The following is a 230,686-nucleotide window of genomic DNA, read 5'->3' as shown; positions in this document are numbered from 1 at the left end:
ACGGAGAACTTCAAGCTTGGGGTCGTGGCTGCAACTGGCGGTATCATGATCATGTATCTGCTGAGCTTTGTACTGGGTTTCTTCGGAATTACAATCCCTTATCTGCATGATAACAGCTTGATCGGCATCGGTATTTCGGTCGTTATCGTCATTGTGGCTGCCCTCAATCTGGTCCTTGATTTCGACTTCATTGAAGGTGGTGCTGAACGTGGTGCACCCAAGTACATGGAGTGGTACGGTGCATTTGGATTGATGGTTACACTGGTATGGCTGTACATTGAGATCATCCGATTGCTTGGCAAATTGCGGAGCCGGGACTAGTCCTATTCAATACGTCAGATAGAAGTTAAACTGAGTGTGGATTTAAAGCTAAAAAGCTAACGCGTGATACTCACGTCGTTAGCTTTTTTGATTAACCTTAACAGGATATTATTAATGGCGGCCTCTTACATAACTCAACTGATTCCAACTCGTTGAAGGCCCAACCAGCCACACACTAAACCAAATCCGTATATAGATCCTCCAAGGTTACGATTTCCGGCTTGCTCGGCAGCTCTTCCCCGGCTGAACAGGCTGCGAGCATATGCTGATTATCGAGTCGCTGACTGAGAAAGAGATATGTCCCGGCCTGTTTGCAATGCCAATCTTCCCGCTCATCAGGTAGGATGGCGAAGGAGTCCAGTGGTATGGACAACCCCATACCCACTGCCTTGATATAACTTTCCTTCAGCGTCCATAGACGGTAGAAGGTTTCCAGCCGACGATCGTCAGGCTTGGCAGCCAAGAACTGGCTCTCCTTAGGAGAGAAGAAACGCTCTGCAATCTGCATGTCAATTGGAGCTATTTTTTCCACATCCACGCCCAGTTCATCTGTACCGCCGGAGATCAGAGCAATCCAATCACCAGAATGGGAGACGTTGAATGGTACATCCGAATGGTGACTGAGCGAAGGTTTGCCGTAGGAATTACGGGTAAAAGAAAGATCAGCAGGTCTCAGTCCAGTTAACTTGCTCAAAGTCACACGAGTCAATATCTCTCCCAGCACGGAGCGATACGCGTCAGCCTGACGCACAAAACGCGAAGCCTGAGCACGTCGCTCGGCAGAAACTTGCGACAAAAAGTGGTTCCAGCACGCCTCGGGCAATACTTCTGGAACTTGGAGCACACGAATAGTTATCATCATTTATCACCTGAATACGTATTCGGCGTGGATCAATAACTTTCCTTTATATGGAATGGACCCTCAACTCTTCCTCCTAATCATCATGCTTCTTGCGCTTGTTTCCATTCCATATGTGCAGCCTGCACTCGCTCCCACATATCCTGGCATTCCAGTTCGCTGTAATTCACCAAGGGTTCATGGAATATTTCAGTTAATACGTTACGCCACTCGGTATAATTCCGGATCTCCGTTTTCTGAATTCCTTTCATATCATGTGTTCGGAGCATACATCCACGTAGTTCATGACTGCGGTTCTCATCCCGCTGACGAAGTAAAAATACGTTATGCCAAGGTGATTCTGCCGCCTGACTGTAGAATTCATGTTTGGGAATGAACTCCCCCAGATCGTGGACTACCTCGGGAGCATAGTCAACTCCTTCACTCGGACCATTCGGCTCGTACTCAAGCCGCCATCCCTCAGCAGCAACAGATGATGGCATTAACTGATACGTAAACGGAGCTGAACCATAGGTTCCATAACGAAGTGGTAGAGGTTCAAAGGGCATTCCGCCCAGACCTACATCTACAATCCAGCGCTCAACTGTCGGGTCAGCATCCGGCAGAAGCACAGACAGACCGAGATGGAATGAGTTCACACGGGGTTGTTGCTCATGAGGCTGTACTCCCCCGCGATGCCAATTAACCGTATAACCCAGCGAGCGGAGAAGAACACTAAATGCACCATTTAGATGAAAGCAGTAGCCGCTGCGTCCCTGTAATATAAGTTGAATCGATTCTTGAAGACTGATTCCCGTAGGACGACCTGCAAAAATATCGACCGTTTGCCAGGATAAATATTGTACATGTGCTCGCTGGAGTTCAAATAAGAACTCCAGTGTAGGTTCCTTTATATCATCCATGCCAATCCGTTTCAGATAGGCTTGTATTTCAGCTGTATTCAATAGTTCAATCATCCAGATCACCTCACGTCATATAGTGGGCTGCAGGCGATGATTATAAAACGTCTGCTGCCCTGAGTTCATTGTAAAAGTCAACGGGTGAAAACAACATAATCAGTTGAGCAGATTGTAACGGTACAATTATTGAACAAAGCCTTGAAATTCATCTCAAGAGATGGACATGGTTCTGATGTCATTGAAATAAAATATATGGATGGGCTATTTCTTTTTCCGGGGTATGCTAACCCTTTGGAGTGGATATAGGTTAGAATATAGATAGATAGCAGGATTAGGAGATGGAAAAATGGCTAATGATGAAGTGATTTTGACACAGGAAGGCTTGGAAAAGCTGGAGGACGAACTGAAGGATTTGAAGACGGTGAAGCGTAAGGAACTGGCAGCTCGTCTTAAACTCGCGATCAGTTACGGTGACCTGAAGGAAAATAGTGAGTATCATTCAGCCAAAGATGATCAGGCCTTTATGGAGACACGGATTTTGATTCTGGAGAAGATGTTGACAAAAGCAAGAGTCATCTCTTCAGACAATATAGACTCCAACAAAGTGAGCATTGGATCAACGGTGTTACTTAATGACATTGAGTTCGCCGAGAAGATTGAATATAAAGTGGTTGGTCCTGCCGAGGCCGATGTTGCGGATAATAAAATTTCGTACGAGAGCCCACTGGGCAAGGAATTGATGGGCAAAGAAGTGGGCAGCGTCATTCATGTCAATGCTCCGATGGGCGTTATCAAGTACGAGTTACTTCAAATTAAAGTGTAATTCAAAAAGAGAGGTGTTCCGCAGTCATCCAATTGGCTGAAGGGACATCTCTTTTTGATTCTATTGGGCTTTGAACGGTTGGGAATACGGATTTGTTGAAATTTCATACGGTTGGACTTACGGACTTTATCACATACTGTGTTTAAGGAACTTATGAGCTGAAGATTTCCGTGTGTTTTATATGTAAAAAAATAACATTTCGACAAATTTCGAATTTCGAATGACCTGACAAGGTGAGTAGTATATAATTACGGGAAAACTTTAAAGTGATGGAGTAGATACGATGAATTTTAGTAAGCCTAATCTCGATCAAGACAACACTGGCAAAGGTGAGCGCTTCTCTCGCGCCGGATTCATTCTGGCAGCCATTGGTAGTTCGGTTGGTCTGGGTAACATGTGGAAATTCCCGTACATTACGGGGGAGAACGGAGGAGCTGCGTTTTTCCTGCTCTTCATCGTTTGTTTGCTGCTGATTGGTCTGCCGGTACTGCTCGCAGAACTTGCGATTGGTCGTAGCGGCAGAGGAAGTGCTGCAACTGCTTTTATCAAAGCAGGCGGACATAAAGGCTGGCTCGCAGCCGGTTTGCTGCAAGTACTGACACCTTTTATCATCCTTTCTTTTTATGTCATTATTGCAGGCTGGACCTTGCAATATGCGATTACGTCCTTCAGTGGAACATTGTTTAACAATCCGGATTATGCGGGACAATTCAATTCCTTTGTAGGCGGTTATATGCCAATCGTGTGGCAACTGGTCTCGGTACTTATCGTAGGCTGGATTGTAGCCAAAGGGGTATCCAACGGGATTGAGAAGTTTAACAAAGTGTTAATTCCCGCCATGCTGGTGTTGCTCATTGTTTTGATGATCCGGGCCGTAACGTTACCTGGTGCAGGAGCAGGGGTTTCCTTTTTCCTGAATCCTGATTTCTCACAACTTACAACGGAGTCAGCATTGGTGGCGCTCGGACATGCCTTCTTCTCGCTGTCACTCGGTATGGGTATTCTAATAACCTATGGTTCGTATGTGGACAAAAATCAATCACTCGGAGCGGCCACCATCGCTGTTGGGGCGGGGGACCTGCTCTATGCATTCATTGCCGGCCTGATCATCTTCCCAACGACATTCTCGTTTGGTATTGCACCGGACCAAGGACCGTCACTCATCTTTATAGCACTTCCGGCAGCCTTCTCGGCGATGCCGCTTGGCTTCCTGTTTGGCGGACTCTTCTTCATCCTGCTCGCTATTGCCGCATTAACTTCGGGAGTATCCTTGCTGGAAGTTCCGGTGAAATATTTCATGGAACGTCTGTCCTGGAGCCGCAGTCGTGCAGTATGGGTGATATCACTCGCAGTCTTCATCGTGGGACTTCCTTCAGTATTGTCGCTCGGCTTGCTGCCTGAATGGACCATTGGATCGAAGAGTGTGTTCGACTGGATGGACTTTGTAGCATCCAACATCCTGCTGCCTGTGGGTGGATTGCTTGTGACGATTTTTGCCGGATACTTCTGGAAAACGGCTGCGGAAGCTTCAGGACTGCGTTCCGGATGGTTCCGGGTATGGTTGTTCATGCTTCGTTACGTGGCACCGATCCTGGTTCTGCTGGTTCTACTGCACACTTCCGGTATCATTCACTTCTAAACTGAAGACCAGATAGGTATAAATGTTGTCTGTTGTGCAGATTTGCCATAGATAAAACCTCTTGGAAGAAATGCTAAAGCCCTTGTTTTCCCGCTTCAATTTTGGGACAATACGGAGTAGAGGTTTTTTGGGTAGGACCGATAAGCCATAGCTTTTTAGCGAAAAGAGGATTATACAATGAACAAGTCATCCATATATGGATTAACATTAGAGCAATTACGTTCCTGGCTGCCGGAGCATGGGCAGAAGAAATCCCGTGCATCCCGGATCTGGGAATGGTTATATCAAGAGCGTGTACATGATTTTCCTGCGATGTCTGATGTCCGTCAGGAATGTCTGGATGTACTCTCCGAGCATTTCACAATGAACTCTCTGAGCGAACATGTGAAGCAGGAATCAGCAGATGGTACCGTGAAATTTCTGCTTCGGATGCAGGATGGCAACCTGATTGAGACGGTATTGATGCGGCAAAAATACGGGCTTACCGTTTGTGTGACCACACAAGTGGGCTGTAATATTGGTTGTAGCTTCTGTGCGAGCGGTCTGATCAAGAAGAGCCGAGACCTGACCGCTGGAGAGATTGTGGAACAGATTATGCATGTGCAGCGACATCTGGATGCAGCGGGTCAAGACGAACGGGTAACCAACGTGGTTGTGATGGGTATTGGTGAACCATTTGATAACTTCCAGCACATGAGTGATTTCATCGAGGTCATTAAAGATCGCAAAGGACTGGCACTTGCCGCCAAACGGATTACTGTATCCACGAGTGGCCTTCCGGACAAAATCAAGGAATTTGCGGACAGCAGTCTGCAGGTTAATCTGGCGATCTCTCTGCATGCACCGAATAATGAACTGCGCACACACATCATGAAGATCAACCGGGCTTTCCCGATTGAGCAATTGATGGATGCGGTGGATTATTATTTGGCTACAACGAACAAACGTATCATGTTTGAGTACATCCTGCTGCGTGATGTTAACGATCAACGTGAGCATGCCGCGGAGTTGGCTGAACTGTTGTCCAGTCGCAGAAGTATGGTCAGTGTGAATCTGATCCCATACAACCCGGTGGATGAGCACAGTCAGTATCAACGGAGTACAGAAGAATCGATTCTGGGCTTCTATGATACACTCAAAAAGAACAACATCAACTCGACTGTACGTATGGAACACGGTACCGATATCGATGCCGCCTGCGGACAGTTGCGTAGTAAACAAATGAAGAACAACGCTGCCGAATCCGAGCCAGACCGTCTGGCAATGGGGTAAGGCACAGCACGGAGCTGGCAAGTAAGTAGAATGCATGGTTATTATAATCAGTGCCTATACTTTGTACGTGCCATTTACCGTTGTTGAGTCACTCATGAATGCGTTGCTTGAATGCAAAACGCCTCTGAATATCACTGAGAAGTGATAACGGAGGCGTTTTTTGGAATGTCATTATTTCAGTTTTTTGGTCATGAGCAGATGGGGAATGCCGTCTTCCATAAATACTTCCGACGCGGGTGCATATCCAAGACGTTCGTAGAACCCGGAAGCTTGTACCTGTGCGTGCAGCTTGGCTTTCTCAAGACCTTCAGCAACAGCCATCTGCTCCAGCTTGTCGATCAGCACACGGCCCAGGCCGTGTTTACGGTAATCGAGCATGACACAGATCCGTTCCAATTTGGCGACCTGTTCCACAATGCGCAGTCTGGAGGAAGCAGCAGGTACTCCGTCTACGTAGAGCAGAATGTGGCGCGCCTCCGCGTCTAATGTATCATAAGCATCGAATTCATCCGCTGCGGGTACGCCTTGTTCTTCAACAAAAATAGCGGTGCGAATGGCGAAGCAGGCATCGAGCAATTCCTGATTATTAACTTCAACAATCGTTGTATTCATGAATGTTTCTCCTTTGGGTGATCGTAATGTTATCCTGACGTGATAAACTGGTACATAACAGGAATGTGGAACGAATCTCGTTCTTTTCAACAGTAGTTATACCATCAATTATGTTGCGATTGCAACAATTTTATAGGGGCGTGAGTGTGTTGACTGAGAAAAAAGAAGTGCTGCGTGAAATTGGTATGATTGCCCGCTGTCTGGATTCAATCAGTAACGTCGAGTTTCAGCATCTGAACCTGTCCCGTGGACAATATCTATATCTGTATCGAATCTGTGAGAATCCGGGCATTATTCCGAATCAGCTTGCTGAACTGATCAAAGTGGATCGCACGACGGCGGCCAGAGCTATTAGCAAACTCGAATCCGATGGATTCATTATTAAACAGCCAGCAATGGGTAATAAGAAGAATAAAGTGTTATATCCCACTGAAGCTGGGCTTGAAGCATGGGAATTCATTCGTAAAGAGGGCTTGCATTCGGATCAGGTGACTCTGGATGGTCTGACGGAGGAAGAGATCGAGACAGCGGTCATGCTTCTCCGTCGAATGCGCCATAATATCGAGGTGGACTGGAAATTTGTCAAAAAGGGTGGACGACGATCCTACATGGATATTTCGGAATGAACAGAGGAACGATCCTTGACCCCTCCATCCCAGACTCTAGCCGAACCTATCCAAAGGAGAAGAGCCATTATGACAGAGCAGCATCAGTACAGGAGGGAGTCATGAAACGGCTATACCGGAAAAGGCTAACGTGGTGGATCATATTGGCAGTCAGTATCACGGCAGCATTAATTATTTTTGAGAAGGAGCGGTTCGTGATGAATGAATCATCCCCTACGGTATCCTTTGTTCAAGATCATATGACTAATCCCAATGGTACAATTGCGACTTATTTGCAAGATGCTACCTCAGAGAGAGCGGACATCGTAGCAGGCAGAGAGGCTTTATCTGAATCACTTGGTCTTTGGATGCAATATGCTGTAGCCAAGAATGATCAGGTGTTATTCGAGGAAAGCTATGACCTGCTGACCACCTATTTCCTCATGCCGCAAAAATATATAGCTTGGAAGCTGGATGCCGAAGGTGAATCTCAAGTGACTACCAACGCGCTTGGCGATGATTTTCGAATTGTCGGTGCTTTATTAAAGGCAGCAGATCAATGGAAACAAGGAAGAGAAGCCAAGCTGGAAACGGCTTCGGAAATATCCCGTACACTTTCGCAATCGGTTCGGAATAAAGGATATTATGTGGATTTTCACGATTTTGCGAGTGGTCACTCCACAGATACATTAAGCCTGGTTTATGTTGATCTCCCGTCTCTTCAATTGATGGAAAAACATCAGATGGTGGAACCGGGAACCTATGCTAAGTACGAAGCTTTGCTGAAGAAGATGCCTGACGATGGATTGTTCTATCCGAAGACCTTCGATGTGGTCCATAAAAAATATACGTATGATGATACGGTGAATCTGATCGACCAGTTGATTGTGGCGAATCATCTAACCGTGACCGACCGCAAACCGGACAAGCTCATTTCTTTTTTGAAAAAGGAGTTCAACACCCGGCATCAGCTGCCCGGACAGTATAAGCGAGAATCACGTACACCTGCCGTCTCTTATGAATCTTCCTCGGTATATGGCCTCGCCATCTTACTCGCTGTTCGTTCAGGTGATCCAAAATGGGCCAAACAGTTGTATAACCATATGACTACGTTGCGTGGTAAGGACACTCGTTATCCAGGTGGATATGTATTTGACGGTAACACACATCTGTTTGATAATCTTTTTCCTTTATTGGGAGAAGTCAATTTACAGAAAAATATTAAAAAGTAAGGATTTTGTCATTTAATGAATTCTGCAATGTGTTAGCATATCTTTGTCTAAACATGTCATAAATTGTTGCAATATATAAAGAAATGAGTTTGAACAAGAGTTCTATAAATTCAACGGAGAGAAGGAACTATGAGGAATAAAGCACCTACCCGCCGTATTGCGTGGGGATATGCCCTTTTAATTGGACTCGCCCTCATGCAGCAACTGATGATTTATCTTAAAGTGTACATGGATCAGAGCTACACTACAGGGGATATGATTTTTAGTATCATGTCGCTGGGTGCTTTGGTTTTCGGTCTTTTTCTGCCTGTTGGTGTATCCGTCGTGGCGGGGTTTGTATATCTGGTTTCTTATTTTGTGTGGCTTGTTACTTATGCTGATGCAAATGTGCTTGTATTCTCCTGGTGGTTGCTCATCCCTGCCAACGTTGCCGTGGCTGCGTTCATCAAGGTAAGTCTGCTGCGCAGTGCGCGTGTAGTGGAACGTCTTCAGGATATGCAGGATCGTAACCCGGAAATCGATCTGGATACCACGCTTGGTAATAAGGGAGCTCTGGCAGATACGTTAATCAAACACAGTAACCTTGCTCGTCGGTACTCCGAAAAGTATGGATTCAGCATTGCCATGTTCAAGATTGAATTCTTGCCACTGGTGATGGAATCCCTTGGTTCTGTCCGGTATGCACAATTCCTGCTTGAAATCTCGGGTACGATCCAGAAGCAGATTCGATATGAGGATTATAAATTTTTCGTGGATCGTGGGCGTTTTGTCATCATATGTCCAATGGTGAATGTGGAATACCTACCACTTCTTACACAGCGGATCAAAAAAGCCATCATGGATCTTCATATTATTGATAAAAAGGGAAATGAACTACAGACGGTGATACGCTCTGGTGCTCTGGTATTCCAAAAGGAGCAATTCAGCAAGTACGAGGACATTGACGCGGTTATTGCTGCCCTTGAACGAAACACAGAGACCGATCTCATCGGAGAATATATATAACGGGAAGGAGAGAGGCGCTGTGGACTATATGTCCTGGTTCATCCCGATCTGTATCGCCGTCAGTTCTTTATTTGCGGTATTCACGATTTGGTTAACAATTGCAACCCTTCGCTTTCGGTCGAAAGTTATTCGCAAGTATGATCGGAGGAAAGTAAGTGGCTGATTTTATTTTAATATTATCCATATTTAGTATCTGGATTGCCGTATTCGAGTCAATTGTTATTATGGCAGGTGCGATTCGCTTTATTAATAAACAGGACAAAAAAGGGATTCAGATCCCTGAAAATATGGATCATTATCCAACAGTCACGGTCATGGTACCTGCGCATAACGAGGGTCTGGTCATTGTTGCGACGGTAGAGCATATTCTGCGCCTGAATTATCCGGAGGATAAAGTTCAGGTCATCGTGATCGCGGATAACTGTACAGATGATACCGCAGAGAAGCTGAGATCATTCCTCAGTCAGACCAGTTATATGCATCGTAATGTGACGGTAATGGAGCGAAAAGGAACCGGTGGCAAGTCCGGGGCATTAAATGACGGACTGGACATTGCCACGGGCGACTGGATCTGTATCTTCGATGCAGATGCCGCACCTGAACGGAATTCATTAATGTTTTTGACGCAAAAATCGCTTGAGAACCCTGAACAATATGGCGTGGTTTTTGGCAGAAACAAAGCACGCAACAGAGGACAGAATTTCCTCTCCAAATGCATTAATCTGGAGATCATCACTTCGCAACGTGTGTATCACACGGGTCTGTGGGAATTGTTTCAGCTGGGTTCCATCCCGGGAACGAATTACATTATCAAAACCGACTTGATCCGGGAGATTGGCGGCTGGGATGTGACAGCCATTACAGAAGATACGGCGCTATCATTCGAGATTTTGAATCGCGGACAGTTTGTGGCGCTTGCGCCGCAAGCGGAAGCTTATCAGCAGGAGCCGGAACAGCTTAGTGTATACATGAAGCAGCGCGAACGCTGGGCCAAGGGGAACTACCAAGTGGTACTGGATAATATTCATAACCTGTTTAACCGTTCCAGTTGGCGTAATAAGTTGCTTGTCATCTATTATGCCGTCAGTTATTTCTGGTTTATGCTTGCGATCATTGTATCGGATATTATATTTCTCGTGAATCTGGTTTATCGGGTCATTGCCATATTTAAACCAGAGGTAAGTTCACCGTTCCAGTTTGCCGGCGATGCGTATGTGTTCCTGGTCATTGGTTGGGCACTTATGTACTTTATTTACGTGTTACAGATCAATCTGGCACTTGCCGCAGATATTGGACAGAGCAATACTCGTAATTTCATCTATGCCTGCGTATCCTATTTCACGTATGCACAGCTGTTCATCCTGATCTCGATCAAGGCTTTCTACTCCTTGATCATGGACAAGATTCGGAAACGCGAAAGCAAATGGTACAAAACAGAACGTTTTGGCTAAGCGGCGTAAATGTTATAAGTGTAAGGCAGAAAGGCTGTTTGCTGGATAACTCCAGACAACAGCCTTTTTTTGTTATAGTCAGAGACATCCATATTCTGTATACTCTTACAGGCTGTAAATAGAAAGCATGCTTATCCGAAATGGAGGGTCACAGAATGAAGGGCAGAGGATCGGATTTTTACGATAATGAGGCGAATTTCGAAAAGTACATGGAACGTCGCAAGTGGCAGGAGAACGCCAATGATACATTGGAGAAGCCGGTGATGCTGGAGTTGATCGGAGACGTTGCTGGCAAGAATATTCTGGACCTTGGTTGTGGAGATGCAAGGTTCGCGGCAGAATTGCTCAGTATGGAGAGTGAAGGTGCGACGTATACGGGAATTGAAGGTTCTGTGAATATGATTCAGGCAGCTAACGAGTCAGTAAATGGATTGAATGCCCGGATTGAGCAAGCGTTCATGGAAGACTGGACCTATCCGGCGGGAGCGTACGATCTGGTTATATCAAGACTGGCTGTTCACTATATTGAAGATCTGGAGAGCCTGTTCCGCAACATATACAATACGTTGAAAGAGAACGGGGCATTTGTATTCTCGGTAGAACATCCTGTGATCACGTCTACACTGCAACCCTCCGGGACTCGAACGGATTGGGTGGTTGATCAGTATTTTGTGGAAGGATATCGGGAGCAGCAGTGGCTGGGCGGTTCTGTGAAAAAGATGCATCGTTCCATTGAATCATACTATATGGCGTTGCAGCGGGCAGGATTTCATGTAGAACATTTACGAGAGTCAGCACCACAGCGTGCCTATTTTGTAAACGAGGAAACCTATCTACGCAGGCAGCGTATTCCATTGTTTCTGTTTCTAGGTGCCCGGAAATAGGATAGTGGTAAAACGTATAGATAAATAGATGAACCGTAAAGTTATACTCATAAATTAGAAAGTTCTACACAGAAAACGGTGGATAACACTAGATATAGCAGTAAAAGGCCCAAAATCTATCCACATGTGGATAAGATATTGGGCTTTTTACTGTTATGTTTCTACACCTATGTTACGTTTGCTGTGTATAACCCCGTAATTATGAATCCGCCGCAGCTCTGACATAGACACGTTCACCATGTCGATCCACTTCCACAGGTGCCTCGAAGAAGTTGCTCAGCACTTCTGTGTTCATCAAATCGCCAGTTAATCCGCTACTGACAACTTCACCTCGGCGCAGCAAAAGGCTGTGACTAAAGACGGACAATATTTCCTCCGTGTGATGGGTGACATAGATGAGCGAAGGGGTATCGGGTCGCTGGGACAATTCACGAATACTCTCCAGCAGTCGTTCTCTTGAGAACAGATCCAGTCCATTGCAAGGCTCGTCCAGAATAAGTACGCGTGGATTGGCCATAAGTGCTCGGGCAATGAGAAGTTTCTGTTTCTCCCCTTGAGAACAGGTACGATATTCGCGATCCCACAGGTGCTGACAGCCCAGCGTTTGCATCAATTCCTGTGCCTGTTCCAGATCATCATTCGACAGCTTGTCATACAAGCCAATGGTGGCATGTTTGCCGCTGATCACGACATACTGTGTGCGGTCTGTGCCATGCAATTTCTCTTGCAGAGATGAACTGACCCAGCCAATGGATTTGCGAAGCTGTCTCAGATCCACATCCCCATATTCATGGCCTAACACGGATATCTTGCCTTCGGTCGGCCAGAGATACCCGGTGATCATGTTCAGGAGTGTTGTTTTGCCGGAGCCATTCAGGCCAAGCAACGCCCAGTGTTCACCGTCATTAACCTGCCAGTTCACATCGTTCAGCAGGGTAAGGGGTCCCCTTTTCCAAGTAACATGCTGTACATCAATAATCATGCGTTATTCCTTCCTTCTGTTATCCTCGAGTGTCTTAGGTGTATTGTGGTCACAAAATCAGTGAGGTTTCAACGGTTATCACGCTGTTCTTGGTTGGTCCTTGCGCAGAAATACAGCACACACACCAAGCAGTGGCAAAAACGAACATAACTTGATAACAAACGCAATGCTGGTCACGTCAATTAAGGAACCTAACACAACCGAACCAAGTCCAGCCATGCCAAACGACAGGCCAAAAAACAATCCGGATACCGTTCCAATATGACGAGGAAGCAATTCCTGTGCATAGACAATGATGACGCTGAAGCCGGACATCAGGATTAGTCCAATCATTCCGCATAATACCATGGACAAGACGGGTCCTGCATAAGGTAACAGCAGGGAAAACGGTGCAGTGCCTGCAATGGAGAACCAGATCATCGGTTTGCGTCCGTAGCGGTCAGCGAGTGGGCCGCCGAGCAAGGTTCCGACCATACCTGCAAATTGCAAAATAAACAGACAGATCTGTGCCTGGGAGAGAGGTAAGTCATATGCATCGGCGTAATAGAAGGCGTAATACCCGGTCATGCCAGCAATATATACGAATTTGGAGAATAACAGCAGGATGAGAATTCCCATTGTAAAAGCGATGAATCCCCTGCTCACAGGCTGTGTCACTGGCTCTGCGCCGCTTGATTTTAGAGGGCGTTGCTGACGAATGCGAGTCTCGGCAAGCTTGTCTCTGTACCAACGACTGACAAAAGACTGAATAAAGATGCCGATCAGGGCAAAGCCCATCAGCCATAGAAAACTTCGCTGTCCATGTGGCAGCAGGATGAAGGCGACCAGTAATGGAGCAATAGCCTGTCCTGTGTTGCCTCCCACCTGGAAGATCGACTGCGCCATTCCGCGTCCTCGTCCGGCTGCCATATGGGCCACACGTGAGGATTCGGGATGGAGGATGGATGAGCCTATACCAATCAATGCTGCCGCAACAAGCAGCATCCATAACTCGGATGACAAGGCTAAGCCGAGAACACCGATCAGGGAGAATAACATGCCTCCGGGAAGCAGGATCGGCATGGGCTTGCGGTCTGACATATAACCGACCAGTGGCTGAAGGACTGATGCGGTAATATTCAGGGTGAAGGCAATCCAGCCCATCTGGGCGAAACTGAGCTGCATGGTCTGCTGGAATAGTGGGAAAGCAGACGGAACCACTGTCTGCATCGCATCATTCAGCAGATGGGCGAAGCTGACTCCGGCAAGTGCCCAATTGGCGGAGGAGTTGATTTGCATTTTGCTTAAAGTGGCCTGAGCCATGGGAGATCACCTCGAATTATTTTTTTCTATGATAAAAGATGGGGGAAGATCATGTCTTTGTGAAAAGTGCTTGGAAAGTGAGCACGATTTGCTATAATGTCAGCAGGTGAGCAAACGATGGAATTAAACATGACGCTAAATGGGTTGGAATTATGGAAAGCTACCGGAGGGTTTGCGAATGAGCCGCATGTACATGACGACTGGTATCAGCTAACGCTGCCGGTCAGAGGTCAATGTCATCTGGTACAGGAACGGCATGCATACCCGCTAAGAGCAGGCATAGGGATTATTGCTCATCCCCAGACTGAGCATTATTTTGAGATAGGGTCGGATTCGGCTGTCATTGTGATCAAGTTCCGTAAACCGCCATTAGGTAGTTTAGAAGGTGCGGAATTAAGTGGGGGACGAGCTGAGTTTCGACCTACCCAGACATTTGATCCTGCTGAGATCAGCAGTCTGTTTCGAGGCTGGAATTCCATTTTGTTAGATGATGTGCCCGAAATGCTGCAAGTGCAGGAAACAGAACTGGCGGTTGAAACGTATCTAAGGCGTATGTTGACGGGGCAGGAAAATGGAAAAAGGACTGTAAATCCCGGTACATTCATTGATCCTCATCTCCAACGAGTGCTGGATTACATTCACAGTGCCTACACAGGTCCAATGGATATTGATTCGATGGCGATGGTCGCGCATCAGAGCCGGTATCATTTTATGCGTTCTTTCAAGGCTATTACGGGAACAACACCGTATCAATATCTGCTGAATTTGCGCGTAGAAGAAGCGTCCAGGAGGCTCCGCCATACAACGGATTCAGTGACCACAATCAGTTATGAACTGGGATTTTCCAGCGTCAGTCAGTTTTACAGAGCCTTTCAGCGAGTGTATGTGATGACACCGATGGAATATCGGAATCACATTTAGATTTTAACGGGCAGTCTCGCGTATGCGAGACTGTATTTTAGTACGTTACAGCATGTCACTGATTTTTGTTGTTGCCAAACATTGAAGACTTTGCTAAGATGGGAAAAAGTTTATGTAAGCGTATACATTAGATTAAAATTACAACGTTGTAATTACAATTATGGCAAATGTTAAAAAGAAATAAATACGGTGTAAGGAGGACTATTTCAAATTAGTTATCTCGCTATTACGCAGAATGATATAGGTTGTTACAAATTGTGAATGAGATGAATAACAAATGCGTCAGTGGAATGACAGTTACTTTTTATTCAAAAATTCAAACGTTGTAATTATGTAGCGAAGGGGAGTGTTTCACGTTGAAAAAACGCATGTCCACGCTGTTCAGCCTGATCAGACGGGATAAGTATTTGCTACTGATGTTTTCGCCTATCTTTCTGTATTACCTCATCTTCATGTACCTTCCGATGCCTGGCGTGTTATTGGCATTTCGTAATTTCTTGCCGGGGCAGGGCATGCTCAGCGGGGAGTGGGTGGGGCTGCGCTGGTTCGAACAATTCGTGAATTCCATTTACTTCTGGCGACTGCTTCGTAACACATTTTTGCTCGCCTTCATGCCACTCCTGTTTGGTTTCTCCATTCCGATTTTATTCGCTGTCTGCATCGTGGAGATCAAGAACCGGACATTCAAGCGATTTGCCCAGACCGTTACGTACCTTCCTCACTTCATCTCCACTGTTGTTGTAGCTGGCATGATTATTAACTTCCTGTCACCAACAGACGGTATTGTGAACACCCTCATCGCGAGTCTTGGCATGGAAAAAGTGAACTTCATGATGGATGCGAGCTGGTTCCGTACCATCTTCACAAGTTCCGACATCTGGCAGAGCTTTGGCTTCAGCTCCATCATCTACATTGCAGCCATTATGGGGATCGACCCCGAGATGTATGATTCCGGCAAAATCGACGGCGTCAACAAATTCCAGGAGCTATGGCACCTGACCCTTCCCAGTATCAAACCAACCATTGTCATTCTTCTGCTTCTGTCGCTTGGCGGCATTATGAGTGTAGGTTTCGAGAAAGTATATCTGCTCTACAACGGAGCCACCTACGAAACAGCTGATGTCTTGTCTACCTATGTATACCGGATGGGGATTGAGGGACAGAATTACGGTTTTGCCACAGCAGTGGGTTTGTTCAACTCCATTATCACCTTTATCCTTGTTTTTGCAGCCAATTCCATGACCCGACGCCTGACCAAGATGTCACTCTGGTAAGACTATAACCCGGACCAAAGGAGACCTGTATGCAAAAATCGAGAAGTGACCGTTTGTTCTACGGATGTGTCTACCTGCTGACCATACTGGCGGTTGTTGTCACGTTGTATCCCTTTCTGTACGTCATTAGTATTTCATTCAGCTCAGTGGATGCCATCGACAAACAAAAAGTTGTATTGTGGCCCGTTGGATTTACCCTGTCAGGTTACCAAATGGTACTGCAATACAAGGAGTTGTGGGTTTCGTTCTATAACACCCTCTGGTACACCGTGGTAGGCACACTATTGAACATTGTGGCAACATGTCTTGCCGCGTTCCCATTATCCAGACAGCAGTTTTTCTTACGCCGCAAGCTGAATTTCTTCATCGCCTTTACCATGTATTTCTCGGGTGGACTCATTCCGGTCTACATGCTGATTACCTCGCTTGGGCTGTACAACACCCGCTGGGTTATGGTGCTGCCTGTGCTGGTGATTACGTTTAACGTCATGATCTGCCGCTCAGCGTTCGAAGGTATTCCGAATGAAATATTCGAAAGTGCCAGTATAGACGGGGCCAACGAGATGACGATGCTGTATCGTCTGGCGGTTCCCATCATCAAGCCAACACTGGCTGTGCTCACGCTGTACTATGCGGTATTCCACTGGAACAACTTTTTCACGGCCCTATTATATCTGGGCAAACAGGATATGCAACCCTTACAGATGTTCCTGCGAAGAGTGCTGATCATGGCTTCGCCGGAAGTGATGCAGAAGATGGGCGGTACGATGACATCCGGTGCGCTGGCGGTCTCTTCCCTTCAGGTTCGTTATGTATCCATTGTGGTCAGCATTCTGCCTATTGTTACGATCTACCCGTTTATCCAACGGTACTTCGTTAAGGGGATTACCCTCGGAGCCGTGAAAGGATAGCTTTACTTACTTAAGTGTCATGTCATTCAAGGGAGTTCAAAATGGTTCATACCAAGGAGGAATGATGGATGAGATTTAAAGGGGCAGGAAGAAAAAGTGTAATCGCAGCGATACTGGCAATCAGCCTGGTGGGATGTAGCGGTGGAACAGGGGCGGGAACCGATGCGGGGAGCACCCCGTCCAGTTCGGAGCCAGCCTTCAATTATACCGGAGCAGGGCCGGTGACGGATCAACCGGATGCCAAGTTGTCTATTCTCGGCACCAACGCTTGGACGACCAATGTGGACTTGTCCACCGCAGCCATCGTGAAGAAAATTGAGAGCAACGCTGGTGTGACGGTGGATTGGGATCTGATTCCGCCGCAGAACTATGCGGATGCCGTCAATCCGAGGCTGGCTGCTGGTACCGGCTTGCCCGATATCGTGTACCTGCCGGATCAGGATCAGCTGATGAAGTACATTAACAGCGGTCTATTCATTCCGATTAATGAACTGGTAGAGAAATACGGCGTGAATCTCAAAAAAATATATGAAAAGTCGCCTTCGGTCAAAGCCAGTTTAACAACGCCAGATGGTAAAATGTATTATATCCCGCAGCAGACGTTAACCCGCAACTACATGCCGGTATTTATGGTTAATGTGCGCTGGCTTGATAAGTTGGGATTAAGCGAGCCGACCACGCTGGATGAATTCACGGCGATGCTGCGCAAGTTCAAGACAGATGACCCGAACGGCAACGGAAAAGCCGATGAGATTCCACTGTCCATGGAAGCAAAATTTGTGTCCATGGCCTTTGGCCCGGCATTTGGACTTGATCTGTCCAATCAGTTTTATGCAGACGATCAGGGCAAGGTGCATTTCAGCTATTATGAGCCTGCCTACAAGGAGTACTTGACCTATCTGAACGGACTCTACAAGGAAGGTCTGCTTGGGGTGGATTATGCGAGTACAACGAGTGATCAGGTTACGTCGCGCATCTCTCAGGATGTGACGGGCGCAACGTTTAATTTTAGCTGGTATATGTCGATGGTCTACAGTCCGTTGTTCAAGGATTACAATCCGGAAGAGCCAATCATCAAAGGCATTTTACCACTGAAAGGACCGCATGGGGATCAGTTCTATGTAGGACGTACACCAGTGAGTGGCATCTTTGGCATTACACGCGATAGTAAAAATCCCGAACTTGCTTTCCGCTTCCTGGACTATGCCGTAAGTGAGGAAGCACAGACGTATTATACGTGGGGCATCAAGGATGACACGTATACGGAAGAGAATGGAGTGAAGACATTCACGGACAAAGGCAAGGACAATGAATACATTCAGAAGCTGGGCATTGGTCCGGTGAATCTGCCGAACATCCAATCCACCGATTCTGCTGATTCCGTCGTAGCCCCTTGGCATGCAAAAATGGATAAGGAACTGGAGCCGTATGTGCGCGAACCGTTCCCGTTTGTCTATGCCCTGCCGGATGAAGCGAGTGTGGAAAGCATGGCGATGCCTGACATCACCACATATGTGGAAGAGATGAACTTTAAGTTTATTAGCGGGGACGCCAGTCTGGGCCAGTTTGACAGTTATATTGAGACGTTGAAGAAGATGAATATAGAGCAGGTTATTGCGGGCAGACAGGCACAATATGATCGTTATAAGGCTGCACAGAAATAGAAAATTAGGGTTTCAGGCGTATGAGAGGTGTTGATTGATTTTGATAACCATTAAAGACATTGCCAAACTGGCGGGGGTGAGCTATAGCACGGTATCGAAGGCGCTGAATGATGATCCCGCGATCAAACCGGCAACAAAGCAGAAGGTGCTTGCGGTCGCGGAGAAACATCAATATCGGAAAAACATGCTGGCCCGGCAGCTCTCCACCGGCAGAAGCAACATCATCGGTTTTGTACTGGATGAGCTGAGCAATCCGTTATTCTCGAACATCTCCGGACGTCTGCACACCGAGCTGAAGAAGCGGGGATATCAGATGATCCTGGTTGTGGCGGATGATGGCGTGGATGTCTTCAGCCAGCTGCGCGTGGACGGATGTATTCTGTGGGACTATGCACTGGACAATCGGGAGATGTTCTGGAAAAAGTTCGCAACACTCAACATGCCATGTTTTGTGCTGGGTACAGATGAAGCGCCGAACTCTCCTTACATCAAGATTGACCGCAAAGAAGGGCTGTTCAAAGCAGTGGAGCATCTGAAATCGCTGGGCCACCGCCGAATCGGATTCATCGGAAACTCCCAGCATGTCAAGCTGGAGGGATACCGGGAAGCGTTGCAGCGTACGGGTCTGGCTTTTAACGAAGACCATGTGCTGCCAGCGTATTCCTCCTGGGAAGACGGGTATTTTGCCATACGTAATCATGCGTTTGGGCCGGATTCGCCGACAGCTTTTATTGGACTGAACAACCTGGTCACCCGAGGTGCGCTCCGGGCTTTACTTGAGGCAGGTTACAGCGTTCCACGCGATATCTCGTTAATCGGGTATGATGATCTACCGGATATGCAATATGCCGAAGTGGCTTTGACGACGATTGGCCCGTCTCTGGATGAACTGGCCGTGCAGGCAGCAGAGCTGATTGTATCGTTAATCCGTGATGAACAGGTCGACGTTCCGGTAGTTATTCAGCCCAAGCTGAACCTTCGCAATTCAACAGCAGTTAGTCATACATCTATTAGGTGAGTACAACATTCAAGGAGGAATTGCTTATGCAGGTACAGACACAGTTATCCTGGTCTGAGCGAATTGCAGCAACAATTATCCAGCAATGTGACGGGGACGGTTATCATGCGTTCCCTTCGGGACGATGGGCATACGTGGAAGGCATGACCTTGATGGCGATGGCACGAACCGGGCAGTATTATGGCAAGCAAGAGTATGTTGATTTTATGAAAAAACATATGGACCTGTATATCCAGCCGGACGGCTCTATTGGCACCTATACTTTGGAAGAATATAATCTGGATCAGATTAATCAGGGGAAAAACCTGTTTGCATTACTGGATGGTGCGGAAGATCAGCGTTACGCAGAAGCGGCGCATCTCCTGGCAGCACAGCTCGCAGGGCAACCCCGCACGTCGGAGGGCGGCTTCTGGCACAAAAAAATCTATCCATTCCAGATGTGGCTGGACGGCCTGTATATGTCCTCTCCCTTTCTGTCCGAGTATGCGAAGACATTTCATCGTCCCGAGTTATGGGATGAAGTTGCACATCAGATTTTGCTGGTCGAACGCCAGACCCGTGATCCGCGGACCGGACTGCTCTATCATGGCTGGGATGAATCGAAGGAGCAGGTCTGGGCAGATTCATTGACAGGTTGCTCCCCACATTTCTGGAGCCGGGCGATGGGCTGGTATGCCATGGCGATTGTAGACAGCGTGGAGCATTTCCCCGTGAATCATCCAAAGCGCGGAACCATCATCGGTATCTTCGAACGGATGTGCCATGCTTTGGTGCGCATGCAGGAGCAGGAGAGCGGGTTATGGTTCCAGGTACTGGATCAGGGTTTCCGCAAAGGCAACTATCTGGAAGCATCCGGATCAAGCATGTTTGTATATGCACTTGCTAAGGGTGTGCGACTAAGGTATCTGGAGCCGCATTTCAGAGCTGCGGCGGAGAAGGGATGGCAGGGACTTTCCTCCAGATTGGTGGAGGAGACGGCTGACGGCATTCGGTTAAACGGGATCTGTCATGGCGCAGGACTAAGCCTGGATCGGGATGGCTCGTACAACTACTATGTAACCGAAGCGGTTGTAAGCGATTCTTTTATGGGGGTGGCTCCGCTTCTGCTGGCAGCGCTGGAAATGGAGCGATTGCCATGACGCAGCAGAGATTGCCAAATACAGCATTGGAATCATCGGCTCCCTGTCTGACTGTTGCTTCAGATGGGACAGGGGATTATGTGACGATTCAGGCCGCAGTTGATGCGCTGCCGGAGAATGGCATCGGAACCGTTCCAATTCGAGTGAAGGCTGGTGTCTATCATGAGAAGCTGCATATGGAGAAGCCGGGCATCCACCTGATTGGTGAGGGGGCGGAGCAGACGATCATTACGTATGATGATCATGCACTCAAGAAGTTCCCGGACGGGTCGCCATATCATACGTTTCATTCCTATACGGCTTTCATTGGTGCCGATGATTTCACGGCAGAGGGGATTTCCTTCGTAAATGCTGCCGGGCCGGGCAAGCAAGTTGGTCAGGCCCTGGCCGTTTATGTGGATGGAGACCGGGCGGTCTTTCGCCGCTGTCGTTTGATCGGTCACCAGGATACAATCTTCACCGGCCCGCTGCCGGAGCAGCCCATGGATCGCAGTTATTTTGGTGGGCCACGCGATGGTGCCGAGCGGCGCAAACTGCGGCAGTATTTCGAGGACTGTTACATCGAAGGTGATATCGATTTTATTTTTGGCTCGGCTACCGTGGTGTTTAAGGGCTGCGAGATCTTTACGAAGAATCGCCTGACTGAAGCGGAGGCAGCGGATGGACAAGTGAACGGTTGGATTACCGCAGCCTCTACGCCAGAGGATGTGCGTTACGGCTATGTGTTTCTGGACTGTGATCTGACCAGCAATGCTCCGCCGCAGTCGGTGTATCTGGGCAGACCGTGGCGTCATCATGCCAAAGTCTGTTTTCTGAACTGCTGGATCGGCGCTCATGTGAAGCGGGAGGGATGGCACAACTGGAACAAGACAGATGCAGAGCAGACCGTTCAGTATGCGGAATACAACAGCGCCGGGCCTGGTGCCGGATGTGCTGCTGATCGTGTGCCTTGGGCCAAAATACTGACCGAACAGGAAGCGGCCGAGTACACTGTACCTCTGATTCTGTCCGGCGTAGATGGATGGCAGCCTTTGGAAGGGAGAGGGGAGCTGCGGCGGTAAGATATGCCCTCTTCTCTGCGTAATATCTAACATAGGTTTTCGTTCAAGTCTCCTAAGGACTTGAACGAAAACCTTTTTTGTGCGCTATATTACATTTTTCGCCCCCAATAGAACTATTTTATCCCTTATCTCTTTTGCATTTTACTGATTAAATACAGGGTGAGGATCTGTAAATTCCCTGTAAAATTTGGATGGTGCCTGCAAAAAAAGAACACGAGAGGGAAGGTCCATTTTGGTAAGGGAAGGGAGTGAAGTGACACGCAACATCAGATGGCTGAATGAGGCTGGCTCTAATCGATCACAGATCAGATGCAGGTGGACAATTGAAGTTTTGTTTGCAAGGTGAACGTATCCTTAGTACAGGAGGGATTTTGCTTGAATCAAGCTGTTCGATTCCGCCCGGTCATTACATTTGCTTTGACATTTCTTCTACTTATTTCGTGGTTTGCACCGAGAGCCGATGCCGCCGCCCAGTGGCAGGCAGGCACCGCATACAAGAAAGGAGACCTCGTAACATATCAAAATAAAGATTATGAGTGTATTCAGGCCCACACGGCGTTGACCGGATGGGAGCCCTCTGTTGTGCCCGCGTTGTGGAAATACGTCGGGGAAGGTTCGGGAGGGGAAACGCCAACGCCAGATACGGCACCACCTTCTGTTCCTGCGGGTCTGACTTCATCCTCTATCACGGACAACTCCGTGAGTCTTTCCTGGAATGCATCCACGGATAATGTGGGCGTAGCGGGGTATGAGGTGTACCGGAACGGCGTTCTTGTGACAAGTACTTCAACTACAACAGCTGTAGTCACTGGACTGACAGCCAGCACGACTTATGCTTTTACGGTAAAAGCCAAAGATGCCGCAGGCAATGTATCCGCTGCGAGCACCTCCCTCAGTGTAACAACTTCCAATGGATCTTCTAACCCTGAGCCAACCGGCAGCAAATGGCTGATCGGCTACTGGCATAACTTCGACAATGGTTCAACCAATATCAGACTTCGTAACGTATCAACAGCCTATGACGTCATTAATGTCTCCTTTGCCGAACCGATTTCACATGGCAGCGGAACGCTTGCTTTTACTCCATACAATGCAACGGTAGCCGAATTCAAATCCGATATTGCCTATCTGCAAAGCCAGGGAAAAAAAGTACTTCTTTCCATGGGGGGAGCCAACGGTACCATTGAGCTCACCGATGCGACCAAGAGACAGCAATTCGAAGATTCGTTAAAATCAATCATTTCCACGTATGGTTTCAATGGTCTAGATATCGATCTGGAAGGAAGTTCTCTGTCTCTGAATGCAGGGGATAGCGATTTCCGTAGTCCAACTACACCGAAAATTATTAACCTCATCCAAGGCGTGAAAGCGGTTAAGTCACACTTCGGCGCCAATTTCATCCTGACGGCTGCGCCGGAGACGGCCTATGTGCAGGGGGGATATCTGAGCTACGGCGGCCCTTGGGGAGCTTACCTGCCAGTCATCCATGCCTTGCGTAATGACCTGACCCTGCTTCATGTGCAGCACTATAACACGGGCTCCATGGTGGGGCTGGATGGACGTTCTTACGCCCAAGGAACAGCTGATTTCCATGTGGCTATGGCGGAGATGCTGCTTCAAGGCTTTCATGTAGGCGGCGGTACAGGCCCTTTCTTTAGTCCCTTGCGACCGGATCAGATTGCAATCGGTGTACCGGCTTCCCAGCAGGCTGCTGGAGGTGGTTATACAACCCCGGCCGATCTGCAGAAGGCATTGAATTATCTAATCAAAGGTGTGTCATACGGTGGTTCCTATACTTTGCACCAGTCTACGGGCTATGCGGGGATAAAAGGGATTATGACCTGGTCAATCAACTGGGACGCATATACGAATAACCAGTTTTCGAGCGCACATCGTCCGTTCCTGAACGGGCTGAGTATGCAAACGACAAAGGAGGTTGTGTATTAGATGATACATTTAAATAAACACACTGCTTTCAAGAAAACCGCAAAGTTTCTCCTGGGTCTATCCCTGCTCTTATCCGTCATTATTCCTTCTTTTGTGCTCCAACCCGCTACGGCAGCAGCTGCAGATTCTTATAAAATTGTTGGTTACTACCCGTCCTGGGCTGCGTATGGGAGAAACTATAATGTAACGGATATCGACCCAACCAAAGTCACGCATATCAACTATGCTTTTGCCGATATTTGCTGGAATGGTGTTCATGGAAATCCGGACCCTTCGGGCCCTAATCCGGTGACCTGGACGTGTCAGAATGAGAAGAGCCAGACAATCAATGTACCCAATGGCACGATCGTGCTTGGCGATCCATGGATTGATACAGGCAAGACATTTGCAGGGGATACGTGGGATCAGCCCATTGCAGGCAATATCAATCAGCTTAACAAGCTGAAACAGATCAATCCTAATCTGAAGACAATCATCTCCGTGGGAGGATGGACATGGTCCAACCGTTTCTCTGATGTAGCTGCGACTGCTGCAACGCGAGAGGTATTTGCAAACTCTGCCGTCGACTTCCTGCGGAAATACAATTTTGACGGGGTAGATCTGGACTGGGAGTACCCGGTATCAGGCGGACTTGATGGTAACAGCAAACGTCCTGAGGATAAGCAGAATTACACACTGCTTCTGAGCAAAATCCGTGAGAAGCTGGATGCTGCCGGAGCTGTGGACGGCAAGAAGTATCTGCTTACGATTGCAAGCGGTGCATCGACGACCTATGCCGCGAATACTGAGCTTGCCAATATAGCTGCCATCGTCGACTGGATTAATATTATGACATACGATTTTAACGGGGCCTGGCAAAAAGTCAGTGCGCATAACGCGCCGTTGAACTATGACCCTGCGGCTTCGGCTGCTGGGGTGCCGGATGCCAATACATTTAACGTGGCTGCCGGAGCACAAGGGCATTTGAATGCTGGCGTGCCAGCCGCTAAACTTGTGCTTGGTGTTCCATTCTATGGCCGCGGCTGGGATGGATGCGCACAGGCGGGTAATGGCCAGTATCAGACCTGTGCGGGAGGTTCTTCCGTTGGAACATGGGAAGCAGGCTCCTTTGATTTCTATGATCTGGAGACCAACTACATTAACAAAAACGGGTACACGCGTTACTGGAATGACACGGCCAAGGTGCCATATCTCTATAATGCGACCAACAAGCGTTTTATTAGCTATGACGATGCGGAGTCTATTGGATATAAAACCGTTTATATCAAGAGCAAGGGACTCGGCGGAGCAATGTTCTGGGAGCTTAGCGGTGACCGGAACAAAACACTCCAAAATAAACTGAAAGCCGATCTGCCTACCGGAGGTACAGTGCCTCCAGCAGATACGACGGCGCCAAGTGTACCCGGTAATGCCCGTTCGACAGGTGTGACGGCAAACTCGGTTACACTGGCTTGGAATGCTTCAACGGATAATGTGGGGGTTACTGGGTATAACGTCTACAATGGTGCCAATCTTGCTGCCTCCGTCAACGGAACGACCGCAACAATCAGCGGCCTGTCCGCGGGTACTTCCTATACTTTCACGATCAAAGCAAAAGATGCGGCAGGCAATCTGTCTGCAGCCAGTAATGTTGTAAACGTGAGCACTACGACTCAACCGGGAGGTGATACGCAAGCACCAACTGCACCGACGAATCTGGCATCAACCGCGCAAACAATATCCAGCATAACGCTGAGCTGGGCGGCATCTACGGATAACGTGGGTGTAACGAGTTATGATGTGTACAACGGAGCGGCTCTGGCGACATCCGTGACGGGAACGACAGCAACGATCAGTGGGCTTGCAGCGGATACCTCGTATACATTTACGGTAAAAGCAAAGGATGCGGCGGGGAATGGTTCTGCTGCGAGCAATGCGGTGACCGTGAAAACAACAGCAGGAACGACAAATCCGGGCGTTTCCGCCTGGCAGGCGAATACAGCCTATACTGTAGGACAGCTGGTCACCTATAGCGGTAAGACGTATAAATGTTTGCAGTCCCACACATCCTTGTCTGGGTGGGAACCATCCAATGTCCCTGCATTGTGGCAGGTTCAATAGTTAAAAAATGGATTACCACATTTTGAATTGAAACGTGCAGTAGACACGAAAAACCGCCGATCTTGAACTGCACCCCAATTGTTAGACACAACTACCAATTGGAGGTGCAGTTTTTTCATGACTAAATTCAGTTCAGATGAAAAAATACAAGCCGTTATGCGTTATAAAAAGGGATCAGAAAGCTTGAAAAGCATTGCAAAATCAATCGGGCTTCACCATTCTGGCTTTTTAAACTGGATTAGACAATATGAGCATCATGGTGAAAAAGCTTTTAAAAAGGGCTATACATCATATCCTGCGCAGATTAAACTAGACGTACTTCATTATATGAACGAATTTGGGACGTCTGTTAGAGAAACGGCTGCTATATTTAATATTCCTAGCCATAGTACCCTTTTAAGTTGGCAAAAAAGCTTGGAATTACAAGGGATAGACGCCCTTCAACCAAAGAAAAAGGGGCGCTCATCCATGAAAAAAGGATCTAAAGCACAGAAGAATCAAACGCTAGTAGAAGGATCTGTAGAGGCTTTACAAGCAGAGGTAGAGCGTTTGAAAATGGAGAATGCTTATTTAAAAAAGTTGAATGCCTTAGTTCGAAACAAGGAAAAATCACCAAACAAGACAAAGCTCAAGTAGTCTATGAACTAAGGAACGAATTTTCGGTGAAAGCACTTCTAAAGCTAGCAGATATCCCTCGTAGCACGTATTATTACGTGGTAAAAGCGTTTGGTACGGTAGACAAGGATTTAGAGCTAAAAGACATGATACAAGCGATTTATAAGGAGCATGAGGGACGCTATGGTTATCGTCGTATTCGCGACGAGTTAATCAATCGTGGACACCATGTAAATCATAAAAAGGTACAGCGTTTGATGAAAGTATTGGGATTAAAGTGTTTGGTACGTATGAAGAAATATCGTTCGTATAAAGGGACAATTGGCAAGATTGCACCGAACCTATTAGAACGCAATTTCCACGCTGAAAGGCCAAACGAGAAGTGGGTTACGGACATTACAGAATTTAAATTATTCGGAGAAAAACTATATTTATCTCCCATACTTGATCTGTATAACGGAGAAATCATTACATATACGATTGGTTCAAGACCGGTCTACTCGCTTGTTTCCACGATGTTAGATCAAGCATTTTGCAGTTTAACAAATAAAGATAAACTCCTCATTCATTCGGATCAAGGTTGGCACTACCAGATGAGACCGTATCGTCATGCCCTTGAAGAACGTGGCATCACGCAAAGTATGTCCCGTAAAGGTAACTGCTACGATAACGCCGTCATGGAGAATTTCTTTGGCATCATGAAATCCGAATTATTATATTTAAAGGAATTTGAAAGTGTCTCACATTTTAAACAAGAGCTATCCAAATACATCGATTATTACAACAACAAACGCATTAAGGCAAAACTAAAAGGCATGAGTCCGGTACGATACCGGATTCATGCCCAACAAGTTGCCTAAAGATATAATCTGTCTAACTTTACGGGGTCACTTCATCTTTGATCCGGTGGTTTTTCTCTCATGTGAATGAAACACTCGCCGTAGTTAGCATCCGGCAAAAGGTAGGCTGAGGCCAACAAGCCAACACTAGGGATCTTTAGTCCAGTGGTTGTAGTAGACATATAGGCTTTAACTTCTTGTTTGGCTTCATCCCGTTTGGCGCAGTTCTTTAACGAGATTTCATCCTTAAAATGATCAAAGAACGACTCCTGCGGTGCGGTATCCCAGCAGTTCCCTCGTCTGGACATCGATTGACCAAGCCCCATACGTTTCACTGTCTTCTGAAAATCTGGATGAGTGTAGTGAGTTCCTGTTCTCCTTGTTCCTGGTAACTTGCTCTCCGTTGGTCGGCTGCGGCGTTAATCCGGGTCATGTCGATGATCTGAACATCGAATCCACAAGACTCAAAAGTTTCTCTGGGCAGCTGTCCTTGTTGATTCGATGCAATAAAGATTTGTTTGAATTCGTCCGTATACGCTATTCCCTTGGTCGATACAGATTTCACATAGAGGTTTACAGAAAGTTGCTCTACTTCGCTAAATCCTTTGCTCATTCTGAGCAATCTCGTATTCAAAGAATTTTATGTGATTGATTTTAGTTTCTTTAGGATCAGTCCTTTAATTAGCTTCATGAGGTTAAAAAATTTGAAATGTATAACTACTAAATTTCGATATAAATGTATATGAATCTCCAAATAAACTTATTATATCTAAATATTTTTAAATATATCTATTAAATCTATTTACTTCCATAAATACATATGGTAATATTGCCCATATAAGTAATTGGTACTTAAGAACCAATTGGAACACTATTATCATATTGAACAATGAATACCCTGCTGAGCAGGATGAGTTATGAAAGGAGGTGAAAACTATGAAATTGAAAAATCAAATGGAAAATACTAATGCAGCTACATATAATCCAGTAGGAAGTGTGCTATCTGAATTGACAGACACTGAGATGGATACAGTGGCTGGTGGTGCTCAGGCACAAGGCTTTACAGATGGTAATTGTGTTAAGAGCATTACGGCTGATTGTACCCCAGGATGGACATGGGTATGTTAATAAACAGCTGAAATTTAAATGTTATTGCAATCATTGGGCTAGTTGATACACGGTAGTAACAGAATGATAATGAGTTAGGTTTGACATGGATTTTATAAGGAGGGCATTCTGCTGATATTATCGGAGCATTATAAATGATGCTGCCGAGGATACAGCTAGAAATGCCCTCTTATCCATGTAGGTATATCAATTATCTGTTTCTTCTAAATTATCGAAAGGTTGTTATTATACATTGATAAATACTAGTGAAAAGATAAAATATTGGGCAAAATTTTTCTATGATAAAGAAGAATATTTGGAAAAAAGTCTCAAAGAAGTGTCAAATTTAGAAGTCGATACTATTTCAAATATAAAAAAAATTGACTCATCATGGGAATTGAAATGGGAAAATTTGTTGCTAATTGACTCAATGGATGAATATATTCCCGCTACTCCGCCTGAATTTTGGGGATTTACTGAACGTTTCCTCTTACTTGCTATCAATAAATTGGAAGAAAACATCAGTGATTCAGATTCTCGTATTTTACATACAAGTAGTTCTTTTTTTAAAAGGCTACTTTCTTCTTTATTCGAAAGAATCATGGATTGCAGTTACAAAACTTTAATATTGGAATTGAATGTATTAAGTAATCAGGGACTTTTGAGAGGAGAAACTCCAGAACAGAGGTACCAGTACTTTGAAAATTTGCTACATGATAAAGAGTATTTAAGACAATTGGCCAATGAATACCCAGTGTTAATACGTTCATTGCTTCGTATAACTGAAAAATGGACAGCCCATGTTAGTGAAGTGTTAGATAGGTTCAAGGCTGACTATCCAAAAATTGTTTCACATATGCCTGATGTCAACCAGTTCGGTAAGCTTGTCCAGTTACATATTGGGGCAGGTGATACTCATGATGGACGAAGTGTAACGATTCTAGAGTTTACAACAGGAGGCAAATTAGTATATAAACCTCGTTCATTAAGAGTTGATAAAGAATATTACAAAATTTTGTCTTGGATGCAGCATTTTGGCGTTCCTCACACAAAAATGATAAAAAATTTAGATTGTGGAAGTTATGGCTGGACAGAGTTTGTAGAGCATTCTGAGTGCAATTCCACTGAGGAAATTAGTGGATTTTACAAAAACATGGGCGTAAATTTGGCTATAATGTATATGTTTAACGCCACAGACTTCCATTATGAGAATATTATTGCGCATGGATCTAGCCCTGTTGTAATTGATCTAGAATCCTTATTTCATAGACATATAAGTACGAAGAAATTTGAACATAACGCCAGTGGCCATGCATATGAAATTATATCTCATTCTGTGATGTCTTCTGGCATGTTACCACAGTACATTTTTAAGTCAGATACGTACTCCGGTATAGACATCAGTGGTATTTTCGGACACGGTGGAAAAAAGTACCAAATGTACTGAATCTCACTCACAGAGGGACAGACCGAATGAGGTTAGAAAAAGGGGAGGGAGAATCTAGTAAGACCTATAATCTTCCATATTATAATAATGAAGTTGTAGATAGTTATCGTTATATTGACGACATTGAACAAGGTTTTGCTCAAGCTTACAGGATTATGATGGAAAACAAGCACAGACTGAAAGAAATGATCCGAGAGTTTGATGATGTTAGAGTTAGAGTAATCGTGCGAGATACTAGAGCGTATGGTGAATTAATGCGTACCCTATACCATCCTGACTTATTACGAGATGAATTAGATCGTAAAGTTGTTTTGCATCGATTATGGTTACAATGCTTAGCCGATCCTAAACATTTAAAATTTGTTTCCCACGAGATGCGTGATATTGAAGACGGGGATATCCCTATCTTTTACACTTCTCCGTCCGAAAGAGATGCTTGGTCATCTAATAATGAACGAATCCCTCAGTTATTTGAACAATCAGGTATAGAGGTTGTAATAAACAAAATCGATAAAATGGGCGAGAAGGACCTAAAAGAACAGTTACAGTTATTAAATATGTCTGTTTTGTCATCTAAGCCTGATCTTTATACTTATTGTTTTCCTGAAATTCAATTTATAAAATCAAACGACGTGTTAGGGTCTAATTGGAAAGACGAGTATGTCCAATTAGCTATTTCAATTGGAGAAAGTTTAGTTCAATCAGCAGTTATATCTTCAAGTCCAGCAGCTGATGATATAACATGGATTGGCTTAGTAGCCAATAGTGAGGATGAAAGAAAACTGAGACTCGTTCCTGTAGGAAATGATCTTTATAATGGGAATGGCGGAATTGCTTTATTTTTGGGTTATTTATCTGAACTAACTACAAATAACAATTATAAAGATATGGCCCGAAAAGCTTTGCAGCCGTTGATTGAAATTATGAGAAATACGTATCAATCAAATGATGTATCGTTAAACGTTGGGGTATTTGAAGTTGGTAGCATTGGTGGTGGCGTATTTACTACCTATCAATTATCACGCTTATGGAATGATGAAGATTTACTACAAACTGTTAAAGAATTTCTTCCTTATTACTGTAACCTCATTGATAAAGATACCTCATTCGATTATATCGGTGGTGCAGCTGGAGCTATTGATGTGCTTTTACATGTATATCATGGAACCGGATGGAAACAGGCGCTACAAGGTGCAGAGAAATGCGCTGAACATTTGCTTCAGAATGCTCAAACCTTGCCAGATGGTAGTATGATTTGGTTGACAACACCAAATAGTAAGCCTTATGTAGGGTATTCCCATGGCGTATCTGGAATTATTGCTTCATTATCATCGTTATATAGGGTCACTCAACATAAAAAGTACATTGAATATATTGAAAAAGGTTTACAGTATGAGCGTGCAAACTATAGTGCTGAATTGAAAAATTGGATTACTCCTAATGATACCGCAAGGGTAACATGGTGTCATGGTGCACCGGGTATATTATTATCTCGACTACGATTGTTGGAAAATGGATATTGGGATGCACATATTGATCAAGAGATTAATATTGCGCTTGAAACAACTCTTAAATTAGGCTTTGGGACAGAACCTGTCTATTGTCATGGTGATTTTGGACAATTGGAAATATTACTTTATGCTAATTCAGTTTTGGAGCGTAATGAGGATACTATCAATATAGTCAGAGCGTATCTGCTCAGACTTCTAAATGATCAACCATGGAATAACACAGGTGTCCATCGTGCATTTGATATTAAAGGATTAATGGGTGGTCTTTCGGGTATTGGATTTGGGCTATTAAAACAGGCATTTCCGGAAAGAGTTCCTAATATTTTAAACCTGGAAAATGATAAATTCTTCCCTTCCATCTCAAGGCTAACTGTGTGATCTTAAATCAAAGTAGAAGGGAGAGAATGTAATGGCTCGTCGGCGTGTACCCTATGTCGAGCAGATGCATCAGTCAGAGTGTGGACTTTGTTGCCTTGCAATGATATCTGCATACCATAAGAAAGAGATTTCATTATCTCGCCTACGTGAACGGGCAGACGTTGGACGAGATGGTACAACGCTGTTGCAACTAAAGAAAATTGCTGTGAGCTTAGGCTATGATGTAAAAGCTTATCGCATTGAACATATTGATCAATTTCAATTACAGCAAGTTTCTTTACCAGCCATTCTGCATTGGAACCAAGGTCATTTTGTAGTTTTGGAAAAGATAGATAATAATTATGCCCGTATTGTTGACCCACGTTTTGGGAGAATTAAGCTGTCATTAAAGAATTTCAGCGAGCAATTTTCTGGATTTTTAATGACAGTGGGGTTAACCGAACAAATCGACATTGAGAAAAGCCCAAATATTTGGTTAGATGTTTTAGTCCATGTAAAAGCGCATAAAAATCTGTTTGTATATGTTTTTCTTATTACACTAGCTTTGCAATTCATAGTTATAGGTATGCCTTTATTCATGAAGCATGTTATTGATGAAGTTATGATCCCTAAAAAATCCAGTTTATCTATAATGATTTTTATATCTGTAGTCAGTTTTCTACTTGCTTACATGATAATTACATTCGTGCGCAGTCGTGTTTTGGTTCGATTACACAATGCTTTGGACTATGAGATGCAGACACGCTTTTTTTCACATTTATTGAAGTTACCTTTTCCGTTCTTCTTACTGCGCTCGTATGGGGACATGCTTTTTCGAATGAATAGCTTGGTCACAATTCGAAATCAGCTGTCAGGCGCTCTGATTACAGGTATATTGGATAGCTTCATGTTATTTGTATTGTCTGGTTATATGTTGTTCATATCTCCATTGCTTGCGATGATTGTATTTTTGCTTGTGAGTATAAATATTTTGTTAGTAATTTTCACTAAACAATATGTAGCCGAGATTAATCAGCAACAAGTGGTGGCTACGACAGAAGTACAAGCAGTGCAGACAGAGATGCTGTACGGTATTATGGGTGTGAAAATATCAGGGACAGAACAACAAGTATATTCCCAATGGCTTAATAAATTCAAACATTTATTGCAAGTATACCGCCGTAAGGAAAATCTGAATAGCTACATTACAACAATTAGCAATGGATTGCAATTTATGTCACCACTCGTTGTGCTAAGTATCGGCGTTATGTTAATTACAGGGGAATACAGTTCTATGACTGTTGGTATGGTTGTCTCATTTCAAGCGATTGCGACTCTTCTTTTTACTACATCATCAAGCCTCATGAATACGATAAATTCATATATTCTTACGACTACTATTTTGAAACGAATTCATGACGTGTTGGAAGCTCCACCTGAGCAGAATGAAGGTAAACTGCAATTAAAAGTACTAGGTGACATCAGACTATCACATGTTAGCTATTCCTATTCAAAGTATAGTCCGATCGTTATAAATGACATTTCATTACACATCAAATTAGGACAGAAGATAGCCATTATTGGACAATCTGGCTCTGGAAAATCAACTTTAGCTCATTTGATAATTGGGTTATTTGCCCCGATATCCGGTGAGGTATACTATGATGGTTATGGAACATCGGATTTGGACATGCAATACGTACGTAAACAGATGGGGATAGTGCCGCAGGATATATCATTATTCAATCGTAGTGTTTTTGATAATATTGTCATGCACCAGGATGGTGTAACTATGAATGAAGTAGTGCGGGCAGCAAAAGCAGCAAATATTCACGATGAAATTATGTCGATGCCGATGCAATATCAGACAGTTTTAGCTGAAATGGGTAGAAATATTTCAGGAGGACAACGACAAAGAATCGCCTTAGCCAAGGCAATTTTAAATAACCCATCAATACTTGTATTAGATGAAGCAACGAGTGCATTGGATCATATAACTGAGGCTCGAGTAGATGCATATTTATCAAGTATTAAATGCACACGAATTGTGATTGCCCATCGGTTATCGACCGTTATGAACAGTGACATGATTATTGTCTTGGAGAATGGAAGGGTTTGTGATGTAGGAAATCACAATCAGTTGTTACATACTTCAAGCTATTATCAATATTACTATCAAGAAATGAGTTCATAACTGTTTTTATATGGCGGGTTTTCAATCAAGTAGATGTGAGGATCTCATGGACTTATTCTCCTGTGTGAATGTAGTTGTTTGTGACTTTATTCTACACGGATTAGACCATGGGCTCTTTTTATTTTCTAGATAAGATGCTGTAAAGTATATTACAATCTGTAATATAAAGGATTTTCTTGTTGAATTAAACAAAATTGAGTTGCACAGATACATTGAGGAGGGAGACATTTGAAAACGATATTATCGGTAAAACACCTAACGAAAGAAATTAAGGGCAAGTTGATTGTACAAGACATATCGTTTGATGTGGCAGCAGGGGAGATTATCGGACTACTTGGTGCCAATGGAGCGGGCAAGACAACCACGATGAAGATGATGGTTGGTCTAAGCAAAGTAAGTGCCGGGGACATTCATATCGCAGGTTATAGCATTAAGACTAATTTCTCTAAAGCCCTCCCTAATGTGGGGGCCGTGATTGAAGCCCCTGCATTCTATCCATATTTAAGCGGATATGAAAATCTACGCCAATATCAGCGGTTGCACAGAAATGCAAGTAAAGAGTGGCTGTCAGAGGTGGCTAGCCTGGTCGGGATAGAATATGCGCTTAAGCAGCGAGTAGGCACATACTCCATGGGAATGAAGCAAAGACTGGGTATAGCACAAGCACTACTACGTAAGCCAAAGTTGCTAGTTTTGGATGAGCCAATGAATGCACTCGATCCTGCTGGTGTGCGGGAAACACGAAACTACTTAAATCGAATAGCTGCCGACTTGGGAGTAGCAATTGTAATCTCTAGCCATCAACTATCAGAGATCGAGCAGATGGCGCGCAGAGTGATCATTATACAGCATGGTCGTTTAGTGACAGAACAGCAAATTGGTAAGGGTATAAATGATGACATCTTCTGTATTACTCTTCATATTGATAACATTGAGCGAACAAGAGAAGTTATGGCCAACTTGTATAGGCATGATCAAAATGCATTGGAATATAAGCAATTGGATAAATTATCCAACCACCTGTATACTATTACAATAGCTATTGATGAAGGTCAAGTTCCAAAGCTCATCCGAACATTATGTGATGCTAATGTGAACGTTCATCGGGTGTTCCAGGCACATACCAGTTTAGAGGATAAGTTTTTAGAATGGACAACTGTGCAAGATGGGGGTGAGTTAAGTTGATATGGAATGAATGTTTGAAGATAGTGAATAAAAAAGTCTTTATTTTTTCACACCTTGGTTTTATTGTGATGACGTTACTGTTGTCTTCGTCGTACATCAGTGGTCTTGAGGCTGATGTTACAGTGGCTCAAATGGTAGGTTCTTTGCTTAGTTTATCGGGAATGCTTGTTATTTTACCTTGGGCGATAGTTATGTCCCCTCTTATTTGGACGGATGAGTATCATTATGGTACTCTGAAACAGCTATTTCTGCATACTTCTTCGCGCTTACGGTTGTATTTTGCCAAAATTGTTGCGATGATCTTGCTCATCAGTTCGGGTGTTTTTAGTATATTCCTGATTTCTTTGGTATTAAATCTCTTAGCAGTTCCACAAAACATTCAATGGGGGGACATGACAGTTGTTATATACATTATCGGAGCTCTCGTATTGCAATGCTGCCTATATGCAAGCTTAGCGTCATTTATAGGCGTATGGACGAGATCAGCTGCTTTCGGGGTAGGCGGAAGCTTAGTGTTATACTTTTTTCAGTTAATATTTGAAAATAGCCTTTTATCCATATCATGGACGCACATTCTATTCATTCATCACGATGATTTAAGTGTCTACTGGAGCACATCACAACATAAATCAGAATTAGTTGGCTTACCTATATCGTTAATGATAGACATCATCTATATTATATTTTTCTTTGCAATTGGATTATGGTTCTTCGTTAAGGAGAGAGGGGCAGAATAAATATCATTCGGAGCTTAAGGGCTGTAGGATGACTTGAAGCCTTGTGGCTATGATAGCCAACATAACTAGGCTTTTTTTTGTACTTTACGCTGAAAGGAACAATCATTCGGCAAAATAAAGGGATCAAAATCATAAATCCACTTATTAAAGACTCGTAAAAAAAGCAGTAGCCAATCTAGGAACCAAGAAGTTCTAGACCTGCTACCGCTTTTTATTGTGCGCTACAAACCACTAAAGATAATACCTGCTTATTTCTCCTTGGTTGGTTTGGCCTGAATAACAAGAAGAAATACCATATAATTGGCTTTGTGCTGCGTTCCTTAGTGTACGGAAATCGGTGAGTTTACTGGATTTAATTACACAGTGTACGTTTTGCGCATTTTTGTTTAAGACCAGATACATAGCAATTGTTTCGACATATCGTAACAAACCTGGTACTGGCGGGAATTTACATACTACCAGACTTACGTTGGACAGGTAATACGCGCTGTTCCATTTTTTCATATAAAGCCAGAAACCGCCTGATAATCCCAAGCTTTGGTGCCAACCAATAGATGAACAAAGCTGAAATGATGCCAATCAACGCTCCCACTGCGATATCTATTGGATAATGAACTCCAACCCAAACGCGGGAGACAGCACCACAACAAGCAAGCGCCAGCCAGAGCCACCCACCCTTTCTCCGGACAAGCCAGAAGGAGACAGAGATGGAAAAAAACAAAATCGTATGATCGCTCGGAAAAGAATTATCTATATCATGGTTTAGGAGTTTGTTGACATTTGGCAATACCGCGAACGGCTGATAATGCTCATAAAACTTGCCTACCAATTTACCGATGATCTCTGCCAGAACAAAAGCAAGCCCTGCCTGGATAACCATCATCCGATTCCGGCTGCTGCGGGTGAACCAATAAACAAGCATTGTTAACGCTAGTACATACAGCATATATTCCGCCACAAATACAGCAGCTGGATTCAGAAAAGTAAACTGTTTGCCCAGATCATTAATCGTCCGGAACATATCAATATCCCATTGAAACAAAATCCCACCTCCACCTGAATTTCCAACTTACAATGGAGAACTCCAACCAGCCTACCTCAGTGATTATCCATTTTTTTGAAGTAGGCAATTGTTGCCACTAGTCCTAACGGCAGCAGCATAAAGAGACACATAGGAGTAGAACGAAGGGTATGCAGGAACTCCGCAATCAAATGCACGACTGACTATGGAAAAATCGCTTTATAGTCATAGTTTGCGATACTATATTCGCCATCTCAAACACAACTGTAAAAATAATGGTTTACACGCAGTTAGTTTTTTTGCGCATGTTGTAATAAACATCGTCGGGGCCGACAATAGAAACAGCTAACTTCACCCAACATAATACCGATTCTTAGCTGTTAGATGACGCCACATGACGTAATCCCGAAAAACAGGAATATCAACATTACGATAATACGTTTACAGGACGTCCTCTATCGGCAATCTGCTATACTCTTCTGTCTCTTTGCATGAACAGGTCGTACAAATCGTCCCCTTGTAACCGTTCTTTAATACGAGATTATCCGGTTCCACCGGACCGAAGCTGCCGCAAATAGCCGCTGCGGATAACTAGGAAGTACACGATTTGAATGATCGCGAATGCACTCAACACGATTATCGACTCTTTGATGAGCGAAAAATTGAACATGCCCTGCAGTGCCGTCAGTGCCACTGCACCGTGAATGAGCGCGATGGCAATCGGCAGGAAGAACAGAATAGCCATCTGGCGAGTGACGATCTTCGACAGCTCACGGCTGGTCAGCCCGAGCTTCATGATTGAAGCGTACTTCGCCTTGTCATCATCCAGATCCGTGTACAGTCGGAAATAGAGGAAGCTGCCGGACGCCACAAAGAATACCACGCCAACGAACAACCCAACGAACATCACTGCGCTATAGCTCTGAAGCAACTGCTTGATGTGGAACGCGAGTGAGAAGAAGCTATCATTCTTGGAGTGGCCAATCTCATTGTTCAGCTGCTGGCCGACTGCTTCTGTCGCCTTCCAGTCACTGACTGCGAACACATAGTAGCCCTCGGACGATTGCGGCTCTGGCAGCTGCTCGTAGCGGTCATCATTCATGACATAGTACTTGTTGTACTTCGACATGTACTCCGACATTAAGAAGGAGGCACTCTGTGTGATCAACAGTGGTTTTCCGCCGCCTTCCACGGCCAGCTCCTGCTCGTCGAAGGATTCGCCTCTTCCGTCTATTGAGTTGTACTGGACGATAGCCGCTTCGTTCGCTCCTAGTTTCAACTTCTGATCCCCGGCGACAACGGCAAATGTGTTGTACATTGACTCGCTGACGATCATCACCGTTTCGTTGCTCTCGGCTCGTTTGTAAGAGCGCAGCTCGGCCTGTAGCTTCGTGAAGGGAATTCCCTCCACGAAAAGTTTATGTTCGATCACATCCACCGCCGAGGCGGCCTGTTCCGGAGAGTTCCCCGCATACGAGATATATTCAAAGGCGAACGGTTTTTCAATCGACTCAGTAAGGATCGTCTTGAACCCGACTAGGGCACCGATTGCTGAGAAAGCGACAGTCGACAGGATCGTCACAAGGAAAAAAGTGCGGGCATTGTCCTTCATCCGATATGCAAGATCGTTGAAAAACAACAAGTTCGTTCGTCGCCAGTATAGCCTCCGGTTGTGCTTCAAGCCGCGGATCGTATATACGCTCAATTGAGTGAACAAAAAGTACGTCCCGACGACGACCGCCACTGTCACTGGCAGCAATGCATACACGACCATCAAGCCTTCGACGACCAGCGACACACCATATCCACAACCGATCAGTGCGAGCGACGCGAGTGACAGCCAGATCGAAGCGCGGGGCTCAGGCCGGGGCTTGGTGGATCCTTTGAGTAGGTCAATCAGCTTGTTGCCACGAAAGAACAGCACCGTGAATAGCGAGATGCCCAGAAAAAGCAGCATGAACGCGGCAAAGGTCAGAACGAGCGCTCGGTACGGCATGTAGAAGGGGAGCTCTTCCTCCATCCCAATCAGCGACTCCGCCGCAAGCAACAATATCTTGGATAGTACCAGCCCGGACGCGACGCCAGTCAGCGTGGCGCCGAAACCAATCACAATATTTTCGATAAATACGAGCCTCCGGAGCTGCATATTGGTGATGCCGAACATGACCAGCAATCCGAACTCTCGGCTGCGCGACTTGATAAAAGCGCTCATTGAATAAAGGACAAAGAAGAATGAGAATAGGTAGATGAGCATCTGCGCCACTAGTAATCCGATCGTTACCGGACTGCCGATTTCTCTCGTTGCCAGCCCCGGATGAAAGGCGAAAACGCCATAGACGAAAAACACCATCACCGCAAATGCGCTGCTGAGAAAATACGCTATGTACAGGCGTTTGTTGCGCATGACGTTATTAAACGCGAATTGTTGAAAGGTCATGCGCATTCCCTCCAAGCAGTGACAGTACATCGATGATTTTTTGGAAGAACGCCTGCTGGCTGTCCCCGCGGTGAATCTCGTTGTAGAGTTCACCGTCCTTGATGAACAGCACACGGTGACAGTAGCTGGCCGCTAGCGCGTCATGCGTGACAAGCAGCATTGTCGCCCCGTCCGCCCGGTTGATCGCCGTCAGCGTCTCCATAACGTCCCGAGATGATTTGGAGTCGAGGTTACCTGTCGGTTCATCAGCCAGCAGCAGCTTCGGCTCGTGAATGATCGCCCGGGCGATGGCCGTTCTCTGCGCCTGTCCGCCAGATACTTCATAGGGCCACTTGTCCAGAATGGAGGCGATCCCAAGCCTGTCAGCGATTCTCTGCGCCTTCTCCTCCATCGTGCGCACCTTCTCACCTTCCAGCGTCAGTGGCAGCACGATATTTTCTAAAATTGTCAGTGTGTTAAGCAGATTGTAGTCTTGAAAAATAAATCCAAGCTGTTGTCGGCGGAACCGGGCGAGCGCGTTGTGGCCCAATTGGTGTGGGTTCTGGCCGTCGATGAGCACTTCACCGGAAGTCGGATTGTCGATCGTCGCGATCAACTGTAGTAGCGTCGTCTTGCCGCTGCCCGATGGCCCCATAATGCCGACAAACTCGCCCTTCTCGACGCTGAACGATATATCGCCGAGTGCCCGGTGCATGACCTGGCCGCTGTAAATCTTGCCCAGATGAGTTGTTCGCAGAAGTTCCATATCCTCGCTCCTTCATGTAGCTGGTGATTTCTTGTTCTCCACCTCAAGTATACGGCGGGCTCGCCGAGCAAACCAATCGACGAAGATTACATTTAGCTTACATCGATGTAAGCTTGACCGCAGTCAAGAAATAAACCCGCACCCGGGTGCCAACGTCAACGGTAGAATCGATCTCCAGCTCGTGGCCCAGTCGGTTGCAAACTTCTTGTGCCAGATGCAGCCCCATTCCCGTCGACTCCCTGAACTTGCGGCCGCTCTCACCAGTGTAGAACGGCCGAGTCACCCGCTTTAAGTCGGCTAGCGGAATACCGATGCCTTCGTCTGCCACCTCCAGCACCGTCTTCGCGCCTTGCCGCCAGGCGCGAATGGCGACGGTCCGGCCGCAGCCAGCAGAGTATTTGATCGCGTTCGACAGCAATTGGGTCAATACGAACCCGATCCACTTCTCGTCGGTCGGCACCGTCAGTTCATCGTCCATCTGAACTTGAGGGTATAGATTATTGACAATGAACAGCCGCTTGTGTTCATTGACCGTTTTTCGCACAACACGTTTAAGTGGCACATGCGCCGCTTGGAAATCCTCCTCAAACGTCTCCAACCGGGTCGCGTGCAGTACTGTCTCTAGCCCCCACTGGATTCGGTCTGCTTCGTCGCGGATGTCGACCTGCCGCCGGTCGCTCTCGTTTTCGGTCAGCAGGTGGATAACCGAAAGCGGCGTTTTCATCTGGTGGACCCATTGGGTAATGAATGTCGAATGCTCACGGCGGCGCCGCTCCATCTCTGTGATACGAGTCATGTACAGTGCATACTGCGCCTGCAGCAGTTGGTCGACTGCCTGCGCGATGGGGGCACTGTTGCCGGAACCAGCCGCAGACTTATCCAGCTCATTTAGCGGCTCCGCAAGCCGATCGTACATCTTGCGATGGCTGATATAGCGCCAACCAGTATAAACTAGCAAGGTGACCATGCCAAGAAATATCGAATAGAGGGCGGTGTACACGTTGCGATAGCCGTCAAGCCAGTAGATCGCCACAACCAGCGTCAACTGAACAAGATGCATAACAAACATGGGCCAATGCTCACGGATTAGTAGCTTCATTTGGGTTCACCCAATTCGTCCGTTTCCAGCACTAGCTTGTATCCGGACCCGCGCACCGTCTCGATACTGCCCGCAACCGCGATCTCCTGAAGTTTCTTGCGGGCACGCGCGATGTTCACGTTCAGTGTGTTCTCGTCCACGAACTGCTGGTCGTCCCACAGCCTATCCAGCAGTGCTTCGCGGGTAACGACCAGCGGGTAGCGTAGAAGCAGCAGGTCCAGCAGATCCGCCTCCTTGCGCGCCAATGCGACAGTCGCGCCCCGCCACTTCAGCTCCAGCCGCTCCGGATAGAGGGCGAGCCCGCCTTGCTCGACCATTTTCTCCCGCGCATCCCCCGCATATTCACCGTACACCCGCCGCAACTGGCTGCGCACCTTGGCAATGACCAACTCATGGTGAAACGGCTTGGTCATATAGTCATCGGCTCCGTACTCCAGCGCCATTACCTGATCCATATCGCCTGAGCGGGCGCTGATGAAGATGATCGGACAGGTAGACACTTTGCGGATCTGCCGGCACCAGTAATACCCGTCGTAACTCGGCAGATTGACATCCAGCAGTACAAGATGGGGCTCGTAATGCTGAAACTGCGCCATTATATCTTCAAAATCGTCCGCGTACTGCGCTGTTAAGTTGTACTTTTCCAGACAAGCCTGTAAAAGCGAAGCCAAATTCGGATCGTCCTCCACAATCCATATGCGATACATTGCAACTCTCCTCCTCTGCGTCATCGTGTCCATAAGAAGCACAGTTTGTTTGCTCCACTTGCCCCTAGCGCGGCATACCCGCTCGCAGCCGAGGTAGTGAATGGGGCGACTGTCTCTATATTAACATAAACATAATTGCTGATAATCGTTACAAGCCCATCAAATCTAAGGATAGGAGAACGAACAACATTCGCTATAATGGATATAATTTACTGACGTTAACCTTAAGGATTTGGAAGGCGAGGCAGCTAAAATTCAGCAGATCGTAATAAATGGTGAAACGAAAACCTTCAAATGGGGCAATGTAGCAAATCCCTCCTTTTATCCTCAAATATCGGTCGTTGATTTAGATGCAGATGGGGAAGATGAAGTTGTCATTGTTCTGATCCAAGGCACAGGGAGTGGAGTACATGATTCGAAAGTGCGTATGCTTAGAACAGACTTTATAGAAATATCGGCTTTGATGTGAATCCACGTCAAAAAACCTCCAACTCTCGTACATAATGAGAGTTGGAGGTTTTGCCCTACTTATTTTTGCTGTAAATCAACCCTGAATCATGTGGACAACTTCAATTTAGAAATCGAAGTTGTCTGGGTCAGGTCCAACGCGTACATCTTCGTTCAGAGCACTGATTTGATCCATCTCTTCATTTGAAAGTTCAAAGTCGAAGATGGAGGAATTCTCGATAATCCGGTTTTCCTTGGTGGACTTCGGAATGGTAATGACTCCATTTTGCAGATCCCAACGCAGGATTACTTGTGCAACCGATTTGCCTTTGTCTGAAGCAATCGCCGTGAGCACTGGGTTGTCCAACAGCTGACCTTGCATCAGAGGGGACCAAGCTTCAAGCTGGATACCATTCTTTTCGCAGAAAGCCTTAAGCTCAACCTGAGTCAGGCGAGGGTGGTATTCCACCTGATTGACCATCGGTTTCACTTTGGCATCCTGCATCAGGTCTTCGAGATGATGAATCTGGAAGTTGCTGACACCAATAGCTTTAATGCGGCCAGCCGTGTACAGCTCCTCGATTGCTTTCCAGGCTGCTTTGTATTTGCCTGCTTTAGGCCAGTGAATCAGATACAGGTCCAGGTATTCCAGTCCCAGTTTGTTCAATGTGGTATCAAAAGCGGCAAGTGTCTCTTCATATCCGAGGTCTGCATTCCATACTTTAGATGTAACAAACAGTTCTTCGCGTTTCAGGTTGTTTTCTTGCAAAGCTTCTGCAATCGCTTGACCAACACCGGCTTCATTGCCGTATATTGCAGCAGTATCAATGCTTCGGTAGCCATGTTTAATCGCACTTTTCACGGCTTCAATCAGTTCAGATCCTTCTTCTACCTTAAATACACCAAGTCCGAACCAAGGCATAGAAACACCGTTATGCAGAGTTACTGTAGATTGTAAATGTTGTGCGGTTTGAGCTGTTGTCATGAGATTTCCTCCTTAAAGTGTGTAAAAATCAGTCATATTAAGCTGAATTTTTGTTGTTTTATCATACAAAATTAAATCATAGTAGATCAAATTGGGTTCAACGTATATAGTATAGTAAAATACGATGTGAAACCGGTTCCCCTCATAAATTTGGAACCAATATTCCCAGGCCGAGCCCAAGGGTCGGGATGCAACTTAGAACGAAGCCTTCTGCAGTTCGGCAGGTACATGTTGATCCTTGCTTTCCAGCATTTTAGCCCAAGCGGTCAGGATTACAGCTACGAGAACCATCATGGCACCAACCCATGTCGTGTGAATCAAACCAATGGAGTCATTGATCACTCCACCCAAATAGGCACCTATAGCGATCCCTGCATTAAATGCGGCGATGTTAAAGGCTGAGGCTACATCCTTGGCCTGTGGTGCATATCGTTCAGCCAAGGTTACAACGTACATCTGAAGACCAGGCACATTCATGAAAGCGAGCAGGCCCATACCCATAATGGTGAGCAATGCGGCCAACTTAAACGGGACGGTGAAGTACATCACGCCGAGAATGATGGTCTGAATGATGAACATGTAGAAGAGCGCCTTGAGCGGGTTGCGATTGGCTGCTCTGCCACCGATGATGTTGCCAATAGCGATGGCTATTCCGTACAACAACAGAATGAACGCTACTGTTTTCTCGGAATAACCGCTAATATCATGCAACAACGGGGACAGATACGTAAAGACAACAAATGTTCCTCCGTACCCAACAGCAGTGATGGCAAAAGCAAGCAGCAAGCGTCCACCTGTAACGAGCTTCAGCTGATCCCGAAATGCCGTCCGTGTTCCTCGCTTCAACGTGGATGGCACGAGTATCAGGTTCCCGATCATCGCAATGATGCCAACCACAACAATCAGGATAAAGGCAGCGCGCCAGCCCCAATGTTGGCCAATGAGTGTACCGAGAGGTACACCGGTTACTGTGGCAATGGTTAGACCGGAGAACATGATGGCAATAGCACTCGCCCTACGGTTGGCAGGCACCAGATCGGCTGCAATCGTGGAGCCTATGGACATGAACACCCCGTGTGCCAGAGCGGACACTACTCGTGCAATGAGTAACATGGTGATGCCCGTCGATAATGCAGCCATCGTGTTACCCGCAATGAAGACAATCATGATGGCAAGCAATAACGTTTTGCGTGATATGGTAGACGTCAGTGAGGTCAGAACAGGAGCCCCAAAGGTAACGCCTAATGCATATAAAGTAACGGTCAGTCCCGCTGTAGTTACGGAAATGCCCAGGTCATCTGCAATAAGGGGCAGTAGCCCAACGCTGATAAACTCTGTGGTACCGATCGCGAATGCACTAATGGCCAGTGCTAGCAGTGCCCACGTGCTGCGTTTTGAATCCTGTAACATTTCTTGCTCAACTCCCCAGAATGTAGATTTACGTACCGGCAAATGCTATTATGAGTTATTCGGTATAGATTGAATAGTACGTACTTTTTAGTACCCTACGTACTTTTTGGTGCCTATACAGCATGCGACGGATGTAATCCAATTCATCAGGGAGGAAGCAAGTTATGGTAAGAAAAAAATATAACATCTCGGTTGAAGCGACCTTAGAAGTGATCGGTGGCAAGTGGAAATGCGTCATTCTCTGTCATCTGACACATGGGAAGAGACGAACCAGTGATCTCAAACGTATTATGCCCGCAATCACACAGAAAATGTTAACACAGCAGCTGAGAGAACTTGAAAACGACGGAATCGTAAACCGAATCGTATATAATCAGGTCCCTCCCAAAGTAGAATACGAATTGAGTGATTACGGGAGAAGTCTTGAACCGATTCTCAATGCACTCTGTAATTGGGGAGATCAACATATTGTGAAGGAATACGGAGACAAATCAGCAGTTCTGGAAGATAATGGACTCAATGATTTTAACTCTGACAATAGGGAGCTGGTGCAACCGTGAACTATGAGATTTTATATGATGGTGCTTTTGCGATGCTCAAGGTACATTTGCAGCGGGGAGAGCGGTTCAAGGCTGAGAGTGGTGCGATGGTATCCATGACGCCTACGGTTGAACTGAAGGGTTCAGCAGAAGGTGGAATGTTTGCCGGGTTCGGTCGGATGCTGAGCGGGGAGAAGTTTTTCTTTCAGGAACTGACGGCTGCGGGCGGGTCGGCAGAGATTCTGCTCTCACCTTCAAGCATGGGCGATGTAGAAGCTGTTGAATTGGACGGTTCCTATTCACTCTATGTGCAGAAAGACGGATTTCTGGCGGGAACCGAGGGCATTCAGGTGAATACCAAAATGCAAAACCTGAAGAAAGGTCTCTTTTCGGGAGAAGGTTTCTTCATTATTGAGATCAGCGGACGTGGAACCGTATTTCTGTCTTCCTATGGTGCCATCCATGCGATTAATCTGGCAGCAGGTGAAGAAATGATCGTGGATAACGCCCATTTGGTGGCATGGCCTCATTATGTAGATTACCGTATTGAGAAAGCTTCACAGGGCTGGTTATCCAGTGTTACAAGTGGAGAAGGACTGGTATGTCGGTTCCGGGGAGAAGGAACCATTCTTATACAGAGCCGCAATCCGCAAGGATTCGGACAATGGGTGAAGCAGTTTATTCCTGCCCGCTAATTATTTTTTTGAGAAAGAACACACAGAATTGCAACGGATATGTTTCCATCATCGTTATATGAATAATGGATTTACTTCATTGACTGACGGGTATATATTCTGTTGCATAAGGTCGCACATCATGGAGGTATGAGATGACAAGCTCACGGTATAAAAACGCACAAGAAAGTCCGGGATATCTGTTATGGCAGGTTACAGCCATGTGGCAAAAGGAAGTACGCAGGGTGCTGGAGCCCCTCGAACTGACACAACCTCAATTTGTATTATTGCACGCCTGTTTGTGGCTCAATGAACACGATGAGGAAGGCAAAGGAGTTACTCAGGTCCAAATTGCTCAGTTTGCCAAGGTGGATGTTAACGTAACTTCTCAGGTTCTACGTGCGCTTGAAAAAAGGGGATTAATTACCCGCGCCCGTCATCAGACAGATACGCGTGCCAACATTATCACAACAACGGAAGAAGGAACCCGATTGGCTGTGGAGGGAATCCATCTGGTCGAGGAATCGGACAAGGCATTTTTCGAAACTTTGGATGAACGTAAGGGAGAGTATTTGGAGATCATGCAGGAGTTTCTTCGCCAAAAAACAGAGAGTTGATCCGTAATATATCTTTTTTTAATGTATTAAACTACAGAATGTAGTGGAACTGGGAAATTTTCTAATTATTAATAATTATAGCACCTCTGCAAAATACAAACAGACCTCCTGACTTCATCTTGTCGGGAGGTCTGTTTCGGTTGCTCAATCGATTCGATAGGACGCAAACGGCTCGCGGCGACGGAAAGAGTCACTGATCTGGTCCAGATCGGCCAACAGCTCATCGGGCAGTGACATGTCCAGACTAGCCAGATTATGTTCCAACTGATCGGTGTGTGTAGCGCCAACAATCACTGTGGATACAGCCGGACGTGTCAGCAGCCATGCAAGCGACAGCACACTCGGGGAGCATCCATATGCAGCCGCTTTTGCGCTTACTTGTTCGCTCAGTTGAATATTATGTTCCAGCAAGAAACGGTTGAAAGACGGATCGGTGTCTGCTCTGGAACCAGAAGGCACACGGGTCTGTCCGTTATATTTACCTGTCAGAATACCACCTGCCAACGGGAAGTACGGAATAATACCTACACCCTGATCCAGACACATCGGTACCAGTTCCAACTCGGGCGTACGGTCTGCCAGGGAGTAGCTGGTTTGGGTGGAGATGTAGCGCACATAACCTTTCTGTTCACTGATGCCCAGAGCTTTCATCAGCTCCCAAGCTGCGTAGTTGGAGGCTCCGATGTAACGGACTTTGCCGGAAGTGACCATATCATCCAGTGTGCGCAGTGTCTCATCCAGCGGTGTATGCGGATCAAAAGTATGGATCTGGTACAGATCGACATAATCCGTTTGCAGACGCCGCAGGCTATGTTCCAGCTCTTGTTGCAGATGGTAGCGGGAGGAACCCCGCCCATGAGGACCATCATGCCGGGGTAATCCGGCCTTGGTAGCAAGCACCGCGTTTTCCCGTCGACCTGTGAGAGCCTGTCCAATAATGCGTTCCGATTCCGTGCCTGCGTAGATATTGGCAGTATCGATAAAGTTGATGCCCTGATCCATCGCTGCATGAATAATGCGGGTAGAAGCTGCTTCATCCGCGCGTTTGCCAAATGCATTGGTGCCAAGCCCCAGTGCCGATACACGCAAACCACTATTGCCCAAACGTCGATACTCCATCATTCATCGCTCCCTTTATGTACATTTATGTAATGCAGATTATAACGTAATCTATTGAAAACGTGTTATTAATATAGTTAAATGATTCTAAGAACCCGTTATCAAAGGAGATATGATGGAAAACAGTGCTGCACATTTAACAAGACGGAAGCCGAAGAAACCGAAGAAGAAATGGAAGAAGCCATTGATCATCACCCTAAGTGTGCTGCTTGTGTTGGGAGGACTCGGATTTATCTATCAAAAGCAACTCGTCGTGTTTGCCTTTAATTTGTTCGCTTCAGCTACAGTGAAGGAAGCCTTGGATGACTCCTTTGTACCAGCGGGCGATAAGGATGCCCCTGTCGTGGAACATACCGACCCATTCTCGCTGTTGCTGCTAGGGATTGACCAACGGGATAACGAACCAAGCCGTTCGGATACCATCATCTATTCCGTCGTGCGTCCAGAAGACAATAAAGTGCTGCTGCTGTCCATTCCGCGTGACTCCTATACCGAGATTGTCGGCCGGGATGTGAAGTCGAAGATCAACTCAGCGTATGCCCATGGTGAAGCCAAGATGGCGATGGATACGGTGGAGAATTTGCTGGGGAACAAAGTGGATTTCTATGCCGCGATTAATTTTAACGGGCTCAAGGATATTGTTGATGCGGTTGGTGGTGTGGAACTGCCGATCAAAAAGAACATTGAGAACAAGCTCAAAATTCATGAGAAGCTGTTTGTTGAAGCGAATAAACCGATCTATAACGGCGAAGAAGCGCTTGGATATGTGCGTTACCGGGAAGATTCCGATTTCAATCGGACGATGCGTCACCGGATTTTCTTAAGCGCCTTCATGAATCGTGCGCTGGAAGTCAAAAATCTGACCAAGATCCCGGACGTAATCCAGATTGCCGGATCGAATTTTACAACTAACATGACCTCGGACTTTATCGTGAAATTTGCCGAGTCCTTATATATGAAAGATAGCATACCAACGATCAGCAATTATATGCTGAAGGGTGAGGGTGCAACGCGCAGTGGCACATGGTACTACGATCTGTCGGAGGACGATCTGCAATATGTGCGTGGCATGATCGCCAGTTGGCTGGACCCGGATGCGACTGAGATTATTGAACCCGAGTCAGCGGACCAATCAGAGACGAGTGATGCGGCATAAGCATCCATTCTTGTGCAAAGCTCATATGAATATAAGTCGGGAGAAGCAGTTGCTTCCCGGCTTTTTTGCGTTTGAGATCCTACGGATGAAATATTGAACAGATATATCTAATGTTTAAACCTCTTTTTATGGCATACATATAGTAAAATATAGGGAAAAGATTAAACATCAACCAACGGAGGAAGCTCATGAAGGAGTTTAAGGATCGGCTTCAACAGGTTCAGGAGCAGCAGAAACAGCTGGCGAAGGAGTATCATGCCTTGCTCCAGGAATACCAGTCCGATGACCTGATCGTTCAGAATGAACAGTTACAGGAACAGTATGAAGCCCATAAGCTCAAGCTGCACCAGCTTGAACTTCGCTCGCGCAAGATGGAAGAAGAGAATGCACGTCTTCGCATGGCGTTATCTGAACAGATGCTGGATGAGAAGCTGAATCTGATCCGGGTATCCCGGGAGAAGATGGAGACCTATTTTCAAGGGAAAACAGCAGTACATAATGATCGAATTGCATTCCATGAACATCGAACCAAATCCAATCTAAACGCGCTGTACAACCAGGCGGCACAGGAGTTGCAAGAGGATTCCGATGAGGTAAAGGAGAGGATTGCTTACCTTGCGGCAGAGGTGAATGAGCGTATTGAATCGCACAGACGAGCCGTACGGGATAGAGAAGAGGCTCTGCGTGGGCACATGGAACGTGGATATGAGCATATGGCGGAGGAAGGGTTGAGCGAAGAGACTATTCAACGCCGGATCAAGCAGAATCGCATGGAGATGAAGATTGGACTCAGCTGGATCAACAAAGTAGCCATCTTGCTCCTCATTCTGGGGGTTGGAGCAGCGTTCCAATATTCGTACTCGACCTGGTTTAATGACGAGATGAAGAGCGGAGCCTTTTTCCTGCTCGGTGCACTGATGCTCGCTGGAGGAGAGTGGCTGTTCCGCCGCAAAAGACAGACGTTTGCGATGGGGCTGCTCGGCGGTGGGATATCCGTGTTGTTCGGCTCTGTCTTCTATAGTTACTTTTTACTGCATATTATCGGGTTATATACGGGACTTGCCCTGTCTGTATTGGTATCGGCAATCTCCGTATTATTGTCCTTGAGATACCAGTCGAAGACCATCTGTTCACTAGGTTTGGTGGGTGGATATCTTCCGCTATTCTCCTACATGTTCTCGTTCGGACTCGAAGGTCCGGCTGTCTATGTAGCCATGATCTATCTGCTGCTCTTAAACGGCATTATTGTGTTCATTTCGTTTGGCAAACGGTGGCCAGTGGTGCACTATATCAGTTTCCTGTTCAACACACCATCCATGCTCATCCTATTATGGCTGTCGCCAAGTGAGAAGATTGGCATGTTGTATTCCATTGTGACGTTTGCATTATATCTAGGCATTACGCTGGCATATCCGTTCAAACACCGGATGAAGTTAACCTGGTGGGATTTCGCTCTACTCGCCATGAATACGAGCATTAGTTGTCTGATGTTATACGTATTATTTGATGTGGCGGGTTGGAATGATGCTCAGGGTTTACTGGCGTTGATCTTCTGCGTGGTGTATCTGGGCCTCGCACGATTCGTCCAGCGCCATATGGTTCAGGAGAAACAGACGATTCTGCTCTTTTATGTCACTTCCCTGACCTTTGCCATTCTAATTATTCCGTTCCAATTCGGGGCCAAGTGGTTATCGATGGGTTGGTTAATTGAAGGCGTTCTGCTGGTCACGCTAGGACATCTAAAACGGCTCAAATCGGTGGAACGTGCTGGATGGGGCATTGTGCTTCTATGTCTAATCACTTTTGTGTACTATGATCTGCTGGCGCTATTCTTCATCGGGGAACGTTCTTACTTTATGTTAAAATACTCCAGCATCACGCTGGGAACCTTACTTATTACACTTTATTATGCCTGGGCAGTCCACGGCAACTCATCTTCCAGGGAGAGATTCAATTACAGCGCGCTGGAGCTGGGTTTCCTGAACGGGTTCAAGTATGTAACACTTGCGAATCTGTGGTTATACGTGCTGTATGAGTCGAATGAATTGTATACCAGAGCTGTCGATGGGACGTTCCTGTTATACATGTTCTACAAGTTGCTCATGTTCGCAGCGCTCACCATTGCATTGGCCTATGGACTGAACAAGGTGAAGCTGCTGCGTGATCGATACGTGCAGGTGTATACCACCTTCTTGCATGCTATTGGCTGCTGTATTGCACTGGCCGTAACCTTAACCATGCCAGCGCTTCAGCCGGAAGTTCAGCAGCATACGGCGGCGGAGATTATTGGTTTGCTGGTGCTAATTATCTTTAACGTAGGGGTATTCTTTGCAGGAAGGGATCTGCTGATTGCAGGCATCCGCGGGCAGTTCAAGAGCATTGAATGGTACCCGGTTATCGCAGGGGTGTATCTGCTGGGTGTCATCACCGTCTTCCTGACGATTCAGTTCCAATGGGGCGATGTGGGGCTGATGTTCAGCCTGATCTATCTGCTGCTGGCGATTCTCTATATTGCCTATGGATTCCGTAGAAAATATGTCATGATTCGGCGTCTGGGCCTAGGACTAACGTTGTTCGCTACGGGGAAGATGGTGTTCTATGATGTGGGGATGCTCACCTCGGGCAGCAAAATCTTTGCCTATTTTAGCTTTGGCGTACTACTGCTTGGGATCTCTTACCTGTATCAGAAGGTGTCCAGCCGGATGGAGGAAGTACAGTCCAGAGTGGTAGCGAAGCCTGACGACGAGCCGAATGTGCCTGAGGAAGACCAAGACTAACTTGGATACGAACGATAGAAGTAGCATTTGCGATTATATGGGGAGGGATTCGAAGTGGGATTTGACCTGAAAATCATGCTTTGGCAACTGTTATGGCTTGGTGGCCCTGTAGCTCTTATCGTGTATGCGTGGAGGAAATTCGGCGTGAGAAAGAAGCGGCAATGACGTGAGTGCGGATGGTGGGAATGTCCGCTGTCCACTTCACTTCGCTCTGTGAAATAAGTCGTGTAATATAGATTTTCTGGATTAAAATGAGGCTCCGGGTTGCTGTTACCAGCAATCTGGGGCCTTATTGATATGAGTCTATGGCTTAGCCTAATATGACATTCGTGAAACGTTTTGCGCAGAGATCACGTTATAATAGAGTAGACTTAGGGTTGGATCTTCATTTGTAACCATGAGGTTTCGGCAGCTGAGGTGCCTTTCAGTGGTTCTCCGCCATCATCATTCATACGGGAGAGCACAGTTAATGTCATGGATAGGGCAAAGGCGAGTAACACGTATATGAAAATATTTTTTTTGTTCATAGGAAGGTACCTCTCTTGTTGAATGAGCTAAAAGTAGACATCCGGCCGTCATGAGAAAAAAAGCACAACGTCTGGTATAGTAGAGTGAGTAGAACCGAACATAAATCGTTCCTGTATACCACTATATTGAACTATAGCGGTGCAAACAATGGAACAAATCTGATGATTTTATCATTATTGTTATGAAATGTTTATAGAGATCGAGTGAGTGATCATTGAAGGTGGGAGAATAACATGCGGGAGACGGCAAAAATCGTCATTCGTACGCCAGGACAGGAAAGTGACGGCTCATTTGCTTATGTAAGCCAAGGTCGCTCCATTACGGTGGGACGTTACACAGGCGGAAGTGAATTGGACTTGTCTATCTATAATCAGATGATATCGAAGCGGCATTGCCGCATTCATTATGATGTACAGCAACAGCTATGGATTGAGGATCTGGATAGCAAAAATGGTACCGAACTGAATGGGCAGCGCCTCGTTCCCTATGAGAAATATCCGTTTAGCGAGGGCGATAGCCTGACGTTGGTCAACGGACTGATCCAGCTTCGCGCTGAAGGGGATCTTGGAGAGACGAGGGAATATCGGGTGTCGGATCTGCTGGGTGAGGGTGTACGCTTGCAGGATCACCTGCAAACCGTGCAGATCGGTGAAGTGGAGATTCCGCTGTCCAAGAAGGAGTATCAACTGTTCAAGCTGCTGTATAGTGAACTGGACCATTTTGTGACCCGAGAGCAGATTGTGGCTCAGGTGTGGCCGGAGCGGAGCATGCTGGAGAGTGAAGCGGTGGGGATCGACGAGATTAACTCGCTAATCTATCGGACGAATCGCAAGCTGGGTGTACATTTTACCATCAAGTCTGTATATAAAAAAGGTGTATATATGAAGTCTCATGTGCCGGAATGAATGAGTGATAACAAAGGGATGAGTTCATGTTCATCATTTACCTGATTCCATGGCTGATTGCCGTGGTGACATTGATCGGTGTCATATCGATCGTACTCGTGAGTTGGAAAAACGGGATTTCCCCGATGCCCACATCCAGTCGTGTCAGACAGGTGGTCATTCAAGAGGTAAACCGTATTCCCGGGTACGGGGATGTGCTTGAAGCAGGCTCCGGATGGGGCACATTGGGATTGGATGTTGTAAGACACTGCCCTGGTAAAAGGCTTACCGGGATTGAGAATTCGAGAATTCCCTTATGGTCTTCCCAACTGATTGCCTATTTCAGTGTTCGCTTACGTCGAGCCAAGGGAAAAAAGTACTCTCTCAAGGGCAGGCTGCGCTTCATGCGCGGGGATATCTACACCAGTTCCTATGAACATGCGGATTGTGTGATCTGTTATCTGTTTCCGGGTGCCATGACTAAGCTTCTGGACAAGTTCAGTCGAGAGCTTCCGCCGGGTGCCAAGGTGATTAGCGTCTGTTTTGCCCTGCCAGGAAAAGAACCACTACGTACTATTACATGCCGGGATGCCCTGCGTACCAAGGTATACGTGTATTCCTTTTAAAGAAAAGAACAGGAAAGTGATCACCAGGTTTACTCAGCTGGAGTGCTGTAAACCTTCTGCCATAACGTTAATGGATGAAAGAGTGCGCTTCATATCATAGTAATGCAGATACCACGTAAGAATGAGGATACGAAAAAGGCCCCGAACTCACTATGAAGTGATTCGGGGCCTTTTTGTCTCGCCTTTGAGTTGGGGCAAGAGATTGCTTGATTATTGTTTACCGCACGTATTATTTTGCAGAATCGGTAGTGCCTGTGCTGTCGGATGTTGTACCGGATTGGGATCTGTTTCTGCCGCCTCCGAAGCCACCTTGACCACGGCCTCCTCCTGGACCACCCATACCTGAATTGGCTGTAGTTACACCAGATTCATTGACCCAAGTTACATTGCTTGTCGATTGGAAGGCAACCACTTGAGTTCCACCGCTATACGTACCGTCTGTGTAGAGTCCATCTACCGCTTTACCTGTTGATGTACCACCGGAGTAGACCACGTAGGAACCATCTTTTGCAAGATCCGGTGAGCTGACAACCACGGTTTGATAATCTTTTGCCGGAGCGAATGTCAGAATGTTGTTGCCTTCGTTGTCTTGTACATGTACAAGTGTTCCAGCTTTTTGCGTTGCAGGGAATGTCATCACAATGGTGTTTTGCGTAGACGCATCGGATGTTCCTTGTGCCATACCAGAGCTTCCGGCAGCCACGAGGTATCCACCACTGATTTCAAAGGTGCCGTCATAATCCAGTGCTCCGTTGCCGCTATCCGTCGGTCCGTTCACAATAACCGTTCCACCAGTCATGTTAATGGAACCATTGGAATCCAGTCCGTCACCACCTGCGTTCACCGTGAGTGTACCGCCGTTAATGTGGAACTCGTTATTGCTCGCTGCCGCACCGCCCATACCGCCCGGTCCACGTCCTTGCTGAGTAGTAGCTGTACCTTGGGATGCCTGATCGGTAGTTGATGTTGTGCCCGTCGTTTCGGTTACAGAGATGTTGGAAGTCGTTGCGGCATCGGTTGCTGTAGTAGCGCTATCTGTACTTGCCGCTGTATTCGCAGCTGTTTCCGTCTCGCCACCTGCAGCATTTACGCCATCATCGGATGCTGTTACATCCACATCCCCATCGTTCAGGGTGATGACTGCCCCCTCAAGTCCTTCGTAGCTCTTCGCAATGGTGATGGTTCCACCGTTAATCGTAAGGGCCTGATCGGCATGGATGCCGTCATCACCGGATTCAATGCTGAATGTTCCATCGTTGATGGTTACGTTATTGTTGCTGTGCAGGGAATCATCCATGGAATCAATGGTATACGCACCGCCATTAATTGTAAGGTCTGTTCCTGCTTTGAGTGCTTTGGCACTTGTGGACTCCGTTGCTGTTGTAGCAGTGTCCGCATCAGCATTGTTATCCGTTGTTGCTGTTGCATTGGCAGAGTTGGATGCTGCTGCGTCATTCGTATTAGCACCTGCATTTGTACCGCTGTTATTAGGCATCTCTGGCATATCCGCAGGTGGTTCGCCATCTGGTGGTGTGCCCATATCTGTTGGTGGTGTGCCGCCGCCCCATCCACCGCCACCGCCGCCAAATGGACCTTCTTCAACTTTGGCTGGTGCATTGGCACTACCGCCGCCCGTTACAATGTTGTATGTGCCTCCATCCGCAACAAGTGCGGTTTCGGCTTGAATACCATCGTTGCCACTTTGAATATCGAAGGTACCTCCTGCGATAGCAACGTAACCTTTGGTGGTATCCGTGTCATTGGTCGATTTGATACCGTCGCCTTCGGCTTGAATGGTAATCGTACCCGCTTGAATAGCGACCATATCCTTACCTTTGATGCCGTCATCGGCTGCTTTGACACTGATGTTACCGCTAATGACTTTCAGATCATCCTTGCTCGTAATACCTTCATTATAGTTACCTGTGACGGTCAATTGACCTGCACCGTTGAACGTAAGATCCGCTTTGCTGAAGATCGCAGCATCCGGCTCATCTATCGTAGCATCGGCGTACACATACGTTTTACCATCGGAAATGGTATTCTTGGTTCCTTTTTCGAGCGTAATCACCGCTTTACCAGCCTTCTGAATGTAGATCGCTGCACTGTCGTTATCATGAATGGTTGCTCCGTTTAATACGAGATGTACAGTGCCCTTATCGGCAACGTTAACCATGATCTGGCCATCCGTTAGCTCACCGCTAAGTACATAAGTACCTGCTTCGGAGATGGTTACCGAACCATTCGCTGCTTTGGCACCCGAACCAGTCACCGTTGCAGTTGTGCCATTCAGTTTAATCGCTGTGGAATCCGCCTCACTCCAGATAATATTGGTATCGTCAGCATCCAGAGAGACCAGATCTGCATATTTTACTGAAGTTTGCTCGCTGACAGATACCGTTTTGGTTGTTCCTGTCGTTGACGTTGCGGCATTGGCCGTTGTGCTTGTCGTTGCTGGTGAACTGCATGCTGCGAGTAGACTGGTAATCATGGCGATGGACCAAAGTTTGCTGCCTGTTATCATGTTTTTCTTCATATTAGATCGTTCCCTTCGAATTAAAAATTAATATTCTGTTGTTGGACTCATGGTTAACGAGATATCCAGGTTGCCGTTCCGTGTGCGGATCGCATCGAGGAATTCCTTTTGGCTAACACTTTCGTGAATGGTTACACTGTAGACCAGCTCATACAGACTGCCGAGTTCAGTGGTTCTGATTTTTTTCAGATCAAAAGGTACATTGAATGTATGGAACACTTCATTAAGTGCTTCTTCATAACTCAAGTTTTCGGGGATGGTGACTTTCAGCGTTTTCAGCTGACTTTTCTTGCCGCCGAAGTTGAAGCGACTCAGGACAAACATCAGTACACACAGGATAATGGTGAACAGAACCGCGTATCCAAAAGCGCCTACACCGCAAGCAAGACCGGAAGCCATCGTGAACAATACGTAAGCAATGTCCTTTGGATCACCAGGGGCACTTCGGAATCGGATGATCGAGAAGGCACCTGCCAGGCTGAAAGCTCGTGCGATGTTGCTGCCGATGAGTAGGATGATAATAGCGACAATGACGGGCAGGACAACCATCGTTAAGGTGAAGCTCTGGGAGTATGTGTTTTGGTTAGTCTTCATGTAGGTGAGGCTGATGACCAATCCCAGAATGATGGCAAGACCAATAGTAATGACTGCGTTGTTAAACGTCAGGTTGGTATCGGTTAGGGCTGAACTGAACAGTGAATCAAGCATATAGGACACGCTCTCTTTCTATAATCGTTTTATCTTGTTCTATGGATGGGTTGAAATCGGTACCTGGTACAAGAATGCGCTCTGTCTGGTAATTCAGGTTGGTTGTTCTCACCAGGTGTCTGTACTCGTTACCGTATTTGGAGAATCCGGTGCGGTATAGACCATGCTCACAGAGCAGTTGCGACAGCCACAGCGGAACGGTTTTCTCGGCTTTTACTTCCATCAGCCATCGACCGTCCTTCACCAGCGGTTCGCCGTAATCTCCCTGTTCCAGCTTCAGATCGTATCTACGACTGCGGATGTTGGTATCAAAGGTAATGCGGAGATCCCGGCTGTTCTTGTCAAAGAGTGCTTTGCGCTCATACGCCAGATACACTTTCGGTTCCAGATCGTATACCCGGAGGAAATATTTGATCTCTTCGACAACCTGTTTGTTCATGTAATCCGCGAGCTCCGGTGCCTGTCCCGAACGAACGAATTCGTAAGCTTCATCCAACTTCAAGGCTGTTCTGCGTTTGTTCACCAGGCCAAATACTTTCTTTTTGATCTCCAGATACACTTTGGCATTCTCTTCAGGTATTCCATAAGCCCGCAGTCTCAGCTTCTCCTTGTATTTTGGTTTGGAGAGACTGGCGCGGATCAGCGAATCCTGCGGAGTGTCGAAGTACAGGTTACTGATGGAGTAGTACTCATGTTTCTTGTTGTAGGCATCCAGCTCCATGTATTTCAGCAGGTCATTGTAGAAATGTGCGTACTGCTCATCCGTCAGAAGGTACTTGCTCTCATATCGGTTGAATACTTCAATAGCCATGTGGGACTCATTCCTTTCGTTGGTGGGTTGTATGTTTTGTTGCATCGTGTATTGCTTCCATGTCTGTATCTTAGAGCCCCAACCTTGAATGAATCTTAAATGGTTTTACATTGCGTTAACATTTTTTTACCTTCCTATAATAGTGCGCATGCACAAAATGAATTAAGATTGATTCAAGGTTTAATTGATAGAATAAGAACATATAAAACAAGCCCATTGAGAGAAATAATTCAAGTAGAGGAATGAATAGAGCATGAGAATATTAATTGCGGAAGATGAGGTTCATTTGGCAGAGGCTGTATCGCAGATTCTGAAAAAAAACAACTACTCCGTGGACATGGTCCACGACGGCAGGTCAGGACTCGATTATGCGCAGAGCGGCATCTACGACCTGTTACTACTCGACATCATGATGCCGGAGATGGACGGGATCACCGTCCTGAAGAAACTTCGCAGTGAAGGCATTCATACGCCTGTCATTCTGCTTACTGCCAAGGGTGAACTATCGGACAAAGTCACAGGGCTCGATTATGGTGCCGATGATTATATCGCCAAGCCTTTTGCCACAGAGGAATTGTTAGCCCGGATTCGTGCAGCTTTACGGCGGAAGGGTGAAGTGGTTCCCGAGGATGGGCTGAAGTTTGGCGACATTGAGCTGAATACAACCCAGTTGAAGCTGAGCGTACAGGGTAAAGAGATCAAGTTGAATCTGAAGGAGAATGAACTGCTGGAGCTGTTGATTGCCCGCAAACAGGCGATTACCTCCAAAGAGCAGATTATTGAGAAGTTATGGGGATTTGATTCGGAAGTGGAGTATAACAATGTGGAGGTTTATATATCGTTTTTGCGCAAAAAATTAACCTTCCTGAACTCTGCTGTTCGCATTAACACGATTCGGGGTGTGGGGTATGTGCTTGAGGTGACGTCCTGATGTTCAAGAAACTCCGAAATCGATTCCTGATCGTGAATCTGTTGTCCATATCTATTATGATGCTGGTGGCATTTGCGACGATCTATACAATTACGTATCAGAATGTGCAACGTGAGACAAATATGGAGTTGTACAAGGTGTCCGATTTCTATCACAGTCCTTATAATTCATCCAAGATGCCGCGCGGGGAAGGACAGGGTTCCGGTACAGATTCGTTTCCCTCCGATGCCATGGGTGGTGATAATGGAGGCCCGGGAGGTGATCCCAACTCACCTCCGGCACGTTCCGTTTCGTTCATGATCAAGACGGATGACCAGTGGAAGATTACGGATACGCATTCCCGCTTTGATATGGAAGATACGTTCTACACCGCGGCGTTGCAAAAGGTTGACCAAGATAAAGTTGGTGATTCGGGACGGCAGACTGGACAATTTGCGCTGGACGGAACGGATTGGGCCTATGTGGTTGATCCGAGCGGTGATGGGCATATGATTGTCTTTATTGATGTGACCGCACAACAAGGCATTCTGACGAACCTGATCTATACATTTGCTGTTGTCGGACTGGTCATGCTGATTGTGATCTACTTCCTGAGTCGTTATTTTGCGAATCGCTCCATTGCACCAGTCAGAGAAGCGTTTGAGAAGCAAAAACAATTCATCGGTGATGCTTCACATGAGCTGAAGACACCGCTGGCGATCATCAATACCAATGCCGACGTGTTGCTCGCGAATCAGGAGGATACCATAACAAACCAGGCGAAGTGGCTGCACTATATCAAGTCGGAAACCGAGCGCATGACCGGACTTACGAATGATCTGCTCTATCTGACACAGATGGACGACTCGCGTTCCACGATGATTCATGCGAAGTTTAATATGAGCGATGCGGTGGAAAGTATTATTTTGCCGATGGAGGCCGTTATTTTTGAGAAAAACATCTCCCTCGATTACAATATTGAGCCGAATCTTACGGTTCATGGGAACAGTGAGCAGATCAAACAGGTCATTCTGATCTTGCTCGATAATGCTGTGAAGTATTCCGGTCCAAAAGGCGCCGTAAACGTCACCCTCCAGAAACAGAATAATGATGTCGTGCTGACCGTGTCCAACACTGGGGAAGGCATTGCGCCGGAACATCTGGATCGGATCTTCGATCGATTCTATCGCACCGATTCGTCAAGAGCACGCAAACATGGTGGGCATGGTCTGGGCCTGGCGATTGCTCGTTCCATTGTGGATCAGCACAAAGGAGAGCTGTACGCTCGAAGTGTAGTCGGAGAGGGTGCTACATTTTACGTGCGGTTGTCGTAAGGGAGGTGTGATGAGCCAGCGTATGAAAAAATGCTACCTACGTTTCGGCTCCACACTAATCCTTCGTTCCCTCTCTATAATTGTTCTTCAGGCATAAGTTCTGCCTGTAATGGGTTAACCTATGCTACAATGGCAACAGTATGTATGAATCAAGGAGATGACTGAACGTGGCAGAAGCAAACGCAATTAATGAACAAGAAATGATGCAATATATTGCAGATAAAACGAAGGCAAGCCAGGCGAATATCGCCCTTGTGCTGAAGCATGAGCAAGCGTACATCAACAAGGCGCATGAGAATGCCAAAGGTAACGATGTGGATATTGACGGCGATGATCTGGCTGACTATATCCTTAGTCGTAAAGATGTGAAGCTGGATGAGTTGACCGTGGAAAGCATCCTGGATGCTGAGATGGACTACTTGATGGACAAGGGTCACGCGGGATACGTCGATTAAGTTAAGTGTGGGCAAAATCTAACGAATCTCACACGCGCTATTCGGGCATTTCTCGCTCGATTGGGAATGTAACGAATCTAAGACACGTTATTCTATGGATTTTAGGACTTTCCCATGCAGTTAAAGCATTTCTGCGGAATTAGCGTGTCTGAGATTCGTTAGTTCGGGAAATAAGCGCTTTTAGCTGATATATGGTGCCCTAGGTTCGTTAGAGTGATCACAAGGTGCAACGAGGCGTTAAATGGCGTTTCAAAAGACATTTTCACAGATGCAGCCTTCTGCATGGCAAGTGTTGTACTGTAAAAAAGACCTCAACTCCACAAAACTGTGGTGTTGAGGTCTTTTTTAGATTGTAGCGACCAGGCGTTCCTTCGGGAATACCTGTCGGTATAACTTTTCTAAGGATGGACTTGAAGTTCTATCGACCCAATCTCTATCAATCCTACCGTTTGCAGCTTCTTATTGACCCATCATGCCGCCATCTACAGTGTAGAGGGAAGCTGTTACATAGGATGCTTCTTCGGACAACAGGAAGTTCATTACTGCAGCGACTTCTTCCGGTTCACCGTAACGACCCATTGGAATGCTGGACACCGTTGCTGATTGATAGTCTTCCACGTTACCGGAATTTGCTTCGATCTGGCGCATCATACGTGTGTTGATTGTGCCTGGCAATACAGCGTTAACCCGGATATTATAAGGTGCCAATTCATTTGCAGCGGTACGCGTGAGACCAACTACGGCATGTTTGGACATAATATATGGAGACACAGCAGGTGCACCCATCAGACCCGCGAGGGAAGAGGTATTTAGAATCGCACCCGATTTTTGTTTTTTCATCACTGGAATGACATTTTGCAGACCCAGGAATACCCCACGAATGTTGACGTTATATACCATATCCAGTGCTTCAACACTCAGGTCTTCGATCAGTCCTGTTGGACCTTCAATACCGGCATTGTTGGCAAAATAATCGATTCGGCCAAATGCATCCAATGCTTTTTGCACATAGTTTTTCACGTCTGCTTCTTGGGATACGTTCGCTTTTACGGCGATGACGTGCTCTTTGTCGAGGTTCAGATCAGTAATCGTCTGTTGGATGGCTTCTTCATTCAGGTCCACCAGAACCAAGTTGATTTTGCGCTCAGCAAGGCGGCGTGCCAATTCTTTACCAATGCCCCCGGCTGCTCCTGTAATAACGGCTGTATGTGTATAAGATGTACTCATGATTATCCGCTCCTTATTCATTATTGGCAGGTATTTCTCAAAAAAAGTTTCAACCTGTCGTCTATCTTTCCTGTCTCAATGTTAAGATATACATAGCAATGTGACAATAATCATTGACAGCGCATATGTCAGCTATCGGACATAGATGTAAGCGGTGTTCATTTATATTACAATAATGAACAAAGGAGGCGAGAATGTTGATCATTGAACATCCTCAGGACCGGAGAGCACGAAGAACGCAGGATGCGATCATCGCTGCGGCGGTTTCTTTGATATTGGAGAAGGGAGCAGACGCTTTAACCATTCGGGACATTACAGAGCGGGCGGATTACAACCGAGGAACCTTCTATTTACATTTTCCCGGCAAACCGGAGTTGTTGCAGTTCATACTGGATGATTTCATGCAGGGAGTGGGGCGAGCTTATGCAGAACCATACGCACAGCTCAAAGAAGTGGACATGACTGCATTGCTGCCATCCACGATGCCTGTATTCGAATATATTGAAGCCCATCAGGATATCTTTCGTGCATTAATAACGATGCATTCAGATATGGGTTCCCGGCTGTGCAATATGTTTAGAACGTATCTAACCGAAGATTTTGTATTGGTGACCGAGGATAGTGAGTGGACGATTAATTACGACATCATGTTAAGTTATCTGGTATCTGCAACGGTAGGTGTGATCATGCATTGGGCAGAGATTGGATTCAAGTATTCTGCGCATTATATGGGGGAGCAGCTTACGGCACTGATTAACATCAAACCGACCCGTCTGCTGATTGAACCAGGGCAGAAGGGTCGGACTATTCATGAGCGTATGCTGTTGGATTGAGTCAGATTATCCGGTCATGGAGGCGTTCGCGGCCTGTTGCATCTGAAGCAGCTGTTCGCGGATCAGGACAGACTCTCCGACCATAATTAATGCGGGATTATTCACTTTATGCGACTTGGCGAGGGAGTGGAGTTCGGCAAGTGTGCCGGTAATAATGCGTTCCTCCGAAGTGGTTCCCCGTTCGATTAAAGCTGCGGGGGTGTGTCCGCTTTTGCCATGGTGAAGCAATTCATGTTGGATCTGGGGCAGTTGGCTAATACCCATGTAGATGACCAATGTATCTACACTATGGGCGAGCAGGTCCCAGCGGACCGAAGATACACTTCCATCACTGCCGGTTCCCGTGACACATGCGAAGGATGAAGCAACCCCGCGATGAGTTAACGGAATAAGGGATGAAGAGGATGTACCTACAGCTGAAGTGATGCCGGGAATGATCTCAAATGCAATCCCTGCTTCCGCCAGCACAAGCGCTTCTTCACCACCACGGCCAAAGATAAACGGATCGCCACCCTTGAGTCGTACGACTTGTTTGCCTTCCGCTGCATGGGCAGCCAGCATCCGTCCAATCATCTCCTGACTCATGGAATGAAGGCCTGGGGCCTTGCCGCAGTAGATGCGGAGTGCTCCTTCATGAGCCTCAGCGAGCAATTGATCATTCACAAGCCGATCATACATAATGACATCTGCGGACTGAATACGTTTCAGGGCTTTTACCGTAATCAGATCCGGATCTCCAGGACCAGCGCCAACAATACTAACCAGGCCCCGGCTCATGATCGTGTCCCCAATTTCGGTGTAGCATCAGAACTTGCCAATCCTGAACGACCACCCTGAATGGTTGCCAGTTTCGTCGATATCTTCACCGGATTTCCCCAGTGGTGGGCGGCATACAGACCGAGTCCAGTAAATACGGCTCCGCCTATGAGATTGCCAACCAATACCGGGATCTGATTCCATAGCCACCAGTCAGCAATACTGACCTGTGCGCCGAGCATCATGCCTGCCGGAATGACGAACATATTTACCACAGCGTGCTCAAATCCCTGAGCGAAAAATATGGTAATGGGCAGCCACATCGCTACGATTTTGCCCAGTGTGGAAGTGGAAGTCATCGCCATCACTGCCCCGAGTGTGACCATCCAGTTACATAGAATGGCTTTGATGGTGACCAGAACAATGCCAGCCCCACCCAAGTGCTGATACCCCAGTGTCTTGCCTTCACTGGTCTGGATCAGCGTTTGAATTAGAGGGTTGCTCATATCCGTACCCATCTTGGTAATGGTCAGGCCGTATAAGAGAGCATAGAAAGCACATCCGATCAGATGACCGGTAATCACCCAAAAATAATTTCGGAGCATCTCCATCCATGTTACTCTACGTTTCATCACTGCGAGTGGAAGCAACGCAAAGTTTCCTGTCACCAATTCAAGACCCAGTAGAATAATAATGGCGAATCCAGCCGGGAATATCAGTGCACCTGCCAAACCAACGGAAGTTTGAGATACAGCGGTATATGCCAGTGTCGTTGCAAAGGCAAGGATAGCCCCCGCCAGAAAACCGCGGATCAGCATCTGTACCCGGTTCATTCTGGCCTTGCTCTCACCAGCTTCGACCATCGATTGCAGCACTTCTGCAGGTTTAACAAAATCCATAGCGCACGCCTCCTTGATGTCAGGGTATCTCTAGCATTTAGCCCGCAATCGTGATGTAAATTTCTCCGCTGTTGCCATCCACTTCTGTTTTGTAGGTATTCAAGCAGCCTTCATCCGGCTCATGTACCTTACCGTTACGCAGATCAATCTTCCAATCATGCAAAGGACAATGAACAGCTGTCCCGCACACCATGCCTTCCGACAGCTTGCCGCCCTTGTGAGGGCAGCGATTCTCGACGGCGTGCAGACTTCCGTCGCTCAGTTTGAAGACGGCAATTTCGGTGTCCTGTATCAGGAATGTCCGTGCTCCCTTTTCATCAATATCCGCAAGGTGTCCAATCCGGAATTTGTTCATCGCTGTTCCTCCTCTTCTAGTGGGTTACCGGCTCGGCACCGGACAGTGGGGTGAAGTTTTTACGCAATTTCTCATCTTCAATGATTTCCTTCCAAGGATCAACCGTGTGACCCAGTGTAACTTCCAGACGTTCAACCAGAGCGAGACGTACATCCCGATCCGCCAATGCTTCCTTCACATGATCCAGACCAACCCGTTCAATCCATGCCGCTGTTCTCTCATTCCATTTTGCGTTCTCTCTATAGTACTGCAGGTAAGAGTAAGTCCACTCTTCCACTTCCGCATCGGTCTTCACCGTACAGAGCAACTCGGCTGCACGAACCTTGACTCCCGCGTTACCGCCAACATGAATCTCCCAAGCGCCATCAATGGCGACAACACCCAGATCTTTGATGGTCGCTTCAGCACAGTTCCGCGGACATCCCGAGACAGCGAGTTTCACTTTGGCTGGAGCTACCATCTTGTCGAGTTTTTTCTCCAGACGAATACCCATCTCAATGGAATCCTGTGTGCCGAATCGGCAGAACGTATTACCTACACAAGTCTTCACCGTACGAAGCGCTTTGCCATAACCAAAGCCGGAAGGCATATCGAGTTCCTCCCAGATCTTCGGCAGGTTCTCCTTCTGTACACCGAGCAGATCGAGTCGTTGTCCACCCGTGAATTTCACCAAAGGCACATCGTATTTCTCTGCAACAGTTGCAATTTTGATCAATTCCGCTGGAGAAGTAACACCACCATAGATCCGTGGAATAACGGAGTAGGTACCGTCCTTCTGGATGTTGGCATGATAGCGTTCATTGGTGAATTTGGATACACGCTCGTCTGTGTATTCAGCCGGCCAGATCATACCGAGATAATAGTTGAGGGAAGGACGGCACTTGGAGCAACCTTCCGGTTCATTCCACCCGAGAACATTCATGACTTCCTTCACGCTTTTGAGTCCCATCTCCTTGATCTGAGCAACAATCTCATCCCGATCATAGGACGTACAGCCACAGATGCCTTCTTTGGTCTGTTCGCCTACATTATCACCTGCGTAATACGTGAGCAGATTTTCGATAATCGGTTTGCATCCACCGCAAGAAGCGGAAGCTTTGGTACAGGACTTGATTGCACCCAGTGTATTACAGCCTTTATTCAGAACCGCGTCCCCGATGGAAGCTTTGGTAACACCGTTACAACCACAGACGATCTCGTCATCCGGCATACTCGCCATGCGTTCTGCGACAGATGGGCCCGAGGCCGAACCACCGGAAGGTACACCGAGCAAAATTTCTTTCTCCCGACCACTGATGTTCTCACCACTCTTAATGAGGGAAAATAGAGAAGCGCCATCTGTGGTATCCCCGAACAATACAGCTCCGATCAGCTGTCCGTCTTTGATCACCATCTTTTTGTACACACCATCGACGTCATCTTGAATACGAATGCTGCGAGTGTCTGCAGCGTCTTTGAATTGTCCGGCAGAGAATACGTCAACACCTGATACTTTCAGCTTGGTAGAAGTGACTGAACCTTCGTATCCTTCGGTTGCCGCGCCAGCCAGGCGTTTTGCGAGCACCATACCTTGTTCATATAATGGAGCTACCAGTCCGTAGGCAATACCGCGATGTTCTGCACATTCGCCAACGGCAGAGATGCCAGGGATGCTGGTATGCATATAATCATCTACAATGACTCCGCGATTCACATCGAGGCCGGTATTGCGAGCCAGTTCAATCTGCGGACGAATCCCGACAGCCATGACAACCAGATCCGCTTCAAGCACCGTTTGATCGGTGAAACGAATGGCTTTTACTCGATGTTTCCCTGTGATTTCTTCGGTATGTTTGTTCAAAAGGAACTTCATGCCCTGATCTTCAAGCTCACGCTGGAGCATCAGGCCTGCCGGCAAATCCAGGTTCCGGTCCATCAGATGGCCGTTAATATGGATAACCGTGACGTCCATGCCCAGATTAAGCAGTCCCCGCGCTGCTTCCAGTCCAAGCAATCCGCCTCCAATGACGGCAGCTTTACGATACTTTTGTGATGCTGCCATCATGGTCTCGCAGTCTTTAATATCGCGGAATCCGATCACGCCTTCCTTATTAGCGCCGGGAAGTGGCAGGATGAATGCCTGTGAACCTGTTGCCATAATCAGCTCATCATAGGTTGCACGTACACCATTTTGAGATACAACTTCTTTGCGCTCGGCATTGATCTGAACGACTGGGTCACCGGGGTATACCCGAATGCCGTTATCTTCGTACCAGCTCCACTCGTTGATTACGATATCTTCGATCGTTGTTCCGCCTGCCAGTACAGAAGATAGCATGATACGGTTGTAGTTGGGATGCGGCTCTGCGCCGAAGACTGTAATTTCATAAGCATGCGGAGCAAGCTTAAGGATATGTTCAATTGTGCGGATTCCCGCCATGCCATTACCGACCAGCACCAGTTTTTTCGTTGTACTCATTATGATTAGCCCCCTTAGGTCCATTCTGCAAACTGCCTCAAAACCTTGTCTCTAAAATCGAAAAAGCCTGTTATGCCTCGGAGGACTGCGCATATACATACGCATCCCTTGCTCCGAGATTGCAAAACAGGCTTCATTGCCATTTCAACCAGCTACGCCGTTGTAACTGTGATCGATTCAAATATGGAGTTGTTATGGCTTAACTATAAAAGATCGATCTAACCATGTCAAGATAGTTAACATAAAAAAAGTATTTGAAATTTAAAGTTAATTATGTTTACATGAGTTTATTGGAATATCAATGGGACGACGACGTTTTACAGATATACCTTCATAAGAATGAAGGATTTAGATAAAATTAGTATACCGGTTATGAATAAAACTGTAGAAAAGGTGCCATGGTCACTGTTTCACCCTTTTTTAGTGCAGGATGGCGAGGCATGAAGTGCTTATTAACATGTTGAATTCAGAACGTATAATCGTGACTATTTGGTTTTTGTCAGGTAACATGACACATTTATTGCTTTCATGTATTAACGCCTTAAATGTTATGGACTCTGACTATACGTAATAGGGAGGGATTGATCCATCATGCGATCTTTATTGGTCATCCGTGTACAACCAACGATAGCTGCCTCATCCGATGCAATCCCTCTGACACCGGAGAGGCTGCTGGGAGCAAACGGGTACCATGTACAAGTGGCAGGCAGTGAAACGGAGGTGCTGAAGCTAGCTCGTGAGGCGGAAGCATCCATTTTACACCTATCCCTGACTGATGTGGAATACTGGGGGAACTGCCTGGGAAAGGGGAAGTCGGATTCACCACTGCTTTGGTGGTGCGCGCCAGACACAGCCTCTTCCTCCGCAGAGTCCTGCGAGGTCGAAACCTCATTTGATGGAATACTTACGCCATCCATGACCGGGCCCGAGATTCACTGGACTCTTCACTTTGCAGCCCGACGTTACATGGAACGCAAACAGTGGGAGCAGGAACGGAAGCAATTGCAATCCAGGCTGGAAGATCGGAAGTGGATTGATATGGCGAAGGCTATCCTCAGTGATCTGAAGCAGATCTCGGAGGCCGAAGCCTATGACCTGTTACGCAAAAAAGCGATGGATGAACGCAAACGGATGGTCGATGTAGCTACAGCAATTGTGAAGGCCCATCAACTGCTCCAGTCTTAATTGGAAGGAGGATTCTCCATGGATATGTCTCAGATACTCCGAGAGGTCGGACGTGGGAAACGAGGCTCGCGTGATCTGAATTATACAGAAGCACTGACCGTTGCAGAGAAAATCCTGAAACAGGAGGTTTCCCCTGCCCAGACGGCTGCGTTTCTTATGGCTGAACGTATGAAAATGGAAAACGTCGAGGAGCTGGAAGCTTTTGTTCATGCTTGTCGTAACAGTGCGGAACGTTTCTCCGTATTTCAGGATGGATTGGACTGTGCGGGTCCTTATGATGGACGGACAAAGTCGTTCATGGCCACGTTTCCGGTTGCGTTTGTACTCGCGGCGGCCGGGTTGCCGGTGACTTTGCACGGAAGTGATCCTTTACCACCCAAGTGGGGCGTCACGTTGTCGGTACTGTTGAAGGAAGTGGGTATTGATACACACAAGATGGATCGGGAAGATGCCCGGAGCGCTGCATTGCGTTCGGGTGTCATGTACGTGTCCTCCGAGGATTGGTGCGCACCTCTTCGCAAGCTTCGTCCGTTACGGGAAGAGCTGGGTTTTCGAACGGTGTTTAACACAGCAGAGAAACTGATTGATTATAACCATTCACCGTATTTGGTGTTTGGTGTGTTTCATAATACCTTTCTGGATCGGATTGCGAAGTTGCTCACCCGGTTTAACTATCGTCGTGCTTATGTTGTACAGGGGATGGAAGGTTCTGAGGATCTGTATATTGATCGCCCAACCCGCGTATACGCCGTGGAAGACGGTGATATGAAGCTGGAATTGGTTGATCCAGCAGCCTATGAACTGGATATGCCCGTGCCGGAGCTCGTCTGGACGGCTACAAAGCAACTTGAAGTGGCGGAAAGTGTGTTAAGCGGTGAGGGTCATATTGCTTTTGTGAATCAGGTCTTGTTAAATGGAGGTTTTCGCTTGTACGTGGCGGGGCGTGTCAATTCCATCGAAGAGGGCATATACACTTGTCAGGGATTGCTGGAGAGTGGTGCAGCGTATCGCATCTATCAGCAGTGGTGTGTCTCCATGGGTGGCGAACTGCCGGATAACAGAGCGGTGTCCATCTATCCGGCATCGTCCAGATAATGTAATGCTGGTATTCAATCTTGTTATTGTTTAGCTTGTTTTTATTCCCAAGGATAAGTAACGGTCAGGAAGTCAGCGAATTTCTTGCTCTCTTGCCGCCGTTGTTTCCGCATGGCCGCACGATCCGGAGCGGTCTCGTATAATTTCTTTTCTTCTTCCGTCTCCGGAATAATGCGAGGCACGATCAGTTTGCGATTATTTTCGTCCAAGGCCACAAAGGTCAGAAATGCAGTTGCTGCAATTTTCTTCTCTCCGGTTTTCAGATCCTCTCGAATCACTTTCACAAAAATCTCCATGGAACTGCGTCCTGTCCAGGACGCGAACGATTCAAGCGTAACCGAATCCGTTGGGTTAATCGGGTACAGGAAATCCACCGAGTCAGTTGAGGCCGTTACGGTATTGACCCGGCATAGCTTGGAAGCGGCGATAGATGCAATATCATCGATGTAGGACATCAGCTTGCCGCCGAATAACGTATTATGATTGTTGACATCGGTTGGGAACACCCGTGCCGTCTTGAAACAACGTGTTTCGCGTACATATTTTTTCTCCACCTGATCCATCTCCGTGGGTTTCGGTATCTCTCTCATGCTTTTTCCTCCTTACAGTATGGCTGCTGTGACATTTCATTTCGGGTGTTGCAGGGTCTATTTTTGATCTGTTATCCCTAGTATAGGTGTCGGTTAGATACATATTCAAATGAAGTCAGACTGCAAAAAAACCGCCAGGCGCGGACCGGCGCGCTGGCGGTTAACTGCTGTATATTAAGCCTTAGGCTTGAAAATGCCGGACGGTTTGCCGATCGGCAAGAACGCATAACCGAAGTGAGCGTTCAGTACCGAAGCACCTGTACCATACAGGGACACAATTCCGATCGCCAGTTCAGCGTATGCTGCAATGGTGTGGAAAATGTGAGGAGCTACGCCGAAAGCGTCAAAGGTCAAGCCAAGGAACAGGAAGTCGATCAGAATGAAGATGATAAGCAATACTTTATTCGCTTCAATCGCACCGATTGTCATGAACAGGGTGAATACGAGGTATCCGGCAAAAGCAAATCCGAGCTGTTTGCCATCGGCCTGTTCAGCAAGCGTGGAGCCAAATACGCCCATTTTGATCATCCAGTTGGCCGCCATGGCAAACCAGAAGAATGCGTACGCGCCAAAAGCCGTTGTGCCAAAGGTATTGTTGCGTTTGGAATCTTGAATACATGCGAATAGCTGGGCAAAGGCACCCAGGAAGATCGCCCAAGGAATAGCGTAGCTAAGTCCATCCGTAATGCCAAGCTTTTGGGAAGAAGCGACCAGGGTTACGATAGCCAACCCAAATAATCCCATTGCGCTGGGATCGGCGTTAACAATTTTGACTTTAGTCTGTGAATCGGTCTGCATGGTGATGATTAAGCCTCCAATAATATCAAATCAGGATCAATGGCCGTCGTTGGCCGTCCTCTACATTACATCATTTGTATCCGCCGGGTCCGGACACACACATCGCCCTATTGTACCTGAATGACCCCATTATGGAAAGGGATTTTATTACCTTTTGAACCAATGTACTTTCTGTTTTTTCAATATACACATTTACGACACAATCCGTTCTGGCGGTGAACGATGAGGCCAGACGCTAGAATCCAACCCACGATAATACCACTAAAATTGCGTCATATCAGCCATTTTCGGATCAGCTCTTGTGTGATAAAATAATCTTTATCAAAATTTGGAGAAGAATACAAAACATCCTTGTCTCCTATGCCATATGTTAATCCAACTATAGATTGACAGGAAAAACTAAAATGGTTCACAGAATAAGGAGGTATCAGGGGTCATGGTTATGAGTTTGGATTTGAAAAATAAAATAGAGAAGGCCAGACATAACCTTCATATGCTGGTAGAGCATAACAAGGGTGGTCTTGGGCATCCCGATGTGATTCGGCAGTCTATGGCATTGGACGAATTGATTAATGAGTATAACCGAATTAGCCGAAACCATTCACGGGCCTGAACCCAAAGCGATTTTGATTTTATACACGAAACAAATCATATAGATTGTAACGCTTGATCGTACAGACGGGCATGAATATAGCCGGTATGGACAGCCTCAGTTGATGAGGCGGTATCCTACCGGCGTAATATTCATGCCCGTTTGTTTTGGCATTGTATCCATCATGCATCTGTTTAATGCAGCAATCGTTTGGCTTCCAAATATAGGACCTGCACGAACTTTTTTGTATTAATGCGTGTCTGGGACAAGGAAGGCTCCACATTGTTTTGCAGCTCCAGCATTTTCTTGCGAATTTCGGTGAAATCGAAAAATTTGGATGCATAGTTCTCGAATTTGGGATGTGTATAATCTGTTAATCCCAGAGAAACCACATGGCTCAGAGTCTGGAAGATGGCTCTGCGAACACGTTGTTCCGATGCCTTGATCTCCTTGTTCACCTCTGCGAGAGAGGCGTCTTCTCCCAGTTTACGTATCGCTACATTCTGGAAGATGTCTTTGAGGGATGGGAACGTATAGGGGGACAGCTTATGCTCATCTGTCTCTACCTGCTCCAGATATTCCAGCATGTCCAGCAGATCCCTGCTGCCTGCTTCGCCGATCATGCCCATCTCGGACAGCAGGAAATGTCCTGCAGTCGTAATTGTTTTGTCCGGAACAGGAGCCGCAGCACGTTCGCTAGAATTCAAACCGGACAATCCCTGCAATGTCCGCTGAATATCAGCGATGGATTGCTGCATCCGAAGCCTTTCGTTCACCAGCCGCAGAACAGATAGAATCTCTAACCGGTTAATCGGCTTCGTAATATAATATTCAATGCCTAGTGAATAGGCTTCTCCGATCATATTTTTCGACTCGATCTGGGAGATCATGACGATCTTGCCCTCGAACCTTCCTTCAAGCGCCCGCACAGTCTGGACCCCGTCTCGTTGTGGCATCAGCAGATCAATCAGCAGGATATCCACCTTATGCAGTTCCAACACTTCCGCGTGAATATGTGCTCCGTCCTCAGCTTCCCCGGCAATATCGCCAAGGCCTTCATCCTCAATAATATCCATCAACATGGAACGAACGCCGGGATCATCATCCACGATAAAATAACGCATGTCAGTCATTCCCTTTCTCTGCGAATGGTGTGATTGATAAATCTATGGTAAAGGGGGTTAACTCCGCCATGAACTCTCGTTCCAGTGTAATCGTTCCTTTCCTTCTTGCATAGAACCTGATATGTCAGGTTAAATGACAATGATTGGGCGATAAAGCCCATTTTTAAAATAAATGTAGGAATTGCATGTAGGTATTTGTCGATTTCCGTAGATGTCCTTGTAATATAAGTAACATCCTGAAGTCTGGGGCTAGTGTTGTGCAGAATGGTACAAACTTTTCACGTGACCATCTCTGTGTTTGAAATACACCATAAAAGGGGCATACCGATGGAGCAAACAATACAAGATATTGTCGTCATTTTCAATGATTTTCTATGGTCCAAAGTGTTAATTATACTATTGGTAATATGTGGTATATACTTCACCACCAAGACCCGATTCATGCAATTCCGCATGATTGGAGACATGGTGAAGGTGCTTCTAGAGCCGAAAAGCAAGGTACCAGGAAAAATTTCACCTTTTCAGGCGTTCTGTATTAGTATGGCGGCCCGTGTAGGTACGGGGAATATTACCGGTATTGCACTGGCTATCGCACTGGGTGGACCTGGGGCTATATTCTGGATGTGGATCATTGCAATTATCGGGTCAGCCTCCAGTTTTGTGGAGAGTACGTTGGCTCAGATCTATAAAGTGAAAGATAAGGGCGGATTCCGCGGGGGTCCGGCATATTATATGGAACGTGGGTTGGGCAAACGCTGGATGGGGATTTTATTTGCCATTCTCATCACGCTTTCATTCGGTTTGGTTTTCAATGCGGTGCAGTCTAACACGATTACCGTTGCATTTGAGAACTCATTTGGCACGGATCGGTTAACGGTGGGTATCATTATGGCTGTGATATTTGCAGGAATTATCATGGGCGGTGTCAAGCGGATTGCAAAAGCATCGGAATACATCGTTGTTGTACTGGCCGTATTGTACATTGGGGTAGCGGCTTTTGTGGTGCTGGCGAACATTACCCAGCTTCCGGCCATGATTGCCTTGATCGTCAAAAATGCCTTCGGCATCGAACAAGTGGCTGGAGGAACGTTAGGTGCTGCACTGATGAACGGTGTGAAACGCGGATTGTTCTCCAATGAGGCGGGCATGGGTAGCGCCCCGAATGCTGCTGCAACGGCGGATGCAACACATCCGGTGAAACAGGGACTTATTCAGGCGTTTGGCGTGCTGACAGATACGTTAGTGATATGTACAAGCACAGCCATGATTATTTTGCTATCCGGGGTATACAAAGGTTCCAATCTAGGTGGCATTGAGTTAACTCAGGCTGCATTAAGTGTACATATTGGTCCATGGGCATCAGGATTCCTGGCGGTTATGGTGTTCCTGTTTGCTTTCAGTACACTAATCGGAAATTATTACTACGGAGAAACCAACATTGAGTTTATCAAATCCAACAAAGTTTGGCTGTGGGTATACCGCATTTGCGTTATCGCGATGGTGGTGTTTGGTGCGGTAGCCAAAGTGCAGCTGGTATGGGATTTAGCAGACTTGTTCATGGGGCTCATGGTTGTTGTGAATTTGATTGCTATTCTGATGCTGTCCAAGGTGACTTTTGAAGCGTTGAAGGACTACAAGAAACAAAAGGCTGAAGGACGTGATCCCGTCTTTACGCGGGACCGCATTCATATTCCGGGTGAAGTGGAATGCTGGCAGTCGGAAGAAGAAGTTATAGGAGATAAATCAAAACATGTAACCAATTAAGATTTTATCTGAACGTAGTTGGTTATATAAAATGGGCACAACAAACAACAGGACTTGGATTATCCATCATGGGCAACCCGAGTCCTGTTTGTTGCATATAAAATATATCTTTGCACTAGCCAAAGTTCATCAAAAGATATGTTTTGGTTAATTTTTAACGGAATAGCTGATCAGTTGTTCGGACAGAACTTTCATTCGCTCCCCTGTTTCATTAAGCTGCTCAATCACATCCGTAAAGGAGGATACAAGCGTTGCTTGTTCCTGTGAAGAGGCTGCAATCTGGGAGACTTCAACTTCCATCTGTTTGATGACCTGTTGTACATCTCTCAGACTGGTATCGATATCACTTGTAGCTTGTTTGGCATCCACAGAGAGTTTGCGTACTTCGGAAGCAACCACACCGAAACCAGCACCAGCTTCACCAACGCGAGCGGCTTCAATAGCGGCATTCAGGCCAAGCAAGTTGGTTTGCTCAGAGATTTCACGAATGAACCCGGCTACTTTGTTGATTTGGGAAGAGTTCTGAACAGCAAGTCTTGTGTTCTGCAAGATCTGCTCACTGGTTGCTTGCAATTCTTCAGCATGAGCAGCGACATGTTGCACCATATCAACGAGGTTACCATTGATGGTTTGATTTTCTTGTATAATATCCTCAAGTTGGTTCTGGTTAGATTGGTCGTAAGATACACAGAAAACAGCAACAACTTTCTGGTGATCATCAAAGATCGGAATGTTCAAAATATCCAGTTCGATACCATAAACGTCCTTGGAGAGAGTAGCGAGAGTAGCTTCTCTTCCATTTTTTAAGATGGAAAAGTTTTGATACGATTCCAAGAGTGGCATTCCTTTTTCAAAACCAAGGTCAAACTTGTCGGTGGTAATAACCTCCAATACCTTTTCGTGATCATATACAGTTAAACTAGCTGGTTCTCTAAGGATCAGGCTGATATAAGGCATTACTTTAAGCAGGGCATCTACAACGTTCATGGAAGAGGACCATCCTTTCAATATTTGAATGTATTATTTTTAACGATCTCTATGGAATGCTCTATCTTTCATCGGACGGTAATGGCCTTTCGTGAACGGCATTTTGCATGAAAGAATGAACATTTTATGATTAAATTTTAAAATATTTCCCATTTGAAATGATTTACTGGATATAAGTGTTAGCTGTAACTATTTTTATATCAAGATATTTGTACGAATGTATATCAATTATGGGACATATGTCCTTTTGCATGCGTTATATACGACAACGGAGGGGAAGTCGGAATGAAAGAAATTATGGACTTTGGACTTGTGCGGCAACTCGCCCGAGAGAATGGGTTGGATCAGGTGCTGGACAAGCCTGCACTTGCTGAGTTGCGACTACTTGAAGCTGCGAAGGGCGAGATGATATGTGCCAAAGGTGAGCGACCGGAGCGATTGTATTTTCTCGTGCAGGGCAAGCTCAAGATCTATACCACCCTGCCTAACGGGAAGTCTCTGTTGCTTCGTTTCAGTACACCACTTGCGCTCGTGGGAGATTTGGAACTGATAAATGGCAAGGAGGCTATGAATACGGTAGAGTCTGTGAGCAGAAGCCTGCTGCTGGGTATCAGCTATCGCGCGCTCCAGAATACGTATGCAGAGAACCCTAGGTTTCTCCACTTTATGCTGAGTCAAGTTACGCATAAATTGTACACCTTTTCCAACCTGTCAAGTCTGAATATGTTATATCCGGTCGAAAGCCGATTTGCCAGCTATCTGTTGTCCACCATGGGCCAGGAGGAGTCCTCTTCAGAAGAGATCCAGACCTCCAAGCTCACCGAACTGGCAGATATGCTGGGCACCAGCTATAGACATCTTAATAGAGTCGTTCAAGATCTGTGTAATCGAGATATTATTCTCAAAGTGCAGCGAAAGCTAGTGATCTGTGATCTGGAACAGTTGCGTGTCATCGCGGGAGGCAATATATATGAGTGATGGCATTTTAAAATAAAGACCAAGCCTGTATATCTATGCGACATGACGCGACACATTAAATTACAATACGGTATAACAAAGAGCACCCTCCCGAATATACCGAGGGGTGCTCTTTTTGCTATACACTTCAAGTGGATTAGATATCTCCGCGTTGTTCGAACAATTGAGCGATCTCTACAATGACACGGGTGGCCTTCACCATATTGTCTACCGATACATATTCGAATTTGCCGTGGTAGTTCTCACCACCAGTGAAGATATTTGGTGTTGGCATACCCATATAGGATAGCTGGGAACCGTCTGTTCCTCCCCGGATGGGGCGAATAACAGGTTCGATGTCCAGTCGGGTCATGGCTTCATGGGCAATGTCGACGATCTGGCGTACGGGTTCAATTTTCTCACGCATGTTATAGTACTGGTCATTCAATTCAACTGTGATGCTTTTCTCTCCATACTTGGTCTTCAGTTCGTTTGCGATTTGGAGCAGATTTGTTTTGCGTTCTTCAAACTTCGCCCGGTCGAAATCACGGATGATGTAGCTCATCTTTGTTAGCTCAACATCACCCTCCAGAGACAACAGATGATAGAACCCATCATAACCGTCCGTGAATTCAGGAGCTTCCTCCACAGGCAGGCGTCGATTCAATTCCATCGCAATTTTCAGGGAGTTCACCATCTTATCCTTCGCTGTTCCGGGATGTACATTGGTGCCTCGTACGGTAATTTTGGCGGCAGCTGCGTTAAAGCTCTCGTATTCCAGCTCACCAAGTGGTCCACCGTCGACTGTGTACGCATATTTGGCTCCAAAAGCAGCTACATCGAACTTGTGCGGTCCACGGCCAATCTCTTCATCGGGGGTAAAAGCAACCCGAATCTTACCGTGTTTCACTTCCGGGTGTTCAATCAGATAAGCCATCGCCGTCATGATCTCGGCAATGCCTGCTTTATTATCTGCACCAAGCAATGTTGTACCATCGGTTGTGATCAGGGTGTGGCCTTTATACTCGTGCAGTTCCGGAAAATCCTTGTTGGACAGTACTACATCCAGTTCCGAGTTCAGCACAATGTCAGCACCGTCATAGTTATCGATAACCTGTGGTTTGACATTTTTGCCAGTAAAGTCGGTCGCTGTATCGAGGTGAGCCAGGAAACCAATTACGGGAACATCCTTGTCGGTATTGGATGGCAGTGTAGCCATGACATAACTGTTCTCATCCATCGTCACATCTTGCAGACCAATGGAGTTACATTCTTCAACGAGCAGTTTGCCCAAGGCCAGTTGGCCGGGTGTGGAAGGGCATGTCTCGCTATTTTCATCGGATTGGGTATCCATCTGAACATAAGTACTCAGTCTTTGAATTAATATATCTTTCATCTATTATCGCTCCCTAGCTTGAGTAGTATATAAGTTGAGCTACTTATTTTACACTGATCCACTACGATGCCAGAATAACCTTCTGATCGCTGTTATCCCCAGATTTTTTGATCCACTTTTACAAAGGTGAAAATCTGAGGATAAAGGCGAACGCTCCGCTTCTACAGGTTATTTCTGCCCTCTCCGTTATCGTGTAACCGTTAGTCACAACTTATGTAAATTGGGTATAGTAATTATTGTGGTTCTCTACGGTTATCATATCATGTTTTGCAGTCATTTCCAGAATGGGGCAGAACCGAAATATGAGGATTTCTAGGTATCAAAAAGGGTACTAGGTCACAAAAATGTACGTACTTGTATTTCTGTAACTGAGGTTCATAATAAATGATGAAGAAAGGATGAGTTCTAGACATGCCATTTATCACGGTTAAAGTACTGGAAGGCAAGTCGGTTGAGCAGAAACGTCAGTTGATTGAACGTATGACTCAGGTGGCTTGTGAGACACTGGATGTTGATCCGAGCAAAGTCTTTATCTTCATTGAGGATTTGGAGAAGGACAATTACGGCAAGAACGGAAAACTGTTTTCGGACTTAGACAAATAAGTAAGGCTTCATATATATCATGATCATGGAACAGGAGATGTAATATTAATGACTGAACAATTATTTTCCCCTTATCAATTCAAGAGTCTGCAATTAAATAACCGTGTCGTCATGGCACCCATGTGCCAATATTCCGTGACGGCGAAGGACGGCATTCCGAACGATTGGCATCAGGTTCACTATGTGAGCCGTGCGGTTGGAGGAACAGGACTGATTGTAATCGAGATGACCGATGTAGATCCGGATGGACGTATTACCGATAATGACTTGGGTATATGGTCAGATGAGCATGTGCCTGCCTTCACCAAACTTGTAGACGGAATCCATGCCTACGGCTCCAAAGTAGCTATTCAGATCGCACATGCAGGACGAAAAGCAGAGGATGCTCCGCAGCCGGTTGCCCCATCGGTAGTTACATTCCCGGGAGAAAAGTACAAGGAACCACGCGCGTTAAGTACCGAAGAGGTAGAAGCCATGGTGCAGAAGTTTGCAGACGGTGTTCGCCGCGCAGTACAGGCTGGCGTAGATACCATTGAACTGCACGGTGCACATGGATATCTGATCCACCAGTTCCATTCCCCGCTGATGAACCAACGTGAGGATGTATATGGGCAGGATCTGTCCCGTTTTGGCGTAGAAGTCATTCGTGCAGTGAAAAAAGAAATGCCAGCAGATATGCCGCTGATTTTGCGGATTTCAGCTGTAGAATACGCGGATGGTGGATACGACATCGACCACACCATCAATATCGCTCGTGCCTACCAAGATGCAGGCGTGGACATGTTCCATATCAGTTCAGGCGGCGAAGGACCTTCCGGTCAGCGGAAACCAGGGAACTATCCAGGGTATCAGGTACCATTTGCCCGTCGCTTCCGTGAAGAGCTGAACGTTCCTGTAATCGCAGTGGGTATGCTGGAGGATGCAGCATTGGCTCAGGCGGTGATTGGCAACGGCGATGCGGATCTGGTTGCTGTTGGCAGAGGTATGCTGCGTGACCCTTACTGGGCAAACCATGCTGCTCTGGAACTGGGCGTCAGCAAGGATCAAGCTGCGATTGCAGAGCAATATTCTCGTGGATACTAATTTGCTCTAAATTGTATTTACACTTGCCACTCCGATGACAGAATAACTTTCCGATCTGAGGATAAAGGCGAAGTGTATGCTTTCGATGTAGCTTTCTTGCAGAAAGCTTGTAGCTTAGCTTCTTCAAGTTATTTCTGTCCTCTTCGTTTTCGTGTAAATGTTATTGCAAATTTTATATAGTAAAAAAAGGCCACAGCATGGGTTAAACCTCATGCTGTGGCCTGATTTTGGATATTGAGAAGCATATCCATCCAATTACGGATGGCTACGCTCTTCGAGTCGCTTCATAGACGAATTTTTGATTCGACTGCGTGGGTGGTTGATCCGGGTTAAAGTCGGCGTACACTTTAATGTCAGAGAAACCAATGTGTTCGAGAATTAGGCGTAACTCTTCTATGCCGTACCAACGTAGGGTGAGTTGTTGCAGCTCCGTAGCAACAAGAGCACCCTGATGCCATTGTTCGTAGCGAATCAGACTTACCTTATATTGGTGTAGAAGGTTCACTTCAATGGTTTTCACTTCTACAGTGATCGTATCACCATCGGGTAATGAAACGGTTGATGTTTCTACAGAAGAGGGTTGTGTCACATCGGGCAGAAACAGATCAAACACGAGCTTGCCGCCAGGTTCCAAATGCTGAAATAGATTACGTAATACGTTAATCGACGCCTGTCTGTCTGGGATGAGGAGCAGAGAACCTCCGGGAATGATAATTGCCTCGTATCGATATGGAAGGTCAAGCTTCTCCAGATCGGCAACGAACAGCTCAGGCATGGGTAATGCCCGCTCCATACAACGAGAACGGCAGGAGTCAATCATATCCATTGAATAATCAATTCCATCCACCTTCAAGCCTGCTTCAAGCAAAGGAATGAGCACTCGGCCTGATCCCGACATGGCTTCAAGGATACGTCCTTTGCAGCGCTGAAGATAATGGCGATAGAATTCAATGTCTCCTCCCAAGGAGTGTCCCACAGGTTTTGTTAGATCATAAACGGTGGTGCATAATGGACCGTAATAACTGAATGACATAGTATAGGTGTCCCCCACATTTTGATATAATGAATTGCAAACGTGAAAGGGAACTCGTTAAGATTATCCCTTCCGGCAACGGTTGGAAATGGATTTTTCAGAGCAGACTATCATAGGATTCACGCACCTTTTATGGAATATGTTCCAATTATAGGGTGGGGATAAAGTGGAGGTCAACTTCTATTCGGGTAGTTATACGAAATGGAAATGAAATGTATAAGGAGGTGATTCGAATGGATTCATCATCAAGTTCATCAAGTGCACTGCCAGATATCCGGCAGGAACTGGTACTCCATGCACCTGTAGATAAGGTGTGGGAAAAGGTCTCGACCGAGCAGGGACTGAAAACCTGGTTCATGCCAGGCAATCTGGAACCCGTGGAAGGTCACGAGTTTATATTGGAAGCAGGCCCCTTCGGCCAATCACCATGTCAGGTGACGGAAGTTCATCCGCTGCACAAGCTGTCCTTCCGCTGGGGTAAGGACTGGACGTTGACGTTCCAACTGAATGAACAGCCCGAAGGTACGGATTTCACGCTGATTCACAGCGGTTGGGATGCGGATAAACTGACCGAGTTTGGACAGGCCCACGCTATCGTACGCGAACGTATGGAACAGGGATGGGCCGGAATCGTTCAGAAGCTTGCCCAAGTTGTTAAATAAATCTTCATTCAATCACCCCCAGGTCATTTCGCCCGTTCATTCCGGTGAAATTCGGCCTGGGGTTTCTTGGTGTACCAAGAGCTGGCGAAAACAGATAGAGATCCTTAAAATTATAAGGAAGTTGGCCGATTTTGATACGGAAACTATTTCCGTGAGCAGCAGAAACGTGTAACATGAATTATAGTGATAAATCGACAAAATTAGACGTCTCTCGCCATTGTGAATGGAAGGAATACATAGATGAGAAAACACTGGATTATGCTGACCATAAGTTTCATATGCATTGTCATTGTTCCGCTGGGTTGGATCGCTCAGACGTTAATTAGTGAGCGGAGTAACCCCCAGGCTGCAGATGGAAGAATTGACCTGACCCATTGGGACTTTGATCGCAAGGGTGCAGCGTCTCTAAAGGGTGTCTGGGATTTCTACCCTGGGCAGTTGCTGAGTCCGGCAGATATTGAAGCAAATGTATCCGGTCGCAAGCCTTTGCCGGCTTCGTCTGGCACTCAAGTTCCTGCCCGATGGAACAAATCTTTGGGGCAGGCGCATGGGTATGGAACCTATCATTTGCAAGTTCAGCTTACACCCCGGACGATGAAAAACGATTATGGTATACGCACGCAGAATATACGCATGGCCCACCGGGTATTTATCGATGGTAAAGAGATTGGTGGCAAAGGCCTGCCAGGAAAGACCAAGGCAACAGATATACAATTAAATCTGCCCTTTACAGGATTCACGTCCATTGAGGGCAGTACGGCTGACATTATCATTCAGGTATCAAATTATAGTTACTCGTCTGGGGGCATTGTAGCGCCTATTTTGTTTGGAGACGAGCATAGTATTCTGAAAAGTCAGCAACAAGGTTGGCTCAAGGATCTGATGGCCTTATTCGGTTTTATCTTGCCAGCCGCCTTTTTTCTACTTCTGTTCAGATTACGACGTACGGAGAAGGAGCTTCGTTTTCTCGGATTATTCAGCCTTTCTGGTGCGCTATACGCCCTGACACATGGGGAGAAGTTACTGGGTACGTTTGTACCGTTCCTGACCAATAATGAGATACTTCGGATTCAGCTCCTTAGTTCAGCCGCTGCCTATTACTTTTTGCTTCGGTATATGGATGCCCGTGTGCCAGGAGCAGTTCATCAGTGGTTTGTTCGTCTGGCTGTAGTGCTAATCGTTACCCAGACTATTGTGGGTCTTACGCTTCCTCCGACACTGTTCTCGTCTCTTGAGCTTCCCATGTTGCTGATCTCGCTTGTTGTCATGTTGTATACGCTGCGAGCCATGTTCTATTGGTTGAAAGGCCGGCCGAATGACAGCCACTTTGCACTGGTGAGTATGATGAGCATACTCATGGTTGTTGTGTTGTATACGCTTGGTGCGTTCACTACCCTAGACACAGCGTTCTTTGCGCTGATTGAACTTTTATTATTTGTATTTGCCCAGATGATAGTGACCGCAATCCGCTTTGCACAATCATTCCGAGACGTGGAAGCCCTGTCAGAGCGTTTGCTTGCCATCGACAGCCTGAAGGACGAGTTCATGGCGAACACGTCTCATGAGCTGCGAACGCCCCTCCATGGCATCATTAATATTGCGCAATCCATGCTGGAAGGGGCGGCCGGAGCAGTCACGCCCAAGCAAGCCAAAAATCTCTCCATGATTACTTCAACCGGCAAGCGCCTTTCACTGCTGGTTAACGATATTTTGGATTTTTCCAAATTAAAAAATAGTGAGATCGAGTTAAAACGGGTAGCTGTCGATCTGGAATCCGTTGCTCGTACTGTGGTTGAAGTCTCGGGTTTCACGTTTGAGGACAAGCCGGTTATATTGATTCAACAATGGCCCCAGTCGTTGCCGCTTGTTGAGGCAGATGAAGATCGCCTAAGGCAAGTTCTGTATAACTTGCTGGGTAACGCCTATAAGTACACTGAGCAGGGTGAGATTCGATTGTACGCCAGTGTGGAGGGGGATTGGGTGAAGGTATCGGTCGCGGATACAGGGGTAGGCATTACCTTGGACAAACAGGAGGATATCTTCCAGGCGTATGAGCAGAGTAACGGCACGATCGAGCGATTGAGCAATGGAACCGGACTGGGTCTGAGTATTACGCGAAAACTCGTTGAGCTTGGCGGTGGTGAGATCTGGGTTGAATCGGCGCCGGGGCAAGGTTCGACCTTTCATTTCACCCTGCCTGTTATGAAGTTGCCTATGTTGCAATCTCATTCGAAACCAGTTGCCGCCCGATATGTTGCTGCACAGGGGGCAGGGGCGAAGGAGCTTGTGACAAGAGAGTCAGATGAGCCGGATGATCTTCCGGAAGCGGAGCATACGATTCTGATTGTAGACGATGACCCCGTGAATCGACAGGTATTGCTTAACCTATTGTCGACAGAACGATATCGCGTGATTGCAGCGGACAGCGGGTCCACTGCATTGAAACTCCGTGAGGAGTTCCCGTCCATTGATCTTGTTATTACGGACTGGATGATGCCTAAGATGTCCGGGCTTGAGTTATGTCGCAAATTGCGCGAGCAGAGTTCCTTGTCGGAGTTACCGATTCTGATGCTGACCGCCCGCGGGTTGCCTGAGGATATCAAACACGGATTCCAGGCGGGAGCCAATGACTTCCTGAGCAAACCGGTGGATGCTGGTGAATTGCGTGCCCGGGTTCGGACGTTAATTGAGATGCGGAGTTCTGTGCAGGAGGCTATTCGGACCGAAATGGCCTTTTTGCAGGCCCAGATCAAGCCGCACTTTCTATATAATGCACTCAATGTTATTATCGCGACCTGTGCAGTGAATCCGGACAAAGCAACCGATCTGCTGATTGAATTGAGTCATTACCTGCGCGGAAGTTTTGACTTCCAGAACAGGGAGCAGCTTGTTCCTTTGACCAAAGAGTTGGAATTGGTGGAGTCTTACGTGCATCTGGAACAGGCCAGATTTGAGGAAAGACTCGTGGTCGAGTATGAGGTGGAACCAGACATACAGCTCTATCTGCCACCTCTCAGTATTCAGCCACTTGTGGAGAATGCCATTCGCCACGGCGTGATGGAGCGGGCAGCTGGTGGGACAGTTCATCTTAGGATTTTCCAAGAGAGTGAGCATGTAGTTGTACAGGTCCAGGATGATGGTGTTGGTATCCCTCCTGAGCGTATGGCTCAGGTCAAGTCTGGGCGCACCGAAGGTCCGGGAGGTGTCGGGCTGCAAAATATAAACCGTCGCCTGATGTCTCTATATGGTCAGGGACTGGAGATTCATAGCCATGTGGGTAAAGGCACGCAGATCCGATTCCGTATCCCTGTGCAAAAGGTGGATTATTCCAATTAATGTGCAGAGTGAAGCAATTATGGTTAACAGATTAATAAGCGGGTGCTGATAAAATCGGTATTCCTATTGAATCTTTCATGGCAGGAGGCTGAAAGAACGATGAGAGCCATTGTGATCGATGATGAGAAGCCAGCGCAGCTTCATCTGGAGCGACTACTACGAACGGACGGACGAATTACACCCGTGCAATGTTTTTCAACAGCTCGTGATGGTCTGCATTTTCTGGCAAAGGAACGTGTAGATGTTGTATTTTTGGACATTGGAATGCCGGAGATGAATGGCCTGGAAGCGGCTGAATATATACAGCAATTGGATCAGAGTATTCGTATCATCTTTGTTACGGCTTATGCGGACCATGCAGTGGAAGCATTTGAGCTGCATGCTCTGGATTATGTACTGAAACCGGTAAGCTCCGCCCGATTGGCCAAAACCATTGATCGAATTGCGGGCATAATGTTGCATACTTCCCAAGTTGCAGCCACCACCGAGGTACAGCAATCGGAACCTGTATCTGTGGAGTTGGATACTGAAGTTCCGGGGCTGCTTACGTTCAAACATCTGGATATCTACAGAAGCTTGGATCAGGGTGCCAAGAAACATAAGTGGCGCACAACCAAATCACAGGAATTGTTTGCTTTTTTGTTTCATCACAGGGAAGAATGGGTAAGCAAGGAGATTCTGCTGGATAAGCTATGGGGTGATGTTTCCCAGGAAAAGGGATTAACCCATCTACATACTTCCGTGTACCAGATTCGAAAGCTGCTTAAGGAATGGAACATGACAGGTAAGCTGGAGTACAATATGAACCGTTATCGTCTGTTATCTGGCAATCTGGTAAGTGATGTGGATCAATTTGAAAAAGCCATGGTCTACAACGTCATCACATCAGACAGTGTTGAAGACTTGAGGCATATGATTCCGCTTTATCGTGGCGATTATCTGGAAGAGCATGATTATCATTGGGCACAGGCCAAAGCAAGGGAACTCAGACGCAAGTATACAGCGCTGGTTATGGATATCGCGAGATGGGACATGGAGCATGGTCGTGGCAAGGTAGCGATTGAGCAATTAACGATATTGCAGGAACGGGAGCCTTATTCGGAAGAGATCTGTCGACTCATGATGGAAGTGTATGCGTCCATGGATGATCAGCAAGGCATACTTCGTTTATATCATTCATTTACATTGACATTAAATGAGGATCTGGGGTATCAGCCCGAGCCCGAAACAAGCAGGTTGTATCAGGACCTGACGGAGCAATAAACGTAAGTTCAGACAGGAGGGTGAGACATGAAGCTATTCATACACCGCAAAGACTTGCGTACGGATGATCTGGCCGCATTCGATTATTTGCGGGAACACCAAGAAGAGAGTGTGCATGTTCTCATCTATGATCCTTTCCTCCTGCGGCGAGGCCGAGAGAAGGAACACAGCGGTGTGAATTTCAGGCGGCATGCGGCGGAATTAGGCAGACAGTATCTTGAAGCCAAACGAAAACTGCATGTTGCTTACGGCAAACCGGCTGAAGTGGTAGATTTCATTCTGAACGAATTCAAAGGTGAGATTGACGAGATTGTGGTCCATCGGGACATGACGCCATATGCAATCGAGCGGGATAGGGCCATACGCATAGTCAGTGAGGCGCACGAGGTTTCGTTCACACAACTGACGGATCATCTGCTGATGGATCTGAATGGATTTGCCAACTTTACAGGCAAGTCGGAGCCATATAAGGTATTTGCGGCTTTCCATCGGCGGTGGGTGGAATTCATGAATGAACATCCCAACCCTCCTTCGGCAACAACGGTTGCAGCGTTGAAGGTGAGTGATCGTCAGATTGAATGGCCGGATGTAATGCAGGTACCTCCAGAGTTGCTGGAGGGCAGTGGTTCGAATGACGAGGACCCTCATCTGCTGTTGGATCAATTTTTATCGGATCGAATTGCTGAATACGGTGATCATCGGGATGAATATGAGGCTTACGAGCCGAGTCATCTCAGTTCTTACGTGGCTGTGGGGGCCGTATCCATTCGCAAGATGTATGATGCGGCGAGTCGCACCGCAGAAGCGGGGGAATGGATCAGGCAGTTGTGCTTCCGCGACTTCTATCTGTATCGAGCGGTCTATGAGAGTCACTATTTTACATATGAAAAGGTGTACGATCTCTCGACTCTCCATGATAATCACTTTGAACGGTGGTGCAAGGCGGAGACAGGCATTCCGATTATTGATGCAGCGATGACGGAACTGAATGAAACCGGACATATGCCCAACCGGCTGCGAATTCTCACGGCGATGTTTCTCACCAAAAACCTGCAATGCCCGTTCACCTTGGGTGAAGCCTATTTCAGGCGCAAGCTGAGTGATTATGATAACATTCAAAACCGTGGTAACTGGTTATGGTGTGCTTCGCTTGGTGAGAATGCGGCTCCGTATTTTCGGGTGAACAATCCAGTAACACAATCCGAGAAATATGATCCGCAAGGTGATTATATTCGCAAGTGGTTGCCTGAATTGAAGGATCTGCATAGCAAGGACATCCATCAGCCGCGCAAGGATGCCATCGTTGATCTGAAGGTATCGAGACAGGTAGCTATTGACGTGTATAAACAGATTCTGGCGAGTCGTTCGAAGTAGACTGAGTCAGGGGCGGGATGCATGCCCAAACCCAAATTTACCATTCTCATCCGTTTGATCCAATATTCATTTGGTTGAGAGCAGGATGTTCCACAGACCGCGTACTCGCGGTCTTTTTTACATATATAGACATGAAAATAGTGTGAAATGTGTTGAAAATTTAGGAATTGTTAAGAAAATGGACTATCCATCTTAAGCATTATGGCTTTTAATAGATAGAGAGCTTTATTGTATTAAGTCATATCTGACATATTGACGAACACATTAAGGAGAAACGTAAACATGAGTGAAACACTGAAAAGAGAGCGAATTCCAGAACTGAATCTGGTGCGTGCCATGGCAATTATCGGCGTACTGTGCGTGCATTCCACGTCCTATGCGACGGTGGACATGACGGGTTCAGGCTACTACTGGCTGTACAACTTTATTAATATCTTTATGAAATATGGTACGCCAACCTTTATTTTTATGAGCAGTTTTGTACTGTTCTATAACTATTATTCTCGTCCGTTGGATAAGAAACTCGTGAGTAACTTCTACAAGAAAAGATTTGTGTATATTTTGCTTCCGTATTTCCTGTTCTCATTAATGTATTTTGTGTTGCTGCATTTCACGCATTATCAGGGCCGACCTTTCGGCGAATCGGCAGTAAGTTTTATCACGAAATTGTTTACGGGCAAGGCCTATACACATCTGTACTTTGTGTTTATTAACATGCAATTTTATCTATTATTCCCATTGGTGTTATGGTTGCTTAAGAAATATCCTTCTGTGGTGAAATGGTCTGTTCCGATTGGACTATTGATTCAATGGGCATTCATCGTAAGTAATAAATATGGATTCCAGGTACCCAACAAGGGAAGCTGGGCGTTCTCGTACTTCTCCTATTTCATGCTGGGTGCTTTTATCGGGGTGTATTTCCCTAAAATCAAGCAATGGTTTGTCATCAGTCGGGCCAATGCCACCAAAGGACGCGTAGCTTCATGGATTCTGCTCTGGGCGGTATGGATCATTGCCGGACTTGGCCATGTGTATATCTATTATCTGCTGCGTCTGAAGATCGCAACGTACAACACACTGTGGTATGAATTCTTCTGGAATGTGCATACCTTTGCTTGTGCGCTGGTACTTATCCAGGTCGCTTATCTGCTCTATCGCAAAGGACCGTCACTGATCGTGAAGCCGCTAAACCGGCTTGGAGCCCTGTCGTTCGGGATCTACCTGATCCATCCCTTCTTCCTGCTGGTGTATCGTGAATTTCCACCGCAAACAGGTGTTTCCTGGTTAGTGCATCTGTGGTATGCCGGAGGATTCGGTGTAGCTCTGATCGCTTCGTGGGTTGTCGTTGGATTGACGGCAAGGTTTGTTCCATATGCATGGGTGATCTTTGGCAATCTGCCAAAACCGAAACCACGTCTCGCGCCACAACAGAACTCGGGACAATTGGACGTACGTTAAGATACATTTCCAATTAGAGGAATAGTAAACCGTTTCTTGGTCGACCTTAGGGGAGAGCGGGGAGCGGTTTTTTCGTCTATATAGATATGCTGGATGTGGGGAACGAGTGTTTCTTTTTCATGTATGAGGGGTAATCATAAGGCGGAACGATAATACATTATGGATAACAGGATTAAGGTGAATATAATGACAACATGCGAAAAATGCGGGAGACCGATGCAGGATATATTGGAATATGTGGAACACATTCTTCACGAATGCAGTGAACAGACACAGGAGTACAACTCAAAAGATTATCAGGCCTATGGCCATGAGGGTGTTCACGAGCAGATGTGATACAATAGAAAGAAACCGGATTCATACGGAACCGAGGTGACAACATGGAGACGGGTCCAGCCCCTTTCCGGCAAGGAAAGACGGAACAAGAAGCGCGACTGAGCAAAACGTGTATGTATTGCGGACAAAAGCGGCCAATGTCCGAATTCCGGCGCAGAACCGGAAAGCGGGCAGGTCCCGGAGCCAGGCGGGGAGCCTGCCGTAGCTGTCGCCAGCTTGGTGGACAGGCTGACCACGAGGCAGGTTCAAGTGTGAGCGGGCGAACGAATGAACGGATGGAGCGTCAACGGGATGGCTTGGAGACCCGTGAGGTTACTGACAGTCCGTCTGCCTCAGTGAGAAATGAGGCAGGTCGTACCTCCCATGGTATGGAGCAGGGATCTGCTACGTTGGCTGAGTCTGACAGAATTCTGGTGTCTCAACCATCAGTAGAATCGTCATCTTCGAATGACAATGAACATGCTGACTTGGTGACTTCCTCACCCTCTTCTTCGGGTATTCCGAAGAAGAGGAGAAGACGGAGGAAGAGCAAGCGATCAGAGAGCATAACGGGGAATGAGCTGAGAGAGACGAGTCTGGAGCAGGATGGTTTGGCAGGTGAGGTCTTGGTTGAGCCACAGCCAGGCGAGCACTGGCGTGGGGAAGAAGGGCATTCGCAGGGGCGTGCTTCTGCGAATGAGAAAGGCACTGCACAGCGGGCAAGCGCGCGAGCTGCCGCTGCAGTGCAGGCCGCCGAGCAAGCGGCGGCGGCCCACCAAGCTCTGCTGCCAGCTGAGCCGCAAGGCCCGGCAGCAGAGCCCATGGCTGCGGATCAACCGACCGCAGCCAAACGCAAGCGCAAGCGGCGCCGCAAGCGTGCTGCCGCGCTCGCGCCCGGCGCAGGGCAGGCCCGCAGCGTAGCTGCTGAGGCCCATGCGCCGGCACTGAGCGACCGTGGCGATGCCACCACGGTCGCTGCGCCTACGGCGGCGGAGGCAAAGCCTGCCGCCACCGGGCGCGAGCCCGGGCAAGCGCCGGGGGCTGCTGCGGAGGCAGGGCCTCCTGCGCCCGTGCGCCAGCCTGGCTCGCCAGGGTCCAAGCCGCGCCAGGCGCGCAAGGAGCGTGCGCCCAAGGCGAACGGCGAAGACGCTGCCCGCGGTGTATCTGGGCAGCGACCCGCGCATGCCAGCCGAAGCCACGGGGCTGGCACGGATGGCCGTCCCCGCCGCCAGACCCCGTCGGCCCCGGTAGCCATCGACCCGGAAGATCCGGCTTCGCTCCGGACCAACCGGCAAGGAATGGTACGGATGCGAGGCAAGACCGACAAGGGCAGACGTTGGCATCAGGAAGTGGACATGGAGCTTGCGGTCACGCTGGTCAAGGAAAAAGCCGCTGTGGTGGTCAATCGGTACACGATTCGCCGATTGTTCAGCAACAAGGATTTCAAGCGGTATATTTTAACCCGGGATCACTACACCTGTTACTTCTGTGGATCGTATGGAGATACGATTGACCATCTGCTGCCGCGTGCCAAAGGTGGACATACCACCCCGCTCAACTGTGTCTGCGCCTGTAATCTGTGCAACCAGTCCAAAGCAGCGATGGATGCCGAAGAGTTCATGCGTTCCGGTATTCCCGAATGGAATGCTGCCCATCAGGCAGAGTTGATTGAACTGGCCATGCAGGAAGCGCAGCTGGAAGAAGGATAAATACCCCCGAAGAAGGATCGGGGTTTCGATATGAAAAGCACACCAAGACCACAGAGGTCGAGGTGTGCTTTTTTTGATTTAATTTTGATTGGGGTGGGAAGTGAGTTTGCCGTGCAATAATTTCTTCAAATTGACATCGGTGTTCATTGAAGATGTACGTTATACTGGGAGGGAGTTGCTAACGAAGCTTCATCATCCATAAGAATGATGAAATGTATAGTGAACATCAAGCCTGAGAACTTAGACTGTATAGATTGGATGGATGCAGATGACCCCGGCAGCATTGGACATTATGTCATATATTACGGAAGAAAATATTCGTTTCTGGCTGGAGAAGTTTCGCTCCCTGGGCCCGTTACCGGGAATTTTGCTTACGTTTATGAAATCATTTGTACCGCCGCTTCCAACGCTGTTGATTGTGGGCGTAAACGGTGCGGTATATGGTCTGTGGGCAGGATTTATATATTCATGGATCGGCATGGTGCTCGGTTGTACCGTTACATTCCTGATCGTACGGGAGATTGGGAAATCCGCTTTTGTAGAGCGATGGGCACGCAAACCTCGTGTACAACGCAGCATGGTATGGATTCGAAGGAATGCATTCAGTTATGTTTTTCTGCTGAGTATCTTCCCGGTAGGTCCGTTTGTCATTATTAACGTGGCGGCAGGTATCGCGCGAATGCGATTGTTATCCTTCCTGCTTGCGGTGGGCTGTGGTAAAGCGATCATGATCTTCTCTGTTACGTATATCGGTTCCAATGTGGAACAATTTCTGGAGCACCCTATACGCTGGGTAGGCGTATTGCTGTTTATTGCGGTATCCCTGTGGGCAAGCCGCAAACTGGAGCGACACTTTACCCGGTCATCGTCAGATGGTGAAGATCTACATGATCTGAATCAACCAACTGGCAAATCGATTTCTTCATAAAAAATGATCAGTACGCAGTATAGGATGTCAGTAATCCTGTTAGATCGAAGGAGGACCTAACATGAATGATAATATCTATGCATTCAGCCGAACGATAAATCGTATGAGTGAAGATGAACTTCGTTCAGTACTGCGTGTGCTCTATATGAAATCAGCTCACGTGGTCAAGCGGCAGGAAGAGCAAGGTGAAAAGGTGGATTTTGCGGAAGCGGTACAGTCACTGTTTCGAAATATGGATACCCCATTTGATCTGGGTCGTCTGGAACAACAAGCTCTCGCCGAGGTTGACAAGCCAAATGAAATTCATATTACGTTTGGAGAATCACCTCTGAGTAGTCTGAAAATGGGAATGAGTACATTACCTGATCAGGAAAAACGGAGTTATTTCTCTATAGATGATAATTATGCGGTAGGGCCATTAGGTGATCTCACCCGGCGTGCAGACTTGCAACGCAGGCATCTCTGGCTGACCGAACGAATGTGTCTCAATGACCGTGAGGCATATGGCATGCATGAACTGGAATCATTATTTGATCTCGAAGCCACAATACAGTCCTTTGATTCCAAGACGTCGATCATTATCTGGTATGCGAATAATGCACGGGAGAAGACGGGACTGCTTTACGCCATGTATCTATTGCGGAACAGCGAGAGCCCCATATATCTTATCGAAACGAGTGGCTTATATAAGCAATTATTTGATAGACCTGACGTTCAATACGATGTGCTCCACACAGGCGAGATTCTTCCGGAAAAGCTTTTGGCGATGTGGCACGTCTGCTCTGAGCAAGAGCCATTGTCCAAGCCAGAGCGCCGCCAACTGGAGCAGGATTGGCTGGAACTTTCGGTACAGCCTGGGCTATTACGTATGATGGAGAATGGCGTGATTCGGAGCTTAACTGAAGATGCGTTGGACGAGTACATTATGCAGAAGGTGAGGGAACTGACACCGAACTGGGAGCCAGGCAAGTATATCCGAGCAGCTCGTATTGTGGGTGAAGTGATTGGTACAAGTAGCCAGCATATAAGTGATGCGTTCGTGGAGTACCGTCTACGGCAACTGGTGCTGCAAGGCCAACTTGAAATGGATGGAAAGCCACTTGCAATGAGGTATTACAGTATTCGGCTTCCCGAGCGCTGAAAGGGACTAAGGCTGAAACGCACGGATAGAAAAACAAGCGACGAGATCACAAAGTTTGAAATAAGACGGAAGATTTGAGCAGTTCCTTGCGCTTACAGGAAGATGATCACGAAGTGTCTCCGTTACCAGCTGTTCAGATTTAACACTTAAATAGACTGTTCCACCGGTGAGTAACTCCTACATGTCCGGGGAACAGTCTGTTTTTTTCTCATTAGGTACTAAACCAGCTTCGCTTGTGCAATATCCAATAACATTCTTCTTTATGATCATCATTGTATTAAGATTTCTTCCCATCCCAGATTTCTAGTAACGGCCCCTGCTGCCCATAGACCGGATCGGTATCCGGGATCGGAACCTCTCGGATTTCCTGAAGAGCCTTGGCACGATCGTCTTCTTCACCTGTGCGTGTGTTGTAACTCATGCCGCCCGGATAAGCACCGGCAATACGAAAATCACTGCTGGACTCCAGACGTTTATGCCCTGTCCCAGCGGGAAGCACAACAACGTCGCCTGTTTGAAGGTAAACTTTCTGACCATGTTCTCCGCCTAAAATCAGTTGCACGAATCCACTCACCACAGCAAGTGCCTCATGAGCATTACTATGATAATGATGATAATTGAACACACCATTCAACCAGCTATTTCCCCATCCATTACGGTTCAGCAACGATTCTGCATGAAGAGCCTCTTCAGCCCATACGTTTTTATACAAAAGCACAGGCAGGGTCGGATGATTGGGAATTACACCGTCATCCTGAAGGAATAACGTCTCTATGTCCTTATTCCGTTCATTCATCTCACATCACCTCACTATAAATTACCCGATAACCTCAAGGACGAACAAAAAACAATTGTAAAATGATACAAAATGTATCATTTTAAGGTTATACTCAGTACATAAACTCTCTTCAATGCACTCGTTGTATAAATCGCAAGGGGGAATCGTGTGTGAACATTGTGATTACAGGGGCTTCTGGATTTGTGGGATTTAATCTTTCACAGTATTTGGCGCAAAAGGGGCATCGAATTACCCTTCTGGATCGGGATGATTATTGTCAGAGGCTTGTTCATATCTCACCTCTGCATGAGATGCCGCTCATCTGTTGTGACCTTACAGTGGACCGGATTCATCTACCTCCAGGAACAGATTACATCATCCATCTGGCAGCCATGCCACACGTGGATTATTCGTATCATCAGCCAGGGGAAGTTTTCCGCAATAATACACTTAGCACACAGGCTATCCTGCAATATGCTACGGAACATCACATTCCAGTCTTGCTGGCTTCATCCGTTGAAGTGTATGGCGGCGATTGGGGCAGAGTCTATCACGAATCAGATCCGTATGCACCCGTCTCTCCTTATTCTGCATCCAAGGTCGCCTGTGAGATGCTTGCTCACTCCTACGCTCAATGTTACCAGCTTCCAGTCAAACTCTTTCGTTTGACCAACCTCTATGGTCCATGGCAATTACCAGACCGTATTATTCCCCGAAATTTTGGTCGGATGTTGGACGGACTGCCTCTGGATATTCAGGGATCGGCAGTGCGTGATTTCTTGTATGTAGATGATGCCCTCCGGGCCATTGAACAGATTATGCTGAAAGGCAAAGACGGACAGGTCTACAACATATCAACAGGGCTTGGAACAACCATGCAGGAGATCGGGGAGATATTGAAACCAATGGATCGATCCGTAGCTGCTGTAGAGATTCGGGAGCAAGAACCAACCCAGTCCAGAGGGTCGAGTCTAGTCGTACATTCAGGCAGATTGCGAGCTGAATTGGGATGGCTACCGCAAACCACGTTGGAAAAGGGATTGGAAAAAACCTTCCGTTGGTATCGGGAACATCCCGAATGGGTCAGACAGTTCAGCCGTGAATACCATACAACAAGGGAAACGCGCAGTTTCATTATCGATATGGCAAGATACGCAGTTCCAGCAGTATAAAAAACACAAAAAAAGCCAGGGAAGGGTGTATTGAGTAACACCTTCCTTGGCTTTTTTGCGCCTCCGTCTCACATTCGGATAACTTCCGAACACGGACGGTCAGGCTATTTTAAAACGATCTATTGCACGAAATCTTCGTGCTTTCTGAGGTCTGCATCAAAAGGATCTAGTGATCTCTTTTAACGTCGGCAATTTTATCCTGTACGGCACCTTTGGCTTTGTCTTTTTTACCCTCAGCCTGAAGGGATCTGTTATTGGTTGCATTACCGATCTGATCCTTCACTTCGCCTTTGGCCTTGTTTACGCCTGCTTTGATTTTATCGCTAGTTGAATTACTCATATCGAACATCTCCTTCGTTTCTGGTGTAGTCCTTATTAACCGGGATGTCCGTATTCTAAACGCAATGGGTTTGTGCCAAGTTTTGCATTCGTGACGCAAGAGGTTCATACTTGAAATTGAAAAGATGTCTCAATAATGGAATAAGGCAGAGCCCAACGCTGCATAATAACGACAGTGACCAATTTCGTTGCATGATTATCTTGATATTGGAAAACAATTCCTGAGCATTTGGATAAACGAATCCTTCCTTGTGTACATATCGCACATCTGGTCATATGTGATCTTGTCTTAATACCACATGTGGTAGGAATACAGATCTTGGACAGGAGGATCGGCGGCGTTAGCTTGCCTTCATGGGTTGACAAAAAAATCGATTTTGTTACAATGTTCACAATATCTTCACAAGTGTAAAAAATTTCTTTTTCATGTTCATGTGTAAGAGGTGTAATATAAGGGTATAGAGTTCGGTTTCGGCCTGCTTGTCGTTTTGTGCGTCAACACATGTTGTCCGCAATAGATCCAAGATACAATGCATGATGTGGGAGTAGCCTTGAGCTACGCTTATCCTATTGTGTGAAATTTGGTACATTTAAATGTATTCGATGTATTTTGTGGTTCGGCTCTGCTTGACAGGCATCATGAAAGTCGCGGACTTCTATCCCAAAGTAAAGGAGGACTTTCTCTTATGTCACAATCGCCTACTCAACAAGAGGTGCCAGTTACAGAAGGTGCCAACGTTTCCGAGCGCCAGTCCTTGGACGTTCTGGATCAACTGATGAAGCCTGAGGTACAGGAGTCTTTAACCGTTCTGGTGGAGAACCTGCCTAAATTGGCTGAAATGGTTACTGCTATGACAAAAGCTTATGACTTTGCACAAAGTGTAGCAACAGACAAAGTTCTGATCAGCGACACAATGAGCGCAATGGGCGAGTTCGCTAAGCCTGTTGTAGACAAAGCTAAAGGTGTAGCTTCTGCTGCCATCGAAGCCAATGACCGTGCGCAAACAGAGCAAACTTCAGTTGGCTTGTTCGCTATGCTGAAAATGCTTAAAGATCCAAACGTACAACAATCGCTTCGTTTTGCTCAATCTTTCTTGAGCATCTTGAACGAGCGTCAACAACCGAAACGTTAAGACTTAGAAGAACGGAGGATGGATATGTCGAAGCAAATTTTGATCTTGGGTGGAGGATACGGCGGTCTGTTGACTGCATTGACTGCGCGTCAATACTTGTCTCCGGAAGAAGCGACAATTACTGTCGTGAACCGTTACCCTACACACCAAATTATCACGGAACTGCACCGTCTTGCAGCGGGAAGCATTGCTGAACAAGCAGTTGCTCTTCCACTTGAAAAATTGCTGCGTGGCAAAAACGTGAACTTGAAAATCGATACGGTGGATACAATCAAGCCGGACGAGAAAAAAGTTCTGATGACCAGCGGCTCCACATACTCTTACGATGCACTTGTCGTTGCCTTGGGCAGCGAAACGGCATTCTTCGGAATTCCGGGATTGCAAGAGTACAGCTTCACGCTCAAATCGGTTAGCGATGCAAACCGTATTCGTGCACACGTTGAAGCACGTCTTGATGCTTACAAACAGTCCGGCAACAAAGCAGACGCTACGTTTGTTATTGGTGGCGGCGGCTTGACAGGTATTGAGCTTGTTGGCGAATTCGCTGACCTGCTTCCTGCTGTATGTCAAGAAAAAGGCATCGACTTCAAAGAAGTATCCCTGTACACAGTTGAAGCAGGTCCTTCCATCCTGGCAGGATTCCCGCCAGAGCTGGTTGAGCGTGCTAAATCAAGTCTTGAGAAACGTGGCGTTAACTTCATCGTTGGCGTAGCGATTACCGAGATGAAAGAAAACGAAGTTCTGCTGAAAGACGGCAGCTCCATCCCTACGAACACACTCGTATGGACAGGTGGCGTACAAGGCAACGCTGTTGTTGCTAACAGCGGAATTGAAGTGGATCGTGGCCGTGCGAAAGTTACGGAAGTTCTGCAATCGACTTCTCACAAAGACGTGTTTGTTGCTGGTGACAGCGCAGTAGTCTTCCCTAGCGAAGGCGCTCGCCCTTACCCTCCAACAGCACAATTGGCTTGGCAAATGGGTGAGACTATTGGTCACAACTTGGGCGTTATGTTCAAAGGTGGCGCAATGGAATCCTTCACACCAGTATTCTCCGGTACGCTGGGAAGTCTGGGTCGTAAAGATGCTGTCGGCATGATCGGTGGCAACCAGACTCGTCTGAAAGGTCTGCCTGCAACCATGATGAAAGAAGCAAGTAACATCCGTTACCTGGCTCATATTCACGGTTTGTTCGCACTGGCTTACTAATCTTAATGCCATTCAAGGGCGCCCTTTTGGGCGTCCTTTTTGGTTGTCACGATTACAAAGGATAACAGATATTCAGAATGAAAAAAGGTGCGGCAGAAGTGGTCAAATGTGAGGTCGCGTATAAAGTACCTAGGGGATATGGCATATTAATGGGACAACGGAAGACTTCACATTTCTTAGAGGTACTGAACAGGCATGGACATGAAGCCGGCGCTTAGAAGCGCCGGCTTTCGTTTAAATTATAGGATGAGCATCTTTAAATAAAAGGAACGGGGAGCAACAACAAGCCATCCGTTCAACTGAGAGGAGAATGACGTATGAACGTTTTAGTTATAGGAGCAAATGGGCAAATCGGTAAGTTTGTGGTGGAGCAGCTGGCACAGGAAGGCAAACATAAAGTAACGGCTATGATCCGCAAACCGGAGCAGGCGGATGCACTGAAGGAACTCGGTGCAGATGTGGTGATTGGTGACCTGGAGGGTAGTGTAGAGGATTTGGCTGAGGCAATGAAGGATCATAATGCCATTGTGTTTACGGCGGGTTCTGGCGGATCTACCGGTCAGGACAAAACACTGCTTATTGATCTCGACGGTGCGGTGAAAACGATGGAAGCCGCAGAGCAGCAAGGAATCTCCAGATATATTCTGGTCAGCGCGTATGGCGCAGATCAACGGGAGAAATGGTCAGAGTCCATTAAGCCTTATTACGTGGCGAAACATTATGCGGATCGTGTGTTGTTTGCAAGTGATCTCAATTACACGATTATACGTCCAGGTGGTCTGAAGAATGAACCGGGCACAGGTAAGATCGCAGTTGGAACCGATCTGGAGCCAGGAAGCATCCCGCGTGAAGATGTAGCCCGCGTAATCGTGGCTTCTTTGCAGGAAGAGAAGACGTACCGAATGGCCTTTGATCTAATTGCCGGGGAGCATCCGGTTGAAGATGCCTTGGGCAAATTGTAGATGTTATTGTAAGATAACGGGAGAATGAAATGATGGGGATGAGGGGGAGCGCTGCATGAACGAAGCCGTGCTGGTCATAGAGGATGAGCCCAAAATAGCACGTCTGCTGGAACTGGAACTACAGTATGAGGGGTATCAGGTGGGCAAGGCTGGTAGTGGAACAGAAGGACTGGAGAAGTATGCTGAAGGACAGTGGGATCTGATTCTGCTGGATGTGATGTTGCCTGGTCTGAGTGGAATTGAAGTGTTGCGGCGAGTTCGTGCCAAAGATGCTACGGTTCCGATCATTATGCTCACTGCCAAAGATTCTGTGGAAGACAAAGTATCCGGCCTGGATCTAGGAGCCAATGACTACATCACCAAGCCGTTCCAGATTGAAGAGCTGCTTGCCCGAGTTCGGGCTGCATTGCGGCTTAGTGCAGTAGCGTCTGTGGCTTCTTCCGCTATTTCGTCTACACCTGCTGATCCGGGGAATGGCTCTTCTGGGCATCAGGATGAAGCTGAGGCGGGCTGGTTGACGGCTGCCGGGTTGAAACTAAATGAAGGAACGCGAGAGGTATCCCGAGATGGTGTGGCCATTGAGCTTACTCCACGTGAGTTCGACCTGCTCGTGTATCTGCTTCAGAATCAACGTCAGGTGCTCAGTCGTGACCAGATTGTACAGGCCGTGTGGGGATACGATTATTATGGAGATACCAATGTGGTGGATGTGTACATCCGTTATGTGCGCAAAAAGGTGGATAACGGATTCACACCGCCCTTAATACATACCGTACGGGGCGTTGGATACGTCCTGAAGGAACAGTTATGAGCCTGCGCAGTAAAATCTACGGATATTCGTCTGTATTATTTGCTGTGCTGTTAATCGCGGTGAACCTATCCGTCTACATCGTGTTTGAACGGATGTCGATTGATAACGAAGTTAATCGGGTGGAAGCGGAAGCGGAGTCTATTGTCAAAGGAGTGCGTCAGTCTGCCGGCTCCATTCCGCCGGATGACTTGTTACGGGCGTACGCGCCTGTGAACGGCATGCTTCGGATTGTTATTGAAGACGGCACCAGTTCCCCGGTGACAACAACAGCAGCTTCCGAGCAGCTGAGCAAGCTGCCCTATAAGTATGAAAGTGAGAAGAAATCGGAGTATACCCAAGTTGAACAGATTGGTTATGTGTGGGTATCAGTCCCGGTCATCTGGCCTGATGGCGAGGTGGTGAATGTGCAGGTCACCGAGAGTGTAGCAGAGACAGAGAATCGCCTATCTGTACTGCGAACCGTGCTTGTGGCGGTCACGATTATTGCTCTCATTCCAGCCATTATCTCCAGCCGGATTCTGGCGAATCGGATGACCAGACCGATTCAGCAGATGACACGTACAATGAGTGACATTCAGTCCAGCGGCCAATTCAAGCGTCTTCCACTGGAGGAAGGGTCTAAGGATGAACTGAAAACGATGGGACAGACGTTTAACCGGATGATGGATCTGCTCGAATCCAACTTTGAACGACAGGAACGATTTGTATCTGATGCATCTCATGAGCTCAAAACTCCACTGACCATTATTGAGAGCTATGCCAGCCTGCTACAGCGGCGAGGAAAAGAGCGGCCCGAGGTATTTGATGAAGCGGTAGAAGCGATTCTGGCCGAATCGGTTCGTATGCGGGAGATGACCGAGCAACTGTTACTGCTTGCGAAGCAGCCAGAGCAGTGGAATGTGCAGCTGGAACGTGTGGATATCACGAGACTGGCTACAGACTCCACACGTGCGTTTCGCGAAGCCTATCACCGTGAAGTCCGGTGTGAAGATCCAGGTCCAATCTGGGCGATCAGCGATGAGAGTAAGCTGAAGCAGCTTTTGTTTATTTTGCTGGATAATGCCCGGAAGTATAGTGAGGATGCAATTGAAGTCAGGCTGGAAGCCAAGGGACAGGAGTGCCGTATTCGAATCGTGGATACCGGGATTGGTATGCGGGAGGACGAGCTGGAGAAGGTATTTGACCGATTCTACCGGGTTGATCCGGCCAGGACACGCAGCTTAGGCGCAAGTGGTTCAGGTCTGGGGTTGTCACTTGCCAAAGAGCTTGCAGGAGCAGTTGGAGCACGGATCGAACTGACCAGCACCGAGGGTGAAGGCACCGAGGCTTCAATTATTTTGCCTTTATCGGTTCAGAACGGGCCGCTCTCATGAAATTCTCATTCTTCTCTTATATACTGATAAGCATCAGATCAACTGGGGATGATAAGAGAGTGCATAGGGGGAAACGTGATGACAGAGCATGAGCAGCGACCACCGGAGATGAAACGGCATGAACAAGGGAACAGTGGATGGGCAAAATCGCGAAGGTCACTCTGGTGGGGTGCAGGACTTCTAGTTGTGCTGATTGTAGCAGCTGTTGTGTGGTGGAAGCCGTGGCAATCGACGGGTGCGGTACTTACGGCAGATGCGGCGGCCCAATCCGTACTGGATCAATATCCGGGTGAGATTGTGAATTCCACGTTGAAGGATGGGACGTATATCATGCAGCTCCGTTCGGAGACCGGCCTATATGATGTGCAAGTGGATGCCGTTACAGCTGCTGTGAATTCCATTAAACGGCTGGAGTCGAACCCGCAAGCGGAAGAGAAGACGTTATGGAGCCGCGAGCAGATCAAGACGGCGTTGTTAAAACAACAAACAGATAACCAATTGGTCTCGCTTGAACTTGTGGAGCAGCAAGGCAGTCCGGTATACACCGCGGTAGTAAAGGCAAAGGATAACAGCCGTGAAGAACTCACGATTGATCCATACACGGGAGAGACGATAGCTTCCAAAACAATAGCAGCCCCGACAACTGAACCAACCAAGGATGATCCCAAACCTCAGTTTCTGAGCGAGAAACAAGCCAAGCAGAAGGCACTTGCGGAGGTTCCGGGGGAAGTGGACGACATCGAACTGCGTGGAACCAACAGCGGGAATCCGTATTATCTGGTGGAAATTGATCTGGCGGATGGCAGGGAAGCCATTGTGCAGGTGAATGCGATCTCGGGAGCGATTCGATCGGTGACTTGGGATGAGGACGAGGATTAACATTTGTACAGGAATCCATTGAATATAGAGTTACACCTTGTTGGATAGATGATTCCTAATTTAGGGGTCATCTTTTTCATTTCTTTTAGATTACATACATAATGAACACTCATTAAATGAGCATTCTCTTCATTTTCTCATCAAATTCTAATCTAACTCTCGCTGATCTCTCATTCCTGCAGGTTATTCTATAAAAGTAGACGAGAACGAAAACAACAACGAGGAGATGAATGATGATGATGAACAAACATAAACTTTGGATTGGTAGCTTGTCAGCAGCAGTATTACTTGGTGGATCAGCCGTGGCGGCTAGCGGGAATGTGAACGGACAATCGGTGCAAACTACACCAACGTCAACAACACAATCTGCAACACAGAATCAGAACAGCACAGGTAAAATGCTGAATGCATCACAAGCGAAAGCGTTGGCGTTAAAAGCGGCCGATGGTAAAGTGGATGACGTGGATCTGGAGCGTAGAAACGGCCAAACGTTCTATGAAGTTGAGATCGACAGAAAAGGAACTAATGATGTTGTCGTTCGTCTGGATGCTTATACAGGCAAAATCCTTGCGGTCGTGAATGATGAAGACTACGATGATGACGACGATTATAAAGGTACTGTATCCGGCAACACGTCTAATAACTCTGCTTCCAAGCAGGTCAAATTGACGGCATCCCAAGCTTCAAACATTGCGTTGAAACAAGTTACGGGTGGTAAAGTAACCAAAGTCGAGCTGGATCATGATGATGGTCGCTATGTGTATGAGATCGAACTGAGAACTGCTCAAGGTGAAGCAGATGTAGATATCGATGCCAACACAGGTAAAGTATTATCGTTTGACCAGGATTTTGACGACCAAGATTAAGCAATAAGGGCGAGTATACGCCGTTAAAACATCATATAAAAACCTGCCTATGAACAGCCTTACACAGCTAGAGATCGTTACATCATGGAGGTGCAGGGCAGGTATAGCAGTGGACGCTTCGGGGGAAGCGTCTTTTTGCTGTTTATGGAGAGAGCGGAGTATAAAATTGTACATCTTCCGCCGGATTGTTCACTATTCGAGCGGGAACGTGGCGGATACAATCGGAATCAGGGAGGTGAAGGCCCAGCCAGTAATGCCAGGAATTTTAATGCTGAAATGCATCATCGATCGGAGGCAGAAGAGACATATCGATTTTATTTTTATGTAAGCGCTTCACTAAAAATATGGAGGTGCATTACGATATGGCTATGAACGATGGATGGTTGAAAAAGAATACACTTTCACGCCGCTTTACCCACCGCTTAAGTTATCTGCTTGTTTTACTCTTGGCACTGCAATCAATAGGGATGCTGCTTGCACCCGGACCGTATGCTTCAGCTGCTCCGCTTAGTGTAACAAACGGGATACAGTTCAAGGATACCAATGGCAATGTTGTTCATGCCCATGGGGGCGGGATGATCAAGGCAAACGGGTATTATTACTGGTTCGGGGAGAATCGTAATACAAATGGAACGTTCAAGGCGGTATCGGTGTATCGTTCATCGGATCTGAAGAACTGGGAGTATCGCAATGATGTGCTGACCAGCAGCTCGGCTACCGAGCTAAATATCTCCAACATTGAACGTCCAAAAGTCATCTATAACAGTTCGACTGGCAAATATGTGCTGTGGATGCACAAGGAGAATGGTCTTGATTATGGCGAGGCCCGAGTGGCGGTAGCTACTTCGAATACGGTTGATGGCAATTACACGTATGTGGGCAGTTATCGTCCACTTGGGTATGACTCCAGAGATATGACGGTATACAACGATAACGGAACCGCTTATCTGATCTCTGCGACCCGAGTGAATGCTGATCTGAATATATATAAGCTGACCCCGGATTTCCTGGGTGTGGAATCCCTCGTCACAACGCTGTGGCCTGGACAATATCGTGAAGCACCTGCTCTATTCAAAAAAGACGGCGTCTACTTCCTGATCACCTCGGGTGCGACCGGCTGGAATCCAAATCAGGCCAAATATGCGACAGTCTCCAGCATTACAGGCACATGGAGCGGCCTAAGCAATTTTGGAGACAGCACAACATATGGTTCTCAATCCACCTATGTTGTTCCTGTAGAAGGTTCACAGACCACATCTTATCTCTACATGGGTGATCGCTGGGCCGGTGCCTGGAGCGGACCCGTGCAGGATTCCAAGTATGTCTGGCTGCCACTCTCATTCCCGAGTGCAACTAGTCTGGCGATGAACTGGGCCAGCAGTATTACGATTGATACAGCAACAGGGACTGTGACCGGAATTAGTACATCGGATGTATGGGACCCGAATGCTTCATATCAGCTGATTAGTCGTAAGAGTAACAAATTGCTAAATGTCATTGGGGGTTCTTCCGCCAACGGTGCGGATCTGGAGCAGCGAGCAGATGGGGGGATGACAAGTCAACAGTGGCAGATTACCGATGCGGGTGGCGGTTATGTCAAAATCATCAACCGTTCCAGTGGCAAGCTAATTGGTGTGGAGAATGGTGCCACGACCGATGGGGCTGTCATTGAACAGTGGCATGATGGTGGCTGGGCCAGCCAGCAATGGCAACTCGTCCATGTAGGTGGTGGTTATTATAAACTGAAAAACCGCAGTACAGGCAAGGTATTGGATATCTCTAGTCAATCCCTGGCAGATGGGGCTGCGGCCATCCAGTGGACGGATAATGGCGGTGCGAATCAGCATTTTCAGATTGTTAAGGTGCAGTAAGACGTTTTAAATATTATAAAATAAGGTTCAGCATAAAGTGGAAGCCCTTGTCTCTTACCATAAGGTGGGACAGGGGCTTTGTGATGTATTCACGCATTTAAGTGATGCTTTTACTCGTAGGGGATGTCCAGACGATGGCTGATATCGTGACCTTTTTCCGATCATTACCATCCCAATCTGTGGTAAACTAGTAGAATTGTAGAAAAAGATAGAGACAGGAGCTGGATAACGAAGTGAGTGAACAACAAGTGCTATCCATTGAAAGCTTGCGTATGAGATACAACGGACGTTATGTGTTGAATGGCATCGATCTGGAAGTAAATCGCGGTGAGATGATTGGATATATTGGTCCAAACGGGGCTGGCAAAAGTACAACGGTTAAGATCTTACTCGGGCTGGTTGAAGGATATGTAGGCACGGTGCGAATCTTTGGTAAAGATATTGCGGATGGCGATGTAGAGTATAAGCGCAGAATTGGCTATGTACCGGAGGTCGCGGAATTATACGAACAATTAACGCCTGCGGAGTATCTGACTTTTACGGGAGAGTTATACGGTATGTCCTATGAAGATGCGGATTACAAAGCCAAGCTATTGATGGATTGTTTTGGACTGGAAAAATCATATCATTCCCGCATTGCCTCCTTTTCCAAAGGTATGCGTCAGAAAGTGCTGTTAATCTCTGCGCTGCTGCACGACCCGGATCTGTTGTTCCTGGATGAACCGCTTAGCGGATTGGATGCCAATAGTGTGATGGTGGTCAAAGAGATTTTGTCACAATTGTCAGCCAAAGGCACAACCATCTTCTATTCGTCACACATCATGGATGTGGTGGAGAAGATCAGCAGTCGAATTGTACTGATCGCTGAAGGACGCGTAGTGGCAGACGGTACGTTCAAGCAGCTCCAACAGCAATCCATGGAAGGCTCGCTGGAGGAAGTATTCAATCAATTAACGGGCTTCAATGAACATAAATCCATTGCTGAGCGTTTTGTATCCATTGTGCAGGAGGTGTACTGATATGGAGGAATCCTCAGACTTCCGTACACTCCAGATTCTGGATCGCTTTCGTCCGCTCATCGCCAAAACAGGGGCGGATTATGATGTGCTGCGCCTGATCTTGCGAGTGAAGTTCCAGATGGATCAACGTAGAGTACCTACTATTTTATCCAACAATTCAGGGAAAAAGGAGCGCAAGGAAGGTAATCAGTTTCTTCGATCCCTGTGGTTGTATGGATTAATGGGACTGATGATGGTTCCCTTCGTCGTCTGGGATACGGGGCATTTTATGCTTCAGATGGGTCTTGTATTTGGCATTTTAATGTTTATGATCATGACGTCCATGATCTCGGATTTTTCTTCCGTACTGCTGGACATTCGGGATCGCAATATCATCATGACGAAGCCCGTTAATGGGCGAACGGTAGGTATGGCCCGAGCCATCCACGCAGGCGTATATCTGCTATTGCTGACGGGTTCATTAACCGGTATACCGCTAATTGCCGCGTTGGTGACGCATGGGATCGGATTCTTTCTGATTTTTCTTGTGGAACTGATTCTGATCAATATGTTAATTCTGGTGACAACGTCCCTGATCTATCTGTTCATGATGAAGTTTCTGGATGGCGAGAAGCTGAAGGATATGATCAATATGGTGCAGATTCTGCTATCCGTGGGGATTGCGATCGGTTATCAGCTGGTCATTCGTTCGTTCAGCATTATTGACTTTGGTATGGTATTTACCCCGGCTTGGTGGCAGTTGCTGTTACCTCCGTTATGGTATGCGGCTGCATATGAATGGTTATTTGCAGGGGGCGGGAATGTGTGGATCTATACGTTCACAGCACTGGCAGTCTTGGTTCCTGTCGTGAGTATGATCGTATATGTGAAGCTTATGCCTTCCTTTGAATTGTATTTGGAAAAAATGGCACATTCGGGTCAGTCCTCCGGACGCAGACGTGGAAGATGGGATCGGTTGATCTCCAAGGTGGTCAGTCGTTCGAGAGAGGAGCAGGCTTGCTTCCGTCTGTCAGCCAGCATGATGCGTAATGAACGGGAATTCAAGCTGAAGGTGTATCCATCGCTTGGTTTATCATTTGTTTTACCTTATGTATTTTGGTTTACTGAATTGCAATCTTCTAGTTGGGCGGAGTTTAGACAAAGTTCGTTTGTATACACCTTTTACATCGTGCTGATGCTGGTTGTAACGGTTGTAGTCATGCTGAAATTTTCAGGACAATATAAGGCATTCTGGACTTTTCGCGCTGCACCGATGGCGAATGATAGCGCGTTATATAAAGGAGCTCTAAAGGCATTCTTATGCAACATGTTCCTGCCTATATTTCTGGCAAATGCCATTTTGTTCACCTGGACATTTGGATTACGTATACTGCCAGATATTGCGATAATTATGCTGACGGCTACGGCGCTTGTCCCACTGGCAGGCAAGTTGTTGCTGCGTAAGCCGCCGTTCTCCCAGTCCTTCAGTATGGCGCAGCAAAGTGATGGCTGGTATGTATTCGCCGCCCTTCCTGTGCTTGCTATGTTATGGGGAGTCCATGTCTTTTTCCGCTCGGTATCGGGGGGCGTATGGATCTATGGTGCGTTACTGATCGTAGCGAATGTGTTGCTGTGGACGCTACTGTTTCAGGAGAAGAAGACAGCGAAGAAGAGGCCGGTTGCAGTTTGAGAATAGAGTAGTAGAGAAAGAGAGTAAGAGCGCTAAACGATAAGAGAGGGTAAAAGAGCTAACCGGGACACTTACGTCTAGGTTAGCTCTTTTGATAAGTGATACTACCCCATAGAACCTCGTCCGCAGCGCTAACGAACCTGAGACAACCTATTCAGGGTCAGAATCTGAAATATAAATTCTAACGAACCTCAGGAACGCTATCCTTCGGAAAAGTAGTTATTTAGCTTGAAAAAGGACCAAACTTGGCACAATAACGTGTCTGAGATTCGTTAGATTTTAGATCCATGCTAAAAGGGGCTAATAACGTGTATCAGGTTCGTTAGAATGAAGTAAAGCAGTGGAGGTTCCCCAGGAGGGGGCACCCTATCTTGTGAGGCCTGCTCGGAGGATGGATTCCGCTAGCCGATCGGCTGCATCCGCTGTGGAGATCGCAGATTGCGTAGCCTCTGCGTATACCTTGCTCAGCGTGCCTGCAATCCCCGCCACTTTTTGGCGGATCAGGTCAGGCCCGGCGCCTTCCAGCTCGTAGGCGGTGGAGATGATTCCGCCTGCGTTGAGCACATAATCAGGCGCGTACAGGATACCGCGCGCCTGCATGCGGCCTGCAACCAGCTGTCGTTCACTCAGCTGGTTGTTGGCCGCCCCGGCAACGATGGAGCAGCAAAGCTCCTCCACCGTTGCCGGGGTCAGTACGCCCCCTAGGGCACAGGGGGCGAAGACCTTGCAGTCAGCGGCGTGGATATGGGCCGGATCGGCCGGGATGGCGCCGCTGAACTGCACAAGGGCACGTTGTACACGCTCCGGTACAACGTCTGCCACAATGAGCCGTGCCCCGGCTGCATGCAGGTAACGGCACAGGGCATACCCGACCTTGCCAAGTCCCTGGACGGCAACGGGAATGCCCTGCAAAGATGCAATGCCTTGCTGGCGCAGGGAGGTCACAATGCCGATGTGTACGCCGTAGGCGGTCATCTCGGCAGTGAAGTCATCCTGCGCCCCAAGCGAACCCGTGGTGTCCGTCACATGTGCGGTCTCCAGTCGGATCTGGTCCATGTCTGTCGCCGTGGTACCCAGATCAAGACCGGTCACGTACCGTCCGTTCAGCCGCTCCAGACAACGTCCCAGTGCACGAAAGCGCTGCGCCCGCTTGGATACGTCCGTATCCAGACTTTTATCTTGTGGATGCGCCACCTGATTGGCAACGACTTCCCCTTCTGCGGCAGCGCTCTTTTGCTGCTCTACCCCTAGATCTCCAGCAACATGCTCAACGCTCTGAGACCCGCAACCATCCTCAACCGGTTTTGCATTCTTCGCAATAGGCACATTCCATATGACCACTTTCCCGCCACCATACGGCAGTCCGGAGATTGCATTTTTGTACGTCATGCCTTTGGCAAGTTTCACGGCATCCCGAACAGCTTCTTCCTCGGAGGCATATGTCCAGTAACGGCATCCGCCCAGCGCAGGCCCAAGGACCGTGTTATGAATGGCAATGACCGCCCTCAATCCACTATCTGCATCATGGCAAAAAATGAGTTCCTCCATGCCTTCCCGCTCCATCTCCTGCCATAGCTGCATGACGGTACCCCCTTTTTGTTTTGACCCATCCATCCTGGTTTTGACCTGATATCCTGTGCCAGCGTGCTTGGCTTTATGATGATACAGCATATTCAAAGACCCCCGTTTTCGACCCTGGGAACTCCGCCGGGTTGATAATCGGTACAAACGGTTCTATAATGGCAGTTCCGGCATGCCAGAGAGCAGAAAATGCCTACGGATTTACATCCAACCGTTTAGAATGAGGGTATAACGTCCAATGATGGAGATAGAGCGAACATACAGGAAGCATAGATGATACGAAATCGTCGAGGATATGCAGCAAAGGGCCAATTCCATTGTGAAGGCCAGGAAAGAGGGATTGTGATTGTTTAAAATATTGGTATTTATCTTTTTGATCCAGATTGTATACGTATCGGCTTATACATTACGGATGATTCTGACACTCAAAGGCCAGAAATACATCGCTGCACTGATCAGCATGGGTGAGATTGTGATCTATGTACTCGGTCTGAATCTTGTGCTCCAATACCTGACTCAGCCTTCGGCCCTGATCGTATACGCGGTGGGTTATGGACTGGGAGTGTTGCTCGGTGCGTGGATTGAAGAGAAGATCGCGCTCGGTTACGTTACCGTTAAAGTCATCTGTAACCAGATGGGCAACAACGTCGCGAATGCCCTGCGAGATAAAGGATATGGTGTTACTGCATGGGTGGGCAGTGGACGTGATGGAGATCGGCTTGTGATGGAGATTCTGGCAAAACGTAAAAACCAGAAATTGCTCTACCAGACGATTCTCGATCTGGACCCCAAAGCATTTGTTATTACCGTGGAGCCCAAACAGTTCCATGGCGGCTTCTGGACACGTTCCATCAAAAAGTAAAATCGAGCAGGTCTGCAGCAGATGCAGTCCTGCTTTTTTAATTTCATCCCATCTGGAATGTTCTTGTACCACGATATATCCATGAAACCTTACTCCCCAAGTTAACTCTGTACGATTCAAGGTTGCTTACAGTACAAACCCTTACCATACCAGCCTTTTCCAACCATATGTGAGATAGAGATTATTGTTGTAATCGTTTACAAAATGTACATTGAGAACATGTCCTTCGTAACATGGCATGGCAGCGATGGGCGAATGTAATCATTATATTTCGGGAGGAATGGAATCGATGAAAATCAAATTTCGAAGCTTATGCAGCACAGCCTTGGCTCTAACGTTGGGGTTAACTTTATTGTCCGGCCCGGCAAGTGTGCAGGCAGCAGGCAACGCAGACTACAATCTCACAGGCTTCTCCCAAGGGAACGCGGGCGGCGGCATCATTAGCGAATCAAACACAGCCACGTATAAGAAAGTGTATAATGCGACCGATCTGGCACTGGCTCTGAAAAAGAACTCCGGTGTCAAAGTTGTTGAGATCATGAACGATCTGAATCTGGGATGGAATGAAATTCCGAGCGCAGCGCAGACTTCTCCTTTTGCCAAGCATAATGATGCGCTGACGCATCCCGTATTAAAACAGACTGGTGTCAGCAAGCTCACGATTGACGGTTTCAATGGACTCACGATTTTCTCCGCCAATGGCTCCAAAATCAAACACGCTGCGATCAGCGTGAAACGAAGCTCAAATGTCATCATCCGCAACCTGGAATTCGATGAGTTATGGGAATGGGATGAATCCACCAAAGGTGATTACGACAAGAACGATTGGGATTACATCACCCTGGAGGAGAACAGCAACGTATGGATTGATCACTGCACATTTAATAAAGCCTATGACGGACTTGTCGATTCGAAAAAAGGAACCAGTGGCGTGACCATCTCCTGGTCCCTCTTCAAAGGGGATGACGGCAGCTCGAACAGCTGGGTTACCCAGCAGATTAACGAATTGGAAGCGAATAAGGCTTCCTATCCCATGTACAACTACCTTCGCAGCAGTGCTGTAGGTCTTAGCAAAGCCGATATTATCGCCATCTCAGGACCACAAAAGAAAGGACATCTGGTCGGTTCGACCAGCTTGGAATCAGCTAACGCCAACCTGTCCATGACACTGCACCATAATCTGTACAAAGATATTCAGGATCGGATGCCACGCCTGCGTGGAGGCAACGCACATGCATACAACATCGTGATGGATTCGACAGGGGCACGTGCCGCTAAAGCCAAAATTACAACGGCGATGGCAACAGCGATTGCGTCCAAAGGTTATAAGTTCGATATCATTGGCAATGGGGCAATCTCCACAGAGAGCGGAGCCGTATTGGTTGAGAAATCAGTCATCAAGGACGTGCTGTATCCTGTTCGCAACAATCAGACCGATCCGGCAGATTCAACCTATACCGGCAAAATCAGAGTGACCGATACCATGTATTCTTTGGATGGAAGCTCATTCCGTGGCAGCAGTGATACGTCTGGCAGTCCACTGGCGCCAATCCCGGCGGTGATAAAATCGTTCTTCTGGAATGGCTTCTCGTCATTGCCGTACAGCTATACCACGGATGATCCGTCCACTTTGAATGCACGCCTCACGGCTTCCAATGGCGCGGGTTCGGGTAAATTGACCTGGTCCAAGGACAATTGGTTGAAGACAAGTTATTGATATCAGAGTAACCTGTTGCTTTTACGTTCTTCAAATAAGGAAAAGAGTGCTCCTGCAGCTACGATAGCCGGGAGTGCTCTTTTTATATAATTTAGCTACATAAACAGTTTGGTGGCCTATAGAAGAATGATTTCTTGTAAAAGTGGATCATCTCCAGCTACAGCATGTGTTGGTCTCTCCGGTGATCGTTGTATATCAATATCCATCTTCATTACCCCAGTGAGTAATTTATGACAAATTAACCATTTATACAAGTACGACTTGTAATTTTACTTACCGGTAAATATAATTATTAGAATTGACCAATAAGGATGGTGAAGCAGTTTGGATGTATGGATATACTCCGCACTTACGCTTGTTTATTTGATACTTGTTGCTCGGATGGGCGTCGATTTAACCCGGAGGAAGCAATGGCTTGCGTATTCCAGTTTTCAGCTAGTTGTAGCGTTTAGCTTGGCATATGATAATGGAATTATTGCTGTAGGTAAGTTGATAGGGGAAGGGGATATGTTAATGGTTCTCAGTAGCCTTCGATTTTGGTTACATGCCTTTGCTACCCCTACCCTTATTCTTGTTGGTTACCATATCTTGCGCAGCTCAGGTGCCAGGTTTGCCAATAGAAGTATAACGAGTGTGGTAGCATGGCTGATAACTTTAGGTCTGGTTGTCTACCAGATTGTAGGCTTTACTGTGTCCGAGGTTAAAAATCTCAAAGTTACAGAAGAGTATGGAGTACTGAGATATATGGCAGAAGGTCATGGAGGTCCGCCGATGATGGTGATCATCGTGGGGCTTGTACTCTTGTTTGTTAGCCTGATCGTTCTTTTCAAACATAAATGGGTATGGCTGTTTGTTGGGACTGCATTATTGTTTGCAGGGCAGTTAATCTCCCTGCCAGTGGAAAGTGGAGCTTTAACCAATGTGTATGAGCTGATCCTCATCCTCTCGATTTGGAGAACGACTACATTTTTGAAGAATTCAACAGATCATCGCCGTCGTTAAGCTCCGATGCATTAGAAAAGACTGGCCCGTAAGATAAAGGCCAGTCATCTGTGTTCGTTGATTTCATTTTTTTAATTCAGTTATCCATAGTATCTGATGAGGCAGACACAGTACTCACCGAGTCACGATAGATGATGTTGCCTTTCACGTGTACACGGCCGAAACTGCGGTTCGGGTTGTCGACCTTTTTGAGCATGGACTGAACTGCCGTGCGTGCCATCTGTTCCACATCCACTTCAACAGTTGTCAGCTTGGGATCGGATAACATCGCATAGATATCATTATCAAAACCAACAACAGAGCATTGGCCAGGCACCTGAATATCCATGGAAGTCAGTTTTTGAACGAGCAGATGAGCGACCTGATCACAGTTGCATACAAAAGCGGTTGGCAGCTGTTCCGGCAGATCAATCTCAATAAACGTACCCCGTTCATCCCGATCATTCAGAACCAGATCCGGATTCATTGGCAACCGATGTTCCAGCAAGGATTTGTAGTAACCGAGGAATCGGTCCTGGATGCTGCTCGTGGAATACAGGTTCCCTACATAAGCAATGTTACGGTGGCCTTGCTGAACCAGATAGTTCGTCAGCTCATAGGCAGCGTAAAAGTTATCGGTAACAACGGAATCGATGTCCGAATGTTCATCGTAGAAGTCGAGAAACATTTTGGGAACTTCCATCGATCGCACCAGTTCAATATACTCTTTGCTGATCTGTCCGAGCACGATGAAACCATCGACCTTGTTGTCGCTGTACAGCTTGGGCAGTGTTAATTCCTCCTCATCCTCCACATTCAGAATGTGCAGAATGCCGTAGTAGCCCTGTTCCTCCAGATGTTTGGTGATGCGCTGGAACACGCGTACATAGAACGACTGCGTAGGCCCGGTAAAACGCTCCGGGATAATTACGCCAATATTATGGGTTAAGCCTTCCTTCATCGAACGGGCAGCGGCATTATACCGGTAGCCCATTTCAACAGCAAGGACTTTAATTTTTTCCTTTAATTCGCCACTCACGCCATCTTTATCATTCAATGCTTTCGAGACGGTCACACTGCTGACCCCGAGCCTGTCGGCGATATCCCGCATGGTGATATTATTCTTCAGTATGGTCGCCTCCTTCAAGCCGGTATAGGCACAATGTGCTGTCATTATGATGAGTGCTTTCTCCGACATAATAACAATCCATATCAGTATACATCGTTACCAACTTGGAATAAAGCAATTCCGGCTGTTGTTTCGCTAATTTTCAGCACATTGCAGGTTTCCCTGAGAGGACGCTCTACCGATGTTATGTCAATTGTTTCTGTAAAAGCTTCTCATTCTGTTCTATCAGCTGACCCCGCTGGCTGGCACAGTCCAGGGAACGATACGGATCAGCCGGTGTATTGAACGTATAATCGACTAATTTTTCCAGCGTGGTTGTTGCCACATGACAGCGGGTATCACTGGAAGCGTAATAGATAAAGACTTCTTCCTTCTCATTGACCACAGCACCGTTGCAGAAAATAACATTGGACACATCGCCTACCCGCTCATCGTCATAAGGAGCAATGAAGTGGCCGCCCGGCTTGGCAATAATACGTGCCGGATCATTCAGATCCGTCGCGAAGGTGTATAACACGTAACGCAGGCCTGCTGCGGTGTTCCGAACTCCATGAGCAATGTGAATCCAGCCACGATCCGTCTTGAGCGGAGCAGGGCCCTGACCGTTTTTGACCTCGTATACCGTATGATATTGCCGTTCGTCGATAATTGTCTCTTCATGAATGACAGGGTTCAAGATGTCCTCACACAGACCAAAGGCGATTCCGCCGCCGCTGCCTGTTGAGATGAATCCGTCTTGTGGACGGGTGTAGAAGGCATATTTTCCATCCACGAATTCCGGGTGTAATACGACATTGCGCTGTTGAGGGGAATTCGTTGTGATGTTGGGCAACCGTTCCCAGCTTGTAAGATCCCGTGTACGAACCAGTCCTGCCTGTGCCACTGCGCTGGATGTATCAAATGCAGGAGCCTCCGGGTCTTTGCGTTCCGAGCAATAGATGCCATAGATCCAACCATCCTCATGCTGAACAAGGCGCATATCATACTGATTGGTTTCATCCGCATCAATATCTTCCCAGACTAATGGTTTACCTGTAAAGCGGAATCCGTCGATGCCATTGTCACTCTCGGCGAGCGCAAAGATCGATTTGCGATCCAATCCTTCGGTACGAATAACCATGACGTATTTGCCATTGAAATAGATGGCTCCAGGATTCAGCGTCGCATTAATGCCCAGACGTTCCATGAAATGCGGGTTGGTCGTCTCATCCAGATCGAATCTCCAATGCAGCGGTACATGATGGCGGGTGATAACCGGATATTGATACCGATCATATATGCCGTTGTAGAAGGAAGAATTGATCTCATTGGGGCGAGTAAGCAGCTGCTCCTGTTTCTCCAGTAACTCCTTGTATTTCGGGTGTATCATTCTGATCCCATCCTCTCGATTAGTTCAATACAGAATCTGCTATTGTGATACGGGCATTTCCACGGTCCGGCAATTTCGCTCTGATCCGGTGTTCCGTTCCCATCAACTGACCAGTACCATTCCCCACCAGCGCGCTGATCAATGATGTTTTCTTGCGTATAGGTCCACAAGCGCTCCACTCTCTCCAGAAACATTGGATCACCTGTACGCTGATACGCGTTATAGAAACCGACCATCGCCTCGGCTTGAACCCACCAAATTCGCTTCTCATCGATATGTTCACCTTCTTGTTCATTTAACAGGGAACCATCCACATTCACGGCTACATTGGAGATGTTATAGGCGATATCCGTTACCATTGCCGCATACTCCGGATGTTGTTCCATCCCTAGAACTTTCAGTGCTTCGTCGATCAGCCAGCTGGCTTCAATGTCATGTCCGAACGAGCGCAGATCGATGAGGGATTCCCACTGATTATTGAAAAATACTCCGAGAAACTTGGTGTCTTGGTCATACACCCGTTCATATAGAATCCCGAGCAGGCGTTCCAGCGCTGCCTTCACTTGTTGATCCGGCCACACGCGATAGAGCGTGGTGTAGGCCTCCAGCACATGGATATGCGTATTCATTGTGTAATCTGCAATCACTCCATTTTCGCTCAGCATTTCATTGGGCTGTTCCTTCCATGTGCGATCAAATTGTTCCTTGTACGCAGGTAGTTCGACATCCAAACCTTTGTCCTCGATTAGAGCGAAAAGCGTTTTCGCAAGTTCCAATGCAGAGGCATCCCCGGTAGCACGATAGTACTCACTGAGTGAATACACGCCGAATGATTGCGTATACACATGTTTGCTCGTATCCAGTGCTTCCCCTGTGTAATCTACCATCCAGTACATGCCGCCATATTCGGTATCCATCACATGATCGGCGAGAAAACGGTATGCATGCTCCGCGTGCTCGCGCCATCTTTCGTTTCCGGTAACCCGATACGCTGCGGCAAAAGACCAGAGTTGTCGTGCTGTGGCGATTCCGCCTTTGGGTGCCTGTGGATTCACCTGAAGATCATTGCCAACCCAGCCGTAGAATCCACCGTGGGTTGTATCTTTAATGTTGGACCAGAAGGGTAAAATTTGCTTTTCCCAATGCGCTTTAATCTCAGATTGAAGTTCGGTTGTTTTTGTATTCATAAGTGAGCGCTCCTTCAACGTGTTACATAAATCTTAATATATAAATTGAACTAAAGAATATTTACACTGGCCACTCCGATGACAGAATAACCTTCCGATCGCTGTTATCCCCAGATTTTTTTTGATTCCCTTTTTCAAAGGTGAAATTCCGGTGATAAAGGCGAACGCTCCGCTTCTTCAGGTTCTTTCTGTCCTCTACGTTTCGTGTAAATGTTTAATCAATATATATATTTAAGTTAACGGTAACTTTATTAAACAATATTAGTGCCCTGAAAAACAGATGTCAACGAATTACTTCGTAATTTCTTTTGTTAAGTTATAAATAATTTAATTGACAGGTAAGCGTTACCATAATAGAATTCATTTTGTAACCTTAACGATAACTTAATTTATTTAAGAGAGGGGCCGAAACAATTGAGAAAAAACAAAGGTTGGATGATGTTGCTGACGATGCTGCTCATCACTTCGCTACTTGCTGCATGTTCATCCGGAGGTGGATCTTCGCAGGCAGGGGAGGAAATCAGTACAGATCCGGCAGATATCAAAGGTGAAATAACCGTTCTGACGCAACGGACAGATATTGTGGATACCGTGTTCAAAGACTACGCAGCAGAATTCAACAAGGAATATCCCGATGTCAAAGTTAACTTTCAGGCGCTGGCCGACTACGAAGGACAAGTGAAGATCCGTATGAGCACCAAGGATTATGGTGATGTACTGATGATCCCGACCAGTGTTCCGATCGCGGATATCCCGGACTTTTTCGAACCGCTCGGCACGTACGATGAATTGAAAGACAAATACACCGCTATTGAAGAACGCATGGTGGATGGTCAGGTATACGGTATCCCTACCGTAATTACGTTCTCCGGAATCATTTATAACAAACAGGTCTTCAAAGACGCAGGCATTATGGAAGTTCCCAAAACACCGGAGCAATTCCAGGCTGCGCTTCAACTGGTCAAAGACAATACAGATGCGGTTCCGCTCTACACCAACTATGCATCCGGCTGGGCTCTCACCCAATGGGAATCGGATCTGCCAACCGTTGCAGGCAGTGTGGATTACGTTAACGTGGTCCAACCGAACACAGATGAAAACTTTGTGCCTGGTCAGCCGCACTATGAACTGTACAAAGTCCTCTATGATGCAGCCAAGAACGGTCTAATCGAGAAAGATCCAACAACAACCGACTGGGAAAGCTCCAAAGCGGATCTCGCCAAAGGCAAAATTGCTACGATGGCACTGGGCTCTTGGGCGATCACACAGATCCAAGGGATGACGGATACTCCGGAGGACATCGGATTCTTACCTTTCCCAACCAATGCAAGTGAGGTTGTGGTTCCGCTCTCCGCAGACTATAACATCGGCATGAACGTGAACAGTGAGAACAAACCTGCTGCCAAAGCGTGGATTGACTGGTTCCTGGCGAAATCGAACTATGCAGTTGAACAGGGCGGCGGTATGGATGCAGACAAGAATGCTGAATTGCCACCGATTCTGGATCAATATAAAGATGTGAAATTCTCCACGCTTACACCTGCCAAAGAAGGTCAGGAGGGTCTGGTCGACAAGATTGATAACGAAGGCGAAATCGGTCTCTGGCAGCCTGACTTCAAGAAACGCATTATCGAAGCAGGTATTGGGAACCGCAAGGAATCGTATGACGACATCATGAAAGATCTGAACGACAAGTGGGTAAAAGCAAGAGCAGAACTCACGAAATAATTGGATTAACGTAAGTGGATCTGGTGATGAATGGACTGCGGGGATATAGGAATCCATATATGAATGGAGCATGGAGCATCTGGTACTCGGAAGCATGATGCCAGATGCTCTTCCTCGGCAGTTGTTCCTCCAGAATTCCATTGGACGGGAGTCTTTCGATATATAGGCGGGAGAACCGCTTGGAGGTGTGGAGAGCATGAAGTACTTAAAACTTTCGAATTGGGGCTACTCAGCGCAACGCATATTTATCATTTGTGCCTTCTCAATTATTCCGCTGGCGTTGCTGTTCACGTTTGCATACTTACCGGTCATCAACATGTTCAAATACAGTTTCACCGATTGGAACGGATACAGTAAAAGGTTTGATTATGTTGGGTTTGAGAACTATACGCGCATATTCAGTGATCCCGAATACTTCAAAGTATTTATTGTCAGCTTGTATTACTTCGTGGCTACGTTCTTACAGATGGGCTTGGCGCTTTACTTTGCCACGATTTTGAGTTTCAAAGTTCGAGGCAAAAACTTCTTCAAAGGCATACTGTTTTTCCCTTATTTGCTGAATGGGGTAGCCATCGGTTTTATCTTTCTCTTTTTCTTCAAACCGGACGGTACACTCGATATGCTCATGCAGGCTGTCGGGCTGGGACAATACACGCAGCTCTGGCTCGGTAATCCCAATATTATTAACGTGTCACTCGCAGGTGCCTCGGTATGGAGATACATGGGCTTCAACTTTATCATTTTCCTGGGTGCAATCTCCTCCATTCCGAAGGATGTGTATGAAGCATCCGATATTGATGGTGCCAATCGCTGGCAGCAATTCCGCCACATCATCCTGCCAAGCATTACACGCATCCTGCAGCTCAACCTGATCTTGGCGATTAGCGGCGCAATTAGTGCGTTCGATATTCCATATATCATGACTGATGGTTCCAACGGCAGTATGACATTTGTAATCCAGACGGTTCATTTGGCGTTTAAATATGGCAAGCTGGGACTGGCATCCGCCATGGCTGTGGTGCTGCTCCTGATCGTTATTCTCGTTACGCTCGTTCAGCGCGTCACCATGAAAGGGGAGGAATGAATGTGAACCAATTCAAATACACCCTTGCGAGCGTGGTTAAATATGCTTCCCTGGTGCTTGCGGCGTTTATCGCGCTGTTACCCATCGTGGTTATCCTGTTTGCATCTCTCAAAACCAATGCGGAATACGCTACCAGCAGTCCGCTTGCCCCGCCAGCCAACTGGCTGAACTTTGCGAATTATACGAAGGCTTTTGTGGATGGCAACATGCTGGTCGGTTTCAAAAATACAATTATTATCCTGATCATCTCCATTATAGGTGCAACGTTAACGGGTTCCATGATCGCGTATGTACTGGATCGTTTCAAATTCAAAGGTAAGAAAATCATGGTCGCGGCATTCCTGCTAGCTACGCTGATTCCAAGTGTTACGACGCAGGTCGCCACATTCCAGATCATTAACGCCCTCGACCTGTTCAACACGCGCTGGGCAGCCATCGTGATGTACCTGGGTACAGATATCATCGCGGTTTATATTTTCCTGCAATTCCTGGGTTCCATCTCAAGTGCACTGGATGAATCCGCCATGCTGGACGGCGCTTCGTACTTTACGATCTACTGGAAAATCATTCTGCCACTGCTGAAACCGGCCATTGTAACGGTCATTATCGTGAAGGGTGTGAACATCTATAACGACTTCTACACACCGTTCCTGTACATGCCGAAGACCGATCTACAGGTCATATCCACCGCCTTGTTCAAATTCAAGGGACCGTTCGGATCGCAGTGGGAAGTCATCAGCGCCGGCATCATGATCGCCATTATTCCGACGATGATCATCTTCCTGCTGCTACAGAAGTACATCTACAACGGCTTCGCGCAAGGCTCCGTTAAATAAAAAAACGAAAGGCTATATGAAATGCATATGAGAATGCACAGGAACGAAGAGGACGGAAAAAAGCTGGAGAAACGGAGTGTTCGCATTAATAACCGGATTTTCCCCTTTTATAAGGGGATCAAAAAAAATCTGGGGATAACGGCGATCGGAAGGTTGTTCTGTCATCAAAGTGGTCTAGTGCAATTTTAAGTATTCATTTCATAAAGCCTAACCGAAGGGAGAAATGAAAATGTCAGTTGCTGAAACGAAAAACGTACACATTGTTGGGGATGCTTTGCCGAATATGCCGTGGGAAGCCAAACCGGAGGGAACGGAAGGCCCGGTATGGAGACATTCGGCGAACCCGGTGGTTCCGCGTAACCCGGTCAAAGGCATTGCCCGCATTTTCAACAGTGCTGTTGTACCGTATGAAGGGAAATTCATTGGGGTATTCCGCGCCGAAACCGTTAATGGCCGTCCGCACCTGCACATGGGGGCAAGTGAGGACGGTTTGGAGTGGACGATTGAAGAAGAGCGTATTGCATTTGTAGATGAAAATGGTGATCCATTTATGCCGAACTATGCGTACGATCCACGTTTGGTCAAAGTCGAAGATACGTATTACATCATCTGGTGTACAGACTTCTACGGCGCAGCACTGGGCCTGGCCAAAACAGATGACTTCAAAACATTTGTCCGCCTCGAAAATCCAATGCTGCCATTCAACCGTAATGGCGTATTGTTCCCGCGCAAAATCAAGGACAACTATGTAATGTTGTCCAGACCAAGTGACAGTGGACATACGCCATTTGGGGACATCTTCCTGAGTGAAAGCCCGGATCTTGTGTACTGGGGCAAGCACCGTCATGTGATGAGCAAAGGCGGACAAGGCTGGTGGCAATCGGTCAAAATTGGGGGCGGTCCTGCTCCGATCGAAACGTCCGAAGGTTGGCTAATGTTCTACCACGGCGTCACGGGAACCTGTAATGGATTGGTATATAGCATGGGTGCGGTTATTCTGGATCTGGATGAGCCATCCAAAGTAAAATATCGTTCCTCCAACTTCGTGCTGACACCGGAAAAATGGTATGAAGAACAAGGCTTCGTTGATAACGTCATCTTCCCGTGTGCAACACTGCATGATGCTGATACCGGACGTATCGCCATCTATTACGGCGCTGCCGATACGTATGTGGGCGTGGCGTACACGACCATCGAAGAGATCGTGAACTATGTGATCGAGACGGATGAAGTCATCGCCGGTGACCACGAGGAAGGCAAGCTGTAGTTATATAAATGAAGTTAAGGTATAGAGAAGAGTAAACAAGCCAGGAGACGTATATGAAGATGAATTTCAGGGTTAGTCTCATATGCGTTTCTTTGGTTTAGGTATGTGCAGATAGGAATGGGGACGATGGGCAGCATGCTATTGAAACAGTTAAAAGAATACCACCAAAGCATCACTAGTCCGTATGATTTCGATGCCACCTTCTTACTGACGCTTAGGAAAAATAAAAAAAGCGTCTGGAACCCAATCCAGCCGCGATCTATTTATATACAACAATATGACTAATAAACAACCTACACAACAGTCCCCTCTTTAATATAGATAATTCTGTCGCAGACATCGGCTACCTGATAATCATGTGTGACAATGACAATGGTCTTGCCTCTTCGGTGCAATTCTTTGAAAATGCTTAATATGGATTGCTCTGTCTTCTCGTCAAGAGAACCTGTCGGTTCATCAGCCAAAATAATAGACGGATCTTGCACTAGTGCTCTCGCAATAGCGACTCGCTGCATTTCTCCGCCTGAGAGATTATTCACAGGTTCCTCGGATAAATGCTCTATTTCTAAAGATGACAGTGTCTCTTTAACTTTTTTGTTTATAACTGATTTTGGTGCTTTACTGTACCTTAAAGGTAAAGCCACGTTTTCAAATACATTTTTAGCTTCGATTAACGCATAGTTTTGTACAATAAAACCTATTACTTTCCTGCGGAAGATAGCAAACTGAGCGGATGTTTTGGATAGTACATCTTGATCCAAATACTTGTATATCCCAGAATCAGCCTTCTCCAACCCAGCCATTATATTTAGTAACGTAGATTTACCTGAGCCACTTCTTCCCATAATTGCTGTCATTGAGCCCTCTTCTAAAGTGAGACTTAGACCTCTCAATACTTCATTCTTTTTGGCTCCAGTTCCATAGCATTTATGCAAGTCATTAATCTCAATCAATAAGATCACTCCATTCTTTTTAGCAAAGAACCCATTTGTTCATTTTGGATGCGTATATATAAGGGAATAAGTACGGACAGTATGATTATGGCTGAAAGAGTCAGCAAAATGAATAGATAGGCAACCACATTATGGCCTATAAACATTGCATACAGTATCAAACTGATAAACGCGGGTGATAACACTACAATTCCAATCTCAACTACATAATAGAGAAATATTTGATTAGGCACAGCTCCTGATATCAAATGAATTGACCACGCTTTGAGGTTGTCTTCAAATTTATTTTTGAAAAAAATCCACATTGTCAACACAACGATTAACATTATCATAATTCCTATTAAGCTGAGGAGAACTTTATTTTCCTTCAGGGCTGATAGAACAAAACCAAAAGGTATTGCGCTAGCTCCTAAAAATCTAGTATCAACGAAGCCCGTCCTTTCTTTAGCTTCCTCTAGTTTTTTATTTACAATAAAATCTCCAGAAGCACTATATACTGAGCCGTTAATTAGTTGGAGATAATGCTTTTGTTGAAAACTGAAATCCTCCTCGCTTTGTGGGGCAGATATAAATTGTTGTGCGGGCATTACAATATAACGATCCAAATATAACTCTGTTCCATTAGAGTCAAAGATCAGAGATTTGGGATTGAGAAAGCCTTTTACAACCAGATTAAATCGCTTAAATAAATACTGCCCTTGTATTGTATCTCCTAGATGATAGAAATTTGTATACTCATGACCTAATAGTACGGGTATCCGATCATCCGTATTTCCCATATAATCATTTTCTACGAAACTCTCACCATCGACTGCACTAACCGAAAACATATCTACCGCCTGCTCATTTAATTGTATTGCTTTGATAGCATTATATGGGCCCTCACCGTCAATATCAAAAGGCTCACTTACGAAACCCATTTCATAATCTCGGGTGAATTTTTCTTTTTCTGCCTTAGTGAAGTCGAGTAACTCAATGGGTTGAGTGAATATATAAAGATACTTTTCGTTTATATCCTTTTCCAGATAACTATAAAACTTTTTGAGTGTTTCAAGAAAATGTACTTGTTTCATTAAACTTGATAATTGATCCCCATCAAGCAATGTATCAGAAAGCTTGTAGCTTTTCATATCTTCAAGAAGATTGATTTGATTTGATTTTTTTTCAAGGCTATCCAAACCTAGGAATACAACCATAGCTAAAAAAAACAGGAAGAGGATCTCAACTATGATTAGAATCGTAACCATTTTATTTTTACGGATACTTTCAAACACTTCCGTGTATATTCGTTCGTACATAGAAAAATCCTTTCTTAAGATAAAAATGATTCTACATTATCAGCCTCTTGCTCAAGTTTTTCATAGTTATTCTCAAGGAAAAAAAAGAGGTGAGGACTATAACTAGAAAACCAAAGCAAATATGAAGAAAATATTCATTGTAAAACTCTTGATTAATATTTAGAATAGCACAACTACCGCCGGCTACTAAAAAATAAGTAAATGACGTAATCATAAAATACTTAATCACATATCTGAATAATGGGTACCTTGGTTGATACCCTAGAATCCAAAGTACACGAATCTCGGACCACTGCTTCTTGATCCAACTCACTGTAAAAATAACGCTAGAAAACGAAACTAGTACAAATACTATAATTTTCAAAATAACATTATAAATATCTGAATTTGCATAGCTTTGTGCTCCATATTCTCCTCGTTCAAACAAGTGAATAGGCACTTTAACGCCTTTTACATCCAGTATCTTAGTTTTGGTAACAGAACTTAAATCCGAGGCATTCAATACAAAAATACCTGTTTCTCTATTTTCATCGCTACTTAATCCGTTCATAGACAGTAGTATTGTTTTATCTATTTCAGTTAGATGAGAGGCGCCCATTGTTCCGATAACTTCAAACTCATCGTTTTTATAAATATAATATAACTTCCCGTTTTTATATTTTAGCTCTGATCTCTGAATTTCTTTTCCGACCACTGCAAATTTCTCTTTATCGTAAAAGTCCTCTTTTCGAAAAAATCTGCCTTCTACCATCGGTGGTACATACGTCTGATTATCAAAGTATATGGCTCGAATGTTTCTTGAGCCTGTTTGAAGTTCCTTAAACAACGTAAACTGCTGTTCAATGTTTATATCGCGCCAATCCCATAACATAGATTCATCAGGTATAAAAAAGATACTATTTTCATCATAGAGACTTCTTCCTAATATATCCATTTCACTCTTTTTAACTTCATAATAACTTATGGAAACAATCATGATACTCAGAAAGAAGTAAAGCAAACAAATATGAAAAATCCCACCTCTATTTATTTTCTTTAAAAGATTACTCATCATTCCATTACCTTTCATAAATAGCGGCAAGTCTCTTTTTCAAGAAATCTTGCCGCTTTATTGTTTAAGTATTAAATACTAAAGAAACTCTCAATACAAGCTATTCTTCGGTTCCCCAATATGTTTTAGAAATGAGGTCAATACTAGCATAATTTGTTTTGGCTCTTGTTGTACCGGTCCCCCACTCTCTGCCACTATCTTCTCTAACCCATATCCACTCCATCTGAGCTCTAGAGTAATGTTTAGTACCTGGCCAAACCGTTTTTGCAACAGCACGCTTTAATTTACTATCTGTTGTACTATACTCAGAATACCCTTCATGGGAATCAGGATATAATTTTACTGTCCGTGCTGTAATTCCTCTATCTGGACTGGCGTTGGTGAAATAACCTTCACCTTCTACCCATCCTCCTCCAACACCAAAAGGATTAGCTGCATAAGCAGATGAAGCAATGGAACCCAATATTGCTGTAACTGCCAGAGCTTTAATTACTTTTTTTGTTATTTTCATGAACTTTTCCCCTATTCTGTATTAATTAATTTGAAAGCTGGCCAGCTAATCAAACTCATTTATTATTATATAATGAAATATTTGGAATGTTAATAGCGAATAATGTCGTAAAATATCTTAATTTACATTATTTTGTACTATAATATATGCTTAACACTTTTTTTGGCGAAATGAGAAAACTGTTTCATATTGAACTAGATTTCTTTGACTAGCCCTCCCTTATAACAACACATACTATGTCGAATTTTGTTGACAAAAGGAGGGCTCCTGCCTATTCTTAATGAATGAATATGAGAATCATTATCATAAAATAGAGAAAAGGGGTTCAACATCCATGTCTGTACAACATCGCAAATCTTCGGCCCTCACGCTGGCAACTATGCTCTTGTTGTTATTCGTTATTGTGGGTTGCAGCAATACAGGAAGTGGAGATGAATCCTCATCTGCTGCTTCGGATCAAACGTCTACGAAGTCGATTACGATGTCATGGCCACGTGATATCGGTACAATGAATCCGCACACGTACAATCCTTCGCAATTATTTGCCCAATCCATGCTCTATGAGCCGCTGATCAGTTACCAGAAGGACGGAAAACTGGAACCTGCCCTGGCAGAATCATGGACCATCTCCGATGACGGCAAAGTATATACATTCAAGCTTCGCCAAGGTGTGAAATTCTCAGATGGTACGCCATTTAATGCTGAGATTGTGAAAAAGAATTTTGACGCTGTAATGAAAAATAAAGACACACATAGCTGGCTGGGCATTGTAGGTGTGCTCGACAAGACGGAGGTTGTGGACGATCAGACTTTCCGCATGACACTCACAGAGCCGTATTATCCTGTTCTTCAGGACTTGTCGGTGGTTCGTCCTTTCCGCTTCCTGGGTGAAGCCGGATTCCCGGATGACGGAGATACTTCCCAAGGCATCAAAGAGCCGGTGGGTACTGGCCCGTGGATGCTGGCTGATTACAAGCAGGACGAATATGCTGTTTTCAAACGCAACCCGAATTATTGGGGAACCGCACCGAAGGTGGATCAGATTACGGTTAAGATCATCCCTGATGCAGAAACCCGCGTGCTTGCTTTTGAAAAAGGTGATCTCGACCTGATCTATGGTGAAGGTATGATCAGTCTGGATGCGTTCCAACAGCTTCGTGACAACGATAAATATGTGAGTCAGCTGTCTGATCCGGTAGGTACGCGAGATCTGCTGCTGAATTCCTCCAATCCGAAGCTGTCTGATCTCAGAGTACGGATGGCGCTCCAGCAAGGATTTAACAAAAAAGCGATGGTGGAAGGCATCACTCTGGGTCTGGAAGAACCGGCAGATACGGCACTATCCAAAAACTACCCATACACCAATGTTGACCTGAAACCGATCGAATATAACGTTGAACAATCCAAAGCTTTATTGGATGAAGCGGGTTGGAAGATGCCTGCGAATGGTAGCGTTCGTGAGAAAGACGGCCAACAGCTTGAATTCGAAATGATTTTTGACAAGACGGACCCGATTCAGAAAGCGATGGCTGAGACCATTCAGGCGGAATGGAGCGAGCTTGGGGTTAAGGTAAACCTCACTGGGCTGGAACTGACGGTACAGATCAAACGGTTGAAAGCCAATGATTTCGACCTGTATTTCTGGTATAACTATGGTGCTCCGTATGATCCACATTCCTTCATTAACGTTGTAGCGAGCCCAGGATTTGGTATCTCTGAGACGCTCAGTGCCTTGCCGATGAAAAAGGAACTGGACGAGCAGGTACATGCCGCACTATCATCAACAGATGAGACGAAACGTCAGGAGCTGTATGGCTCCATCCTGACAACACTTCAGGAACAATCGGCGATTGTCCCCATCTCGTATGTTAAGAAAACGGCGGTATATCAGAAGGAAATCTCCAACTTTATTTTCCCGGCGAACCGTGATGAAAATCCGTTTGTAGGCATTGAGTTGGGCAATCAATAAGTAGTAAATACTTTGATTTTGGAAATGGTAAGGCCTTGGAAAGGTCATGTAGCTTGATAAAAGGGAGGAACGTTTGGTGATCAGTTATATCGGTAAACGAATGATCGCGATCATTCCTATTGTTTTTATCGCTACACTCGTTACCTTTGGGCTTATTCATATATCGCCGGTTGATCCGGCCGAGGCTTATCTGACAGCCGCTCATATCTATCCAACACCGGAGCTGCTTGCGCAAAAGCGGCATGAGTTCGGTCTGGATCAGCCTTTATTAACCCAATATGCGCATACGATTCAGAAGATTGCCAAGCTCGACTTTGGCACTTCGTATCTCACCAACAAACCCGTATGGGATGAAGTGAAACTAAGGATTCCCGCTACGGCTGAACTAGCCTTCTGGAGTATGTTGTTATCGGTTTTGGTAAGTATTCCTTTGGGAGTACTGGCGGCGGTGTATAAGAATAGCTGGATTGACATGGTCAGCCGGGCGATTTCCTATTTTGGAGCATCTATTCCGCAATTCTGGCTCGGTTACCTGCTGATCTTCTTTTTCTCAGTGAAGCTGGACTGGCTGCCTGTGGAGGGACGTGGATCGTGGGAGAATCTGGTTCTGCCTACGGTTACACTTTCCTTGATTCTTATTGCGGTCTACACCCGATTGTTACGTTCCAGTGTACTGGAGCAATTGCAGGAGACATATGTACAGTATGCAAGAACACGCGGGATTCGCGAACGAGTGATTATGCTCAAGCATGTGCTGAAAATCGCCATATCGCCCCTCATTACGGGGATGGGGATGAGTATGGGCAAGCTGCTCACAGGCACCATTATTGTAGAGCAGGTGTTTTCCTGGCCTGGGTTCGGGCGTTATTTCGTCGATGCGATATTTAACCGGGATATTCCCGTGATTCAATGTTATGTCTTCCTGGCGGCATGCCTGTTCATCGTATGCAATCTGCTCGTTGATCTGGTGCAGCTCGTTATGGACCCACGGATTTCAGCGAAAGGACGGGCAGAACATTGATAAACAAATGGCGTGCGGTATTTAAAGGACAGAGAGCCATCCAGATCTGCTCGGTGATCATCTTGCTTTTTTTCGTGATCGCGTTATTAGCCCCATGGATTGCTCCTCATGATCCGGTGAAGGTAAACCTGTTGCAGAAGCTGGCGAGTCCATCGCCTGAGCATTGGCTGGGAACGGATCATCTGGGACGCGACAATCTCACCAGGCTGATGTATGGAGCACGGGTGTCGCTCGGATTTGCTACCCTGATCTTTCTGTCTTCTTTGCTCATAGGTGTCATTGTGGGTTCAATCTCCGGTTACCTTGGTGGCTGGGTGGACAGTCTGCTGATGCGCTTGTGTGAAGGCATTATGGCGTTTCCGAATCTGGTGCTGGTGCTGGGTATTGTAGGGATCTTTGGTCCAGGTCTGATGCAGGTGCTTCTAGCCCTCATGATGGTACAGTGGGTGTATTATGCACGTATCTGCCGGAACATGGTCGTAAGTCTGAAGGAACGGAATTTTATCGCAGCGGCGCGGATTAGCGGCTCTTCTTCGTGGACGATTATTCGGAAACATATCATCCCCAACGTGCAGCGTCCGATTGTTGTGATGGGCACGCTGGAGATGGGATGGGCGATTATGGATATATCGGCACTTTCATTCTTGGGGCTTGGCATCCAACCACCGAATGCAGAATGGGGCGCCATGATCCATGAAGGAACAGGTTACATTCGCAGTCATCCGGAGTTGATGATCTACCCGGGTGCATTAATTCTGCTGGTAGTCATTACGTTCAACATCATGGGAGAAGCGTTATCCGAGCGTTATGGCATTGCAAAAAGGTAGTGCTTCGGAATCGAAGGCATATGAGGGGTGAACGTAACGATGGATGATGCAGCGAAAGTACTTGAAGTTCGTGGTCTGCAAGTGAATCTAAGAACAGCGGAGGGTTCAGTCCCGTTACTGGAGCCCATTGATTTTGAATTAAAAAAAGGTCGTGTCTTCGGTCTGGTCGGCGAGAGTGGCAGCGGTAAGACCGTTACGTGTAACGCGTTGCTCCATCTGCTTGATCCGCGCAGGATGGAAGTGTCGGGCAGCATCCGCCTGAATGGACGGGAGCTTGGCTCGTTGTCAGGTGAGGAGATGCGGCGCATCCGGGGCAAGGACATCGGATTTATTATGCAGAATCCGATGAATGCTTTTACACCCGTGTACACGATTGGATCTCAATTCATTGAAACCTTGCGTACGCATACGGGAATGTCCAAAGCAGCTGCCCGGGAGCGGGCCATTGCTGCCTTGGCAGATATGAACTTACCCGAACCAGCTAAACTGATGAAGCGATATCCCTTCCAACTGAGTGGCGGTATGTTGCAGCGTGTGATGATCGCCATATCGATGTGCCTGCGACCCGCCCTGGTTATTGCTGATGAACCAACGACGGCACTGGATGTTGTGAATCAGTTCAAGGTGCTTCAGGAATTGGATCGGTTACGTACCGAATACGGCACATCCATCTTGCTCATCTCCCACGATCTGGGCGTGATCTCGCAAATGGCAGATGAAGTCGCGGTTATGCAGAAGGGACGAATTGTGGAGCAGGCAGATGTGTATCAACTGTTTGATCACCCGCAGCATGAGTATACACGGATGTTGTTAAATGCCAGGCCCAGTATGTCTTTGAGACGATAGGAATGACAGATGTGATGAAGCGTTCAGTAAGTGAGTGTGTAGAGCGGATATGAACTGTATTTTGAGTGGGTAGCGCAGGGGTGGAATGAACATGGTGATGGTTAAATTCGGCTTCTTCGGAGATTGCTTCTGCCAAGTACAAGAGAGGAGGATGACCTGATGCTTCAGGTATGTGGAATAAGCTATAGCTATGGCAAACGCAATTGGCTGGATCGTTCGGGAGCGCGTCCTTCTGTGCTGGCAGACATTTCACTTACAATTGAAAAGGGTGTTTGTCTGGGACTGTTAGGTACGAGTGGAGCAGGTAAAAGTACCTTGGGCAAAATTATTCTTGGTCTGGAGAAGCCAAGCCAGGGTCAGGTTTTATTTCAAGGACAGGATATCTACCGATCCAGCAAACCCGTCCTCAAGGGATTACGACGTGATCTGCAGGTCGTGTTCCAAGACTGTTATTCGGCTGTGAATCCACTCATGACTGCTGCGCAGATCATTGGGGAGCCGCTGGATAATTACGAGCGATTGTCGGCAAAAGAACATCTTCGTGTGATTGGACAACTGCTTGAGCAGGTTGGACTTACACCTGAGGATGCTAACAAGCTCCCGCAACAGTTCAGCGGTGGGCAATTACAGCGAGTTAACATTGCACGAGCTATCGCGCTCAAGCCAAAGTTAATCGTACTGGACGAATCAATCAGCAGCCTGGATATGGTGCACCAGACACAAATCCTATCCTTACTGGGAGAGTTAAGAGCATCCTACGGGTTGTCTTACCTTTTTATCACACATGACATTCGAGCTGCCATGACGATCTGTGACCGCATTGCCGTGATGGATCAGGGAAAGCTGGTATATAGCGGTGATGCCGGGGATCCGGTGATGCAGTCGGATCATCCGGCTGTACAGCAGTTGATTACAGCTATTTTGCCTGAGCATCCATCGGGTCGTATTTCGTTTAAATGAAATTTATAGTGAAGGAGGCTCCTTACCATTTTGATGGTAAGGAGCCTCTTTTTTCACATCTTATTTATCAGTTTAGGATTATCCTAATTTCCCCGATCTGCACGCTCCATACGATATGTATACTTCACAAGCTCAATCTGTTGCTGCTTGAAATCTTCAATCCATTCTCCTAAAATGTTCTGGAAACGATCCATCTTTCTTCGCAATTCTTCTGCAGATTTACCTTTCCAATCTCCAATACTCTCATCAATGGATCTTACATGACGTTTGTTAGCTTCAAGCATATCCATTAAATCATTGATTTCCTTCTCGGCATTCATCAAATCAACTAATTCTACAACAATGCTCCGTGACATAGGCTTCGTCGCTCCTTTTTCAACCCTCGTCGGCTTGTCTGAAATCTTCCGCTTTTTGATTAATATACTCTGCAATGATATGTGCTTCTTCTTCATACCAGCGGCTAAATTTATGCAAATCACTTGTTAACCGATCCACAATAGGTTCAAGAAAGCGGCTATCGCTGGACTGAATAAGTCTGAGAATGGCATTGGTTGCTGTGGGGAGGCTAGATTGAAATTCATTTACATGCTGCTTCATTTTTTGTCCGGCTCTTTGAAGATTCTCTAGTGAGAGTTGGATGCCCCAGCACCGGCTAAATGTCGTATCGAGTTTAGAATTGTTTAATAATCCCATAAAACCTTTTCAAATTATGAAAATAATGTTATTATTGGTATATTGATTTGGGAATTAGTGTAGTAAAATTGAAATTTTTAAGAGTTTATGGAAGGTATGGGTGTAAAATGAGTGATAAAAGAAAAAAAATAAATATTGTTCTTATTAGTATTGTAGCTGTACTTGTTTCTGTTTTTATTCTCTTTAATCAAACCTTGGTTGATAATGAAACTGAGGGTATTACCAAAGAGGAAGTGCTATCTATATCTCAAAATGAAAAAATTGAAATTTTAAACTATGAAAATATTAGTAAAAAAAACTCATTGATTACAATAATTTCCTACAAATCCGATGATGAAATTGGATCAATTGAAGCCACTAAAAATGGTGATAAAGTAGATTATAGTAAAGTCGTAAGTGTTCCAATCATTAAGAATAAAAAGATTGAAGTAGTAGGGACACAAAGTTTGGGATATCTTATAGTCACATTTTTTGATAATGAACTTCTTAATAAAACAAGTAACATTAAGGTTACTTATAATAATGAGATAATTAATAGAGATATTAATACTAAAAAGAGAAGTGTAATAATTTCTATTCCCGATTATTTGCTAGAAGATGGAAAAGTATATCAGCCTTATGTAGAATTGTATAATAAGGATAGTACTATGATTTATAACTACCCAAGCGATGAAAGCAGCGCTTTATTAGATAATGTTGATTACTATGATTTTTACTATTCTAAAAAAACTATGAATTTGCTAAAAGAAGAAAAAGTAGATACTAGAATAAACGAAAATACAGCTTCCATAAATGACAATCCAGGTATGTACGATTTATGGCTTTATGTCATGTCGGTGAATTTGAAAGATGACACTAAAATTATTAACTTTGTTGAGGAGTTATATTCGGGAGATGGATTCTACTATTCTAATTTAAGAGAAATAGATGATAATAATAAAAAAAATCCATTTTTGTATCTATTAGATACAAAAATGGCTTTAGAGATATACAAGAAAAGAGGGGTAGAAGTTCCTGAACAATCCAAAATAATAAACTATCTAAAAGATACAATTCAGAATTTAAATGCTCAAAGTGGTCTGGATTTTGTATCGAAGGGTAGTTACATATATCTTATTTCACAGATCGAAGAAATAATCGGTCGAGAAAAACCGAGTAAAAACATTGAATTAATATACTTTAAAGATTTAACATCACTTTATTCTAAGGCTCTTCCTTCGCTTGATAAATATTATACCGCAATAAATTTGTTGACAGTTTATCCGGACTTGGGAATAAAACTAGATAATGAAGATGTTTACAGATATATAAAACAATTGCAGCTAGATAATGGCTTTTTTAATATCTCAGGCTACTCGGAAGGGTACGATATATTGGCGACGTATATTGCTGTTGATATCCTTCGAGTAATAAACAAGCAAGTTCCGAGAAAAGAAAAATTAATAAAAAATTTAGAAACAATAACTGACGGTATCAAATAAATTGATATAAATAAAAAAAAAGGAGTTTACAAAATCATGAAAGTAAAAAAAGGTATAATCTCGTTATGTTGTGCAGTACTTCTCACAGTACCACTAAGTTATGCAAGTGCAAAGGAAAATAGCTCTCTTACTTTAATTGATACTAAATCGTATGAAGTAGAAGGTGAAGCATTTGATGTGCAAACATGGCTTGATGAATATGGAAACAAAACATTTACTATACCAAGTGAAGTGAAAAATAAAGAACTAGTTTCAGAATACGTTGATAATCTACTAGAGAAGGAGCCAACGATTTCAACTTTCGGAACTAAATATGATTGGTCAAGAAGTGGTGTAAATGAGTTGAATGCCTTTGCACCAAATAGTAGCAGTGCTAAAATAACTTGGGCTACTAATGGGTATAGTGAATTAGCCTATCTATATCCAATTACAACAAATGTTTTAAAAGTCGATTCAGGTTCATTGAAGACATCTTGGTTAGGTACTGGCAATGCTGATAAAATTGTTCTTTCTTACAAATATAGGTTTAATGGTGTTACGCTATCTATTTCATGGCCTTTTGCTGTCACACCTAATAGTGATACAGTAACTTGGACTTCCTTGCCGCAAACTGGAACTTGGTATTTGAATACAACGAGCGAGTCTGCTACTGCAGAATCCAGAACCAGTATTACCAGTGTTTTACTAACTGCATCCTCAGATATATACAAAGGATCCAATATATATAGACCAAAAGTAGAATCAAAAGTCTCTTTTTTAGGGAAGTAGTAGGCTAATTTGCTTTCAAAAATTGTTGTCATAACCATATCAAATCATAAGACTTACTTGACCGTTTCCTGGTATTTTTATAGGAGACGGTTATTTACTTTTTGAAGTGGCTTTAATCTCAATAGAATAATTGATCCACTTGGACTGAGCTTTTCATAAATATGTATAATAGGTTTCGCGTTAACTATGAAAGGTCGTATTTACTATTTTGTATTTCTCACAAATAGACAACACAGCCTACCATACTTGCTAGAGGCTGACACCTGCTCTTAAAGTCTCTCAAATTTTCAAGATGCACTATCTTTTTTGAAAAAAACCTTTTAGTACATAACACATATAAAAAAATGGTTTTTACCCCTTTATCCAAGGTGATATAGATGAATCTTATTCTTTTTCATGTTCCGCACTGATGCCGTCATACAAGGGCTTGTTTCATGATATCTTCAAGCATCGGCTAAATTTTGCTCAATCGTATCTTTCGTTTTCCTTAATTGGCTGATTAGGCTATCTCGTACATTTTTTTTGTCTTCTCAAACATGGAAAGTTACTAGACGACGGAACACGTTACAGTTGCTTCATATTCAAACTTCCATTTTGAGAATAATCCTTGTTTCGGGTGAAATATTTGTGAGAAATAAAACAATTTCACCAAAGTAGCTTTAAGGATGATCATATTTTTAATAGGGGTTCAGCCTGTCTATAATAGATACTCTAGGCAGGCCTACATACTCTAGTAAATATTGTTTTTTGTTTATCTAGAACTAGCAATTAAAGTAGCTATACTAGTCAACTCATCTTCCGCCCAAGCTGTTCAATCTTATCCAGCCAATTCTTTCTCTGTTCATCTGACTTCTTACCAACTTGATCTACAGTTGTTATCCGCACAGGTTTGATGCCGGTGAGTCCAAATGTGGAGATTTTCATCATTTTATGTGCGGGCTCACCTTGGAACCATTTGAAGTACCAGCTCGGACCATCCATCGTGGTGATCATGCGGGCAGTGCGGCCTTTGAGCAGTTGATCCGGGAAAGGTTTTCCTTTTTGATACTTGAAGGCGTAACCTGGCATAAAGATTCGGTCAACGAAACCTTTCAGCAGGGCAGGTGGTCCTCCCCACCAGATTGGGAATACCCATACAAGATGCTCAGCCCACTTAATCGCTTCTTGAGCTTGTAGCAAATCCGGTTCGAGCGGAAGTTTATTACGATATCCTCCTTCCAGATTCATGTTAAACGCCAACTCGTTCAGGGTGATCATGCGGACGTCGGCACCAGCCTGCACCGCGCCTTTGCGGTAAGCCTCGGCGATTGCGCCGTTATAACTGGGTGAGACGGGATTGCCTTGAATAATTAATATTTTTTTCATGGAAAATGACACATCCTGACTATTTTAGTTAATGAACACTAACCTCATGTGCAAAAAGAAAAGGTCACGTATGACCCGATAATCCATCTGGTATATCCTGATGGTATGTTGACGATTCTCTTTTAGAAGTTGTTCAAAGAGTCCGCATTACAAATCATGCCTAGCGGTATCATCAGCATCGAAGATGGGATTCAGCCGAAATAAGCGGGAACTTACGAAGGTTGTTTCCTTCGGAAACAACGTAGTTGCTCACGTCGTTTTCCCTACGCTCCGCTACTCCATTTCTAGCTTCATCCCATTTCCATCGTTACTCCTGAGGTACCTGCCCCAACATCGATGCAAGTCGGTGAACCGTTTCCCCCGTATAAGGTACCAGCAACTCCGGCAGTTCACCTTGCATACTGGAGACCGCCATGCGTGTAATTGCACCGATAATCAGCACGGCAGTGAGCCGTGAATCCTGCTGAGGCAGTTCGCCACGCATCATTCCCTGATCGATCAGATCCATTAACGCATCCAATGGCTGACGGTAATCCTCGCTGCTTCCAGCTTCAATGAATATTTCATGATTCTGTGAAATCAGCAGCAGTCCGTAGGGATCTTCATCATGCAGATGGAGAACCTCGGTAACCAGTTGCTTGAAGCGTTCCAGTACGGGACCTTCCCGGCGAACATACCCGTCAATCAATGCAGTATAGTCGACACAGTATTGGGTGAAGGCTTCCAGGGCAACGGCATCCTTGTTTTTAAAATGTTTGTAGATCGCCGCATCGGTTACTCCGGCGGCATCACCGATCTCTTTGACGGATATGCCGTCAACGCCTTTGGTTGCGAACAAGCGCATCGCCGCTTGTAGGATATCTTTCTTTTTGCTATCCACATGAGATTTGTTCTTCATGATTGTATAGTAAGTGATTACTAACCAAAATGCAACAAGCACTTTTGAAACTCTAAATTGAGACGCTGAATAAGCGCTTACGACCAAAGCTTGCAGGCTTGTGAACAGCAACGTATGATGAATAGAAATCATAATCGGAGCAGCAGGGAGAACGAAACGGATGGTGGGTAGCGTGAACGAAGAGATGGATGCATACAGCTGGGTGACACCTAAAGGAATGCTGAATGATCACTATATAACAAGCCGTGAACCATTGTATAAAGGAATGAACGGACGATATGTGGAGCGATTCACTGTTTCTACCGGTGAAAGTTATATTTTCAAACCGCTGACGAATCCTGCACAGCATGGACGGGAACGATGGATGTACGAGCGTGTGATGTCTGGCTTACCACCGATCTATCCGCAGCTCATTGCAGCGTCGGACCCTACCATTACACCGGCACAGAGTTGGATGATCTACGAGGATCTGGGGCAACTGGTGCATGATTCACAAGAAGCGACGATGCTCGGCGCAGCTGTACATATGGCAACGTGGCATGCGTTGTCTGTCACGGATTGGGGTGAACTGCCTCGCGTGGGCCAGAAACCGTCTATTCACACAATGCTGGATGAGTTACAAATGCACAGACAATCTACGGATGAACTGTTATCCAGGCTGGATATGCAACTGTCCGAACCTGATTGGAATAAGATCACGAGGTTGATCCTCACGGCAGAGGAAGAACTTCCAACTGTTCTGTGTCACGGAGATTTGCATCCCGGTAATCTGGCGGAGGTGGACGGCAGACTGGTCGTCTTGGACTGGGAGCATGCCCATCTGAATACGCCGCTGTGGGATGTAGTTCATCTGGTGGATCTCTCGCATCCGCTATTTCCCAGAACGGTTACGCCGGACCTGCGAGAGCGGGTTATGGATGTTTATTTGGACAAACTGGGGAGCTTGGGCGTACAGATTGAACGGGTTCCTTTTGGAGAATGGTACGACGCCTATGCTATTGTATTCTCGCTCTGGATGCTGCGTTTGATTGACGGTGATCTGAGGAGTGAGGAATGTGTGTGGCCGAAGGAACAGTTGGCTAACCAGTGGTATGAGACAGCAGCGACGCTGGAACAGTGCATGAAGCACATGCGTGAGGAATAGAAATGAGGGGTGAGAAGCTTGCGTAAAGTCGGACTTGTTATGCGTAAAATTCAATTCACGGAAGCACAGGGGCCACGCGTATTTGCGGATCGGCTGAAGCAGATTGGTCTGGAGCTGGGCGTGGATATTGTGTTCATCTCGCCGGAGCGTCATGTCAGCGGATACGACTGGTTGCCGGGTTATGAGCATGAGAAGGGTGACCTGGTGAACTACGATATCGTGCTGGATCAGATTCATAGTCAAAATATAGAGCATGTTATCTACACCGTATCCGGGTTTACATTTTTGAAGATGTTCTTACCGAAAAGCGTATTGTTTCCGCACAGTTTCCCCGATCCCGCGCTGACGGGATATGAGATGATGAAGCCATTTTATACGATGGTGGATAAAGCGATTGTGCAGACGGAGTTTTTGAAAACAGAGCTGGGTCGCAATTTCGGTGTACATGACGTGAATGTTATTCCGATTGGCTTTAGCGAAGAGCTGGCGAACCGGCACTATGATCCGAGTCAGGTTGTGCATAATCGGGTGCTCTGGATCGGTCGGGATGAGGCGAACCGTCGCCCGGATCTAGTTCTGGAATATGCTCGGCAGAACCCGGACAAGGAAGTATATATGGTGTTTGGCGGTGTACGCTATAAGGAAACCATGAAGAAGTACGACATTCCTTCCAACGTGAAGCTGAAGTTTGCGCTCACGCAGGATGAGATATTTACGTTGATGAACTCATCCAAGGTGTATTGGAATTGTTCGGCCTTTGATACATTTGCGATGCCGTTGACGGAAGCGATGGCGATGGGCAAAATGGTCGTGAAGCCAGAGCATGCCTGCTACGGTCACATTCGATCCACGCATGCCTTTGCAGGCAACGAGGATAACTGGTTTGAACTGGTGAACATGGCTGCGGCTGCGCCGCGCAGTGTGTCAGAAGACAACCGGGAGTATGCGTTTGGTGCTTTTTCGCGTACGAAGATGAAAGAAGGATACCGTCAATTTTTCTCAGATTGGTTGAAGTAACGTAAGGTCTGTAAGAAAGGGCTTGATCCATCCAGCGACAGGAGGGGAACCTTATGGAAGTACTGATCTTGTGGACATTGGGAATGTGGGCGGTGCAGCTGCTGATTGAATGGCTTATTTACCGATTGCAAGGACGGCGAATGACGTGGGTTCAATATATATTGCCATGTGTGGCCTTGCTCGGCGGTGCCGTTGTAATCATGATCAGCATCGATATTGGCGGGTGGAACGGCATCGGATATGCCCTGCTTGGCGCATCACTGGGTACCTCGGGAATGTTAACACTCATTACGGTGGCGATCAGGGATGTAATGCTTCGGCGACGGGGCAGGGATTAATCAGAGCAGTAGCTACTGTGGAGTAAGGATGAATTGGGCGATGGGATGGTTGCAGGAATGCATTCGTCTGTGATATATTGACATTAATTATGACAGGGGAGGTGAAGACAGGTGAATCACGAGATGCTTAACAACCGTATTAGCCAGCTGCCGATTGCTATGGCTGGCATTGTTCATACTTTTCTGACCAACGGGAGAAGTCTGTCCAATTTTGAATATACGGAAGTTAACATTTGCGAGAAGATGCCTGCCTTGACCTCATTCGGACGATAAGCGATATTGCTTGAATTCTGAAGGGCCGCGGAGCTAACCTCCTGCGGCTCTTTTTGTGTTGCGGTCAGGATCTTCCATACCATAGGAGGAACCTTATTATGATGATGATTAGCGCGCAACAACTGACTCAATACCACGGAGCACATCTGGTGCTGGACGGCATTACGTTTGAAATTATGGAAGGCGACAAGGTCGCCCTGATCGGCCGCAACGGAAGCGGCAAAACCACACTTATGCGCCTGATGGCAAGACTGAACAAGCCGGATGAAGGGCAATTGATGATCAAGAAAGATACACGAATGGGATATGTGGCTCAGGTTCCAGAAGGATTGGATGACCATACCGTACTGGATGTACTGAGTCTTGGATTCAAGGAGCTTATGATATGTCGCACGCAAATGAAGGAAATGGAGCAACAGATGTCCGATCCGGCATGTGCAGCAGACCCTAATCAATTGGAGCGCCTGCTGAAACGCTACGCTGCACTGCAAGACCAGTTCGAGCGTGAGGGTGGATACGAAATGGATGCCCGGATCGATCAGGTGGCGGACGGTTTGGATATCGCCAAGGCACACTATGGTTGGCGCTTTGGTTCCCTGTCTGGTGGGGAGCAGACTCGGGTGGTGCTGGCTTCACAGCTAATCGTAAGACCCGACCTGTTATTGCTGGATGAGCCGACAAACCATCTTGATCTGGAGCGGGTCGAGTGGCTGGAAGGATATTTGCGAGAGTACACGGGAACCATTGTCCTGATCTCGCATGATCGCTATTTTTTGGATCGGGTCGTGAATCGAACACTGGAGCTGGAGGATGGAGAAGCGGAAACGTCTGCTGGCGGTTATACGGAATATATGAAAGTGAAGGAACAACGGCTGTTGCAGCAATTCGAGGAGTTCAAGGAGCAGCAGAAGGTTATCAAGAAAATGAAAGAAACGATCCGTCAACTGGAGGAATGGGGTCGTGTGGGTGGCAATGAAAAGTTCTTCCGGCGGGCGGCTTCGATGCGTAAAGCCATCGAGCGGATGGAGCAGGTGAAGCGTCCTGTACTGGAGCGCCGCAATGCCGAGTTCGATGTGCGCCCTACGGATCGAACGGGTAAACGGGTAGCGGTATTGGAACAGGTCGAGAAAAGCTATGGTGAGCGTGAAATCCTGCGCGGAATCTCGGGTCTGTTGGAATATGGGGATAAAATTGCACTCATTGGCCGGAATGGTTCTGGCAAGACGACCCTGTTCAAGCTGTTGCTTGGTGACGAGCAGCCCAATGCGGGCAAGCTGGAGTGGGGGGCACGTGTGGATGTCGGGTATCTGGCTCAACAGGAGGAACCCACGAATCCAAAGCTGAACGTACTTGAATACTTCCGTCTGGAAGCGGGTGTGGAGGAAGGCGAGGCTCGCGGGATTCTGGCCCGATATCTGTTCTATGGAGCGGATGTATTCCGCTCTGTCGGGCAATTATCTGGCGGGGAATGGACGCGCCTGCGGCTGGCTCTGCTGGTGCAACGCAAACCCAATGTACTGCTGCTCGATGAGCCGACCAACCATCTGGATATCGCATCCAGAGAAGCGCTGGAAGAGTCCTTGGTTGATTTTGAAGGAACCGTACTTGCCATCTCGCACGATCGGTACTTCGTCAATCGCCTCGCCTCCCGTGTCTGGGAACTGGAGGACGGACAGATGACCGCTTATCTGGGAGACTATGAGGCGTATCGTGAGAAGAAGCTTGATATGCAAGCTCGTGCGGCGGCGACAACTCAGGCTACAGCAGGAGTGGGGGTTTCCTCTCGTGGGAACGCCAAGTCAGAGTTGAAGTCAGGTTTAACGTCTGCGCCCGGCGGGACTGTCAGATCAGGGAAGAAAACAGAAACAAACTCGACAATGAACGATTCCACTGTTGCGGCTACCGATGGAAGTCGAGATCATGAAGCTTCTACGGAATCAGGCAAGGCGTTGACTCCTTCCGCAGCAGCTGCATCGAAACATAGAAGTGGCAATGGCAACAAGCCGTCTGCGGAGAAGCTGGAACAAACGTTAGCTCGTCTTGAGGCACAGATTCAGGTGCTGGATCAACAGTTGGAAGTTGTGCAGAACAATCCGCTTGAACTGGAGCAAATCTGGAATGATCGCGAGCAATTGTCCGCTAAATATAATGATGTATTGGCCCAGTGGGCTGAGTTATAAGTCCGAATGGCATGAGCATAAGCTGGAATAAACGAGGTCGGAGAATCTTCTCCGGCCTTTTAGAACTGAATTACATACCAAACGAGGAATCTGCGTGCTAGCCAAGCAAGCGTTAAATCACGAATGTAGCATCATCGATGACGCCTCAAACAGTAGCTTTTTTTTACATGTCATGGTGAATAGAATCAATTTCATAACTCATTAAAAATGGAGTTTTGCAACTAGACATAGACAAATTAAACCATTTTGATCTATGTCTATCCTTGATTTGAAGCAGCTAAAGGTAATATGAAATTGATTCACTTGTGTAACTTTTTTCCTTCTGATGCGTTAAATACGTTTGTATGAATTGAAACGGCTCACCTAAGAGCTCGCAAAAAGGGAGGTTATCGGTATCTATTATTCATTGACGTATCGGAGTTGGTCGGATGATCGACAGGCGGAGACGGGATTGCTGGAACAGACTTCAGTCACACGAGATGAACTGTTCATGCGCAAACTGGTGGATGCCACCTTGGTGAAAAACAAACTCTGGGCGCATCTGTCCAATGAATGCCAGGATGGGCGAGAACATGCAGTATATGTAACGGCGTATGAGCAACAGATGCCGGATGAGTACGGTGCAGCTATTGCGGATGCTGCGCTGGCAATGTGCAAAATGTCTTCCATGTACAGTGCAGAGTATATGCTGTGGAATGGAAGTTCGTTTCAGGAGTTGGAGCTCACAACGTCATCCGCCTATACGATGGAGCTTGCCGAGCAACTGCTGGACCATTACATGGTTCGCAGTGGCAAGACGTATGAGTTCCTGTATTCCGTGCTGGATGCGGATCGCAAGAAAGTGTTGTTTTATATGAAAGAGGTGGATCTGTAATGAGTGACCAAGAGCGGGGGCAAGCATCCAAACCCGGATCAAAAGCGAAGCTGGTTGCTTTCTCCCTGATGCTGGCGGTTCCTGCCGTGTTATCCGGTTGTGGCAGCAACAATGATGAATGTGACCCGGAGTATGATACCGGATGTGAATATGATTCCAGCAGCGGGCACTATTACTACGGTGGGTCGTCGTATCGAAGCAACAAGGACAGTAACAGCTCCTATAGCAAGTCCAAGTCCAAATCAAGCGGCTTCGGTAGCTTCTTCCGCAGTTCGGGAGGATAACCGGATGAGGCAAGTGGTTCAACTACCCTTTAGTCACGAAGAGGTATTTCAGGGTGAATCAGAACAACAGATTCCATACCATCGAATGTACGGGAAGCAGTATTGTGTGCCTGCCTTGACGGTCTATTCTCCCTCGGAGATGCAGGAACTGCGTGCGGCAGCCGAGGCGGTAGACGGCATTTACTGTAAAGTGATGCGATTTATCCAGCAATATATGCCGGACTCCTTTTTGGAGCATCAGCTCGGTATCCATCCCGGGCTTATTCCGACGGCACGTATGGAGATGGTGACTGGAGGCATTACTCGTCAGGACTGGATTATTGGAGAAGCTGGGCCGAAGTGTATTGAAAATAATACGGACACTCCTACGGGTATACCGGAGGCTGCTGCATTGGAAAATATCCTGGTGGGTCTTGCTGAGGATGCCACGTTGACCGCACCATCTGCCGAGATGGATACACGTATTCGGGAGTGTTTCAGGATATGGCTCGAATTCTATGCAAACCAAGGATTACAGGGTCCGGTGACATTCACTTCTTTTGGCGAACATGTCGAAGATCGAACAAATACGGAATACCTAATGAAACGTTGTCAGGAAGCTGGATACGAAGTCTTCTATGCTCCACTTGAGGAACTGGAGATTGTTCCAGGGGAGGCGCTTTACCATCAGGGTCGGGAGATTAACCTACTGTATCGCCTTTATCCACTGGAGTATCTGATCGATGATCGGGATGAGACGACAGGGGTGGACATTGGTGCTGCACTGCTTGAACTTGTACGTGATGGACGACTGGGCCTGATGAATCCGGTTCAGCATGTACTGATGCAGAGTAAAGGCTTCATGGCGGCAATCTGGTCGCTCTACGAGCGGAACGAGCAAACCCCGGAATATTGCGGGTTTACCCTCTTTGATGAAACAGAGATGGACGTTATTTCCCGATATCTGTTGCCTACCTATTTTTCGGCTGAGCCCTTCGAGCTGAACGCCATACCATATGTATCCAAAAGCTATTGGGGGCGCGAAGGTAGAGGAACTCTTTTGCTGGATGGAGGAACGGACAATGCCCTTGGGAAGCAGGATATAGGGCATCCTCTTAACGAGGCGCTGGAATCCAATCTTGCAACTGGGGCAACAGACGAGGATGAAGAGATCACAGCTTATTACGAAAATCAGCCCAAAATCTATCAGCAGCTGGTTCCGATGGAACAGGTTGTGATCGAGACGGAAGCTGGAGCGTACAGTGGTTATCTGCTTACAGGGGTGTTTGTTATCGGTGGGCGTTTGGCTGGGTTGCTACCACGGGTCGGGGAGAAAGTAACCGGAGATATGGCCTATTATTGCGCGGCTACAGTTCGCGAACGGATGAATGATGAGGAGGAGAAGGAATGGAGAACTTGGGATTGAACTTGCTTAATGTTGCGGTGGGTATAGGCATTCTGCTGGTGGTATTGGTGTGTGGATATTTCGCTTTTAGCAGATTGACCCGGTATGACGATAGTGAGGAAATCGCCAAAGGTAACGAAGCGGCAGGCATGTATATGGGCAGCAAATTGCTGGGACTGTGTATTATCGTAGGCATGGTGTCTTTCTCGACGCATTCGTGGCTGGATATGCTGCTGTGGTCGGCACTTGGAATTATTGTGTTGTGCCTGGTCTATATTATATTTGATTTCCTTACGCCTAAAATGCGAGTATGCGAAGAAATCGCACGAGGCAATATGGCAGTAGCACAGCTGCTGCGTTCGATTATCATCGGCGTTTCCATCGTCATCGGTACGTTTTTGATGTAAAATAAGACATAGTGTTTTATAGAATGTACTATATAAACGGAAGAAGGAGCGCGGCATCATGAGAAGAGTCATCATCGATACAGATACAGCAGGAGACGATACGATTGCGATCCTGACGGCATTGCATCACTTTCAGGTGGAAGGCATCACCATTACGGGCGGTAACGTACAATTCGACCAGGAGGTTGAAAATGCCCTGTACACGGTACAGGTTGCTGGACATGGCGGCAAAGTGCCTGTGTATAAAGGTTGCGAGCGTCCGCTAATGGCCTACGGTAAAGCTCAGCACCGCACAGTGGAAGATGTGCATGGCGATGATGGCATGGGCGGCGCGCATTTCCCGAAGGCGGACCAGCGTCCCGAGAGCGGGCATGCGGTTGATTTTATCATTGAGAAGGTGCACGCACATCCAGGCGAAATTGAACTTCTGGCGATTGCCCCGCTGACTAATATTGCAATGGCGATCCAGAAGGACCCAACCATTATTCCGGAGATTGCTCACCTGTACATCATGGGCGGAACCAATAATGCACTGGGCAATATCACACCGGCGGCGGAGTATAACTTCTACGTGGACCCGGAAGCAGCGAAAATTGTACTGCATGCAGGCATTCCAATCACGATGGTTGGCTGGGAGATGTGCACGCAATATTCAGTGATGGACGATGACGATCATGCAGAGATTGCGGCTCTGGGTACATCGGGTGCCGATTTCTTCACTGCAATCAACAAAGTGGTTATGCAGTTCAACAAGTCGGTACATAAACTCAATGGCACCACTCATCCCGATACGTTGTTGATGGCTGTTGCGGCAGATGAATCCATCATGACCAAGTCAGGTCAGTACTATGTGGATGTGGAAGCCGCAGGAGAGCTGACACGTGGATACAGTGTGGTTGATATCAACGGACGTTTTGGCAAAGAGCCCAATGTACGCGTCTGTGAAGCCATTGATCGGCCCAAATTCAAATCCATGCTGCTGGACGTTCTCTCAGCGATCCAGTAAACGCAGGAATGTAACTGCAGGAAAAAGAAGAAAATCCGTGCCTATCCCAGGTACGGATTTTTTATTGCCCATTTTTGGCATAACTACTTCACCTGTCGTAGTAAAATGTGCTATACTTCAACTACTACGACAGATGAAGTAATGAGGAGGAGTATCTTTTGTGATCAGCAGTGACGTTATACGTGGCTACAATGATACGCTGATCCTCTACATGCTGCTCGAAGGGGAGTCGTACGGCTACGAGATTTCCAAGAACATCAGGCAGCTGACAGAGGAAAAGTACGTCATGAAGGAGACGACATTATACTCGGCCTTCACCCGATTGGAGAAGAACGGTTATATTGAATCGTTTTACCTGGATGAGAATAGTTTGGGAAAGCGTCGTACCTATTACCGGATTACGCCGCCCGGCCTCGACTATTACAGAGAAAAGTGTGAAGAATGGAAGGTTACGCAGGAGGTTGTTAATCTATTTATCAGGGAGTTGTGACGGAACATGGAGACAATTATGGTGTATCTGGAGAACATGTTTGCGGGTCTACCGAAGACACCCGAGGTGGAGCATCTGAAACAGGAGCTCCTTTCGGGGATGGAAGATAAGTACCTGGAGTTGAAGCGGGAAGGCAAGTCGGAGAATGAAGCCATCGGTATTGTGATCTCAGAATTCGGTAATATCGAGGAGCTAACTGCAGAACTCGGTATTCAACCAGTCAGTGCGGAAGAGGCAGTACCTGTGCTGACGGAAGAAGAAGCCTACGCATATACCAATGCAAAAAGAAATGCCGGATTTTGGATCGGGCTGGGTGTTTTATTGTGCGCGTCGGGTGTGGCGTTTCTGATTTTCATGGATACTTTATTTGAGAACTATGCCACTTCAGCTGCAAACCGTTCGGTGGAAACGGGGGCTGTACTGGGCCTGATCGGCATGTTCGTGCTGATTGCGATTGCGGTAGGCATGTTCATTCACAGTGGCATGAAGCTTGAACGCTTCAGTCATATGGAGAAGGGCTTCCAGCTTCCTTATACACTTAAAATGAGTATTCAGCATAGTCGGGAGAGCTTCGCTCTGACTTATCGTATAGCCATCATTACGGGTGTTTGCCTGTGCATTCTGTCTCCTGTGTTTATTTTCGCAGCGTCCTCTATCAATGATAACTACGCCTCTTATGGTGTATCTGCCTTTATGGTTATGGTTGGGGTAGGAGCATTCCTGTTTGTATATTACGGTAATATTCAGGGGGCTTACACGAACTTGCTGGAGAAGCACCAGTTGACGGTAGAGAAGAAGCAAGAAGTGAAAATTGTGAGAGCCGTGGAAGCGATTGTATGGCCGCTGGCGACAGCCATCTTCTTGTTCACAGGCTTTGTATATCAACGGTGGGATATCAATTGGGCCATATTCCCGATTACAGGCATTCTCTCCGGCAGCTTTAGCAATGTGTACCATATTATGAAAAGCAAAAATCCGTCCTGAGCACTGCTTTAGCTAGTAAAGCCCACTTGATCTATATTGATCAGGTGGGCTTTTTTTGCTCCATTTAATCTAGTTTTGCTGCAACAAAAACGAGCGAATGCCTGTCTTGACCAGATCATGGTCTTCCTCATCAGGCAAACCCGATACCGTAATGGTGCCGACCTGTCCCTCATTTTTCAGAATCAGTGGGAAAGCGCCACCAGCCAGAACATAGTCCGATGAAGGCAGATTGAAGTCTTGCTCAAGTGTCTGGTTTTCGCTTCTTAACCGCAGGGCAGTATGCCAAGAGCTGGAGGAGAAATGATTCACCACGTTGTTCTTACGGCGAATCCAGTCCTCGTTGTCGGGATGAGTGCCTTCCATCGCATGCAAAAAGAGACGATGTCCCTTCAGGGTAATGTCGATGGTCACGGCTTGGGAACGACGCTTCGCTTCCTCGACCAGATGCAGGCCAAGTCCAAGCGCCATTTCAGAATCAAATGTGCTGAATACCAAGTCCTTTTCTTCCCGTTGCATTTCCTTTAATTTCTCTGTCATGGTTAGGTTCAAATTGCAGGCAGCCCCTTTACATATATGATTGATGTCTACATTCGACATGGATTGGTGTAGTCCCTTCTCGATGCAGTCTGAACGAGGGTAGTAGATTTTTTATGCAAGTTAAAGACCGCTCATTTGGAGACCTTACATCGGCTGTGTTAAAGTGAAGGGAACCTAATATACAAAACTCTTAAAGTTAAAATAATTTGTCGTTCAGTAGGCAGGAGGAGAGGCACGATGCTGTTTTATTTTGTAGCACTGCTGGTAACTTTGGTTGATCAGGGAACCAAGATTGCAGTGAGGATGTATATGGAAGTTGGCGACGTCATGAGACTGGGTAACTCCGGCATGCAGTTACAGCATTACGAGAACAGTGGAATGGCGGGCAGCATGTTTCAGGGAAATGCGCGTCTGTTCGGTGTAATTGCTGTTCTGTTCATAGCCGGCATGCTGTATTACCGGAGTAAAGGTGAGATTCGCGGTTTCTGGATGCAAGCTGGCGCGGGTTTTATGGTCGGTGGGGCTTTAGGAAATGCGATCGATCGATTTATCTATGCCCGGGTAACGGATTTCCTCGTGTTTCCGTCAGGACGCGGGATTTTGAATCTCGCTGATGTCGCAATTAACATCGGTGTGGTCATGATCATCATCGGCATGTTGATTCGAGCATTTCAGAGTTATCGGGCCAAGCGTTTACGTAATGCTTTGCCGAAGGTTGAGCGTTCGTAACATGCAATAAAGGCTTTCGGTGGTTATACACGTAAGCTGAAAAAATGAGGGACATTGGATATCATCCAGTGTCCTTTTTGTTATGCCTGATTCAGGTCATGGGAAGAACTGCCTTGATTCATTTTTATCGAAACCGTTTTAGAAATAATAAAGACGTATATTATCCATTCAGATTGAAGTTGGTTTGGAAGGATTAACCAAATGGTTATTTCACCATCTGAATGGGTAAATTCTTACGTATAAAGCTGAGGGAGGTACAACATGAGAACAACGCTTACCAAGGCTCTCGGGACAATGTTGCTGTGTGGAATGATGGCTGTACTTTTATCTTCCTGTACCAGTGGAGATAGCGCGAATGGCAAAGTGCAGATTGAATTTTTCCAGAACAAGCCTGAAGCCAAAACAACCTTTGATGAACTAATTAAAACGTTCAACGCGGAGCATGACGATATTCAGGTGACACAGGTGAATCCACCCGATGCGGAGACGGTATTGAAGACGCGTGTTGTCAAAAATGATATCCCGGATATCATGGCCATGGGGGCAACGGATACGTATTCGATCCTGGCTCAGAGTGATATTTTCACCGATCTGACGGATAGTTCATTACTCCAGACGATTGATCCGAACTACATACAGATGCTGAATGATCTCACAGGCATGGACGAAGTGACAGGTATTCCTTACGCGACTAATGCAAACGGCATTATGTACAACAAAACGTTGTTTAAGGACATGGGATTGGACGTGCCAAAGACGTGGGATGAACTCATTGCGACCGCCCAAAAGATTAAGGATGCAGGTGAGATTCCATTTTACTTCACATACAAGGATGACTGGCAGACAAGCCTGCCCTTCAATGCACTGGCCTCCAATCTGGTCGGTATTGATTTCTACCAAGAGCGGCGCGATAACAAAGGGACGTTCAAAGAGAAATACCGCGAGGTAGCTGAAAAGCAACTGGAAATCATGAAGTATGGTCACGGCGATAACTTTGGTAAAGCCTATTCGGACGGTAACCGTGCCTTTGCTAACGGTGAAGCTTTCATGTACATCCAGGGGACCTGGGCCATCTCGGAGATCCGCAAAGCGAACCCAAATGTCGACATTGGTTTCTTCCCATTCCCTACGGGCAACGATGCAAGCGAGATCAAGCTGGTGAACGGGATCGACTCCCTGTTTACCATTGCGGCGGACACGCCTAATCGCGAGCAGGCGGAGACGTTTATTGCGTTTCTGTTAGAGCCTGAAAATATCGGAAGATACATTGACGAACAGACGCTGTTCTCTGCGGTAGAAGACGTGAAGCAGGATGATCCTGCCGTACAGGAATTGATGCCATATATCGAGCAGGGCAAGGTTATTGACTTTCCCGATCACTATATCCCGGCTGCCGTGCAGCTGAATTCCATCGTACAGTCCTTTTTGCAGAATCAAAACATCGACAACTATCTAGATACACTCGACAAAGAATGGGACAAGGTCGCGAACCGGCGTTAAGCCTTGTCTGAAGGAGGATGGAATATGAACAAGCGTATCGCACCTTATTACTGGATGACGGTTCCGGCAGTCGTGTTGTTCTTTGTGTTTATGACGCTGCCGGCCCTCCAGGGCATCTATTATTCATTTACGAATTATAACGGATTCGGGAAAGAGTATGATTTTGTTGGCTTCAAAAACTATTTCAACTTGTTCCAGGACGACAATGTAGGTAACGCCTACTGGTTTACGTTCAAGTTCGCGATCGTAGTGACGATCCTGACCAATATCCTGAGCCTGCTCATTGCACTTGGGCTGAATGCCAAGATCAAGTTCCGTAACTTTTTCCGCGGCATCTACTTCCTGCCCAATATTCTGAGTGTACTGATCGTAGGTTACATATTTAACTACCTGTTCTCCAACGTATTCCCGATCTGGGGACAAAATCTGGGCATCAATGCGCTATCCACCAACATTCTCGGTAGCGAGAGTCTGGCTTGGATCGGTATCGTCATTGTCGCAGTATGGCAATCCGTTGCCCTGAATACGATTCTATATTTGGCTGGTCTGCAAACGATACCAACGACACTGTACGAGGCATCCAACCTCGACGGCGCAGGCAAATGGCGTGAATTCTGGAGTATTACCTTCCCGCTTATTGCCCCGTTCTTCACCATTAATATGGTGCTGGCAATGAAAAACTCGCTTATGGTCTTCGACCAAATCGTAGCCTTGACCAACGGTGGTCCCGGACGGGCGACGCAGTCCATCTCCCATCTGATCTACACCGGCGGATTTGAAGGCGGCGAATATGCATATCAATCTGCGAACTCGGTTATTTACTTCATCGTTATTGCGGTGATTTCAATTCTGCAAATCCGGTTCCTGCAAAGAAGGGAGATGGATCTGTAATGAGAAGCCGTACACGAATCAATTGGCTCGTTATGTTGCTCGTTGTGCTGGGTACCCTGTTTATCCTGTTCCCATTGTATATGACCGTTACGATTGCTTTGAAAAATCCGGAACAGATGGCCCAATCGGTCTTTGCCATTCCGACCACACTTCACTGGGAGAATTTCGCGAGGGCCATCGACATGACGAACTTCTTCCAATCGTTCCGTAACAGTGCGATTGTTACCGCATCAACTGTGCTCTTGACGTTGCTCAGTAACTCGATGGTGGCCTATGCGATTGCGCGGAATATGGAGAAACGCAAGTTTTTCAAAGGGCTCTACTATTACTTCGTCAGCGCGATGTTCATTCCATTTCCGATCATCATGCTGCCGATTGTTAAGCTGACCGCATCGCTGGAGATGACAAATCTGGTAGGTCTGATCCTGCTGCACACGGTATATGGGCTGGCATTTAACGTATTTGTGTACGTGGGATACATCCGGTCCATTCCGGTAGCGCTGGAGGAAGCGGCGTTTGTGGATGGGGCGACAACCTGGGGCACGTTCTGGAAAATCATTTTCCCGCTCATGGCACCCATCAGTGCCACGGTCGGTATTCTGACTTGTCTGTCCACGTACAACGACTTCCTGCTGCCACTCATTATTATCAGTGATCCGGGACAATACACGCTGCCGCTGGTACAGTATGTATTCCAAGGACAGTTCAATACCGAGTTTAACCTTGCGTTTGCATCCTACCTGCTCGCGTTGCTGCCGATGATTATCATCTACCTGTTTGCGCAGAAGTGGATCATCAACGGGGTTACCCAAGGGTCTGTGAAATAACTGAAGATTGGCCAAAGAAAAGAATATGTGTGAAGAGATATGAACAAAGAGAGGCGGACTTTAAAGGTTCCCTCTCTTTTTTTGATCCTTGTTATTTAACGTTTGGGAACGCTTCAGAGGATTGATTAACCTGTAAAACTATGCTATTTTTTAGTCGTTAGTTTAATCGGTAAACAAAGACTAGAAGAAAAAAGATTAAGGTTCAATTATGCAAGCGCTTTAACTATATAAATGAACTAAACATTTACACGAGAACGGAGAGGGCAGAAATAACCTGAAAAAGCGGAGCTAATAGCTTTCTGAAAGAAAGCTGCATCGGAAGCATATGCTTCGCCTTTATCACCGGATTTTCCCCTTTAAAAAGGGAATCAAAAAATCTGGGGATAACAGCGATTGGAAGGTTATTCTGTCATCGTAGTGGCTAGTGTAAATATTCTTTTGTTCATTTTATATAGAAGAACTGAATACGTAGATAAATCCGGCATCGTTTGTACCCAGTCTTCAAGAGAACACAGGCGTAAGATGGTGGGTTCTTTTACATGCCAAAAAGAGAGGAGAATGGGGAAGTTGCACGGGAAAAAAGGACATTTTAACTCACTTCGCAATCAGATTTTCATTGGTTTTGTTATGGTGATGCTTGTTGTTCTATTGCTCGCAGGCATATCGGCCTATGATCGGGTAGCTGCTCTGCTGAAAAGCAATGCGGAGAAACATATTCACCAAACCGCCGTCCAGGCCAGTGGCAGATTGGATGCAATCATTGCACAAGTGAATTCGCTGACTGCCCAGGTGGCGGATGATTCATACGTGCAGCGTCTGCTCAGCGATGAGAAGCAAGGCAACCCGGCGACCTTTAATCAGCGTCAAGCCCTCTTGCAGATTGCAGGCAGTTATCAGTCTTTCATCAACGGAGCGCAAAGTATGGAGATATACACTACGGGTTATAACCGCATCTTTCCAATGGATGACCGATCCCTCGATCTCAGAGTGGAGCGCAACTGGATCAGCCTGGCCGATGAAGGAAAAGGCAGACTGGTATGGGCAGGCGCTGACCCAGAAGATCCGGGTGTGCTCCTGGCTATTCGGCGGATTAACCTGCTGGATCATTCTTTCGAACATGGAGGTTATGTGGTGGTGCGGATGCAACGCAGTTTTTTTCAACTCAATGAATCGAATGGGGCAGATGGTTCGCAGGACTCTATCATGCTCTTGGATGGGGCAGGCGAAGTGGTGACTTCCGATCTGGAGATTAATCTCGATCCCAAAGCCTTATTGGACAGCGGATCAGTCGTGCAGAACGGGGAGGAATCCTATATCGTCGTCCGGCAAAAATCGGAGTTAACGGGATGGACACTTGCTGTCCTGACCCCGATGCGGGAGACAACGGAAGGTGTATCCATCCTGAGAACGGCGCTGCTCGTCTCGGGAATGATTGGTGTTGTTCTGTTCCTTATCATGTCTTTCTTTCTGTCCACAATGATCACACGTCCGCTCATACGTCTGATGCGGGCCATGCGCAGTGCACAGCCGGGAGCAATGAGACCTAATCTAATGGTTAGCTCTACGATGGAGATCAATGAACTTAACAACGTATATAACCAGATGGTTTACAGGCAGAATGAATTGACCCGTGTGGTTCATGAGAAGGAGGTCATGCAGTCCCGGGCCGAGTTGAAGGCGTTGCAGTCTCAGATTAATCCCCATTTTCTATTCAACACCCTGGAGGCGTTCTATTGGTCCCTTGAGGAGAAGGGAGACGAGGAGATGGCACGTATGGTTGTGGCGATGTCCCGATTATTTCGCTACATCATCTCCAGTTCGCAACAGGATGAATGGGTTACGATTGCCGACGAGCTGGAACACGCCGAGCGTTATCTTCAAATTATGCAGATGCGGTTGGGAGAGAGAATGCAATGGGAGATTCAGCTGAGTGATACGGTGCGTAAGGTCGCAATACCGAAACTTCTTATACAGCCTTTGGTCGAAAATGCGATTCTTCATGGGATTGAAAGTAAACTGGGACCGGGAAAGATAAGCGTCCATGTGGATGCTTCGACCGAGAAGAATCTGGTTCGCATTGAGGTTCGGGATGATGGTCCCGGTATGGATGAATTACAGTTACAATCTGTCATTCATGCTTTACATGGCGGACCGGCTGTGTCCAAGAAGGGGACAGGTGTAGGTCTAATCAACGTACATCGACGACTGAAGCTTTACTTTGGCAGCCAACTTGGCGAACGTTGTAAGCTCTCCATAACAAGTAAGGTTGGGCAAGGAACTGTCATTTGCTTTGAGATTCCCATGGGAACGGAGGGTGCATATGATTCATGACAAAACGATTCTTATCGTGGATGATGAGCCGCGTACAAGAGAGGGTATTCGCAAAACACTGGAAGGATGGTCGGCAGGACGAAATCACATTCAGACTGCAGAAAGTGGCGTCGAGGCAGTGGAATGGCTCAAGAAAAAGTCGGCAGATCTGTTAATAACGGATGTTCGCATGCCGGAATTCTCTGGCTTGTCTCTGATTGAAGCCATTCAACATTTTTCGAACAAGCCTGTTGTCCTGATTATGTCGGGGCATGCCGATTTTCAGTACGCCCAGCAGGCTATTAAGCTGGGGGTCGTGGAGTATATGTTGAAACCCATTGATAAGGAACAGTTGCTTCAGACCGTCGAGAAAGCCCTAAAGTTCAGCGAACAACAGCGACGCATTCAAACAATGCAGGAAATGGTTGACCCCAAGCTTCTGGATGCCAAGGAGCGCGGGGAACAGAGGCTCAATAGCCAGATCAGTGAAGCTTTGACCTATGTGGATGCTCATCTGGGTGAACATGTGACCATGCGAGAAATCGCTGATTTACTCCATCTCAACTCCAGTTACTTCAGCGTATTGTTCAAGGAACAGATCGGCATCAATTTTAGTGAATACCTTACCCGCAAACGCATTCAGCGCGCGAAGGAGTTGCTTGTGCAGACAACGATGCCAATCTCAGAGATTGCGGAACAGGTGGGTTATCAGACGGATAAGTATTTTATAACGGTATTTAAAAGCCTTGAGGGGCTTAGTCCAAGCAAATATCGGCATTCCCTATCTGAACGAAATAACAAATAACCTCAAAAAAGTGGAGTTTTTCCAAATTGTTCTGGTCTTATAGAGGCAATAGGCCCGTGCTACAATTTGGTTAAAGCGGTTACATTAACCGAAAAAACCAAGGGGGTTGGGATTATGAGCAAAAAGACGATGGCCATTCTTCTGTCATGGACGCTGGTTCTCGCCGTAATTTTATCCGGATGTAACAGTTCAAGTTCGGATGAAGAGGGTGAAACAGGCAGCAACGGCACAGATGGGAAAGTAACCCTCAAATTCATGCACCTCTGGCCAGCAGGCAGCTCCGCACAGCAAAACAAATTGGTCAACGATATCATCAAGCAGTATCAAACGGATCATCCGAATGTAACCATTAAGCAGGAAGTGCTGGAGAATGAACAATATAAGAACAAATTGAAAATCCTGTCGGCATCCAATGAACTTCCCGATGTGGGTGTAACTTGGGCTGCCGGATTTCTGGAGCCTTATGTAAAGGGGAACCTGTTCGCACCGGTCGATGATCTGCTGAGCGACTCGCTGGGCGAGAAATTCATAGCCGGAACAACAGAAGCTTATGCCATAGACGGCAAAACATATGCATTACCAATTGAGTTGAATATCTCTCCCATTTATTATAACAAAGCCATTTTTGCAAAATATAACTTGCAGCCGCCAGCAACGTACGATGAATTCCTGAGTGTGCTGAAGACACTGACAGAGAACGGTGAGGTGCCGATCGCACTGGGCAATAAAGACCGTTGGACCGGCTCACTCTGGTATATGTATCTGGCGAATCGGTTAGGTGGAGATGCACTGGAAAAGGCCATCAATGGCTCTGGCAAGTTTGACGATCCTGCGCTGACTCAAGCTGCCGCCGAGGTACAAAGACTGGTGGATATGAATGCTTTCAACAAAGGCTTCAACGGGTTGTCTAACGATGAGGGCAAATCCGAATTCATGAACGAAAAAGCTGCCATGTATCTGATGGGCACCTGGGAACTGCCAAACTTCACGACTAACCCGGACATCCCGCAGGAATTCAAGGACAAGATCGGATTTTTCAAATTCCCAACGATGGAAGATGGCAAGAGTGATATTAACAGCTGGGTAGGTGGTCCAGGCGTAGGACTGTTCGTGGCCCAGAACTCCAAAGTGAAGGAAGAAGCGCAGAAGTTCGTGCAATACTTTGTAGAAAAATGGGGTGAAAGTTCGGTAACTGAAGCAGGCGTCATCCCGGCAACCAAAGTGGATACGGCTGCAGTACAGCTGCCACAGCTTTACATCGACCTGCTGAACGAATTGAATCAGGCCAGCAGTCTCACGCTCTTTGCAGACGTACAGATGAAACCGGCAGCCGCTCAGGCACATCTGGACATGATTCAGGCGTTGTTTGGCAAAGCGGTAACACCGGAGGACTTTGTGAAGAATCATCAGGCTGCGATTGATAAAGGCAATTGACGTACACGTGCTTGAACGCTTGAAGGGAGGATAATGTGATGGACAAAGTCATGTCCAACCGTCTCGTTGCTGCGTTGTACGTGCTTCCTGCACTGCTTCTGCTGCTGGTCTTGGTCTATATCCCGATCGTGCTCACCGGGTATTATGGGTTGATGCAATGGGACGGGATCGGTGCAATGACCTTTATTGGATTAGATAATTACGCCAGACTGCTTCAAGACGGGACATTCTGGCAGAGTGCGAACCATACTTTTTTGCTTGCTTTGTTCTCTGCGCTGAGTCTGATCGGTTATCTGATGATCGCTTTGGTGCTGTCAGGCAAGATCAAGGGGGCCAATCTGTTCCGCAAAATATATTTGATCCCGATGCTGCTGTCTTCGGTCGCGATCGCCCAGTTATGGCTGAAGATCTATCATCCCAGCAATGGTGTACTGAACACCTTTCTGGAAGCGATCGGCTTCAGCAATCCGCCAGCCTGGCTGGCGGAGCCATCCCTGGTGCTGTATGCACTGTTCGTACCGATTCTATGGCAGTATGCAGGCTTCTATATTTTGATCTATTATGCGGCCCTCAAAAATATTCCGGAATCTCTGGTGGAAGCGGCCCGGATTGACGGGGCAAGCCCGTGGCAGATCGCTTTTCGAATCAAGCTGCCGCTAATTACTGAAGTCATCAAGGTGACCGTTGTACTAGCTGTGGTGGGCTCGCTCAAGTATTTTGACCTCATCTACGTCATGACCGATGGCGGACCGAATGGCTCCAGCGAAGTGATGGCCTCCTATATGTATCGTCAGGCGTTCCGTAGCTTCGACTTTGGTTACGGCAGTGCTGTAGGATTCTTCCTGCTCTTGATCTGTCTGCTTGTTACCTGGCTGCTTCGTAAAGCGACAGCATCCAAAGATACGATCCAGTATTCCTGACGCTAGTTCGTGTCTGAAAACTCGCTGAAGTGCATCTTTTACCGCCTTTTCGCCCCCTGCTGCGTCACTTTCCCTTGACGTGTTCCTTGCTTGGAACGAAAATTCGGCAAAATCTGCCACCTTCGGAGTTTCCAGACACGCCCTAGTGAAATGAAAGGAGGTCCATCCCGGTGAAGACGGATACGGCTGTTAGATTGCCAACTTACCCGGGGACAAGTCGAGGTTCAGCATGGTTAAGGAGATTCGGATATGTTCTGCTGTATTTCCTCTTGTCCCTGGTAGCTTTGCTGCAAATTTTACCCTTGGTATGGCTGCTGTTGTTCTCGCTTAAAAATAATCAGGAAGTATTCGACATGGCGCCTTTTTCCCTTCCTGCGACTCCGCGTTGGGAAAACTATGTCAAGGTATGGACAGAGGGAAATATCAGCTTGTACTTCTTCAACAGTGTATGGATTACGGTGGTCTCGGTGGTGGTTACCGTGCTGTTTGCCAGTCTGGTGACCTTTGCCATTACACGTATGCGCTGGAAGGGTCGTTCGCTGGTGCTGGGACTATTCATGGTGGGTCTGATGATCCCTGTACACTCCACGTTGATCCCGCTGTTCAGCTTGTTCCTGAAGCTTCATCTCACAGATCATCCTTTGTCAGTCATCTTGTCTTATATTGCTTTTAATATGCCAATTACCATTATGATTCTACTTGGATTCTACTACGCGCTTCCCCGGGAAGTGGAAGAAGCCGCAGTGATGGATGGCTGCTCCGTGCATCGGATTTTCTTTCGGATTGTGCTGCCGATGACGTCTTCGGTCATTTCAACAACGGCGATCATCAACATGATCTATAACTGGAATGAATTCATCTTTGTTAATACGTTCATCAGTACAGATTCGTACAAGACTCTGACTGTTGGGGTACAGAACTTTATCGGTCAATATACAACGGATTGGGGAGCCATTGGTGCAACGCTGATGATTAGCATTATGCCGATCCTGATTGCTTTTCTCATCCTGAGTAACCGAATCGTGGAGGGCATTGCTGCGGGTTCTGTTAAAGGTTAAAAGGCTGAGGGCCTAAGGTCCTTCCATTACTTGCTTAAAAGCGAGTAATGGAAGGACCTTTTTTGTCTTCTACAACCTCTGGCAGGCGTACGCAAGCGGGGCTTTATGAAAGCGGTGAAAATACCTATTTATGGAATTGCAAAAAACTTTCAACTATTTTCGCAAAACTGCTGCATTTTCAAACCACCTGTGCTAACATACCCTAAGAATTAAAGCCCACATGGGAAAGGTGAGAAAATGACAGCAATATCCTCAACCAAAGAGTCTCTTCGTTCTGATGCCAAGGATCTGAATCTGATTCGACTGACATGGCCTATTTTCCTGGAACTCTTCTTATTTATGTTGATGGGGAGCGTGGATACGCTCATGCTCAGCTCGGTGTCCGATAATGCGGTCTCCGGCGTTGGAGCAGCCAATCAGATTATTTCTATCGCTATCCTTGTATTGGAAGTCATTGGACATGGTGCTGCGATTGTAGTCGCACAATATATCGGATCCAAAAAGTTAAGTGAAGCAGCACAAGTTACGGGTAATGCGATCACACTGAATCTTATCGTAGGTCTGGTCCTGAGCGGAATCTTCCTTCTGTTCGGAGGACATTTGTTATCACTCCTGAACATTCAAGGCGAAATTTATGATTTTGCCCGTTCGTATATAAATATCGTTGGTGGCGGGATCTTCCTCCAGGCGCTCATTAATGCGCTGGCTGCGACGATTCGTACACATGGTTACACCAAAGAAACGATGTATGTTGCTGTATTCATGAACGTGATTCACGTTGTTGGTAACTATGCATTGATCTTTGGACACTTCGGCCTGCCGAAGCTTGGGGTGGAAGGGGCAGCGATCTCCACGGTGGGAAGCCGGTTTATCTGCCTGCTGATCTTCTTCTGGTTGTTGTATCGTGTGAGCGAGGTACGGGTGGATTTCGAATACTACATCAAGTTGTCCAAACATTTTATTGGCAAAATTCTGCGGATTGGCATTCCGTCTGCGATGGAATCCATGGTATATCATTCCTGCCAGCTCGTGTTCACGCTGTATGTGACCTATCTGGGCGCAGAAGCTATGGCAACCAAACAGTATGCAGGTAATATCTCCAGCTATATCTACTTGTTCAGCATGGCGATTGGTATGGGGACATCGATCATTGTAGGCCGGCTTGTGGGTGCGCGGCGCAAAGACGATGCGTACAAACGTGTTTTTGACAGTGTAAAATGGGCCCTTCTGGCCACGGTTATCATTGATGTAATCATTATTCTGTTCCGTGTGCCGTTGATGAGCATATTTACGGATAATCCGGAAATTATCAAGCTGGGTGCTCAAGTGATTCTACTCAGTCTTTTGCTCGAAACGGGGCGTACTTGCAATATTGTGATCATTGGTTCACTGCGTGCGGCAGGGGATGCAAAGTTCCCGGTATACATGGGTCTGATTTCCATGGTTTGCATGAGTCTGCCACTGGGATACCTGCTCATATTCAAGCTTCATCTGGGGCTCGCGGGTGTGTGGCTTGCCATTGCGGCGGATGAGTGGACCCGCGCGGTCATTATGTACTTCCGCTGGAAGAGTAGAGCTTGGGAGAAACATGAACTGGTGGAGCATGATGACGAAGAGGTTGGTACACAGCCGGTACCGGCTGTCTGACGAAGAATGTTGTGCAAAGATATAAATGAACCTGTTGTAGATCAATGAAGTGGCTCTAGAGTAGCCACAGGGCAGCAGTTTCCCAGAAGAGTCAATTACGGAAAGGATTCCATCCGTGATTGGCTCTTTTTGCATCTCCGGCAGAGGTAAGCAGAAATAAAGATAGCAAAAATGATCAAAACGGCGGTTACATCATTCACGTATAGTAAGGATATGGAAGGGGGCTTTACCTCAGTTGAGCCGTTATCGTGCAATGATTCAGCAAAGTTTGTTCTATATTGAGACTCATCTGCATGAGCAGATTGGACTGGAAGAAGTGGCATCCGTGGCGTTGTTGTCGCCATATCACTACCATCGAATTTTCCGTAATGAGGTGGGCATGACCGTGGTGGATTATATCCGCAATCGCCGGATGAGTCTGGCGTCCACGACCCTCCGATCGACGGATGCGGGCATTTTGGACATCGCTCTGGCATGTGGTTTTGAGAGTCAGGAAGCCTTCACCCGCGCATTCCGCAAATTATATGGCATGCCACCAGGACGTTTTCGCAAATTGTTTGATCTGAAATTATTCGAAGGAAGAACCAGAGGAGGAGAATTACAGATGAATCAGACGTCAACAATTACAGGTTGGATGTTAACGGGAAGTCACCCGCAAAATTATGAGATGGGCATTGATCCAGCCGAAGTGCATCAGGGGAAAGCTTCAGGATATTTGAAGGCCGTTACGCCGATGGAGCCTAACGAGTTCGCAACAATGATGCAACAGTTCAGAGCGGACAAGTATGTGGGCAAGCGGATGAAATTATCGGGATTCGTGAAGACCGAGCGTGTGGATGCTTTTTGTGGATTATGGATGCGTGTGGATAATAACGTCCATGATGTACTCCAATTTGATAATATGCATGATCGGCCAATTACGGGTACGCAGCCATGGAATCAGTATAGTATTGTGCTTGATGTACCGGAGGGTAGCGCGGTCATTTCATTCGGGGTTATTTTGAACGGTAAAGGAAAAGTGTGGGTAGATAGCTTCCGCTTCGAGGAAGTGGATCTGAACACACCGCTGACACATATGGAGACAGAATACGAGATGTCGGACGAGCCGCTCAATCTGTCATTTGAGGAGTAAATGCTGAGGTGATCAATAAGTTATTGCCTAAACAGTAACATGAAACGGGAATCTATAGATCAAGGGCTGATCCAATCACGGGTTGGCTCTTTTTGTTACCTTTAGGGTATAAAGAAAGTAGACCCAAGTCCAAGCTGAGAGAATGCAAGCTTTTCATACAAATTGCAAACTCATCCATAGCTAATTAGCAAGGACCTTGCTAACATAGACCCATAAACTAACTCATGACATAGATAAAGAGGATGAATCCCATGAATAAAAAAGTGCTCGTGGTAGATGACGAATCAAGTATCGTCAGTGCCATCGCTTACGCGCTGCGGCGCGAAGGATATGAAGTAGAGACTGCGAGTGATGGCGAAGAGGCCTTGGTCAAGGTCGCATCGTTTCACCCACAGGTCATGATTCTGGACGTGATGATGCCCAGGCTTGATGGATACGGCGTATGCCGCAGGCTGGAGGACCACGAGGATATCGGCATTATTTTGCTGACGGTCAAAAATGATATCGTGGACAAAATCGTTGGCCTGGAAATGGGTGCCGATGATTACATGACCAAACCATTCGAGATCCGCGAACTGCTCGCAAGGGTGAAAGCACTCATGCGCCGTGTCGAGAAAAGCAGTCCACCACCTGACGATTCGAAGAATCAGGCCATTGTGAATGGTACACTGCGTATTCATGTTGCTCACCGCACGGTGACCGTGAATGAGGAGAAGCTGGATCTGACACCAAAAGAGTTCGATCTGCTGACCATTCTCATGTCCAATCCCGAGCGTGTGTACACACGAGACGATCTGCTGGACCGGGTCTGGGGCATGGAATATGCAGGTGGGACACGGACCGTGGACATTCACATCCAACGTTTGCGTAAAAAAATTGGAGATACGGATCAGCAAAAATTGCAGACCGTATACGGGATTGGCTACAAAGCATCTGCACCTGATACAGGCGGGCCCATATGAGAGTCAGCATCAAGCTGAAATTCAGTGTTTTTCTGGCAGCCTTGCTTATCCTAACCGTGGTTGTGCTTAGTTCACTGGTCCTGCGCGGTATTGAACGCAATCAGCAGTCACAGATTGAAGGTATTCTATCACAGCAGACACGGCTGGTGAATCTGAATGTGCGACAGTCCTACTACACCGAGTCCGTTCATCTCGATCAGGACGTTTTTTTACAGCGAAATGGCCGCAGGCTGGCACAGGAACTGGCCAACTCTACCGGATTGCCAATAGCACTTTATAACATGAAAGGTCAGCAGGTGGGAGCATCCTTCGCCTCCGGTGAGAGTGAACTCGTTCAGGAAACGTTAGACTATGCGCTGCAAAATAAAATTGCCTATCATGAACAAGGGGACACCCTGCTCTACGCTGCACCGCTGGATGGTCCGGATGGACAGATGGGTGCCGTGTGGATACAGTATCCGGTCCAGAGTTACCAAGATTTTTATGCCCGTATCCTTCAACTATTTATGTGGGCAGGGATTGCGGTTGTGGCGCTGAGCTTCATATTAGGTTATCTGTTCTACAATCGGTTTGCCGTTGCGATAACTCGGCTGAAAAAGTCCGCAGATTCCATTCGCGAAGGGAATTACATTACGGAGTCTCCTTTAAAGCGCAAGGATGAGTTGGGGGAGCTGGGGCAGGGCATTTATTATATGAGTACATCCATTCAGCAAAATATCACAGCCATGCATGCGGAGCAGCAGAAGCTGCAACTGGCGATTGAGAAACTTCAGGCGTTGGAACAGCAGCAGAAACAATATATCGGTAACATTAGCCATGAGTTCAAGACACCGCTGACATCGATCAAAGCTTATGTGGAGCTGCTCGACATGTATAAGGATGATCCGCAACTGCTTGATGATGCCACAAGTAACATTGGCAAAGAAACGGAGCGGCTGTACGAGATGGTCGAGAAAGTCTTACATTTATCTGCCCTGGAGAAGTATGACTTCGAGAACCAGGCCGAAGATGTAGAGGTCAGCGCTCTACTGAAGGATGCCTGTGGCCGGATGCGGGGCAAAGCGGAGAAGTTCGCGCTGAACATGGAACTGGAACTTGAACCGGCAGTGATCCGCAGTGATCGGGAGAGTCTTATGCATATTTTCATCAATATGCTGGATAATGCCATCAAATATAACGTTCCAGATGGTGTGATCCGGGTGAAGAGTGAACTGCGGATGCAGGAGCGTCAAGCGGTCATTCGCATCTATAACTCGGGTACGCCGATTCCGGCAGAGGCGCAGGAGAAGATTTTTGAACCCTTTTATACCGTGAACAAAGACAGAGCCAGAAAAACCGGTGGAACCGGGCTAGGGCTATCTCTCGTGAAGCAGTTTGTTGAAAAACAGGGCGGTACAATCACCCTGCTGTTGGGCGATCCAGAAGATGGGGAAGGTGTGACGTTCCAGCTCATGTTCCCTTTGGCTGATTCAAGTTTACAAGTTCGAAACAAGTCTGAATAACTTTGGAAGTATGCGATGTGTATGCTTGGTCTATACCAAGAGAAACCAGGGGGGACCATCATGAATTGGAAACAAGCAGCTATGGGCACGTTTGGAGCCATTGCCCTGTTAACGACAGCGGCATGCGGGGGAACAACGGAGCCGGGGGGCAACGCACAAGGTGGGAAAACGGGCACGGATATTACGGTAAAAGATAATACCAACACGTCCGTGTACCAGAGCTTCAAGCTGGAGAAGATTGATAAATTGCCGAATATGCGCGGAATTGCATGGCTTAGTGATGACTGGATTGTATCCGACAAGGAGAACAAGTCCCTGAAACCCGTCACGGTTGAAGGTCAGGAAAGATACCCGCATAACTTATATATGTATGATCTGACGAAAGGCACAGACACGCCGCTTAAGGAAAGTGAAGCCAGCCTGGGTGCACCGCTAGTGTCACCGGATGGTCAGTACTTATTCTATCGGGAGCCGGAGGAAAATACGGGCAAAGGCTACTTCTTGAACCTGCATAACGGGGAGACAACCCCTGCTGGTAAGGAGGATGGATTCATCCAAGAGGGCGCGTGGCTGGATAATGAACATGTCGTTTTCCCCAATATGAAGGGTGATCTGATCTCGGCAAGTGTAGATGGCACAACAAAGGTACTGGTGGAGACAGGTAATTTCAATGTACGGAGTATCAAGGTGTCAGGCAATATGCTCTATTATATTACAGGGGAAGACGGCCAGTTGAATGCATACGATGCGAAGACGGGTGAAGTGAAACAGGTGCTGAAAAGTGTGGAGTGGGTCATCCCTTCTAATGATGGAACAAGGCTTGCGATTGTGAAAAGAACAGCGGATACCAAACGGGCGCTGGTGCTCACCGATCTGGAAGGCAATGAGAAGGCCACGCTCGCCAGAGGCACGCAAATCTTTGGCACAAGCTGGTCGGGTGATGATACCAAGATTGCATACACCATTAATTCCGAGAATGATAATGAGAAAGGGCTGTTTGTCTCCAATACGGAGTCGGCAGAACAGTTCCAGATCTCGGCGGATATGGACAACGCTTCTGACCCACTCGCCTGGAGTCCGAAAGGCAATAAAATCCTGTTATCGCAGGCGGTATTGGAGAATGAATCGTATCACTTTGTAACCTCTGTCATTACGATCTCAGAATAGGATGATTGTTGCAGACAGATATGTTCCATATCTTTCATCCCTTTCTATACATTTATATTGACTAAGCTGTTCCGCTTCCGATAAACTAGAATGCAGGAATAAAAGTCGAATGTAAGGCAGCAGTTCGAGACGATGTTTCGGGCGGCTGTTTATTTTCTTTTTAACAGTAAGGGTGCAACGTAGTCGTCTTGCCGGATGATCCGGCTAATAACAACATGGAATAGGAACAGGTGATATACATGTGTAACAGCGCGTACCGCGTGCTTTTATATTATAAGTTCGTGAAGATTGAAGACCCTGAGACATTTACACAAGAGCATCTGCAATACTGTAAGGACCTTGGTGTGAAAGGCCGTATTCTGATCGCATCCGAAGGCATTAACGGTACGGTATCCGGAACGCCAGAACAGACGGAACAGTACATGAAAGATATGCTGGCTAATCCGCTCTTCAGCGACATGGTGTTCAAGATTGATGATGTGGAAGAGCATGCGTTCAAAAAAATCTTTGTTCGTCACAAAGCAGAGCTGGTTACGTTCCGCGTGGACGATGACCTTGATCCAAATGTGATTAGCGGCAAACGCCTCTCACCGAAAGAGTTCCATGAACATCTGCAACGTGATGATGTCATCGTTATCGATGGTCGCAATGATTATGAATACGAAATTGGTCACTTCCGCGGGGCCATTCGTCCAGATGTGGAGTCATTCCGTGAGTTTCCGGAGTGGATCCGCGAGAACCTGGGTGACATGAAGGACAAAACGATTATTACCTATTGCACTGGCGGCATTCGCTGCGAGAAGCTGACTGGGTTCATGATCAATGAAGGATTCCAGGACGTGGCTCAATTGGACGGCGGTATTGTCACGTACGGTAAAGATCCGGAAGTACAAGGCCATCTGTTCGATGGCAAGTGTTACGTATTTGACGAGCGCATCTCTGTACCGATTAACCGGACAGAAGAAGATATCGTCATTGCCAGCTGTTATCACTGTGGAACGACACATGACCGATATATTAATTGTCCAACCTGCAACCTGCAGCATGTAAGCTGTGAGGATTGCGAAGAGACGCATAACCGCTTTTGCTCGGATGCCTGCCGGGAGGCAGCACCGGTACACGCATAAGCAGGAGAGCAGGTGCTGATCGTGAAGCGCGAAGAGGAACGAACGACGCGTGAACGGATTTTGTTCATGCTGAAGCAGCAAGGCACATTGACCGCGAGGGAAATGACAGCTGATCTGGGCCTGACCGGCATGGCCATTCGCCGTCATCTGACGGCACTGGAGCAGGACGGATGGATTGAGGTTAGGGAGGCCCGGGCTACGGCCGGACGCCCGTCCTCGGTGTACCAATTGACGGTACGCGGGGACAGCTTTTTTCCAAAATCATATTCCTCCCTTACGCTGGAACTGCTTGAAGAATTGTCTGATTCAGCCGGGAGCGGTGTGGTAGATGCATTGTTCGAGAGTCGCCGGGACAAACTACTTCGCAGCGGATTGCCACAGATGGAGGGCCAGGATCTGGCCGGACGGGTGGAGGAACTCGCGCGAATCCAGAATACCAACGGATATATGGCGGATGCGTCCAGAGAAGACGATGGAACCTACGTCATTACGGAAATGAACTGCCCGATTGTGCAAGTCGCGAGTGTCTACAAGCAGGCTTGCCGCTGTGAGTTGGAACTGTTTCGCTCGCTACTTCAAGCTGAGGTAGAGCGTACCGAATGTTACGCCGATGGCGGCAAAAGGTGCAAGTATGAGATTCGCGAAGCGTCGGGGAATTAACTGGTTTATACAAAGAGATTGTTTCGATTCGTCGAAATAGTCTCTTTTTCTGGTAATGAATTACGTATAAACGCTATTTACGTATGGCGATGCGTGTTATAATGGAGCTAACATCCAGTGCATGTTCGCATCCTTATATCTGCTGATACTTCAGCAGATATATCCTGTCCATTTTGCGCGTAGGAGTGAATAATAATGACAGAGTTGCTTGATCCCAAGAACGATTATGTGTTCAAACGAATCTTTGGAAGTGAAGAGAATAAGGATGTTCTTTTGGCTTTTCTGAATCATACCTTCAAAAATGCAGGTGAATCTTTACTGACCGAGATTGTGTTAATCAACCCTTATCTGGACAAGGATACACCGAGAGATAAACAGTCCATACTGGACATACGGGCCAAAACAGATCAAGGTGAGCTAATTAATGTTGAAATGCAGTTGTTTAATCAGTATGATTTAGAGAAGAGGACTTTGTTCTATTGGGGTAAACAATATTCCGGACAATTACTTGAAGGACAGAGATATAGTCAACTCAAAAAATGCGTAGCGATCAACATTGTTAATTTCAAAATGCTCGCTAATGATCAGTACCACAACGTATTTCATTTAAGAGAAGACCAAACTGATATTCCGTTAACGGATGTTATAGAGATTCATTTTATGGAAATACCAAAGCTCAATGATGAAAATATTCAAATAAAGGATGGATTGGTACGTTGGCTGTTATTTCTGAAAGGAATGACTAAATCAAGCTGGGAGGCGTTAATGATGCACGAACCCGAACCGGCTTTGAAAAAAGCCATGAGTGTATTGGAGTTTCTGAGCCAGGATGAGCAAGCACGTCAACGATATATCGACCGTCAGAAATTTCTATGGGACGAAGCTTCCATGATTGAGGGCGCACGAGAAGAGGGTCTCAAGAAAGGCATGGAGGAAGGAATTCAAAAAGGAATCGAAGAAGGGATCAAAGAAGGAATCAAAGAAGGGATCAAAGAAGGTGAAGCTGAGAGCAAGCGAAAAATCGCAATGAATATGCTCACTTTAGGTCTTGATCAGGCTACAATTATTAAGGCTACCGGACTAACTTCATCTGAATTAGAGGAACTGCAAAAAGAAAAGGAATAAGCACTCTGGAGCTATCCTTTGATTGATATAAGGCGACCATACCCAAAGTACATTGGGAGGGATGCCTCTTTTTTTTTGAAAATTTTAAATATGAAAAATCTCATGATGAAGCACAATACTTGTCTGGAGCGGAGAAAGCTGCCGTGATTGCCCAGTTATCAATTACCCATGAAGCAGCAACTATGTCACGGTAATCCCAACCCGGGTAACATACTCCTTCGAGAGCATGATACCTTTATTCCAGCATTCGCATCTTTATGGAGGAGTATGAGAAGTTGTCCGGTATTGGCTATGCAGATATCGAACCTTGGATTGCGCCTGTTGTAGCACGAAAATTGATCGCGGATGCCATATCGGAAGCGGAGAAAACAATACTTGTGGACGAGATTAGAAGAAGACTTCATACTCCACTTTCATGAGTAGGACCTTATTTTGTTTTACCCATGGCGACCATCTACAGAACAATGTGGGTGGTTTTTATGTTTTATGTAATGTTTTCTATCACAACCATACGATGAAAGTAAATTGGAAGCGGTTCAACCATTGACGGATATCGGGACGCCCCTTAATATTAGGGGAACAATAAAACACCAACACGGGTCATGGACTTCAGTCGCATGAGAAAAGTCTATATTTGTCTGCTTTTGTCGATCAAAGCAACAATGCGTTGAAGCGTTTGTTTTGTCCCGCCCTATCGTGTCAATGGAATCTCGATAAGGGTAACCACATTTTATAAGATGGAGAGGGGTTCTCACACATGAAAAAGAAATTTTGGATGTCACTGATGATGGTTGCTTCAATGATCGTTGCAGCAGGTTGCGGAAATAACAGCGGTACAGGCTCGGAATCCGAAGGATCAGGGACTACAACAGGTGGAGGCAGCGAGGAAAAATCATACCAGATTGCCATCTCGCAGATTGTTGAACATCCATCCCTGGATGCTACACGTGAAGGTTTCATCGCGGCCCTGAAGGATGCGGGTATTGAAGAGAACAAGAACCTCAAAATCGATTACAATAATGCGCAAGGTGATTCGACGAACAACCTGTCCATTGCACAGAAAATCTCGGGTGATTCCAAAAATGATCTCGTACTCGGCATCGCAACACCATCTGCGCTGGCTCTGGCTCAACAAGTGAAGGACAAGCCATTGTTGTTCGCAGCAGTAACAGACCCACTGGGTGCCAAACTGGTGACCGATATGGACAAGCCGGGCGGTAATGTTACAGGTGCATCGGATACGAATCCGGAGGCTATCGTACAATTGGCTGACTTTATCGCCAAAAATCTGCCGGATGTGAAAACGGTAGGCTTGGTCATTAACGAAGGCGAACCAAATGCGGTGGTTATGGCAGATAACGCTGAAAAAGCGCTGGCAACACATAATATCAAGCTGGTGAAAGCACCAGTTACGAATACATCTGAAGTAAAACAGGCAACGGACTCTCTGGTTGGCAAAGTAGACGCCTTCTACATTACACTTGATAATTCTGTCGTGAGTGCGGTTGATACGATCATCCAAACGGCAAACAGTAATAAAATTCCGTTCTTCTCCAGTGATCGGGATACCGTTGAAAAAGGAGCTTTCGCAACCGTTGGCTTCAAATATTATGACCATGGATATCAGGTGGGTGAGATGGCTGCGGACATTCTGAAAAATGGTACAAAACCTGGTGATATGAAAGTCACCGTTCCGGACAAACTGGATCTGATCCTGAACCTGAAAGCGGCTGAAGCCCAAGGTATCACGGTTACGGATGAGATGAAAGCGGAAGTTAAAGACCAGGAAAACAACATTATTCAATAATCTGACTGGAGTGTAATCCGGCAGTATGGATGCGAGGCGGACGTGCAACGGGTTCGCCTCATTCTTTTCGATAGACAGGGAGGAAGTAGTGTGAGTATAAGCTGGAATTCAATTGAAGGGGCGATCGAGCTGGGGCTTTTATATGCACTGATGGCACTTGGTGTATATATTACGTTCCGCGTACTCGATTTTCCTGACCTTACCGTAGACGGAAGTTTTACAACAGGAGGCGCAATCGCGGCGGTTATGATCTCCAATGACTTCTCTCCTTGGCTCGCCTGTTTGGCGGCAATGGCTGGCGGCATGGTGGCTGGGGCTTGTACAGGTCTGCTTCATACCAAAGGAAAAATCAACGGATTATTATCCGGGATTTTGATGATGATCGCGCTCTACTCCATTAATATGCGTATCCTTGGTGCACCGAATAAATCCATTATGGGTATGGATAATCCATTCTCAGGTGAGCATGTCATGGTGCTAATTATCATCGTTGTGCTGGTGTTTAAAATCATGCTCGATCTGTTCATGAAAACAGATGTTGGACTGGCCCTTCGTGCGACAGGTGATAACAAACGCATGATTCGCAGCTTTGGTGCAAACACGGATGTGACTACGATTGTAGGAGTCAGCTTATCCAATGGGTTGGTTGCCCTGTCTGGTGCATTCATTGCACAGCAATCAGGCTTTGCGGACATTACGATGGGCATTGGCATGATCGTTATCGGACTGGCTTCCGTGATTATCGGTGAAGCTATTCTTGGAGCAAGAACGGTATTCTGGGCTACACTTGCAGCGATCGTTGGTTCAATCATTTATCGGATTGTGGTCGCGCTTGCCCTTCAAGTGGAATGGTTTGATACATCTGATCTGAAGTTGATCACCGCTGTAATTGTCATTATTGCATTGGTATTCCCTACTATGCAGCGCTCCATGAAGCAGCGTAGTCTAGCTCGCAAACGAACGGAAGAGTTGATGCGATCCGGTGGTCAACAGGCGAAGGGAGGTATGTGATCATGCTGGAGATTACGCAAGTAACCAAGCTGTTCAATCCAGGCACAACGGACGAGAAGACCGCGCTGGTTGGTGTGAATCTGACGATGAATCCGGGAGACTTTGTGACGGTGATTGGCAGTAACGGAGCGGGTAAATCCACGCTGATGAACATCATTTCGGGTGTGATGAAGCCGGATATGGGTGATGTGCTGATCAATGACCGCTCCATTAAAAACCTGCCGGAGCATAAACGCAGTAGCTGGATTGGTCGGGTGTTTCAGGACCCAATGGCAGGAACAGCACCACATATGTCCATTGAAGAAAATATGGCGATGGCATATAAACGTGGCAAAGGACGCGGACTGGGCTTCGGAGTTACCCGTGCCAGACGGGAGATTTTCAACACCCAACTGGAGAAGCTGGGAATTGGACTGGAGAAGCGTCCGAATGCAAAAGTGGGTCTCTTGTCTGGCGGGGAGCGGCAGGCACTCAGCCTGTTAATGGCTACGTTTACCCAGCCACAAATTCTGCTATTGGATGAACATACGGCGGCCCTTGACCCTTCACGTGCTGAACTGATCACGGAACTAACGGAGACACTTGTGCGAGAGATGAGATTGACTACTTTGATGGTAACGCACAATATGGAGCAGTCCATTCGTCTGGGTAACCGTCTGATCATGATGGACAAAGGCCGAATTATTCTGGATGTCAGCGAAGAGCGGAAGCGTACGTTGACTGTACCTGAATTGCTTGGTGAATTCGAACGGATTAGCGGCAAAAAAATGGCAGATGATCGTGTCGTGCTGGGGTAAGGCAAGGGAACACTTGTTGGAAGAACAGATATACTTACCGTAATCCACAATCTAAGCCATCTATAAATTAGACCATAAAAACCTTTTGCGTTCTCGCAAAGGGTTTTTATGGTATGTTGAACACGTTGAAGAAAGTGGAATGAATCTATACGATTTCGGATTAGCGAATTATACATAATAGGAGGAACCAGGCATGTCTTTGCAATTGGATGAAGGAACATATACGGTCACGCGGCGTACAGAGTCCATTCGCCTGCTCGCCAAGGAATTTGCACTACTGCATTTTCTGTATGAAAACAAGGAAAAAGCCTTCACTCGCAGCCAATTGCTGGATCGGGTATGGCCGCTTGAATATCCGGTTGAACGCACCGTGGACGATCATATCTATCGCCTGCGCAAGAAACTGAAGCACTGGAACGAGATCAGTCTGGATACGGTAAGGGGATACGGTTATCGGCTTGCTGTGCAAGAGAACAAGTCCGTTCTACCTCCTAGCCCTTCTGTTCAGGACCCAGAAATGCAGGATGCCATTCATAATTTACTTCGTAAATATCACGTGTTTGGGCAGGGAAACGCCATACAGACCCTGGTTCAACAGCAGGAAGCACTCGGCATTCAGATTGCCCCTTATTATCAGTTGTATATCCGTTTTATACAGGGAGATCTGGAATGGTTGATTACAACAAAGGAAATTCCCTTTGAGGAGCGACTATATTGGCTACTGATTTTCGTGCACCCCCTGATCGAGCCAGCGGATAGTATTCAGTTGTATGAACAAGCGCTGAATTCATCGGCATTATCTGTCGATCAGCTTCGCGAACTCCGCATTCTGAACATCATCGAAGTCTATGTAGAGGTGGGCCAATATCAACGTGCCAAAGAGCAACTGGAAGAAACATATCGTGTAATAGAGACAGACGAGTTAGTTAATTTCAAACTGCCTGTAGCACTTGCAGCGTTATATGTGGAACTGTGGGGTGGCAGCGGTGAAGCTGTTGAGGCCCAGATGGCAGTCCTGCGGTCAGGATTGAAGGATGCACCCTATCTGCGAGAGATCGGACGTTTTCAGGTGATGGAGGGGTTATGGTTGCTTCGGCAAGGACGAGTTCGTGAAGCGGAACTTAGAATGGATGATGGCCTAGACGTATTGAAGATGTCGCTGAACGCACCGCTATATCTGAATGCTGCATATCAGATTCTCCTATTCCTGGGTCATCATCGAATTGAAGGCAGACTTCGCAGTAAGTATCGTCAAGTGTATGCAGAGATCGGCAAAAGTTACGGTGTACCCGCATATGGACCACAAATTGTAGATGAAATACGTAACTTTTTATCTCCTACCTCCCCATCCTCTGATCTTCCTCTGATATAACTCCTTTATGATTACAGCCAAGGAACATACAGACCACAATTGGCTGTAATCAAGGGAGGAAGTACATGTATGACCGTCATTTCTAATGAATCCACATCCAATGAGTCCACCGAATTAACCGCCTTATCTGCGGAATCTTCCAAAAGCTTATGGACTAATCTCCGGTTTGTCCGCATGTTTATCGCATACTCGTTGGCTACGTTTGGAGATTGGTTCGATGCACTCGCCATCCAGGTGATGGTGGCCTACCGCTGGGGCGCCGATCCACTGATCATTGCGCTGATTCCTGTATGTATGGCTGTCCCAGGCATACTGCTGGGCTCCTTTGCAGGCGCCCTGGCTGATCGACTGCACAAAGTAAAGATCATGATCTTGTGTGATGTGATCACCGTGGGATTAACCGTTGCTATTTTATTCGCACCAAGCCCGATATGGTTGCTTCCACTGCTTGTCCTGCGGGCCATGATGGGAGTTTTTCACGTTCCAGCTCAGCAGGCGTTAACCCGCCAGGTGGTGGCAGAGGAGCATCTGTTTCAGGCATCGTCTCTTAACGGCTTTGTGAGCCAGTGTTCGAAAGTGGCGGGACCACTTCTGGGTGCAGTCATTTTGGCCTTCTTTTCACCACAAATCTGTATTGTCATTAATGCCTGTACCCGCCTGTTGTCAGGCGCAGTATTATGGCCCTTGCGGCGTTTGGTGGAGAAGTCGGAGTCCGTTGAATCAGACGGAAGTGCTGCTAGTGAAAAGGATGGAACTGAATCCTTGTTCTCCCAGTGGAAGCAAGGTTGGCTTTTTATTCAGAGCAGTCGCACCGTGCTGAGCACGATTCTGTTCGGCTGTTTTGGACTCATGGCCATTCTCATGATTGATTATCAGTTTACGACCCTGTTTCGGGAGATCAAGCCGGGTAATGAATCACTGCTCGGCTGGTTGGGGTCTTCGGCAGGAGCCGGGGCAGTTGTTATCATTTTGTTGTTAAATCGCTTGCCGAGAATTGGGTATGGGTGGGGGCTGGGTGGAGGATATCTGTTCGTGGGTGCCGGAATTGCTGCGCTGGGGTGGATCGGCCCACAAACACCCGAAATTTGGGTCATTATCTGGGGCCTCTGCATCGGGCTGGGTAATGGACTCTTTATGGTAACACTGAATTATTTGCTGCAAAAAGAGACCCCTCCTGCTTATGTAGGGCGCGTCTTCGGCATTCAAAATTCACTGTCCAGTGTTGTACTGGTTGTAGCTCCACTTGCAGGTGGAGCGCTCATTCGAGTTGCTGGGCCGAGCCCCACCTTTCAATATATCGGTCTCGCTACGCTGGTAATTGGTCTTACCGGCATACTACTACAGCACATCTTGTGGGAAGGGAAGCAGCCTCTGGTGTCTGATGCAAAAAAGACTATTCCGCAGGAATTGGACTGACAGCTTTGATCCGATTCCTAACATCATTGTATCCACAGTCAGACAACTAGCCATATTGAAACTTGGGACTCTCTTAATAGCTAGCTGTTCCTACCATAAAAGAGTGAGGAGATAATCATGGTTTTACCAAAGCCGAGGGAAGCCAACTTACATGTAAATAAGATACGACAAGCATGGGGCATCGTGGAGCAACTCATACTCTAACACTGATTCAATTGCTCAACCAATACCTCCAAAAAAATACTCATGGATGCAATATACTCCCAACATGAGTAATTCTTTTGGTACAATGTATGAAGAACTATGGAACTTCGATGGTAAGACCAATGTGAAAATAACTGATGAGACATATTTTCTAGACGTTTATATCGCGAAAAAAGGAAATGCAGGATTGCCTGATGGGCTCTATGTAATAATGGAAACTGATACAGTTCCGAATTAAAACCAATCTATTGATACCAAGGAGGAATGATTATATGAATAAACGGGCAGCTGGTATTACCCTCCTTGTCATCTCTGCCATATTGTTTATTTCGAGAAATAGTACACATTTTATTGTTGCGGCAATTATGGGCCGCAAAGATAATGTTTTAGGTGAGGGTATGTTTGAGTACGCTTTGTCAGTTACTAGATCCTTTTCTTTTGTCCCAGAAATAATTGCACTATGTCTAGGAATTATTTATCTAGTATGGGCTGAAATGGACAAAAAGAAAGAAGTGCATTGAATAATAAATCATCGTTTTACTCATTCTTAGAGAGCATCCATACGGGTGCTCTTTTTGATCTTAAATGAATCGATTTTATGTCCGTGAGAATATAACACACTGCAAGCATGAATTTTTACGTGTCGCCGCCACATTAGGTGGCCATTACATTCTCGTAACTACTTAGAAGGTATAAGTGTAGATAACTTATTAAAACCGGAGTGGGAGCAATTCATTATGCTCTGTGCTGAACAATCGGTAGAGGTAACGGATTATGATAGAGTGCTTTTTTGATGGTTCGATCTTCGAAGTACAAATCCATATGCTTTTAGGGAAATAAGAAAGATAGACACTAAAGAGATTAAAACATGGCGAGAACTGGCATATGCCGGTTCTTTTTAATGTGTGTCGGCCGTTTGCTATCCTAGAATGTTATATATTGAACGAATCATACTTCCCACCAAGCAAAATAAGCAGTGGAGGCCATCAGTCCTCCAACCGAAAGTGATCCGCTGACAGAGAGATTAATGGCTTGACCCGGAGGAACCACGTAACGGCCATATTCATTGGACAGAAACGGCCCTGCTTGAAGGGGCATAGCCATCAATGGGGTCGCTCCTGAAGGTGTAGCAGCAGAGAACCGTACCGTGGCTACGCTGGTATTGCTGCTGGAAAGATTGCTGTTTACTGATGTTAGTGTGGTGGGCGATGTCAGTGTTCCATTCGCGCTCAGACTCATGGAACCACTGAAGGAAGATAATAGATTGAGTGATACCGTGATTCCGCCGGAGAGCCGTGATACGTATAGGGTTTTCCCACTCCCTGCGGGATTGGCCAATTGTACGGTGGCGATCACCGTTCCTCCCAGCAACCCCAGTGTTGTGGAATTGGTGGAACCTGCATTGTACAGATTGCCTGTATTGCCGGCATCGTTCTCCGGTGGGGCAACAATGCCGGGAGAGGTATATGTGTTGGTATTCGACGTATAGACGGGCTGGCTTAACGGGTTAAATACATTATTGTTTGGCACTGGTTACACCACCTTCTACATATAATCACACTCAGAATTCCCACCAGAACAGGTTAATGGCTGCAGTCTGATTCCCCGTACCTACGCTTATGGATAATGTTTGTCCTGGTGGAACAATAATTGAGCCGTTCAGATTGAGTAAATACATACCTGCTGTCAGCGGGATACTGGTTAGGCTCGTGAAGGCACCACCCAATGTACCTGTATTCTGCCTTGTGGAAACTACACTGGTGTTCGTGTTTCCAAGTAGTGTATTGACGGGTACAGGTGTACTCCCACCAGTCACCGTTCCACCAGAGTAGATGACCAGGGTAGCTGCTGCTGTAGTTCCCCCGGTGAGGCCGGAGATTCGCAAAGTTCTTCCGCTACCTGCTGCATTCACGACTTGTAGTAGAAGGTTCTGGTTGGAAGGAATCGAGGAATTGTTGGTCGTTAGGGCAAAAAAGCTGCCTGCAGCAGCTGCACCGCTGTCTGGTGAAGCTTCAATTCCAGGTGCCGAGAAGGTATTGGTCAGTTGAGTAAACAGAGGACCATTGGATTGGTTGAATACATTATAGTTGGTTATCTCATCCACCTCCCATAAACCAGTTCATTTTGAGAAATAATCCGTTTGAATCGCATTTCATTGTACTTGCAGTGTATGTGTAATGAAGAAGAAGGGATTGGGGACTGAACCGTATATCTGGAAATAACGGCGGTTGCCGTGCCCGTATTTCCAATCCGGGCATACGATGCGTAAGCACATTTTTTAAGGGGAAATCGAGATGAGTCGAACAGCGAAGCGAAGCAAGAAGAGAAAGAAGCAACCAACTAAATATGTCAGTCGCCGCCGCTCCCGTCTTTCCTGCCGCGCTAAATTGCTGAAACCTCCTTGTTCCCGGATCACTCGTCCCCGGTTCAAGCAGGGTGCTTCCTCACGTACGAAACTCCCTGGTGCTTTTCAATGTTTTACAGAGCATACGTATGTCGGAGCCGAAACCAGTAACAGCATGGATTCACTCCCGGCACAAGACACCTCATCACTCAGCATGTATACCTATGGCGTTGTGAATCGGGGGAAACATCCGGCTCTTGTACAGATCCAGATCAGCCCCAATGCCGTGGATTATGCTGTGGACAGCCAGGAGGTGGTCGCGGGAGGACAGACCAAAGCGCTGGTACCCTTGCGTTTTTTGCATTATACCCGGCTTGCCATTCGATCCGTTGAACCGAATCAGCCGACCCGGCTCGATGTTTACTTTCAGGCACAGCGTATGCCGTAAGGGAGTATGATCTCACAGATTTGACCAGGGAGGAGGACGAGACACATGCCTAACTTTACAACGTTTAATACGAATCCGGATAATCTGAGAACGTTGATTTTTGGTCAGGATAGTACAGGCACAGCCCAGCCTGTCAGAACGGATACGAGCGGGAACGTGGTTGGTATTATTTTGGACGGAACCATCAGTAACATCTCAGGTCTGACCACGGTTACAATTAACGCCGGAACCATTACCAACATTCTGAACGGAACGATTACGAGTGTACTTGGAGCGACGATCACGGCAGGTACGATCAACAGTGTGCTTGGAGCTACAGTGACCGCAGGTACGTTGACGAACTTGTTGAATGGTACGATTACCAGTGTATTGGGAGCAACGATCACAGCCGGAACCATTACAAGTGTACTCGGGGCAACCGTAACAGCAGGAACACTCACGAACTTGCTTGATGGTACACTTACCAGCGTGCTCGGAGCCACGGTGACTGCAGGGACACTGACGAACTTGCTGAATGGTACGATCACCAGTGTATTGGGAGCGACGATCACAGCCGGAACCATCACCAGTGTGCTTGGGGCCACAGTGACCGCAGGGACACTGACGAACTTATTAAACGGAACCATCACCAGTGTGCTCGGAGCAACAGTAACAGCGGGAACTTTAACGAACTTGCTGAATGGTACGATTACGAGTGTGCTTGGAGCAACAATCACTGCAGGTACGCTGACCAATCTGCTGAACGGAACGATTACAAGCGTACTTGGAGCAACGATTACAGCAGGAACACTGACGAACTTGTTAAACGGAACGATCACCAGCGTGCTCGGCGCTACGATTACGGCAGGGACACTCAGCAGTGTGACGTCCATTTCACAGAAGAGTTTTCAGGAGTCGCAGCTCATTAGCACCCCGACGGCTAACACCTTTACACCGCTTCCAGCAGTGACCACTAGTGTATTTGGTACGTATTCTTTCTTTGTATACAATAGGGGACCGGGTGTAAACCGGGTAGATGCTCGCGTTGAGATCAGTGCGAACGGTTCGAACTGGTACACGGATGTGACGACGGTGACGGGCATTTTGTCCGGGTCAGTGGATGTATTGGTTCCGCAGCGTTTTCTCAAATATACACGTCTATCCTACCGCTCCAGCCTAGTTGGTGCACCAAGTACGATTGATGTGTTCTTCAATGGACAAGGCACATAACCCATTCGTTTGTCATATAGGTACATGGAGTTCCTTTGGTGGACTTCATGTGCTTTTTTTGTATTGGAGGTGGTTACATTTGCAGAACCGTTTACTTGGAATCCATATGATTGTGCAAAATGGAGAACATCACCTGCCCCGCTGTCTCGACAGCTTGAAGCATATCGGCACGGAATGCTATATCACCGATACAGGCTCGTCCGACCGTACAGCCGAGATCGCCAGATCATACGGAGCAACGGTGCTGCACGCCCGTTGGGAGGATGACTTTGCACATGCGCGGAATATCAGTTTACCTCTGGCGAGCACCGAATGGGTCCTGTGTCTAGATGCCGATGAGTATGTTACGCAGGGGTTGGAAGAACTACTGAATTATTTGCCTAAAGTCCATAAAAGCATTACAAGATTGCGTATAACTATAGAGAACCGATACGGAGAAGGGGTAGAAGAGAGCGTTATCTCTCAGCCAGTGAGACTGTTCCGTGCTCATCAGGGATATCGATACAAGGGGCGTATTCATGAGCAATTGGTTCGTAATGGCCCATGCGAGCCTGTCCGGTATGAGGCTGGCGATATGGATAAGAGCGAGAACTGTATAGATGAAGAACATTTGTTGGTTGAGAATGAACCGCTTGCTCCACTATGTCTCATTCATGATGGGTATCTGGCTTCCGCGATTGCTCAGGAGCATAAGCCAAGACGTAATTTGAAGCTGATTAAGCGTGAATTACAGGATGATCCGAAACAGCCCTTTCAACTGTATAATCTGGGCGTGACCTATTGCCAGCTTGGTCAGAATGAACAGGCAATTGAAGCGTTCAGTGAATCATTACGCCTGACAGAGTTGCACGCGCCATATCGTCCTACATTGGTTAGAGATTATGGGAAAGTCCTTGTGGGATTGGAACGATATGAAGAGGCGCATTCACTTCTGGCTGTGGAAAGGCATCGTTACCCATCTTATGCTGATCTGCACCTGTTGTATGGGGAGACGTTGGAGCAGCAAGGTTTGGAGGAACGTGCATACCAATCCTATGCGCGAGCGACCGATTGCCGGGTGGCGCTGGATAGTGATGGACAGAGGAATAGCGGTAGCACGTTAGACGCGTCATATGTAACGGAAGCGGGTTCTGACCGTTACAGAGCGTATACCGCCATGGCCAGACTTGCACAGAAACGGGGCTTCCTGAATGAGTCCGCACATCTGTACGGGCTGGCTCTGGATAGTATGTCTGTGTATGCTCCGGCATGGATGGGGTTGGCAGATGTGCTGCAACAGTCCGGAGAAACGGATGAGAACATAGCAGAAACATTGCTCGCCAGATGCAGAGAGATCGGAGAGTCAGGGCATGGTGACTTGGTTCGTGGTGAATTGTCCCATCCATACGCCGTGACGAATGAGGATCATCTGGTGCATGTGATTCATGTTCTCGCAGGCTGCGGGGCATATGGGCAGTCATTGAATATGCTGGATTCCATTACGCGTAGTGCTCGTATCCATGTAGCAGATCGAATACATTGGTTGTTATGTGCGAACAGGGTTTCGGATGCCTTGCAACTGGTGGAAGAACACTGGGAAGCTGAGGGTATGAATGGGGTTAGCATACAGGCAGAACACAGAATGAATTGGGCACTGGCTTGTTGGGCCAATGGATTACGATTAACCGAGACATTCTTCGCAACTGCGTATCCAGAGGAAAAGGATGTATGGAAGGTCATTGACCGTTTGCTGCATCAGTTGCCCAAAGAGCCACGCTACATGGAACCTGAGTCAGGAGAACAGAAGCTTCTACAATGGGGTCGGCAGGCACAGCTGGTGGCAGAGAAAATTGTGCAGCAGGCCATAAAGACAGGGCAGCTTACGCTTGCTGAGCAACTGCATGAGCTGCGGGCAATCATGATGAGTGAGCATCGGGGAACATCCGTAACGGTACGGCGGGAGTTGGCAAGCCTGCTATATTGTCACGGGTACACCATGGTAGCCGCGAACATCCTGATTCAGTGCATGACCGAGAGTGAGCTGGATGCCGAAGGGTTATTCTGGCTGGGTGAAACGCTGTATACCAAAGGCCACAATGATCAAGCGCTCTCTCTGTTTGAGCAGGCTCTGGAACAGGAACCTGCTATGTGGCAGGCTCGAGTTGGAGCAGCGGTATGTTACATGCAATTGGCAATGGAGGCGATTAAGCAGGAATTGGTTCGTTCTCTGTCTTCAGGGGAACTCGCTGCACAATATACCGCATTGGAACAAAGACTGCAAACGACCGGAGGCATCCCGTGGCGTACGCTTTTCCATGCAAAGGAAAGGAGGAATCAGCTTGCGAGCGGAACGAATTTCCCTATGCATGATCGTGAAGGATGAGGAAGAGTTGCTGCCTCATTGCCTTGCCAGTGTCCAGGGAGCGGTGGACGAAATTATTGTGGTGGACACCGGTTCATCGGATCGCAGCGCGGAGATTGCGCAGCAATATGGCGCGTTGGTTGTGCGATTTGAGTGGTGCGAAGATTTTGCCGCAGCACGGAATGTTGGCCTGGAGCGCGCTTCCGGCGACTGGATTCTCTTTCTTGATGCGGACGAGGCGCTCGATAGGGCTGCGCGGGAGCAGATCAGGAGCTGGACGTTGGTCAGCGGATGTGACGGATTGTTTTTAAACATTCATAACTATACAGGTACGGGTCAGCAGGGGGGCACCGTGAATCCGGTTTTGCGTCTCTTCCGTAATGCCCCGGAGCATCGGTTCGAAGGTCGAATTCATGAGCAGATTGCGGCGGCGATTTGCCGTAGGAATTCAGAGGCTGCTTTTCATGTGACAGACATGATTATCCATCATTATGGGTATCAGACGGCGATTGTGGAGCGCAAAGATAAGGTGAACCGCAATGTTCGCCTGCTGCAACAGGCAGTGGAGGAAGAACCAGATCAGCCGTTCCATCACTATAATCTGGGTGTCGAGTATCTGCGTGTAGGGGAAGCGGAGCGGGCCTTGGAGACGTTTGGTGTGGCCCGGATGGGGATTGATCCTGCCGTGACCAGTTATGCGCATTTATTGTTCAAATATGAAGTTCGTTGTCTCCAGCATCTGAATCGCTGGCAGGAGGCATTGGATCGCATCGATGCTGCGCTTGAACTCTTTCCAGAGTACACGGATCTGATGCACCATCGCGGGGTGTGTGCAGAAGCATTGGGCGATGCAGATCGGGCAGAATATTCGCTGCGTGAAGCTGTCCGCATGGGGCCACCTCCGCCCATATACCATACGGAAGAAGGCATCGGCACCTATCAGACGTGGTACACACTAGGGCGATTACTGGAAGGAAGGTCAGATCTGGAGGGTGCGGTGGATGCTTACATCGAGGCGGTGCGTGCCAAATCGAGTCTCTTACCGCCGCTCTATCGGATATTCCGGATTATGCGAGTCTCCGGGCAGGAACATCAGATTCCAGAGCTGGTGAGGGAGCGCTTTGCACTCAGTTCGGAAGAGGCTACACACAAAGTATTGGGCATTCTGGAGCACTCTCGTTGTTATGATGCGGCTTTGCAATTGTTATCGGATATATCCTCACAACCTTCCGCAGAGATGAGGGAGCGTTTGTCTGTGGCGGAGGCCATGCTTCAAATTCAACAGGGAAGATGGAACAAGGCGCGTCTAAAACTGGAACCTGTACAGCGGAAAAAAGGGCTGCTCGCGATCTCGTCTGCCCGATGGCTCGAACGTTTGGAGTGGATAGAAGGGAAGAAAGTCAATGGAGATGATCCATTAACCTTGTGGTTGAAGCTTAGTTCGCAGGTGGGTGAAGGAACGAATGAGGAATCTGCTGTGCAGACAGGGAGAACGGTTGGTCTGAGAGCGACAAAGAAGAAGGACATGGACTCCAGCATAGACGGAACGGTTGCAGGAACAGAGTATGATGGCTGGCAGGCGCTTGGACTGATGATGGAAGGATGTGTACAGTCAGGGAGATGGAAAGAGCTGCATAGCCTGATTCAGATGTGTCGACAGCAATTGGCTGGAGCAGGGTTATCGGTGGAACAGAGCGTTCGAGTGGGAGAGAAGGAGAAAGAGATGGAAGGGAAAAAGGAAAACGGGAAGGTGAGTGACATTGAGTCGTTTCCTGGGGCTTCGGATACCCTGACGGGAACAAGCTGGCTGGTGAAAGGATTGGTCAGTGCTGCGGATCATCATCTGGAGGTGTTCGCCCAACATACGACTGGAAATCGACACCGCTGTTGGCCTGTTGTTCAGCATATTCGGCTTGAACTGCCAGGTGCGGATGGGTTCGAGAGTTGAACGGTATCAAGCAGGTGCGGGGGTTAAGGTGAAAGCAGATGGGTATTGGATGGGGCTGAACTCCGTTGGTGAGGGGTGGTGATGAATATGGGCATAGGGATTAGTTTGTGTATGATCGTGAAGGATGAAGCCGGTTCACTCCAGCGGTGCTTGAATGCAGTCAGGGATGTTGTGGATGAGATCATCGTTGTAGACACAGGCTCGGTAGATGATACAACTGAAATTGCGTGTCTCCATGGTGCCGTTGTAATTCGTACGGAATGGAACGGAGATTTCAGTGAAGCCCGTAATCTGTCGCTGACCGCTGCTACGAAACCGTGGATTCTGGTGCTTGATGCAGATGAAGTATGGGCACAGACTCCGCAGATGAAGGCAGAACTCGTGCAGTTGTTAGCGACAAGCAGGGACGACGTATGGGGATACTGGATACAGGTCACAAGTCTGCTGGGGGTGTCCGGTGAAGAGCGTGTGACGGATGCGGTATGTCGTTTGTTCCGAAATGATCCCCGAATTGCCTTTCAGGGCAGAATTCATGAAGAGATTGCTTCTTCCATCATGGCACTGGCTCCGCAAGGTGTGCTTCATTCTGGACTTGAAGTCATTCATTATGGATATCTGGAGCGGGTGATTACCGCCAAAAATAAAGGTGCACGGAACATGCAGTTGATTCGTTTCGCGTTGAATCAGGAGGGAGATCAACCGGAGTTGTTGTATGCTCTGGCTGCCGAATGGTTTCAGCTAGCGAAGTATGATGAAGCACTCCGGTTGTTGCAGCCGTTATTGGCACAGCTTACGCCGGAGTGTGGATATCACTCGGATCTGGTGCTGAAATCGGCTTACGCCTGGCGAGAGATTGGCAGCCCAGAACGGGCGCTTGCTGTCGTGGAAGCATGGGCGCACGTGTATGAGGATTTTCCGGATTTGTTGGAGCTTGGTGCTGTACTTGAACTGGATCAAGGGCGAGAGGACGTAGCCTTGGATTGGTTAAAACAGGCTAAATCAGCTGCTTCCACAGCCAGCAGGTATACATCAGTCTCTGGTGCTGGAACCTACCGCAGCCTGACGCTGGAAGGCATGGCATATGAGCGGGCTGGCCGCTGGGCAGAGGCAGAAGCCGCGTACATAGCGGCGCTGGGCATGCAACCCGGCAGCATGGCTGCATGGCAGCGGCTGTTGTTGTTGGCCGCAGCCACAGGGCGGCCGCATGCCATCGCCAGCGTCGCAGCCCGGGTAAGCTTGCCGTCTGCGGCATGGCAAGCGTTGATCCCGGCCGCGCTTGCCGCACATCGGCCGGAGTGGCTGCTGCGCCATGCGGCGGCGCTTGCTGGCCCGCTGCGGGCACAGCCGCTGGCCGCAGGGCTTGCGCTGGCCCAGCTGGGCGAGGACGCCGCGGCTCGGGCGGCTTTGCAGCCCTGGGCGGCGCATGCGCAGCACGGGCCAGAGGCGGCCCTGGCGCTGTGGGCGCTGGGCCACAAGCAGCCCGGCGGGCGCAACGCCCGAGCGGCGGCTCGCCAGCAGGCAGCGCTGAACGCCGCGGCCCATGCCGCCGAGGCGCTGCTGCAGCGTGGGGCCACGGCTGGCAACCGCAGCAGCAGCGGCAGCCCGCCCCGCGGCGCAACGCCCGGCGGTCCGGCCACGCCTGCGCCAGGCGACGTGCTCGCCGCTGCGCAAGCGCTCGCCGGCGTAGGCGCCTGGGCCGCATGGCTGCGCCTGCTGCAAGCCCTGCCGCCCCGCGGCGCGCTGGCGTTGCTTGCAGCGCTTCCGCCTGCGGCACGCTGCGGGTTGCTGCGCGCACCCGCGAGCGTCCGCGAAGGGCTGCTTGCGCTATGCGGCACGCCTGACGGCACGCAGCAGCCCCACGCGGACGAAGTGCCCGCCTCGGAGCGCACCGCTCACGCGCTCCTCGCGGGCACGCTCGCGCTGCTCGCCGGGCGGCAGAACCTGGCGCGTGAATGGGCCGAATCGGCCCAACTTACTGCGCGGCAACCTGCCGCCACAGGTCGCCCGGCGACGACAATCCCGCCGGGCCTGCACACCCTGCTGCGCCTGACAGCACCCGGCGCAGCCTCTGCTGATGAATACACCAACCAGTGCAACATGTTACTGGTACACCTTTAATCTTTAATCTTTATATCTTTAATCACTAATTATTAATTTCTAGTCTCTAGTCCCCAACCTCCATCCCCATATATTCCCGCACTAGCCCATCCGATTGAAATTGTAAAAGTAACGGAGCTACCGGTAATCGGAGGATTGCCCGAACCGTGTATTGTTCCGTTGCTAATGGGTCGAGCCCTCGAGCCCTCAATTTTCCAATCTGCACTTAACTCAACGTAAGCCAATTCGTCTCAGCCTTTGCATATCACCGCTCGAAAACAGCGGATCGGCGTGCCGTACATGTCAGACCAGATGGCATCGTCCGGCTCATCCACATTCAGTTTATCTTCAATGGTTAATCCGGTGACAGCCATGATCGTCTCCAGCAGATCCGGCCGCATCTCGGGCACATCGAAGGTAGCGATTAACTGTCCGTTTGGTTTCAGCACCCGAGCGAATTCACGAAACGCCCGCAGCATCGTGCCCGTATCCAGATGTTCCAGTACAGAGATACAGAACACCCGATCAAACTTACCTGACTCGTACGGAAGCTGGGCCAGATTAGCCTTTGCACGGTGCAATCGGATGAGAGTTGATTCCGGCAGATCCTGGGCCGCTTGCTCACCAAAATCAGAAACGATATCCAGTCTTATCGCCTCTTCAGACAAAATACGTTCATCCCAGTCACAAGCGTGAACCTCGCGGCAGTGTTCGGCAAGCCAGAATTTGAACGGATGGGAGATGCCGCAGGCTGCATCAAGGACCACATCGTCCGGACGTGCAAACCGCCGGGCCCATTCATATTCGTAGGGACGGCTCCACCATGCCGGATGCAGCGGGAAGACCAATGTGTCCGTTTTAGGATCACTTTGCCGAATGTATCTTGATTCCATGAATTCCGTTGCCTTGGGCATATCCCTCATCCCCGAATTCCCTCCTTCAATCCTGTCTCTGCCAAAAAAGATTCCAACACCGTGCTCCACCGGCTCCGCCACCTGGCGAGATCATAGGACAGTGCAGTCTCGCGCGCATAGATTCCCAGTCGTTCTCGCTCGGCCCGATCCTGTACAAGGCGTACCAGTGCAGCGGTTAGTTCCTGCTCACCAGGAGGTACCAGCAGCCCATTAAAACCATCCTGAATCAGATCATTCAATCCGCCAACATTGGAGGCAATTACCGGAAGTCCACAGCTCATCGCTTCCAGACAGGCATAGGAGGTGCCTTCCGAGAACACGGTGGGAATTACGGCGATATCTGCCTGATGGTAGGCCGCTCGAATATCACGGAAATCATACGTGCGCTGGTTAATTCGCTCCGCATGTGGATGAGTACGATGCCAGTAACGGAAGACTCTCCCGACCGTACTGCCTTCGACCAGTTCCCCGGCAAATTCAATCTCCAGATCCGGAAAGGCTCCAAGAAGTTTATCTGCTGCCAGCATCATTGGGATAATACCCCGTTCCATGCTGATGCGGCGCGGATAGATAATGCGAATCGGGCGGGGAGAGGTCACACGGGCATCCACAGTTTTCCTTTCAACCTGTCCCTGAATCGGACCATTAACCTGATACTCAGCATCTGCTTCTACCAGAATCTCCGTAGCCCAATCCGTTGAATTCCGGTGGTTATGAGCAAACCTATACGTTTCGCCATCTGCCTCAGCTTCGTCCCGTTTCGATAACTGTAAATGGAAATCTACCGTTTCTTTCCCCTCTGGTTCTTGATCGCTATCTGTATCCCTACCTCCGTCTCCGTTAGCCTTACCATTGTTCGCTCCATCACGACCCATTCCACCCTTACCTTCTACAGCTTGCACCCCTGATATAACTGCACCAACATTCTCTTCATGACTCGCCAGATCATGCTTCCATGCGACAAGCCATTCGTCTTCCTGTTTCTGCTCCAAGGTCCGTGTTGGTGGGGCTGGTGTGAAATAGGACGTATCCACTGCGTTGGGAATCAGGACAACCTGCCTTGGATCAGTATAGGTGCACGCAGCCCGGCAAAAGGTCTGGAAATGAGAATCCACGGATACAATGCGCACGAGTCCATCCAGAGCCAGTTGAATATGTTCCGCGACTTGTTGTTTGGTCTCCAGTGGCAGTCCGGGACGATCCCAGTTAATGCCGTGACAGATGCCAAGACTGCCTGGTTTGTAGGTGATGGGTTGCCACAGACAGCTGGCATAGATCACGGGACCGCGCGCTGCGGCTGCCATCCGGTCAAAGGCTTCCGGTACATTATCCATGTCGTACGAATAACCAAATACGTCAATCTGCTCCGTCCGAGTCTGGAATGCTTCAAAATAGGACAGCTGATGAACTTCGGGAATATGCCCGAGTCCTCGGATGACACTGCACAGATCCAGAATGTAGCGTTCCAGTCCACCACCAAATACACGACCGAATTCCCGGTTGTACCCGTCGGTGAAACTATGTGTCAGAATACTCACCACGCCCATCTCACGGTCCCTCCTTCCAGGGAATCAGCCGAGGTTCCGGATCGAGAATAGACTCGTAATGTGCAAGATTACCCCACTCACCGCTAGGATCAATGCGCTTGTAACGCAAATATTTACGAACCCGGTCCTCCAGACTGCCTGCCCAGCCGAGATGCTGAACCTTCAATTCCGTGCTGACTCCAGGCAATACAGTGCAGGACAAGGGAAGACGGGGAACATGATGATTCTGTTGTGGATAAAAATAAGGATATCCAGGCATATACCGTACAAGTGAAGCGGTATGCCGTTTGTGCAGAGACCAGAGATCATCTTCCCGGTAGTGGGTCCGGCCGCCCCACATATCGTAGAAACGGAATGCAAACCAGTCTGCATACTCCTGATTAATCAGAGTGCGTATGGCTTTCTTGGCCTCTGAGCTGTACAGCTCATCCGCATCAACCGAGAGCAACCAGTCGGGACATGTTCCCGCCGCCGCTTGCCACAAGGTGTTGCGAAGGCGCCATTCCTCGGCGAATAGCGGTTTCTCCAATACCTCCAGACGGACCACCTTTGGGTAGGCTTTGCATATGTCCGGTGTTCCGTCTGTGCTGGCATCGTCCACAATCACGATCTCGTCCACGAACTCACTCAGATCATGCAATACTTCTTCAAGGTATCGGCCACGTTCATTGCGAACCTGGAGCATGGCGGTGAGCTTGTTGCCTTTGCTTTTGCGAACCCGGCGAATGGAGAAGGGTTCTTTGAATACGCTTGTTTCCTCCTCTACGGAAGTAGTGTCCTGTTCGAATTGACCTTGTGTGTCGCCCCAGTGATGCACTTGGCTTCGGGAGCCATGTGATGGTTGTGCATGATCCGGCGTGTGATCGCCATTTTCCAATACGTTTATATGTGTTCGATCCACTGTTTCCGTTGGCGTGAAAGTGGTTTCGGTTCGGATATCCCTGTGCACCATTGGCCCATTCAACTGTTGTCTACGCTTCTTCGGGTCCAGCATCATGGCACCTCCCCAAGCAATTGCTGTACAGCATGATCCAACAGCTCCAGCTCCACAATCCGGGCCAGCGCTTCTTCATCCTCCAATGCTGTCTCAAGGAAATGTCGGACGGCCCCGTGTCTTTCCCCTCGCAGAGCCAGTGCGCTGCCGGATAATTGCTGATAATCCCGGCGACTGGCATCATCCTGAATATCGACTGCATGCACCAGAGCCAGTGCATCTTCCACACGTCCAGTCTCCTGGAAGATGCGGAATTTCCAATGTCTCGCGGTTTCTCCGCCAAGTTCGTCCAGGATACGCAGGGCATTTCCGTAATCATCGTTCATGCGCAGTAGTTCCGCTCGTACAAGTTGATCTTCTCCCGCCTCAAGCCAGCGACATAACTGTTCATAATGATGGCGTTCCTGTTCGTCGGCTGCACTGATTCCATACACCCGCAGGGCGTCCTCCAACTTGCCGGACCGGGCATGAATGGCAGACAGGAATCGATAGTGGGAGACTACACAGTCACTGCGACCATTCATGACCGCATGGGTGAAGGACTCTTGCAACGAATGGACGGCCCGCGGATCCTCAAGCAGATACTCATAGGCTGCCAGCAAAAAGGATATCGTCTCATGTGCACCTGCTTTGGCTCGGAGCTGTCGGTAGAAGTCGGCACGTACACTGCATTGAAGCAGGGTGCCGCTATCCAGCGTTCCTGACAGGATCTGCCGCAGCGCATGCAGGAAGAACAGTTCGTAGTCCCGGAGAGGGATTTCGAGATCATCCTTTTGCATCATACCCGCGGGTGTAGGGTCTTCTCCGCCCAGCCAGATGGCGCGTACGCCTTGGAATAACAGCTTCAAATACCGTGTTTCGGAGGAGGTACCTACCAGATCGGCGATGCCGACCAGTTTGGAAATACTGCTCTCCCATAGCGGAGATTCTGCTTCGTTTCCAGCAGGCTCAGGGAGCAGGGCAATACATAGCTCAGGCTCCAGCGAAGCCGTAGCCATTAGCCAGTAGGGATGGGCGACTACGGCTACGGTGCGAGGTTCCAGCAATAGCTGCTTGGCTTCAGGGAGGGAGATGACGGTAATGACCGGAGGTACATCTTCTGATTGCGTCAGGCTGCTGACATAGTAGACCTCTCCTTCGATCGACAGCAATGCAGCAATATCGGGGTAGGGAAAGGATGACCAGCCCCCTTTGCGAGGGAAGAGAACATATCGGACAGGGGACTGTGTTGTACTGGCCTTATCCAGGCTGACTTCGGAGTCTTCACCTGGTAATGGCGCAGGTTTTTCCATGAATAGTTCACCTCACCTTGACTGTAATATGGTGCGTCATTCACTCTGCATGTACTTCATGCTTTCACTTCATATGTAAAGCCCTCACGGTACTTCGCATGATATGCCTGAGACTAACATATGGGCATTCCGTCCCAAACATGAGTATCTTCCATGAATAGATGCAGTTGGCAAGCTGTGATAATAGGCTGAATTTTATCTTTTATGTGACCAGGATCACTTTTTTTTGCGCTAGAGACGAAGATTGTGATAATTCTCACATGTATAAAATAGGTAATCTGGCACAATACGTTCATCAACGTATTTGGCGGACAGACAGCGAAGGTGCAGCTTCAATGCCAAATACGCATACTGCGAAGTGAACAGAAAGAAGGGGTAACGGTATGGATCCGATTATGTTATCGCGTATCCAATATGCACTTACAACGATTTTCCATTTCTTTTTTGTGCCGCTATCCATAGGTCTTGTACTGTTGGTTGCGATCATGGAGACGTTGTACGTTGTTAAGGGTAAGGAGATCTACAAAACGATGGCCAAGTTCTGGGGCAAGCTGTTCCTGATTAACTTTGCCGTCGGGGTAGTCACAGGTATTTTGCAAGAGTTCCAGTTTGGCATGAACTGGTCCGAGTACTCTCGGTTCGTGGGGGACGTCTTCGGTGCGCCACTGGCCATTGAAGCGTTACTCGCGTTTTTTATGGAGTCTACATTTATTGGGTTGTGGATATTCGGATGGGATCGTTTATCCAAAAAAGTGCATCTGGCCTGCATCTGGCTGGTTTTTGTCGGCACATTCCTGTCCGCGCTGTGGATTCTGGCAGCCAATTCATTTATGCAGCATCCTGTCGGGTTTGAGATCAACAACGGCCGAGCCGAGATGAATGATTTCTTTGCACTTATCACGAATGGTCAGCTTCTCGTCGAGTTCCCACATACAATCTTTGGGGCATTGATGACAGGGGCCTTCGTGGTAACCGGGATCAGTGCTTACAAATTGATGAAAAAGCAGGATGTGGAGATCTTTCGCAAATCGTATAATATCGCGATCATTATCGCGCTTATTTCCTCGTTTGGTGTAGCTTTCTCCGGACATTTCCAGGCGCAATATCTGGTGGAGACACAGCCGATGAAGATGGCAGCGAGTGAGGGCACATGGACAACGACAGAAGATCCGGCCCCATGGACGGTGGTCGCTTTTATTGATTCGGATAAACAGGAGAACACGGGTGAGATCAAAATCCCTGGATTGCTCAGTTACCTGTCTTACAGCAAGTTCTCCGGTAGTGTCAAAGGCATGAAGGAGCTCCAGGCCGAGTATGAGCAGACGTATGGACCGGGGGACTACATCCCGCCGGTACGTACAACGTTCTGGAGTTTCCGCATTATGATTGCAGCCGGTGGATTGATGATTGCACTGGCGCTATACGGTACGTTTCTGGCCATGCGTAAGAAGCTGGAGGTCGCTGGAAATTGGTTTATGCGTCTGATGGTATTTGCCATATCTTTGCCGTTTATCGCCAATACGTCAGGTTGGATCATGACCGAGGTTGGAAGACAGCCATGGACGGTATTTGGTTATATGACTACCGAAGCCGGGGTCTCGCCGAACGTATCCGCAGGAATGATCCTGTTCTCGACCATCGCTTTTACCGCTGCGTATACGGTTCTCGGAATCGTGATGGTATACCTGTTCGTACGTGAGATCAAAGCAGGACCGTTTGCGGTCGAGAAGCCAGAAGATCACGATGAATCGGCCGATCCGTTCGGCGTGGATGGAGGTTATTCCGTTGTCACTAAGTGAGTTATGGTTTTTGCTGATTGCCGTATTGTTTGTCGGTTTCTTCTTTTTGGAAGGTTTTGATTTTGGTGTGGGGATGTCTACAGGCATTATTGCCAAAACAGACCGCGAACGCCGGACCCTGATCAACTCGATCGGTCCGTTCTGGGATGGTAATGAAGTATGGCTGATTACGGCAGGGGGCGCGATGTTTGCTGCCTTCCCGCACTGGTATGCCACGTTGTTCAGTGGTTTTTACCTGCCACTTGTGGTGGTGTTACTCGCCTTGATTGGCCGCGGAGTTGCTTTCGAATTCCGCAGTAAAATGAAACAGCAGCGCTGGCGCAAAACATGGGACATCATCATTGTTGTCTCCAGCGCGCTCTTGCCTTTCCTGTTCGGCGTGGTCTTTGCCACGTTGATGAAAGGTCTGCCCATTGATGGGGAGATGCAGTTGCGTGCAGGATTCCTCGATATCGTTAATCCGTACACCGTAATTGGCGGCTTGAGCGTAACCCTGCTGTGTCTGGTGCATGGATTGCTGTTTGCATCACTACGGACAGTAGGTGATCTCAGAGAGCGTGCCTTGAAGACAGCACAAAAATTGATGCTGCCGCTGGCTGCACTACTCGCTGTTTACGCGTTAATGACGTATTTCATGACCGATGTGTTCGCCGTACGCGGCTGGGCTCTTTGGATCATGGTTGTACTTGGCGCAGTCTCGCTTGCACTTGCCGCATACTTTGTCCGTCAGAAGCGTGAAGGCTGGGCTTTTGGTATGACAGGGGCAGTGATTGCAATTGCCTTTGCCTCGGTCTTTATCGGACTTTTCCCAAGAGTGATGGTGAGTTCCTTTGGGGCGGCGTATGACCTGACTGTATACAATGCCGCATCGGGAGCGTATTCATTGAAAGTAATGACCATTGTAGCTTGCACATTGCTGCCGTTTGTTCTCGGTTATCAGATCTGGAGTTATTATATCTTCCGCAAACGCCTGAACGAGCAGCACCACCTGGAGTACTGATATGGGACGGGGGCTGATGAAGCTGCCGGGCATCCGGCCTGTAATCGCGCTGGCATCAGCGCTGGTACTGTTGCAGGCGATGACGATCATTATGCAAGCCAAATGGCTGGCACAGGCCATCACGGCATTGTTTGAAGGTTCATCCGTAACGGAGCAGTACCCGGTACTACTGCTGTTCCTGGCTGCTTTTGCCGCCCGCTATGCCCTATCTTTCTGGTTACAACTCGTGACCTCAAGATATGCGGAGAGAACGGGAACCGATCTGCGCAGACAGATGGTGGAGCAGTGGTTCAGGCTTGGACCGCGTTATGCCAAGACGGAGGGCACAGGCCATCTGGTTACGCTGGCACGTGAGGGCACAGCCCAATACAAGACCTATCTGGAACTGTTCATTCCTCGCATGCTGGGCATAGGATTCACACCCATCGTCATTCTGCTGTATGTGTTCAAGCTGGATCTGATGTCCGGGGTTATTCTGATGCTGACACTCCCAATCCTGATTGTGTTCATGATTCTGATTGGCCTCGCAGCGCAGCGGAAGATAGACGGACAATTCAGATCCTACAAAGCACTCGCTAACCATTTTGTTGATACCCTGCGTGGTCTGGAGACGCTGAAAACATTGGGACAAAGCAAAACACACGAAGGGTCCATTCTGCGGGTCAGTCAGCGGTATTGGAAAGCGACGATGTCTACCTTGCGCATGGCCTTTCTTTCTTCGTTTGCCCTCGACTTCTTCACCATGCTGTCCGTTGCTTCCGTAGCAGTTGGTCTGGGATTACGTCTGACGGAGGGGCATATGCTGCTCGGCCCTGCTTTGACGGTACTGATTCTGGCATCCGAATATTTCCTGCCTGTACGTATGCTCGGCGCTGATTATCATGCCACATTGGACGGTAAGGAAGCCGGAGCGGCCATTAATCAGGTGATTGAACGGGGGAAAGCTGCTGAACGGAAACAGAAAGAAGCCTATGCAAATGTTGTTGCACATCCGGTTAGGGAAGAGGACGAAGCTGGATCTGCACCATCATTATCTTCGGGTAATAGGAAAGCTGCTACTTCGACCATACGTGTCATGTTGAATGATAAAACGGCTGCGGGACATTTTGCTCCTGATCCTGCTTCTGTTTCTACTACTCCTGAGCTTGTTTCTTCCTCTTCCTTAGTGTTCTCTTGGAATGAGAATAGCAGGTTGGCACTAACGGATGTACAGGTACGGCATGATGATGAAGGTCCTTATTCGCTAAAGGATGTCACATTTCAGATCACGGGTCTTGGCAAAATTGGTATTATTGGCGCCAGCGGAGCAGGCAAGTCCACGTTGATTGATGTATTGGCTGGATTTCAGCTTCCTACTTCAGGCCAAGTATTAGCCAACGGACAGCCTGTGACACAGGATCTGCTTGAATCCTGGCGAAGACAGACGGCAGCCATTCCGCAGCATCCGTATATTTTCAGCGGAAGTCTAGCGGATAACGTTCGTTTCTACATGCCGGAGGCATCAGATACGGAAGTGGCGAAGGCCATTAGCGCAGCTGGATTAACCAAGCTACTGTCTTCATTATCCGGTGGGCTGCATGAGCTCATTGGGGCTGGTGGCAGACAGCTCAGTGGTGGGCAGGAGCAACGGGTGGCGCTGGCAAGAGCTTTGCTTAGTAAACGAAACATCCTGCTGCTCGATGAACCGACAGCACATCTGGATGTGGAAACGGAGTATGAACTGAAACAGACGATGCTGCCGCTATTTGAAGGAAAACTTGTATTTTTGGCTACCCATCGTCTGCATTGGATGCCACATATGGATCGAATTATTGTCATGGATGGCGGCACAGTGGCAGAGACGGGAACACATCAGGAGTTACTGGCACGACAAGGTGTATATTATCAGATGATTCAGGCCCAGATGGAGGCGATATAAAATGAAGTCCGGATATGAGCATATGGAGACCGTCCGTAACGAAAAAGAAAAAAATAGCTGGATTGCTCCGTATGTGGCACAGTACCGCTGGAGATTCATTGCAGTCATTGCGCTGGGTACATGGGCTGCCTTGTGTGCGGTACTGCTGCTGTTCACCTCCGGATTTCTGATCTCCAAGTCTGCGCTGCGTCCTGAAAATATTCTAATGGTGTATGTACCCATTGTTGGTGTACGTGCATTTGGGATATTCCGCGCTGTCTTTCGATATATCGAGCGATTGGCAGGACATGATGCCGTACTGCGGGTGTTGGCCGACCAACGGGTGAAATTATATCGCATTCTGGAGCCACAGGCTCTGTTCCTGCGCTCTCGTATGCAGACCGGAGATGTGCTTGGAGCACTCGCCGATGATGTGGAGCGGCTGCAGGATATCTATCTGCGTACAGTCTTCCCCGCCGTTACCGCGCTCGTGATGTACGGTGGGGCTGTGATTGCCTTTGGCAGTGTGGATCTGGGATTTGCGGTGTGGATGGGTTTGTATATGTTATTTCTCGTTGCCGTGTTACCTGCGATCTCTCTGAAAGTGACGTGGAAATGGCGTGTACGGCTGAAAAAGGAAAACAGCATGTTGTATACCCGTCTGACTGACGGTGTGCTTGGACTGGGAGATTGGCTTGCAAGTGGACGAGCAGCAGAATTTGTTCAGCAGCAGGAAGAGGCAGAAGAACAGGTCGACACAGTTCGTCACAAGTTGCGGCGTTGGATACGCTGGCGTGATCTGATGGCCCAGTGCGTCATTGGCCTGCTGGTGGTATCGGTTACGTTATGGGCCGGAAATGCCGCTTCTGTCGGACAATTGCCTGCCGTGATGATTGCTGCTTTTGTGCTGGTACTATTTCCGCTCACGGAAACACTTCTGCCTGTAGGGGATGCGGTGGAGCATCTTCCACAGTACCGGGAATCACTGGACCGCTTGAAACAGCTGGAAGGGAAAGAGCATCTTCCGTTGCAGAATGGAGCCGGTGATGCGGATGGAACGGGCGACTCAATCTCTGTAGTAAAAAACGGCAACGTGATGGCTGGACAGACATCGGAGTCCTTGCCAGCTGCGAATGCTATTCCGGACAGACGAATTCGTCTTCGCATTCCACCGAAACTCAGAGCAGACATCGAGATTAATCGCGTAAGTTACCGTTATGCAGCAGATGATTCTTACGCTGTACAGGATGTGTCTCTTCATCTGCCACAAGGCAAACGTCTGGCTATCCTTGGACGAAGCGGCGGCGGCAAATCGACATTGTTGAAACTCATTCAGGGGGCTTTGCTTCCGTCTGCGGGGAAAGTTCTGATCAATAATATGTCTGTGCAGACCTTGGGTGAAAGTGTCACTGATGTCATCGCAGTGCTGAATCAGAGCCCACACCTGTTCGACACCACGGTAGCCAATAATTTGCGGATTGGTCGTCCACATGCAACGGATGAGGAGATTCGTCAGGTGGCCGCCCAAGTAGGGTTATCCGGTCTGATCGAATCCTTGCCGCAGGGATATGATACACCGATGCTGGAGACGGGGCTGCGTTTCTCCGGTGGGGAAAGGCAACGGATTGCTCTGGCCCGGGTACTGCTCCGAGAGACACCTGTTATTATATTGGATGAACCAACCGTAGGGCTTGATCCGGTGACGGAACGCGAACTGATGCGGACCATTCTGGACAGCTTGCAAGGCAAAACGATGATCTGGGTCACCCATCACCTGATTGGTGCGGAACAGATGGACGAACTTATTTTTATGGAAAATGGAAAAATTGCCATGCAGGGTTCTCACGAACAATTGCTGTCTGGAGAAGAGCGATACCGCCGTCTTATCGAACTTGATCGACCCGGATGGACAGGTCGGCAGCAACAGACACAATCGTTGCCACCCGTAGCTTCGAGATAAGTGGGAGCCTGTTAGCGCCGAACCATATAAGCATAACAAAGAGACGAGCCAAGAAATCTTGGACTCGTCTCTTTTTACATTTCGATATGACCGCTTTTGGTTGCGGATAATTACATTTCCACCAACATTAAAATAATGGAGGACAGACACAGACAAGTGCTGACGAGATAGAGCACAGCAACAACCTGTTTATGATTCAATCCGGCACGCAGCAGTCGATAATGAGCTTGACTTGCATCGGCCTGATAGATCGCTTTACCTTGAATGAAGCGTTTAATAACGACAAAGATGTTATCAAAGATCGGTACACCCAGCGCCAGAATCGGAATGAAAATGGACAACATGGTTGCTTGTTTGAATGCACCATCCAGAGCAATAACCGCCAGAATGAAGCCGAGGAACGTAGCACCTGCATCGCCCATGAACACTTTGGCAGGAGCTTTGTTGTACTTCAGATAACCGATCGTCACACCGACCAGAATGATCGACATGAGTGCAGAATCACTTTGGCCTTTGGCAAGGGCCACGATGAACAGGGTAATCGCCGAGATGGCCGATAATCCGCCAGCCAGTCCGTCCATGCCGTCCGAGAAGTTGATGACTGTTGTCACCCCGAAGATCCACAGGATCGTTAGAATGAATTGCAGCCAGATTGGAAGCATGACATATTCCGCGTTGAAGGGATTCACGAATCCGGTGAACGCAATACCTGAAGCAAATACGAGTACTGCCGCAGAGACCTGTACGAGCATCTTGGGCAGGGCAGGGAAATCTTTGCCTTTTGTTTTGTACCAGTCGTCGACGGTACCAATCGTTAGCAAAAGCATACCACCAGCGACCAGGGCCGCCGTTTCCCATGTGATTTCTTTCGTCAGAGCAATGTATGTCAGGAAAAATCCAGTAAATATCGCGTAACTCGCCGTGAGCGGGATAGGTTGCCTGTGCAGCTTACGCTCCACATCTTCTCGAGGCTTGTCCACAAAATCGAGCCGATGAGCCAGTCGACCAAGCGGCGGAATAAGCAGAACCACGACAGCAAAAGACACTATAAAAGCCAGTATGTATACCATAAACTCGCTTGTTTCACTCCCATCTACCAATTTCCCCTTATTATACGAGTTAAACAGGAAATCTGTCGATGTCATTATTGTAACCAGACGTACGTAAAGGTGAGCAAAAGTTCAGGTTTTATCGCATTTGAGGAAGATAGGAGCCAAAATAATGTTTTACGGCTTCAGCATGATATCCATCATCACCTTGCCAGGTTGCTGCAAAGACAAAATCGCTGGAACCACCTTTGCGTTTTCTTGGTTTATCTCCAGGAACCAGTATGCCTGCTGCCGCCCAGATTTCCAGCAGGGCATCTCGCTCCTGTTTGCTGGAAGGGAAGAGATCCTTCCACTTTTTCTCCAGTGAGCGAGCACTGTCTTTAGGGTCTTCCGTCTGAGCTGCTTTAAGCAGGTTGACCAGGATGGCTTGGTCTTCAGGAGTTACTTCATAACTTGCATCGTTGTCCTGAAGCAGTAATTCCAGATCCATCAGGCAGTAGATAAGCCAGCCATGCCGTACGCCGCCCCACTTGATCCGTTCAAAGTTCAGGACGTTTAGGTCGACGTTGGAATATTCCTTGTCTGACTGCAAACGCAGGAAATTGCAATCTCCACAGGCACTGGTATTAGCGTGAAGGGCAGGGCGTTCCGCGTAGGTGTGTAAAGGCATGTTCGATGTTAAAGCCCAGCTGGATAATGCGCTGCGCAGGTAGACTTTTTTGGTGGACAGACTATGTAGAAAGGCCGAAATCACGCGTTCCTTGAAGGAGTCATCCTGATGCATGGCGTACAGACGCTGGACAATCTCATCATGCGTGATCGTGAGTGGGTCGAACATAACGCCTTTGCTCTTGGCATATTCAAATTCATCTCCAGAGAAGGGTGCGGAAGTTGTTTTCCAGCCGCCGCCTCCCCAGAATGTGCTCAGCAGTATCTTTGCCGCTTTTTTGTCCATATGGTTAGCCTCCTTATATGGGAATTGCGATCATGATCATTGTGATTATTCTATCTCAGACCTGCTTAATGTGCGTATTCCGCGGATGTATTCAGAATCATCTCGACTAGTCCTGGAAAACGTGTATTTAGTTCTTCCTTTCGTAGGGAATAAAAGTGCTGTTTACCTACAATACGCGGCTGGATCACGCCAGCTTCACGCAAAATTTTGATGTGATGGGACAACGTGGATTTGGAAATATGGTCTACTTCGAAGGCGGAACAGTTTTTCTCGCCAGAGCTGGCCAGACAGTGTGCAATTTTCATGCGTATTGGATCACCCAATGCATTGCAGACCGTGGTCAGCTTGAATTCCGAAGCCATAGGTATCGTTGGAGTTCTCATATCTATGACGTTAGCATATTCGGCTGTACCTTTCAATGTTTGAAAAATTTCGAACTATAGAAGTTGAACTGTAACTATTACACTTGTTTACTCCGATTGCAGTACCATCTTTCGATCGCTCTTATCCCCAGATTTTCTTTATTCCCTTGCTCCAAGGGAAAAATCCGGTGATAAATGCGCACGCTTCGCTTCTTCAGATTGGTTCTGCACTCTCCGTGTTAGTGTAAAAGTCGGTCTCAACTTATATATTTCTTGCAGGCAGTATAAGAAGTATGATACATTTCTTTTCAATAGTTCGAAAATATTCGAACTGAAAGATTGGAAAACGGCTTTTTATTCTAGGAGGAATATAAATGAGTACCACAAATACAACTACGATGTTGAACAACTATTTCCGTTTATTTGATGCTTCACGCACAGACGAGCGCGCCATGGAGGACTTATTGTCCCTGTTTACACCGGACGCAGAGATTGTGCTTAACGGCACCAGTCGAACAGGATTCGATGGTTTCATGAAGGCTTTCTACGAATACAATAAAGACGTAAAACATATGTGGGACGCGTGGGTGCAACAGCCTGACGGCAGCTACCAAACGAACTGGGCAGTATGCGGACAAACGGCAGACGGATCGGTATATGCCAAAGCAGGCATTGATATCGCGCGAGTGAATGATACGGGCCAGATTGTGTATCTGGAGAATGTACAGGCCGATCAGAATGCGTTCAGCAAGTATAATCAGTAATAGTGCAGAAGCCCCACAGTCTTTCGAACTGTGGGGCTTTTTTTGTGTGGCATATTTAGCTAATTTGATAGACACTGAGGACGAAGGCTTCATCTATCCAATAACACAGTTTCTGCAAGAAAATTGGTACATAAAAACTGTACATGAAGATATGTAAATGAAAAAGACCCTCCCGCATGTCTAAAACATGGCGGGAGGGTCCTCATAAACGTACATGCACGCCTTCCCTACCCCTGCATCGTCTTATTCTGAAAGGCAGCGATATCTGCATACTCTTCTTCGAATTTGCGGGAGATGCGGATGAAGATCGGCAGCAGTTCACGGTACACGCGGACACTTTCCGGGTCAGGCTGGTGCCGATGTGTTGATCCGATCATGCCGGAGACGGCACTCAGGGAATCGATGCGGCCAAGGGCGTACAAGCCCAGTACAGCTGCGCCGAGGCAGGAGCTTTCGATACTTTCAGGAATGATGACATCCTGATCGAAAATATCTGCCATCATCTGACGCCACAACTCAGAGCGGGCGAAGCCGCCTGTCGCCTGAATTTTCTTCGGACGACCGATCTTTTCTTCAATTGCCAGCATGACGGTATAAAGGTTGAACAACACACCTTCGAGCGCAGCGCGAATCATATGTTCTTTCTTATGATGCAGCGTCAGGCCGAAGAACGAACCCCGTGCGTTCGGATTCCAGAGCGGAGCCCGCTCACCTGTCATGTACGGATGGAACAAGAGACCTTCCGAACCGGGAGGTACGTTCTCAGCAACACGAGTGAGCACTTCATACGGATCGATGCCAAGTCGCTTCGCCGTTTCCACCTCGGAAGCCGCAAACTCGTCCCGAATCCAGCGGAAAATAACACCGCCATTGTTAACCGGTCCGCCAATGACCCAGGCATCCTCCGTGAGCGCATAACAGAAGAAACGTCCTTTTGGATCGGTCACTGGTTTATCCACGACCGTACGAATCGCTCCGCTAGTACCAATGGTTACGGCCACGACGCCTGGGTCAATGGCATTCACGCCCAAGTTGGAGAGCACACCATCACTGGCTCCGATGACAAATGGTGTGGTGACCGCAATGCCCATCTCCTTGGCGTATTCCGGGTGCAGTCCATGTTTCAACACATGTGTGGTTGGGACCAATCGGGATAGGTGTTCCGGCGTAATGCCCGCCACATGTAGCGCTTCTGCATCCCAGTCGAGTTTCTCCAGATTCATGAGCCCGGTGGCGGAGGCCATCGAGTGATCAATGACGTATTCAGAAAATAATTTATAGAAAACATATTCTTTCATGGATATGAATTTGTACGTCTGTCTGAACAGTTCCGGTTGATCCCGGGTGAGCCACATGATTTTGGTGAGAGGGGACATCGGGTGAATCGGCGTACCTGTTCTCAGATAGATTTCGTGACCATTCATCTCCAATTTGAGTGCTTCGGTCCACTCGGCACTGCGATTATCTGCCCAAGTCATGGCCCGCATTAGCGGTTTGCCGTGTTGATCGACAGGCAGAATGCTGTGCATGGCCGAACTGAAGGATACAAACAGGATGTCCTCTGGCTTCACTCCCGCTTTGGACGTGGCCTGTTTAACGGATTCGATGACTGCTTTGAAAATATCTTCCGCATCCTGCTCCGCAATCGCAGGTGTGGGGGTGTGTAGCGGATAATCGGCACTGCCTTGAGCCACAATGGTTCCGTTCTGTTCGAACAAGATGGCCTTGGTGGAGGTCGTGCCGATATCTACGCCGATCATATAGGGTGAAGAAGCCATTTTGTCATCCCTCTTTCTTAAATATATAAGTGAATGAATGCTGTTACACGTTAACACTTCGGGTACAGAAAGCCTTCCGATCGCGTAAATGCGAAGCATATGCTTTCGAAGTAGCTTTCCTCTGGAAAGCTTTTTACTCCATTTCTTCAGGCTCTTTCTGTCCCCTCCGCCAACGTGGCGCCATTCATCCAACTTATATGGCATCTGTTATTTCATCTATAGATAAGAATATCAGACTTGAGGGATGGATCAAAATGCCACAATCTTAGTCCTTCACTGCTCCTGCGGCGATATCCGAAATAAACTGACGGCTAATGAACAGGAACATGACGATAAGCGGAATAACGGCGAGCAATGTACCCGCGATAACCATGGCATAGTCTGTATTATACAGTCCGTTCAATTGAGACAACGCAATCTGCAACGTATACTTGCGTTCATCTGTCAGGACGATCAAAGGCCACAGGTAGTCATTCCATACCCCGATAAAGGTGAATGCGCCGAGGAAAGCAAAGGCAGGTCGCAAGATTGGCAGTGCCACGTTCCAATAGAGTCGGAAGAAATTACAGCCGTCGATGCGGCCTGCATCCAGCAGATCGTTCGGAATGGACTCCGTAGCATATTGGCGAATCCAGAAGATGCCGAAGGCGTTCACCATGCCCGGAATAATCAGGGCCTTGAAGGAACCGACCCAGCCGAACGTAGCCATCAGCACGAAGGAAGGCACCAGCGACAGCTGCGAAGGTACCATCATGGTGGCGAGTAGCAGGATGAAGAGCCACTTTTTGCCGGGAAATTCAAACTTCGCAAACGCAAACCCCGCCAGTGAGTCAAAAAACAGTACAAGTATGGTCACGAGGCCCGACACAAACAACGTATTCAGAAAAGCTCCCCAGAAATCAATCTGCTGCAACACCCGCGTGATGTTATTCCACAGTTCACCCCCGAACCAGAGCTGGGGCGGGAACTTGTAGATATCGGACGTTGTCCGGGTAGACATTACAATCAGCCAATAGAACGGGAACATGGATATGAGCATGCCCCCGATAAGACCGGTATACAACACCAGCGATTTGAGGTGTTTGGTCGCCATGTGCGCTCCCCCTTATCACATCAGGATGATTTGCCTTGAACAAGCTTCCAGTTCACAATCGAGAACAGGGCGATAATGAGGAACATACCCCAGCCAACAGCAGCCCCATATCCGAAGTAATTGTTAATGAAGGATTCACGGTAGAGGTACAGTACAATCGTCATGCCTGCTGCACCTGCGCCACCGTCATTACCTACCAATACTTGTGGCTCGGTGAACAGCTGCATACCACCAATCGTTGATGTAATGACCGTAAACAGGATCACAGGACGCAGCATCGGAATTGTAATTCGGAAAAAGGACTGTATCGCTGATGCGCCATCAATCTTGGCCGCTTCGTATAATGTCTGCGGAATACTCTGAAGTCCGGCCAGATAGATGACGGCGTTATATCCGGTCCAGCGCCAGACCACCATGGAGGAGATTGCGACTTTAATGCCCCATGGTGCATTAAGCCACTCCACAACCGGTAGCCCGACCGACTGCAACAGATAATTGAGAAAGCCATAATTGTTGGCAAATAAAGCACCGAAGATAATGGCTACCGCCACGATGGATGTGACGTTTGGCAGAAAATAACCGACCCGAAACAGGGTACGGAACTTCACAAATGGTGCATGTAGCAAAAAGGCAATAATCAGGGCGAAGAAGAGCATCGGAATCGTCGAATAGATCCAGATCATGAACGTGTTGCCCACGGCTTGCCAGAACTCGGCATCGGTCAGCATGTATTTGAAATTGTTGAGTCCGTTGTACGTCATGACACCGATGCCATCCCATTTATGAAAAGCCAGATAGAGTGAGAACCCGATCGGGAACAGGCCAAATACCGCAAACAGAATATAAAACGGCGATATCGCAACATAAAGTGCACGATGCTCCCACATCCTGGACCACAGTGACTTCTGCCGATCCAGATCAGGTCTTGCATTTCCGGGATCGGGAGTAAGACGAGGTTCAGTTACAGCCATATGAATTCCTCCTTTGCGGATAACGAAACCACACGTTCTTCAGGTTAACGCTGTAATTCCCGCTCGACGCGGTGCACCGTATCCGTCCAGACCTGCTGAGGATCGGCATTTTGCTTCGCGACATCATTCAGCCTTCGAGTAATAATGTTGTGTACGGAAGGGTATCTTTCTCCAAAAAAAGCATCCGGCACTTGCTGTGCCGATTCGGCAAATACTGGTCCTGTCGCCTGTCCGCCAAAGAAAGGTTCCTCTTCTTTCATGGCAGGGTCATCAAATACACCTGGAGCAGAAGGGAACAGGTTCAATGTCTGATATTGCTCGAGCTGGTTCTCGGGACTTTGCAGCCAGCGAACCAGTTCGAAGGCTTCCTGAGGATGTTCACTCGACTTCAGGATGGACAGGAATGATCCTCCGTTGTTGCCATCTCCCCCAGGTGCCCGAGCGACCCGCCACTTCCCGGATGTATCCGGAGCGGCTTCCTGAAGAACTTGTTTCATCCAGACAGCACCTACAAAAGAGGCGATTTCACCATTATTCATCGCGGCGTTCCAGCCCGGAGTCCAGCCATCTGCATTGGCAAGTAGTCCCTTCTCTTTGAAAGCAACGGCCGTATCCCAGCTCTTGCCCACAATAGGGGAATCCATGCCGATAAAGGACCCGTCCGGCCGGAAATAACGCTCCGCAGACTGCGATATGACTTGGTTGTAAACGGTTGCAATATTATCGGTTAGAAAAACCTTGCCTCCGAATTTTTCTTTGAGCTGTTCTCCGGCAGCAGCATATGCATCCCAGCTGTTGATCTGGCGTGTAACGTCCTCGGGATCAGATGGCAATCCGGCTTCCTTGAACAGATCTTCTCGGTAGAAGAGGGCTGTTGGCCCTGTATCCATCGGGAAACCGATCATCTGTCCGCTTGGCGTAACGCCTTGCTTCCATTTCCACGGCAGATACTGGTCTTCAATATCTCCAGCACCGAGATCATACAGATTATAGAAACGGTCCTCACTGGGGAATAGCTCCATGATCCAGTCATTCAATGCTACAATGTCTGGTTCACCTGAGCGTGCAGCGAGTGTTGTTTTGAGCTTTGCTTTGAAATCACCGCCGATTTTCTGAGCTGTCAGTTCGATATTGGGGAACTTTTCCTTAGCCCTGGCAATCAACTTATCATCGATGGAACGATTCCAGTACCATAATGTAAGCGCTACCTTTTCGTTGTTCGCTGAATCGTCCTGTCCGGGCCAGATGGAGCATCCGCTTATGAGCAGGACGCAGACCATCAGTATGGCTGTCCAGCATGTTCTTTTCCGGCGGATCATGTGTATTACCCCCTCATCGTTAAGTTCGAGGCATGAAGTGCTTTGGACTACAACATTAGTGTATGAGCAGTTTATAAACTCATACCCAATATTCCCGAAATGAAACACATATTTGTGTCGGTTGCGTAACATAATTTTAGTAGTTACTTTAAAAATAAAAGTTACTTGACACTTTATAATTTTTATTCTAAACTAACTTACATAAAGTAACTAATGATGATGAGAATAATATAGATACGTACTATATAACATCCAAGTGATCCATTTTCGCTCTGGATGCGAATCAATCAACATACAAGTTGGCCTAAACAGGAGGAACGACAATGATCAATGCACATATTATTCAACTACTTGCCCCCAAAATTCAGACTTTTCCGAGTGGAAAAGAGTTTATATACCTCGTGGGGCCGATTAAGCTCCCCGTAAACCTCGATGGAGAGACCAAGACATTCCAGTGGTACAGCTGGATGAAATCGGAAAAAGCGATGGAGAGCGGCGAGTTAATTGAATCTCTTGCTGAAGCTGAACTGGCAGAGCGTCAACAATCCAGTGTTCTGGTGTATGGTGACTTTGCCAACGCACAAGAAGCGCTGATCCGGATGCATAGCATCTGTCATACAGGCGACATCTTTGGCAGCAAACGCTGTGATTGCGGCTTCCAATTGGAGCAATCTATGAAGATGATTGCCGCTCACGGAGCAGGTGCCCTGTTCTACCTTGCCAACCATGAAGGACGTGGCATTGGTCTGTTCAGCAAAGCGATGGCGTACATTTTGCAAGAAGAAGGACTGGATACGGTAGATGCAAACTTGCAGCTCGGATTCACGGACGATGCCCGCAATTATGACGATGCGATTGCCGTATTACGTGCGCTTCGCTCTGCTCCGGTTACATTGATCACCAACAATCCACGGAAGCTGGCTGCCTTGCAGGAAGCGGGATTAAATGTGGGTGGACGTGTGCCACTATGGGGAGATCGTTCTGCTTTTAACGAGAAGTATCTGCAAACAAAAGTGAATCGTTCCGGTCACTTGTCAGAAAATGATGGCTGGGCTGGGGCAGAGACGCTACTTCCGCATGCGTAGGCTTAATCATTATTAATAGACGTAATTGATTAGTCGTTGTAGTACTCTTCGTTCTGGAGAAGTACAGCAGCGGCTTTTTGCTATGGATGATAGGGTAGCGATCAGGGTTTCCTGATTCACGGAATGGCTTGCCGTTCCCGCAGTGCGGATTATACAATATAGGCATCTGATGAATGCGGGAGGAACGAAGGTGCCATTTGAGGGACAACGTATATTGCCGGCTGCGAAGAGCATGAGGCAGTTTGAAGCGATGATTGAAGGCCCTTATACCTATGGGGTGATGCTGGAAACGCATATTGCACAGCTTCAGAGTGTAATGGACGAGGCTCGGCGGTACGACAAAAAGATACTTTTGCATGCAGATCTGGTCCAAGGATTGAAGAATGATGAGTATGCGGCAGAGTATCTGTGTCAGCACATTCGCCCGGCAGGACTGATCTCTACGCGAGCGAGTGTCATTCAGAAGGCAAAGCAGAAAGGCATTACAGCGATTCAACGTATTTTTCTGCTCGATACCCATGCACTGGAGAAAAGTTATCTGCTGCTGGCCAAAACCCAACCGGATTATATTGAAGTATTACCTGGCGTCATTCCGCATATTATTGCGGAAGTATCTGTGCGTACAGGGATACCCATTATTGCAGGGGGATTGATCCGTTCACCGGAAGAGGTTGAACTTGCGCTTGGCGTCGGGGCTACGGCAGTGACCACATCCAACGCAGATCTGATCCGACACTTCGAGAAATCGCTTACATCGTAAAAAGAACCCACAACTGGAGGTTGTCTGTATGGAAAAATATATTTTGGCTCTGGATCAAGGAACGACGAGCTCCCGGGCCATTCTATTTAACCACGGCGGGGAGATTGTGCACATTGCTCAGCAGGAATTCCCCCAATATTTCCCCAAGCCGGGTTGGGTAGAGCAGAATGCCAACGAAATCTGGAGTTCTATTCTTGCCGTGATGGCTTCATGTCTGGCAGAGAGCGGAATTAAGCCTGTCCAGATTGCCGGAATTGGAATTACGAATCAACGTGAGACCGTTGTGGTATGGGACAAAGAAACAGGCAGACCCATCTATAATGCAGTGGTATGGCAATCCAGACAGACCGCAGATATCTGTGAAGAATTGAAGACGCAGGGTCTCGGGGACCTTTTCCGCCGTAAAACAGGATTACTGATCGATCCCTACTTCTCGGGAACAAAGGTAAAGTGGATTCTGGATCATGTCCCTGGTGCCCGAGAGCGGGCAGAGAAGGGGGAACTGTTGTTTGGCACGATTGATAGCTGGCTGATCTGGAAACTAAGCGGGGGCACACACGTCACGGATATATCCAATGCTTCACGTACACTGATGTATAACATCTATGATCTGCAATGGGATGACGAATTGTTGGGTATTCTCGACATTCCTAAGGTCATGCTGCCAGAAGTGCGAGGTTCATCCGAGGTGTATGCACACACAACAGACTATCATTTCTTCGGTCATCGGATTCCGATTGCGGGAGCGGCAGGTGATCAACAGGCAGCGATGTTTGGTCAGGGCTGTTATACCAAGGGCAGTATGAAAAATACATATGGTACCGGTTGTTTCATGCTTATGAATACGGGAGAGAACCCGGTACAATCGGATCACGGACTGATTACGACCATTGCCTGGGGGATGAATGGCAAGGTTGAATATGCGCTTGAAGGCAGCATTTTTGTTGCAGGCTCAGCGGTTCAATGGCTGCGTGACGGATTAAGAATGCTTCGCTCTTCAAAAGATAGTGAGGACTACGCCTCACGCGTGCCTTCGACAGATGGCGTGTATATGGTACCTGCATTTGTGGGACTGGGCAGTCCGTATTGGGATAGTGAGGTCAAGGGTGCAGTGTTTGGCCTGACCCGCGGCACGACGAAGGAACACTTTATCCGCGCTACACTGGAAGCATTGGCGTATCAGACCAAAGATGTACTGGAGGCTATGGAATCCGACTCGGGTATTCCTGTGCATGCTCTGCGTGTCGATGGCGGGGCGGCGGCTAATGATTTTCTCATGCAGTTCCAGAGTGATATTCTGGGCATTCCTGTCGAACGCCCAACGGTGAACGAAACGACTGCATTGGGTGCGGCTTATCTGGCAGGTTTGGCGGTTGGGTATTGGACGAACGCGGATGAATTGGCCGATCATGAGAATACGGAGCGTGTCTTCCATCCTGTTATGGCTGAGGAACAACGGACAGAACTGTATACAGGCTGGAAGCGTGCAGTGAATGCAGCAATGGCTTTTAAATAAAAGGAATGAAATGAATATCTCTTGGTGTGGGTATTTGTACTTTTTAACTAAACATATGTTATAAATGATATTTACTGGTGGAAAATGATGCATGATTTACAGGGTTATTCTTCCTGGAGAAGGCAAAATATATACCCACTATAAGGAAAAAAACAAGGTTAGTGGATTCATTTGAAATTCCATCCTTTGGCAGAACAACTTTTTGAATTTTTTTTGAATAATGTGTCATTTCAGGACTTCACGCCGTCAAAAATCTGTGATAGGATAAAGGCACAAGTTAAAAAATGATGTCTGGAGATCGGGAGGGACCACGTGCCGCTCAGCAATTGCTGAGCGAATGACGTGGTCCTTTTTTTGTTTTTTTACAGAAAGATTAAGGAAATCAGTGGGAGGTTCAAGAATGACAGAAACGTTCTCGTCAGCACACCGGACCGAATATTTGCAAAATATGGCGAATGCACATTTTGACGTATTAATTATTGGCGGCGGGATTACAGGCGCAGGGATTGCATTGGACGCGGCTTCCCGTGGATTGAAGACAGCACTTGTAGAAATGCAGGATTTTGCAGCAGGTACATCCAGTCGTTCGACCAAACTTGTCCATGGCGGATTACGTTATTTGAAGCAATATGAAGTAAAGATGGTTGCTGAGGTAGGACGGGAGCGGGCTGTAGTTTATGAAAATGGGCCGCATGTGACAACACCGGAACCGATGTTGTTACCGATCTATACGGCTGGCACGTTCGGCCGCTTCAGCACATCCATTGGACTGATGGTGTATGATCGGCTCGCCGGGGTGAAGCGCAGTGAACGGCGCCAAATGTTGAATGCTGGAGCGGTGTCAGATAGTGAACCTTTATTACGCAAACAGGGGTTGTTGGGTGGTGGACTCTATGTGGAGTACCGGACTGATGATGCCAGGCTCACCATAGAAGTTATGAAAGAAGCTGTCAAACATGGGGCACAGGCAGTGAACTACGTCAAGGCGAAGGGTTTCCTGAAGGAGAATGGCAAGATTACAGGTATTGAAGCCACGGATCAGATCGATGGGCAGATCTATACGCTAAAAGCAAGCAAGGTGATCAACGCCTCCGGTCCATGGGTGGACGGTCTGCGGGAATTGGATGGTTCACGCCAAGGGAAAACACTACAGATGACCAAAGGCATTCATTTGGTCTTTGATGGTGAACGATTCCCATTAAGACAGGCCGTCTATTTTGATACACCAGATGGTCGAATGGTGTTTGCTGTCCCACGTGATGGCAAAACCTATGTAGGCACAACCGACACCGTGTATCAGGACGATCCTGCACACCCGCTAATCTCCGACTCGGACCGCGATTATGTGATTGATGCAGTTAATGGCATGTTTCCAGATGTACACATTGGTACCGAGGACGTGGAATCTGGATGGGCGGGTGTACGACCACTAATTCATGAGGAAGGCAAGAATCCTTCCGAAATTTCACGTAAGGACGAAGTCTGGGTATCCGATTCCAACCTGATTACGATTGCCGGGGGCAAATTAACCGGATACCGTAAAATGGCCGAGATGGTTGTTGATCTGGTCGCACGCCAGATGGAGCAGGAGAGTGGGCATTCCATAGGCCCTTGTGTAACGAAGAAGATGCCCATCTCCGGCGGTGATGTAGGGGGATCGGCTGGATTTGTATCGTATGCGGAGCGCAAGATCAAGGATGGTGTTGCCCTGGGGCTTGCTCGACCTGCTGCGGAGCGGCTGGTCCGTACGTATGGTTCCAACGTGGAAGCATTATATGAGCGAATGCCCGATCCACGAACCAAGTCAGAACTTCATGGCATGCCACAGGAGCTATTGCTTATGCTACATTACGCGATTGATGAAGAGATGGCTGTAACCCCATCTGACTTTTTGGTACGAAGAACAGGTGATTTATTCTTCCGTATTGATGAAGTTCGTCGCTATAAAGCAGCAGTTATCTCGTATATGGCTGGTCGTCTGGACTGGTCTGAAGAGCAAGCGATTAAACATACACAGGATCTGGATCAGCTGTTGCTGGAAGCATCCGGCAAAATCTGAGGCAGGATTTCAAGGCCGAGAGTCGAATGGAACATGTAAGCGTGTAACATAGAGAGGGGATTACATCCATGACATTACAGATCGGAATCATTGGAACAGGCTGGTTCAGTAAGGTACACGCGGATATTCTCGCACGGATGGAAGGTGTTCGTGTTGCGAGTGTCTGTGGAACATCGCTCGAAAAGGCAGAGGCTATGGCCTCCGTATATGATGCTGTTGGTTACGGGGAACTTGAACATATGCTGGATGGTGAGAAGCTGGATGCGGTGTATATCTGTGTGCCTCCGATGTCTCACGGATTGATTGAGTCCGAATTAATCCGCCGCGGTATTCCATTCCTGGTGGAGAAACCTTTGAGCACTGGAATGGATGTTCCGCGTCAGGTATTGGATCAGGTACAGAAGAGCGGTTTGTTAACCTCTGTAGGTTACCATTTCCGTTATCAGGAGGCTGCGCAGGTCCTGCAGCAAGCGATGAAAGAACAGACGGTTGGCATGGCACTTGGCCGCTGGATGGGCGGAATGCCCGGAGTTTCCTGGTGGCGGCGTCAGGAAGGTTCAGGAGGACAATTCGTAGAGCAGACTACACATATTGTAGATTTGCTTCGGTATTGTGCAGGAGAAGTTACGGAGGTATATGCTGTAGCAGCTCAGCGAAGCATGCATGAGAAGCATGAGCATGTCACCGTTGCCGATGTGGCAAATGTGACGCTCAAGCTGGAAAGTGGAGCAATTGCAAGTATCGCCAATACATGTCTGTTGCCAGATGGAGAGGGCGGTGCTGGGCTCCAGTTCTACACGGATGCAGGTGTGTGGGATTGGACGCCGGAACGTTTGCTTCTGCCAAGTGCGGCAAAACATGCGATGGCAGGTCTGGAGATTCCGGCAGGACATAACCCATACGAGCGTGAGAATGAAGCGTTCATTCACGCCCTGCGTACGGGAGACCGTTCACGAATTCTGTCCGATTATGCGGATGCCTGCCGTACACAGGAGATTACGACGGCGGCGCTGGCATCGGCAGATTCCGGTCTGCCGGTACAGCTTCAGCCTTCAAAACATCTCTCTCATTAAAAGGTTGAAGGTAATATAAATACGCCTGAATCAGGGAATGATCCGCAGATCAGCCTGATTCAGGCGTATTTATGTTGAGTAGAGATTATTAAGTAGCAATTCAACTACTCGGATTTCTGCTGTTTCAACCAGTCGGATGACCAACTGTAGATCTGATCAATGACAGGTTCAATGGCTCTGCCTTTCGGTGTCAATTCATACTCTACACGGGGAGGTATCTCGGGAAACATGTGCCGGGTTACGATACCTTCCGTCTCCATTTCCTTCAGTCGCTCCGATAAAAGTCGTCCACTGATCGCCATCTCTGCTTCAAGCTCCGTAAACCGCTTGGGTCCGGACAACAGTTGGTACATGATTAACAGTACCCACTTCTTGCCTATGATGTCTATGGCTTGAGTGATCATACAGGGACTTGGTGCTTTTACTTTTTTCAGCTTCAACGTGTTCACCTCGATTCATAAGTATTTTTTTCAAGTTGTATATGAAAGGACATGATTTCTGCCGCTTTAAGAATATAGGACATCCAAGTAAATGAGGGTTACTACAAAATATACTGTAACATACCTTTTGTATGTATTATACATCATACAGTGAAAAATTACTTGAAGAAATTATATTATTATTATATACTAACTTCATAAAAGTAAGTTGCTGATAAATAATACGTATAATATGAACGCGTACTATTCTGAAAATTGAACTGGGCTGAACGGTTGAAAACAGAGTGACCTTTGGGAGCTTTTACATAGATTCTTTTTTTACTATTTATCGCAAAAATAATCATTACATAGTGGGAACATTCAATTCGCTTTAGGAGGATCTACATATGAACAAGATTTTGGGTTACGTTTTTTTGGTTGTGTTAGCAGGTGTCTTCGTCATGACGGGGTTTAACAAGATTAGTGGAGCAGACATGATGATTCAGACCTTCGAGAGTTTCTCTTATCCGACATGGACCATGTATCTGCTGGGTGCCGTGGAGTTGCTTAGTGCTGTAGGACTGCTGATTCCACGGACTCGCATCCTGGCTTCTGGCATACTGACATTCATTCTGATTGGGGCCGTGGGAAGTCATCTGATCTATGCACAATACGCTGCTGTTCCGTTCCCGGCTGTGTTGTTGGTAGCTAACATCATTGTCCTGGTGTTAGGCATGCGCAGATTGGAAGCGGAAGAAGAAGGACAGATGGACGCGATTCAGGCGTAAGTGAAAGGTTAAGAGGGAACGTTATTGGGCTGTTCACCAACGCGGATGGCTATACAGAAGATGACCACTGCCAGTGAGCGGTGGTCATCTTTTTTATGTAATACTTCGCGTGGCACGTGTAACGATTCGCCGCGTATGTTGGGTATCCGACTGCTGAGTCCAAGTGGCACAGACCTGCCGCACCCACTCTGGATTGGTCTTGCTGGCATCGTTCAGCCAGTTACTTACCGAATCCTGCACATACTTATGGGCATCGGATTTCACCGCGTCAAGCAAGGGAAGGGCCATGGCCGGATTTTCTTTTAACTCCTGAATATGCTTGGCCCAGACGCCGCGAGGTCTGATTGATTCTATGGCAAAGCGACGGATCAGTGGATCAGGGTCAACGCTCCATGGGATTAATTGTTGCAAGGCTGAGGCTAATTCGGCAGAGATGGACTCCCGTACAGCCATCCAGGCAATTTCTCTCACACCAAAGTGATGATCTGCTGCAAAGGGCCGAATATGCTCCAACTTTTCAGTCAGGTTCAGACCGGAATCCAGCCCAATGATATAAGCCGCCCAGCAGCGAACACTGTCTGAACGATGCTCTGCAATGGAACGAAAGAGATTCGTTTGTTCATTGACTGATGGACGTTTCAACAGATCAAGCCATTGCAAGGCTATGGTCGGGATGATTTTCATGATCCGCTGCTCATCCATCTGTGTTAACTGCTCTGTAATTGCTCTGGTTTTGGCATCCATTCCCCATTCATGGGTAACCTTCTGAAAAAGAGAAACATGATCTACAGCCAGCCATTCGGTCAAATTAACCGATTCAATATGTCCTGCTTGCAGCCCATTGCGGATATGCTCTGGGATTTCCGTTGCTTTACGGGCACCTTTGCGAAGAAGAATGTCTTCAGGGATAAATAGATCTGGCTTAGCATCCAACAGTATTCCTCCTTGGTTGTATAACATCATGAGTTATATAGTACAACTTGCTGGAGAACAGGGATGTAAGACATCTTACAAGTGGGCAGTGATTTTCCGGAGGGTAGTGATTTCGTCACGATGAAGGGAGACTGATTTGAATCCGGTACGAATACGGCCTGCTCTTGCTAACTCTTGCATGACAATCGTAACCGATTCCCGTGTGGCTCCTGCCATCCAGGCAATCTCCTGATGGGTAAGCCCAAGTTGAATCCGGCAGTACTCATCTTCTTCGATCCATCCCATCTGTTCAGCCAGCCGGAAGAGATTATGTATCACCTTTTCATGCAGGTTTCCGAGTGCGAGCGTCTGTGTCAACTCGCTCATTCGTTTGATCCGCTCGCTTAGTACGTTCATCAGTCTCATCATAAACTGTGGATGTTCAATCAGAAACTGTTCAAAACGTTGTTTGTTCATCAGGCAAATGTCACACTCCTCCATCGTTTCGATATAAACAGCACGTGTTCCGAGTGAGATTCCGTTCATTTCTCCAAACACGTTACCTTCCGTCAAAATATCGAGAGTGAACTGCTTGCCCTCCGGATTTAAAGTATATAAACGAACCTTTCCCCTTTTTACAAAATAGAAACCTTCTGTAAACGTATCCGGTGTCTGGATCTGTCTGTTTTTGGGTATGGTCGTAATAGAAGTCATCCCATCCATTTCAATCAGGTCTGCCTCGGACAAGGAGGACATGAGGTCGAATTGTGATAAATACAGAATTTTATCCATAGAACTCCTTTCCATGACAATATGAATATAAAAAAAGAAGAACCCACGAAAAACAACGGGTTCTCTTGCAGCGGGACTTCCTGATCGGAAGGTCTTCTGACTATAAATGATCAAATGCCATTTTAATTATAGTAACTTTTTTAATTGAGAGACGCGTCCTTGGCTGATGCCAAGCTTTTCCGCAATTTGCTGTTGAGCCAAACCGGGATTCTGTTCAACAATCTCTTTCATCTGTTGCAGCATACGTGCCGTCTTCGGCCGCAGGTCCGGGTATTCTTGGTTGTCAGCTGTGGTCCCTTCTTCCCTAGCGGGAGATGAGACTGGGGCGGATTTGGAAGCAGGACGCTCCACGGGTGCAGGAGCCTGTTTGTTCTGAGGTACGAACCAGTCGGGAGAGTCATCCGGGTGTTTTAATTGAATTGCACAAGTCCGGCAGATGAATTGTTCTTTGAAATACATTTCCGTATCTACATCACCGCAAAAAATACATAATGTTGATTTGTACTTTCTTAAAATTAACTCTTTCCCTTCAATGAAAAACTCAAGCGGATCGCCGATATGGATTTCCATCGTATCCCGCATTTCTTTGGGAAGGACAATTCGTCCAAGACGGTCCAGAGATCTCTTCATTCCGGTTCTTTTCATCGCATCTCCCCCGCAATATTCACAATTAAAAACCTGTCCTTATTGTAAGGAAGAAAGGGCTTTAATACAACAATAATATTTCAAAAAAGTGGATAATTCCATCCATTATGGGAAAATAAGTTTAGAAAGGACGGGTGCAACGGCTAAAGTGAACAAGGCAGCGAGCACCATGGAGATGCTGGAGATGGTACCGGTCAGGGAACTCAGTTCAAACGCCTTGGATGTCCCTGTGCCATGGGCACCGGTTCCAAACAGTGTGCCTCGGGCAATTTCCCCATCGATGCGCAGCATCTTAACGATCGAAGGGCCCATAATCACTCCGAGCAGGCCAGTCATAATAACAAAAACAGCTGTCACTGCGGGAATGCCACCGATGGTAGCCGAAACGTTCATGGCAATCGGGGTGGTGATCGATCTTGGGATCAGACTATGAATGAGACCGGAATCCAGGCGCAACCATTTGGCGAGCAGGGCAGAAGAAAGTACAGCAACCACCGAGCCGGTCATGACACTGAAGACAATCTCGGAAATATGTTTTTTGAGTACATGGAAAAAGGTATAAAGCGGTACGGCAAACGCCACGGTGGCCGGTTGGAGAAGCAGACTCAGCCATTTGCCGCCACTGCTATACGTGGTATAATCCGTTCCCGTTGCGAGCAATATGCCAACGACAAGCAGCGGCGTAATGAGCAGTGGAGACAGATATACTTTTGGCAGACTACGATACATTCGTTTGGCGACCGCATAGATACCGACGGTTAACAGCAGGCAGAGAAATCCAATCATCCGGTGTGACGCTCCTTTCGTTTCGCGATTCGTGTAGCCACCAGGCCTGTGCAGGACATGACCAGAAATGTACTAAGCAGTACGATGAATAAAATCTGCAGACCGTCATGCTCCAGCATGGGCATATAGTTCATAATGCCAACGGCTGACGGGATAAAAAATAACAATAGTTCACCGAGCAGCCAGGCAGCTCCAACTTCAATCCAGCGCAGCTTCACGACACGAGTCTGAAGCAGAATGAATAACACAACCATACCGAGTATCGAACCCGGTACAGGAAGATGGAGAGTACGGGCCAACAGGTCCATGAGCAGTGAAAAAACCATTAAGAGCGCAACCTGTACAATACCAAGGCCCCATTTTTTCACTTCAATCCCTCCTTGTATAATCAACGTAATCATTTGAGTTGTTATGAAAATGTTTCACTTGATATCATAAATTTTACATGGCATTCTTTCATGAGTAAAATGCATATTAAGAATGTTTACTATTCCATTTATCTATGAGAGGTGGGAATCAACCGATGGATATCCGCCATTTGCAATATTTTCTGGAAGTTGCCCGGCAGCAGAGCTTCACAAAAGCCGCCGAAGTCCTGTATATCACTCAGCCCACGATCAGCAAGACGGTCAAGAGTCTTGAAGAGGAGTTGGGTATCACGTTGTTGGACCGTTATGGTAAGAAAGTGGAACTAACCGATGCAGGTCATGTGTTTTTTCGGCAGGCACTGGAGATTGAAAAATCATTCCGCAGTCTGTCGTCCGAATTGGACGATCTAATGAACTTGAAGAAAGGACATCTGCGGATCGGCTTGCCACCGATGGTAGGATCAAGCTTTTTCCCCATGATCATTGGTGAATTTCACAAAGCCTACCCGCAGGTGACCATTCAGCTGTTTGAGGATGGTGCCAAAAAAGTGGAGGCCGATGTGATCAGTGGTGCACTGGATATTGGCGTTGCCGTATTGCCAACCGTGGATGAGCTGTTGGATCATTTTGTGTTTGTGAAAGAGAAGCTGAACCTGCTTGTACACCCTTCACATCCGCTTGCAGGTAAAGAGTCGGTTGCGCTGCATGAACTGGAAAACGACGCCTTTGTGCTGTTTCGGGAGGATTTTGCGCTGCATGACCGGATTATTGTGGCCTGTCAGCATGCTGGGTTCCAGCCCCGGGTGGTATATGAGAGCTCCCAGTGGGATCTGCTCAGCGCGATGGTTGCCGCCAATCTGGGGGTGGCCTTACTGCCGGAGACGATCTGTCGTGAGGTGGACCATATGCGTGTACGCATCATACCGGTAGTGGAACCGGTGATTCCATGGCAGCTTGGTATGATCTGGCGGAAGGACCGCTATCTTTCATTTGCCACGAGAGAGTGGATCGCATTCACACAGTCGATGCTGGGTGAGTAAGGAAGCGATCGGAAGGTAGTTCTGTCATTGTAGTGACCGGTGTAAATACTCTTTTGTTGACCCCGGATCGTTGTTACAATGGAAGCATAATCATGATGGAGGTGTACGAACATGAAACTGCGGGTATCCGCTGTACAATACCAATTGCACACAATCAGTTCGTTTGAGCAGTTCGCCGCTCAGGCTGAGCATTACATACGGACAGCGAGCGAATACGGAACCGAATTTGTGCTGTTTCCGGAATTTTTCACAACACAGTTAATGTCCATTGGGGACAAACAAGGCAATGCACTGACAATTGAGGATCTGCCGAACTTTACGGAGCAATATGAACAACTGTTCACGTCACTTGCTGCCAAGTACGGCATGCACGTCATCGGGGGAACCCACGTCATTCGCCGTGAAGGGAAGCTGTATAATACAGCCCACATGTTCTACCCGGATGGTCGCATCGCGCGACAGGACAAGATTCACATTACGCCAACCGAAGTACAGGAATGGAATATGGCTCCCGGAGACGGACTTGAGGTGTTTGATACGGATAAAGGCCGTATTGCCATGCTGACCTGTTACGATATTGAATTCCCCGAAATTGTACGGATGGCTAAAGCCAAGGGGGCTGATGTGATTTTCTGTCCTTCCTGCACGGACGATCGTCATGGATTCTACCGTGTACGTTATACGAGTCATGCCCGCGCGGTGGAGAATCAGGTGTATGTTGTGTTAACCGGAACAGTGGGTAACCTGCCAACAGTAGATTTCATGCGTGCCAACTATGGACAGGCTGCCATTATTACGCCGAATGATATTCCGTTCCCGCCACGTGGCATTCTGGCCGAGGGTGAGATTAACAACGATATGATCGTGACCGCCGATCTGGATCTGGACTTGTTGTATGAGGTACGTGAACGTGGATCAGTAACGACCTGGCGTGACCGCCGTACTGATCTGTATACCGATTGGGAGTAGGCAGCAACGTTTATAGAGGTTGTTCAAAAAGTCCGCTTTTGATTACGAAGGATGCCCAGTGGCATCATCAGCATCGAATATGGAATTCAGCCGAAATGTCCGTTGCTCACGTAGTCTTCCCTACGCTCCGCTACTCCATTTCTAGCTTCATCCCATCTTCTCGGTACTGAAAACCGACCTTTTTGAACACGTAATTAAAACTGAACGGAACAGAGCAGAGCAGGAAATTCATTTGTCAGTGGAAAGGGGCGACCCGGCAACATGTATACCAAAGAAATGCTGATCACCGACCCGGAGCAAAGTGGCAAAAGGGTAAAGGCAGTTGTTCGCAATTATGTTGCATCCGACTTTGAGGAACTCATTCGCATTCAGGCGGAGAGTTTCCCTCCTCCTTATCCGGAAGAGCTGCTCTGGAGTCACGAGCAGCTCACCAGTCATGTGCAGCATTACCCGGAGGGTGCCATCTGTATTGAAGTGGATGGAGAATTGGCCGGATCAATGACCTCGCTACGGATGCAGTGGGACCCTGCACATCCAGCAAGTCATACCTGGGCGGAAGTAACGGATGACGGCTATATTCGTAACCACCAGCCGGATGGCAACACGCTGTATATTGTGGATCTCTGTGTTCGTCCAAAGTACCGCAAATGGGGACTGGCTCAGCTTATGATGCAGGCGATGTACCACCTTGTCATCGCTCAGGGGATCGATCGGTTACTCGGTGCTGGTAGAATGCCCGGTTATCATCTGGTTGCAGACCAACTGTCTGCGCAGGAATATCTGGATCAGGTAGCAGCGGGAGAGAGACGTGACCCGGTGATATCGTTCCTGCTTCGCTGTGGCCGCATGCCTGTTGGTGTGACCGCAGACTATCTGGACGATGAGGAATCTTGCAACTATGCAGCCCTGATGGAGTGGCAGAATCCGTTCAGATAAAAATAAAATCAAATGAAATACATAATCAATTGAGGGGGTATTTATTTATGGAATTCACGCGTATTACATCCATTAAAGATCCATTGTTTGCCCAAATGCACAAGTTGATGCAGGAGATTTTCCCGAGGGAAGAAGTGCTGGACTTCCCCTTGTGGGAAGAACCGCTGGAAGATCCGGGTATTCGGGTGTTCGTGGCTGTGCATGAGGGACAGGTTGTTGGAGCGACAGAGTACCGTTATTACGAGGACTGGAACGTTGCCATGACGGACTTCACGATTATTGGGCGCGAAGGTCTGGGAATTGGCAGTTTCCTGGCGAATCACCGCAAGCGTGATCTGCAAAAGCTGGCTGCAGCAAACGGGAAAGAATTGTTCGGTATGTTTGCCGAAATCTATAATCCTTATCTGAGTCAGGATCACGAGTTTGGCGGCATTAAGCCAATGGACCCGTATGTACGTCGTGAAGTATTGTCCCATCTGGGGTACCAGCGTCTGGACTTCCCGTATGTTCATCCATCTTGGCAAGGTGACGGTGAAGCAGTTGGCGGACTGGATCTGTGCTTTATGCCAGGTGATGAGTCGCTTGGTGAACTGCCAGCCAGTCTGGTGGCTGATTTCCTGAATCGATATTATGCGGTGTTACCAAACAAACCGCAAGAATGGCTTGCCATGGTAGAGCAATTGACTGCTCGCAAGTCGGTTGCGCTACTGCCGTTGTAAACGGAAGCAGGGCTGTCACAGAGAATGGCGTTGTAATGTCCTAAGCCACAATAAAACCAAGAAAAGACCCGTTAATCAGACCGTGATCGGTTCTGTTTAACGGGCTTTTTCGGTTTTATTAAGGATATTGGAAGTAGATATAAAATGATCGCTAAGCTTGTGGTTGGAGCAAGGCACGAAGCGAGTCCTAACGAATCTGAGGCGCCTTATTCAGGGATTTGAAGCATCCGCAGAAATCTAAGGAACCTGAGACACGCTATATCCGAATAAACAGCCGTTTGCAGCATTTTTTCGGGGGATTTTGGGAAATAACGTGTCTGATGTTCTTTACAATGTATAAAGAGGATCTAAAGGTCAAATAAGACGTCCTGAGTTCCTTAGAAAATCTTCTACCCATTCGCCAGGATCCGGCCGGCAAGCTGGGACCTCAAGATGGGACTTCGAAACTTTACTTTCTGTATGCTGATATCTATCATCATATAGCTTGCCTAATTTTGAAGACATACTTTAGATTATTATCTATTGTTAATGAAGCCTATTTAACAGTACATTTAACGATTAGTTTTTATTTCGCTTCCTTTCGGTCCGGTAACTGGCTTAAATAACTGTTGGACAAGTGTGCAAGATCCAATGCCCGATCATATTGTTCCTTCGTTATAAACCGTGAAGAAGACTGCCCATTGTTATTGGGTGTGGCGATAGTTGGAGATTCCTCTTCTCCTGAATTCTTCGGCATCTCTTCTGAAGGAACATTCATCTGCTGTTGCTCGGCATCTTGTCTGCCCGCATCAGCTAGGGAATAATGCGTCCCATCCCCGTATCCTTTCGCCGGTATGAAGAGAGAAGCATCGTTTAGCACCGACCCGGAAGGAAGGTAATAACGTTCGGGTAGCAGGTTTCCGCCTTCATGCAGCAAATCCTGACCAAAATGTAATTGTTCCTTCAGTGATACCCCGGTAAGTCCCGCAATCGTTGGCAGAATGTCCACCTGGCCTCCAATCTGTTCCAGTTGTACACCCGGGGTAACGCCCGGGGCCGAGATAATGAGTGGAATATTAATCATATCTGCTGATGTGTATTCCCGACCATACAACTCCTTCATAAGGACCTTGTCATCCCGATCCAGTGAATAGATGGGAAGTCCCAGGTGATCCCCATACAAGACAAACAAGCTATTTTCCCATAATCCCCGTTCTTTCAATCCAGCAATCAACTGTCCAACCGCCTGATCCGCATAATGCTGTGATATCAGATAATCACCGGGCAACGTATCCTTGTAACGCTCTGGCAGCGTCAGCTTCACCTTGTTTTTAGGCAAAGTGTACGGGTGGTGGGCTGACATAGAGATGATATGGGCATAGAAGGGATTCCCCGAAGACTGCATGGATTCCAGCTTATCCAGTGTTTTGGAATACAGTACTTCATCCGAGGCCGAAAAGGCGATAGAGTCCTGCGTGCCGAAATAATCAATATCATAATACTGGTCGAATCCAAGTGCCTTGTATAACTGATCCCGATTCCAGAAACGAACATCATTTGTATGGAATGTAGCTGTTTGATATCCGTTTGCCGACATCAACTTGGGTAGACTCGGCAGAGCTTTATCCGCATATACGGTTGTTGCTGCCCCGTTCGGTGGGGTGTAAAACGATGTGTTCACAACAAATTCTGCATCTGATGTATTTCCCTGTCCCACTTGCTGATAAAAGTTCGGAAAATATAGGCTCTGTCTAGCCAATTGATTCAGATTAGGCGTGATCTCCTGTCCATCTACCTCTAATCCAATCAGAAAGTTCTGGAACGATTCCAACTGGAGCATAATCACGTTGCGTCCGCTCGCGGCACCCTGCTCCACAATCGAAGGGAGTTCGGTCGTTTGTTTCAGTTGGTCGATGTCAGTCTGATCGATGTGAGCAATGGGTATAAGTTCATCAGGTCGATCCAGGATGGTATACGCCTCGTAACCGAGGATGCCCATCTGTTCTGCTTGTGTAAGCTCACTCATGCTGGCCCGATTGGGATAGATGTTGAGCATGCACAGGATCATGGACAAGGTCAGAATGACCGAGGCAACCCGTCTTCTGGCACGTCGTTCAAGCGGAATGCAGTTCGGGCGTTCTGTACTCCCGAGCTTGATCCGGCGACGAATGAGTATCCCCCCAATGATCAGAACGTCTGCAAAAATAAACAAATAATAGGGATCAAGCAAAGAGAACATGCTGCTCTTGACCGAGGTCACCTGATTCACCTGTGCCAACGCGTGATAGTTAACGATTACGCCATAGTATTTGTAGTACATGATGGCTGCAAAGAAAATCCCTGAGAGCAGCAAATTCATGGCAAGGTATATCCACATCCGCCGCTTGGCAGCAAACCACTCAATTAGACAGAAGCCGATCCAGATGAGCGGCAATTCGGTCAGCAGTGGTTTCCAGACAGGGATGTCATCGAAGATAACAATCCAGGCCAGTGAACTTTTGATCATCATGATAATGGTAAAGAATATAAACGGTCCGCTTAGAAATCGGGTGAGTGAACTGCGTGACAAGGTACCGCCTTCCCTTCCGAAGTTTCATTTAACAAGTATTATCCTATCTCAGCATGGCTGTGTCAAAAATGAGAGCCTTCAACAATTGACGGCAAAAAACCTCTTCCATGCAGGAAGAGGTTTGAAAAAACATGGGCTACTGCGATAAAAGACAGATGCGACCCAATTTCGTTATTCTATAGTGTACGTTGTAACGTAAGAAGGTCTGGGGAACATTGTGGGCTTCTGTGCGGTCAGCCCTTCGCTTGTACTGCGGTTACGGTGAGCGTGACTATAAGCTTGGGATTCCTGCCAGCCTTTGAAATGTTCTTCCGACTGCCAGAGTGTAAGTACAACATATGTGTCATCCTTCAGAGGACGAAGCACACGAATACCGACAAAGCCAGGCTCTTCTTCTACCTTGCGGGCACGGTTCTTAAACCGTTCTTCAAAATCGTTACGACCATCCTCTGTAACAGGGATATTGTTGAGAACAACGTAACCACCGCCAGTCCAGGAGCCTGCGGCATCGAAAGCTTCATATGCGGCTATTTTATCATCAGACTCAATATTCATCAGGCGTTCTGCAGATTCAATAGCCAGATGCACGTGCTCTTCGCTTCGCAAAGTCAGATGCGGGTATGCAGCAAGTGCATCCGGAATCGGTGAAGGAACCAAATAGATATACATAGAAGCTGCCTCCTCATTAAGTACATTCTATCTCAAGATAGCATATGGGTTTGTGCGAGTCCAATCGGTTCACATGTATCGGACAGGTGGGCTAATTCCGAGCAGAGTAGTATAGGTTTGCCGCAATAGAAGATAAACAATGAATGACAAACACTGCAGTAATAATGAAAAAGGAAAGCGATATCCCGTCTAGCATAACTACGAGGATCCATGCCAGAGCAAGACTGATGGTTGTCGCATTCCAGGAGAAGGCTTTTGCTCTCGTGATACAATAGAGGTACCGCTCATCCAGTCCGTTGTGCTTTTTTGCAATCAACCTTGTGAAAAAAATAATGAGTATTGCAAATAACAAACCAGCTACAATTCCACCGATCCCGATCATCCGATTCAGTAATTCAGAACTCAATATTCTCATCTCCTTCAAAAATAAATAATTCCTCGATCTGACAGCCAAATAATTGGGCAAGCTTGTGAGCAAGCACAAGAGAAGGTTTGTACTTCCCGGATTCCAACGATATGATGGTCTGCCTGGAGACCTTAAGCCGTTGAGACAGTTCTTCCTGTGTGATGTGCATATGTATTCGTTTGTCTCTGATTAGATTTTGCAAGTATATCCTCCCATAAGTAAAGTTCGCTTTACGTAAAGTTAACTTTACTTATGCGACGATGTGATGTCAATCTCTCTTTATAATATTTTCCACTTCTTCGAGGTGGTGCTGTGTCCAAAAGCATATTTCATGATAAAGTATAATCACTACAAACAGAACGGGTGATCGTATGACAACAAAAATTCGGATATCGGTTAGACCTTTGGTGGAGTATGTGTACCGCAGTGGCAGCATACGTCCAGGGTTCCGGACCAATGCCTCGATGCAGGAGGGAACTCGAATTCATCAGCGGGTACAGAAGGAGTACACGGAAGAGGATCTGAAAGAGATTGTGCTCGAAGCTGAGATTCAACATGGGGATCTGACCTATGTGGTGGAGGGACGATGTGATGGCCTGATCCGGTTGGAGGGTCAGTTAACGGTAGATGAGATCAAATCGACTGCGGGCAATCTGGATGATCTGGGAGAAGGTCTTCCCGTGCACTGGGCGCAGGCCATGATGTATGCCTACATGTACGCCGTTCAGCAAGATGAACCACGCATGCAAGTGCAGTTGACGTATGTGCATTCGGTGACCCATGAAGAAAGACGGTTTCGGCGAATGGCAGAGCGACAGGAACTGGAGCAGTTTGCGGCAGAAGTGATTGCTGGTTATGCGCCATATGCAGAGATGATCGCTGCATATGAAGAAGAGCGTGATGTCAGTGTGCGAGAGCTGCCGTTTCCTTTTCGCAAATACCGGGAGGGACAGCGGAAGCTGGCAGGAGCTGTGTACAAGACCATTCGTGAGGGTCAGGGATTGATGGCCAAAGCACCAACAGGCATTGGTAAAACGATGTCCGTACTGTTTCCCACGGTCAAAGCGATTGGCGAAGGCGAAGCCAGCCGATTGTTCTATCTGACCGCGAGGACGACGACACGAGTGGCGGCAGAAGAAGCTTTTGCCCGGATGCAATCGGAAGGATTGAAGATGCATGTGATCAGTCTGACCGCGAAGGACAAGATTTGTTTTAAGGAAGAGGAAGCTTGTGATACGGGGCAGTGTGGCATGTGTGAAGGATATTATGACCGTATTAACGGGGCCGTGCTGGACATGCTGGAACATGAGACGTTGATGACACGTCCGGTCATCGAGCAGTATGCGCGCAAACATCGGGTGTGTCCGTTTGAGTTTTCCCTGGATGCGGCGTATGCAGCCGATGCGGTGATCTGCGATTATAACTATATTTTCGATCCGAGGATCTCTCTGAAAAGAATGTTGGAGGAGCAGAAACGCAAGACGGTGTTACTGGTGGACGAGGCTCATAATCTGGTCGATCGTGGCCGAATGATGTTTTCCGCCGAGCTGGAGAAGGCTGTGTTCCTGGATGTGAAAAGAGAGTTCCAGTCGCTGGACAGCAGTGTGCCTGCTGCCAAAGCCATTGTTGATTACACCGGGGCCATTGATAAGTATCTGATTACCCTTCGGAAAAACGGTGGAGAAGAAGGGAAGATCATCCAGCAGGAAGCACCGGAGGAACTGATTGAACGGCTGGAGCCTTTTGTCATGGTCGCGGAGCAATGTCTTGTTGAAGGTGGCTCGGGGAATGCCGAGACGGATCAGCTGCTGTTGGATGCCTACTTCACGGCACAGAATTTCCTGCGTATTGCCAAGCTGTATGATGAACGTTTTATTACGTATGCAGAGTGTGTTCGAAGTGAAGTGAGAGTGAAGTTATTCTGTCTCGACCCTTCGGTACTGCTTCGTCAGACGGCCAAAGGATTCCGCTCCCTCATTCATTTCTCGGCCACATTGTCACCCCTTCGCTATTATCGGGATATGCTGGGTGCAGAGGAAGAGGATTATACATTGCAGATTCCATCCCCATTTCAGCGCGAACAATTGGATGTGAGACTCCTGCCCTTATCCGTGCGTTATAAGGACAGGGAACAGTCCCGGCGACCCATTGCGGAGATGCTGCAACAGCTGGTGGCCGAATGGCCGCGCAGTAATCTGATGGTGTTCTTCCCTTCCTATCCTTATATGCGCGAGATATACGAAACCTATGCACAGCTTGCAAGTGAAGCGGATACGGTCATACAAAAACAAGGCATGAACGAACTGGAACGGGAGCAGTTTTTGGATGGATTCCAGCCAAACCCTGAACGGACACGATTGGTATTTGCCGTCATGGGTGGGGTATTCTCGGAAGGTGTCGATCTGCCGGGAGACCGCTTGAATGGCGTCGTTGTGGTAGGTGCGGGGTTGCCACAGATTGGTCTTGAGAACAATGTGCTTCGTGATTATTATGACCGTACAGGCCGCAACGGGTTCAATTATGCCTATATTTTCCCCGGTATGAACAAGGTGCTGCAGGCAGGAGGAAGGCTGATTCGAACGGAAGAAGACAGGGGCGTGCTGGTGCTGGTCGACGATCGTTTTATCCAAGAGCCGTATCGTTCCCTGCTGCCCGAGGAGTGGCGGGACTACAAGCGAATTTGAACATGATGTATCTTCACAATAATTTCAATGGGATCAGGCAAATGCTGAACCAAGAATTTTAACATTTTTCTCAGATTTCTTTCCTTTACATGATTGAAGGGTAGGGTGAAAGGGTTATAACTTGGTTAGCAACGAACGAACAACGGCGAATTACCCTATCCGTTCCGCGGTCCGCTTCGAAAGCAATCAAGGAGGTCGGTTATAATGAAGAGAAATCATACCATGATGCAGTTTTTTGAATGGCACCTGGCTGCAGACGGAGATCATTGGAAGCGACTGGCTGAAATGGCCCCGGAACTGAAAGCCAAAGGTATTGACTCGGTATGGGTACCACCCGTAACCAAGGCGGTGTCAGCAGAAGATACAGGTTATGGTGTATATGATCTGTATGATCTGGGCGAATTTGATCAAAAGGGTACCGTACGAACCAAATATGGCACCAAGCAGGAATTGGTGGAGGCCATTGCTGAGTGTCAGAAGAACGGTATAGCCGTCTATGTGGATCTGGTTATGAATCACAAGGCCGGAGCAGATGAGACGGAAGTGTTCAAAGTGATTGAGGTTGATCCGAATGATCGGACGAAGGAAATTTCCAAACCGTTCGAGATTGAGGGCTGGACCAAATTCACATTCCCGGGTCGCGGAGATCAATACTCCTCCTTTAAGTGGAGCTCTGAACATTTCAACGGTACAGACTTTGACGCCAAGGGAGAACGAACAGGTGTATTCCGCATCGCAGGAGAGAATAAAAAATGGAATGAGAATGTCGATGATGAGTTTGGCAACTATGACTATCTGATGTTCGCCAATATAGATTATAACCACCCGGATGTAAGGCGCGAGATGATCGATTGGGGGAAATGGCTGATCGATACCCTCCAGTGTGGAGGGTTCCGGCTGGATGCGATTAAGCATATCAACCACGAATTCATTAAGGAGTTCGCAGCAGAGATGATCCGCAAACGCGGTCAGGATTTCTACATCGTAGGTGAGTTCTGGAATTCGAACCTGGATGCATGTCGTGAATTCCTTGATACGGTAGACTATCAGATCGACCTGTTTGATGTGTCTCTTCACTACAAGTTGCATGAGGCATCGCTTGCAGGTAGAGACTTTGATCTCTCCAAAATTTTTGACGATACCTTGGTGCAGACCCATCCTACCCATGCGGTAACTTTTGTAGATAACCACGACTCCCAACCTCATGAAGCGTTGGAATCATGGATTGGTGATTGGTTTAAGCCGAGCGCGTATGCCCTGACGCTATTACGTCGCGATGGTTATCCGGTTGTATTTTACGGGGATTATTATGGCATTGGTGGACCTGAACCTGTGGATGGCAAAAAAGAAATTCTGGACATTCTGCTGTCTGCCCGTTGCAACAAGGCATATGGAGAGCAGGAAGATTACTTTGATCACGCGAATACGATTGGCTGGGTACGTCGTGGCGTAGAGGAAATCGAAGGTTCCGGTTGTGCGGTAGTTATCTCTAACGGGGATGACGGTGAGAAGAGAATGTTCATCGGAGAGCATCGTGCTGGTGAAGTCTGGGTGGATCTGACGAAGAGCTGTGATGATCAGATTACCATTGAGAAAGACGGCTGGGCCACCTTCCATGTGTGCGGTGGAGGCTTGTCGGTATGGGCTCTTCCCGAACAAAATGAGGACTGTGCTGACGCTGAGTAACAGATTAGAATAAATGATATTAGAAACGACCATATATAGACCATTATTCCACCTGAACCGACCAGTTCCGCCGGGCAGGTGGTTTTTGGTATGTTCTTAATAAGTTCTCTGTTTACCTACTCCAGTTCAAATGATTCCAACGTGCCAACCATTCTCAGATCATGCTCGCGGTTGAACTGTTCCCGTCTGTCGGCATCCGCGTACTCATCATGATAATGCATCAGTAAGGTTTTCTGTCTCACTTCCGCGGGTAACTGCTCCAGATCCTTCAATGAGGTATGGGATTTGATCACCAGATCGTGCATATGACATTCATGGAAAATCAGCTGCACATCAGCGGCAACTTGCTCCACCCGTGCCTGGTCCAGTGTACTGTCTGCACTGTAATAGAAGTAAGGTTTGGCGAGTAGCCCATTGCTGATCATACCGGGAACATGTTGCGTCCGAAACGTCTCAAACGTCACGCCGCCCAGTTCGAATGTGCCTCCATCTGGCAGGGGAACGACATCGTAGTAATCGCCCATGGTACGTTCACCATCCGTTGTGTAGCGCATGCCGGGGGATAGAATGTTCCAGAGTGTCTCTACCAATTGTTCGTGGATGAACAAACGGGGTTTGCGGTCGCCTACGATCTGTGAGTAATAACCCAGCATCTGTACACCATTAATATGATCTTCATGCAAATGGGTAATGAACACATTGTGGATATCGGTCATGGCGAATCCATATTCCTTGAGTGCTTTAGCATTTGATTCCGGAAAATCAATGACCAGATGCGTCCCTCCAAATTCGGCCAACATACTATTGTGGTGCTGCTCCACGCTAAACATATCTCCTGTGCCGAGAAAAGTAATTTTCAATTCATTTCATCTCCTTGTGTGATCTTCAGATCAGCATCCTTGCGTTAAATCCAGTATACCTTGTTCCCGAATATATGCCTAAATCAACCTTTTTTGATAACGCTATCATTTTATATTGAACTTTGATGATAAACAGTGTAGCGTAAAGATGGGAAGTGAACCCATATGAACGTAAACTCACCTAAAGGGAGCGTGCGAGGCGAATGAAATCTTTTCTGGATGAACAATTTTTGTTGCACAATGAAACGGCGATCAAGTTATATGAGGATTATGCCAAAGACATGCCGATTATTGATTATCATTGCCACCTCAGTCCTCAGGAGATCTACGAGAACAAAACCTTTGGCAATCTTACAGAGGCTTGGTTATACGGTGATCACTATAAGTGGCGGCTCATGCGCGCAAACGGAATTGAAGAGCAATATGTGACCGGCGGCGAAGGAGTGACCGATTATGATCGTTTCCTGGCTTACGCCAAAACGGTCCCTATGATGATTGGTAATCCGCTGTACGCCTGGTCTCATCTGGAATTACAGCGATATTTCGGCGTCTACGAAGTATTAAATGAGACAAGCGCACCGACCATCTGGGACAAAGTAAATGCCAAACTGAACAGTGACGGATTCGGTGCACGTGATCTGATTACCAAATCTAATGTCACTGTTGTGTGCACAACCGATGATCCAACGGATTCTCTGGAGTATCATCTGAAGATTCAGGAGATCGAAGGCTTTGACACGGCGGTATTACCTTCTTTCCGCCCGGATAAAGGCTTGGAATTGAACCGGGATACCTTCGTGGAATGGGTGGGCAAGCTGTCGCAGGCATCTGGCACTGCCATTTCAGATTATGAATCCTTCCTTGCTGCGCTGGAGTCCCGGGTGGAATTCTTCCATTCTGTCGGCGGCAGAGTCTCTGACCATGCACTCGATTATGTCCCTTACGGAGTGGCTACACGCGAAGAAGCGGCAGCTATCTTTGCAAAGGCACTTGCGGGCCACAAGGTGAGTCGGGAGGAAGAGGATAAGTACAAGACGGTAACGCTGACGTTCCTGGGCAAACTGTATGCAGATCGGGGCTGGGTGATGCAGTTTCATATCAATGCCGCCCGTAACAACAATACGCGGATGTTTGCCAAGCTTGGGCCGGATACCGGTTACGACGCCGTGAATGATACACCGCTGTCGTCAGCGATGATTGGATTACTTGATGCGTTGGATGAGCAGCAAGCACTGCCCAAAACGATTCTGTATTCTCTGAATCCAAGGGACAACGAAGTGCTCGCAGCGATTATCGGCAGCTTCCAGGGCGGGGGCATTCCGGGCAAAATTCAGCTTGGTGCCGCCTGGTGGTTCAATGATACCAAGGATGGCATGTTAGCCCAGATGAAAGCCCTGGCGAATGTTGGTCTGCTCAGCCGATTTGTCGGCATGCTGACTGATTCACGCAGCTTCCTTTCCTACACGCGACATGAGTATTTCCGTCGTCTGGTTTGCAACCTCATCGGTGAATGGGCCGAACAAGGGGAGGCACCGCAGGATATGGAGTTGCTTGGTCAGATCGTACAGGGCATCGCCTACAACAATGCAAAAGAATATTTCCCGTTTGCCTCAGTGCTTAAAACAGTCTCTGCTTCACAGTCCTGATGATTAACAAACGTACCTAATCATGTTATGCAATCAAGGAGATTCTCTGGTTTCTAATTTTCAATCGTAATAAAAATGCTCCCATTCTATACTCCCGGGTCATCATCCACCGGAGTATAGAATGGGAGTTTCTTTGTAAGTTGAATTCATGGAATTGCACATAATAAGTATAACGGGCTCCAATGACGGCAAAATGACAAAACCCAAAATCAAGCGCGTATAGGCTCTTGTTTATGGGTTTATATTGGTTATTTTTAGATGTTTGACATTGGCTTCTTACGATAATATACTTAGTACACCTAATTAATTGTGCATCTATTTAATTGTATTACTATTTAATAGATGTCCTATGATGTTGGATGTCTATGGAATGATAAAGAAAGAAGGAGGGACCCATTATGACTGGTATAGATCCGGTCGCTCAGAAGCTTTTGTACTCCATTATGCAGTTTAATAAAGGCAAATGGAGGCAGCATAAACCTCATGGGCGCAATCACAATGAAATTATGGTGCTGGGTTGTTTACTCCACGGGATGCATCCGGGAGAACAATTGAACTGGCAGGACAATCCGCCTGATTTCAATGATACGATCGAATCCAATCATCCCGGGATGAAAGTCTCGGAAATCAGCGCATTGCTACGAGTGAAGTCACCGACCATTACACCTGTTATTCGTGGCCTTGAAGATGAGGGGCTGGTCAAACGGACGATGGACCCGGAGGATAGACGTGCTGTCCGCATCACGATTACTGAAGCAGGTCGTGAAATTATTCGGGCTGCTCACCAAGAACGCATGGAAATATTCAATAAGTTAGTTGAGCATTTGGGTGAGCAAGACAGTACTCAGCTGGCTGAGTTGTTGACCAAGGTATACACCTTTTTTGATACATTAACTTCCTTGCAAAAGGATGATTCGACAAGAGGAGATGATACGCCATGATGAAACTGTTTCGCATGCTGAAGCCATACCGAATTCCGATTATTTTCATTCTGGTTTTGGTACTGTTTCAGTCGCTTGCTGAATTGTACCTGCCTACGTTAATGGCAGATATCGTGAATGACGGCATCATTAAAGGGGATATCCCGTATATCTGGCAGATTGGTGGATGGATGTTGGTCATCGCGATTGGAGGAACAGCGTGTTCCGTGATCGCCAGTTACCTCTCATCTCGAACAGCGGGCGGTTTTGCCAAACAACTGCGTAGCAGAGTATTCCGCCATGTGGAGAACTTCTCGCTCCAGGAGTTCGATAAGATGGGTACTGCTTCACTGATTACGCGTACGACGAATGACATCACACAGGTACAGAATGTACTTACAATGATGCTGCGAATGATGATCATGGCTCCGCTCATGTGTATCGGGGGTATCTTCATGGCGGTATCTCAGGACGCCAAATTATCTACGATTTTCCTGGTCGTGCTTCCGGTACTGGGCGGAGCCATTGCGCTGATTGGTGCCAAGGGTTTACCTCTGTTCAAAACCATTCAGAAAAAGCTGGACCGTCTCAACCTGGTGCTGCGTGAGCAGTTAACAGGGATTCGGGTTGTTCGTTCCTTCAACCGTGGGGAGCATGAGAAAGTGCGCTTTAACGGGGCCAATACAGAACTGAGAGATTCTTCGATCAAAGTTAATGTGCTCATGGCGACCATCATGCCTGTGATGATGCTGGTTATGAACTTTTCGATGATTGCCATCCTTTATTTTGGTGGAATGCGGATCGACAGCGGCAATATGAACATCGGTGCATTGATTGCCTTCATCCAATATGCAATGCAAATCATGTTCTCACTGATTATGGTTTCGATGATCTTTGTCATGATTCCAAGAGCTTCAGCATCGGCGGAACGGATCAACGAAGTGCTTGATATGCAGCCGGATCTTAGCAATCCCGAGCAGCCTCGTGGCATGAAATCCATGCAGGGTATGATTGAGTTTGAGAATGTAACTTTCCGTTATCCGGGCGCAGAGAATCCAGCTTTGTCCGATATCTCCTTCACAGCTCGCTCAGGAGAGACAACAGCCATCATTGGCGGTACGGGTTCTGGGAAATCGACATTGCTCAGTCTTATTCCACGATTTTATGATGTGACCGAAGGCAGTGTTCGGGTCAATGGTACGGATGTGCGTGAAATTCGGCAGGAAGATCTGCGTGCCAAAATTGGCTTTGTACCACAAAAGGCAGTCCTCTTTACGGGTACGATTACGGAGAATATTCGTCATGGGAAAGACGATGCCACAATGGATGAAGTTGTTCATGCGGCCCGTACGGCTCAGGCTGAGAACTTCATTACCGAGATGAAAGAGGGATATGATAGCCTTATCGCACAAGGTGGTAACAACGTATCTGGTGGACAAAAGCAACGTCTGTCCATCGCTCGCGCACTTGTTCGCCGTCCGGAAGTCTATATCTTTGATGACAGTTTCTCTGCTCTCGATTTCAAAACGGATGCTAAACTTCGTGCTGCGCTGAAGTCCGAAACGACAGAAGCAGCTGTACTGATTGTTGCGCAACGCGTAAGTACAGTAATGGATGCCGATCGCATCCTGGTTATGGATGAGGGCCGAATTGTCGGTTCAGGAACACATAAAGAGCTACTGGAGCACAATGAAGTGTATCGCGAGATTGTATCCTCCCAGCTGACAGAGGAGGAGATCGCATGAGTGAACGTACAGAACGCAAGTCGGCTCGTCCCTCTGGTGGGCCGGGTCACCCTGGAGGCGGAATGGGTATGCGGCCTCCAGTGGAGAAAGCGAAGGATTTCAAAGGCACACTGCGGCGCTTGATTCGTTATCTCCAGCCCCATAGTTCTCGTCTGTTAGGTGTGCTGGTTGCAGCCATTTTGAGTACCGTATTCAGCATCATCAGTCCAAAAATTATGGCCGAAGGAACGGATATTCTCAGTAAAGGCGCCATTGCCATCCTTCAGGGTGTACAGGGAGCCGGAATTGATTTTCCTGCATTAATGAAAGTATTGTACCTGCTTGGCGGACTCTATCTGTTCAGTGCTGCATTTATGTATGTTCAGCAATACCTGATGGCCGGTGTGGCCCAACGTGTTGTGTATGACATGCGTGAGCAGATCAGTGCGAAGGTT

General features: G+C 47.3%; 206 protein-coding genes and 2 pseudogenes (2 of these 208 only partly in view). 139 read left to right on the top strand and 69 right to left on the bottom strand.

What is annotated here, in order from left to right; translation table 11 throughout:
* On the top strand, positions 1–321 hold the 3' portion of the coding sequence (locus AC4E8D_RS30915; RefSeq protein ID WP_221820284.1) for a Bax inhibitor-1/YccA family protein. Its footprint begins 426 nt before the window's first position; 321 of the gene's 747 nt are visible here — the last part of the coding sequence; its start codon lies off the left edge, out of view; the stop codon is at positions 319–321.
* Positions 322–496: 175 nt separating this feature from the next.
* Here AC4E8D_RS30915 and AC4E8D_RS30910 read toward each other — a convergent pair whose 3' ends face one another.
* On the bottom strand, positions 497–1,183 hold the full coding sequence (locus AC4E8D_RS30910) for a 4'-phosphopantetheinyl transferase family protein (protein ID WP_221820046.1): 687 nt from the start codon (positions 1,181–1,183) through the stop codon (positions 497–499).
* Positions 1,184–1,263: 80 nt separating this feature from the next.
* Positions 1,264–2,136 carry an arylamine N-acetyltransferase family protein gene (locus tag AC4E8D_RS30905; RefSeq protein WP_221820045.1) on the bottom strand — a complete coding sequence of 291 codons (873 nt, stop codon included), beginning with the start codon at positions 2,134–2,136 and terminating at the stop codon, positions 1,264–1,266.
* Positions 2,137–2,425: 289 nt separating this feature from the next.
* On the opposite strand from AC4E8D_RS30905, the gene greA reads away from it, so the two are divergent.
* From greA to rlmN, 3 genes are all read left to right on the top strand, one after another.
* On the top strand, positions 2,426–2,902 hold the full coding sequence (gene greA / locus AC4E8D_RS30900) for a transcription elongation factor GreA (RefSeq protein WP_221820044.1): 477 nt from the start codon (positions 2,426–2,428) through the stop codon (positions 2,900–2,902).
* A 283-nt stretch (positions 2,903–3,185) separates the two neighbouring features.
* Positions 3,186–4,541, top strand: coding sequence for a sodium-dependent transporter (locus AC4E8D_RS30895; protein WP_221820043.1), 1,356 nt, complete (start codon positions 3,186–3,188; stop codon positions 4,539–4,541).
* Positions 4,542–4,718: 177 nt separating this feature from the next.
* The gene (gene rlmN, locus AC4E8D_RS30890) at positions 4,719–5,813 is read left to right on the top strand and encodes a dual-specificity RNA methyltransferase RlmN (protein WP_221820042.1); all 1,095 of its coding nucleotides are present in this window, start codon (positions 4,719–4,721) and stop codon (positions 5,811–5,813) included.
* Positions 5,814–5,984: 171 nt separating this feature from the next.
* Here the strand turns inward: rlmN and AC4E8D_RS30885 are convergent, their stop codons facing one another.
* A complete protein-coding gene (locus AC4E8D_RS30885; RefSeq protein ID WP_221820041.1) occupies positions 5,985–6,425 on the bottom strand; it encodes a GNAT family N-acetyltransferase in 441 nt (146 codons plus the stop codon).
* Positions 6,426–6,610: 185 nt separating this feature from the next.
* On the opposite strand from AC4E8D_RS30885, the gene AC4E8D_RS30880 reads away from it, so the two are divergent.
* The 5 genes from AC4E8D_RS30880 to AC4E8D_RS30860 all read left to right on the top strand — a co-directional run bounded on the left by AC4E8D_RS30880 (position 6,611) and on the right by AC4E8D_RS30860 (position 11,602).
* Positions 6,611–7,051 carry a MarR family winged helix-turn-helix transcriptional regulator gene (locus tag AC4E8D_RS30880; protein WP_260632681.1) on the top strand — a complete coding sequence of 147 codons (441 nt, stop codon included), beginning with the start codon at positions 6,611–6,613 and terminating at the stop codon, positions 7,049–7,051.
* A gap of 101 nt (positions 7,052–7,152) precedes the next feature.
* A complete protein-coding gene (locus tag AC4E8D_RS30875) occupies positions 7,153–8,262 on the top strand; it encodes a glycosyl hydrolase family 8 (RefSeq protein ID WP_221820034.1) in 1,110 nt (369 codons plus the stop codon).
* Positions 8,263–8,391: 129 nt separating this feature from the next.
* Entirely contained in the window at positions 8,392–9,267 is an 876-nt protein-coding gene (locus AC4E8D_RS30870) for a diguanylate cyclase domain-containing protein (RefSeq protein WP_221820032.1), read from the top strand.
* Between the two features lie 155 nt (positions 9,268–9,422).
* Positions 9,423–10,718, top strand: coding sequence for a glycosyltransferase family 2 protein (locus AC4E8D_RS30865; protein ID WP_221820027.1), 1,296 nt, complete (start codon positions 9,423–9,425; stop codon positions 10,716–10,718).
* A 155-nt stretch (positions 10,719–10,873) separates the two neighbouring features.
* Positions 10,874–11,602: a class I SAM-dependent methyltransferase gene (locus AC4E8D_RS30860; protein ID WP_221820024.1), complete on the top strand. Its 729-nt coding sequence runs from the start codon at positions 10,874–10,876 to the stop codon at positions 11,600–11,602.
* Positions 11,603–11,801: 199 nt separating this feature from the next.
* On the opposite strand, the gene AC4E8D_RS30855 is transcribed toward AC4E8D_RS30860, so the two are convergent.
* Together AC4E8D_RS30855 and AC4E8D_RS30850 are read right to left on the bottom strand one after the other, a co-directional pair.
* Complete coding sequence (locus AC4E8D_RS30855; protein ID WP_339306198.1) at positions 11,802–12,584, bottom strand: ABC transporter ATP-binding protein; 783 nt, start codon at positions 12,582–12,584, stop codon at positions 11,802–11,804.
* Between the two features lie 78 nt (positions 12,585–12,662).
* Positions 12,663–13,886 (bottom strand): MFS transporter, encoded by a 1,224-nt coding sequence (locus tag AC4E8D_RS30850; RefSeq protein WP_221820020.1) that lies wholly within the window; start codon positions 13,884–13,886, stop codon positions 12,663–12,665.
* Positions 13,887–14,003: 117 nt separating this feature from the next.
* Here AC4E8D_RS30850 and AC4E8D_RS30845 point away from each other — a divergent pair, with 117 nt between their 5' ends.
* From AC4E8D_RS30845 to AC4E8D_RS30800, 10 genes are all read left to right on the top strand, one after another.
* Positions 14,004–14,807 (top strand): AraC family transcriptional regulator, encoded by an 804-nt coding sequence (locus AC4E8D_RS30845; RefSeq protein WP_221820018.1) that lies wholly within the window; start codon positions 14,004–14,006, stop codon positions 14,805–14,807.
* A 368-nt stretch (positions 14,808–15,175) separates the two neighbouring features.
* On the top strand, positions 15,176–16,081 hold the full coding sequence (locus AC4E8D_RS30840) for an ABC transporter permease (RefSeq protein ID WP_221820283.1): 906 nt from the start codon (positions 15,176–15,178) through the stop codon (positions 16,079–16,081).
* A gap of 29 nt (positions 16,082–16,110) precedes the next feature.
* Positions 16,111–16,992: a carbohydrate ABC transporter permease gene (locus AC4E8D_RS30835; RefSeq protein WP_036612222.1), complete on the top strand. Its 882-nt coding sequence runs from the start codon at positions 16,111–16,113 to the stop codon at positions 16,990–16,992.
* 68 nt (positions 16,993–17,060) lie between these two features.
* The gene (locus AC4E8D_RS30830) at positions 17,061–18,656 is read left to right on the top strand and encodes an extracellular solute-binding protein (RefSeq protein WP_449003657.1); all 1,596 of its coding nucleotides are present in this window, start codon (positions 17,061–17,063) and stop codon (positions 18,654–18,656) included.
* Positions 18,657–18,696: 40 nt separating this feature from the next.
* Positions 18,697–19,674, top strand: a complete 978-nt coding sequence (locus AC4E8D_RS30825) for a LacI family DNA-binding transcriptional regulator (protein WP_490205655.1) — start codon at positions 18,697–18,699, stop codon at positions 19,672–19,674.
* A 26-nt stretch (positions 19,675–19,700) separates the two neighbouring features.
* Positions 19,701–20,813 carry a glycoside hydrolase family 88/105 protein gene (locus AC4E8D_RS30820; protein ID WP_490205654.1) on the top strand — a complete coding sequence of 371 codons (1,113 nt, stop codon included), beginning with the start codon at positions 19,701–19,703 and terminating at the stop codon, positions 20,811–20,813.
* Positions 20,810–21,874: a pectinesterase family protein gene (locus tag AC4E8D_RS30815; protein WP_490205653.1), complete on the top strand. Its 1,065-nt coding sequence runs from the start codon at positions 20,810–20,812 to the stop codon at positions 21,872–21,874. Before AC4E8D_RS30820 ends, AC4E8D_RS30815 begins: the two co-directional genes overlap by 4 nt.
* Before the next feature lie 375 nt (positions 21,875–22,249).
* Positions 22,250–23,821 (top strand): chitinase, encoded by a 1,572-nt coding sequence (locus AC4E8D_RS30810; protein WP_490205652.1) that lies wholly within the window; start codon positions 22,250–22,252, stop codon positions 23,819–23,821.
* Positions 23,822–25,921 carry a glycosyl hydrolase family 18 protein gene (locus AC4E8D_RS30805; protein WP_490205651.1) on the top strand — a complete coding sequence of 700 codons (2,100 nt, stop codon included), beginning with the start codon at positions 23,822–23,824 and terminating at the stop codon, positions 25,919–25,921.
* Positions 25,922–26,038: 117 nt separating this feature from the next.
* A protein-coding gene (locus AC4E8D_RS30800) for an IS3 family transposase (RefSeq protein ID WP_339306276.1) occupies positions 26,039–27,396 on the top strand; the annotation gives its coding sequence in 2 pieces (ribosomal slippage) (positions 26,039–26,492 and positions 26,492–27,396; 1,359 coding nt in all).
* 144 nt (positions 27,397–27,540) lie between these two features.
* Here the strand turns inward: AC4E8D_RS30800 and AC4E8D_RS30795 are convergent.
* Together AC4E8D_RS30795 and AC4E8D_RS30790 are read right to left on the bottom strand one after the other, a co-directional pair.
* Positions 27,541–27,746, bottom strand: a pseudogene (locus AC4E8D_RS30795) (IS3 family transposase); the annotation flags it as partial.
* Positions 27,707–27,988, bottom strand: a complete 282-nt coding sequence (locus AC4E8D_RS30790; RefSeq protein WP_221820007.1) for an HTH domain-containing protein — start codon at positions 27,986–27,988, stop codon at positions 27,707–27,709. The gene AC4E8D_RS30790 and the pseudogene AC4E8D_RS30795, both read right to left, overlap by 40 nt.
* A gap of 323 nt (positions 27,989–28,311) precedes the next feature.
* Between AC4E8D_RS30790 and AC4E8D_RS30785 the strand changes: the two genes are divergently transcribed.
* The 5 genes and pseudogenes from AC4E8D_RS30785 (at position 28,312) to AC4E8D_RS30765 (ending at position 35,913) form a co-directional block, all read left to right on the top strand.
* Positions 28,312–28,503, top strand: a complete 192-nt coding sequence (locus tag AC4E8D_RS30785) for a hypothetical protein (RefSeq protein ID WP_221820006.1) — start codon at positions 28,312–28,314, stop codon at positions 28,501–28,503.
* 511 nt (positions 28,504–29,014) lie between these two features.
* Positions 29,015–31,815 (top strand): annotated as a pseudogene (gene lanM, locus AC4E8D_RS30780) (type 2 lanthipeptide synthetase LanM); the annotation flags it as partial.
* A 34-nt stretch (positions 31,816–31,849) separates the two neighbouring features.
* Positions 31,850–33,991 (top strand): peptidase domain-containing ABC transporter, encoded by a 2,142-nt coding sequence (locus AC4E8D_RS30775; RefSeq protein ID WP_221820004.1) that lies wholly within the window; start codon positions 31,850–31,852, stop codon positions 33,989–33,991.
* A 228-nt stretch (positions 33,992–34,219) separates the two neighbouring features.
* Positions 34,220–35,176, top strand: a complete 957-nt coding sequence (locus AC4E8D_RS30770; RefSeq protein WP_221820003.1) for an ABC transporter ATP-binding protein — start codon at positions 34,220–34,222, stop codon at positions 35,174–35,176.
* Positions 35,173–35,913, top strand: coding sequence for an ABC transporter permease (locus tag AC4E8D_RS30765; RefSeq protein WP_221820002.1), 741 nt, complete (start codon positions 35,173–35,175; stop codon positions 35,911–35,913). The genes AC4E8D_RS30770 and AC4E8D_RS30765 overlap by 4 nt, the downstream gene beginning before the upstream one ends.
* A 448-nt stretch (positions 35,914–36,361) precedes the next feature.
* On the opposite strand, the gene AC4E8D_RS30760 is transcribed toward AC4E8D_RS30765, so the two are convergent.
* The 5 genes from AC4E8D_RS30760 to AC4E8D_RS30740 form a co-directional block, all read right to left on the bottom strand.
* The gene (locus AC4E8D_RS30760; protein ID WP_260632680.1) at positions 36,362–36,934 is read right to left on the bottom strand and encodes an undecaprenyl-diphosphatase; all 573 of its coding nucleotides are present in this window, start codon (positions 36,932–36,934) and stop codon (positions 36,362–36,364) included.
* A 541-nt stretch (positions 36,935–37,475) separates the two neighbouring features.
* Complete coding sequence (locus tag AC4E8D_RS30755; RefSeq protein ID WP_221820001.1) at positions 37,476–39,371, bottom strand: FtsX-like permease family protein; 1,896 nt, start codon at positions 39,369–39,371, stop codon at positions 37,476–37,478.
* Positions 39,346–40,116 (bottom strand): ABC transporter ATP-binding protein, encoded by a 771-nt coding sequence (locus AC4E8D_RS30750; protein ID WP_221820000.1) that lies wholly within the window; start codon positions 40,114–40,116, stop codon positions 39,346–39,348. The genes AC4E8D_RS30755 and AC4E8D_RS30750 overlap by 26 nt, the downstream gene beginning before the upstream one ends.
* Before the next feature lie 97 nt (positions 40,117–40,213).
* Positions 40,214–41,215, bottom strand: coding sequence for a sensor histidine kinase (locus AC4E8D_RS30745; protein ID WP_221819999.1), 1,002 nt, complete (start codon positions 41,213–41,215; stop codon positions 40,214–40,216).
* Positions 41,212–41,922, bottom strand: coding sequence for a response regulator transcription factor (locus AC4E8D_RS30740; RefSeq protein ID WP_221819997.1), 711 nt, complete (start codon positions 41,920–41,922; stop codon positions 41,212–41,214). Before AC4E8D_RS30740 ends, AC4E8D_RS30745 begins: the two co-directional genes overlap by 4 nt.
* A gap of 232 nt (positions 41,923–42,154) precedes the next feature.
* Between AC4E8D_RS30740 and AC4E8D_RS30735 the strand changes: the two genes are divergently transcribed.
* A complete protein-coding gene (locus tag AC4E8D_RS30735) occupies positions 42,155–42,391 on the top strand; it encodes a hypothetical protein (RefSeq protein ID WP_221819995.1) in 237 nt (78 codons plus the stop codon).
* Positions 42,392–42,496: 105 nt separating this feature from the next.
* Here the strand turns inward: AC4E8D_RS30735 and AC4E8D_RS30730 are convergent, their stop codons facing one another.
* Both AC4E8D_RS30730 and AC4E8D_RS30725 read right to left on the bottom strand, forming a co-directional pair.
* Positions 42,497–43,354 carry an aldo/keto reductase gene (locus AC4E8D_RS30730; protein ID WP_490205650.1) on the bottom strand — a complete coding sequence of 286 codons (858 nt, stop codon included), beginning with the start codon at positions 43,352–43,354 and terminating at the stop codon, positions 42,497–42,499.
* Between the two features lie 195 nt (positions 43,355–43,549).
* Positions 43,550–44,764 (bottom strand): MFS transporter, encoded by a 1,215-nt coding sequence (locus tag AC4E8D_RS30725; RefSeq protein WP_221819989.1) that lies wholly within the window; start codon positions 44,762–44,764, stop codon positions 43,550–43,552.
* Between the two features lie 164 nt (positions 44,765–44,928).
* Here AC4E8D_RS30725 and AC4E8D_RS30720 point away from each other — a divergent pair, with 164 nt between their 5' ends.
* The 3 genes from AC4E8D_RS30720 (at position 44,929) to AC4E8D_RS30710 (ending at position 46,594) form a co-directional block, all read left to right on the top strand.
* On the top strand, positions 44,929–45,324 hold the full coding sequence (locus AC4E8D_RS30720) for a winged helix-turn-helix transcriptional regulator (protein ID WP_017691613.1): 396 nt from the start codon (positions 44,929–44,931) through the stop codon (positions 45,322–45,324).
* Entirely contained in the window at positions 45,321–45,998 is a 678-nt protein-coding gene (locus tag AC4E8D_RS30715; protein WP_017691614.1) for a TIGR00266 family protein, read from the top strand. The genes AC4E8D_RS30720 and AC4E8D_RS30715 overlap by 4 nt, the downstream gene beginning before the upstream one ends.
* 134 nt (positions 45,999–46,132) lie before the next feature.
* On the top strand, positions 46,133–46,594 hold the full coding sequence (locus AC4E8D_RS30710; protein ID WP_036612197.1) for a MarR family winged helix-turn-helix transcriptional regulator: 462 nt from the start codon (positions 46,133–46,135) through the stop codon (positions 46,592–46,594).
* A gap of 144 nt (positions 46,595–46,738) precedes the next feature.
* Here the strand turns inward: AC4E8D_RS30710 and AC4E8D_RS30705 are convergent, their stop codons facing one another.
* Entirely contained in the window at positions 46,739–47,713 is a 975-nt protein-coding gene (locus tag AC4E8D_RS30705) for an aldo/keto reductase (RefSeq protein ID WP_221820280.1), read from the bottom strand.
* Between the two features lie 112 nt (positions 47,714–47,825).
* Here AC4E8D_RS30705 and AC4E8D_RS30700 point away from each other — a divergent pair, with 112 nt between their 5' ends.
* The gene (locus AC4E8D_RS30700) at positions 47,826–48,869 is read left to right on the top strand and encodes an LCP family protein (protein ID WP_306299259.1); all 1,044 of its coding nucleotides are present in this window, start codon (positions 47,826–47,828) and stop codon (positions 48,867–48,869) included.
* Between the two features lie 188 nt (positions 48,870–49,057).
* Entirely contained in the window at positions 49,058–51,646 is a 2,589-nt protein-coding gene (locus tag AC4E8D_RS30695; protein WP_221819985.1) for a DUF2339 domain-containing protein, read from the top strand.
* Between the two features lie 371 nt (positions 51,647–52,017).
* On the opposite strand, the gene AC4E8D_RS30690 is transcribed toward AC4E8D_RS30695, so the two are convergent.
* The gene (locus AC4E8D_RS30690) at positions 52,018–52,173 is read right to left on the bottom strand and encodes a hypothetical protein (RefSeq protein WP_192135259.1); all 156 of its coding nucleotides are present in this window, start codon (positions 52,171–52,173) and stop codon (positions 52,018–52,020) included.
* A gap of 234 nt (positions 52,174–52,407) precedes the next feature.
* On the opposite strand from AC4E8D_RS30690, the gene AC4E8D_RS30685 reads away from it, so the two are divergent.
* Both AC4E8D_RS30685 and AC4E8D_RS30680 read left to right on the top strand, forming a co-directional pair.
* The gene (locus tag AC4E8D_RS30685) at positions 52,408–53,079 is read left to right on the top strand and encodes an FHA domain-containing protein (protein ID WP_221819982.1); all 672 of its coding nucleotides are present in this window, start codon (positions 52,408–52,410) and stop codon (positions 53,077–53,079) included.
* A 26-nt stretch (positions 53,080–53,105) separates the two neighbouring features.
* Positions 53,106–53,684, top strand: a complete 579-nt coding sequence (locus AC4E8D_RS30680) for a class I SAM-dependent methyltransferase (protein WP_221819973.1) — start codon at positions 53,106–53,108, stop codon at positions 53,682–53,684.
* 229 nt (positions 53,685–53,913) lie between these two features.
* Here the strand turns inward: AC4E8D_RS30680 and AC4E8D_RS30675 are convergent, their stop codons facing one another.
* The 3 genes from AC4E8D_RS30675 to AC4E8D_RS30665 are packed head-to-tail and all read right to left on the bottom strand — an operon-like array spanning position 53,914 to position 57,739.
* Positions 53,914–56,220, bottom strand: a complete 2,307-nt coding sequence (locus tag AC4E8D_RS30675; RefSeq protein ID WP_221819972.1) for a carbohydrate-binding domain-containing protein — start codon at positions 56,218–56,220, stop codon at positions 53,914–53,916.
* A gap of 27 nt (positions 56,221–56,247) precedes the next feature.
* Positions 56,248–56,928, bottom strand: coding sequence for a DUF4956 domain-containing protein (locus AC4E8D_RS30670; protein ID WP_221819971.1), 681 nt, complete (start codon positions 56,926–56,928; stop codon positions 56,248–56,250).
* Complete coding sequence (locus tag AC4E8D_RS30665) at positions 56,921–57,739, bottom strand: polyphosphate polymerase domain-containing protein (protein WP_221819970.1); 819 nt, start codon at positions 57,737–57,739, stop codon at positions 56,921–56,923. The genes AC4E8D_RS30670 and AC4E8D_RS30665 overlap by 8 nt, the downstream gene beginning before the upstream one ends.
* Before the next feature lie 253 nt (positions 57,740–57,992).
* Here AC4E8D_RS30665 and AC4E8D_RS30660 point away from each other — a divergent pair, with 253 nt between their 5' ends.
* The 3 genes from AC4E8D_RS30660 (at position 57,993) to AC4E8D_RS30650 (ending at position 60,438) form a co-directional block, all read left to right on the top strand.
* Positions 57,993–58,670, top strand: a complete 678-nt coding sequence (locus AC4E8D_RS30660) for a response regulator transcription factor (RefSeq protein ID WP_047841085.1) — start codon at positions 57,993–57,995, stop codon at positions 58,668–58,670.
* Complete coding sequence (locus tag AC4E8D_RS30655) at positions 58,670–59,983, top strand: sensor histidine kinase (protein WP_490205649.1); 1,314 nt, start codon at positions 58,670–58,672, stop codon at positions 59,981–59,983. The genes AC4E8D_RS30660 and AC4E8D_RS30655 overlap by 1 nt, the downstream gene beginning before the upstream one ends.
* A 200-nt stretch (positions 59,984–60,183) precedes the next feature.
* Positions 60,184–60,438, top strand: a complete 255-nt coding sequence (locus tag AC4E8D_RS30650; RefSeq protein WP_124116914.1) for a hypothetical protein — start codon at positions 60,184–60,186, stop codon at positions 60,436–60,438.
* A 459-nt stretch (positions 60,439–60,897) separates the two neighbouring features.
* On the opposite strand, the gene AC4E8D_RS30645 is transcribed toward AC4E8D_RS30650, so the two are convergent.
* On the bottom strand, positions 60,898–61,665 hold the full coding sequence (locus AC4E8D_RS30645) for an SDR family NAD(P)-dependent oxidoreductase (protein WP_145324813.1): 768 nt from the start codon (positions 61,663–61,665) through the stop codon (positions 60,898–60,900).
* Between the two features lie 194 nt (positions 61,666–61,859).
* Between AC4E8D_RS30645 and AC4E8D_RS30640 the strand changes: the two genes are divergently transcribed.
* Positions 61,860–62,498: a TetR/AcrR family transcriptional regulator gene (locus AC4E8D_RS30640; protein WP_336763007.1), complete on the top strand. Its 639-nt coding sequence runs from the start codon at positions 61,860–61,862 to the stop codon at positions 62,496–62,498.
* Positions 62,499–62,504: 6 nt separating this feature from the next.
* Here the strand turns inward: AC4E8D_RS30640 and cobA are convergent, their stop codons facing one another.
* From cobA to nirB, 4 genes are read right to left on the bottom strand one after another with little or no spacing between them, the layout of a single operon-like run.
* On the bottom strand, positions 62,505–63,275 hold the full coding sequence (gene cobA / locus AC4E8D_RS30635) for a uroporphyrinogen-III C-methyltransferase (protein ID WP_490205648.1): 771 nt from the start codon (positions 63,273–63,275) through the stop codon (positions 62,505–62,507).
* Positions 63,272–64,153: a formate/nitrite transporter family protein gene (locus AC4E8D_RS30630; protein ID WP_449003665.1), complete on the bottom strand. Its 882-nt coding sequence runs from the start codon at positions 64,151–64,153 to the stop codon at positions 63,272–63,274. Before AC4E8D_RS30630 ends, cobA begins: the two co-directional genes overlap by 4 nt.
* Before the next feature lie 37 nt (positions 64,154–64,190).
* Positions 64,191–64,508, bottom strand: a complete 318-nt coding sequence (gene nirD / locus AC4E8D_RS30625) for a nitrite reductase small subunit NirD (RefSeq protein ID WP_074092734.1) — start codon at positions 64,506–64,508, stop codon at positions 64,191–64,193.
* 16 nt (positions 64,509–64,524) lie between these two features.
* Complete coding sequence (gene nirB / locus AC4E8D_RS30620; protein ID WP_449003666.1) at positions 64,525–66,966, bottom strand: nitrite reductase large subunit NirB; 2,442 nt, start codon at positions 66,964–66,966, stop codon at positions 64,525–64,527.
* Positions 66,967–67,557: 591 nt separating this feature from the next.
* On the opposite strand from nirB, the gene AC4E8D_RS30615 reads away from it, so the two are divergent.
* Positions 67,558–68,151, top strand: a complete 594-nt coding sequence (locus tag AC4E8D_RS30615) for an ANTAR domain-containing response regulator (protein WP_339180530.1) — start codon at positions 67,558–67,560, stop codon at positions 68,149–68,151.
* 18 nt (positions 68,152–68,169) lie between these two features.
* Positions 68,170–69,246 (top strand): anthranilate phosphoribosyltransferase, encoded by a 1,077-nt coding sequence (locus AC4E8D_RS30610; protein ID WP_490205647.1) that lies wholly within the window; start codon positions 68,170–68,172, stop codon positions 69,244–69,246.
* 41 nt (positions 69,247–69,287) lie between these two features.
* Here AC4E8D_RS30610 and AC4E8D_RS30605 read toward each other — a convergent pair whose 3' ends face one another.
* A complete protein-coding gene (locus tag AC4E8D_RS30605) occupies positions 69,288–69,800 on the bottom strand; it encodes an acyl-CoA thioesterase (RefSeq protein WP_221820279.1) in 513 nt (170 codons plus the stop codon).
* Positions 69,801–70,010: 210 nt separating this feature from the next.
* Positions 70,011–70,634 (bottom strand): acetate uptake transporter, encoded by a 624-nt coding sequence (locus AC4E8D_RS30600; protein WP_221819949.1) that lies wholly within the window; start codon positions 70,632–70,634, stop codon positions 70,011–70,013.
* Between the two features lie 436 nt (positions 70,635–71,070).
* Between AC4E8D_RS30600 and AC4E8D_RS30595 the strand changes: the two genes are divergently transcribed.
* Entirely contained in the window at positions 71,071–71,247 is a 177-nt protein-coding gene (locus AC4E8D_RS30595; RefSeq protein ID WP_017691636.1) for an aspartyl-phosphate phosphatase Spo0E family protein, read from the top strand.
* A 173-nt stretch (positions 71,248–71,420) separates the two neighbouring features.
* Here the strand turns inward: AC4E8D_RS30595 and AC4E8D_RS30590 are convergent, their stop codons facing one another.
* Entirely contained in the window at positions 71,421–72,350 is a 930-nt protein-coding gene (locus AC4E8D_RS30590; protein WP_339308792.1) for a response regulator, read from the bottom strand.
* 327 nt (positions 72,351–72,677) lie between these two features.
* On the opposite strand from AC4E8D_RS30590, the gene AC4E8D_RS30585 reads away from it, so the two are divergent.
* Positions 72,678–74,114, top strand: coding sequence for an alanine/glycine:cation symporter family protein (locus tag AC4E8D_RS30585; protein ID WP_339306174.1), 1,437 nt, complete (start codon positions 72,678–72,680; stop codon positions 74,112–74,114).
* A 147-nt stretch (positions 74,115–74,261) separates the two neighbouring features.
* Here the strand turns inward: AC4E8D_RS30585 and AC4E8D_RS30580 are convergent, their stop codons facing one another.
* Positions 74,262–74,720 carry a methyl-accepting chemotaxis protein gene (locus tag AC4E8D_RS30580; protein WP_260632679.1) on the bottom strand — a complete coding sequence of 153 codons (459 nt, stop codon included), beginning with the start codon at positions 74,718–74,720 and terminating at the stop codon, positions 74,262–74,264.
* 666 nt (positions 74,721–75,386) lie between these two features.
* On the opposite strand from AC4E8D_RS30580, the gene AC4E8D_RS30575 reads away from it, so the two are divergent.
* Positions 75,387–76,079, top strand: coding sequence for a Crp/Fnr family transcriptional regulator (locus tag AC4E8D_RS30575; protein WP_339306172.1), 693 nt, complete (start codon positions 75,387–75,389; stop codon positions 76,077–76,079).
* Between the two features lie 136 nt (positions 76,080–76,215).
* On the opposite strand, the gene pepT is transcribed toward AC4E8D_RS30575, so the two are convergent.
* Positions 76,216–77,454: a peptidase T gene (gene pepT, locus AC4E8D_RS30570; protein ID WP_490205646.1), complete on the bottom strand. Its 1,239-nt coding sequence runs from the start codon at positions 77,452–77,454 to the stop codon at positions 76,216–76,218.
* Between the two features lie 411 nt (positions 77,455–77,865).
* On the opposite strand from pepT, the gene AC4E8D_RS30565 reads away from it, so the two are divergent.
* Both AC4E8D_RS30565 and AC4E8D_RS30560 read left to right on the top strand, forming a co-directional pair.
* On the top strand, positions 77,866–78,057 hold the full coding sequence (locus AC4E8D_RS30565) for a tautomerase family protein (RefSeq protein ID WP_017691642.1): 192 nt from the start codon (positions 77,866–77,868) through the stop codon (positions 78,055–78,057).
* 48 nt (positions 78,058–78,105) lie between these two features.
* Positions 78,106–79,140 carry an NADH:flavin oxidoreductase/NADH oxidase gene (locus tag AC4E8D_RS30560; protein ID WP_339306168.1) on the top strand — a complete coding sequence of 345 codons (1,035 nt, stop codon included), beginning with the start codon at positions 78,106–78,108 and terminating at the stop codon, positions 79,138–79,140.
* Between the two features lie 265 nt (positions 79,141–79,405).
* Here AC4E8D_RS30560 and AC4E8D_RS30555 read toward each other — a convergent pair whose 3' ends face one another.
* Positions 79,406–80,173, bottom strand: a complete 768-nt coding sequence (locus AC4E8D_RS30555; RefSeq protein WP_221819924.1) for a class I SAM-dependent methyltransferase — start codon at positions 80,171–80,173, stop codon at positions 79,406–79,408.
* Between the two features lie 233 nt (positions 80,174–80,406).
* Between AC4E8D_RS30555 and AC4E8D_RS30550 the strand changes: the two genes are divergently transcribed.
* The 9 genes from AC4E8D_RS30550 (at position 80,407) to AC4E8D_RS30510 (ending at position 92,359) form a co-directional block, all read left to right on the top strand.
* Entirely contained in the window at positions 80,407–80,835 is a 429-nt protein-coding gene (locus AC4E8D_RS30550; protein WP_221819922.1) for an SRPBCC family protein, read from the top strand.
* Between the two features lie 240 nt (positions 80,836–81,075).
* Positions 81,076–84,171 carry an ATP-binding protein gene (locus AC4E8D_RS30545; RefSeq protein ID WP_449003671.1) on the top strand — a complete coding sequence of 1,032 codons (3,096 nt, stop codon included), beginning with the start codon at positions 81,076–81,078 and terminating at the stop codon, positions 84,169–84,171.
* 99 nt (positions 84,172–84,270) lie between these two features.
* Entirely contained in the window at positions 84,271–85,434 is a 1,164-nt protein-coding gene (locus tag AC4E8D_RS30540; RefSeq protein ID WP_339306164.1) for a response regulator, read from the top strand.
* Between the two features lie 27 nt (positions 85,435–85,461).
* Positions 85,462–86,808, top strand: a complete 1,347-nt coding sequence (locus AC4E8D_RS30535; RefSeq protein ID WP_339306161.1) for a cryptochrome/photolyase family protein — start codon at positions 85,462–85,464, stop codon at positions 86,806–86,808.
* 282 nt (positions 86,809–87,090) lie between these two features.
* The gene (locus AC4E8D_RS30530) at positions 87,091–88,266 is read left to right on the top strand and encodes an acyltransferase (protein WP_449003672.1); all 1,176 of its coding nucleotides are present in this window, start codon (positions 87,091–87,093) and stop codon (positions 88,264–88,266) included.
* 186 nt (positions 88,267–88,452) lie between these two features.
* Complete coding sequence (locus tag AC4E8D_RS30525; protein WP_179087885.1) at positions 88,453–88,602, top strand: hypothetical protein; 150 nt, start codon at positions 88,453–88,455, stop codon at positions 88,600–88,602.
* A gap of 1,286 nt (positions 88,603–89,888) precedes the next feature.
* Positions 89,889–90,290, top strand: a complete 402-nt coding sequence (locus tag AC4E8D_RS30520) for an HNH endonuclease (RefSeq protein ID WP_047841083.1) — start codon at positions 89,889–89,891, stop codon at positions 90,288–90,290.
* A gap of 292 nt (positions 90,291–90,582) precedes the next feature.
* The gene (locus tag AC4E8D_RS30515) at positions 90,583–91,218 is read left to right on the top strand and encodes a TVP38/TMEM64 family protein (RefSeq protein WP_253504142.1); all 636 of its coding nucleotides are present in this window, start codon (positions 90,583–90,585) and stop codon (positions 91,216–91,218) included.
* Between the two features lie 61 nt (positions 91,219–91,279).
* On the top strand, positions 91,280–92,359 hold the full coding sequence (locus AC4E8D_RS30510; protein WP_449003673.1) for a DUF1835 domain-containing protein: 1,080 nt from the start codon (positions 91,280–91,282) through the stop codon (positions 92,357–92,359).
* A 277-nt stretch (positions 92,360–92,636) separates the two neighbouring features.
* Here the strand turns inward: AC4E8D_RS30510 and AC4E8D_RS30505 are convergent, their stop codons facing one another.
* Positions 92,637–93,155 carry a cupin domain-containing protein gene (locus AC4E8D_RS30505; RefSeq protein WP_449003674.1) on the bottom strand — a complete coding sequence of 173 codons (519 nt, stop codon included), beginning with the start codon at positions 93,153–93,155 and terminating at the stop codon, positions 92,637–92,639.
* A 152-nt stretch (positions 93,156–93,307) separates the two neighbouring features.
* On the opposite strand from AC4E8D_RS30505, the gene AC4E8D_RS30500 reads away from it, so the two are divergent.
* The gene (locus AC4E8D_RS30500) at positions 93,308–94,309 is read left to right on the top strand and encodes an NAD-dependent epimerase/dehydratase family protein (RefSeq protein WP_449003675.1); all 1,002 of its coding nucleotides are present in this window, start codon (positions 93,308–93,310) and stop codon (positions 94,307–94,309) included.
* A gap of 166 nt (positions 94,310–94,475) precedes the next feature.
* Here the strand turns inward: AC4E8D_RS30500 and AC4E8D_RS30495 are convergent, their stop codons facing one another.
* Positions 94,476–94,649: a CsbD family protein gene (locus tag AC4E8D_RS30495; protein ID WP_017691655.1), complete on the bottom strand. Its 174-nt coding sequence runs from the start codon at positions 94,647–94,649 to the stop codon at positions 94,476–94,478.
* Between the two features lie 685 nt (positions 94,650–95,334).
* On the opposite strand from AC4E8D_RS30495, the gene AC4E8D_RS30490 reads away from it, so the two are divergent.
* The 10 genes from AC4E8D_RS30490 (at position 95,335) to AC4E8D_RS30445 (ending at position 106,437) form a co-directional block, all read left to right on the top strand.
* Positions 95,335–95,781 (top strand): DUF1641 domain-containing protein, encoded by a 447-nt coding sequence (locus AC4E8D_RS30490; RefSeq protein ID WP_017691658.1) that lies wholly within the window; start codon positions 95,335–95,337, stop codon positions 95,779–95,781.
* A gap of 24 nt (positions 95,782–95,805) precedes the next feature.
* On the top strand, positions 95,806–96,987 hold the full coding sequence (locus AC4E8D_RS30485) for an NAD(P)/FAD-dependent oxidoreductase (protein WP_036606574.1): 1,182 nt from the start codon (positions 95,806–95,808) through the stop codon (positions 96,985–96,987).
* A 317-nt stretch (positions 96,988–97,304) separates the two neighbouring features.
* Complete coding sequence (locus AC4E8D_RS30480; RefSeq protein ID WP_127550365.1) at positions 97,305–97,949, top strand: SDR family oxidoreductase; 645 nt, start codon at positions 97,305–97,307, stop codon at positions 97,947–97,949.
* A gap of 55 nt (positions 97,950–98,004) precedes the next feature.
* Positions 98,005–98,760 (top strand): response regulator transcription factor, encoded by a 756-nt coding sequence (locus AC4E8D_RS30475; protein ID WP_221819896.1) that lies wholly within the window; start codon positions 98,005–98,007, stop codon positions 98,758–98,760.
* Positions 98,757–100,133, top strand: coding sequence for a sensor histidine kinase (locus tag AC4E8D_RS30470; protein ID WP_490205645.1), 1,377 nt, complete (start codon positions 98,757–98,759; stop codon positions 100,131–100,133). Before AC4E8D_RS30475 ends, AC4E8D_RS30470 begins: the two co-directional genes overlap by 4 nt.
* 78 nt (positions 100,134–100,211) lie before the next feature.
* Positions 100,212–101,012: a PepSY domain-containing protein gene (locus AC4E8D_RS30465; RefSeq protein WP_490205644.1), complete on the top strand. Its 801-nt coding sequence runs from the start codon at positions 100,212–100,214 to the stop codon at positions 101,010–101,012.
* Between the two features lie 230 nt (positions 101,013–101,242).
* On the top strand, positions 101,243–101,878 hold the full coding sequence (locus AC4E8D_RS30460) for a PepSY domain-containing protein (protein WP_083684550.1): 636 nt from the start codon (positions 101,243–101,245) through the stop codon (positions 101,876–101,878).
* Positions 101,879–102,345: 467 nt separating this feature from the next.
* A complete protein-coding gene (locus AC4E8D_RS30455) occupies positions 102,346–103,749 on the top strand; it encodes an RICIN domain-containing protein (RefSeq protein WP_490206520.1) in 1,404 nt (467 codons plus the stop codon).
* Positions 103,750–103,982: 233 nt separating this feature from the next.
* Positions 103,983–104,768: an ABC transporter ATP-binding protein gene (locus AC4E8D_RS30450; protein ID WP_490205643.1), complete on the top strand. Its 786-nt coding sequence runs from the start codon at positions 103,983–103,985 to the stop codon at positions 104,766–104,768.
* Position 104,769: 1 nt separating this feature from the next.
* Positions 104,770–106,437: a hypothetical protein gene (locus AC4E8D_RS30445; RefSeq protein WP_490205642.1), complete on the top strand. Its 1,668-nt coding sequence runs from the start codon at positions 104,770–104,772 to the stop codon at positions 106,435–106,437.
* Positions 106,438–106,803: 366 nt separating this feature from the next.
* On the opposite strand, the gene AC4E8D_RS30440 is transcribed toward AC4E8D_RS30445, so the two are convergent.
* Positions 106,804–108,018, bottom strand: a complete 1,215-nt coding sequence (locus AC4E8D_RS30440) for a Leu/Phe/Val dehydrogenase (RefSeq protein WP_490205641.1) — start codon at positions 108,016–108,018, stop codon at positions 106,804–106,806.
* 346 nt (positions 108,019–108,364) lie between these two features.
* On the opposite strand from AC4E8D_RS30440, the gene AC4E8D_RS30435 reads away from it, so the two are divergent.
* The 3 genes from AC4E8D_RS30435 (at position 108,365) to AC4E8D_RS30425 (ending at position 111,599) form a co-directional block, all read left to right on the top strand.
* Positions 108,365–108,880: a DUF2179 domain-containing protein gene (locus AC4E8D_RS30435; RefSeq protein WP_036606590.1), complete on the top strand. Its 516-nt coding sequence runs from the start codon at positions 108,365–108,367 to the stop codon at positions 108,878–108,880.
* 280 nt (positions 108,881–109,160) lie between these two features.
* Complete coding sequence (locus AC4E8D_RS30430) at positions 109,161–110,597, top strand: pectate lyase family protein (protein ID WP_463674779.1); 1,437 nt, start codon at positions 109,161–109,163, stop codon at positions 110,595–110,597.
* 324 nt (positions 110,598–110,921) lie between these two features.
* The gene (locus AC4E8D_RS30425; RefSeq protein WP_221819867.1) at positions 110,922–111,599 is read left to right on the top strand and encodes a hypothetical protein; all 678 of its coding nucleotides are present in this window, start codon (positions 110,922–110,924) and stop codon (positions 111,597–111,599) included.
* A gap of 76 nt (positions 111,600–111,675) precedes the next feature.
* On the opposite strand, the gene AC4E8D_RS30420 is transcribed toward AC4E8D_RS30425, so the two are convergent.
* The 3 genes from AC4E8D_RS30420 to AC4E8D_RS30410 all read right to left on the bottom strand — a co-directional run bounded on the left by AC4E8D_RS30420 (position 111,676) and on the right by AC4E8D_RS30410 (position 115,263).
* Positions 111,676–112,752 (bottom strand): substrate-binding domain-containing protein, encoded by a 1,077-nt coding sequence (locus AC4E8D_RS30420; RefSeq protein WP_221819865.1) that lies wholly within the window; start codon positions 112,750–112,752, stop codon positions 111,676–111,678.
* 139 nt (positions 112,753–112,891) lie between these two features.
* The gene (locus tag AC4E8D_RS30415) at positions 112,892–114,076 is read right to left on the bottom strand and encodes a glycoside hydrolase family 130 protein (protein WP_221819864.1); all 1,185 of its coding nucleotides are present in this window, start codon (positions 114,074–114,076) and stop codon (positions 112,892–112,894) included.
* Positions 114,073–115,263, bottom strand: coding sequence for an AGE family epimerase/isomerase (locus AC4E8D_RS30410; RefSeq protein WP_490205640.1), 1,191 nt, complete (start codon positions 115,261–115,263; stop codon positions 114,073–114,075). The genes AC4E8D_RS30415 and AC4E8D_RS30410 overlap by 4 nt, the downstream gene beginning before the upstream one ends.
* 414 nt (positions 115,264–115,677) lie before the next feature.
* Here AC4E8D_RS30410 and AC4E8D_RS30405 point away from each other — a divergent pair, with 414 nt between their 5' ends.
* The 4 genes from AC4E8D_RS30405 (at position 115,678) to AC4E8D_RS30390 (ending at position 120,178) form a co-directional block, all read left to right on the top strand.
* The gene (locus tag AC4E8D_RS30405) at positions 115,678–116,991 is read left to right on the top strand and encodes an ABC transporter substrate-binding protein (protein ID WP_221819860.1); all 1,314 of its coding nucleotides are present in this window, start codon (positions 115,678–115,680) and stop codon (positions 116,989–116,991) included.
* Between the two features lie 196 nt (positions 116,992–117,187).
* Positions 117,188–118,075 carry a carbohydrate ABC transporter permease gene (locus AC4E8D_RS30400; RefSeq protein WP_221819858.1) on the top strand — a complete coding sequence of 296 codons (888 nt, stop codon included), beginning with the start codon at positions 117,188–117,190 and terminating at the stop codon, positions 118,073–118,075.
* Entirely contained in the window at positions 118,072–118,911 is an 840-nt protein-coding gene (locus AC4E8D_RS30395; protein ID WP_145324778.1) for a carbohydrate ABC transporter permease, read from the top strand. Before AC4E8D_RS30400 ends, AC4E8D_RS30395 begins: the two co-directional genes overlap by 4 nt.
* Before the next feature lie 229 nt (positions 118,912–119,140).
* On the top strand, positions 119,141–120,178 hold the full coding sequence (locus AC4E8D_RS30390) for a glycoside hydrolase family 130 protein (RefSeq protein ID WP_221819856.1): 1,038 nt from the start codon (positions 119,141–119,143) through the stop codon (positions 120,176–120,178).
* 293 nt (positions 120,179–120,471) lie between these two features.
* On the opposite strand, the gene AC4E8D_RS30385 is transcribed toward AC4E8D_RS30390, so the two are convergent.
* The 4 genes from AC4E8D_RS30385 to AC4E8D_RS30370 all read right to left on the bottom strand — a co-directional run bounded on the left by AC4E8D_RS30385 (position 120,472) and on the right by AC4E8D_RS30370 (position 123,991).
* Positions 120,472–121,140: an ABC transporter ATP-binding protein gene (locus tag AC4E8D_RS30385; RefSeq protein WP_339306129.1), complete on the bottom strand. Its 669-nt coding sequence runs from the start codon at positions 121,138–121,140 to the stop codon at positions 120,472–120,474.
* On the bottom strand, positions 121,137–122,405 hold the full coding sequence (locus AC4E8D_RS30380; RefSeq protein WP_490205639.1) for an ABC transporter: 1,269 nt from the start codon (positions 122,403–122,405) through the stop codon (positions 121,137–121,139). The genes AC4E8D_RS30385 and AC4E8D_RS30380 overlap by 4 nt, the downstream gene beginning before the upstream one ends.
* Positions 122,406–122,460: 55 nt before the next feature.
* Entirely contained in the window at positions 122,461–123,498 is a 1,038-nt protein-coding gene (locus AC4E8D_RS30375; protein WP_339306125.1) for a hypothetical protein, read from the bottom strand.
* Positions 123,499–123,580: 82 nt separating this feature from the next.
* Positions 123,581–123,991, bottom strand: coding sequence for a hypothetical protein (locus tag AC4E8D_RS30370; RefSeq protein WP_339306124.1), 411 nt, complete (start codon positions 123,989–123,991; stop codon positions 123,581–123,583).
* A 334-nt stretch (positions 123,992–124,325) separates the two neighbouring features.
* On the opposite strand from AC4E8D_RS30370, the gene nikA reads away from it, so the two are divergent.
* From nikA to nikE, 5 genes are all read left to right on the top strand, one after another.
* Complete coding sequence (gene nikA, locus AC4E8D_RS30365) at positions 124,326–125,960, top strand: nickel ABC transporter substrate-binding protein (protein ID WP_449003686.1); 1,635 nt, start codon at positions 124,326–124,328, stop codon at positions 125,958–125,960.
* 76 nt (positions 125,961–126,036) lie between these two features.
* Positions 126,037–126,981 (top strand): nickel ABC transporter permease subunit NikB, encoded by a 945-nt coding sequence (nikB, locus tag AC4E8D_RS30360; protein WP_221819845.1) that lies wholly within the window; start codon positions 126,037–126,039, stop codon positions 126,979–126,981.
* Positions 126,978–127,808, top strand: a complete 831-nt coding sequence (nikC, locus tag AC4E8D_RS30355) for a nickel ABC transporter permease subunit NikC (protein WP_449003688.1) — start codon at positions 126,978–126,980, stop codon at positions 127,806–127,808. Before nikB ends, nikC begins: the two co-directional genes overlap by 4 nt.
* 39 nt (positions 127,809–127,847) lie before the next feature.
* Positions 127,848–128,654, top strand: a complete 807-nt coding sequence (gene nikD / locus AC4E8D_RS30350; RefSeq protein ID WP_490206519.1) for a nickel import ATP-binding protein NikD — start codon at positions 127,848–127,850, stop codon at positions 128,652–128,654.
* Between the two features lie 159 nt (positions 128,655–128,813).
* Positions 128,814–129,614: a nickel import ATP-binding protein NikE gene (nikE, locus tag AC4E8D_RS30345; protein ID WP_490205638.1), complete on the top strand. Its 801-nt coding sequence runs from the start codon at positions 128,814–128,816 to the stop codon at positions 129,612–129,614.
* A gap of 83 nt (positions 129,615–129,697) precedes the next feature.
* Here the strand turns inward: nikE and AC4E8D_RS30340 are convergent, their stop codons facing one another.
* Both AC4E8D_RS30340 and AC4E8D_RS30335 read right to left on the bottom strand, forming a co-directional pair.
* Positions 129,698–129,970 carry a hypothetical protein gene (locus AC4E8D_RS30340; protein ID WP_307415683.1) on the bottom strand — a complete coding sequence of 91 codons (273 nt, stop codon included), beginning with the start codon at positions 129,968–129,970 and terminating at the stop codon, positions 129,698–129,700.
* 19 nt (positions 129,971–129,989) lie between these two features.
* A complete protein-coding gene (locus AC4E8D_RS30335; RefSeq protein WP_490205637.1) occupies positions 129,990–130,211 on the bottom strand; it encodes a hypothetical protein in 222 nt (73 codons plus the stop codon).
* A gap of 203 nt (positions 130,212–130,414) precedes the next feature.
* Between AC4E8D_RS30335 and AC4E8D_RS30330 the strand changes: the two genes are divergently transcribed.
* Positions 130,415–131,788, top strand: a complete 1,374-nt coding sequence (locus AC4E8D_RS30330) for a hypothetical protein (RefSeq protein WP_490205636.1) — start codon at positions 130,415–130,417, stop codon at positions 131,786–131,788.
* Positions 131,789–131,824: 36 nt separating this feature from the next.
* The gene (locus AC4E8D_RS30325; RefSeq protein WP_307415686.1) at positions 131,825–132,556 is read left to right on the top strand and encodes a hypothetical protein; all 732 of its coding nucleotides are present in this window, start codon (positions 131,825–131,827) and stop codon (positions 132,554–132,556) included.
* A gap of 786 nt (positions 132,557–133,342) precedes the next feature.
* On the opposite strand, the gene AC4E8D_RS30320 is transcribed toward AC4E8D_RS30325, so the two are convergent.
* Positions 133,343–133,921, bottom strand: a complete 579-nt coding sequence (locus tag AC4E8D_RS30320; protein WP_490205635.1) for an NAD(P)H-dependent oxidoreductase — start codon at positions 133,919–133,921, stop codon at positions 133,343–133,345.
* 307 nt (positions 133,922–134,228) lie between these two features.
* A complete protein-coding gene (locus AC4E8D_RS30315) occupies positions 134,229–134,819 on the bottom strand; it encodes a TetR/AcrR family transcriptional regulator (protein ID WP_490205634.1) in 591 nt (196 codons plus the stop codon).
* A gap of 160 nt (positions 134,820–134,979) precedes the next feature.
* Here AC4E8D_RS30315 and AC4E8D_RS30310 point away from each other — a divergent pair, with 160 nt between their 5' ends.
* The 12 genes from AC4E8D_RS30310 to AC4E8D_RS30255 all read left to right on the top strand — a co-directional run bounded on the left by AC4E8D_RS30310 (position 134,980) and on the right by AC4E8D_RS30255 (position 145,200).
* Positions 134,980–135,963 carry a phosphotransferase family protein gene (locus AC4E8D_RS30310; RefSeq protein ID WP_490205633.1) on the top strand — a complete coding sequence of 328 codons (984 nt, stop codon included), beginning with the start codon at positions 134,980–134,982 and terminating at the stop codon, positions 135,961–135,963.
* A gap of 18 nt (positions 135,964–135,981) precedes the next feature.
* A complete protein-coding gene (locus AC4E8D_RS30305) occupies positions 135,982–136,980 on the top strand; it encodes a glycosyltransferase (RefSeq protein WP_490205632.1) in 999 nt (332 codons plus the stop codon).
* 53 nt (positions 136,981–137,033) lie between these two features.
* Complete coding sequence (locus tag AC4E8D_RS30300; protein ID WP_076216814.1) at positions 137,034–137,318, top strand: YesK family protein; 285 nt, start codon at positions 137,034–137,036, stop codon at positions 137,316–137,318.
* 111 nt (positions 137,319–137,429) lie between these two features.
* A complete protein-coding gene (locus tag AC4E8D_RS30295) occupies positions 137,430–137,591 on the top strand; it encodes a hypothetical protein (protein ID WP_017691697.1) in 162 nt (53 codons plus the stop codon).
* Positions 137,592–137,689: 98 nt separating this feature from the next.
* The gene (locus AC4E8D_RS30290) at positions 137,690–139,771 is read left to right on the top strand and encodes an ABC-F family ATP-binding cassette domain-containing protein (protein WP_490205631.1); all 2,082 of its coding nucleotides are present in this window, start codon (positions 137,690–137,692) and stop codon (positions 139,769–139,771) included.
* 406 nt (positions 139,772–140,177) lie between these two features.
* The gene (locus AC4E8D_RS30285) at positions 140,178–140,645 is read left to right on the top strand and encodes a hypothetical protein (protein ID WP_490205630.1); all 468 of its coding nucleotides are present in this window, start codon (positions 140,178–140,180) and stop codon (positions 140,643–140,645) included.
* Positions 140,645–140,929: a hypothetical protein gene (locus AC4E8D_RS30280; protein WP_036671603.1), complete on the top strand. Its 285-nt coding sequence runs from the start codon at positions 140,645–140,647 to the stop codon at positions 140,927–140,929. Before AC4E8D_RS30285 ends, AC4E8D_RS30280 begins: the two co-directional genes overlap by 1 nt.
* A gap of 4 nt (positions 140,930–140,933) precedes the next feature.
* A complete protein-coding gene (locus AC4E8D_RS30275; protein WP_490205629.1) occupies positions 140,934–142,334 on the top strand; it encodes a glutathionylspermidine synthase family protein in 1,401 nt (466 codons plus the stop codon).
* Positions 142,316–142,720 (top strand): DUF350 domain-containing protein, encoded by a 405-nt coding sequence (locus AC4E8D_RS30270; RefSeq protein WP_221819821.1) that lies wholly within the window; start codon positions 142,316–142,318, stop codon positions 142,718–142,720. Before AC4E8D_RS30275 ends, AC4E8D_RS30270 begins: the two co-directional genes overlap by 19 nt.
* A gap of 58 nt (positions 142,721–142,778) precedes the next feature.
* The gene (locus tag AC4E8D_RS30265) at positions 142,779–143,726 is read left to right on the top strand and encodes a nucleoside hydrolase (RefSeq protein ID WP_036671600.1); all 948 of its coding nucleotides are present in this window, start codon (positions 142,779–142,781) and stop codon (positions 143,724–143,726) included.
* Between the two features lie 160 nt (positions 143,727–143,886).
* Entirely contained in the window at positions 143,887–144,216 is a 330-nt protein-coding gene (locus AC4E8D_RS30260) for a PadR family transcriptional regulator (protein ID WP_017691704.1), read from the top strand.
* A 6-nt stretch (positions 144,217–144,222) separates the two neighbouring features.
* Entirely contained in the window at positions 144,223–145,200 is a 978-nt protein-coding gene (locus tag AC4E8D_RS30255) for a permease prefix domain 1-containing protein (protein ID WP_221819812.1), read from the top strand.
* A gap of 69 nt (positions 145,201–145,269) precedes the next feature.
* Here the strand turns inward: AC4E8D_RS30255 and AC4E8D_RS30250 are convergent, their stop codons facing one another.
* Positions 145,270–145,737 carry a heme-degrading domain-containing protein gene (locus AC4E8D_RS30250; RefSeq protein WP_221819810.1) on the bottom strand — a complete coding sequence of 156 codons (468 nt, stop codon included), beginning with the start codon at positions 145,735–145,737 and terminating at the stop codon, positions 145,270–145,272.
* Positions 145,738–145,974: 237 nt separating this feature from the next.
* Here AC4E8D_RS30250 and lspA point away from each other — a divergent pair, with 237 nt between their 5' ends.
* The 24 genes from lspA to AC4E8D_RS30130 all read left to right on the top strand — a co-directional run bounded on the left by lspA (position 145,975) and on the right by AC4E8D_RS30130 (position 172,661).
* Positions 145,975–146,466, top strand: a complete 492-nt coding sequence (gene lspA / locus AC4E8D_RS30245; protein WP_221819808.1) for a signal peptidase II — start codon at positions 145,975–145,977, stop codon at positions 146,464–146,466.
* A 309-nt stretch (positions 146,467–146,775) separates the two neighbouring features.
* A complete protein-coding gene (locus tag AC4E8D_RS30240; protein ID WP_445252528.1) occupies positions 146,776–147,966 on the top strand; it encodes an ABC transporter substrate-binding protein in 1,191 nt (396 codons plus the stop codon).
* Between the two features lie 24 nt (positions 147,967–147,990).
* On the top strand, positions 147,991–148,857 hold the full coding sequence (locus AC4E8D_RS30235) for a carbohydrate ABC transporter permease (protein ID WP_036606633.1): 867 nt from the start codon (positions 147,991–147,993) through the stop codon (positions 148,855–148,857).
* Positions 148,857–149,684, top strand: coding sequence for a carbohydrate ABC transporter permease (locus AC4E8D_RS30230; RefSeq protein WP_036606635.1), 828 nt, complete (start codon positions 148,857–148,859; stop codon positions 149,682–149,684). The genes AC4E8D_RS30235 and AC4E8D_RS30230 overlap by 1 nt, the downstream gene beginning before the upstream one ends.
* A 558-nt stretch (positions 149,685–150,242) precedes the next feature.
* A complete protein-coding gene (locus tag AC4E8D_RS30225; protein ID WP_490205628.1) occupies positions 150,243–152,015 on the top strand; it encodes a cache domain-containing sensor histidine kinase in 1,773 nt (590 codons plus the stop codon).
* Entirely contained in the window at positions 152,005–152,799 is a 795-nt protein-coding gene (locus tag AC4E8D_RS30220) for a response regulator transcription factor (RefSeq protein ID WP_490205627.1), read from the top strand. Before AC4E8D_RS30225 ends, AC4E8D_RS30220 begins: the two co-directional genes overlap by 11 nt.
* Positions 152,800–152,913: 114 nt before the next feature.
* On the top strand, positions 152,914–154,233 hold the full coding sequence (locus tag AC4E8D_RS30215) for an extracellular solute-binding protein (RefSeq protein WP_490205626.1): 1,320 nt from the start codon (positions 152,914–152,916) through the stop codon (positions 154,231–154,233).
* Positions 154,234–154,271: 38 nt separating this feature from the next.
* Positions 154,272–155,153, top strand: coding sequence for a carbohydrate ABC transporter permease (locus tag AC4E8D_RS30210; protein WP_036606643.1), 882 nt, complete (start codon positions 154,272–154,274; stop codon positions 155,151–155,153).
* 194 nt (positions 155,154–155,347) lie between these two features.
* Positions 155,348–156,211, top strand: a complete 864-nt coding sequence (locus AC4E8D_RS30205) for a carbohydrate ABC transporter permease (RefSeq protein ID WP_211084711.1) — start codon at positions 155,348–155,350, stop codon at positions 156,209–156,211.
* 237 nt (positions 156,212–156,448) lie between these two features.
* Positions 156,449–157,858, top strand: a complete 1,410-nt coding sequence (locus AC4E8D_RS30200) for an MATE family efflux transporter (protein WP_221819799.1) — start codon at positions 156,449–156,451, stop codon at positions 157,856–157,858.
* Between the two features lie 253 nt (positions 157,859–158,111).
* Positions 158,112–158,990 carry a helix-turn-helix transcriptional regulator gene (locus AC4E8D_RS30195; protein WP_449003714.1) on the top strand — a complete coding sequence of 293 codons (879 nt, stop codon included), beginning with the start codon at positions 158,112–158,114 and terminating at the stop codon, positions 158,988–158,990.
* 251 nt (positions 158,991–159,241) lie between these two features.
* Positions 159,242–159,952 (top strand): response regulator transcription factor, encoded by a 711-nt coding sequence (locus AC4E8D_RS30190; protein WP_490205625.1) that lies wholly within the window; start codon positions 159,242–159,244, stop codon positions 159,950–159,952.
* Positions 159,949–161,454, top strand: a complete 1,506-nt coding sequence (locus AC4E8D_RS30185) for a sensor histidine kinase (protein ID WP_490205624.1) — start codon at positions 159,949–159,951, stop codon at positions 161,452–161,454. Before AC4E8D_RS30190 ends, AC4E8D_RS30185 begins: the two co-directional genes overlap by 4 nt.
* 60 nt (positions 161,455–161,514) lie before the next feature.
* Positions 161,515–162,621 (top strand): TolB family protein, encoded by a 1,107-nt coding sequence (locus tag AC4E8D_RS30180; RefSeq protein ID WP_490205623.1) that lies wholly within the window; start codon positions 161,515–161,517, stop codon positions 162,619–162,621.
* Positions 162,622–162,860: 239 nt separating this feature from the next.
* On the top strand, positions 162,861–163,748 hold the full coding sequence (gene trhO / locus AC4E8D_RS30175) for an oxygen-dependent tRNA uridine(34) hydroxylase TrhO (protein WP_237177890.1): 888 nt from the start codon (positions 162,861–162,863) through the stop codon (positions 163,746–163,748).
* 12 nt (positions 163,749–163,760) lie between these two features.
* Positions 163,761–164,408: a helix-turn-helix transcriptional regulator gene (locus tag AC4E8D_RS30170; protein WP_221819786.1), complete on the top strand. Its 648-nt coding sequence runs from the start codon at positions 163,761–163,763 to the stop codon at positions 164,406–164,408.
* Positions 164,409–164,603: 195 nt separating this feature from the next.
* Positions 164,604–165,533 (top strand): Rpn family recombination-promoting nuclease/putative transposase, encoded by a 930-nt coding sequence (locus tag AC4E8D_RS30165; protein WP_221819783.1) that lies wholly within the window; start codon positions 164,604–164,606, stop codon positions 165,531–165,533.
* A 257-nt stretch (positions 165,534–165,790) separates the two neighbouring features.
* Complete coding sequence (locus tag AC4E8D_RS30160; RefSeq protein WP_221819780.1) at positions 165,791–165,952, top strand: hypothetical protein; 162 nt, start codon at positions 165,791–165,793, stop codon at positions 165,950–165,952.
* A gap of 338 nt (positions 165,953–166,290) precedes the next feature.
* Complete coding sequence (locus AC4E8D_RS30155) at positions 166,291–167,340, top strand: ABC transporter substrate-binding protein (protein ID WP_221819778.1); 1,050 nt, start codon at positions 166,291–166,293, stop codon at positions 167,338–167,340.
* Between the two features lie 150 nt (positions 167,341–167,490).
* A complete protein-coding gene (locus tag AC4E8D_RS30150) occupies positions 167,491–168,351 on the top strand; it encodes an ABC transporter permease (protein ID WP_397376247.1) in 861 nt (286 codons plus the stop codon).
* Between the two features lie 2 nt (positions 168,352–168,353).
* Positions 168,354–169,148 carry an ABC transporter ATP-binding protein gene (locus tag AC4E8D_RS30145; RefSeq protein ID WP_490205622.1) on the top strand — a complete coding sequence of 265 codons (795 nt, stop codon included), beginning with the start codon at positions 168,354–168,356 and terminating at the stop codon, positions 169,146–169,148.
* A gap of 193 nt (positions 169,149–169,341) precedes the next feature.
* Entirely contained in the window at positions 169,342–170,520 is a 1,179-nt protein-coding gene (locus AC4E8D_RS30140) for a winged helix-turn-helix domain-containing protein (protein ID WP_490205621.1), read from the top strand.
* A gap of 69 nt (positions 170,521–170,589) precedes the next feature.
* A complete protein-coding gene (locus AC4E8D_RS30135; protein ID WP_449003706.1) occupies positions 170,590–171,936 on the top strand; it encodes an MFS transporter in 1,347 nt (448 codons plus the stop codon).
* Between the two features lie 476 nt (positions 171,937–172,412).
* Positions 172,413–172,661 (top strand): hypothetical protein, encoded by a 249-nt coding sequence (locus tag AC4E8D_RS30130; protein WP_221819765.1) that lies wholly within the window; start codon positions 172,413–172,415, stop codon positions 172,659–172,661.
* A 427-nt stretch (positions 172,662–173,088) separates the two neighbouring features.
* Here AC4E8D_RS30130 and AC4E8D_RS30125 read toward each other — a convergent pair whose 3' ends face one another.
* Together AC4E8D_RS30125 and AC4E8D_RS30120 are read right to left on the bottom strand one after the other, a co-directional pair.
* Positions 173,089–173,670, bottom strand: coding sequence for a hypothetical protein (locus tag AC4E8D_RS30125; RefSeq protein WP_221819763.1), 582 nt, complete (start codon positions 173,668–173,670; stop codon positions 173,089–173,091).
* 31 nt (positions 173,671–173,701) lie between these two features.
* Positions 173,702–174,244, bottom strand: coding sequence for a hypothetical protein (locus AC4E8D_RS30120; protein ID WP_221819760.1), 543 nt, complete (start codon positions 174,242–174,244; stop codon positions 173,702–173,704).
* A 190-nt stretch (positions 174,245–174,434) separates the two neighbouring features.
* On the opposite strand from AC4E8D_RS30120, the gene AC4E8D_RS30115 reads away from it, so the two are divergent.
* The 5 genes from AC4E8D_RS30115 (at position 174,435) to AC4E8D_RS30095 (ending at position 182,548) form a co-directional block, all read left to right on the top strand.
* The gene (locus tag AC4E8D_RS30115; protein WP_221819759.1) at positions 174,435–174,932 is read left to right on the top strand and encodes a DUF6385 domain-containing protein; all 498 of its coding nucleotides are present in this window, start codon (positions 174,435–174,437) and stop codon (positions 174,930–174,932) included.
* A 45-nt stretch (positions 174,933–174,977) separates the two neighbouring features.
* The gene (locus AC4E8D_RS30110) at positions 174,978–176,141 is read left to right on the top strand and encodes a DUF6385 domain-containing protein (protein WP_260632658.1); all 1,164 of its coding nucleotides are present in this window, start codon (positions 174,978–174,980) and stop codon (positions 176,139–176,141) included.
* A gap of 79 nt (positions 176,142–176,220) precedes the next feature.
* Positions 176,221–178,503 carry a glycosyltransferase gene (locus AC4E8D_RS30105; RefSeq protein ID WP_221819758.1) on the top strand — a complete coding sequence of 761 codons (2,283 nt, stop codon included), beginning with the start codon at positions 176,221–176,223 and terminating at the stop codon, positions 178,501–178,503.
* Positions 178,460–180,430 (top strand): tetratricopeptide repeat-containing glycosyltransferase family 2 protein, encoded by a 1,971-nt coding sequence (locus tag AC4E8D_RS30100; RefSeq protein WP_490205620.1) that lies wholly within the window; start codon positions 178,460–178,462, stop codon positions 180,428–180,430. Before AC4E8D_RS30105 ends, AC4E8D_RS30100 begins: the two co-directional genes overlap by 44 nt.
* Before the next feature lie 111 nt (positions 180,431–180,541).
* Positions 180,542–182,548 (top strand): glycosyltransferase, encoded by a 2,007-nt coding sequence (locus tag AC4E8D_RS30095; RefSeq protein ID WP_490205619.1) that lies wholly within the window; start codon positions 180,542–180,544, stop codon positions 182,546–182,548.
* A 230-nt stretch (positions 182,549–182,778) separates the two neighbouring features.
* Here AC4E8D_RS30095 and AC4E8D_RS30090 read toward each other — a convergent pair whose 3' ends face one another.
* From AC4E8D_RS30090 to AC4E8D_RS30075, 4 genes are read right to left on the bottom strand one after another with little or no spacing between them, the layout of a single operon-like run.
* Positions 182,779–183,450: a class I SAM-dependent methyltransferase gene (locus AC4E8D_RS30090; RefSeq protein ID WP_339306079.1), complete on the bottom strand. Its 672-nt coding sequence runs from the start codon at positions 183,448–183,450 to the stop codon at positions 182,779–182,781.
* Positions 183,447–184,988 carry a glycosyltransferase family 4 protein gene (locus AC4E8D_RS30085; RefSeq protein WP_490205618.1) on the bottom strand — a complete coding sequence of 514 codons (1,542 nt, stop codon included), beginning with the start codon at positions 184,986–184,988 and terminating at the stop codon, positions 183,447–183,449. The genes AC4E8D_RS30090 and AC4E8D_RS30085 overlap by 4 nt, the downstream gene beginning before the upstream one ends.
* A 1-nt stretch (position 184,989) precedes the next feature.
* Positions 184,990–185,985, bottom strand: coding sequence for a glycosyltransferase (locus AC4E8D_RS30080; RefSeq protein WP_490205617.1), 996 nt, complete (start codon positions 185,983–185,985; stop codon positions 184,990–184,992).
* Positions 185,982–187,274, bottom strand: coding sequence for a hypothetical protein (locus tag AC4E8D_RS30075; protein ID WP_490205616.1), 1,293 nt, complete (start codon positions 187,272–187,274; stop codon positions 185,982–185,984). Before AC4E8D_RS30075 ends, AC4E8D_RS30080 begins: the two co-directional genes overlap by 4 nt.
* A gap of 383 nt (positions 187,275–187,657) precedes the next feature.
* Here AC4E8D_RS30075 and AC4E8D_RS30070 point away from each other — a divergent pair, with 383 nt between their 5' ends.
* From AC4E8D_RS30070 to cydC, 4 genes are read left to right on the top strand one after another with little or no spacing between them, the layout of a single operon-like run.
* Positions 187,658–189,073: a cytochrome ubiquinol oxidase subunit I gene (locus AC4E8D_RS30070; RefSeq protein ID WP_221819748.1), complete on the top strand. Its 1,416-nt coding sequence runs from the start codon at positions 187,658–187,660 to the stop codon at positions 189,071–189,073.
* Complete coding sequence (gene cydB / locus AC4E8D_RS30065; protein WP_244898245.1) at positions 189,018–190,073, top strand: cytochrome d ubiquinol oxidase subunit II; 1,056 nt, start codon at positions 189,018–189,020, stop codon at positions 190,071–190,073. Before AC4E8D_RS30070 ends, cydB begins: the two co-directional genes overlap by 56 nt.
* A gap of 1 nt (position 190,074) precedes the next feature.
* Complete coding sequence (gene cydD / locus AC4E8D_RS30060) at positions 190,075–191,991, top strand: thiol reductant ABC exporter subunit CydD (protein WP_490205615.1); 1,917 nt, start codon at positions 190,075–190,077, stop codon at positions 191,989–191,991.
* A 1-nt stretch (position 191,992) separates the two neighbouring features.
* A complete protein-coding gene (gene cydC, locus AC4E8D_RS30055) occupies positions 191,993–193,930 on the top strand; it encodes a thiol reductant ABC exporter subunit CydC (RefSeq protein WP_221819745.1) in 1,938 nt (645 codons plus the stop codon).
* Between the two features lie 110 nt (positions 193,931–194,040).
* Here the strand turns inward: cydC and AC4E8D_RS30050 are convergent, their stop codons facing one another.
* The 3 genes from AC4E8D_RS30050 to AC4E8D_RS30040 all read right to left on the bottom strand — a co-directional run bounded on the left by AC4E8D_RS30050 (position 194,041) and on the right by AC4E8D_RS30040 (position 196,317).
* Positions 194,041–195,000, bottom strand: a complete 960-nt coding sequence (locus AC4E8D_RS30050) for an MraY family glycosyltransferase (protein WP_145325010.1) — start codon at positions 194,998–195,000, stop codon at positions 194,041–194,043.
* 118 nt (positions 195,001–195,118) lie between these two features.
* The gene (locus AC4E8D_RS30045; protein ID WP_221819743.1) at positions 195,119–195,934 is read right to left on the bottom strand and encodes a hypothetical protein; all 816 of its coding nucleotides are present in this window, start codon (positions 195,932–195,934) and stop codon (positions 195,119–195,121) included.
* A 65-nt stretch (positions 195,935–195,999) separates the two neighbouring features.
* Positions 196,000–196,317, bottom strand: coding sequence for an ArsR/SmtB family transcription factor (locus AC4E8D_RS30040; protein ID WP_260632655.1), 318 nt, complete (start codon positions 196,315–196,317; stop codon positions 196,000–196,002).
* 353 nt (positions 196,318–196,670) lie between these two features.
* Here AC4E8D_RS30040 and AC4E8D_RS30035 point away from each other — a divergent pair, with 353 nt between their 5' ends.
* On the top strand, positions 196,671–197,060 hold the full coding sequence (locus tag AC4E8D_RS30035; protein WP_221819741.1) for a nuclear transport factor 2 family protein: 390 nt from the start codon (positions 196,671–196,673) through the stop codon (positions 197,058–197,060).
* 227 nt (positions 197,061–197,287) lie between these two features.
* Here AC4E8D_RS30035 and gntK read toward each other — a convergent pair whose 3' ends face one another.
* The 4 genes from gntK to AC4E8D_RS30015 all read right to left on the bottom strand — a co-directional run bounded on the left by gntK (position 197,288) and on the right by AC4E8D_RS30015 (position 202,221).
* On the bottom strand, positions 197,288–198,838 hold the full coding sequence (gene gntK / locus AC4E8D_RS30030) for a gluconokinase (RefSeq protein ID WP_221819739.1): 1,551 nt from the start codon (positions 198,836–198,838) through the stop codon (positions 197,288–197,290).
* Between the two features lie 265 nt (positions 198,839–199,103).
* Positions 199,104–199,931, bottom strand: a complete 828-nt coding sequence (locus tag AC4E8D_RS30025) for a carbohydrate ABC transporter permease (RefSeq protein ID WP_036612996.1) — start codon at positions 199,929–199,931, stop codon at positions 199,104–199,106.
* A 20-nt stretch (positions 199,932–199,951) separates the two neighbouring features.
* Positions 199,952–200,818 (bottom strand): carbohydrate ABC transporter permease, encoded by an 867-nt coding sequence (locus AC4E8D_RS30020; protein ID WP_062837111.1) that lies wholly within the window; start codon positions 200,816–200,818, stop codon positions 199,952–199,954.
* 128 nt (positions 200,819–200,946) lie between these two features.
* Positions 200,947–202,221 (bottom strand): ABC transporter substrate-binding protein, encoded by a 1,275-nt coding sequence (locus AC4E8D_RS30015; protein ID WP_221819738.1) that lies wholly within the window; start codon positions 202,219–202,221, stop codon positions 200,947–200,949.
* A 323-nt stretch (positions 202,222–202,544) separates the two neighbouring features.
* Here AC4E8D_RS30015 and AC4E8D_RS30010 point away from each other — a divergent pair, with 323 nt between their 5' ends.
* The 5 genes from AC4E8D_RS30010 (at position 202,545) to AC4E8D_RS29990 (ending at position 208,714) form a co-directional block, all read left to right on the top strand.
* Positions 202,545–203,306, top strand: a complete 762-nt coding sequence (locus tag AC4E8D_RS30010; protein ID WP_221819736.1) for a GTP cyclohydrolase II — start codon at positions 202,545–202,547, stop codon at positions 203,304–203,306.
* A gap of 190 nt (positions 203,307–203,496) precedes the next feature.
* Positions 203,497–204,066, top strand: coding sequence for a glycerol-3-phosphate responsive antiterminator (locus AC4E8D_RS30005; protein ID WP_221819734.1), 570 nt, complete (start codon positions 203,497–203,499; stop codon positions 204,064–204,066).
* Positions 204,067–204,094: 28 nt separating this feature from the next.
* The gene (glpK, locus tag AC4E8D_RS30000) at positions 204,095–205,582 is read left to right on the top strand and encodes a glycerol kinase GlpK (RefSeq protein ID WP_221819732.1); all 1,488 of its coding nucleotides are present in this window, start codon (positions 204,095–204,097) and stop codon (positions 205,580–205,582) included.
* A gap of 400 nt (positions 205,583–205,982) precedes the next feature.
* Positions 205,983–207,641 carry a glycerol-3-phosphate dehydrogenase/oxidase gene (locus AC4E8D_RS29995; protein ID WP_339306060.1) on the top strand — a complete coding sequence of 553 codons (1,659 nt, stop codon included), beginning with the start codon at positions 205,983–205,985 and terminating at the stop codon, positions 207,639–207,641.
* Positions 207,642–207,709: 68 nt separating this feature from the next.
* Positions 207,710–208,714, top strand: a complete 1,005-nt coding sequence (locus AC4E8D_RS29990) for a Gfo/Idh/MocA family protein (protein ID WP_221819730.1) — start codon at positions 207,710–207,712, stop codon at positions 208,712–208,714.
* A 104-nt stretch (positions 208,715–208,818) separates the two neighbouring features.
* On the opposite strand, the gene AC4E8D_RS29985 is transcribed toward AC4E8D_RS29990, so the two are convergent.
* Positions 208,819–209,118 (bottom strand): winged helix-turn-helix transcriptional regulator, encoded by a 300-nt coding sequence (locus AC4E8D_RS29985; protein ID WP_026081419.1) that lies wholly within the window; start codon positions 209,116–209,118, stop codon positions 208,819–208,821.
* Between the two features lie 422 nt (positions 209,119–209,540).
* On the opposite strand from AC4E8D_RS29985, the gene AC4E8D_RS29980 reads away from it, so the two are divergent.
* The gene (locus AC4E8D_RS29980) at positions 209,541–209,921 is read left to right on the top strand and encodes a DoxX family protein (protein WP_221819728.1); all 381 of its coding nucleotides are present in this window, start codon (positions 209,541–209,543) and stop codon (positions 209,919–209,921) included.
* A gap of 93 nt (positions 209,922–210,014) precedes the next feature.
* Here the strand turns inward: AC4E8D_RS29980 and AC4E8D_RS29975 are convergent, their stop codons facing one another.
* The 5 genes from AC4E8D_RS29975 to AC4E8D_RS29955 form a co-directional block, all read right to left on the bottom strand.
* On the bottom strand, positions 210,015–210,818 hold the full coding sequence (locus AC4E8D_RS29975; protein ID WP_313771429.1) for a DNA alkylation repair protein: 804 nt from the start codon (positions 210,816–210,818) through the stop codon (positions 210,015–210,017).
* Positions 210,819–210,929: 111 nt separating this feature from the next.
* On the bottom strand, positions 210,930–211,625 hold the full coding sequence (locus AC4E8D_RS29970; protein WP_221819718.1) for a Crp/Fnr family transcriptional regulator: 696 nt from the start codon (positions 211,623–211,625) through the stop codon (positions 210,930–210,932).
* Positions 211,626–211,751: 126 nt separating this feature from the next.
* A complete protein-coding gene (locus AC4E8D_RS29965) occupies positions 211,752–212,270 on the bottom strand; it encodes an AbrB/MazE/SpoVT family DNA-binding domain-containing protein (protein ID WP_047840820.1) in 519 nt (172 codons plus the stop codon).
* 105 nt (positions 212,271–212,375) lie between these two features.
* Positions 212,376–213,056: an LrgB family protein gene (locus tag AC4E8D_RS29960; RefSeq protein ID WP_076209664.1), complete on the bottom strand. Its 681-nt coding sequence runs from the start codon at positions 213,054–213,056 to the stop codon at positions 212,376–212,378.
* Positions 213,053–213,424 (bottom strand): CidA/LrgA family protein, encoded by a 372-nt coding sequence (locus AC4E8D_RS29955; RefSeq protein ID WP_490205614.1) that lies wholly within the window; start codon positions 213,422–213,424, stop codon positions 213,053–213,055. Before AC4E8D_RS29955 ends, AC4E8D_RS29960 begins: the two co-directional genes overlap by 4 nt.
* Positions 213,425–213,579: 155 nt before the next feature.
* On the opposite strand from AC4E8D_RS29955, the gene cidR reads away from it, so the two are divergent.
* From cidR to AC4E8D_RS29935, 4 genes are all read left to right on the top strand, one after another.
* Positions 213,580–214,464 (top strand): cidABC operon transcriptional activator CidR, encoded by an 885-nt coding sequence (gene cidR / locus AC4E8D_RS29950; RefSeq protein ID WP_124116663.1) that lies wholly within the window; start codon positions 213,580–213,582, stop codon positions 214,462–214,464.
* A 111-nt stretch (positions 214,465–214,575) separates the two neighbouring features.
* A complete protein-coding gene (locus AC4E8D_RS29945; protein ID WP_221819709.1) occupies positions 214,576–215,433 on the top strand; it encodes a carbon-nitrogen hydrolase family protein in 858 nt (285 codons plus the stop codon).
* A gap of 261 nt (positions 215,434–215,694) precedes the next feature.
* The gene (locus AC4E8D_RS29940) at positions 215,695–216,369 is read left to right on the top strand and encodes a GNAT family N-acetyltransferase (protein WP_490205613.1); all 675 of its coding nucleotides are present in this window, start codon (positions 215,695–215,697) and stop codon (positions 216,367–216,369) included.
* Positions 216,370–216,416: 47 nt separating this feature from the next.
* On the top strand, positions 216,417–217,088 hold the full coding sequence (locus AC4E8D_RS29935) for a hypothetical protein (protein WP_047840815.1): 672 nt from the start codon (positions 216,417–216,419) through the stop codon (positions 217,086–217,088).
* A 565-nt stretch (positions 217,089–217,653) separates the two neighbouring features.
* Here AC4E8D_RS29935 and AC4E8D_RS29930 read toward each other — a convergent pair.
* The 4 genes from AC4E8D_RS29930 to AC4E8D_RS29915 form a co-directional block, all read right to left on the bottom strand.
* Positions 217,654–219,636, bottom strand: a complete 1,983-nt coding sequence (locus AC4E8D_RS29930) for an LTA synthase family protein (RefSeq protein WP_490205612.1) — start codon at positions 219,634–219,636, stop codon at positions 217,654–217,656.
* A 171-nt stretch (positions 219,637–219,807) separates the two neighbouring features.
* Positions 219,808–220,305, bottom strand: a complete 498-nt coding sequence (locus AC4E8D_RS29925; RefSeq protein WP_339306049.1) for an antibiotic biosynthesis monooxygenase family protein — start codon at positions 220,303–220,305, stop codon at positions 219,808–219,810.
* A gap of 91 nt (positions 220,306–220,396) precedes the next feature.
* On the bottom strand, positions 220,397–220,711 hold the full coding sequence (locus AC4E8D_RS29920) for a hypothetical protein (RefSeq protein WP_051449528.1): 315 nt from the start codon (positions 220,709–220,711) through the stop codon (positions 220,397–220,399).
* The gene (locus tag AC4E8D_RS29915; RefSeq protein ID WP_036612923.1) at positions 220,701–220,913 is read right to left on the bottom strand and encodes a helix-turn-helix transcriptional regulator; all 213 of its coding nucleotides are present in this window, start codon (positions 220,911–220,913) and stop codon (positions 220,701–220,703) included. Before AC4E8D_RS29915 ends, AC4E8D_RS29920 begins: the two co-directional genes overlap by 11 nt.
* Before the next feature lie 169 nt (positions 220,914–221,082).
* On the opposite strand from AC4E8D_RS29915, the gene AC4E8D_RS29910 reads away from it, so the two are divergent.
* Positions 221,083–223,395 carry an ATP-dependent DNA helicase gene (locus tag AC4E8D_RS29910; RefSeq protein WP_339306047.1) on the top strand — a complete coding sequence of 771 codons (2,313 nt, stop codon included), beginning with the start codon at positions 221,083–221,085 and terminating at the stop codon, positions 223,393–223,395.
* Between the two features lie 204 nt (positions 223,396–223,599).
* Positions 223,600–225,081, top strand: coding sequence for an alpha-amylase (locus AC4E8D_RS29905; protein ID WP_339306045.1), 1,482 nt, complete (start codon positions 223,600–223,602; stop codon positions 225,079–225,081).
* Between the two features lie 116 nt (positions 225,082–225,197).
* Here the strand turns inward: AC4E8D_RS29905 and AC4E8D_RS29900 are convergent, their stop codons facing one another.
* Positions 225,198–225,941: an MBL fold metallo-hydrolase gene (locus tag AC4E8D_RS29900; protein WP_339306043.1), complete on the bottom strand. Its 744-nt coding sequence runs from the start codon at positions 225,939–225,941 to the stop codon at positions 225,198–225,200.
* A gap of 203 nt (positions 225,942–226,144) precedes the next feature.
* Between AC4E8D_RS29900 and uxaC the strand changes: the two genes are divergently transcribed.
* The 4 genes from uxaC to AC4E8D_RS29880 all read left to right on the top strand — a co-directional run.
* The gene (gene uxaC / locus AC4E8D_RS29895) at positions 226,145–227,587 is read left to right on the top strand and encodes a glucuronate isomerase (protein ID WP_490205611.1); all 1,443 of its coding nucleotides are present in this window, start codon (positions 226,145–226,147) and stop codon (positions 227,585–227,587) included.
* 398 nt (positions 227,588–227,985) lie between these two features.
* Positions 227,986–228,528, top strand: a complete 543-nt coding sequence (locus AC4E8D_RS29890) for a MarR family winged helix-turn-helix transcriptional regulator (RefSeq protein ID WP_074092645.1) — start codon at positions 227,986–227,988, stop codon at positions 228,526–228,528.
* Positions 228,525–230,252: an ABC transporter ATP-binding protein gene (locus AC4E8D_RS29885; RefSeq protein ID WP_339180245.1), complete on the top strand. Its 1,728-nt coding sequence runs from the start codon at positions 228,525–228,527 to the stop codon at positions 230,250–230,252. The genes AC4E8D_RS29890 and AC4E8D_RS29885 overlap by 4 nt, the downstream gene beginning before the upstream one ends.
* A protein-coding gene (locus AC4E8D_RS29880; RefSeq protein WP_490205610.1) for an ABC transporter ATP-binding protein crosses the window boundary here: on the top strand, positions 230,249–230,686 show its 5' portion. Its footprint extends 1,443 nt past the window's final position; only the first 438 of its 1,881 coding nucleotides appear in the window; the start codon lies at positions 230,249–230,251; the stop codon falls past the right edge of the window. The genes AC4E8D_RS29885 and AC4E8D_RS29880 overlap by 4 nt, the downstream gene beginning before the upstream one ends.

This window comes from Paenibacillus sp. SRL342, assembly GCF_984798905.1.
Note: the sequence above shows the minus strand (reverse complement) of the source record. Positions and strands in the feature narration are given on the sequence as shown.

Excerpts from the sequence above, each read along its gene's own strand:
- cobA (WP_490205648.1), bottom strand. The coding sequence starts at position 63,275 with ATGAGCCGGGGCCTGGTTAGTATTGTTGGCGCTGGTCCTGGAGATCCG.
- AC4E8D_RS30560 (WP_339306168.1), top strand. The coding sequence starts at position 78,106 with ATGACTGAACAATTATTTTCCCCTTATCAATTCAAGAGTCTGCAATTA.
- AC4E8D_RS30275 (WP_490205629.1), top strand. The coding sequence starts at position 140,934 with ATGAGGCAAGTGGTTCAACTACCCTTTAGTCACGAAGAGGTATTTCAG.
- AC4E8D_RS30165 (WP_221819783.1), top strand. The coding sequence starts at position 164,604 with ATGACAGAGTTGCTTGATCCCAAGAACGATTATGTGTTCAAACGAATC.
- AC4E8D_RS30410 (WP_490205640.1), bottom strand. The coding sequence starts at position 115,263 with ATGAATACAAAAACAACCGAACTTCAATCTGAGATTAAAGCGCATTGG.
- AC4E8D_RS30080 (WP_490205617.1), bottom strand. The coding sequence starts at position 185,985 with ATGATGCTGGACCCGAAGAAGCGTAGACAACAGTTGAATGGGCCAATG.
- AC4E8D_RS29995 (WP_339306060.1), top strand. The coding sequence starts at position 205,983 with ATGACAGAAACGTTCTCGTCAGCACACCGGACCGAATATTTGCAAAAT.
- AC4E8D_RS30645 (WP_145324813.1), bottom strand. The coding sequence starts at position 61,665 with ATGAGTACATCTTATACACATACAGCCGTTATTACAGGAGCAGCCGGG.
- AC4E8D_RS30420 (WP_221819865.1), bottom strand. The coding sequence starts at position 112,752 with ATGACAGCACATTGTGCCTATACCGGCTTGAAGGAGGCGACCATACTG.
- AC4E8D_RS30545 (WP_449003671.1), top strand. The coding sequence starts at position 81,076 with ATGAGAAAACACTGGATTATGCTGACCATAAGTTTCATATGCATTGTC.
- AC4E8D_RS30340 (WP_307415683.1), bottom strand. The coding sequence starts at position 129,970 with ATGTCACGGAGCATTGTTGTAGAATTAGTTGATTTGATGAATGCCGAG.
- AC4E8D_RS30595 (WP_017691636.1), top strand. The coding sequence starts at position 71,071 with ATGGTTATGAGTTTGGATTTGAAAAATAAAATAGAGAAGGCCAGACAT.
- AC4E8D_RS30880 (WP_260632681.1), top strand. The coding sequence starts at position 6,611 with ATGATTGCCCGCTGTCTGGATTCAATCAGTAACGTCGAGTTTCAGCAT.
- AC4E8D_RS30455 (WP_490206520.1), top strand. The coding sequence starts at position 102,346 with ATGCTGCTTGCACCCGGACCGTATGCTTCAGCTGCTCCGCTTAGTGTA.
- AC4E8D_RS30075 (WP_490205616.1), bottom strand. The coding sequence starts at position 187,274 with ATGGAAAAACCTGCGCCATTACCAGGTGAAGACTCCGAAGTCAGCCTG.
- AC4E8D_RS30495 (WP_017691655.1), bottom strand. The coding sequence starts at position 94,649 with ATGAGTAATTCAACTAGCGATAAAATCAAAGCAGGCGTAAACAAGGCC.
- AC4E8D_RS30665 (WP_221819970.1), bottom strand. The coding sequence starts at position 57,739 with ATGGCTATTGAAGTATTCAACCGATATGAGAGCAAGTACCTTCTGACG.
- nirD (WP_074092734.1), bottom strand. The coding sequence starts at position 64,508 with ATGAACAAATTCCGGATTGGACACCTTGCGGATATTGATGAAAAGGGA.
- AC4E8D_RS30505 (WP_449003674.1), bottom strand. The coding sequence starts at position 93,155 with ATGAATGAACGGAATAAGGACATAGAGACGTTATTCCTTCAGGATGAC.
- AC4E8D_RS29985 (WP_026081419.1), bottom strand. The coding sequence starts at position 209,118 with ATGATCACTCAAGCCATAGACATCATAGGCAAGAAGTGGGTACTGTTA.
- AC4E8D_RS30850 (WP_221820020.1), bottom strand. The coding sequence starts at position 13,886 with ATGGCTCAGGCCACTTTAAGCAAAATGCAAATCAACTCCTCCGCCAAT.
- nikD (WP_490206519.1), top strand. The coding sequence starts at position 127,848 with ATGGATGATGCAGCGAAAGTACTTGAAGTTCGTGGTCTGCAAGTGAAT.
- AC4E8D_RS29945 (WP_221819709.1), top strand. The coding sequence starts at position 214,576 with ATGAAACTGCGGGTATCCGCTGTACAATACCAATTGCACACAATCAGT.
- AC4E8D_RS30145 (WP_490205622.1), top strand. The coding sequence starts at position 168,354 with ATGCTGGAGATTACGCAAGTAACCAAGCTGTTCAATCCAGGCACAACG.
- AC4E8D_RS30600 (WP_221819949.1), bottom strand. The coding sequence starts at position 70,634 with ATGCAGACCGATTCACAGACTAAAGTCAAAATTGTTAACGCCGATCCC.
- AC4E8D_RS30225 (WP_490205628.1), top strand. The coding sequence starts at position 150,243 with ATGGGGAAGTTGCACGGGAAAAAAGGACATTTTAACTCACTTCGCAAT.
- AC4E8D_RS30785 (WP_221820006.1), top strand. The coding sequence starts at position 28,312 with ATGAAATTGAAAAATCAAATGGAAAATACTAATGCAGCTACATATAAT.
- AC4E8D_RS30895 (WP_221820043.1), top strand. The coding sequence starts at position 3,186 with ATGAATTTTAGTAAGCCTAATCTCGATCAAGACAACACTGGCAAAGGT.
- AC4E8D_RS30515 (WP_253504142.1), top strand. The coding sequence starts at position 90,583 with ATGTCATATATTACGGAAGAAAATATTCGTTTCTGGCTGGAGAAGTTT.
- AC4E8D_RS30775 (WP_221820004.1), top strand. The coding sequence starts at position 31,850 with ATGGCTCGTCGGCGTGTACCCTATGTCGAGCAGATGCATCAGTCAGAG.
- AC4E8D_RS30750 (WP_221820000.1), bottom strand. The coding sequence starts at position 40,116 with ATGGAACTTCTGCGAACAACTCATCTGGGCAAGATTTACAGCGGCCAG.
- AC4E8D_RS30725 (WP_221819989.1), bottom strand. The coding sequence starts at position 44,764 with ATGTTACAGGATTCAAAACGCAGCACGTGGGCACTGCTAGCACTGGCC.
- AC4E8D_RS30490 (WP_017691658.1), top strand. The coding sequence starts at position 95,335 with ATGTCACAATCGCCTACTCAACAAGAGGTGCCAGTTACAGAAGGTGCC.
- AC4E8D_RS30475 (WP_221819896.1), top strand. The coding sequence starts at position 98,005 with ATGAACGAAGCCGTGCTGGTCATAGAGGATGAGCCCAAAATAGCACGT.
- AC4E8D_RS30395 (WP_145324778.1), top strand. The coding sequence starts at position 118,072 with ATGAATGTGAACCAATTCAAATACACCCTTGCGAGCGTGGTTAAATAT.
- AC4E8D_RS30195 (WP_449003714.1), top strand. The coding sequence starts at position 158,112 with ATGATTCAGCAAAGTTTGTTCTATATTGAGACTCATCTGCATGAGCAG.
- AC4E8D_RS29885 (WP_339180245.1), top strand. The coding sequence starts at position 228,525 with ATGATGAAACTGTTTCGCATGCTGAAGCCATACCGAATTCCGATTATT.
- AC4E8D_RS30830 (WP_449003657.1), top strand. The coding sequence starts at position 17,061 with ATGAGATTTAAAGGGGCAGGAAGAAAAAGTGTAATCGCAGCGATACTG.
- AC4E8D_RS30760 (WP_260632680.1), bottom strand. The coding sequence starts at position 36,934 with ATGTTCCGGACGATTAATGATCTGGGCAAACAGTTTACTTTTCTGAAT.
- AC4E8D_RS30885 (WP_221820041.1), bottom strand. The coding sequence starts at position 6,425 with ATGAATACAACGATTGTTGAAGTTAATAATCAGGAATTGCTCGATGCC.
- cydB (WP_244898245.1), top strand. The coding sequence starts at position 189,018 with ATGAATCGGCCGATCCGTTCGGCGTGGATGGAGGTTATTCCGTTGTCA.
- AC4E8D_RS30430 (WP_463674779.1), top strand. The coding sequence starts at position 109,161 with ATGGAATCGATGAAAATCAAATTTCGAAGCTTATGCAGCACAGCCTTG.
- AC4E8D_RS30220 (WP_490205627.1), top strand. The coding sequence starts at position 152,005 with ATGATTCATGACAAAACGATTCTTATCGTGGATGATGAGCCGCGTACA.
- AC4E8D_RS30485 (WP_036606574.1), top strand. The coding sequence starts at position 95,806 with ATGTCGAAGCAAATTTTGATCTTGGGTGGAGGATACGGCGGTCTGTTG.
- AC4E8D_RS30535 (WP_339306161.1), top strand. The coding sequence starts at position 85,462 with ATGAAGCTATTCATACACCGCAAAGACTTGCGTACGGATGATCTGGCC.
- AC4E8D_RS30230 (WP_036606635.1), top strand. The coding sequence starts at position 148,857 with ATGAGAAGCCGTACACGAATCAATTGGCTCGTTATGTTGCTCGTTGTG.
- AC4E8D_RS30710 (WP_036612197.1), top strand. The coding sequence starts at position 46,133 with ATGACAAGCTCACGGTATAAAAACGCACAAGAAAGTCCGGGATATCTG.
- AC4E8D_RS30265 (WP_036671600.1), top strand. The coding sequence starts at position 142,779 with ATGAGAAGAGTCATCATCGATACAGATACAGCAGGAGACGATACGATT.
- AC4E8D_RS30235 (WP_036606633.1), top strand. The coding sequence starts at position 147,991 with ATGAACAAGCGTATCGCACCTTATTACTGGATGACGGTTCCGGCAGTC.
- AC4E8D_RS30155 (WP_221819778.1), top strand. The coding sequence starts at position 166,291 with ATGAAAAAGAAATTTTGGATGTCACTGATGATGGTTGCTTCAATGATC.
- AC4E8D_RS29990 (WP_221819730.1), top strand. The coding sequence starts at position 207,710 with ATGACATTACAGATCGGAATCATTGGAACAGGCTGGTTCAGTAAGGTA.
- AC4E8D_RS30525 (WP_179087885.1), top strand. The coding sequence starts at position 88,453 with ATGACAACATGCGAAAAATGCGGGAGACCGATGCAGGATATATTGGAA.
- AC4E8D_RS30255 (WP_221819812.1), top strand. The coding sequence starts at position 144,223 with ATGGAGACAATTATGGTGTATCTGGAGAACATGTTTGCGGGTCTACCG.
- AC4E8D_RS30015 (WP_221819738.1), bottom strand. The coding sequence starts at position 202,221 with ATGATCCGCCGGAAAAGAACATGCTGGACAGCCATACTGATGGTCTGC.
- AC4E8D_RS30085 (WP_490205618.1), bottom strand. The coding sequence starts at position 184,988 with ATGGGCGTGGTGAGTATTCTGACACATAGTTTCACCGACGGGTACAAC.
- AC4E8D_RS30820 (WP_490205654.1), top strand. The coding sequence starts at position 19,701 with ATGCAGGTACAGACACAGTTATCCTGGTCTGAGCGAATTGCAGCAACA.
- AC4E8D_RS30705 (WP_221820280.1), bottom strand. The coding sequence starts at position 47,713 with ATGGAGTATCGACGTTTGGGCAATAGTGGTTTGCGTGTATCGGCACTG.
- AC4E8D_RS30590 (WP_339308792.1), bottom strand. The coding sequence starts at position 72,350 with ATGCGTTATTTTATCGTGGATGATGATCCCGGCGTTCGTTCCATGTTG.
- AC4E8D_RS30465 (WP_490205644.1), top strand. The coding sequence starts at position 100,212 with ATGACAGAGCATGAGCAGCGACCACCGGAGATGAAACGGCATGAACAA.
- AC4E8D_RS30680 (WP_221819973.1), top strand. The coding sequence starts at position 53,106 with ATGTTCATCATTTACCTGATTCCATGGCTGATTGCCGTGGTGACATTG.
- AC4E8D_RS30335 (WP_490205637.1), bottom strand. The coding sequence starts at position 130,211 with ATGAAGCAGCATGTAAATGAATTTCAATCTAGCCTCCCCACAGCAACC.
- AC4E8D_RS30740 (WP_221819997.1), bottom strand. The coding sequence starts at position 41,922 with ATGTATCGCATATGGATTGTGGAGGACGATCCGAATTTGGCTTCGCTT.
- AC4E8D_RS30670 (WP_221819971.1), bottom strand. The coding sequence starts at position 56,928 with ATGCTTGATTCACTGTTCAGTTCAGCCCTAACCGATACCAACCTGACG.
- AC4E8D_RS30300 (WP_076216814.1), top strand. The coding sequence starts at position 137,034 with ATGGAAGTACTGATCTTGTGGACATTGGGAATGTGGGCGGTGCAGCTG.
- AC4E8D_RS30860 (WP_221820024.1), top strand. The coding sequence starts at position 10,874 with ATGAAGGGCAGAGGATCGGATTTTTACGATAATGAGGCGAATTTCGAA.
- AC4E8D_RS30615 (WP_339180530.1), top strand. The coding sequence starts at position 67,558 with ATGCGATCTTTATTGGTCATCCGTGTACAACCAACGATAGCTGCCTCA.
- AC4E8D_RS30320 (WP_490205635.1), bottom strand. The coding sequence starts at position 133,921 with ATGAAAAAAATATTAATTATTCAAGGCAATCCCGTCTCACCCAGTTAT.
- AC4E8D_RS30310 (WP_490205633.1), top strand. The coding sequence starts at position 134,980 with ATGGTGGGTAGCGTGAACGAAGAGATGGATGCATACAGCTGGGTGACA.
- AC4E8D_RS30790 (WP_221820007.1), bottom strand. The coding sequence starts at position 27,988 with ATGAGCAAAGGATTTAGCGAAGTAGAGCAACTTTCTGTAAACCTCTAT.
- AC4E8D_RS30840 (WP_221820283.1), top strand. The coding sequence starts at position 15,176 with ATGTCCACGCTGTTCAGCCTGATCAGACGGGATAAGTATTTGCTACTG.
- AC4E8D_RS30250 (WP_221819810.1), bottom strand. The coding sequence starts at position 145,737 with ATGACAGAGAAATTAAAGGAAATGCAACGGGAAGAAAAGGACTTGGTA.
- AC4E8D_RS30565 (WP_017691642.1), top strand. The coding sequence starts at position 77,866 with ATGCCATTTATCACGGTTAAAGTACTGGAAGGCAAGTCGGTTGAGCAG.
- AC4E8D_RS29910 (WP_339306047.1), top strand. The coding sequence starts at position 221,083 with ATGACAACAAAAATTCGGATATCGGTTAGACCTTTGGTGGAGTATGTG.
- trhO (WP_237177890.1), top strand. The coding sequence starts at position 162,861 with ATGTGTAACAGCGCGTACCGCGTGCTTTTATATTATAAGTTCGTGAAG.
- AC4E8D_RS30470 (WP_490205645.1), top strand. The coding sequence starts at position 98,757 with ATGAGCCTGCGCAGTAAAATCTACGGATATTCGTCTGTATTATTTGCT.
- AC4E8D_RS29925 (WP_339306049.1), bottom strand. The coding sequence starts at position 220,305 with ATGTATATCTATTTGGTTCCTTCACCGATTCCGGATGCACTTGCTGCA.
- AC4E8D_RS30050 (WP_145325010.1), bottom strand. The coding sequence starts at position 195,000 with ATGGTATACATACTGGCTTTTATAGTGTCTTTTGCTGTCGTGGTTCTG.
- cydD (WP_490205615.1), top strand. The coding sequence starts at position 190,075 with ATGGGACGGGGGCTGATGAAGCTGCCGGGCATCCGGCCTGTAATCGCG.
- AC4E8D_RS29960 (WP_076209664.1), bottom strand. The coding sequence starts at position 213,056 with ATGATTGGATTTCTCTGCCTGCTGTTAACCGTCGGTATCTATGCGGTC.
- AC4E8D_RS29970 (WP_221819718.1), bottom strand. The coding sequence starts at position 211,625 with ATGGATAAAATTCTGTATTTATCACAATTCGACCTCATGTCCTCCTTG.
- AC4E8D_RS30185 (WP_490205624.1), top strand. The coding sequence starts at position 159,949 with ATGAGAGTCAGCATCAAGCTGAAATTCAGTGTTTTTCTGGCAGCCTTG.
- AC4E8D_RS30660 (WP_047841085.1), top strand. The coding sequence starts at position 57,993 with ATGAGAATATTAATTGCGGAAGATGAGGTTCATTTGGCAGAGGCTGTA.
- AC4E8D_RS30905 (WP_221820045.1), bottom strand. The coding sequence starts at position 2,136 with ATGATTGAACTATTGAATACAGCTGAAATACAAGCCTATCTGAAACGG.
- nikA (WP_449003686.1), top strand. The coding sequence starts at position 124,326 with ATGTCTGTACAACATCGCAAATCTTCGGCCCTCACGCTGGCAACTATG.
- AC4E8D_RS30540 (WP_339306164.1), top strand. The coding sequence starts at position 84,271 with ATGAGAGCCATTGTGATCGATGATGAGAAGCCAGCGCAGCTTCATCTG.
- AC4E8D_RS29890 (WP_074092645.1), top strand. The coding sequence starts at position 227,986 with ATGACTGGTATAGATCCGGTCGCTCAGAAGCTTTTGTACTCCATTATG.
- AC4E8D_RS30875 (WP_221820034.1), top strand. The coding sequence starts at position 7,153 with ATGAAACGGCTATACCGGAAAAGGCTAACGTGGTGGATCATATTGGCA.
- AC4E8D_RS30855 (WP_339306198.1), bottom strand. The coding sequence starts at position 12,584 with ATGATTATTGATGTACAGCATGTTACTTGGAAAAGGGGACCCCTTACC.
- AC4E8D_RS30575 (WP_339306172.1), top strand. The coding sequence starts at position 75,387 with ATGAAAGAAATTATGGACTTTGGACTTGTGCGGCAACTCGCCCGAGAG.
- AC4E8D_RS30390 (WP_221819856.1), top strand. The coding sequence starts at position 119,141 with ATGTCAGTTGCTGAAACGAAAAACGTACACATTGTTGGGGATGCTTTG.
- AC4E8D_RS30815 (WP_490205653.1), top strand. The coding sequence starts at position 20,810 with ATGACGCAGCAGAGATTGCCAAATACAGCATTGGAATCATCGGCTCCC.
- glpK (WP_221819732.1), top strand. The coding sequence starts at position 204,095 with ATGGAAAAATATATTTTGGCTCTGGATCAAGGAACGACGAGCTCCCGG.
- cidR (WP_124116663.1), top strand. The coding sequence starts at position 213,580 with ATGGATATCCGCCATTTGCAATATTTTCTGGAAGTTGCCCGGCAGCAG.
- AC4E8D_RS30745 (WP_221819999.1), bottom strand. The coding sequence starts at position 41,215 with ATGAAGCTACTAATCCGTGAGCATTGGCCCATGTTTGTTATGCATCTT.
- AC4E8D_RS30910 (WP_221820046.1), bottom strand. The coding sequence starts at position 1,183 with ATGATGATAACTATTCGTGTGCTCCAAGTTCCAGAAGTATTGCCCGAG.
- AC4E8D_RS30445 (WP_490205642.1), top strand. The coding sequence starts at position 104,770 with ATGGAGGAATCCTCAGACTTCCGTACACTCCAGATTCTGGATCGCTTT.
- AC4E8D_RS30415 (WP_221819864.1), bottom strand. The coding sequence starts at position 114,076 with ATGATACACCCGAAATACAAGGAGTTACTGGAGAAACAGGAGCAGCTG.
- AC4E8D_RS30210 (WP_036606643.1), top strand. The coding sequence starts at position 154,272 with ATGGACAAAGTCATGTCCAACCGTCTCGTTGCTGCGTTGTACGTGCTT.
- AC4E8D_RS30580 (WP_260632679.1), bottom strand. The coding sequence starts at position 74,720 with ATGGTGCAACATGTCGCTGCTCATGCTGAAGAATTGCAAGCAACCAGT.
- AC4E8D_RS29935 (WP_047840815.1), top strand. The coding sequence starts at position 216,417 with ATGGAATTCACGCGTATTACATCCATTAAAGATCCATTGTTTGCCCAA.
- AC4E8D_RS30045 (WP_221819743.1), bottom strand. The coding sequence starts at position 195,934 with ATGGACAAAAAAGCGGCAAAGATACTGCTGAGCACATTCTGGGGAGGC.
- AC4E8D_RS30675 (WP_221819972.1), bottom strand. The coding sequence starts at position 56,220 with ATGAAGAAAAACATGATAACAGGCAGCAAACTTTGGTCCATCGCCATG.
- AC4E8D_RS30480 (WP_127550365.1), top strand. The coding sequence starts at position 97,305 with ATGAACGTTTTAGTTATAGGAGCAAATGGGCAAATCGGTAAGTTTGTG.
- AC4E8D_RS30150 (WP_397376247.1), top strand. The coding sequence starts at position 167,491 with ATGGCACTTGGTGTATATATTACGTTCCGCGTACTCGATTTTCCTGAC.
- AC4E8D_RS30685 (WP_221819982.1), top strand. The coding sequence starts at position 52,408 with ATGCGGGAGACGGCAAAAATCGTCATTCGTACGCCAGGACAGGAAAGT.
- AC4E8D_RS29980 (WP_221819728.1), top strand. The coding sequence starts at position 209,541 with ATGAACAAGATTTTGGGTTACGTTTTTTTGGTTGTGTTAGCAGGTGTC.
- AC4E8D_RS30610 (WP_490205647.1), top strand. The coding sequence starts at position 68,170 with ATGGATATGTCTCAGATACTCCGAGAGGTCGGACGTGGGAAACGAGGC.
- AC4E8D_RS30555 (WP_221819924.1), bottom strand. The coding sequence starts at position 80,173 with ATGTCATTCAGTTATTACGGTCCATTATGCACCACCGTTTATGATCTA.
- AC4E8D_RS30110 (WP_260632658.1), top strand. The coding sequence starts at position 174,978 with ATGCCTAACTTTACAACGTTTAATACGAATCCGGATAATCTGAGAACG.
- greA (WP_221820044.1), top strand. The coding sequence starts at position 2,426 with ATGGCTAATGATGAAGTGATTTTGACACAGGAAGGCTTGGAAAAGCTG.
- nikE (WP_490205638.1), top strand. The coding sequence starts at position 128,814 with ATGCTTCAGGTATGTGGAATAAGCTATAGCTATGGCAAACGCAATTGG.
- AC4E8D_RS30095 (WP_490205619.1), top strand. The coding sequence starts at position 180,542 with ATGATCGTGAAGGATGAAGCCGGTTCACTCCAGCGGTGCTTGAATGCA.
- uxaC (WP_490205611.1), top strand. The coding sequence starts at position 226,145 with ATGAAATCTTTTCTGGATGAACAATTTTTGTTGCACAATGAAACGGCG.
- AC4E8D_RS30510 (WP_449003673.1), top strand. The coding sequence starts at position 91,280 with ATGAATGATAATATCTATGCATTCAGCCGAACGATAAATCGTATGAGT.
- AC4E8D_RS30115 (WP_221819759.1), top strand. The coding sequence starts at position 174,435 with ATGAGTCGAACAGCGAAGCGAAGCAAGAAGAGAAAGAAGCAACCAACT.
- AC4E8D_RS30160 (WP_221819780.1), top strand. The coding sequence starts at position 165,791 with ATGGAGGAGTATGAGAAGTTGTCCGGTATTGGCTATGCAGATATCGAA.
- gntK (WP_221819739.1), bottom strand. The coding sequence starts at position 198,838 with ATGGCTTCTTCACCCTATATGATCGGCGTAGATATCGGCACGACCTCC.
- AC4E8D_RS30215 (WP_490205626.1), top strand. The coding sequence starts at position 152,914 with ATGAGCAAAAAGACGATGGCCATTCTTCTGTCATGGACGCTGGTTCTC.
- AC4E8D_RS30730 (WP_490205650.1), bottom strand. The coding sequence starts at position 43,354 with ATGACAACAGCTCAAACCGCACAACATTTACAATCTACAGTAACTCTG.
- AC4E8D_RS30330 (WP_490205636.1), top strand. The coding sequence starts at position 130,415 with ATGAGTGATAAAAGAAAAAAAATAAATATTGTTCTTATTAGTATTGTA.
- AC4E8D_RS30130 (WP_221819765.1), top strand. The coding sequence starts at position 172,413 with ATGAATAAACGGGCAGCTGGTATTACCCTCCTTGTCATCTCTGCCATA.
- AC4E8D_RS29940 (WP_490205613.1), top strand. The coding sequence starts at position 215,695 with ATGTATACCAAAGAAATGCTGATCACCGACCCGGAGCAAAGTGGCAAA.
- AC4E8D_RS30845 (WP_221820018.1), top strand. The coding sequence starts at position 14,004 with ATGGAATTAAACATGACGCTAAATGGGTTGGAATTATGGAAAGCTACC.
- cydC (WP_221819745.1), top strand. The coding sequence starts at position 191,993 with ATGAAGTCCGGATATGAGCATATGGAGACCGTCCGTAACGAAAAAGAA.
- AC4E8D_RS30325 (WP_307415686.1), top strand. The coding sequence starts at position 131,825 with ATGAAAGTAAAAAAAGGTATAATCTCGTTATGTTGTGCAGTACTTCTC.
- AC4E8D_RS30370 (WP_339306124.1), bottom strand. The coding sequence starts at position 123,991 with ATGAAAATAACAAAAAAAGTAATTAAAGCTCTGGCAGTTACAGCAATA.
- AC4E8D_RS30375 (WP_339306125.1), bottom strand. The coding sequence starts at position 123,498 with ATGAAAGGTAATGGAATGATGAGTAATCTTTTAAAGAAAATAAATAGA.
- AC4E8D_RS30460 (WP_083684550.1), top strand. The coding sequence starts at position 101,243 with ATGATGATGATGAACAAACATAAACTTTGGATTGGTAGCTTGTCAGCA.
- rlmN (WP_221820042.1), top strand. The coding sequence starts at position 4,719 with ATGAACAAGTCATCCATATATGGATTAACATTAGAGCAATTACGTTCC.
- AC4E8D_RS30135 (WP_449003706.1), top strand. The coding sequence starts at position 170,590 with ATGACCGTCATTTCTAATGAATCCACATCCAATGAGTCCACCGAATTA.
- AC4E8D_RS30025 (WP_036612996.1), bottom strand. The coding sequence starts at position 199,931 with ATGGCGACCAAACACCTCAAATCGCTGGTGTTGTATACCGGTCTTATC.
- AC4E8D_RS30090 (WP_339306079.1), bottom strand. The coding sequence starts at position 183,450 with ATGAGGGATATGCCCAAGGCAACGGAATTCATGGAATCAAGATACATT.
- AC4E8D_RS30180 (WP_490205623.1), top strand. The coding sequence starts at position 161,515 with ATGAATTGGAAACAAGCAGCTATGGGCACGTTTGGAGCCATTGCCCTG.
- AC4E8D_RS30020 (WP_062837111.1), bottom strand. The coding sequence starts at position 200,818 with ATGTGGGAGCATCGTGCACTTTATGTTGCGATATCGCCGTTTTATATT.
- AC4E8D_RS30315 (WP_490205634.1), bottom strand. The coding sequence starts at position 134,819 with ATGAAGAACAAATCTCATGTGGATAGCAAAAAGAAAGATATCCTACAA.
- AC4E8D_RS30290 (WP_490205631.1), top strand. The coding sequence starts at position 137,690 with ATGATGATGATTAGCGCGCAACAACTGACTCAATACCACGGAGCACAT.
- AC4E8D_RS30200 (WP_221819799.1), top strand. The coding sequence starts at position 156,449 with ATGACAGCAATATCCTCAACCAAAGAGTCTCTTCGTTCTGATGCCAAG.
- AC4E8D_RS30805 (WP_490205651.1), top strand. The coding sequence starts at position 23,822 with ATGATACATTTAAATAAACACACTGCTTTCAAGAAAACCGCAAAGTTT.
- AC4E8D_RS30400 (WP_221819858.1), top strand. The coding sequence starts at position 117,188 with ATGAAGTACTTAAAACTTTCGAATTGGGGCTACTCAGCGCAACGCATA.
- AC4E8D_RS30640 (WP_336763007.1), top strand. The coding sequence starts at position 61,860 with ATGTTGATCATTGAACATCCTCAGGACCGGAGAGCACGAAGAACGCAG.
- AC4E8D_RS30035 (WP_221819741.1), top strand. The coding sequence starts at position 196,671 with ATGAGTACCACAAATACAACTACGATGTTGAACAACTATTTCCGTTTA.
- AC4E8D_RS30700 (WP_306299259.1), top strand. The coding sequence starts at position 47,826 with ATGATGGAAAACAGTGCTGCACATTTAACAAGACGGAAGCCGAAGAAA.
- AC4E8D_RS30585 (WP_339306174.1), top strand. The coding sequence starts at position 72,678 with ATGGAGCAAACAATACAAGATATTGTCGTCATTTTCAATGATTTTCTA.
- AC4E8D_RS30690 (WP_192135259.1), bottom strand. The coding sequence starts at position 52,173 with ATGAACAAAAAAAATATTTTCATATACGTGTTACTCGCCTTTGCCCTA.
- AC4E8D_RS30040 (WP_260632655.1), bottom strand. The coding sequence starts at position 196,317 with ATGAGAACTCCAACGATACCTATGGCTTCGGAATTCAAGCTGACCACG.
- AC4E8D_RS30280 (WP_036671603.1), top strand. The coding sequence starts at position 140,645 with ATGAGTGACCAAGAGCGGGGGCAAGCATCCAAACCCGGATCAAAAGCG.
- AC4E8D_RS30655 (WP_490205649.1), top strand. The coding sequence starts at position 58,670 with ATGTTCAAGAAACTCCGAAATCGATTCCTGATCGTGAATCTGTTGTCC.
- AC4E8D_RS30190 (WP_490205625.1), top strand. The coding sequence starts at position 159,242 with ATGAATAAAAAAGTGCTCGTGGTAGATGACGAATCAAGTATCGTCAGT.
- nirB (WP_449003666.1), bottom strand. The coding sequence starts at position 66,966 with ATGAGTACAACGAAAAAACTGGTGCTGGTCGGTAATGGCATGGCGGGA.
- AC4E8D_RS30650 (WP_124116914.1), top strand. The coding sequence starts at position 60,184 with ATGATGCAATATATTGCAGATAAAACGAAGGCAAGCCAGGCGAATATC.
- AC4E8D_RS30870 (WP_221820032.1), top strand. The coding sequence starts at position 8,392 with ATGAGGAATAAAGCACCTACCCGCCGTATTGCGTGGGGATATGCCCTT.
- AC4E8D_RS30240 (WP_445252528.1), top strand. The coding sequence starts at position 146,776 with ATGATGGCTGTACTTTTATCTTCCTGTACCAGTGGAGATAGCGCGAAT.
- AC4E8D_RS30140 (WP_490205621.1), top strand. The coding sequence starts at position 169,342 with ATGTCTTTGCAATTGGATGAAGGAACATATACGGTCACGCGGCGTACA.
- AC4E8D_RS30530 (WP_449003672.1), top strand. The coding sequence starts at position 87,091 with ATGAGTGAAACACTGAAAAGAGAGCGAATTCCAGAACTGAATCTGGTG.
- AC4E8D_RS30070 (WP_221819748.1), top strand. The coding sequence starts at position 187,658 with ATGGATCCGATTATGTTATCGCGTATCCAATATGCACTTACAACGATT.
- AC4E8D_RS30010 (WP_221819736.1), top strand. The coding sequence starts at position 202,545 with ATGATCAATGCACATATTATTCAACTACTTGCCCCCAAAATTCAGACT.
- AC4E8D_RS30630 (WP_449003665.1), bottom strand. The coding sequence starts at position 64,153 with ATGGATTTTGTTAAACCTGCAGAAGTGCTGCAATCGATGGTCGAAGCT.
- AC4E8D_RS30695 (WP_221819985.1), top strand. The coding sequence starts at position 49,058 with ATGAAGGAGTTTAAGGATCGGCTTCAACAGGTTCAGGAGCAGCAGAAA.
- AC4E8D_RS29965 (WP_047840820.1), bottom strand. The coding sequence starts at position 212,270 with ATGAAAAGAACCGGAATGAAGAGATCTCTGGACCGTCTTGGACGAATT.
- AC4E8D_RS30270 (WP_221819821.1), top strand. The coding sequence starts at position 142,316 with ATGGAGAACTTGGGATTGAACTTGCTTAATGTTGCGGTGGGTATAGGC.
- AC4E8D_RS30835 (WP_036612222.1), top strand. The coding sequence starts at position 16,111 with ATGCAAAAATCGAGAAGTGACCGTTTGTTCTACGGATGTGTCTACCTG.
- AC4E8D_RS30440 (WP_490205641.1), bottom strand. The coding sequence starts at position 108,018 with ATGCAGCTATGGCAGGAGATGGAGCGGGAAGGCATGGAGGAACTCATT.
- AC4E8D_RS30755 (WP_221820001.1), bottom strand. The coding sequence starts at position 39,371 with ATGACCTTTCAACAATTCGCGTTTAATAACGTCATGCGCAACAAACGC.
- AC4E8D_RS30720 (WP_017691613.1), top strand. The coding sequence starts at position 44,929 with ATGGTAAGAAAAAAATATAACATCTCGGTTGAAGCGACCTTAGAAGTG.
- AC4E8D_RS29905 (WP_339306045.1), top strand. The coding sequence starts at position 223,600 with ATGAAGAGAAATCATACCATGATGCAGTTTTTTGAATGGCACCTGGCT.
- lspA (WP_221819808.1), top strand. The coding sequence starts at position 145,975 with ATGCTGTTTTATTTTGTAGCACTGCTGGTAACTTTGGTTGATCAGGGA.
- pepT (WP_490205646.1), bottom strand. The coding sequence starts at position 77,454 with ATGAAAGATATATTAATTCAAAGACTGAGTACTTATGTTCAGATGGAT.
- AC4E8D_RS30520 (WP_047841083.1), top strand. The coding sequence starts at position 89,889 with ATGCGAGGCAAGACCGACAAGGGCAGACGTTGGCATCAGGAAGTGGAC.
- AC4E8D_RS30550 (WP_221819922.1), top strand. The coding sequence starts at position 80,407 with ATGGATTCATCATCAAGTTCATCAAGTGCACTGCCAGATATCCGGCAG.